Source organism: Pseudomonas sp. NPDC089752, from assembly GCF_044748725.1.
GTDB lineage: Bacteria > Pseudomonadota > Gammaproteobacteria > Pseudomonadales > Pseudomonadaceae > Aquipseudomonas.
In genome coordinates, this window is record NZ_JBIVGP010000002.1 from 341,484 (window position 1) to 524,041 (window position 182,558).

Annotated in this window: 180 protein-coding genes, 5 tRNA genes and 3 pseudogenes (1 of these 188 only partly in view); 78 read left to right on the forward strand and 110 right to left on the reverse strand. The window is 62.9% G+C overall.

Going from position 1 to position 182,558, the window contains the following annotated elements:
* The 16 genes from ACIPZF_RS04410 to ACIPZF_RS04485 form a co-directional block, all read left to right on the forward strand.
* Positions 1-678, forward strand: the 3' portion of a protein-coding gene (locus ACIPZF_RS04410) for an ABC transporter substrate-binding protein (RefSeq protein ID WP_400796102.1). 264 nt of this gene lie to the left of the window's left edge; the window shows 678 of its 942 coding nt (coding positions 265-942); its start codon lies beyond the left edge, outside the window; its stop codon occupies positions 676-678.
* A 15-nt stretch (positions 679-693) separates the two neighbouring features.
* Positions 694-1,470 (forward strand): ABC transporter permease, encoded by a 777-nt coding sequence (locus ACIPZF_RS04415; protein WP_400795639.1) that lies wholly within the window; start codon positions 694-696, stop codon positions 1,468-1,470.
* Positions 1,470-2,234 carry an SDR family oxidoreductase gene (locus ACIPZF_RS04420; RefSeq protein WP_400795642.1) on the forward strand — a complete coding sequence of 255 codons (765 nt, stop codon included), beginning with the start codon at positions 1,470-1,472 and terminating at the stop codon, positions 2,232-2,234. Before ACIPZF_RS04415 ends, ACIPZF_RS04420 begins: the two co-directional genes overlap by 1 nt.
* 15 nt (positions 2,235-2,249) lie before the next feature.
* Entirely contained in the window at positions 2,250-2,789 is a 540-nt protein-coding gene (locus tag ACIPZF_RS04425; protein WP_400795645.1) for a cupin domain-containing protein, read from the forward strand.
* A gap of 4 nt (positions 2,790-2,793) precedes the next feature.
* Positions 2,794-3,636: an alpha/beta fold hydrolase gene (locus ACIPZF_RS04430; RefSeq protein ID WP_400795648.1), complete on the forward strand. Its 843-nt coding sequence runs from the start codon at positions 2,794-2,796 to the stop codon at positions 3,634-3,636.
* A 5-nt stretch (positions 3,637-3,641) separates the two neighbouring features.
* Complete coding sequence (locus tag ACIPZF_RS04435; RefSeq protein ID WP_400796104.1) at positions 3,642-4,454, forward strand: IclR family transcriptional regulator; 813 nt, start codon at positions 3,642-3,644, stop codon at positions 4,452-4,454.
* A 1-nt stretch (position 4,455) separates the two neighbouring features.
* Positions 4,456-5,253 (forward strand): SDR family oxidoreductase, encoded by a 798-nt coding sequence (locus ACIPZF_RS04440; protein ID WP_400795650.1) that lies wholly within the window; start codon positions 4,456-4,458, stop codon positions 5,251-5,253.
* Positions 5,246-6,928, forward strand: a complete 1,683-nt coding sequence (locus ACIPZF_RS04445; protein ID WP_400795653.1) for a thiamine pyrophosphate-binding protein — start codon at positions 5,246-5,248, stop codon at positions 6,926-6,928. Before ACIPZF_RS04440 ends, ACIPZF_RS04445 begins: the two co-directional genes overlap by 8 nt.
* A gap of 10 nt (positions 6,929-6,938) precedes the next feature.
* Entirely contained in the window at positions 6,939-7,742 is an 804-nt protein-coding gene (locus tag ACIPZF_RS04450) for an aspartate dehydrogenase (protein WP_400795656.1), read from the forward strand.
* Positions 7,743-7,752: 10 nt separating this feature from the next.
* The gene (locus ACIPZF_RS04455; RefSeq protein WP_400795658.1) at positions 7,753-9,231 is read left to right on the forward strand and encodes an aldehyde dehydrogenase; all 1,479 of its coding nucleotides are present in this window, start codon (positions 7,753-7,755) and stop codon (positions 9,229-9,231) included.
* Positions 9,228-10,196 carry a VOC family protein gene (locus ACIPZF_RS04460; RefSeq protein ID WP_400795661.1) on the forward strand — a complete coding sequence of 323 codons (969 nt, stop codon included), beginning with the start codon at positions 9,228-9,230 and terminating at the stop codon, positions 10,194-10,196. Before ACIPZF_RS04455 ends, ACIPZF_RS04460 begins: the two co-directional genes overlap by 4 nt.
* A 10-nt stretch (positions 10,197-10,206) precedes the next feature.
* Positions 10,207-10,434 (forward strand): recombinase-like helix-turn-helix domain-containing protein, encoded by a 228-nt coding sequence (locus tag ACIPZF_RS04465; RefSeq protein WP_400795664.1) that lies wholly within the window; start codon positions 10,207-10,209, stop codon positions 10,432-10,434.
* Between the two features lie 20 nt (positions 10,435-10,454).
* Complete coding sequence (locus tag ACIPZF_RS04470; protein WP_400795666.1) at positions 10,455-11,489, forward strand: Rieske 2Fe-2S domain-containing protein; 1,035 nt, start codon at positions 10,455-10,457, stop codon at positions 11,487-11,489.
* A 14-nt stretch (positions 11,490-11,503) separates the two neighbouring features.
* Positions 11,504-12,463, forward strand: a complete 960-nt coding sequence (locus ACIPZF_RS04475) for a PDR/VanB family oxidoreductase (RefSeq protein WP_400795669.1) — start codon at positions 11,504-11,506, stop codon at positions 12,461-12,463.
* 233 nt (positions 12,464-12,696) lie between these two features.
* Positions 12,697-13,926 (forward strand): hypothetical protein, encoded by a 1,230-nt coding sequence (locus ACIPZF_RS04480; RefSeq protein WP_400795672.1) that lies wholly within the window; start codon positions 12,697-12,699, stop codon positions 13,924-13,926.
* 359 nt (positions 13,927-14,285) lie between these two features.
* Positions 14,286-14,756, forward strand: a complete 471-nt coding sequence (locus ACIPZF_RS04485; RefSeq protein ID WP_400795675.1) for a DUF4265 domain-containing protein — start codon at positions 14,286-14,288, stop codon at positions 14,754-14,756.
* 4 nt (positions 14,757-14,760) lie between these two features.
* On the opposite strand, the gene ACIPZF_RS04490 is transcribed toward ACIPZF_RS04485, so the two are convergent.
* The 3 genes from ACIPZF_RS04490 to cysK form a co-directional block, all read right to left on the reverse strand.
* On the reverse strand, positions 14,761-15,642 hold the full coding sequence (locus ACIPZF_RS04490) for a DMT family transporter (protein WP_400795677.1): 882 nt from the start codon (positions 15,640-15,642) through the stop codon (positions 14,761-14,763).
* A gap of 363 nt (positions 15,643-16,005) precedes the next feature.
* Positions 16,006-16,941, reverse strand: coding sequence for an aspartyl/asparaginyl beta-hydroxylase domain-containing protein (locus ACIPZF_RS04495; protein WP_400795680.1), 936 nt, complete (start codon positions 16,939-16,941; stop codon positions 16,006-16,008).
* Positions 16,942-17,113: 172 nt separating this feature from the next.
* The gene (gene cysK / locus ACIPZF_RS04500; RefSeq protein WP_400795683.1) at positions 17,114-18,088 is read right to left on the reverse strand and encodes a cysteine synthase A; all 975 of its coding nucleotides are present in this window, start codon (positions 18,086-18,088) and stop codon (positions 17,114-17,116) included.
* A 132-nt stretch (positions 18,089-18,220) separates the two neighbouring features.
* Here cysK and ACIPZF_RS04505 point away from each other — a divergent pair, with 132 nt between their 5' ends.
* The 3 genes from ACIPZF_RS04505 to ACIPZF_RS04515 all read left to right on the forward strand — a co-directional run bounded on the left by ACIPZF_RS04505 (position 18,221) and on the right by ACIPZF_RS04515 (position 21,537).
* A complete protein-coding gene (locus ACIPZF_RS04505; RefSeq protein WP_400795686.1) occupies positions 18,221-19,294 on the forward strand; it encodes a DUF748 domain-containing protein in 1,074 nt (357 codons plus the stop codon).
* A 206-nt stretch (positions 19,295-19,500) separates the two neighbouring features.
* The gene (locus ACIPZF_RS04510; protein WP_400795689.1) at positions 19,501-20,346 is read left to right on the forward strand and encodes an AAA family ATPase; all 846 of its coding nucleotides are present in this window, start codon (positions 19,501-19,503) and stop codon (positions 20,344-20,346) included.
* Between the two features lie 12 nt (positions 20,347-20,358).
* Positions 20,359-21,537, forward strand: a complete 1,179-nt coding sequence (locus ACIPZF_RS04515; protein ID WP_400795691.1) for a VWA domain-containing protein — start codon at positions 20,359-20,361, stop codon at positions 21,535-21,537.
* Positions 21,538-21,640: 103 nt separating this feature from the next.
* Here the strand turns inward: ACIPZF_RS04515 and ACIPZF_RS04520 are convergent, their stop codons facing one another.
* The 4 genes from ACIPZF_RS04520 to ACIPZF_RS04535 are packed head-to-tail and all read right to left on the reverse strand — an operon-like array spanning position 21,641 to position 25,313.
* Positions 21,641-22,558: a biotin-dependent carboxyltransferase family protein gene (locus tag ACIPZF_RS04520; protein ID WP_400795693.1), complete on the reverse strand. Its 918-nt coding sequence runs from the start codon at positions 22,556-22,558 to the stop codon at positions 21,641-21,643.
* Positions 22,555-23,241 (reverse strand): 5-oxoprolinase subunit PxpB, encoded by a 687-nt coding sequence (gene pxpB, locus ACIPZF_RS04525; RefSeq protein ID WP_400795695.1) that lies wholly within the window; start codon positions 23,239-23,241, stop codon positions 22,555-22,557. Before pxpB ends, ACIPZF_RS04520 begins: the two co-directional genes overlap by 4 nt.
* The gene (locus ACIPZF_RS04530) at positions 23,238-24,017 is read right to left on the reverse strand and encodes a 5-oxoprolinase subunit PxpA (RefSeq protein WP_400795698.1); all 780 of its coding nucleotides are present in this window, start codon (positions 24,015-24,017) and stop codon (positions 23,238-23,240) included. Before ACIPZF_RS04530 ends, pxpB begins: the two co-directional genes overlap by 4 nt.
* A 9-nt stretch (positions 24,018-24,026) precedes the next feature.
* Positions 24,027-25,313, reverse strand: coding sequence for an MFS transporter (locus ACIPZF_RS04535; protein ID WP_400795700.1), 1,287 nt, complete (start codon positions 25,311-25,313; stop codon positions 24,027-24,029).
* A 129-nt stretch (positions 25,314-25,442) separates the two neighbouring features.
* Here ACIPZF_RS04535 and ACIPZF_RS04540 point away from each other — a divergent pair, with 129 nt between their 5' ends.
* Positions 25,443-26,354, forward strand: a complete 912-nt coding sequence (locus tag ACIPZF_RS04540) for a LysR family transcriptional regulator (protein ID WP_400795702.1) — start codon at positions 25,443-25,445, stop codon at positions 26,352-26,354.
* 130 nt (positions 26,355-26,484) lie between these two features.
* On the opposite strand, the gene ACIPZF_RS04545 is transcribed toward ACIPZF_RS04540, so the two are convergent.
* Genes ACIPZF_RS04545 through ACIPZF_RS04555 form a run of 3 tightly spaced genes read right to left on the reverse strand, consistent with a single transcriptional unit; the run spans position 26,485 to position 28,301 of the window.
* Positions 26,485-27,006, reverse strand: coding sequence for a DUF2937 family protein (locus ACIPZF_RS04545; protein ID WP_400795705.1), 522 nt, complete (start codon positions 27,004-27,006; stop codon positions 26,485-26,487).
* A 9-nt stretch (positions 27,007-27,015) separates the two neighbouring features.
* Entirely contained in the window at positions 27,016-27,789 is a 774-nt protein-coding gene (locus ACIPZF_RS04550; protein WP_400795708.1) for a class II glutamine amidotransferase, read from the reverse strand.
* Positions 27,790-27,803: 14 nt separating this feature from the next.
* Positions 27,804-28,301 (reverse strand): MFS transporter, encoded by a 498-nt coding sequence (locus ACIPZF_RS04555; protein WP_400795711.1) that lies wholly within the window; start codon positions 28,299-28,301, stop codon positions 27,804-27,806.
* Between the two features lie 82 nt (positions 28,302-28,383).
* On the opposite strand from ACIPZF_RS04555, the gene ACIPZF_RS04560 reads away from it, so the two are divergent.
* On the forward strand, positions 28,384-30,426 hold the full coding sequence (locus ACIPZF_RS04560) for a S9 family peptidase (protein WP_400795714.1): 2,043 nt from the start codon (positions 28,384-28,386) through the stop codon (positions 30,424-30,426).
* 190 nt (positions 30,427-30,616) lie between these two features.
* Positions 30,617-31,084, forward strand: coding sequence for a Crp/Fnr family transcriptional regulator (locus ACIPZF_RS04565; protein ID WP_400795717.1), 468 nt, complete (start codon positions 30,617-30,619; stop codon positions 31,082-31,084).
* On the opposite strand, the gene ACIPZF_RS04570 is transcribed toward ACIPZF_RS04565, so the two are convergent.
* Positions 31,081-31,359 (reverse strand): hypothetical protein, encoded by a 279-nt coding sequence (locus ACIPZF_RS04570; protein ID WP_400795720.1) that lies wholly within the window; start codon positions 31,357-31,359, stop codon positions 31,081-31,083. The two genes, ACIPZF_RS04565 and ACIPZF_RS04570, sit on opposite strands and share 4 nt — an antisense overlap.
* Before the next feature lie 131 nt (positions 31,360-31,490).
* On the opposite strand from ACIPZF_RS04570, the gene ACIPZF_RS04575 reads away from it, so the two are divergent.
* Both ACIPZF_RS04575 and ACIPZF_RS04580 read left to right on the forward strand, forming a co-directional pair.
* Positions 31,491-31,862, forward strand: coding sequence for a YajD family HNH nuclease (locus tag ACIPZF_RS04575; protein ID WP_176517065.1), 372 nt, complete (start codon positions 31,491-31,493; stop codon positions 31,860-31,862).
* A gap of 71 nt (positions 31,863-31,933) precedes the next feature.
* Positions 31,934-32,404 carry an RNA methyltransferase gene (locus ACIPZF_RS04580; RefSeq protein WP_012273680.1) on the forward strand — a complete coding sequence of 157 codons (471 nt, stop codon included), beginning with the start codon at positions 31,934-31,936 and terminating at the stop codon, positions 32,402-32,404.
* A 191-nt stretch (positions 32,405-32,595) separates the two neighbouring features.
* Here the strand turns inward: ACIPZF_RS04580 and ACIPZF_RS04585 are convergent, their stop codons facing one another.
* From ACIPZF_RS04585 to gabP, 6 genes are all read right to left on the reverse strand, one after another.
* Entirely contained in the window at positions 32,596-34,086 is a 1,491-nt protein-coding gene (locus ACIPZF_RS04585; protein WP_400795722.1) for an aldehyde dehydrogenase, read from the reverse strand.
* Between the two features lie 11 nt (positions 34,087-34,097).
* Positions 34,098-34,991, reverse strand: coding sequence for a dihydrodipicolinate synthase family protein (locus ACIPZF_RS04590; RefSeq protein WP_400795725.1), 894 nt, complete (start codon positions 34,989-34,991; stop codon positions 34,098-34,100).
* A 74-nt stretch (positions 34,992-35,065) separates the two neighbouring features.
* On the reverse strand, positions 35,066-36,394 hold the full coding sequence (locus ACIPZF_RS04595) for an MFS transporter (protein WP_400795728.1): 1,329 nt from the start codon (positions 36,392-36,394) through the stop codon (positions 35,066-35,068).
* A 182-nt stretch (positions 36,395-36,576) separates the two neighbouring features.
* A complete protein-coding gene (locus tag ACIPZF_RS04600; RefSeq protein ID WP_400795730.1) occupies positions 36,577-37,896 on the reverse strand; it encodes an NAD(P)/FAD-dependent oxidoreductase in 1,320 nt (439 codons plus the stop codon).
* 61 nt (positions 37,897-37,957) lie between these two features.
* Positions 37,958-38,674, reverse strand: coding sequence for a GntR family transcriptional regulator (locus tag ACIPZF_RS04605; protein ID WP_400795732.1), 717 nt, complete (start codon positions 38,672-38,674; stop codon positions 37,958-37,960).
* A 284-nt stretch (positions 38,675-38,958) separates the two neighbouring features.
* Positions 38,959-40,356 carry a GABA permease gene (gene gabP / locus ACIPZF_RS04610; protein ID WP_400795734.1) on the reverse strand — a complete coding sequence of 466 codons (1,398 nt, stop codon included), beginning with the start codon at positions 40,354-40,356 and terminating at the stop codon, positions 38,959-38,961.
* Positions 40,357-40,627: 271 nt separating this feature from the next.
* On the opposite strand from gabP, the gene ACIPZF_RS04615 reads away from it, so the two are divergent.
* Positions 40,628-40,969: a DUF2892 domain-containing protein gene (locus ACIPZF_RS04615; protein WP_400795737.1), complete on the forward strand. Its 342-nt coding sequence runs from the start codon at positions 40,628-40,630 to the stop codon at positions 40,967-40,969.
* A 128-nt stretch (positions 40,970-41,097) separates the two neighbouring features.
* Here the strand turns inward: ACIPZF_RS04615 and ACIPZF_RS04620 are convergent, their stop codons facing one another.
* Together ACIPZF_RS04620 and ACIPZF_RS04625 are read right to left on the reverse strand one after the other, a co-directional pair.
* The gene (locus ACIPZF_RS04620) at positions 41,098-42,306 is read right to left on the reverse strand and encodes a hypothetical protein (protein ID WP_400795740.1); all 1,209 of its coding nucleotides are present in this window, start codon (positions 42,304-42,306) and stop codon (positions 41,098-41,100) included.
* Between the two features lie 41 nt (positions 42,307-42,347).
* The gene (locus ACIPZF_RS04625) at positions 42,348-42,797 is read right to left on the reverse strand and encodes a YcgN family cysteine cluster protein (RefSeq protein ID WP_400795742.1); all 450 of its coding nucleotides are present in this window, start codon (positions 42,795-42,797) and stop codon (positions 42,348-42,350) included.
* Positions 42,798-42,943: 146 nt separating this feature from the next.
* Here ACIPZF_RS04625 and ACIPZF_RS04630 point away from each other — a divergent pair, with 146 nt between their 5' ends.
* Entirely contained in the window at positions 42,944-43,537 is a 594-nt protein-coding gene (locus ACIPZF_RS04630; RefSeq protein ID WP_400795745.1) for a nitroreductase family protein, read from the forward strand.
* Positions 43,538-43,647: 110 nt separating this feature from the next.
* On the opposite strand, the gene ACIPZF_RS04635 is transcribed toward ACIPZF_RS04630, so the two are convergent.
* The 4 genes from ACIPZF_RS04635 to ACIPZF_RS04650 form a co-directional block, all read right to left on the reverse strand.
* Positions 43,648-44,580, reverse strand: a complete 933-nt coding sequence (locus ACIPZF_RS04635) for a D-2-hydroxyacid dehydrogenase (protein ID WP_400795748.1) — start codon at positions 44,578-44,580, stop codon at positions 43,648-43,650.
* Between the two features lie 2 nt (positions 44,581-44,582).
* The gene (locus ACIPZF_RS04640; protein ID WP_400795751.1) at positions 44,583-44,876 is read right to left on the reverse strand and encodes a YcgL domain-containing protein; all 294 of its coding nucleotides are present in this window, start codon (positions 44,874-44,876) and stop codon (positions 44,583-44,585) included.
* Positions 44,873-46,006 (reverse strand): ribonuclease D, encoded by a 1,134-nt coding sequence (rnd, locus tag ACIPZF_RS04645; RefSeq protein ID WP_400795754.1) that lies wholly within the window; start codon positions 46,004-46,006, stop codon positions 44,873-44,875. Before rnd ends, ACIPZF_RS04640 begins: the two co-directional genes overlap by 4 nt.
* A gap of 234 nt (positions 46,007-46,240) precedes the next feature.
* Entirely contained in the window at positions 46,241-46,615 is a 375-nt protein-coding gene (locus ACIPZF_RS04650; protein WP_400795756.1) for a 5-carboxymethyl-2-hydroxymuconate Delta-isomerase, read from the reverse strand.
* A gap of 115 nt (positions 46,616-46,730) precedes the next feature.
* Between ACIPZF_RS04650 and ACIPZF_RS04655 the strand changes: the two genes are divergently transcribed.
* The gene (locus ACIPZF_RS04655) at positions 46,731-46,967 is read left to right on the forward strand and encodes a YdcH family protein (protein ID WP_400795759.1); all 237 of its coding nucleotides are present in this window, start codon (positions 46,731-46,733) and stop codon (positions 46,965-46,967) included.
* A 106-nt stretch (positions 46,968-47,073) separates the two neighbouring features.
* Here ACIPZF_RS04655 and ACIPZF_RS04660 read toward each other — a convergent pair whose 3' ends face one another.
* Positions 47,074-48,258, reverse strand: coding sequence for a trans-sulfuration enzyme family protein (locus tag ACIPZF_RS04660; RefSeq protein ID WP_400795761.1), 1,185 nt, complete (start codon positions 48,256-48,258; stop codon positions 47,074-47,076).
* Between the two features lie 114 nt (positions 48,259-48,372).
* Between ACIPZF_RS04660 and ACIPZF_RS04665 the strand changes: the two genes are divergently transcribed.
* Positions 48,373-48,834: an Lrp/AsnC family transcriptional regulator gene (locus ACIPZF_RS04665; protein WP_400795764.1), complete on the forward strand. Its 462-nt coding sequence runs from the start codon at positions 48,373-48,375 to the stop codon at positions 48,832-48,834.
* 98 nt (positions 48,835-48,932) lie between these two features.
* On the opposite strand, the gene ACIPZF_RS04670 is transcribed toward ACIPZF_RS04665, so the two are convergent.
* Entirely contained in the window at positions 48,933-51,263 is a 2,331-nt protein-coding gene (locus ACIPZF_RS04670) for an FdhF/YdeP family oxidoreductase (protein ID WP_400795767.1), read from the reverse strand.
* Positions 51,264-51,531: 268 nt separating this feature from the next.
* On the opposite strand from ACIPZF_RS04670, the gene moaA reads away from it, so the two are divergent.
* The 3 genes from moaA (at position 51,532) to ACIPZF_RS04685 (ending at position 54,523) form a co-directional block, all read left to right on the forward strand.
* Positions 51,532-52,536, forward strand: a complete 1,005-nt coding sequence (moaA, locus tag ACIPZF_RS04675) for a GTP 3',8-cyclase MoaA (RefSeq protein ID WP_400795770.1) — start codon at positions 51,532-51,534, stop codon at positions 52,534-52,536.
* Positions 52,537-52,556: 20 nt separating this feature from the next.
* On the forward strand, positions 52,557-53,456 hold the full coding sequence (locus ACIPZF_RS04680) for a bestrophin family protein (protein ID WP_400795773.1): 900 nt from the start codon (positions 52,557-52,559) through the stop codon (positions 53,454-53,456).
* A 179-nt stretch (positions 53,457-53,635) separates the two neighbouring features.
* Positions 53,636-54,523: a LysR family transcriptional regulator gene (locus ACIPZF_RS04685; protein WP_400795775.1), complete on the forward strand. Its 888-nt coding sequence runs from the start codon at positions 53,636-53,638 to the stop codon at positions 54,521-54,523.
* Here ACIPZF_RS04685 and ACIPZF_RS04690 read toward each other — a convergent pair.
* Positions 54,511-55,293 carry a helix-turn-helix domain-containing protein gene (locus ACIPZF_RS04690; RefSeq protein ID WP_400795778.1) on the reverse strand — a complete coding sequence of 261 codons (783 nt, stop codon included), beginning with the start codon at positions 55,291-55,293 and terminating at the stop codon, positions 54,511-54,513. The genes ACIPZF_RS04685 and ACIPZF_RS04690 overlap by 13 nt on opposite strands.
* A gap of 371 nt (positions 55,294-55,664) precedes the next feature.
* On the opposite strand from ACIPZF_RS04690, the gene ACIPZF_RS04695 reads away from it, so the two are divergent.
* From ACIPZF_RS04695 to ACIPZF_RS04715, 5 genes are all read left to right on the forward strand, one after another.
* The gene (locus tag ACIPZF_RS04695) at positions 55,665-57,281 is read left to right on the forward strand and encodes an APC family permease (protein ID WP_400795780.1); all 1,617 of its coding nucleotides are present in this window, start codon (positions 55,665-55,667) and stop codon (positions 57,279-57,281) included.
* A gap of 21 nt (positions 57,282-57,302) precedes the next feature.
* Positions 57,303-58,229, forward strand: a complete 927-nt coding sequence (locus ACIPZF_RS04700) for a 4-hydroxyproline epimerase (protein WP_400795783.1) — start codon at positions 57,303-57,305, stop codon at positions 58,227-58,229.
* A 41-nt stretch (positions 58,230-58,270) separates the two neighbouring features.
* Complete coding sequence (locus tag ACIPZF_RS04705) at positions 58,271-59,218, forward strand: dihydrodipicolinate synthase family protein (RefSeq protein WP_400795786.1); 948 nt, start codon at positions 58,271-58,273, stop codon at positions 59,216-59,218.
* Between the two features lie 144 nt (positions 59,219-59,362).
* A complete protein-coding gene (locus tag ACIPZF_RS04710) occupies positions 59,363-60,940 on the forward strand; it encodes an aldehyde dehydrogenase (NADP(+)) (RefSeq protein ID WP_400795788.1) in 1,578 nt (525 codons plus the stop codon).
* Positions 60,941-60,943: 3 nt separating this feature from the next.
* Entirely contained in the window at positions 60,944-62,188 is a 1,245-nt protein-coding gene (locus ACIPZF_RS04715; protein WP_400795791.1) for an NAD(P)/FAD-dependent oxidoreductase, read from the forward strand.
* Between the two features lie 89 nt (positions 62,189-62,277).
* Here ACIPZF_RS04715 and ACIPZF_RS04720 read toward each other — a convergent pair whose 3' ends face one another.
* Entirely contained in the window at positions 62,278-63,078 is an 801-nt protein-coding gene (locus ACIPZF_RS04720; protein WP_400795794.1) for a LuxR C-terminal-related transcriptional regulator, read from the reverse strand.
* A 192-nt stretch (positions 63,079-63,270) separates the two neighbouring features.
* On the opposite strand from ACIPZF_RS04720, the gene ACIPZF_RS04725 reads away from it, so the two are divergent.
* Complete coding sequence (locus tag ACIPZF_RS04725; protein WP_400795796.1) at positions 63,271-64,620, forward strand: APC family permease; 1,350 nt, start codon at positions 63,271-63,273, stop codon at positions 64,618-64,620.
* A gap of 16 nt (positions 64,621-64,636) precedes the next feature.
* Positions 64,637-65,734, forward strand: coding sequence for a P1 family peptidase (locus tag ACIPZF_RS04730; protein WP_400795799.1), 1,098 nt, complete (start codon positions 64,637-64,639; stop codon positions 65,732-65,734).
* A 144-nt stretch (positions 65,735-65,878) separates the two neighbouring features.
* Here the strand turns inward: ACIPZF_RS04730 and xenA are convergent, their stop codons facing one another.
* Positions 65,879-66,970, reverse strand: coding sequence for a xenobiotic reductase XenA (xenA, locus tag ACIPZF_RS04735; protein ID WP_400795802.1), 1,092 nt, complete (start codon positions 66,968-66,970; stop codon positions 65,879-65,881).
* A gap of 50 nt (positions 66,971-67,020) precedes the next feature.
* On the opposite strand from xenA, the gene ACIPZF_RS04740 reads away from it, so the two are divergent.
* Positions 67,021-67,356: an ArsR/SmtB family transcription factor gene (locus tag ACIPZF_RS04740; RefSeq protein ID WP_400795804.1), complete on the forward strand. Its 336-nt coding sequence runs from the start codon at positions 67,021-67,023 to the stop codon at positions 67,354-67,356.
* Positions 67,357-67,471: 115 nt separating this feature from the next.
* Here ACIPZF_RS04740 and mqo read toward each other — a convergent pair whose 3' ends face one another.
* Positions 67,472-69,109 carry a malate dehydrogenase (quinone) gene (gene mqo / locus ACIPZF_RS04745; RefSeq protein ID WP_400795807.1) on the reverse strand — a complete coding sequence of 546 codons (1,638 nt, stop codon included), beginning with the start codon at positions 69,107-69,109 and terminating at the stop codon, positions 67,472-67,474.
* 332 nt (positions 69,110-69,441) lie between these two features.
* Between mqo and ACIPZF_RS04750 the strand changes: the two genes are divergently transcribed.
* From ACIPZF_RS04750 to ACIPZF_RS04775, 6 genes and pseudogenes are all read left to right on the forward strand, one after another.
* On the forward strand, positions 69,442-69,972 hold the full coding sequence (locus ACIPZF_RS04750; RefSeq protein WP_400795809.1) for a sigma-70 family RNA polymerase sigma factor: 531 nt from the start codon (positions 69,442-69,444) through the stop codon (positions 69,970-69,972).
* 4 nt (positions 69,973-69,976) lie between these two features.
* The gene (locus ACIPZF_RS04755; RefSeq protein ID WP_400795811.1) at positions 69,977-70,942 is read left to right on the forward strand and encodes a FecR domain-containing protein; all 966 of its coding nucleotides are present in this window, start codon (positions 69,977-69,979) and stop codon (positions 70,940-70,942) included.
* A 236-nt stretch (positions 70,943-71,178) separates the two neighbouring features.
* The gene (locus tag ACIPZF_RS04760) at positions 71,179-73,620 is read left to right on the forward strand and encodes a TonB-dependent siderophore receptor (protein ID WP_400795813.1); all 2,442 of its coding nucleotides are present in this window, start codon (positions 71,179-71,181) and stop codon (positions 73,618-73,620) included.
* Positions 73,621-73,845: 225 nt separating this feature from the next.
* Positions 73,846-74,271 carry a proline racemase family protein gene (locus ACIPZF_RS04765; RefSeq protein ID WP_400795816.1) on the forward strand — a complete coding sequence of 142 codons (426 nt, stop codon included), beginning with the start codon at positions 73,846-73,848 and terminating at the stop codon, positions 74,269-74,271.
* 125 nt (positions 74,272-74,396) lie between these two features.
* Positions 74,397-74,735: a hypothetical protein gene (locus ACIPZF_RS04770; RefSeq protein ID WP_400795819.1), complete on the forward strand. Its 339-nt coding sequence runs from the start codon at positions 74,397-74,399 to the stop codon at positions 74,733-74,735.
* A gap of 590 nt (positions 74,736-75,325) precedes the next feature.
* Positions 75,326-75,592 (forward strand): annotated as a pseudogene (locus ACIPZF_RS04775) (DUF3077 domain-containing protein); the annotation flags it as partial.
* Between the two features lie 60 nt (positions 75,593-75,652).
* On the opposite strand, the gene ACIPZF_RS04780 reads toward ACIPZF_RS04775, so the two are convergent.
* From ACIPZF_RS04780 to dapA, 5 genes are all read right to left on the reverse strand, one after another.
* Positions 75,653-75,742, reverse strand: a tRNA-Ser gene (locus ACIPZF_RS04780).
* A 92-nt stretch (positions 75,743-75,834) separates the two neighbouring features.
* On the reverse strand, positions 75,835-76,545 hold the full coding sequence (gene purC, locus ACIPZF_RS04785) for a phosphoribosylaminoimidazolesuccinocarboxamide synthase (RefSeq protein WP_012315794.1): 711 nt from the start codon (positions 76,543-76,545) through the stop codon (positions 75,835-75,837).
* Between the two features lie 30 nt (positions 76,546-76,575).
* Complete coding sequence (locus tag ACIPZF_RS04790) at positions 76,576-77,334, reverse strand: MBL fold metallo-hydrolase (protein ID WP_400795822.1); 759 nt, start codon at positions 77,332-77,334, stop codon at positions 76,576-76,578.
* Positions 77,335-78,453 (reverse strand): outer membrane protein assembly factor BamC, encoded by a 1,119-nt coding sequence (bamC, locus tag ACIPZF_RS04795; protein ID WP_400795825.1) that lies wholly within the window; start codon positions 78,451-78,453, stop codon positions 77,335-77,337.
* 17 nt (positions 78,454-78,470) lie between these two features.
* Positions 78,471-79,358, reverse strand: coding sequence for a 4-hydroxy-tetrahydrodipicolinate synthase (dapA, locus tag ACIPZF_RS04800; protein ID WP_400795828.1), 888 nt, complete (start codon positions 79,356-79,358; stop codon positions 78,471-78,473).
* A gap of 260 nt (positions 79,359-79,618) precedes the next feature.
* On the opposite strand from dapA, the gene ACIPZF_RS04805 reads away from it, so the two are divergent.
* Together ACIPZF_RS04805 and ACIPZF_RS04810 are read left to right on the forward strand one after the other, a co-directional pair.
* The gene (locus ACIPZF_RS04805; protein WP_400795831.1) at positions 79,619-80,179 is read left to right on the forward strand and encodes a glycine cleavage system protein R; all 561 of its coding nucleotides are present in this window, start codon (positions 79,619-79,621) and stop codon (positions 80,177-80,179) included.
* A gap of 11 nt (positions 80,180-80,190) precedes the next feature.
* Complete coding sequence (locus ACIPZF_RS04810) at positions 80,191-80,664, forward strand: peroxiredoxin (protein WP_400795834.1); 474 nt, start codon at positions 80,191-80,193, stop codon at positions 80,662-80,664.
* A 112-nt stretch (positions 80,665-80,776) separates the two neighbouring features.
* Here the strand turns inward: ACIPZF_RS04810 and ACIPZF_RS04815 are convergent, their stop codons facing one another.
* Positions 80,777-81,847: an AI-2E family transporter gene (locus ACIPZF_RS04815; protein WP_400795837.1), complete on the reverse strand. Its 1,071-nt coding sequence runs from the start codon at positions 81,845-81,847 to the stop codon at positions 80,777-80,779.
* 21 nt (positions 81,848-81,868) lie between these two features.
* A complete protein-coding gene (locus ACIPZF_RS04820) occupies positions 81,869-82,108 on the reverse strand; it encodes a sulfurtransferase TusA family protein (RefSeq protein ID WP_400795840.1) in 240 nt (79 codons plus the stop codon).
* A gap of 120 nt (positions 82,109-82,228) precedes the next feature.
* On the opposite strand from ACIPZF_RS04820, the gene ACIPZF_RS04825 reads away from it, so the two are divergent.
* Positions 82,229-83,665 (forward strand): M48 family metalloprotease, encoded by a 1,437-nt coding sequence (locus ACIPZF_RS04825; protein ID WP_400795843.1) that lies wholly within the window; start codon positions 82,229-82,231, stop codon positions 83,663-83,665.
* A 99-nt stretch (positions 83,666-83,764) separates the two neighbouring features.
* Here the strand turns inward: ACIPZF_RS04825 and nadA are convergent, their stop codons facing one another.
* Together nadA and ACIPZF_RS04835 are read right to left on the reverse strand one after the other, a co-directional pair.
* Positions 83,765-84,823 carry a quinolinate synthase NadA gene (gene nadA / locus ACIPZF_RS04830; protein ID WP_346611719.1) on the reverse strand — a complete coding sequence of 353 codons (1,059 nt, stop codon included), beginning with the start codon at positions 84,821-84,823 and terminating at the stop codon, positions 83,765-83,767.
* A 274-nt stretch (positions 84,824-85,097) separates the two neighbouring features.
* Positions 85,098-86,606 carry a YdgA family protein gene (locus ACIPZF_RS04835; protein WP_400795846.1) on the reverse strand — a complete coding sequence of 503 codons (1,509 nt, stop codon included), beginning with the start codon at positions 86,604-86,606 and terminating at the stop codon, positions 85,098-85,100.
* A 448-nt stretch (positions 86,607-87,054) separates the two neighbouring features.
* Between ACIPZF_RS04835 and ACIPZF_RS04840 the strand changes: the two genes are divergently transcribed.
* The 10 genes and pseudogenes from ACIPZF_RS04840 (at position 87,055) to ACIPZF_RS04885 (ending at position 97,206) form a co-directional block, all read left to right on the forward strand.
* Entirely contained in the window at positions 87,055-88,407 is a 1,353-nt protein-coding gene (locus tag ACIPZF_RS04840) for an APC family permease (RefSeq protein ID WP_400795848.1), read from the forward strand.
* A gap of 586 nt (positions 88,408-88,993) precedes the next feature.
* Positions 88,994-89,695: pseudogene (locus ACIPZF_RS04845) on the forward strand (HAMP domain-containing protein); the annotation flags it as partial.
* Positions 89,696-90,034: 339 nt separating this feature from the next.
* Positions 90,035-90,553, forward strand: a pseudogene (mcpU, locus tag ACIPZF_RS04850) (methyl-accepting chemotaxis protein McpU); the annotation flags it as partial.
* A 127-nt stretch (positions 90,554-90,680) separates the two neighbouring features.
* A complete protein-coding gene (locus ACIPZF_RS04855; RefSeq protein WP_400795851.1) occupies positions 90,681-91,640 on the forward strand; it encodes a cation diffusion facilitator family transporter in 960 nt (319 codons plus the stop codon).
* A gap of 151 nt (positions 91,641-91,791) precedes the next feature.
* A complete protein-coding gene (locus ACIPZF_RS04860; protein ID WP_400795854.1) occupies positions 91,792-92,643 on the forward strand; it encodes an STAS domain-containing protein in 852 nt (283 codons plus the stop codon).
* A 3-nt stretch (positions 92,644-92,646) separates the two neighbouring features.
* Positions 92,647-93,009, forward strand: coding sequence for an STAS domain-containing protein (locus ACIPZF_RS04865; RefSeq protein WP_400795856.1), 363 nt, complete (start codon positions 92,647-92,649; stop codon positions 93,007-93,009).
* Complete coding sequence (locus ACIPZF_RS04870; RefSeq protein ID WP_400795859.1) at positions 93,006-93,410, forward strand: anti-sigma regulatory factor; 405 nt, start codon at positions 93,006-93,008, stop codon at positions 93,408-93,410. The genes ACIPZF_RS04865 and ACIPZF_RS04870 overlap by 4 nt, the downstream gene beginning before the upstream one ends.
* Positions 93,407-94,417 carry an ATP-binding protein gene (locus ACIPZF_RS04875; protein ID WP_400795862.1) on the forward strand — a complete coding sequence of 337 codons (1,011 nt, stop codon included), beginning with the start codon at positions 93,407-93,409 and terminating at the stop codon, positions 94,415-94,417. The genes ACIPZF_RS04870 and ACIPZF_RS04875 overlap by 4 nt, the downstream gene beginning before the upstream one ends.
* Positions 94,410-95,273, forward strand: a complete 864-nt coding sequence (locus tag ACIPZF_RS04880) for a sensor histidine kinase (RefSeq protein ID WP_400795865.1) — start codon at positions 94,410-94,412, stop codon at positions 95,271-95,273. Before ACIPZF_RS04875 ends, ACIPZF_RS04880 begins: the two co-directional genes overlap by 8 nt.
* A complete protein-coding gene (locus tag ACIPZF_RS04885) occupies positions 95,263-97,206 on the forward strand; it encodes a response regulator (RefSeq protein ID WP_400795868.1) in 1,944 nt (647 codons plus the stop codon). Before ACIPZF_RS04880 ends, ACIPZF_RS04885 begins: the two co-directional genes overlap by 11 nt.
* A 176-nt stretch (positions 97,207-97,382) precedes the next feature.
* On the opposite strand, the gene ACIPZF_RS04890 is transcribed toward ACIPZF_RS04885, so the two are convergent.
* The 18 genes from ACIPZF_RS04890 to ACIPZF_RS04975 form a co-directional block, all read right to left on the reverse strand.
* Positions 97,383-97,458 (reverse strand) — tRNA-Lys (locus ACIPZF_RS04890).
* A gap of 59 nt (positions 97,459-97,517) precedes the next feature.
* Positions 97,518-98,192 carry a 7-cyano-7-deazaguanine synthase QueC gene (queC, locus tag ACIPZF_RS04895; RefSeq protein ID WP_400795870.1) on the reverse strand — a complete coding sequence of 225 codons (675 nt, stop codon included), beginning with the start codon at positions 98,190-98,192 and terminating at the stop codon, positions 97,518-97,520.
* A 16-nt stretch (positions 98,193-98,208) separates the two neighbouring features.
* Positions 98,209-98,856 (reverse strand): 7-carboxy-7-deazaguanine synthase QueE, encoded by a 648-nt coding sequence (queE, locus tag ACIPZF_RS04900; protein ID WP_400795873.1) that lies wholly within the window; start codon positions 98,854-98,856, stop codon positions 98,209-98,211.
* A gap of 158 nt (positions 98,857-99,014) precedes the next feature.
* Entirely contained in the window at positions 99,015-99,830 is an 816-nt protein-coding gene (ybgF, locus tag ACIPZF_RS04905) for a tol-pal system protein YbgF (protein ID WP_400795875.1), read from the reverse strand.
* A 6-nt stretch (positions 99,831-99,836) separates the two neighbouring features.
* The gene (gene pal, locus ACIPZF_RS04910; protein WP_008090230.1) at positions 99,837-100,334 is read right to left on the reverse strand and encodes a peptidoglycan-associated lipoprotein Pal; all 498 of its coding nucleotides are present in this window, start codon (positions 100,332-100,334) and stop codon (positions 99,837-99,839) included.
* A 54-nt stretch (positions 100,335-100,388) separates the two neighbouring features.
* Positions 100,389-101,690, reverse strand: coding sequence for a Tol-Pal system beta propeller repeat protein TolB (gene tolB, locus ACIPZF_RS04915; protein ID WP_400795877.1), 1,302 nt, complete (start codon positions 101,688-101,690; stop codon positions 100,389-100,391).
* Positions 101,687-102,763, reverse strand: a complete 1,077-nt coding sequence (tolA, locus tag ACIPZF_RS04920; RefSeq protein WP_400795880.1) for a cell envelope integrity protein TolA — start codon at positions 102,761-102,763, stop codon at positions 101,687-101,689. The genes tolB and tolA overlap by 4 nt, the downstream gene beginning before the upstream one ends.
* Complete coding sequence (tolR, locus tag ACIPZF_RS04925; RefSeq protein WP_012273765.1) at positions 102,763-103,215, reverse strand: protein TolR; 453 nt, start codon at positions 103,213-103,215, stop codon at positions 102,763-102,765. The genes tolA and tolR overlap by 1 nt, the downstream gene beginning before the upstream one ends.
* 14 nt (positions 103,216-103,229) lie before the next feature.
* Positions 103,230-103,925 carry a protein TolQ gene (gene tolQ, locus ACIPZF_RS04930; protein WP_010952367.1) on the reverse strand — a complete coding sequence of 232 codons (696 nt, stop codon included), beginning with the start codon at positions 103,923-103,925 and terminating at the stop codon, positions 103,230-103,232.
* A gap of 2 nt (positions 103,926-103,927) precedes the next feature.
* The gene (gene ybgC, locus ACIPZF_RS04935) at positions 103,928-104,380 is read right to left on the reverse strand and encodes a tol-pal system-associated acyl-CoA thioesterase (protein WP_400795883.1); all 453 of its coding nucleotides are present in this window, start codon (positions 104,378-104,380) and stop codon (positions 103,928-103,930) included.
* 125 nt (positions 104,381-104,505) lie between these two features.
* On the reverse strand, positions 104,506-105,552 hold the full coding sequence (gene ruvB / locus ACIPZF_RS04940) for a Holliday junction branch migration DNA helicase RuvB (protein ID WP_400795886.1): 1,047 nt from the start codon (positions 105,550-105,552) through the stop codon (positions 104,506-104,508).
* A complete protein-coding gene (gene ruvA / locus ACIPZF_RS04945) occupies positions 105,549-106,166 on the reverse strand; it encodes a Holliday junction branch migration protein RuvA (protein ID WP_400795888.1) in 618 nt (205 codons plus the stop codon). Before ruvA ends, ruvB begins: the two co-directional genes overlap by 4 nt.
* Positions 106,167-106,275: 109 nt before the next feature.
* The gene (gene ruvC, locus ACIPZF_RS04950; protein WP_400795891.1) at positions 106,276-106,800 is read right to left on the reverse strand and encodes a crossover junction endodeoxyribonuclease RuvC; all 525 of its coding nucleotides are present in this window, start codon (positions 106,798-106,800) and stop codon (positions 106,276-106,278) included.
* 157 nt (positions 106,801-106,957) lie between these two features.
* Positions 106,958-107,704 carry a YebC/PmpR family DNA-binding transcriptional regulator gene (locus ACIPZF_RS04955; protein WP_012315821.1) on the reverse strand — a complete coding sequence of 249 codons (747 nt, stop codon included), beginning with the start codon at positions 107,702-107,704 and terminating at the stop codon, positions 106,958-106,960.
* 112 nt (positions 107,705-107,816) lie between these two features.
* Positions 107,817-109,592 carry an aspartate--tRNA ligase gene (gene aspS, locus ACIPZF_RS04960; RefSeq protein WP_400795893.1) on the reverse strand — a complete coding sequence of 592 codons (1,776 nt, stop codon included), beginning with the start codon at positions 109,590-109,592 and terminating at the stop codon, positions 107,817-107,819.
* A 95-nt stretch (positions 109,593-109,687) separates the two neighbouring features.
* Positions 109,688-109,909, reverse strand: coding sequence for an FmdB family zinc ribbon protein (locus ACIPZF_RS04965; protein ID WP_046787975.1), 222 nt, complete (start codon positions 109,907-109,909; stop codon positions 109,688-109,690).
* A 92-nt stretch (positions 109,910-110,001) separates the two neighbouring features.
* Positions 110,002-110,331, reverse strand: coding sequence for a ribbon-helix-helix domain-containing protein (locus tag ACIPZF_RS04970; protein WP_400795896.1), 330 nt, complete (start codon positions 110,329-110,331; stop codon positions 110,002-110,004).
* Between the two features lie 180 nt (positions 110,332-110,511).
* Positions 110,512-110,985 (reverse strand): Dps family protein, encoded by a 474-nt coding sequence (locus ACIPZF_RS04975; RefSeq protein WP_400795899.1) that lies wholly within the window; start codon positions 110,983-110,985, stop codon positions 110,512-110,514.
* 278 nt (positions 110,986-111,263) lie between these two features.
* Here ACIPZF_RS04975 and ACIPZF_RS04980 point away from each other — a divergent pair, with 278 nt between their 5' ends.
* Positions 111,264-111,857, forward strand: a complete 594-nt coding sequence (locus tag ACIPZF_RS04980) for a cold shock domain-containing protein membrane protein (RefSeq protein WP_400795901.1) — start codon at positions 111,264-111,266, stop codon at positions 111,855-111,857.
* A gap of 40 nt (positions 111,858-111,897) precedes the next feature.
* On the opposite strand, the gene ACIPZF_RS04985 is transcribed toward ACIPZF_RS04980, so the two are convergent.
* On the reverse strand, positions 111,898-112,104 hold the full coding sequence (locus ACIPZF_RS04985; protein ID WP_400795904.1) for a SlyX family protein: 207 nt from the start codon (positions 112,102-112,104) through the stop codon (positions 111,898-111,900).
* Positions 112,105-112,521, reverse strand: a complete 417-nt coding sequence (locus tag ACIPZF_RS04990; RefSeq protein WP_400795906.1) for an HIT family protein — start codon at positions 112,519-112,521, stop codon at positions 112,105-112,107.
* A 757-nt stretch (positions 112,522-113,278) separates the two neighbouring features.
* Between ACIPZF_RS04990 and ACIPZF_RS04995 the strand changes: the two genes are divergently transcribed.
* The 3 genes from ACIPZF_RS04995 to ACIPZF_RS05005 all read left to right on the forward strand — a co-directional run bounded on the left by ACIPZF_RS04995 (position 113,279) and on the right by ACIPZF_RS05005 (position 117,412).
* Complete coding sequence (locus tag ACIPZF_RS04995; protein ID WP_400795909.1) at positions 113,279-114,562, forward strand: OprD family porin; 1,284 nt, start codon at positions 113,279-113,281, stop codon at positions 114,560-114,562.
* Between the two features lie 160 nt (positions 114,563-114,722).
* Entirely contained in the window at positions 114,723-116,438 is a 1,716-nt protein-coding gene (locus ACIPZF_RS05000) for a proline--tRNA ligase (protein WP_400795912.1), read from the forward strand.
* A gap of 20 nt (positions 116,439-116,458) precedes the next feature.
* Positions 116,459-117,412, forward strand: a complete 954-nt coding sequence (locus ACIPZF_RS05005) for a hypothetical protein (protein WP_400795914.1) — start codon at positions 116,459-116,461, stop codon at positions 117,410-117,412.
* 28 nt (positions 117,413-117,440) lie between these two features.
* Here ACIPZF_RS05005 and dinB read toward each other — a convergent pair whose 3' ends face one another.
* Positions 117,441-118,499, reverse strand: coding sequence for a DNA polymerase IV (gene dinB, locus ACIPZF_RS05010; RefSeq protein ID WP_400796107.1), 1,059 nt, complete (start codon positions 118,497-118,499; stop codon positions 117,441-117,443).
* Between the two features lie 219 nt (positions 118,500-118,718).
* On the opposite strand from dinB, the gene ACIPZF_RS05015 reads away from it, so the two are divergent.
* The 5 genes from ACIPZF_RS05015 to ACIPZF_RS05035 all read left to right on the forward strand — a co-directional run bounded on the left by ACIPZF_RS05015 (position 118,719) and on the right by ACIPZF_RS05035 (position 123,400).
* A tRNA-Met gene (locus tag ACIPZF_RS05015) sits at positions 118,719-118,795 on the forward strand.
* 135 nt (positions 118,796-118,930) lie between these two features.
* Positions 118,931-119,007 (forward strand) — tRNA-Met (locus ACIPZF_RS05020).
* 135 nt (positions 119,008-119,142) lie between these two features.
* Positions 119,143-119,219, forward strand: a tRNA-Met gene (locus ACIPZF_RS05025).
* A 246-nt stretch (positions 119,220-119,465) separates the two neighbouring features.
* Positions 119,466-122,108, forward strand: coding sequence for a bifunctional lysylphosphatidylglycerol flippase/synthetase MprF (mprF, locus tag ACIPZF_RS05030; protein WP_400795917.1), 2,643 nt, complete (start codon positions 119,466-119,468; stop codon positions 122,106-122,108).
* Positions 122,108-123,400, forward strand: a complete 1,293-nt coding sequence (locus ACIPZF_RS05035; protein ID WP_400795920.1) for a virulence factor family protein — start codon at positions 122,108-122,110, stop codon at positions 123,398-123,400. Before mprF ends, ACIPZF_RS05035 begins: the two co-directional genes overlap by 1 nt.
* A gap of 142 nt (positions 123,401-123,542) precedes the next feature.
* Here ACIPZF_RS05035 and ACIPZF_RS05040 read toward each other — a convergent pair whose 3' ends face one another.
* Positions 123,543-125,453, reverse strand: a complete 1,911-nt coding sequence (locus tag ACIPZF_RS05040; protein ID WP_400795923.1) for a potassium transporter Kup — start codon at positions 125,451-125,453, stop codon at positions 123,543-123,545.
* Between the two features lie 236 nt (positions 125,454-125,689).
* Here ACIPZF_RS05040 and rimO point away from each other — a divergent pair, with 236 nt between their 5' ends.
* The 5 genes from rimO (at position 125,690) to tsaA (ending at position 129,585) form a co-directional block, all read left to right on the forward strand.
* The gene (rimO, locus tag ACIPZF_RS05045; protein ID WP_400795926.1) at positions 125,690-127,021 is read left to right on the forward strand and encodes a 30S ribosomal protein S12 methylthiotransferase RimO; all 1,332 of its coding nucleotides are present in this window, start codon (positions 125,690-125,692) and stop codon (positions 127,019-127,021) included.
* Between the two features lie 89 nt (positions 127,022-127,110).
* A complete protein-coding gene (locus ACIPZF_RS05050) occupies positions 127,111-127,566 on the forward strand; it encodes a GNAT family N-acetyltransferase (protein WP_400795929.1) in 456 nt (151 codons plus the stop codon).
* Positions 127,567-127,663: 97 nt separating this feature from the next.
* Complete coding sequence (locus ACIPZF_RS05055; protein WP_400795931.1) at positions 127,664-128,377, forward strand: rRNA pseudouridine synthase; 714 nt, start codon at positions 127,664-127,666, stop codon at positions 128,375-128,377.
* Positions 128,378-128,424: 47 nt separating this feature from the next.
* Complete coding sequence (locus ACIPZF_RS05060) at positions 128,425-128,886, forward strand: DUF1456 family protein (protein WP_400795934.1); 462 nt, start codon at positions 128,425-128,427, stop codon at positions 128,884-128,886.
* Positions 128,887-128,892: 6 nt separating this feature from the next.
* Complete coding sequence (gene tsaA, locus ACIPZF_RS05065; protein ID WP_400795937.1) at positions 128,893-129,585, forward strand: tRNA (N6-threonylcarbamoyladenosine(37)-N6)-methyltransferase TrmO; 693 nt, start codon at positions 128,893-128,895, stop codon at positions 129,583-129,585.
* A gap of 65 nt (positions 129,586-129,650) precedes the next feature.
* Here tsaA and fpr read toward each other — a convergent pair whose 3' ends face one another.
* Complete coding sequence (gene fpr / locus ACIPZF_RS05070) at positions 129,651-130,430, reverse strand: ferredoxin-NADP reductase (RefSeq protein WP_274906921.1); 780 nt, start codon at positions 130,428-130,430, stop codon at positions 129,651-129,653.
* Between the two features lie 117 nt (positions 130,431-130,547).
* On the opposite strand from fpr, the gene finR reads away from it, so the two are divergent.
* Entirely contained in the window at positions 130,548-131,474 is a 927-nt protein-coding gene (finR, locus tag ACIPZF_RS05075) for a LysR family transcriptional regulator FinR (RefSeq protein WP_400795941.1), read from the forward strand.
* Here finR and ACIPZF_RS05080 read toward each other — a convergent pair.
* The 3 genes from ACIPZF_RS05080 to ACIPZF_RS05090 form a co-directional block, all read right to left on the reverse strand.
* Positions 131,471-131,833, reverse strand: a complete 363-nt coding sequence (locus tag ACIPZF_RS05080) for a diacylglycerol kinase (RefSeq protein ID WP_008094698.1) — start codon at positions 131,831-131,833, stop codon at positions 131,471-131,473. The two genes, finR and ACIPZF_RS05080, sit on opposite strands and share 4 nt — an antisense overlap.
* Before the next feature lie 73 nt (positions 131,834-131,906).
* A complete protein-coding gene (gene erdR / locus ACIPZF_RS05085; protein WP_400795944.1) occupies positions 131,907-132,557 on the reverse strand; it encodes a response regulator transcription factor ErdR in 651 nt (216 codons plus the stop codon).
* A gap of 68 nt (positions 132,558-132,625) precedes the next feature.
* The gene (locus tag ACIPZF_RS05090) at positions 132,626-133,336 is read right to left on the reverse strand and encodes a tRNA-uridine aminocarboxypropyltransferase (protein ID WP_400795947.1); all 711 of its coding nucleotides are present in this window, start codon (positions 133,334-133,336) and stop codon (positions 132,626-132,628) included.
* Positions 133,337-133,536: 200 nt separating this feature from the next.
* Here ACIPZF_RS05090 and ACIPZF_RS05095 point away from each other — a divergent pair, with 200 nt between their 5' ends.
* Positions 133,537-133,956: a quorum-sensing-regulated virulence factor family protein gene (locus tag ACIPZF_RS05095; RefSeq protein ID WP_400795950.1), complete on the forward strand. Its 420-nt coding sequence runs from the start codon at positions 133,537-133,539 to the stop codon at positions 133,954-133,956.
* On the opposite strand, the gene ACIPZF_RS05100 is transcribed toward ACIPZF_RS05095, so the two are convergent.
* Positions 133,957-134,160 (reverse strand): hypothetical protein, encoded by a 204-nt coding sequence (locus ACIPZF_RS05100; protein ID WP_400795952.1) that lies wholly within the window; start codon positions 134,158-134,160, stop codon positions 133,957-133,959.
* A gap of 289 nt (positions 134,161-134,449) precedes the next feature.
* On the opposite strand from ACIPZF_RS05100, the gene ACIPZF_RS05105 reads away from it, so the two are divergent.
* Entirely contained in the window at positions 134,450-135,568 is a 1,119-nt protein-coding gene (locus ACIPZF_RS05105; RefSeq protein WP_400795955.1) for an LOG family protein, read from the forward strand.
* A 6-nt stretch (positions 135,569-135,574) separates the two neighbouring features.
* Here the strand turns inward: ACIPZF_RS05105 and recX are convergent, their stop codons facing one another.
* The 23 genes from recX to ACIPZF_RS05220 all read right to left on the reverse strand — a co-directional run bounded on the left by recX (position 135,575) and on the right by ACIPZF_RS05220 (position 153,947).
* Positions 135,575-136,042, reverse strand: a complete 468-nt coding sequence (gene recX / locus ACIPZF_RS05110; protein ID WP_400795958.1) for a recombination regulator RecX — start codon at positions 136,040-136,042, stop codon at positions 135,575-135,577.
* Positions 136,043-136,059: 17 nt separating this feature from the next.
* Positions 136,060-137,127, reverse strand: a complete 1,068-nt coding sequence (recA, locus tag ACIPZF_RS05115) for a recombinase RecA (RefSeq protein WP_400795960.1) — start codon at positions 137,125-137,127, stop codon at positions 136,060-136,062.
* Between the two features lie 103 nt (positions 137,128-137,230).
* Entirely contained in the window at positions 137,231-137,713 is a 483-nt protein-coding gene (locus ACIPZF_RS05120) for a CinA family protein (RefSeq protein ID WP_400795963.1), read from the reverse strand.
* Positions 137,714-138,013: 300 nt separating this feature from the next.
* Positions 138,014-138,490, reverse strand: a complete 477-nt coding sequence (locus ACIPZF_RS05125) for a lysis system i-spanin subunit Rz (protein ID WP_400795966.1) — start codon at positions 138,488-138,490, stop codon at positions 138,014-138,016.
* Positions 138,487-139,035, reverse strand: coding sequence for a glycoside hydrolase family 19 protein (locus ACIPZF_RS05130; RefSeq protein WP_400796110.1), 549 nt, complete (start codon positions 139,033-139,035; stop codon positions 138,487-138,489). The genes ACIPZF_RS05125 and ACIPZF_RS05130 overlap by 4 nt, the downstream gene beginning before the upstream one ends.
* Positions 139,036-139,072: 37 nt before the next feature.
* Positions 139,073-140,107 carry a phage late control D family protein gene (locus ACIPZF_RS05135; protein ID WP_400795969.1) on the reverse strand — a complete coding sequence of 345 codons (1,035 nt, stop codon included), beginning with the start codon at positions 140,105-140,107 and terminating at the stop codon, positions 139,073-139,075.
* Positions 140,108-140,111: 4 nt separating this feature from the next.
* Complete coding sequence (locus ACIPZF_RS05140) at positions 140,112-140,318, reverse strand: tail protein X (protein WP_400795972.1); 207 nt, start codon at positions 140,316-140,318, stop codon at positions 140,112-140,114.
* Complete coding sequence (locus ACIPZF_RS05145) at positions 140,293-141,138, reverse strand: phage tail protein (protein ID WP_400795975.1); 846 nt, start codon at positions 141,136-141,138, stop codon at positions 140,293-140,295. The genes ACIPZF_RS05140 and ACIPZF_RS05145 overlap by 26 nt, the downstream gene beginning before the upstream one ends.
* Before the next feature lie 11 nt (positions 141,139-141,149).
* Entirely contained in the window at positions 141,150-143,219 is a 2,070-nt protein-coding gene (locus ACIPZF_RS05150) for a hypothetical protein (protein WP_400795977.1), read from the reverse strand.
* Between the two features lie 13 nt (positions 143,220-143,232).
* Positions 143,233-143,358, reverse strand: a complete 126-nt coding sequence (locus ACIPZF_RS05155) for a hypothetical protein (protein WP_400795980.1) — start codon at positions 143,356-143,358, stop codon at positions 143,233-143,235.
* Entirely contained in the window at positions 143,345-143,647 is a 303-nt protein-coding gene (locus ACIPZF_RS05160) for a phage tail assembly protein (protein WP_400795983.1), read from the reverse strand. The genes ACIPZF_RS05155 and ACIPZF_RS05160 overlap by 14 nt, the downstream gene beginning before the upstream one ends.
* Positions 143,648-143,657: 10 nt before the next feature.
* Entirely contained in the window at positions 143,658-144,167 is a 510-nt protein-coding gene (locus ACIPZF_RS05165) for a phage major tail tube protein (protein WP_400795986.1), read from the reverse strand.
* Positions 144,168-144,180: 13 nt separating this feature from the next.
* Positions 144,181-145,347, reverse strand: coding sequence for a phage tail sheath subtilisin-like domain-containing protein (locus ACIPZF_RS05170; RefSeq protein WP_400795988.1), 1,167 nt, complete (start codon positions 145,345-145,347; stop codon positions 144,181-144,183).
* Between the two features lie 83 nt (positions 145,348-145,430).
* Complete coding sequence (locus tag ACIPZF_RS05175; RefSeq protein WP_400795991.1) at positions 145,431-145,826, reverse strand: hypothetical protein; 396 nt, start codon at positions 145,824-145,826, stop codon at positions 145,431-145,433.
* 9 nt (positions 145,827-145,835) lie between these two features.
* A complete protein-coding gene (locus ACIPZF_RS05180) occupies positions 145,836-148,328 on the reverse strand; it encodes a phage tail protein (RefSeq protein WP_400795994.1) in 2,493 nt (830 codons plus the stop codon).
* Positions 148,321-148,929 carry a phage tail protein I gene (locus ACIPZF_RS05185; protein WP_400795996.1) on the reverse strand — a complete coding sequence of 203 codons (609 nt, stop codon included), beginning with the start codon at positions 148,927-148,929 and terminating at the stop codon, positions 148,321-148,323. Before ACIPZF_RS05185 ends, ACIPZF_RS05180 begins: the two co-directional genes overlap by 8 nt.
* 1 nt (position 148,930) lies before the next feature.
* A complete protein-coding gene (locus tag ACIPZF_RS05190; protein ID WP_400795999.1) occupies positions 148,931-149,812 on the reverse strand; it encodes a baseplate J/gp47 family protein in 882 nt (293 codons plus the stop codon).
* The gene (locus ACIPZF_RS05195; protein WP_400796001.1) at positions 149,809-150,135 is read right to left on the reverse strand and encodes a GPW/gp25 family protein; all 327 of its coding nucleotides are present in this window, start codon (positions 150,133-150,135) and stop codon (positions 149,809-149,811) included. The genes ACIPZF_RS05190 and ACIPZF_RS05195 overlap by 4 nt, the downstream gene beginning before the upstream one ends.
* Positions 150,136-150,219: 84 nt before the next feature.
* Complete coding sequence (locus ACIPZF_RS05200; protein WP_400796003.1) at positions 150,220-150,780, reverse strand: phage baseplate assembly protein V; 561 nt, start codon at positions 150,778-150,780, stop codon at positions 150,220-150,222.
* Positions 150,777-151,274, reverse strand: coding sequence for a hypothetical protein (locus tag ACIPZF_RS05205; protein ID WP_400796005.1), 498 nt, complete (start codon positions 151,272-151,274; stop codon positions 150,777-150,779). Before ACIPZF_RS05205 ends, ACIPZF_RS05200 begins: the two co-directional genes overlap by 4 nt.
* An 11-nt stretch (positions 151,275-151,285) precedes the next feature.
* Complete coding sequence (locus tag ACIPZF_RS05210) at positions 151,286-151,624, reverse strand: phage holin family protein (protein WP_400796008.1); 339 nt, start codon at positions 151,622-151,624, stop codon at positions 151,286-151,288.
* 460 nt (positions 151,625-152,084) lie between these two features.
* Positions 152,085-152,831 (reverse strand): helix-turn-helix transcriptional regulator, encoded by a 747-nt coding sequence (locus ACIPZF_RS05215; RefSeq protein WP_400796010.1) that lies wholly within the window; start codon positions 152,829-152,831, stop codon positions 152,085-152,087.
* 39 nt (positions 152,832-152,870) lie between these two features.
* Positions 152,871-153,947, reverse strand: a complete 1,077-nt coding sequence (locus ACIPZF_RS05220) for a hypothetical protein (RefSeq protein ID WP_400796013.1) — start codon at positions 153,945-153,947, stop codon at positions 152,871-152,873.
* A gap of 185 nt (positions 153,948-154,132) precedes the next feature.
* Here ACIPZF_RS05220 and mutS point away from each other — a divergent pair, with 185 nt between their 5' ends.
* Entirely contained in the window at positions 154,133-156,706 is a 2,574-nt protein-coding gene (gene mutS, locus ACIPZF_RS05225) for a DNA mismatch repair protein MutS (RefSeq protein WP_400796016.1), read from the forward strand.
* A 140-nt stretch (positions 156,707-156,846) separates the two neighbouring features.
* Positions 156,847-157,170 carry a ferredoxin FdxA gene (gene fdxA / locus ACIPZF_RS05230; RefSeq protein ID WP_051097441.1) on the forward strand — a complete coding sequence of 108 codons (324 nt, stop codon included), beginning with the start codon at positions 156,847-156,849 and terminating at the stop codon, positions 157,168-157,170.
* Positions 157,171-157,659: 489 nt separating this feature from the next.
* On the opposite strand, the gene rpoS is transcribed toward fdxA, so the two are convergent.
* The 8 genes from rpoS to ACIPZF_RS05270 all read right to left on the reverse strand — a co-directional run bounded on the left by rpoS (position 157,660) and on the right by ACIPZF_RS05270 (position 164,813).
* Positions 157,660-158,667, reverse strand: coding sequence for an RNA polymerase sigma factor RpoS (gene rpoS / locus ACIPZF_RS05235; RefSeq protein ID WP_012315872.1), 1,008 nt, complete (start codon positions 158,665-158,667; stop codon positions 157,660-157,662).
* Between the two features lie 108 nt (positions 158,668-158,775).
* The gene (locus tag ACIPZF_RS05240; RefSeq protein ID WP_400796019.1) at positions 158,776-159,633 is read right to left on the reverse strand and encodes a peptidoglycan DD-metalloendopeptidase family protein; all 858 of its coding nucleotides are present in this window, start codon (positions 159,631-159,633) and stop codon (positions 158,776-158,778) included.
* 185 nt (positions 159,634-159,818) lie between these two features.
* On the reverse strand, positions 159,819-160,457 hold the full coding sequence (locus tag ACIPZF_RS05245; RefSeq protein WP_400796112.1) for a protein-L-isoaspartate(D-aspartate) O-methyltransferase: 639 nt from the start codon (positions 160,455-160,457) through the stop codon (positions 159,819-159,821).
* A gap of 38 nt (positions 160,458-160,495) precedes the next feature.
* On the reverse strand, positions 160,496-161,245 hold the full coding sequence (gene surE / locus ACIPZF_RS05250; RefSeq protein WP_400796022.1) for a 5'/3'-nucleotidase SurE: 750 nt from the start codon (positions 161,243-161,245) through the stop codon (positions 160,496-160,498).
* The gene (gene truD, locus ACIPZF_RS05255; RefSeq protein ID WP_400796025.1) at positions 161,233-162,291 is read right to left on the reverse strand and encodes a tRNA pseudouridine(13) synthase TruD; all 1,059 of its coding nucleotides are present in this window, start codon (positions 162,289-162,291) and stop codon (positions 161,233-161,235) included. Before truD ends, surE begins: the two co-directional genes overlap by 13 nt.
* Entirely contained in the window at positions 162,288-162,761 is a 474-nt protein-coding gene (ispF, locus tag ACIPZF_RS05260; RefSeq protein ID WP_400796028.1) for a 2-C-methyl-D-erythritol 2,4-cyclodiphosphate synthase, read from the reverse strand. The genes truD and ispF overlap by 4 nt, the downstream gene beginning before the upstream one ends.
* A 76-nt stretch (positions 162,762-162,837) precedes the next feature.
* Positions 162,838-163,692 carry an S-formylglutathione hydrolase gene (fghA, locus tag ACIPZF_RS05265; RefSeq protein ID WP_400796031.1) on the reverse strand — a complete coding sequence of 285 codons (855 nt, stop codon included), beginning with the start codon at positions 163,690-163,692 and terminating at the stop codon, positions 162,838-162,840.
* 8 nt (positions 163,693-163,700) lie between these two features.
* A complete protein-coding gene (locus tag ACIPZF_RS05270; RefSeq protein ID WP_400796034.1) occupies positions 163,701-164,813 on the reverse strand; it encodes an S-(hydroxymethyl)glutathione dehydrogenase/class III alcohol dehydrogenase in 1,113 nt (370 codons plus the stop codon).
* Between the two features lie 107 nt (positions 164,814-164,920).
* Between ACIPZF_RS05270 and ACIPZF_RS05275 the strand changes: the two genes are divergently transcribed.
* A complete protein-coding gene (locus ACIPZF_RS05275) occupies positions 164,921-165,817 on the forward strand; it encodes a LysR substrate-binding domain-containing protein (protein WP_400796036.1) in 897 nt (298 codons plus the stop codon).
* Positions 165,818-165,892: 75 nt separating this feature from the next.
* On the opposite strand, the gene ispD is transcribed toward ACIPZF_RS05275, so the two are convergent.
* From ispD to bamA, 14 genes are all read right to left on the reverse strand, one after another.
* Positions 165,893-166,600, reverse strand: coding sequence for a 2-C-methyl-D-erythritol 4-phosphate cytidylyltransferase (gene ispD, locus ACIPZF_RS05280; RefSeq protein WP_400796039.1), 708 nt, complete (start codon positions 166,598-166,600; stop codon positions 165,893-165,895).
* Entirely contained in the window at positions 166,597-166,878 is a 282-nt protein-coding gene (gene ftsB, locus ACIPZF_RS05285) for a cell division protein FtsB (RefSeq protein WP_400796042.1), read from the reverse strand. The genes ispD and ftsB overlap by 4 nt, the downstream gene beginning before the upstream one ends.
* Before the next feature lie 162 nt (positions 166,879-167,040).
* Positions 167,041-168,330, reverse strand: a complete 1,290-nt coding sequence (eno, locus tag ACIPZF_RS05290) for a phosphopyruvate hydratase (RefSeq protein ID WP_400796045.1) — start codon at positions 168,328-168,330, stop codon at positions 167,041-167,043.
* A 196-nt stretch (positions 168,331-168,526) separates the two neighbouring features.
* On the reverse strand, positions 168,527-170,155 hold the full coding sequence (locus tag ACIPZF_RS05295; RefSeq protein WP_400796048.1) for a CTP synthase: 1,629 nt from the start codon (positions 170,153-170,155) through the stop codon (positions 168,527-168,529).
* A 269-nt stretch (positions 170,156-170,424) separates the two neighbouring features.
* Positions 170,425-171,705, reverse strand: a complete 1,281-nt coding sequence (gene tilS, locus ACIPZF_RS05300) for a tRNA lysidine(34) synthetase TilS (RefSeq protein ID WP_400796051.1) — start codon at positions 171,703-171,705, stop codon at positions 170,425-170,427.
* Between the two features lie 112 nt (positions 171,706-171,817).
* Positions 171,818-172,765 carry an acetyl-CoA carboxylase carboxyl transferase subunit alpha gene (gene accA, locus ACIPZF_RS05305; protein ID WP_186679193.1) on the reverse strand — a complete coding sequence of 316 codons (948 nt, stop codon included), beginning with the start codon at positions 172,763-172,765 and terminating at the stop codon, positions 171,818-171,820.
* A gap of 105 nt (positions 172,766-172,870) precedes the next feature.
* Positions 172,871-176,395, reverse strand: a complete 3,525-nt coding sequence (gene dnaE, locus ACIPZF_RS05310; RefSeq protein WP_400796054.1) for a DNA polymerase III subunit alpha — start codon at positions 176,393-176,395, stop codon at positions 172,871-172,873.
* Between the two features lie 90 nt (positions 176,396-176,485).
* Complete coding sequence (gene rnhB / locus ACIPZF_RS05315) at positions 176,486-177,109, reverse strand: ribonuclease HII (RefSeq protein ID WP_400796057.1); 624 nt, start codon at positions 177,107-177,109, stop codon at positions 176,486-176,488.
* Position 177,110: 1 nt separating this feature from the next.
* Positions 177,111-178,238: a lipid-A-disaccharide synthase gene (gene lpxB, locus ACIPZF_RS05320; protein ID WP_400796060.1), complete on the reverse strand. Its 1,128-nt coding sequence runs from the start codon at positions 178,236-178,238 to the stop codon at positions 177,111-177,113.
* A gap of 1 nt (position 178,239) precedes the next feature.
* Entirely contained in the window at positions 178,240-179,016 is a 777-nt protein-coding gene (gene lpxA, locus ACIPZF_RS05325) for an acyl-ACP--UDP-N-acetylglucosamine O-acyltransferase (RefSeq protein WP_400796062.1), read from the reverse strand.
* A complete protein-coding gene (gene fabZ, locus ACIPZF_RS05330) occupies positions 179,013-179,453 on the reverse strand; it encodes a 3-hydroxyacyl-ACP dehydratase FabZ (RefSeq protein WP_400796064.1) in 441 nt (146 codons plus the stop codon). Before fabZ ends, lpxA begins: the two co-directional genes overlap by 4 nt.
* 113 nt (positions 179,454-179,566) lie before the next feature.
* On the reverse strand, positions 179,567-180,622 hold the full coding sequence (gene lpxD / locus ACIPZF_RS05335) for a UDP-3-O-(3-hydroxymyristoyl)glucosamine N-acyltransferase (protein WP_400796067.1): 1,056 nt from the start codon (positions 180,620-180,622) through the stop codon (positions 179,567-179,569).
* Position 180,623: 1 nt separating this feature from the next.
* Positions 180,624-181,127 (reverse strand): OmpH family outer membrane protein, encoded by a 504-nt coding sequence (locus tag ACIPZF_RS05340; RefSeq protein WP_400796069.1) that lies wholly within the window; start codon positions 181,125-181,127, stop codon positions 180,624-180,626.
* A 44-nt stretch (positions 181,128-181,171) separates the two neighbouring features.
* Positions 181,172-182,558, reverse strand: a 1,387-nt coding sequence (gene bamA / locus ACIPZF_RS05345) for an outer membrane protein assembly factor BamA (RefSeq protein WP_400796072.1), incomplete at its 5' end; no start/stop codon positions are given.

The window sequence follows — 182,558 nt, forward strand, 5'->3', positions numbered from 1 at the left end:
GTGCTTGGTGGCGGCGGGGTGACCATGATCGCCACCAATGCCGGCGAGAACATCCAGTCGATCCAGCAGCTCAAGGGCAAGACGTTGACCGTGATGTCGTACTCCGACACCACCTACTACGCCCTGCTCGCCTCGCTGCGCAAGGCCGGCCTGAGCAAGGACGACGTGGACATCCAGGCCGCCGGCCCGTCGGGCGTCTGGCAACTGTTCTCGGCCAGCAAGGCCCAGGCCATGGCCGGTGTGCCGGATTGGGTCATCAATGCCGAGGACGCCGGGCTCAAGTACACGCTGATCCCGCGCGAGCAAGTGTTCGAGAGCATGGCCCAGGCGATCCTCGCCTCCGACGACGCCATCGAGCACCACCCCGAGATCGTCCGTGGCGTGGTCCAGGCCACCCTGCGCGGCCTGCAGGACATCATCGACGACCCCAAGGCCGCCGCCGCCAGCTTCGCCCGCGCCGTCCCGGCCTACGCCGGCAAGGAAGCGTCGCTGGAGAAAACCCTGCGCCTGTACGTGGAGTACGTCTACGCCGGCCAGCCGGTGCTCGGCCGCATCGACCCGGCGCGCCTGGAAAGCGTGCGCAAGTTCTACGTCAGCGAGGGCATCGTCACCCGCGAACCCAAGCTCGACGAGCTGTACAGCAACCAGTTCATCGAAACCCGCACCGCGGCCAAATGACAAGGTAACCGCCTGATGAGAAACCTCAACCCATCCGTGGCCGGCAGCGTCGCCCTGCTGGTCCTGTTCCTGGCGCTCTGGCAATGGGGCCCGGGGCTGGTCGGCATGCCCGAGTTCGTCATGCCGCAGCTAAGCCGCGTGGCCCAGGAAAGCCTGCTGATGTGGCACTCCGGCGGCCTGCTGGAGCACACCCTGATCACCGCCTTCGAGATCATCGTCGGCTTCGTGCTCGGCGCCCTGCTGGGCGTGGCCATCGGTGTATCGCTGGGCCTGTCGCCGTCGGCTGAGGCGATGTTGTCGCCGTACATCCTGGCCCTGCAGATCGCGCCCAAGGTGGCCTTCGCCCCGCTGTTCGTGATGTGGCTGGGCTACACCATCTACCCGAAGATCCTCATCGCCATCCTGATCGTGTTCTTCCCGGTGATGATCAACGTGCTCTCGGCCATCCGCACCGTCGACCCGGACATGATCAACCTGGTGCGCACCATGAACGCCAGCCGCTGGCAGATCTTCCGCCTGGTGGAATTCCCTTCGGCCATGGCCGCGCTGTTTTCCGGCCTGCGCATCGCTTCGACCCTGGCCGTCATCGGGGTCACCGTCGGCGAGCTGGTCGGTGGCAACCAGGGCCTGGGTTTCCTGCTGGTGGACGCCGAAGGCCAGGGCAACACCGCCGGGGTGTTCGTGGCCATCGTCATGCTCACGCTGATCGGTGTGCTGGCCTACGGCGCTGTGGTCTGGGCCGAGAAGCGCGTGCTGCATTACCTCCCCAAAGCCATGCTGAGTAGCCAATGATGAGCAGCTTCCACAACCTTCTCCAAGGCCGCCGCGTGCTGGTCACCGGTGGTGCTCGCGGTCTGGGCTATGCCTTCGCCCAGGCCATCGCCCAGGCCGGTGCCCGGGTGGTGATCGCCGATGTGCTGGCCGGCCGCGTGCAACAGGCCGCCTGCGAACTGAGCGGCATGGGCCTGGACGTCAGCGGCGTCAGCCTGGACCTGGCCAGCCCCGAGTCGATCGACGCCTGCATCGAACGCACAGTCAAGCGCCTGGGTGGCCTCGACGGCCTGGTCAACAACGCTTCGATCACCAACTCCGGCGGCAAGAGCTGCGAAGAGCTGGACATCGAAACCTGGGACCAGGTCATGCAGGTCAATGTGCGCGGCACCTGGCTGATGACCCGCGCCGCCCTGCCGGCACTGCGAGAAAGCGGCCGTGGCGCGGTGATCAACCTGGCCTCCGACACCCCGCTGTGGGGCGCGCCGAACCTGCTGGCCTATGTCGCCAGCAAGGGCGCGGTGATCGCCATGACCCGCAGCCTGGCGCGCGAGCTGGGCTCTGCCAACATCACCGTCAACGCCATCGCCCCCGGCCTGGTGCTGGTCGAGGCTACCGCCTACGTGCCCGAGGCCCGCCACCGGCTGTACACCGAACAACGGGCCATCCAGCGCCCGCAACTGCCTGACGACGTCAGTGGCGCGGTGCTGTTCGCCCTGTCCGACCTGTCGCGCTTCATCACTGGACAAACCCTGCCGGTCAACGGCGGGTTCGTCATGCCCTGAGCAAAGGAGACCGCCATGACCGACCTTTCACTGCAGCAAGCCACCCCGAAAACCTGGGATCAACCCGAAGGTTCCGACCTGGCCGGCTGGATGCAGACCCGCATCGCCCGCTACGAGACCCGCCGCTACGACTGGGACGCGTTGAAGTTCCAGGCCGACTACGACCCCAAGTTCCGCCGCGCGCAAATGCGTTACGTGGGCACTGGCGGCACGGGTGTCGGCAGTGACATGAACACCATCCCGTCCGAGCATTTCACCTTCTCCACCATGGTCATCCCGGCCGGCCACGAAGGCCCGCCGCACCTGCACACCGACGTCGAAGAAGTGTTCTTCGTGCTGCGCGGCAAGCTCAAGGTGATCATCGAAAAAGACGGCGAGCGTTTCGAGACCATTCTCACCGACCGTGACCTGATCTCGGTGCCGCCAGGGGTGTACCGCGAAGAGATCAACGTGGGCGATGAAGACGCGCTGATGTGCGTGATGCTCGGCGCCAAGAAGCCGGTGACCCCGACCTACCCGCCAGCGCACCCGCTGGCCTCGATCAAGCGCGGGTAAGCCGATGCTCATGCCCTCTCCCGCCCTGCTCGATCAGCGCTTCACCGAGTGCCTGCTGCACCTGGACGGCGGCCAAGTGGCCGTGCGCCAGGCCGGCAGTGGCGAGGCGGTGGTGCTGCTGCATGGCATCGGTTCGGGTGCGGCCAGCTGGCTGCAGGTGGCCATGGGCTTGAGCGAGCGCGCCCGGGTGATTGCCTGGGATGCGCCGGGGTACGGCCGGTCCACTCCCTTGGCGATGGCCACCCCCAATGCGCAGGACTATGCCGGGCGCCTGCTGCAGACGCTCGATACCCTGGGCATCGAACGCTGCGTGCTGGTCGGCCACTCCCTCGGGGCATTGACCGCCAGCGCCTTTGCCCAGGCACACCCGCCGCGCGTCAGCCGCCTGGTACTGATCAGCCCGGCACGCGGTTACGGGGCGCACGCCGAACAAGGCCAGGCCGTGCGTAGCAAGCGCCTGCACAGCCTGGAACACCTGGGCATCGAGCAGATGGCCCGCGAACGCAGCGCGCACCTGCTGTCGGCCAGCGCCAGCCGCGAGTCCCTGGACTGGGTGCAGTGGAACATGGCGCGGCTGCAGCCCCACGGCTACCGCCAGGCCATTGAACTGCTGTGCGGTGACTACCTGCTGCGTTACGCGAGCCAAACGGTGCCCTGCGAAGTGCATTGCGGCAGCGCCGACAGCATCACCCTCGCCGAGGATTGCGCGGCCCTCGCCGCGGCCCTGGGCGCGCCTTTCACGCTGATACACGGCGCCGGCCATGCCTGCGCCATCGAACAACCCGACACGGTGACGGGCCTGCTGGCCCGCGCCCTGGACGCCTCTCTCACAGGTAGCGTGCTATGAACGATATGGATCCGTTGAAGGAAAACCAGGACAAGTACATTGTCCCGGGCCTGGAACGCGGCCTGCTGCTGCTGTGTGAATTCAGCCGGCAGAACCGCACCCTGACCGCCCCTGAACTGGCCCGGCGCCTGTCGCTGCCGCGCTCGACCATCTTCCGCCTGCTGACCACCCTGGAAACCATGGGCTTCGTCACCCGCAGCGGCAACGAGTACCGCCTGGGAATGTCGGTGCTGCGCCTGGGCTTCGAATACCTGGCCTCGCTGGAGCTGACCGAGCTGGGCCAGCCGCTGCTGGCACGGCTGTGCGACCACCTCAACTACCCGAGCAACCTGGTGGTGCGCGACGGCCGCTCGATCGTCTACGTAGCCAAGGTTTCGCCACCGTCGGTGTTCTCCAGCGCAGTCACCGTCGGCACCCGCCTGCCGGCCCACGCCACCGTGCTCGGGCGCATCCTGCTGGCCGACCTGAGCCTGACCGAGCTGCGCGAGCTGTACCCCGAAGAGCATCTGGAACAGTACTCGCCGTGCACGCCAAAAACCGTGCTGGAACTGTTCGACCTGGTCCAGGCCGACCGCCTGCGTGGTTATGTCAGTGGCGAAGGCTTCTTCGAGTCGACCATCTCCACCGTGGCAGCGCCCGTGCGCGATGCCAGCGGCCAAGTGGTCGCCGCCCTCGGCCTGACCATCCCCACCGTGCAAATCGCCCACGTCAATTTCGACAACCTGCTCGGCCAGGTGCGCGGCAGCGCCGATGAACTGTCGCGCCTGCTCAACTACCGGCCCGGCAGCGGCCACGTCACTGCACTGATGAGGGACTGAAATGAACCCCTATCAACTACACGACAGCACCGTGATCGTCACCGGCGGCTCGTCTGGCATCGGCTACGCCTGCGTCGAACTGCTGCTCGAAGCCGGCGCCCGCGTGGCTTTTTGCGGGCGCAACGAAGACCGCCTGCGCAGCGCCGAAGCGCGACTGCGCGAACGCTTCCCCGAAGCGCAATTGCTGGCGCACGTGTGTGATGTGCTCGACGCCAGTTCCGTGCAGGCCTTCGCCGCCGCCAGCCTGGCAGTACTCGGCCCGGCCCAGGTGCTGGTCAACAATGCCGGCCAGGGCCGCGTGTCGACCTTCGCCAGCACCACCGACGAAGCCTGGCACGACGAACTGCAGCTCAAGTTCTTCTCGGTCATCCACCCGGTGCGGGCGTTCAAGGCGCAACTGCAGGGCCAGGCCAACGCCTCGATCGTCTGCGTCAACTCGCTGCTGGCCAGCCAGCCCGAGCCGCACATGGTCGCCACTTCGGCCGCCCGTGCCGGGATCAAGAACCTGGTGCGCTCGATGGCGTTCGAATTCGCCGAACACGGTATCCGGGTCAACGGCATCCTCATCGGCCTGGTCGAGTCCGGGCAATGGCGACGCCGCTTCGAGGCCCGCGAAGAGCGCGAGCTGGACTGGTCGCAATGGACCGCACAGCTGGCGCAACGCAAACAAATCCCCCTGGGCCGCCTTGGCCTGCCGAAGGAAGCGGCGCAGGCGATCCTGTTCCTCGCCTCGCCCCTGTCGGCCTACACCACTGGCAGTCATATCGATGTATCCGGAGGCCTGTCCCGCCATGCGTAACGAAAACACTGTCACCGTCGGTGCCGTCATCACCGCGTTCCTCGAACAATGCGACGTCAAGGCGGCGTTCGGCGTGATCTCGATCCACAACATGCCGATCCTCGATGCCTTCGCCGTGCGCGGCAACATCCGTTTCGTCATGGCCCGCGGTGAAGCCGGGGCGACCAACATGGCCGATGCCTATGCCCGCAGCAGCGGCGGCCTGGGCGTGTGCCTGACCTCCACCGGCACCGCCGCCGGCAACGCGGCCGGGGCGATGGTCGAAGCGCTGACCGCCGGCACCCCGCTGCTGCACATCACCGGGCAGATCGAAACGCCGTACCTGGACCAGGAGCTGGCCTACATCCACGAAGCGCGCGACCAGCTGACCATGCTCAAGGCCGTGTCCAAGGCGGCCTTCCGCGTGCGCAGCGTGGAAACCGCGCTGAGCACCCTGAAGCTGGCCGTGCAGACCGCCCTGACCGCGCCCACCGGCCCGGTCAGCGTGGAAATCCCGATCGATATCCAGTCGGCCTTCATCCCCATGCCGAGCGACCTGTCGCCGCTGCCGATCCCGGTCGCCGCACCTGCCGCCGAAGCCCTCGACCTGGTCGCCGAGCGCCTGGCCAGCGCCACCCGCCCGCTGCTATGGCTGGGCGGCGGCGCCCGGCATGCCGGCGCGCAGGTCAAGCGCCTGCTGGACATGGGCGTCGGCGTGATCACCTCGACCCAGGGCCGTGGCGTGGTCAACGAAGACGACCCTCGCTGCCTGGGCGCGTTCTCGCAGAACAAGCGGGTCGAAAGCTTCATGCAGACCTGCGACGCGCTGGTCGTAGCCGGCTCGCGGCTGCGCAGCAACGAGACCTTCAAGTACGCCCTGAAGCTGCCGCGCACCACCCTGCGCATCGACGTCAACCCGGCCATCGAAGGGCGCAGCTACCCCAGCGACCTGTTCGTCTGCGGCGATGCCGCGCTGGCCCTGGATGGCTTGGCCGACCGCCTGCAGGGCCGCCTGAACATCGACCCGAACTTCCTCGGCGAACTCAACGCCGTGCGCGAGCAATCACGCCAGCAACTGGTCGCCGACCTCGGCCCCTATGCGGCGTTGGTCGAGCAGCTGCAGGCGCAGACCGGGCGCAACTTCACCTGGGTGCGCGACGTGACCCTGTCCAACAGCATCTGGGGCAACCGCCTGCTCAACCTCTACCACCCGCTCGCCGGCGTTCACGCCCTCGGTGGCGGCATCGGCCAGGGCCTGGCGATGGGCATTGGCGCGGCGGTGGCGGCAGCGGAAACGGCACCCGGGCGCAAGGTGTTCGCCCTGGCCGGCGACGGCGGTTTCATTCTCAACCTGGGCGAGCTGGCGACCCTGGTGCAGGAGAAAGCCAACGTGGTCATCCTGCTGATGAACGACCAGCGCTACGGCGTGATCCGCAACATCCAGGACGCCATCTACGGCGCCCGCCACGCCTACGTCGAGCTGCACACGCCGAACTACAGCAAGCTCGCCGAATCGCTCGGCCTGCGCCACGGCCTGGTCAGTGACCTGAAGCATTTCGGCGACGTGCTCAAAGGCGCCCTGGGCGAGCAAGGCCCGTTCCTGCTGGAAGTGGACATGCTCAGCGTCGGCGGCTTCGCCACCCAGTTCGCCGGCCCGCCAAACAGCGAAACCAAGGCGCAGAAGGCCACGGCCTGAGGACCCCGCCATGTTGCATATCACCATGATCGGCTGCGGCGCCATTGGTGTCAGCGTGCTGGAACTGCTGGAGCAAGACCCGCAGCTGTGCGTCGATGCGGTGATCGCCTCTGCCGGCTCCGAAGACCTGGTGCGCCAGCGCCTGGCCAGCTTCCGCCAGCCGCCACAGGTACTCACCGCCCTGCCCGCCGCTGCACGCCCCGACCTGCTGGTCGAGTGCGCCGGCCACAAGGCCATCGAAGAGCACGTGCTGCCGGCGCTGGAGCGCGGCATCGCCTGCCTGATCGTCTCGGTCGGTGCGTTGTCCGAGCCCGGCCTGGTCGAGCGCCTGGAAGCGGCAGCGGCGCGCGGCAATACGCGCATCGAGCTGCTGCCGGGCGCCATCGGCGGCATCGATGCGCTGTCGGCGGCCAAGGTCGGCGGCCTGGATGCGGTCACCTACATCGGCCGCAAACCGGCGCAGGCCTGGAAACACACCCCGGCCGAGCAGGTCTGCACGCTGGACAGCCTCAGCGAAGCGACGGTGATCTTCGACGGCAGCGCCCGTGAAGCGGCGCGGTTGTACCCGAAGAACGCCAACGTCGCAGCCACGCTGTCGCTGGCCGGGCTGGGCCTGGACCGCACCCGTGTGACCCTGATCGCCGACCCGCACAGCGACGAAAACGTGCACCAGGTCGAAGCCCGCGGCGCCTTTGGCCGCTTCGAGATGAGCCTGCGCGGCAAACCGCTGGCAGCCAACCCGAAGACCTCGGCGCTGACCGTCTACAGCGTGGTGCGCGCCCTCGGCAACCACGCCCATGCCATTTCCATCTAGGGGACTGCCAATGACACTGGAACAGACCTTACCCATCTGCATCGCCGGCACTTGGCGCCTGGGTGGTGGCGAACGCTACGCCACCTGCTACCCCGCCACCGGCGAGCCGGTCGCCTGGCTCAATGCCGCCAGCCTGGACGATGTCGAAGCCGCCGTGCAGGGCGCGCACCGGGCCTTCCTGCACAGCGGCTGGGCCGAGCGCAAACCGCATGAGCGCGCCGCCGTGCTGTACCGCATCGCCGAGCTGATCCGCGAGCGCGGCGAAGAACTGGCGCAACTGCAGCGCCAGGACAACGGCAAGCCGATCAACGAGACCCGCGCCTTGGTCGCCAGCGCGGCGGGCACCTTCCAGTTCTTCGCTGCCGCTTGCGAAACGCTGGAAGAAACCATCACTCCGTCGCGCGGCGATTTCGTCAGCATGAGCGTGTACGAGCCGATGGGCGTGGTTGCGGCGATCACCCCCTGGAATTCGCCGATTGCCAGCGAGGCGCAGAAGGTCGCCCCGGCCCTGGCCGGCGGCAATGCGGTGGTGATAAAACCAGCGGAAATCACACCGCTGATGGCCTTGCAACTGGCCCAAATCTGCGAAGACGCCGGGCTACCCAAGGGGCTGATCAGCGTGTTGCCGGGCAAAGGTTCTCTGCTCGGTGATGCCTTGACCCGTCACCCATTGGTCAAGCGTGTGTCGTTTACCGGCGGCACTCGGACCGGCAAGCACATCGCCCATATCGCCGCCGACAAGATGATGCCGGTGTCACTGGAGCTGGGCGGCAAGTCGCCGACCATCGTTCTGGACGATGCCGACCTCGACCACGCTGTCGCCGGTGTGCTGTACGGGATCTTCAGCTCCTCGGGCGAGGCCTGCATCGCCGGCTCGCGGCTGTTTGTCGCGCGCGCTTTGTACGAGCCGTTCATGGCCCGTCTGACCGCCGCCGCCGCGCAACTGCGCCTGGGCGACCCTGCCGATGAACGCACGCAGATGGGCCCGCTGATCAGCGCCGCCCACCGCGAATCGGTGGAGCGCTACGTGGCCCTGGGCCTGGCCGAAGGCGGCCGCCTGCGCCTGGGCGGCGAACGCCCGAGCGGCGCGGGCTACTTCTACCCGCCGACCATCCTCGAAGGCCTGGGCAATCACCAGCAGGTGTGCCAGGAAGAAATCTTCGGCCCGGTGCTGGTGGCCATGCCCTTCGACAGCGAAGAAGAACTGTTGAACCAGGCCAACGACAGCCTCTATGCGCTGGCCGCCGGCATCTGGAGCCGCGACTACAAACGCGCCTGGGCACTGGGCCGCAAGCTGCAGGCCGGCACGGTGTGGATCAACACCTACAAGCAGTTCTCCATCTCGACGCCCTTCGGCGGCTGGCGTGACAGCGGCCTGGGCCGCGAAAAAGGTCGCCAGGGCATCCTGCAGTACATGGAACAGAAGAGCCTCTACTGGGGCATGAACACACAGCCGCTGGCCTGGGCCGGCGTGGAGGCAGGGCAATGAGCGTACTGGGCATCGACGAAGTCACCTATGGCGTGGAAGACCTCGCCACCTGCGCGCGCTTCTTTGCCGATTGGGGCTTGAACAAAGTCAGCGAGCAACCTGACGAGGTGATCTTCGAAACCCTCAACGGCTGCCGCGTGGTACTGGCCGCCCTCGACAAACCCGGGCTGCCGCCCGCCATCGAGCCCGGCTCGACCGTGCGCGAAGTGGTCTGGGGCGTCGAAAGCCAGGCCGACTTGGCGCTGTACAGCCAGCGCATCGCCAACGACCCGGGCTTTGTCGAAGGTAACGGCCGCATTGGCTGCACCGACCCCAATGGCCTGGCGATCCGCCTGCAGGTCACCCGCAAACGCGCGCTGGATATCGAGTGCAGCGGCCACAACACCTGGCAGACCAAGGGCCGGATCAACAAGCCGGCGCCGGTCTACGAGCGTGCCACGCCAATCGAAGTGGGCCACGTGGTGTTCTTCGTCAAGGATGTGAACGCCTGCGAAGCCTTCTACCACGAGCGCTTCGGTTTCCAGGCCTCGGACCGCTATCCCAACCGTGGCGCCTTCCTGCGTACCGCCGAGGAAGGCGGCCACCACGATCTGTTCATGCTGCAGCTACCGGCCCCGCGCGCCGGGCTCAATCACGTGGCCTTCACCGTGCGTGACCTGCACGAAGTGTTCGGCGGCGGCATGCATATTTCGCGCTGCGGCTGGGCCACCGAGATCGGCCCGGGTCGTCATCCGGTGTCGTCGGCATTCTTCTGGTATTTCAAGAATCCGGCTGGCGCGCTGGTCGAGTACTACGCCGACGAAGACCAGCTGACCGGCGACTGGCAACCACGCGAATTCGAACCAGGCCCGACGGTCTTCGCCGAATGGGCGATCGCCGGCGGCATCGATGGCAACACCCGGCGCCAGCAACACGCCGAAGCGCCGCAAGGCAAATTCCTCACCGACAAGCCCAAGGACAATTGAGGTCTATCCCATGAGTACAACCGAGGTTTACCTGCAACCGCATCAGGCCCGAAAACGCCCCAGCACGCCGTTCGAAGACCTGCTCGGCGATTCCATCGAGCGCGCCTACGGCAATGGCGTGAGCGCGCTTGGCGAATTGCTCGCGCACCTGAACCTGGCCGGCCCGCCCTGCCCGCTGACCAGCGGCGAGTGGACCGAAGACGCATTCAAAACCCTGATGGCACGGCTGGGCGAATGACCCGCTGGAGGTAAAACAAGATGAATATGCAGATCACCGTCGACCCTGTTGAGCAGCACCTGGCCAATGGCCTGAAAGACCTCTGGTTCCCGGTTTTGCCGTCGGAGCTTTTGAGCGAAAAACCCGTCTCGATTCGCCGCCTGGGCTACAAGATCGCCCTGTGGCGCGACAACGACGGCAGCGTTCACGCCCTTGAAGACCACTGCCCGCATCGCGGTGCGCCGCTATCCCAGGGGCCGGTGCTGGGCGACCGCCTGCAGTGCCCCTACCACGGCGTCGAAGTGCGCTGCGACGGCACCGTCACCAAAGTGCCCGGCAGCCCGGGTTGCAAGCTTGAAGGCAGCCGCCCGACGCGGATGTTCCATACCCGCGAGGCCGCAGGGGCGATCTTCCTGTTCAATGCCACCGACCCGCACCTGGACACCCCGCCAGAACTGGTGCTACCCGAGCAGCTGACCTCGCCCGAGTGGAGCAGCTTCCTCTGCTACACCGAGTGGAAAGGCGACTACCGCTACGTGCTCGACAACGTCATGGACCCGATGCACGGCAACTACCTGCACAAGATGTCGCACTCCATGAGCGAGGGTGAAGCCACCGCCAGGTTCGTCACCCGCGACACCGAGCAGGGCTTCGTCTTCGAGAAGGAAGGCCAACGCGGGGTCAACTTCGACTGGACCGAGTTCCTCGACAACGGCTGCCACTGGATGCGCCTGGAAATCCCCTACCCGAAAACCGGCGGCCCAGGCGGCAACTTCACCATCATCGGCAGCTACACCCCAAGCAGCCGTGCCCTGTCCGCCGTGTTCCACTGGCGCGCACGGCCGCTGACCGGCTGGCAGCGTGACACCTGGCGCTTCCTCTACAAGAACCGCCTGGAGGCGCGCCATTGGGCGGTGCTGGAGCAGGACCGGGTGCTGCTGGAGTTCATGGAGTTCGACGCCAACCAGCGCGAAAACCTCTACCAGCACGACCTTGGCGTGGTGCGCCTGCGCCGCTACTTCAAGGCCAAGGCCAAGGAACAACTGGCCCTGATCGAAACCCAGCAACTGGCCTGAGCCTGAGGTGACCGATGTCCAACTCTTCCACCGTCAGCGCGCTGGTGCACACCCTGCGCCATGAAGCCGAAGGCATCATCAGCGTCGAGCTGCGCCCGTGGGGCGATACCGTGTTCACGCCGTTCGAGGCCGGCTCGCACATCGACCTGCACCTGCCCAACGGTCTTGTGCGCAGCTACTCGCTGCTGAACGCGCCGAGCGACCAGGGCCGCTATGTGGTCGGCATCCTGCGTGACCGCGCCAGCCGCGGGGGCTCGCGCTTCGTGCACGAGCAACTGCGGGTGGGCACGCAGCTGCAGATCTCGCCGCCGCGCAACAACTTCGCCCTGGACACACGCGCCAGCCACAGCGTGCTGGTGGCCGGCGGTATCGGCATCACGCCGATCTACTGCATGTTCCGCCAACTGCTGGCGCTGGGGCGTTCGGCCGAGCTGATCTACTGCGCCCGCTCGCGCGCCGAGGCTGCGCTGCTGGAGGAGATCGGCGGGCTGGGGGCGAAGGTGGTCTACCACTTCAATGACGAGAAAGGCGGTTTGCCTGACCTGGCAAGCTACCTGGCCGGGCGCCCTGCAGATACGCACTTCTATTGCTGTGGGCCGACGCCGATGCTCGATGCCTTCGAACAGAGCTGTGAACGGCTGGGTTACCCGCATGCGCATATCGAGCGGTTTACCGCCGCTGAAGTGGCGCCGTCGGAGGATGCCCTGGGTAGCTATAGCGTCGAGTTGAGCAAATCGGGCAAGACAGTCAGCGTCGAGCCTGGGTTGAACTTGCTCGATGTGCTGCTCGAAGCTGGTTGCGACATCGAGTACAGCTGCCGCGAAGGGGTCTGCGGGTCGTGCGAGACCCGGGTGCTGGAGGGCGATGTCGACCACCGTGACGGCGTGCTGAGCAAGGCTGAGCGTGCGGCCAACAAATCGATGATGGTCTGTGTCTCGGGCTGCAAGAGCCGGCGCCTGGTGCTCGACCTTTGAATCGGCGCCGGCCTCTTCGCGGGCAAGCCCGCTCCCACAGGATTATTGCTGTACTCAAAACCTGCGCCATACCTGTGGGAGCGGGCTTGCCCGCGAAGAGGCCGGCACTGACACCGTAAAACAATAAAAATCACCCCAGTTTTCTGCATTCAGCCAGCCAATCCGAAACATTCCTTGATGGGATGACGGCCCGCTGCTGCCCGCGAAAACTCCCCAACCTTGCAGGGCACAACATGAACAGATACCTGATCACCCTCGGTCTGCTCGTCTCCAGTTGCACCAGCGTCGCCTCCGAACCCGGCCCCGCCGCCCCGGACCAGCCGCCCACCGCGAAAAAGCCCTTCCCGCACATCGCCTGGCGCAGCGACGACGGCCAGAGCAGCCTGGATATCGGCGGTGCCCTGCGCGTCAACTACCGCGACGAACACTGGGACACCACCGAAAACAACGGCCGCTTGCTCTTCGACACCTTCCGCCTGGACGTGCAGGCCAGCCACCGCCAGCTGTTCAGCGATGTCGGCTACTGGTTCCAGGACGACGGCAAACGCTCCATCGACCGCGGCTACATCGGCTACCGCTTCAGCCCGCAGGCCAACCTGCAACTCGGCGCGCCGTTCAAGCCGTTCGGGCTGGAACCCTATCCGCAGTTCGGCTGGAGCTATCACATTCCGTTCTTCATGGGTTACGGTGTCAGTGCAGGCTCGGGGCTGAAGTACAGCTACAAGGATGCGCAGTGGGACCTGCAACTGGGCTACTTCCCCCGCATGTTGCCGTCGGACCTGCGCTATTCGCCGGAGGTCGGGCGCTACGCCGACCTCGACGACAACGCCGCGCCCTTAACCCAGTCGCGCCAGGACAACGAAAAGCGCAACCAGGTCAACGCCCGCGTCGCTCGTACCTTCACTGGCGATGGCTGGAAGACCGAGCTGGGCGCTTCGCTGGCCGCCGCCGAGCTGTACAACGCCACCACCCGTGACGACGGCGACTACTGGGCAGGTGGCGTGCACGCGCTGTTCAACAAAGGCCCGTGGACAGTGACGGGCCAGGCCATCCGTTATGAATACGACCCGAAAAATCCGGCCGGCGTCAGCGACGACTCGGTGCTGATGGGCGGCAACGGCCTGACCCCGGCGTACTTGATCGCTGCCAAGGCGACCATCGCCGCAGTCAACGTTGGCTATGACGTGTTCACACCGAAACTTGGGCAGTTGAAGAAGATCAAGCTCTACACCGACTACAGCCGGATGATGAAGGATGAGCACGGCTGGGACGATTCGCAGATGTTCACCGTTGGCGCGCAGTTTCTGGCCATGCCGATCATGGCCTGGGTCGACCTGACCTGGGCGCGCAATGCCAACCCCTTTGGTGGGGCGGAGAATGGCACCGGCTGGACCAGTACGAGTTCGGTAGGCAGCAATGACTGGTATTACCGGACCAATATCAATATTGGATATTATTTCTGAGGGCTTGGCGGGAGAATTTTGTTGGTCTCGAGATCGAGCGCCGCCCGCGCGGCGCATCGCGGATAAATCCGCTCCTACATTTTTTGCAACGTGCCATGGCCTGGTAGGCCATAGTTGTCAGCCTTGTTGGCATGACGCGATTTTTCGGCTGGCGCTGCCGCCGTCCCACACATCTTCAGCACGTTGCAACAAATGTAGGAGCGGATTCATCCGCGATGCGCCGCGCGGGCGGCGCTCGATCTCAAATGCGCCACAAAACGCCCGACATGCACCTGTTAGCCCCTACCCCATCTCAACCGGTAAAGACACCAAACCCAAACCGCATTACGATATGCAGCCCTTCTGACTCGTACCACCCCATGCCCTCCGAGCAAACCTCAGCCTACAAGATCGTGCTCTGGCGCCTGGAGCAGGATGCCCAAGGCTATCCACCTGCGTCGGTCGAAGGTCTCTGGGCTAAGCCCACCGCAGCCGGCTACCAGGTCGACAGCGTTGCCTTCTATGCCTACGGCATCGCACCCGGCGACATCATCAGCGTCACTGAAGATGGCGAACAATCCTGGTTCGACAGCCTGCAACAAAGCGGCGGCGCTTCAGTGTTCCGGATTGTTGTGAAAGCCGCAGGCGACCTCGATCAGGTACGCGCGGCACTCGAAGACTTCGGCTGCCCCTGCCAAGTCGAGAAGGCCGTAAGAATGCTGGCCGTCGAAGTCCCGCCTTCGCGTTCCCTCGACACCCTGCTCTACTACCTCCTGACCCAGCGCGAAGCCGGCACCCTGGACTTCGAGGAAGGCGTGCTGCGCCACGCCATCCCCGAAGAATTCCGCTAAGGGCCTACGCTTCGGCCAGGCGTGATGTGGGCTTGCGGAACACGAACAACAAGCCGACCACGATCAACCCCATGCCGAGCAGACTGAGCGGTGCCAGGCGGTTACCGAAGATCAGCAAATCCATCACCGCCGTCACCGCCGGCACCAGGTAGAACAGGCTGGTGACGTTGACCAGGTTGCCTCTGGCGATCAGTCGATACAGCAGCAAGGTCGCCAGCAGGGACACCACCAGCCCCATCCACAGCAGCGCGCTGATGAAGCTGACGTTCCATTCGACGTGCAGCGTTTGCAATGGCGCGAACAGCGCGCACATGGCAAACCCCGCCAAATACTGCAGCGGCAGCGTGCCCATGGGATTGTCGGTGATGCGCTTCTGCAGAATCGAGCCGAAGGTCATGCTCGCCAGCGCCAGCAAGGCAAACAGCATCCCCGCCAGCGATACGCCGCCCAGATTGATGCTCTGGTACACCACCATCACCAGCCCGCCAAGCCCAAGGCCTAGACCGAACAGCCGACTCCAGGAGCGCTGGCGCTCCATCAGCACCACGGTAAGAATCGGTTGCACCCCCATCACCGTGGCCATCACTCCAGGCGTGACATGGGTATTGAGCGCCAGCAGGTAGAAGATCTGGTAGGCGCCGAGCAGCACGCAGCCGGTGCCCAGGGCGCGCAAAATCGCGCCCCGCGTACGCGGCCAGCGCAGGCCCAACAGCGGGCCGATCAGCAGCAACCCGGTCAGTGCCAGCGCGGAACGCAGCAGCAAAAAGGCGAAGGGGCTGGCATGGGCCAGGCCGAGTTTGGAAACGATGGCGCCGCTGCTCCAGAGCAGGACGAACAGGCTGGTAGTGGCCGCCGAGGCCACGGCGGTTTTGGAAAAGACAGACATGCATGCACCTGTATTCGGGCAGATAAGCCGAACGGTGGGCGTGAACTTCAGTAGAGGAAGTAGCCGACCGTGTTCAGTAGGTTGCGTGGGCGACCACGCAAGGAGGCGGAGCGACGCCGCCTACGACACCACTGACAGGTGGAGGGTAATGACTGATCATGGCCGGCTGCTGGCTGCCACGCATGACCGTGCCCGCGACTGGCGCGAAGGCAAAGCATGTGGTGGAAGGGATCGCTGGCATGAACAGGTCTTCGAGGGAAGTGAATGGCTTGGACTATAGCGGTGGATTCTTCGCGGGGCAAGCCCGCTCCCACAGTGCGGTGAGACACCTGTGGGAGCGGGCTTGCCCCGCGAAGAGGCCCGTCAGAACAACCAGTGATAAAGCAGATAAGCCACCACCACCGCCAGCACCGGCCGCAGGATGCGGTAGGCCTTGGGATTGGCGCGCTTGAACTGCTTCACGCGGGTGCTGATCTTGTTGCTGAAGCGCTTGCTCCAGGCATACGCCTGGTTGATCCCGCCCACACGCTCGTCGTCGGTGTTCTGCGGCGCGGTGGCGCGGCCGAGGAAGGCGCTGACCTTGCGGTTGATCCGGGCCATCAGCGGACTGCTCAGCGGGCGCTCGATGTCGCAGAAGAGGATCACCCGGGTGACGTCGGTTTCGTTCTTCACCCAGTGCACGTAGGTCTCGTCGAACATCACATCTTCGCCATCACGCCAGGCGTAGACCTGGCCGTCGACGTAGATGCGGCAGTCGTCGGAGTTCGGCGTCGACAGCCCCAGGTGGTAGCGCAGCGAGCCGGCGAACGGGTCGCGGTGCGGGTTCAGGTGGCTGCCACCGGGCAGCAGCGCGAACATCGCACCCTTGACGTTGGGGATGCTGCTGACCAGTTCGACGGTCTTCGGGCACAGCGTCTCGGCCGATGGCAGCGGTTTGTCGTACCACTTCAGGTAAAAGCGCTTCCAGCCCTTCTTGAAGAACGAACCGAAGCCCGCGTCGTTGTCTTTCTCGGCGGCGCGGATGTAGCCCTCGTCGAACAGGCGCATGGCCTCTTCGCGAATCACCTGCCAGTTGTCCTTGAGCACATCCAGCTCAGGGAAGCGCTGGCGGTCCAGGTAAGGTTTGGACGGCACGCCGGAGAACAAGTACATCAGGCTGTTATAGGGTGCGAACAGCGCCGAATGGTTGACGAACTGGCGCAGCACCGGCAGGCGTGCCTTGCCGCGCAGATGCACGTACAGCACGCTGCCGAAGAACACCAGCAGGACACCCGCCTTGGCGACGAAGGAAAAGGTCATGCAACACTCCTTGGAATGAAAGCAGGCCAGCGCTGCCTGCCCCCAGAAAAATCATCCGGCCATCATAAACCCATACCGCCCCGGTACAAACCACCGGGGCGGGATCTCACTCATGAAGATTTTGCAATAAATGACGCCGCCGAGTGTTGCGCCGGATCAGCGCCAGGGCTGATTACTGCTGGTTTTCCTGCTCGCTGAACAGGTCGCTGAAGAGCATGCTCGACAGGTAGCGCTCACCGGAGTCGGGCAGGATTACGACGATGGTCTTACCCTGCATTTCAGGTTTTTCCGCCAGGCGCACCGCTGCCGCCATCGCCGCGCCACAGGAAATACCGCAGAGAATGCCCTCCTCCTGCATCAGGCGAATGGCCATGGCCTTGGACTCGTCATCGGTCACGGTCTCCACCTGGTCGACGATCGACAGGTCAAGGTTCTTCGGCACGAAGCCGGCGCCGATACCCTGGATCTTGTGCGGGCTCGGCTTGAGCTCTTCGCCGGCCAGGGTCTGGCTGATCAGCGGCGAGGACACCGGCTCCACCGCCACCGAGAGGATCGACTTGCCCTGGGTGTGCTTGATGTAGCGCGATACACCGGTGATGGTGCCGCCAGTGCCGACGCCAGCGACCAGCACGTCGACCGCGCCGTCGGTGTCGTTCCAGATCTCCGGGCCGGTGGTCTTTTCATGGATGGCCGGGTTGGCCGGGTTTTCGAACTGGCCCGGCAGGAAGTACTGCGCAGGATCCGAGGCGACGATCTCGTTGGCCTTCTCGATCGCGCCTTTCATGCCCTTGGCAGGGTCAGTCAGCACCAGCTCGGCGCCGAGGGCCTTGAGCACCTTGCGTCGCTCCAGGCTCATCGATGCCGGCATGGTCAGCATCAGCTTGTAGCCACGGGCGGCGGCGACGAAGGCCAGGCCGATACCGGTGTTGCCCGAGGTGGGCTCGACGATGGTCATGCCGGGCTTGAGCTTGCCGCTGCTTTCGGCGTCCCAGACCATGTTCGCGCCGATCCGGCACTTGACCGAGTAACCCGGGTTGCGCCCTTCGATCTTGGCCAGGATGGTCACGCCACGCGGGGCGATGCGGTTGATCTGTACCAGCGGCGTATTGCCGATGGAATGGGCGTTGTCTGCGTAGATACGGCTCATGGCAGGGTCCTTGGCATGAAATAGCAGGGAAAGACTTAAAGGGTAAGCCTGCCCCGGTGACCCGTAAAGCCCGTTCGAACTCGCCTGCGCGCCCTGCGGTCAACCGCACAACCCACCTAGGAGAACACTGCGATGAAAGCCCGCTACCGCTGGCCGCTGGTCGGCCTGGCCAGCCTGGTCGTGCTGCTGGTGGCCTTGCACCTGGCGCTGCCATACCTGGTGCGCGACTACCTCAACGACAAGCTGGCAGACATGGGCGAATACCGTGGCCAGGTGACGGACGTGGACCTGGCCTGGTGGCGCGGCGCCTACCAGATCAACGGGCTGAAGATCGTCAAGACCACCGGCAAGGTACCGGTGCCGCTGCTCGATGCGCCGCTGATCGACCTGTCGGTGAGCTGGCATTCGCTATGGTACGACCAGGCCGTGGTGGCTGAAGTGACCTTCGTGCGCCCCGAGCTCAACTTCGTCGACGGCGGCAGCAAGCAGGCCTCGCAGACCGGTCGCGGCACCGACTGGCGCCAGCAACTGGAAAAGTTGCTGCCGATCACCCTCAACGAAGTCCGCATCGACGACGGCACGCTGACCTTTCGCAACTTCAATTCCAAGCCCCCCGTCGACCTTAAGGCCACGCGCCTGGATGCCAGCATCCGCAACCTGACCAACGTGCGCGACGAAGAAGGCCGGCGCGACGCCAGTTTCAACGCCAATGCCCTGCTGCTGGGCGATGCCAAGGTGGAGAGCCGCGCCACCTTCGACCCGTTCAGCGACTTCGACGACTTCCAGTTCCGTCTGCGCGCCACCGGCATCGAACTGCGCCGGCTCAACGACTTCGCCAGTGCTTATGGCAAGTTCGATTTCAATGCCGGCCACGGCGATGTGGTGATCGAGGCCCAGGCAGAAAAGGGCCGGCTCAATGGCTATATCAAGCCGCTGCTGCGCGATGTCGACGTGTTCAACTGGCAGCAGGATGTCGAGAACAAGAACAAGGGATTCTTCCGTTCGGTGTGGGAGGCGTTGGTCGGGGCCAGTGAAACGGTGCTGAAAAACCAGCCGAAAAACCAGTTCGCCACCCGCGTGGAACTGAGCGGCAGCGTGCACCAGCAGGACATCAGCGCCTTCGAGGCGTTTCTGCAGATTTTACGCAATGGGTTCGTTCAGGCGTTCAATGCACGGTATGAACAGCCCAAGCCTGATTCGGACTGAATGTGCGTGACGGGCCATTCAGGGACTGAATACCCGGTCTGCGTTTGCAGCTGCCTGGGGCCGGGGTATAGTCGCTGACAACCGACAAACATGTGCCGGCCTCTTCGCGGGGCAAGCCCGCTCCCACAGGAGTTGTGGTGATCCCTGTGGGAGCGGGCTTGCCCCGCGAAGGGGCCGGCACTGACACCCCACAGAGGACAATCCCGATGAAGTTCGAAGGCACCCGCGACTACGTCGCCACAGACGACCTGAAACTGGCGGTCAACGCGGCCATCACCCTCGAACGCCCGCTGCTGGTCAAGGGCGAGCCCGGCACTGGCAAGACCATGCTCGCCGAGCAGCTCGCCGCCTCGTTCGGCGCACGCCTGATCACCTGGCACATCAAGTCCACCACCAAGGCCCACCAGGGCCTTTATGAGTACGACGCGGTCAGCCGCCTGCGCGATTCGCAGCTGGGCACCGAAAAAGTCCACGACGTGCGCAATTACCTGAAAAAGGGCAAGCTCTGGGAAGCCTTCGAGGCCGAAGAGCGCGTCATCCTGCTGATCGACGAGATCGACAAGGCCGACATCGAATTCCCCAACGACCTGTTGCAGGAACTCGACAAGATGGAGTTCTACGTCTACGAAATCGACGAGACCATCAAGGCCAAGCAGCGCCCGATCATCATCATCACCTCGAACAACGAAAAAGAGCTGCCCGACGCCTTCCTGCGCCGCTGCTTCTTCCACTACATCGCCTTCCCCGACCGCGCCACCTTGCAGCAGATCGTCGACGTGCACTACCCGAACATCAAGCAGTCGCTGGTCAGCGAAGCGCTGGACGTGTTCTTCGATGTGCGCAAGGTGCCAGGCCTGAAGAAAAAGCCCTCCACCTCCGAACTGGTCGACTGGCTCAAGCTGCTGATGGCCGACAACATCGGCGAAGCGGTGCTGCGCGAGCGTGACGCGACCAAGGCCATCCCGCCCCTGGCCGGCGCCCTGGTGAAGAACGAACAGGACGTGCAGCTGCTCGAACGCCTGGCCTTCATGAGCCGGCGCGGCAACCGCTGACAGGAGCCGGCCATGCTGCTCAACCTGTTCAACGAAATGCGCGCGGCCAAGGTGCCGGTGTCGGTGCGCGAACTGCTCGACCTGCTCAACGCCCTGCAGCAGCGCGTGGTGTTCGCCGACATGGACGAATTCTACTACCTGGCCCGGGCCATCCTGGTGAAGGACGAGCGGCATTTCGACAAGTTCGACCGGGCGTTTTCCGCCTATTTCAAGGGTTTGGAAAACCTTGACCGACACTTGGAAGCCCTGATCCCCGAAGACTGGCTGCGCAAGGAGTTCGAGCGCTCGCTCACGGATGAAGAACGGGCGCAGATCCAGTCGCTGGGCGGCCTCGACAAGCTCATCGAGGAATTCAAGAAGCGCCTCGAAGAGCAGAAGGAACGCCACGCTGGCGGCAACAAGTGGATCGGCACCGGCGGCACCAGCCCGTTCGGCTCGGGCGGCTTCAACCCTGAGGGCATCCGCGTCGGCGAGGCCGGCAAGCGCCAGGGCAAGGCGGTCAAAGTCTGGGACCAGCGCGAGTACAAGAACCTCGACGACCAGGTCGAGCTGGGCACCCGCAATATCAAGCTGGCCCTGCGCCGGCTGCGCAAGTTCGCCCGCGAAGGTGCCGCCGAAGAGCTGGACATCGACGGCACCATCGACCACACCGCGCGTGACGCCGGGCTCTTGAACATCCAGATGCGTCCCGAGCGGCGTAACACGGTGAAACTGCTGTTGCTATTCGACATCGGTGGCTCGATGGATGCCCACGTCAAGGTCTGCGAAGAGCTGTTCTCGGCCTGCAAGACCGAGTTCAAGCACCTGGAGTATTACTACTTCCACAACTGCGTTTACGAGTCGGTGTGGAAAAACAACCTGCGCCGCACTTCGGAACGTTTTTCCACGTTCGACCTGTTGCACAAGTATGGTGATGACTACAAGGTGGTGTTCGTCGGTGACGCGGCCATGGCGCCCTACGAGATCACCCAGCCGGGTGGCAGCGTCGAGCATTGGAACGAAGAAGCCGGGTATGTGTGGATTCAGCGCTTCATGGAGAAATTCAAGAAGGTCATCTGGATCAACCCTTATCCGAAGCAGGCCTGGGAGTACACGGCGTCGACCCACCTGGTGCGGGATCTGATCGAAGACAAGATGTACCCGCTGACCTTGCAGGGGTTGGAGGATGGGATGCGGTATCTGTCCAAGTGATGTCGCCTGAGCCGGCCTCTTCGCGGGGCAAGCCCGCTCCCACAGGGTCGGTCGGCGGCGATCCCTGTGGGAGCGGGCTTGCCCCGCGAAGAGGCCGGTAGCCTCACCGCCAGCGGCTGAGGTAATCCCGCTGCTCCCGCCAAGCCTCATCCTGCACTACTGCCCTGAACCGCACCACCGCCCCCGGCATGCACTGGGCCAGTTGCGCCAACGCCAACGGCGTCAAAGCCCCCAACCGTGGATACCCACCAATGGTCTGTCGGTCATTGAGCAACACGATCGGCTGCCCATCCGGCGGCACCTGCACCGCCCCCAGCGGGATCCCTTCGGAAATCATCGGCACGCCCTGATAGACCAGCTGCGGCCCAAGCAAACGGATGCCCATGCGGTCGGCGCGGCTGTCCAACGTCCAGTCACTGTTGAACGCCTCGAACAGGCTGATGCCGCTGAAATCACCGATCTGCGCGCCCATCACCAGGTCGAGCGTTGGCTTTTGCGGGTAAACCGGTCGCAGTGCCTCAGGTACTTCGCGCAGGGCCTGCTGCTCGCCGCTAAACGCCAGCAACTGCCCCTTGCCCAAGGCCACGCCGCAGCCGTCGATACCACCCAATTCTTCACGCACGACAGTGGCGCAGCTACCCAGCACAGCCTCACCTTGAAACCCACCCGGCGCCGCAAGATAAGCCCGCACGCCCTGCTTCGGCTGCTTCAAGGTCAGCCGCTGACCCTTGGCCAAAGCAAAGCTGCGCCAAGGCGCCAACGGCTGGTCATCGACCCACGCATCCAGGTCGGCGCCAGCTAGTGCCAGCACGCAGTCCTGCTCGGCCACGACCGTGAAACCACCCAGCGCCACCTCGACCACCGGCGCACTCAGCGGGTTGCCCAGCAGCCAGTTGGCCCAGTGCATCGCCACCCAATCCAGCGCTCCGCCCTGAGTCACGCCCAAGTGGCGCACGCCAAAACGTCCGGCGTCCTGCAGCTGGCACAAGGCGGTACTCGCCTCGATCTGCAATTGCTTCATGCCTGCGCCTCCACATCGCCGCCCAAGGCCACGAATTCGGCCCGAGAAACCGCCACGAAGCGCACCCGGTCGCCTGGTTGCAGCAAGCTGTAGCCCTCACGCTCGCGGTCGAACAGGCGCACCGGGGTACGCCCGATCAGGTTCCAGCCGCCCGGCGATACTGCGGGATAAGCTGCAGTCTGGCGCTCTGCAATACCGACGCTGCCAGCCGCCACACGCTTGCGCGGTGTGCTCAGGCGCGGCGATGCCAGCCGTTCGTCCACCAACCCCATGAAGCCGAAGCCGGGAGCGAAGCCTAGGGCGAATACAGGGTAGTCGCGCGCGCTGTGCAGCCGGATCACCTCTTCCTCGCTCAGACCGCTGCGCGCAGCCAGCACGGGCAGTTCAGGGCCGACACTGGCGTCGTACCACACGGCGATTTCATGCAGACGACCACCGCTGCCGGTGTCGGGCTGCAATCCCTCCAATGCCTGGGCGATCAGCGCCCTCGCCTGCCCTGGCGGCATGTCGAACTGCACCATCAGCGTGGTGTAGGACGGCACCAGGTCCACCAACCGCTCGCCGAACGCGGCGCTCAGGCGCTGGCTGGCGGCAAGCATCCACGGCATGTTGGCCTCGTCGATGGTGTCGAACAGGCGCACCATCAGGCTGTCGATGGCGACCACCTCGATGCGGATTTTCATGCCGGCTCCAGTGCATCGAGGGCCTGCCGGATCTGCCGTACCGCCGCCACCGAGCTGTCGTTGTCGCCGTGCACGCACAGGGTGCTGGCTTGCAGGCGCAGCGCGCTACCGTCGTCCGCCACCAGTGTTTCACCCTTGGCCAGGCGCAATGCCTGTTCGATCACCAGGGCCGGGTCGTGGTGCACAGCACCGGGCAGGCGCCTCGACACCAGGTGGCCGCTGGCGGTGTAGGCGCGGTCGGCGAAGGCTTCGAACCACAGCGGCACGCCGATTTCATCACCCAAGGCCTGGGCAGCGCTGTTGTCCGCAGTGGCCATCAGCATCAGAGGTAAATCGCTGCCATAAGCCGCCACGGCTTCGAGCACGGTACGCAACTTCAGCGGGTCGGCCATCATGTCGTTGTACAGCGCGCCATGGGGTTTGATGTAGGCCACGCGGCCGCCAAGCACCTTGCAGATGCCGTCCAGCGCACCGATCTGGTAGTGCAGCAGATCGCGGATCTCTTCGTTGCTGCAGGCCATGGAACGGCGACCGAAGCCGACCAGGTCCGGGTAGGCCGGGTGGGCGCCGATGGTCACCCCGTGCTGCAGTGCCAGCGCCACGGTGCGGCGCATGATGCTGGGGTCGCCGGCATGGTAGCCGCAGGCGATGTTGGCGCAGTCGACGTAAGGCATCACCTCGGCATCCAGACCCATGCGCCAGCTGCCGAAACTTTCGCCCATGTCGCAATTGAGTAGCAGGCGGTTCACCTGGCGTGCTCCTGTGTCGATGTTCATGTGCCTACCTTAGCGCGCCTGGAGGTGTTTGCCGCGGGTTTCCGGCAGGCTCAGGGCCGCCAGAATCACCACGCCATACGAGACGGCGGCAAACCCGCCAATGCTCAGGCCCAGCGGAATCTTCTGGCCGAGCAGGCCGATCAGCAGCGGGAACATTGCCGCGAAGATCTTGCCGATGTTGTAGCAGAAGCCCTGCCCCGATCCACGAATGCGGGTAGGGAACAGCTCGGTGAGGAAAGCGCCCATGCCGCTGAAAATACCCGAGGCGAAGAAGCCCAGCGGGAAGCCCAGCCACAGCATCACGCCGTCGCTGACCGGCATCTGCGTGTACAGCAGCACGATGATGAACGAGCCCACGGCAAACAGGATGAAGTTCTTCTTACGGCCCAGCAGGTCGGACAGGTACGCACTGACCACATAGCCGACGTAGGAGCCGACGATCACCATCGCGAGATACCCGCCCGTGCCCAGCACGCTCAAGCCGCGCTCGTTCTTTAGGAAGGTCGGCAGCCACGAAGTGATGGCGTAGTAACCACCCAACGCACCGGTGGTCAGCAACGAAGCGCGCACCGTGGTCCATAGCGGGCCGGGGGCGAAGATCTCGTACCACTGCGCAGGCGCTTCGGCGGCTTCCACGGCCTTGGCTTGACGATACACCTCCGGGTCCTTGACCAGGCGGCGGACAAAGATCACGAAAATCGCCGGGACCAGCCCCAGCAGGAACAGCGCGCGCCAGGCCTGTTCCGGTGGCAGCCAGGAGAACAACAGCGCGTACAGGATCGCCGTCAGGCCCCAACCGATGGCCCAGCCCGACTGCACCATGCCCACCGCCTTGCCACGGTCCTGGGCGCGGATCACTTCGCCGATCAGCACCGCGCCTGCGGTCCATTCGCCGCCAAAGCCGAAGCCCATCAGGGTGCGGGCGATCAATAGTTGCTCGTAGTTTTGCGCGAAGCCGCACAGGAAGGTGAAGAACGCGAACCACAGCACCGTCAGTTGCAGCGTGCGCACGCGGCCGATGCGGTCGGAGAGGATGCCGGCGACCCAGCCACCGACGGCCGAGGCGATCAGCGTACTGGTGTGGATCAGCCCGGCCTCGGTGGTGCTGATGCCCCATAGCATGATCAGCGTGGGGATGACGAAGCTGAGCATCTGCGTGTCCATGCCATCCAGGCCATAGCCGATCTTGCAGCTCCAGAAGGTGCGTCGTTGCTGGGAGTCGATGTCGCGGTACCAGGCGAATGGCCCGGTCGAAGGTGGGGATTGCACCTGTTGCTGCACGCCGCTTGGGTTCATGCTTGCCTCGGCTTGTTGGTATTGTTTTATGGGCGACGTCTGGCGTCGCGGCCTGTGCTTCATGTTCAGAGCCCACGCCAGCTGCGTCCAACGAGAAAAACCGCCGGTCTGGAACAAGAAAAACTGATCATGAACCTTCGCTTCCTCGAAACCTTCGTGTGGGTCGCCCGGCTCAAGAGCTTCCGCCTCACCGCCGAAAAACTGTTCACCACCCAGGCGTCGGTCTCCAGCCGCATCGCCGCGCTGGAGGCCGACCTTGGGGTCAAGCTGCTGCTGCGCGATTCGCGCGGCGTCAGCCTGACCCCGGAGGGCAGCAAGGTGCTGGAGTATGCCGAGCGCATGCTCGATACCGCCAAGGCCATGAAGCAGTCGCTGGACAGCGACCGGGCCAAGGTCGGGCGCATCCGCCTGGGCGTGATGGACACGGTGATCCACACTTGGATGAGTGCTTTGGTAGCCGAGCTGACCGAGCGTTATCCGCAGGTGGAAATCGAGCTGGTGGCCGATACGGCGCTGAATTTGCGCGAACAGCTGCAAAAAGGCTTTCTCGACGTGATCCTGCAGACCGACCTGCTGCGCGAGCAGTCAATCCGTAGCCTGGACCTGGCGCGCTATCCCATGGGCTGGGTGGTGGCTGCAGGCGGCGCCCAACATCGCGACTACGCCTCGCTGGCCGAGCTTGCGCGTGAGCGCATCGTTACCTTCTCGAAGAATTCGCGGCCGCATCAGGAGGTGCTCAGCCTGTTGCAGGGCGCGGGTGTCGAAAATCCAAGGCTGAACTGCGTGAACTCGGTGGCGGCGATTACCCGCTTGCTACGGGATGGCTTTGGCATTGGCGCGCTGCCACCGGCATTGGTGGAGGCCGAATTGAGCCGTGGTGAACTGGTGCTGCTGGAGGGCCTGCAGCCACCGCCGAGCCTGGAGTTGGTGGTGGCCTGGCAGACTGGCGTGGCGCTGGTGGATGAGGTGGTTGGCGTTTGCCGGCAGGTGCTGGAGCGGTATGCGCGGGATGTCGGCGGGCAGCGGATTGTATTGGTCTGAATGAGTGTCAGTACCGGCCTCTTCGCGGGGCAAGCCCGCTCCCACAGGTTGTGCATTGATCTCAAGAACTGCGCTGTACCTGTGGGAGCGGGCTTGCCCGCGAAGAGGCCGGTACAGGACACCTTAGAGCTCAGCGCCAGCTCTCTTTCACCGCCTTGCGCCGCCCCCCCAAAATCACCCAACCAATCCCCAGCAACAGGCTCTCGACCACGAACGCCAGCACAAACCCCGCGCCAACACCCCAGCCAATCGCCTCCGGCACCAGCAGAATCTGGTAGCTATACCCCTTGAGCGTCTCTTCCCGCAGCTGCGGGTCCGGCTGCACCAGCACATGCCAGGTGGTGGTGACCCAGGACCCCTGCAGCGCCTGCCACTCGTCTTCCAGCAACTGATTGCGGATCATCAGGCTCTCGATGCTGTTGGCATCGCTGTTGAACACCGGGTCGTCACTGCTGCGGTAGTGCCGCAGCAGTGCCTGCAGATCACCCTTGAAGAAGCGCTCGGCGGTCTGCTTGAAGCCATCGAGCGCCTGGCGCGATTCGAACAGGTGCGCCTCGACCCGCTGGCTGTAATCCTTGACCAGCCCAGGCACCTGGATACCGGCCAGCAGACCGAAGGTGAACAGCAGCAACCGCAGGTAACTTCTGAACATGCAGCGTCCTTAGCTCTGGCCCTGCGCCACGCACTCGCCGTGCCGCCACAGGCCCCATTGGCCGGGCTCGTAGCGCCGCCAGGTCTCATTCTCGGTCAAGGCCTCGGTGGCGATCACCGTGACCACGTCATTGGGGGTGGTTTCGGTATGAAAATCGACGATCAGGTCGACATCTTTCAACCGCGCGGCACCAAACGGCGCGCGACGGGTAATGTGTACCAGCTTGGTCGAGCAGAAGCAGAACAGCCAGTCGCCATCGCTGAGCAGGCAATTGAAAACGCCTTTGCCGCGATATTCGGCACAGGCTTCGACCAGCACCGGCAGCAGCTGTTCCACTTCAACCGGTTCCGGGAAGGCGGCGCGGATGCGGTTGAGCAGGTCGCAGAAGGCGGCTTCACTGTCGGTGTCGCCGATAGGCCGGTAGAAGGTTGCCTCGCCTCTAAACTCACCAAGCTGGCCGTTGTGCGCGAAGCACCAGTTGCGGCCCCACATTTCGCGGACGAACGGGTGGGTGTTGGACAGGCACACCCGGCCGACGTTGGCCTGGCGGATGTGGCCGATGACCACTTCGCTCTTGATCGGATAACGCTGCACCAGGTTCGCCACTTCCGATTCGCTGCTCGCCGCCGGGTCCTGGAACAGGCGCAGGCCGCGCCCTTCATAGAAGCCGATACCCCAGCCGTCACGGTGCGGGCCGGTTCGTCCGCCGCGCTGCATCAGGCCGGTGAAGCTGAAGACGATGTCGGTGGGGACGTTGGCGCTCATGCCCAGCAGTTCGCACATGGTGGCCTCCCGGCTTACAGACGTGGCTCGACCCGGCCGCCACCAGCGGGCGCAGCAGGCGGCGGGTCGTTGCGGTAGCGATCGCGGCGTTCGCCGGCCAGCGGCGTGTCGACCATGACCGCCTCATCCTCGGCGGCTTGGCGCTTGGCGGCGGCCTCGGCCTGTTCACGGCGCTCGCGGGCGCGTTTTTCCAGCGGCCAGCGCAGCAGCACGAAGGCGAGATACAGGCCAAAGGCGATCAGGCCATACATGGCGAAGTCCGACACGGCGCGCCAGGCGTTGTTGCCGACCTTGAAGGCGACGTCCAGGGCGGTGATGGCCACGGCCGGGGCCATGGCGTCCTTGCCGGGGTCTACCACGGTCGGGGTCAGCAGCAGGACCGCGAGGATCACCCGCAGCGGCTCGCGCAGCCAGCGCCACATCCAGCCGGTAAGTTTGAAACCCACCCAGATGCAACCCAGGGCAGCAACGGCGTAGAGGCCCCAGGCGAGGGTATAGTCGTTCTCGGTCATGGTGTTCGTGCAAGCCAGGCAAAGAGTTGCCTATGATAAACACTTTTCCGGGCGCAGGCGCCCCCTAGCCAAGAGATCCCCGATGCCCAACGCGCTCCAGCCCCCTATCGCCCGCCAGGACCAGGCCGCCGACCCTTATGCCTGGCTGCAACAGCGCGACACCCCTGAAGTGCTCGACTACCTGCAGGCGGAAAACGCCTACCAGGAGGCCTGCCTGGCCGACCAGGCGCCGCTGCGCGAGCAACTGTTCGATGAGATCAAGGGCCGTATCCTCGAAACCGACCTGTCGCTGCCGTCGCCCTGGGGCCCGTACCTGTACTACACCCGCACCACTGCGGGCGACGAGTACCCGCGCCATTACCGCTGCCCTCGCCCGGCGGACGACTCCAACACGGTGGACGAAAGCCAGGAACAGCTGCTGCTCGACCCTAACGCCCTGGCCAACGGCGGTTTTCTGGCCCTGGGTGCGTTCAACATCAGCCCCGACCACCGCCTGCTGGCCTACAGCCTCGACACCAGCGGCGACGAAATCTACACCCTGTACGTGAAGGACCTGGCCAGCGGCAACGTCAACACCCTGCCCTTCGACGACTGCGACGGCAGCCTGACCTGGGCCAACGACAGCCAGACGCTGTTCTTCGCCGAACTGGACGACACTCACCGGCCCTGGCGCTTGCGCCGCCATACCCTGAGCGAGACCGACGCGCACACGGTGTTCGAGGAAGCCGATGGCCGTTTCTTCCTGCACTGCTACCGCTCCAGCTCGGAAAAACAGCTGGTGCTGCTGCTCAACAGCAAGACCACCAGCGAAGCCTGGGTGCTGGACGCCGAAACGCCGCAGGCTGACTTCACCTGCCTGGCGCCGCGTGTCGAAGGCCACGAATACTTCCCCGACCACGGCCAGCTCGACGGCCAGTGGCGCTGGTTCATCCGCAGCAACCAGGACGGCATCAACTTCGCGCTGTACCAAACCCCGGCAGATCACGTGCCAACACGCGAGCAGTGGCAAGTACTGGTGCCGCACCGCGACGACATCATGCTCGAAGGCCTCAGCCTGAATGCCGGCGCCCTCACCTTGAGCCTGCGCGAAGGCGGCCTGCCGATCATCGAAGTGTGCCCGCAAGGCCTGCCGGCCTACCGCGTCGAACTGCCGGACGCCGCCTACAGCCTGTACGTGCAGGACAGCCTGGAGTTCGCAAGCAGCCGCGTGCGGCTGCGCTACGAAGCGCTCAACCGGCCTGCTCAGGTGCGTCAGCTGGACCTGGCCAGCGGCGCGCAGGTGGTGCTCAAGCAGACCCCGGTGCTGGGCGAATTCGATGCCGACGATTATGTCAGCGAGCGCCTGTGGGCTACCGCGGCGGATGGAACCCAAGTGCCGATCAGCCTGGTACGCCGCAAGCAGGACCTGGGCCAGACCGTCCCCCTCTACCTTTACGGTTACGGCGCCTACGGCGAAAGCCTCGATCCGTGGTTCTCGCACGCCCGCCTGAGCCTGCTGCAACGCGGCGTGGGCTTTGCCATCGCCCATGTGCGCGGCGGCGGTGAGCTGGGTGAAGCCTGGTACCGCGCCGGTAAACAGGAACACAAGCACAACACCTTCAGCGACTTCATCGCCTGCGCCGAGCACCTGATCGCCCAAGGCGTGACGGCCTCCGACCGCCTGGCCATCAGCGGCGGCAGCGCGGGCGGGCTGCTGATGGGCGCGGTGCTCAACCTGCGCCCTGAACTGTTCCGCTGCGCGATCGCCGAAGTGCCGTTCGTCGATGTGCTCAACACCATGCTCGACCCGGAATTGCCGCTGACCGTCACCGAGTACGACGAGTGGGGCAACCCGCAAGAACCCGAGGTGTACGAGCGGATCAAGGCCTACGCGCCGTATGAAAACGTCAGCGCCCAGCCTTACCCGGCCATGCTGGTGGTAGCCGGTTACAACGACAGCCGCGTGCAGTATTGGGAAGCGGCCAAATGGGTGGCGCGCCTGCGCACGCGCAAGACCGACAGCAACCTGCTGCTGCTCAAGACCGAAATGGGGGCTGGGCATGGCGGGATGAGCGGGCGGTATCAGGGGTTGCGGGATGTGGCGTTGGAATATGCGTTCGTGTTTGCTGAGCTGGGCGTGGTGTAAAACGCGTTTTTTGTTGTCTTAGTGGTCTCGCTTCATTAGCAAAGACCACCTCTGCCCCCGTGGGAGCGGCTTCAGCCGCGAACACCTGCGAAGCCGGTGCCATCCACCGAGTCGCTGGCTTCGCGGCTAAAGCCGCTCCCACAACGGGATGGGGTGTTCAACAGATACCGGACAACACGAAGAACAACACATGCCCGACCCAACCCACCTCAGCGCCGAAATCCGCGACATGCTCATGGACTGCGGGCTGTTCGACACCTTCCAGCCCAGCGACTGCCTCACCGCCGCCGGTTACTTCAGCCTTACCACCATGGATCAAGGCGAAACCATCTTCAACGAAGGCGACGCCGGCACGTTCATGTGCATCCTCCACCGAGGCGTCGTTTCCGTCCGCAAGCTCGATGGCGATGGCAATCAAGTCGAAATCGCCACCCTGCGCAGTGGCCGCGCCTTCGGCGAAATGGCTGTGCTCGACGGCGAGCGTCGCTCGGCAACCTGCGTCGCCGCCAGCGACTGCCAGCTGCTGACCCTGGGCAAGGACTCGCTGGAAAAGATGCTCAACGAAGCGCCACGCATCGCCGCGCGGATCATTCGCGCACTGGCTGTGGCGCTGTCGAAACGCCTGCGGATGCAGGACGGCCAGCGCCTGTCGCTCTAATCACCATCCCCCGCCGGCTTGCCCGGCTCCGTCCGCAACCCCGGCAATGGCTGGTCCTTCGGCGGCCCCGGCACCGGCATCGGCGGCAGCAATGGCGCACCCGGCTGATTGTCATACGCCTTGGGCGGCGTACTCGGGGTGATCTGCGGATACGGTGTGGGCGTCGCGGTGCCGGGCGCGCCGGGCACCGGCGTGGTGATACGTGGCGGCGTGCCGGCGGCTTGGGCCACGGGCATGCTGGCCAGCAGCAGCGCGGTGAGGATCGCTTGCAACATCAGCCACCTCCTATCAGAACATTCCTACAGGCTACGCCCTTATGAAGCTTTTCGCCTGTCCGCCTGCCCTGCAAGCGCGCTAGACTCATTGGCATAACCGTCACCTGCCTGATCAGAACAAAGGAAACACCATGAGTTCGGCTTCCACTTCCGCCGCCACCGCCCGCCTCGACCGCATCCTCGCCGACGCCAAGCGCGACAAGGAAATGGGCTACCGCGACAAGGCCCTGAGAATGTACCCGCACGTCTGCGGACGCTGCGCCCGTGAGTTCGCCGGCAAGCGCCTGAGCGAGCTGACCGTGCACCACCGTGACCACAACCACGACAACAACCCGCAGGATGGCTCCAACTGGGAGTTGCTGTGCCTGTACTGCCACGACAACGAGCACTCGCGCTACACCGACCAGCAATACTTCAGCGAAGGCTCCACCAGCACCCCGAGCATCGCCAAGGCCACGCACAACCCATTTGCCGCCCTGGCTGGCATGCTGAAAAAAGACTGACCGTCGATACCGCCCCCGCTGCCGCCGGCGAGCCCGTATAATCGCGCTTTTTTTGCGAAGGGCCCCGGCACGTGGCTAACAAACGGTACAGCTGCATCGGCCTGTTCAATCCAAAGTCTGCGGAGAACGTCGGTTCGGTGATGCGCGCAGCGGGTTGCTACGGCGTCAACTCGGTGTTCTACACCGGCAAGCGCTATGAACGCGCGCGTGATTTCGTCACCGACACCAAGCGTGTGCACTACGACATCCCGTTGATCGGCATCGATGACCTGCAGCGCATCATCCCCCTGGGCTGCACGCCGGTTGCCGTGGAGCTGGTCGAAGGGGCGCGGCCGCTTCCTGAATACACCCACCCGGATCGCGCGATCTACATCTTCGGGCCAGAGGATGGTTCGTTGAGTGAGGAGGTGCGAGGCTGGTGCGAAGAGACCATCTACATTCCGACCGAAGGTTGCATGAACCTCGCGGCGACGGTGAATGTGGTGCTGTATGACCGCTTGGCCAAGGGCTTGAATACCCGCTCGGGGCCGAAGTTCAAGTAACAAAAAAGCCGCCTCTGCTGTGTCAGTACCGGCCTCTTCGCGGGGCGAGCCCGCTCCCACAGGATGCCCCACTGACCTCAGGCCAGTAGAGTACTTGTGGGAGCGGGCTTGCCCCGCGAAGAGGGCGGCCCTGTCACCACAGGGCGGCCGGGTGCTGAGCTCCGTCAGAACAGCACCGTCCTGCAATCAGCTCACGAAGCGTTGATCCAGATGGTCTTCAGCTCCGTGTACTGATCATGGGCCCAGATGGACTTGTCACGCCCACCAAACCCGGACTCTTTGTAGCCACCGAACGGCGTGGTCACATCACCTTCGCCGAAGCAGTTGACCGTCACCACGCCCGCGCGGATTTCACGTGACAGGCGCAGCGCATTGCGCAGGCTGCCGGTGTAGGCCGAAGCGGCCAGGCCGTAGACGGTGTCGTTGGCCAGTTCGATGGCCTCGTCGATGGTCTCGAAGCTGGTCACGCTCAGCACCGGGCCGAAGATCTCTTCGATGAACAGCTTGTTGTCGCGGCCCACGTTGTCGACGATGGTCGGCTGAATGAACACGCCCTGTTCGGCCTCGCCACCTTGAACGACGTCGAGTTTTTGCTCGGCGGCGTATTCCAGGTACGACTTGACCTTCTCGAAGTGCGACTTGCTGACCATCGCGCCCAGGCGGTTTTCCGGGTCGAGCGGGTCGCCCAGTTTCCAGTCCTTCAAGTGCTTGGCGATCAGGCCCAGCAGCTCGTCCTTGACGTCCTTGTGGACGATCAGGCGCGAGGACGCCGAGCAGTTCTCGCCCATGTTCCAGAACGCACCGGCCGTGACGAACTCGGCCACTTCGTTCAAGTCTTCGCAGTCGTTCATGACCACGGCCGGGTTCTTGCCACCCAGCTCCAGCACGATGCGCTTGAGGTTGGATTCGGCGGCGTATTTCAGGAACAGGCGGCCGGTGTCGGTGGAGCCGGTGAAACTGACCATCGGGATGTCCATGTGGCGGCCGATGGCTTCGCCCACTTCACGGCCACCGCCAGGTACCAGGTTGAACACGCCAGCAGGAATCCCCGCTTCGTGAGCCAGCTCGGCGACGCGCAAGGCGCTGAGGGTGGTTTCCTTGGCCGGCTTGACCACGATCGAACAACCGGCGGCCAGTGAGGGGGCGATCTTCCAGGCCAGCATCAGCAGCGGGAAGTTCCACGGCAGCACCAGGCCGACCACGCCGATGGCTTCACGCACGACCATGGTCACGGCGGCGTTGCCGGTCGGAGCGGTGGCGTCGTAGATCTTGTCGATCAGCTCGGCGTGCCAGCGGATGGTGTGGATGGTTTCCGGCACGTCGACGTTCTGGCACTCGCTGACCGGCTTGCCGCTGTCCAGCGCTTCCAGCACCGCCAGTTCATGGGCGTTGTCTTCCAGCAGCTGGGCGAACTTCTGCAGCACGTGCTTGCGGTCGTTCGGCTGCATCTTCGACCAGGTGCCCTCTTCGAACACGCGCTTGGCTGCGGCCACGGCGACGTTGACGTCGTCGACGTCACAGGCGGCGACTTCAGCCAGCTGCTTGCCGGTGGCCGGGTTGGTGGTGACGAAGGTGCGGCCCGAAATGGCATCGCGGAATTCACCGTCAATGAACGCCTTGGTGCGCAGTTGCAGGTCGGCGGCGATGGCCGCGTATTGTTCCTTGCTCAGCAAATCAGCCATTTGCGTGCTCCTTATTTGATCTGGGCGATGGTGGCCTTCAGGGTGCTGACCACGCGCTGCAGTTCTTCTTTCTCGGCGGCGTCAAGCTCGGACAGCGGCTTGCGCACGCCACCAGTGCTCAGGCCATTGAGGGCCACGCCGTACTTGATCGACTGAACGAACTTGCCACCTTCGAGGAAGTCCATCAGCGGCATCATCGCGCTCATGATCTTGCGGCCCTTGTCGAAGTTCTTCTCGATCACACAGGCCTCGAACAACGCAACATGCTCACGCGGGATGAAGTTGGAACCAGCGCAAACCCAGCTCTGGGCACCCCAGGCGAAGAACTCCAGGGCCTGGTCGTCCCAGCCGCACGACAGCTGGATGTTCGGGCGCTGGATGGCCAGGCGGTGCAGCTGGGCCATGTCGCCGGAGCTTTCCTTGATGGCGACGATGTTCTTCACATCAGCCACGGCATCGAAGAACTCCTCACCCATGCTCACGCTCATGCGGCCTGGGTAGTTATAGAGCATGATCGGCAAACCAGCGGCGGCATCGACGGCTTTGACGTGCTGAGCGATTTCCTGCTGGGTCGGCAGCGCGTACGGCGGGGTGCCCACCAGCAGCGCGTCGGCCTTGATTTCCTTGGCGTGCTGGGCGAACGCCACAGCGTCTTCGGTGCGGATGCCACCGGTGCCGACGATCAATGGCAGGCGGCCGTTGAGCACGTCCTTGGCCTGGGCGGCCAGCTCGATGCGCTCCTGGGTGGTGTGCGCGTAATACTCACCGGTGGAACCACCGATGATCACGCCGTGGATTTTCGATTCGACCAGGTATTCGAGGACCTCGGCAAATGCTGCCTTGTCGATCGAGCCGTCCGCAGCCAGCGGAGTGATTGCCGGGGTGTAGATGCCTTCGAATTTCACGGTAGTTTCTCCAGTGCGTTGATCAGTGTTGTAAAAGGCCGCTGCCGATCGAGGCAGCGGCACGTTGTAGGGGTTCAGCCCAGCGAAGCGGCCTGTTGCAGGTTCAGCGAACGGGTTTCCGGGGCCAGGGCGATCGAGAAGGCCAGGCCGACGAAGGTGACGGCGGCGGCGGCATACATGGTTGCGCCGATGCCATAGCTGTCGAGGGCAATGGGTACCAGCCAGGTACCGACCGCAGCACCGACCCGCGACATGGACGTGCCCACGCCCACGGCGCCAGCACGGATTTCAGTGGGGAACAGCTCGTTGGGGTAAACCAGCTGCAGCACCTGGGCACCGCCGATGAACAAAGCATAGGCACCGAACAGCACCAGGATGAGCATCTCGTTGCCACTGCTGAAGGCGCCCAGGCCCAGCAGCGCCAGCCCCGACCAGAAGAAGCTGTGCAGCAGCGTGGTGCGCCGACCGATGGTGTTCAGCAGGCGGGTGCCGATGATGCAGCCGACCACGAACAGGCAGGTGATCGCCACCGAGCCAATCGAGGCCCAGTCACCCTTGAGGTTGAGCGCGCCCAGCACCTTGGGGGCGAAGGCGTAGACGGCGAACACCGGGATTACCGAGCAGGTCCAGAACATGGTGACGAACAGCATGCGTTTGCCGTAGCCGGAGTGCAGTAGGCTGAGGAACGACAGCTTGCGGGACTTTGGCTCCTCGGGCAGGTTGCGCAGCGAGAAGTCGTTGCCGTACACGGCTTTGATCACCTGCTCCGCTTCAGCCGAGCGGCCCTTGCTGATCAACCAGCGTGGCGATTCAGGCGTGCCCAGACGAATGGCGAACAGCAACGCACCGATCACCGCGGCACTGGCCAGCACCAGGCGCCAGGCATCGTCGCCGCCGTGGCGCAGGATGGCTTCACCGATCATGTAAGCGGTGGCCGCACCGGCAAACCACAGCACGGTCAAAGTGGCCAGGCGTGGCCCACGGTTTTTCTTGGGCAGGAACTCCACCAGCAGCGATGTCGCCACCGGGTATTCGATGCCTACCGCGATACCGATGGAAAAACGCAGCAGGAACAGCGCCAGCGCCGACTCCACCCAGAACTGCGCGACCGAGGCGACGATGAACAAGGTCGGGCCGACGAAGAACACCCGTTTGCGGCCGAAGCGGTCGGTCAGCCAACCGCCGAAGAAGCCACCAAAGAAAATGCCGATCAGCGCCGAAGCGGCGATCATGCCCTGCCAGAAACTGGTCAGGCCCAGGCCTGCGGACATTTGCACCATGGCCACGCCGATGATACTCAGCACGTAGCCGTCGACGAACGAGCCACCACCGGAACGCAATGTCAGCAACTGGTGAAAGCGGTTGATCGGTACATCTTCAATCGAAATATTCGGACTTGTCATTGTTGTTCCTACCACTTCATTTACATGCACGTTTTCAAGGCGAGCGCGTCCGCGAAACTGAAAACGTCTTCAGCCCCGGGTGACCGGATAGCGCATCTCGATCATCAATTTCGGGCAAAGCGAGCCCGTACCGGCCAAACAGGGCCGGCGTTAAAAATTCAATGGCCTAACTTGGTGAAGCGTCAGCTTTCCTTACCCGCGCGCATTTGCCCCCACATCAGGTTGGCGTTCAAGCCCAGGGATACCAGGGGCTGCGGTGGATTCGCACAAGGCCCGGGGGCATTGAGCAGAAACTCGATAAGTTCGTTCTTGTCACCGGCCAACCAGTCGGCCAGCAACTTGCCGGTGACCGTGCCCCGGGTAACGCCCAAACCGTTGCAACACAATGCGCCGACTACATTGGGCGCCAACTTGCCGAAGAAGCCCATGTGGTTGCGCGAAAGTGCCAATGCACCGCCCCAGGTATATTCGAATTCAACACCCGGCAACATCGGGAAGCGCCGGGCAAAGGAGTCGCGGTGGCGCTGGACGAAGCGGTCGAGGTATTTGCGGTTGCTGCGCCCATCGGGGTTGTAGCTGAAGCTGTTGCGGATCAGCAGGCGGTTGTCGACCGTGCGGCGCATGGTGGTGCCGAACGGGTCTGCCGGGATCACGCCCCAGTAAGGCTTGCCGCCCAGACGGGCCTGTTCTTCCTCGGTCAGCGGGCGGGTGATGCTGCCGTAAGTGAACACCGGCAGCATGCGGCCCTTGAGGAAACCGAAGCTCATGCCGAAGGCGTTGGTGGTGAGCACCAGCTTGTCGGCGGTGATCGAACCGTTGGCGTGGCGCAGCACCACCTTGTCGCCATAGTCGACGTCGGTGATGGGGGTGTTTTCGTAGAGCGAAACGTTGCTCGGCAGGCTGTCGGCCAGGCCCTTCACCAGCGCCGAGGGCTGCAGCAGCGCCGTGCCGGGGGTGAACAGGCCCTTGCGGTAGAAGTGCGTGCCGATGTGGTCTGGCAGGTCGCGGCCTTCGATCACTTCATAGGGCTGGCCGAGCTTGTCCAGACCACGGCGGTAGGCATCCAGCACCGCCATGCCGCGGTCTTCGATGGCTGCCTGGTACTTGCCGCAGTGGCGGAACTGGCACTCGATGTCGTAGCGCTCGATCAGCTCCTTGAGGTACGACTGCCCGCCGAGGTTGAGCTTGAGTACAGTCTTGGCGATGCCGATGTCGCCGATGTAATCCTCGGCGCCGATGTCGTGGGGCAGGTCGATGGCAAAACCGGCGTTGCGCCCGGAGGTGCCATAACCGACCTCCTGTGCCTCGATCAGTACGATCTCGTCGTCCGGAAAGTTCGTCGCCAGCTGGCGCGCTGCGGCCAACCCGGTGAAGCCGGCGCCGACCACCACCCAGCGCGCCTGGCTGTGGCCGCTGTGTGCCGGCCGGGGCGTGCGGGGTTTGCTCAGGTGATACCAACCACAGGTGGCATCATCGGCAGGTAACGAACTTATTCTTGTCATGTCACTAACCTGGATCTTGTTGTTGACGAGCGGTCAGCGCCAGCGGCGTGACCGGTGGAACTCATATCTGAATCGGTACATCCAGCGCTTGCGGTGCGGCGTACTCGGCCATGCGCCTGCGCGACAGCTCCATATGCTCGCGCACTACCCTGCCGGCGGTTTGCGGGTCCCGCTGTTCGATGGCAACGATGATCTGCTCGTGCTGCTCGCAGGCAAGCTCAAGATCGCGTTGCATGTCATCGGTGGTGGGGTGGCGATAGAAGATCTTGCCCAGGCGGGTGTGGTCGATGAGGATCCGACGCAGCGTAGGCATGAGGTATTCGTTGTGCGCCATCTTGCCGATTTCCAGGTGGAAGGCGTCGTTGTAGAGCACGCGGTTTTCCACGTCGCGCTCTTCGATGGCCTGGCGGAACTGCGCCTGGATGGCCTTGAGCACTTCGATTTCGGCTTCGGTGGCGTAGGTGGCCGCCAGCTGAGTGGTGGCGACGTAGATGAGCGGTGCGGCGACATAGAAACTGTGCAGCGATTCGTGGTTCATCGCGGCCACGCGCGGTGCGCGGTTGGCTTCCAGCTCGATGTAGCCTTCGGCGGCGATTTGGCGCAACAGCTCACGGACTGGCGGGCGCGACAGGCCGAACTCGTCGCACAGGGCCAGTTCGTCCACCACCGCGCCTGGGGCCAGTTCCATGCTGAGGATCCGGCGGCGCAACGCTTCGGCGAGGACGGCCTTGCGGTCCTGTGGCACCTCTGCGGTGATGGGTTCAACGGTGGCTTTCATGGCGGCCTTCTTTGTTGTCATAGACTTTGTCTACTATTTGTATAACGACTATATGGCACTGTTAGACAATGTGTCTACAGCATTTTCGATGAACGGCGAAATCTCTAAAAGCCCCTGATTTAAAGGGCTTGAGCGGGTTGCAGAGGTGAGATTAAACACCCTTGAGACTGCATTGCCAAACCGGACAGGTAATTATCCAGAACAGACAAAAATGCAGAACCTGTTGAGCCACAACGAAAAAAGCCACCTGCGGTAGGTGGCTTTCATCCGGTTACCGCGCGAAGTCAGGCAGCCGCCAATGCCTCCCGCCGCTCATGGCGCCGGCCGCTGATCACGCCCAACACCAGGATCACCACTGCCAGGGCCAGGGTCAGCGATACCTCCATACGATGCTGCGGCATCACGAACATGGTCCCCAGGGCGAACACGATGAAGCTGATCACCGCATAGGTCAGCCACGGGTACAGCCACATCCGGAAGGCGATCTCGACGTTCTGCCGCTGCAGGATGGCGCGCATGCGCAGCTGCGAGCAGGCAATCGCCAGGTACACCAGCAAGGCAATCGAACCGGAGCTGGCCAGCAGGAAGGCGAATACCTCAGCCGGTGCGAAGTAATTGACGATGGTGGCCAGTGCGCCGATCAATGTGCTGCCGATCACCGCTGCGCGTGGCACGCCAACCTTGGAGGTGCGCTGGATGAAGCCTGGGGCATCGCCACGCTTGCTCAGCGAGTAGAGCATCCGCGACGAGATGTAGATCGACGAGTTCAGGCAGCTGGCCACTGCCACCAATACCACCATGTCCACCAGGAACTTGGCATAGGGGATGTGCATGATTTCCAGCGCGCGCTGGTACGAGCCCTGCACCGGCAGCAGCGGGTCGTTCCACGGTACTACCGAGATAATCACGAAGATCGACAGCAGGTAGAAGACGCTGATCCGCCAGATCACCGAGCGGGTGGCCTTGGCGATGTTGCGCGCCGGGTCTTTGGACTCTGAAGCCGCGATGGTCACCGCTTCGGTGCCCAGGTAGCTGAACATGGTGGTCAGCAATGCGCCGATGATCGCCGTCCAGCCATTGGGCATGAACCCGCCCTGCTGCTCCAACAGGCGCGGTAGGCCGCTGACTTCACGCCCCGGCAGCACCCCGGCCAATGCCGCAGCACCAAGGGCGATGAAGGCGACAATGGCGATCACCTTGAGCATGGCGAACCAGAACTCGAACTCGCCGTACTTGGCCACGCTGAACAGGTTGGTGGCGGTCAGCAGCACGGTCATGCTCAGGGCGAAGAACCAGGCATCGATGTGCGGGAACCAGTTGTTGAGGACCACGCCGGCGGCGATGGCTTCGATGGGGATCACCAGCACCCAGAACCACCAGTACAACCAGCCGACCGTGAAGCCGGCCCAACGCCCGATGGCGCGGTCGGCATAGGTGGAAAAGGAGCCAGTGTCGGGGCTGGCGACAGCCATTTCGCCAAGCATGCGCATCACCAGTACCACCAATGCACCGGCCAATGCATAGGCGACGATGGCCGAGGGGCCGGCGGCGGCGATGGCGTGGCCGGAGCCGATGAACAGCCCGGCACCGATCACCCCGGCAATGGAAAGCATGGTCACATGGCGTTGCTTGAAGCCTTGCGCCAGCTGATTGCCGGCGCCACTCGCGCTTGTCGTTGTCATCCTGATCCCTGCTTTTGTTTTTGTGGAGGGGGACGTGAAGCTCCTGGATCGAAACCCAGCGTGGATGAGCTTCGCGCCTGGTCAAGTTAATGCGCGGTGGGCCTGGCCAGTTGCCCCAATCCGCCATGCATTTGACCAGACCTGACATTGGCCAAGTTAAAAGGCGCATTGCAGAGCCATCGCGGCGCCTTGATCAACCGCTCGGCATGCCGACTGAACGGCGACGACGAATGATCGGTCACCTGCTTACATTTCACATGGAGGGTTCGTCATGCTCGATATTCATTCCGGTTCAGCGTCGGCGGAACACAATGTCCAGGGCCTGGAGCGGGTCGGTTCGTTGGCGGGTGGGGCACTGATGTTCACCAAGGGGTTGCGCCACGGTGGCTTCATCGGTCTTTTGCAAATGGTGGTGGGTGGCGTTGCGGTGGCACGCGGGGTCAGCGGGCATTGCGGGGCCAAGGCCTGGTATCAGCAGCATCGTCAGGAGTATCACCGGTTGCGGGCGGATATCGAGCGCAGTGCCGGGGAACTGGAGGCGCTCAAACGCAGTGCCGATTCGGCGATGCGAGGGGTTACGGTGACTGGGAAGGATCCGCTGACCGGTAATTGATGGGTTGACTGTACTGGCCTCTTCGCGGGCAAGCCCGCTCCCACAGGTACACCACTGATCTCAAGGGGAGTGGTGTACCTGTGGGAGCGGGCTTGCCCGCGAAGAGGCCGGCACTGGCAACCAAGAAATCAGCGCAGGGCCTTGCTCTGCAACACCTCGGACCGCCGCCCCAGCACGCTCTCGCTGATCTGCACGAACTCCTCGGTACTCACCTTCGGCAAGCGCATCAACGCCTGGGTTACATCGTCCAGCGAGCGCTTGGCCTGGGTATGAATGCGGATTTCCTTGTCCAGCGCCTGCAATAACAACACTCCGCGCGCCACCTGCGCAGCGCTGGCATGTTCACCACGCAGCTGGGTGACCTTGGCCCCCTGCTTCTGCAAACGCGCCTGCCACACTTGGTAGCGGTCATCGCTCACGCCTCCGGCGCGGCGCAGCAGCTCGTTGGCGTAATAATCGGTCAGGCTCTGGCCAAGCCAGTCGCTGTCGGCACTCACGCGAATCTGTGCAAACAGCTGAACCAGCTCGCGGAGCAACGGGCTGCTGCCACTTTCGCTGATCATCGGCCTGCCGCTGTGCAGGTAAAGCGAACCGCGCGCCGACATCGCCCCGCGCCACATGCCGTCACGGGCACCGACCAGCAGCAGCTTGGGCGGGTTGCGCGGGAACACGGCCTGCAGGTGCGGCCAGACGAAGGTCAGCAAGGTCAGGCTGTCCATCCGGCGCATGCCCTGCCCCACCGGGGCCGCTACGGTCACGTCGGTTTCGCCCAGGCGTGCACGGCGGCTGCCGAGGTCGCCGGCAAGCATCCAGCCGGTAGGCCGATCGAACAGGCGCGAAACGTTATCGATGCGGAACTTGTTAGTGCCCACCCGCGGCCAGGAGGTCTCGATGCTCTTCCAGCCCTCGGGCATGTCGACCGAGAGGCGCGCCACCAGCTCGGTGCCGTCCTGCTGATCGAGGCGTGCCGGCGGTATCAGCTGATCGCCGAGAAACAGCGCCCAGTGGGGCGTGATGCGCGAGGAATAGGCACCGCTACGCAGTTTCTGGTCAAGTTTCACCCGGTAGCTGAGACTGGTCTTCCCCGCCGCCGGACGCCATACACCGCGCTCGCCCTGCAGCTGCCACTGGCCATCGGCCTGAAATCCGCTGTAGGCCCCCGCTTTGCCAAGGTCGAAGTCGAGACTGCGCACGGCGCTGCCTTCGGCCAGGGTCATGCGCACTTCGGCCTGGCCATTGGCGGGCAACAGCCGCACCTGATAGTCGAGGTCGACCTTTTTCGCCCAGGCCGGGGAACAGGCGACGAAGCCCAGAAGCAGCAACAGCTGGCAACGCATACCGAAACTCCTTGATTCCCAGAGACGACGGATTATGCCGTTCAGCTGGCGCGAAAGATCAGGTGGTCTTCCCAGTCGTCTTCATCCACATCCTGCTCCCTGAGCATACGCCCCGACTGGGAAATGCGCTGTTCATGGACCTGCTGGCGATCGCCGCAGACCAGGTGATGCCAGGCCGGCAGGTCCTTGCCCTCACTCACCAGGCGGTAGCCGCAAGTGCTTGGCAGCCATTTGAACTGGTCGGCCTTGCCCGGGGTGAGCTGGATGCAATCGGGCACGTGTGCGAAGCGGTTGGGGTAGTCGCTGCACTGGCAGGTGTTCATATCCAGCAGTTTGCAGGCGATGCGCGTGTAATAGACGCTGTTGTCGTCCTCGTCCTCGAGCTTTTGCAGGCAGCACAGGCCGCAGCCGTCACACAGCGACTCCCACTCTTGCGGGTCGAGTTGTTCGAGGGTCTTGCGCCGCCAGAACGGCGCGCTTTCAGCGATCATCACACGGGTTTCCTGCAGTCGTCTCGTAGGCCGCGGCGCGCGGCGGCGCCAGTCTAGAGCCTGGCCTTGCGCAACGCCAGACCGCTTGTCAGTACCGAGCGGACGCAGTAGCGTGCGGTCTTTCCCCGCCCGTTGCAGGAGCAGCCATGAGCGCCACCCCCCGCATTGCCGATTACGCCATCAACGAACAGTTCATCAACCGCTGGTCGCCACGGGCCTTCACCGCCGAGCCGATCAGCGAAGAAACCCTGCTGAGCTTCCTCGAAGCGGCACGCTGGGCGCCGTCGGCCTACAACTCGCAGCCGTGGCGCTTCCTCTATGCCCGCCGCGACACGCCGAGCTGGGAGCGTTACCTGAACCTGCTGGTGCCGTTCAACCGCAGCTGGGCGCAGCAGGCTTCGGCGCTGGTGCTGGTGATTTCCAAGACCACCTTTGCCGCGCCGGGCGCCAGTGAAGAAAAACCGGCGTTGTGGCACACCTTCGACACCGGTTCTGCCTGGGGCCATCTGGCGTTGCAGGCGAGCATCAGCGGCTGGCATACCCACGGGATGGCCGGGTTTGACAAGGATCTGGCGCGTAGCGAGCTGAAGGTGCCGGAAGGCTACGAGCTGCATGCCATGGTGGCGATCGGCAAATTGGGTGACAAGGCCAGCCTTGACGAGGGCTTGCAAGCGCGTGAGGTACCAAGCCCGCGTCGGCCGCTGAGCGAGCTGGCGGCTGAGGGGGATTTCAGTCTGTAAAATCAGCCTTGGCTTATTCGCGGGCAAGCCCGCTCCCACATGTTCGGAGGTGTCCATAGGACCTGTGGGAGCGGGCTTGCCCGCGAAGAGGCCAGCACCAACGCTACAAATCAATAACCCTTGGCGAAATCCACTTCCCCACGCAACCCCTGCCCCGCCTGGTACGCCTGCACATTCTCGACAAACAACCGCACCATCGCCGTTGGCGAGGTAGGCGCCGAACTGTGCCCGGTCAGCAACAACCCCCAGGCCGTCCAGAATGGATGACGCTGCGGCAGCGGCTCCTGCCGACACACATCGATCACCGCACCCGCCAGATGCCCCTCCTTCAGTGCCTCGACCAGGTCGGCATCGACCACCGCCGCCCCGCGCCCGGCATTGATGAACAGTGCGCTGGGCTGAAAGCACTTGAACAGCGTGGCATCGTAAATGTCATGGGTCGCCGGCGTATCCGGCAGTAAATTGAGCACGTAATCGACTTGCCCGACCATGCGCGGTAAATCCGCCAACCCGGCCACTTCGACGAACGGCGCCTGTTCACGCGCCGTGCTGGCGATGCCGTACAGCGTCACACCAAACGGCACGAGGAACTCAGCAACACGCTGGCCGATATCGCCTGTACCCACGATCAGCACCTTGCGCCCTTCGAGCGTACGCCCCGGGCGGTCGTCCCAACGGCGCTCGACCTGGCTGACCAGGCGCGACAGCACCTCGCGCTCATGCCCCAGCAGGTAGGTGAGCATGTACTCGGCCATCACCTGGCCGAAGATGCCGACCGCACGGGTCAACCGGTAATCACGCGGCAACCCCTCTGCCAGCAATGGCGTGATGCCAGCCCAGGTCGACTGCATCCAGGCCGGCTTGTGGCCCTGGCGCAACAAACTCGCAAGCAGGTCCGGCTGGCCCAGCCAGACCGGGCACTGCGGGGCCTGCGAGGCCAGTTCGGCGGAGTCGCCGCTGGTGAAGACGTCCAGCTGTGGCGCGGCTTCGCGCAACAGTTCGGCGTAGCGAGCATGGTCGTGCTCAGCGATCAATACACGCATGCTCAGACCGGATCGTTACGGCGCAGCAGCTCTTCGGGCAGGTGCTCGATGTACTCATCTTCGGCCGGCGGCATCTGCAGGTGGTAGCCCTGGTTTGCCAAATTCTCCAGCACCTTGGTGATGTCCTCGCGGGCCAGCTGGCGCTCGGGGGTCAGCACCAGGTCGAAGGCGTGCACAGGCTTGCCGAAGAATGGCAGCAGCGCCTCGGGCACACGCTCCAGGCCCTCGGCCTTGAGCACGTAGAGGTACATTTCGTTCTTGCGTGGGCTCTTGTAGATCGAGCAGATATGTTTCATGGGGTCTCTCCGGCACCTGCCAGGTCATCCAGCAGGGCCTGGCCCATCCGCTCACGGCGCCAGCCGCGCAACGAATCGGGCAATTGATAGGGGCCGTTGGGGTAGCCGCTCTTGAGCAGCGCTTCCAGGGCTTTCTTGCGCAGCATCAGCTCCGGGGCGATGCCAAGGCGCTCACCTTCGGCCTGACCGATGGCGCGCAGGCGCTTGAGGATACCGGCGGCTTCGATCGGCAGCGGCTCGGGCAGGGTCGCCGGCCATTGCTCGGGCGGCTGACTGGCGGCCTGCTTGATCAGTTGGAGCAGCGTGTTGCCATCCTGACGGATGGTGCGCGGGTGCATTTCTTCGATTTTGGCCAGCGCCGACAGGTTGTCCGGCTGGCTTTTAGCCATGGGCCACAGCGAGTGTTCCTTGAGAATGCGGTTGCGCGGCACATCGCGGCTGCGCGCCTCACGCTCGCGCCAGGCGCACAACTCGCGCAGCACGGCCAGTTGCTGAGGGCGCAACTTCCAGGCCAGCTTGACGTCGCGGTACAGCGTCTGCGGGTCGACTTCACGGCGCAGCGCCGCCACCAGTTCGGCGCCGTCTTCCAGCACCCAGGCGTACTTGTCGTCGGACAGCCGTGGGCGCAGGGCCGCGAACAGCTCGGCCAAGTGCACGGCATCCTCGGCGGCGTAGCTGACCTGGGTCTCCGACAGCGGGCGCTGCAGCCAGTCGGAGCGGGTTTCGCCCTTGGGCAGCTCCAGGCCCAGCACTTCCTGAACCAGGCGCGAATAACCCATTGAGAAGCCCAGGTTCAGGTAACCGGCGGCCAGCTGCGTATCGAACAACGGTTGCGGCAGCTTGCCGGTCAGGCGCAGCAGCACCTCGAGGTCTTCGCTGCAGGCGTGCAGCACCTTGACCACGCCAGCGTCATCGAGCAGTTCACCCAGCGGCTGCCAGTCATTGATCAGCAACGGGTCGATGAGGAAAGCCCGCTCGCCGTCGCCAATCTGGATCAGCCCGGCTTTCGGATAAAAGGTGTCGACCCGCATGAATTCGGTGTCGAGCGCCACGAAGGGCAGCTTGCGCCACTTCTGGCAGAGTTCGGCCAGGGTCTGGTCGTCACGGATCCAGTGTATTTCGATGGCCACGAGGCTCTCCCACAAACATTGGCGCGCAGTATATACGGCGCGGGCGCTGCGGGTGAAACCTGGCGACCGCCGCGCCTCTCAGGATATTGGAAAGAGAGTCCTCGTGGTTGCAATAGGAGACTGTGGGCACTTCGACCTACGGCAACTACTACGGCGAACCGCGCAACTTCATGCTGACCCTGCGCGGCACGTATTGAAGACGCTTGCAGGGGGGGTTGCCGCCCCCTGTTGTCATCACACCTGGGCCGCGCTGATCCTTGCCTTGGCATAAGGCTCGCGGTCAATGTCGAGGACTTCCACGCACAGCTGCAGGTCCATGCCTGCTTGCGGTGGCATGGCTTCACGCAAAACCGCAAGCAGGCTTTCCGACAACTGCTGCTTCACCTCGTGGGAGCGCCCGCTGAGGATGGCCAGGCGCACATGGGCAAACGCCCGGTCACCGGGTGCGGTACCCACTCGGTAATGGCTGAACGCCTGGGCGCGGCTCTTGATGTCGGCTTCGTCGGCGAACTGGCCGCTGCCGAACAGGGCGTGGTTCAGGCGCAGCAGCAGCACGTCGACATTGAGTTCGCGCAGGTTGTCGCTGTATTCCAGGTTCAGGTGAGGCATGGCACAGGTTCCAGGCGTTGGGAAGACCGACAGCCTACCCCAGTCCCCCACCCGCGCAAAGGCGGCTATCCTCAAAGGTCAGGACCTTAACGACAACCCTGACAGAGGTGAAGAAATGCCAGTTCCGCATGATCTGCTCGCTGACTTGCACGTTACCGCTGACGCATTCCAGGCACTCATAGACAAGGACCAGACGCTGCATGCGTTGCACAAGGAATACAACGCCAAGGACAAGGAGGTGGTCGCCGCCGAAGGCAATGGCACCAACGACGAGGCCGTCAACCGCCTGCGCAAGGAGCGCCTGCTGATCAAGGACAAGATCGAGCGAATTATTCATCCGCCGAAATCCTGATGGATTTTTGCTGAATCTACCGGCCTCATCGCGGCTGAAGCCGCTCCTACAGGTGTGTGTGCAGAACCTGTAGGAGCGGCTTCAGCCGCGATGAGGCCAGCCGCCTTCACACAGCAGCCGCAGCCTTCAAAGCCCCGTCCAGGTCCTCGATCAAGTCCTGGCCATCCTCGATCCCGATCGACAGCCGCAGCAGGTTCTCGCTAATCCCCATCACGCCCTTCTGCTCCGGGCTCAAGGAGTTGTGCGACATGCTCCAGGAGTGGTTGATCATGCTCTCCACCCCGCCCAGCGAATCGGCCAAAACAAAAATGCGCAAAGCCTCGACCAAGCGGTTGAGTGCCGCGCGGTCCCCGCCCTTGACCTTCATCGCCACCACAGCCCCGCCCGCGCGCATCTGGCGCTTGCACAGTTCATGTTGCGGGTGGCTCTCCAACCCCGGGTAGAACACCTGCTCGATCTGCGGGTGGCTTTCGAGAAAACGCGCCACCTGCAGGGCGTTGGCGCATTGGCGCTCCATGCGCACGTCGAGGGTCTTCAGGCCGCGCAGGGCCAGATAACAATCGAACGGCCCCTGGATCGCACCCACCGCCATGCTGATCTTGCGCAGGCGCTTGTACAACGCCTCGCTGGCCGCCACTACCACACCGCCCGTCAGGTCCGAATGGCCGCCGATGTATTTGCTGGCCGAGTGCATCACCAGGTCCACACCCAGGGTGATTGGCCGCTGGTTCCAGGGCGAGCAGAAGGTGTTGTCGATGCAGGTAAGGATGCCGCGCGCCCGCGCCAGGTCGCAGACTGCCTTGATGTCGACCAGGTGCAGCAGCGGGTTGGTCGGCGACTCGATCCAGATCAGCTGGGTCTCGGGCTTGATCGCCGCCGCCACCGCCTCGATGTCGTTGAGATCGACGTAGGTGGTGGTCAGGCCCGAGGTGTGCCCGCGATAGTCTTCGAGGATGCGGAAGGTGCCACCGTAGACACCGTTCATCACCACCACATGGGCGTCCTTGGGCAGCAGCTCCAGCACCGTGGCCGTGGCGTTGACACCCGAGGCACAGGCCACCGCGCCAACACCCTCTTCCAGCGCCGCTACGCAGCTTTCGTAGGCATGCCGGGTCGGGTTGCCGACGCGGCTGTAGGCGTAATCGGGGTGGTCATCGAGGCTGCGCTTGATGTAAGAGCTGGCGGTGTAGATTGGCGGAAAAATCGCGTTGTCAGCGACGCTGAACTGCTCGCCGGCGTGGATGGTACGGGTGGCGAAGTTGCGCGGCTTGTCGGACATGGTCGGGCCCATTGGCAGATGTTAAGTAGGCAACTATCGCACAAACGACAAGGGCTGGCGCTGCGGGATTTTTTTCTACCGCTGGGGTAATCTGGCGAATATTTTTCTTAGCCAGCCGTGACCGATATGGACAGCTTCGACCAGCACATTCTCACCCTGCTCCAGCGCGACGCGTCGATCTCGCTGAAGGACCTGGCCGAAGCCGTCAACCTGTCCACCACGCCGTGTTGGAAGCGGGTCAAGCGCCTGGAAGAAGACGGCTACATCCTCGGCCGCGTCGCCCTGCTCGACCCCGAGCGCCTGGGCCTGGGCCTGACCGTGTTCGTTCAGCTCAAGACCCAGCGCCACGACAGCGCCTGGCTGGAGCAGTTTGCCGCGACGGTGAAGGGATTCGAGGAAGTGATGGAGTTCTACCGCATGTCCGGGGACTGGGACTACATGCTGCGGGTGGTGGTGGGTGATATTGCGGCCTATGACCGGTTCTACAAGAAGCTGATCAACAGCACCGATGGGCTGTCCAACATCACCTCCAGTTTTGCCATGGAGCAGATGAAGTACACCACGGCGTTTCCGGTGCACAGAACCTGAATCGGTGGTGCCCTCATCGCGGATGAATCCGCTCCTACAGGGTAATGCGATCCCCGTAGGAGCGGATTCATCCGCGAAGGGCCAGTCCAGTCAACCCATCAATCCACCGCCAGCACCGCCGCAATCCGGTTCCCCACCTTGGCCTTCTCCAACCGAATCGCCACGAACTTCGACGTTGGCGTATAAGTCCCCTCGCCATAACTCTCCAGCGGCACCAACGGATTGGTCTCCGGATAATAAGCCGCCGCCTGCCCATCCGGGATGTCATACGCCACCAGCCTGAACCCCGACACCCGCCGCTCCACACCGTCCTCCCAAAGCGACACCAGGTCCACCTGCTCACCCGGCTCGAAGCCCAGCCGGCGAATGTCCGCCTCGCTGACGAACACCACTTCACGCAACCCGAACACCCCGCGGTAGCGATCATCCAGCCCATACAACGTGGTGTTGTACTGGTCATGCGAACGCATCGTCTGCAGGATCAGGTCCGGCTTGTCACCCCGCGCCAGCACCTGGGCATTGACCAGTCGCTCGGGCAGCTGGCTGGCACTGAAACGCGCCTTGCCAGTTGCCGTGCGCCAGTTGCGCTCGGCTGCGCTGTTGCCCAGGTGGAAACCTCCCGGCTGCTCCAGGCGCTGGTTGAAGTCGGCAAAGCCCGGGATGACGTCGGCGATCATGCTGCGTATGCGGCCGTAATCGGCCACGGCGTATTCCCAGTCGATCGGCTGATTGCCCAGGGTGGCCTTGGCCATGCCGGCGATGATCCACGGCTCCGAACGCATGTGCGGCGAACGTGGGCGCAGCTGGCCGTGGGAGATGTGCACCATGCTGAAGGTGTCTTCCACGGTCACGCCCTGCGGCCCGCCGGCCTGCAGGTCGATTTCGGTACGGCCCAGGCAGGGCAGGATCAGCGCATCGCGGCCGGTGACCAGGTGCGAGCGGTTGAGCTTGGTGGAAATCTGCACGGTCAGCGCGCAATTGCGCAGCGCCGCGTGGGTGCGTGGGGTGTCCGGGGTGGCCTGGGCGAAGTTGCCGCCGAGCGCGATGAACACTTTGGCGCGTTGCTCTTCCATGGCCTGGATCGCCAGCACCGCGTTGTGCCCGTGGCCGCGTGGGACGCGAAAGTGGAAGCGTTTTTCCAGGGCATCGAGCAGCGCGGCCTTGGGCTTCTCGTCGATGCCCATGGTGCGGTCGCCCTGTACGTTGCTGTGGCCGCGCACCGGCGACAGGCCGGCGCCGGGTTTGCCGACGTTGCCGCGCAGCAGCTGCAGGTTGACGATTTCCTGCACGGTCGGCACCGAATGGCGGTGCTGGGTGACGCCCATCGCCCAGCACATGATCACCCGTTCGGCCTTGCGGTACATGCGCGCGGCCAATTCGATCTCGGCCAGGGTCAGGCCGGACTGCTCGACGATATGCTCCCAGGAGGTGGCGTCCACTGCCGCCAGGTAGTCATCGACGCCGCTGGTGTGCTCGGCGATGAAGGCATGGTCGAACACTGCCGGCTCACCGTTGGCCTGGGCCTCGCGCTCCCACTGCAGCAGGAACTTGGCCATGCCACGTATGGCCGCCATGTCGCCGCCCAAGGCCGGACGGAAGTAGGCGTTGGTGGTGGGCTCGGAGCCGTTGCTGAGCATCTCCAGTGGATGCTGCGGATGCTGAAAGCGCTCCAGGCCGCGCTCCTTGAGCGGGTTGAAACACACCACCTGAGCGCCACGCTTGACCGCTTCGCGCAGCGGTTCGAGCATTCGCGGGTGGTTGGTGCCGGGGTTCTGACCAATGACGAAGATCGCGTCGGCCAGCTCCAGGTCATGGAACACCACGGTGCCCTTGCCCACCCCGAGGGTTTGCGACATGCCCACGCCACTGGCTTCGTGGCACATGTTCGAGCAGTCGGGGAAGTTGTTGGTGCCATAGGCGCGGACGAACAGCTGGTAGAGGAACGCCGCTTCGTTGCTGGCCCGGCCCGAGGTGTAGAACTCGGCCTGATCGGGCGATTTTAGCGCCCGCAGGTGCTTGGCGATCAGCTCGAACGCCTCTTGCCAGGTGGTCTCGACATAGTGATCGGTGGCAGCGTCATAGCGCATCGGGTGGGTGAGGCGCCCCTGGTATTCGAGCCAGTAATCGGTCTGGTCCCTGAGCGCGCTGACGCTGTACTTGGCGAAGAATGCCGGGTCCACCGAGCGGCCGGTGGCTTCCCAGTTCACCGCCTTGGCGCCGTTTTCGCAGAACTTGACCATGTCGCTTTCCGGCGACTCGCCCCAGGCGCAGCCCGGGCAATCGAAACCGCCGTTCTGGTTGGTCTTGAGCATGGCCCGCAGGTTCTTGAAGGCGTTTTCGCTGCCCAGCCAACTCTTGGTCACGCTTTTCAGCGCGCCCCAGCCGGCGGCAGGTCCCTTGTAGTCCCTGATGTGTTGGTCCTGGCTCATGCGGTCAATCCTCACGCGGGCATCGAAAAATGCAGCGGATCGTGTCGTCCGGTGCTTATTTCCAGCCTATGGATGCCGGCATAGAGCCGTCCAATCGAAATGTCTTACAGGGTGATAAGCCGTTTCGATCACGCTGCCAGGGCCTTTGGATACATGGCCTTCAGCCTTGATAGAGGAGATTGATCAAACAGTCGGGGAAAGCAATTTGACGGGGGGCTGTGCAGGTTATAGCTTGAACCTTGTATTCCTCCCTCTGCCGAGCGCGAACGTGGAACAGAACAGCCGGGCCCTGATCGACGGCTTCAATCGCAAAATCGACTACCTGCGGATGTCGGTCACGGACCGCTGCGACTTCCGTTGCGTCTACTGCATGGCCGAAGACATGCAGTTCCTGCCGCGCCAGCAGATTCTCAGCCTTGAAGAACTGTTCCAGGTGGCCGAGCGCTTCGTCGCCCTGGGTACCCGCAAGATACGCCTCACCGGCGGCGAGCCGCTGGTGCGCCAGGGCATCGTCGAGCTGTGCGGGCGCATCGCCGCCCTGCCCGGCCTGCGCGAACTGTGCATGACCAGCAACGGCTCGCAACTCGGCCGCCTGGCCCAGCCGCTGTTCGATGCGGGGCTTTCGCGCCTGAACATCAGCCTCGACAGCCTCGACACCGAGCGCTTCAAGCAGCTGACCCGCACCGGTGACCTCGCCCAGGTGATCGCCGGCATCGACGCCGCCCGCCGCGCCGGTTTCCAACGCATCAAACTCAACTGCGTGGTGCTCAAGGGCCGCAACGACCACGAGCTGGTCGACCTGGTGCGCTTTGCCATCGACCGCGAGCTGGACATCACCTTCATCGAAGAAATGCCGCTGGGTGTGATCAGCGAGCATGAGCGCGGCGAGTCGTTCTGCTCCAGTGACGAAGTGCGCGCGCGCCTGGCCGAGCAATTCACCCTGATCGAATCGACCGAATCGTCGCAAGGCCCGGCCCGCTACTGGCGCCTGGCCGAAGCGCCCAACACCCGCGTTGGCTTCATCTCGCCCCACAGCCACAACTTCTGCGCCACCTGCAACCGCGTGCGCCTGACCGTCGAAGGCCGCCTTCTGCTGTGCCTGGGCAACGAGCACTCGATGGACCTCAAGCAGGTGCTGCGCGCCCACCCGGGCGATGCCGAGCGGCTGGAAAAAGCCATCCGCGCTTCGCTGCACCTCAAGCCCTACCGCCATCACTTCGAAGTGGGTGGCGACGTGCAGATCCTGCGTTTCATGAACATGACCGGCGGCTGATCGGCCGCCTCTGGACCTCCATGATCGTCCACTCCCGCCCCGATGTGCTGCGCGTGCTGTTCACCCTCAAGGGTTCGATCGTCAAGCGCATCGCCTTGCGCTGCCTGATGGTCACCTTGCTGGCCGCGCTGATCGTGCTGGTCGAGCGCCACTATCCGGCGTTTTTCTACCCGGTCAGCGCCACACCCTTCACCCTGCTCGGCCTGTCGCTGTCGATCTTCATGAGCTTTCGCAACAACGCCTGCTACGACCGTTGGTGGGAGGGGCGCAAGGCCTGGGGCAAGTTGATCATCGAGACCCGCTCGTTCGTGCGCGAAAGTGTGGTGATCGCCGATGAGCAGTTGCGCGCCGAACTGCTGCGCAACCTGTGCGGTTTTGCCCATGCACTGAACGCACGGCTGCGCTGCGAGGATGATCTGGCGGCGGCCCGCCCTTGGCTGGCCAATCCGGCTGCGATCAGCCCGCACAATGTCTGCGACGGGATCTTGCATGAGCTGGGCGCGCAGTGTTCGCGTCTGGCCGAACAGCAACAGATCAGTGACTGGCGCTACAGCCTGCTGGAGCAGCGCCTGGTGGGGCTCACGGAAGTCCAAGCGACCTGTGAACGGATCAAGGGCACGCCCTTACCGTTCCCCTACACCCTGCTGCTGCACCGCACCATCTACATCTTCTGCCTGCTGTTGCCGTTCGCCCTGGCCGAACCGCTGGGGTGGTTGGCGCCGCTGTTCACCACTATCGTCGGCTACACCTTCTTCGGCCTGGATGCGATCGGAAACGAATTGGAAGACCCGTTCGGCCGGGATGAAAACGACTTGCCGACCGACGCAATGGTGCGCACGGTCGAGCGGGATGTGCTGGCGGCGCTGGGGGTGCAGCCGCTGCCCCCGGCATTGCTGCCGGTGGAGCATGTGTTGAGCTGAGGGCAAATCCTGTGTGGGAGCGGCTTCAGCCGCGAACACCGGCGAAGCCGGTGCCACCCACCGCATCGCCTGTTTCGCGGCTGAAGCCGCTCCCACTGATCGATAGCATGTAACGCCTGATCAATGACATCTATCGCCGACTTGGTTAAGGTCACCTTACCCAGACGCCAGGCACTCCCATGGACATCAAGCAGCTCAAGTTCCTCATCGCCCTCGACCAGACCCGCCATTTCGGCCAGGCTGCTGTGCTGTGCCATATCACCCAGCCGACCCTGTCCATGCGCCTGCGCAACCTGGAGGACGAACTGGACCTGGTGCTGGTCAAGCGTGGCCAGCGTTTCGAGGGCTTTACCGAAGCCGGCGAGCGTATCCTGGCCTGGGCCCGCACCCTGCTCGCCGCCCACGATGGCCTGCAGGCCGAGGCCGCCAGCTGCCGGGGCCAGGTGGTCGGCAGCCTGCGCCTGGGCACCGTGCCGCTGGCCAGTTTCAACCCGATGCAACTGCTGCTGCCGCTGCGCGAAAAGTACCCCGAGCTGCAATTCCAGCTCAGCTCGCACAGCACCGAGCAGATCATGGATGGCCTGAGCCGCAACCAGCTCGACCTCGGGATCTGCTACCTCGACCAGGTCAATGCCAACTTCTTCGAAGTGATCGAGCTGGGCACCACCACCATGGGCCTGCTGCACGATACCCGGCACTTCCAGTTCGAGGCCGAAACCCTGCGCTGGGAAGACCTCGCCGACATCCCCCTGGGCCTGCTGAGCAAAGGCATGCACTACCGGCAGTCGCTGGACCTGAGCTTTCGCAGCCGCAGCCTGGAACCCAATGCCGTGCTGGAAAGCGATTCCAGCTTCCAGCTGGTCCAGGCGATCAATACCGGTGTGTGTTGCGCGATCATGCCACTCGGTTGCGGGCTGGAAGACTTGAGCGACCACATGCGCATCATCCCCATCGCCGACGCCACCATCCACAGCCCGGTTGGCCTGCTGCTGCGCCGCAGCGAGCCGCGTTCAGCGATTGCCGAGCAGTGTTTCGACGAGGCGAAGTTGCTGTTTCAGCCCATCTGAATCGCCGTCGCCTGACGGTACTGCCGGGGCGTGAAGCCGGTCAGTTGCTTGAACTGCCGGCTAAAGGCGCTGTGGTCGGTGTAGCCACACTGCATCGCCACTTCGGTGATCGGCAACTCACTGTGCAGCAGGCGGTGAGCGTGCTCCAGCCGCGCCTTGTGGATCATCTGCCGGGGCGTGAGGTGGAACACCCGCTTGCAGTAACGCTCAAGTTGCGCCACGGAAATGCCAGCGATGCGGGTCAGTTCGCCCAAGCTGATCGGCTGGTGAAAATGCCGGCGAATGTGCTCGTCCACAGCGGCCAGGCGCTGGTAGGCGGGATGTGTGTCGGCGGCTGACTGCAGGTCGACCGAAATGCCCACCAGGCCGATGATCTCCCCCGCCGGATTGCGCAATGGGCGTTTGTGCGTCAGGCACCAGCCCGGTTCGCGGCTGCCGTACAGATGCAACTCCAGCTGGTCTTCCAGTACCAGACCCTCCTTGAGCACGCGGCGGTCCTGCTCGGTGTAGCCGGGGCCCAGTTGCACCGGAAAGACCTCGGCGCTGGTTTTGCCCAGTAATGGCTGCAGGCGCTTGAGGCCACAGCGCTGCACCAGCGTGGTGTTGGCCAGCACGTAGCGGGCGTCGGGGTCCTTGATGAAGATGGCGGCGTTGGGGATGGCGTCGAGGATTGGCAGCAACAGGGATACCCCGGCCAGCAGCGCTTCCAGCGTGGCGGGGCGGTGCTGGTCGAGGGACTGGTACAGGGTTGTCAGGGGTTCTTGTGTCATCTCGATTCTCCATGGCGAGGCGACCGGCCTCTTCGCGGGCAAGCCCCACAGGTTCCTCGCTGTGCCTGAGGCTAGCGGGATACCTGTGGGAGCGGGCTTGCCCGCGAAGAGGCCAGCAAATCCAATACACCCCTAAAGCCCTTATATGCTCTGACCTACAGCCTATCCATCGAACCCAGCAAGTTGCCAGCGAATTCTGTAATTGTGCCGATTTCGTCATCCCCTCTGCAGAAAACCATCAAGAACCGCCGCCCCGATCGGTCCACTCTATGCCCCACGCAAGCCGCCCAATCCCTACAAGAGCGCGGCCCGAAAAGCCGCATCACGTGACATCAGACCTGCCTATCCAAAACCTACAAAAAGGCGCACCCATGTCAGGCAAATTCAAGAAACAGCTGTCATTGCTCGACCTCACCTTCATCGGCCTCGGCGCCATCTTCGGCTCCGGCTGGCTGTTCGCCGCCAGCCACGTCTCGGCCATCGCCGGGCCGGCCGGCATCCTCTCCTGGTTCCTCGGCGGTTTTGCCGTGCTGCTGCTGGGCATCGTCTACTGCGAGCTCGGCGCCGCGTTGCCCCGCGCCGGTGGCGTGGTGCGCTACCCGGTGTACTCGCACGGGCCGCTGCTCGGCTACCTGATGGGCTTCATCACCCTGATCGCCTTCTCCAGCCTGATCGCCATCGAAGTGGTCGCCTCGCGCCAGTATGCCGCCGCGTGGTTTCCCGGGCTGACCAAGGCCGGCTCCAGTGACCCGACGGTGCTCGGCTGGCTGGTGCAGTTCGCCCTGCTGGGGCTGTTCTTCCTGCTCAACTACCGCAGCGTGAAGACCTTCGCCAAGGCCAACAACCTGGTCAGCGTATTCAAATTCATCGTGCCGTTGCTGGTCATCGGCGTGCTGTTCACCTTCTTCAAGCCGGAGAACTTCGAGGTTCAAGGCTTCGCCCCGTTCGGCATGTCCGGCGTGGAAATGGCGGTGTCGGCCGGTGGCATCATCTTCGCCTACCTGGGCCTGACGCCGATCATCTCGGTGGCCAGCGAAGTGAAGAACCCGCAACGCACCATCCCCATCGCGCTGATCCTTTCGGTGCTGCTGTCCACCGCCATCTATGCCCTGCTGCAGCTGGCTTTCCTCGGCAGCGTGCCGACCGAAATGCTCAGCAACGGCTGGGCTGCGGTGACCAAGGAACTGGCTCTGCCGTACCGCGACATCGCCCTGGCCTTGGGCGTGGGCTGGCTGGCCTACCTGGTGGTGGCCGACGCGGTGATCTCGCCCAGCGGCTGCGGCAACATCTACATGAACGCCACCCCGCGCGTGGTCTATGGCTGGGCGCAGACCGGCACCTTCTTCAAGTACTTCACCCGCATCGATGAACAGTCCGGCATTCCGCGTCCGGCACTGTGGCTGACCTTTGGTCTGTCGGTGTTCTGGACCCTGCCGTTCCCGTCCTGGGAAGCGCTGATCAACGTGGTCTCGGCGGCGCTGGTGCTGAGCTACGCCGTGGCCCCGGTCACCGTCGCCGCCCTGCGCCGCAATGCCCCGGACATGCCGCGCCCATTCCGAGTCAAGGGCATGGCTGTGCTCGGCCCGCTGTCGTTCATCATCGCCGCGCTGATCGTCTACTGGTCGGGCTGGAAAACCGTGTCGTGGCTGCTGGCCCTGCAGATCGTGATGTTCGTGCTGTACCTGCTGTGCCGCCGCTTCGTCCCGACCGAACACCTGTCACTGGGCCAGCAGGTGCGCTCATCCGCCTGGCTGATCGGCTTCTACGCAGTGACCATCCTGCTCTCCTGGCTGGGCAGCTTCGGCGGCCTGGGCGTCATCGGCCACCCGCTCGACACCGTGGTCGTCGCCCTCTGTGCCCTGGGCATCTACTACTGGGGCGCCGCCACTGGCGTGCCGGCTCACCTGGTGCGCCTGGAAGGCGAGGACGAAAGCGAAGCCGCCGACGCCACCTTCAGCGACCAGCGCCCTGCCGCCGTCGCCTCCTGAAACTACTGAATGGACATGACCATGAAACACGTTCACGTCATCGACTCGCATACCGGCGGCGAACCGACCCGCCTGGTGCTCGAAGGCTTCCCGCAACTGCACGGCCGCAGCATGGCCGAGCAGCGCGACGAACTGCGCGAGCTGCACGACCCTTGGCGCCGCGCCTGCCTGCTGGAACCACGTGGCAACGACGTGCTGGTCGGCGCGTTGCACTGCCCGCCGGTATCGCCAGGCGCCACCTGCGGGGTGATCTTCTTCAACAACGCCGGTTACCTGAACATGTGCGGCCACGGCACCATCGGCCTGGTCGCCTCGCTGCGGCACCTGGGCCTTATCGAGCCGGGCGAGCACCTGATCGACACGCCGGTTGGCCAGGTCAGCGCCACCCTGCATGACGATGGCGCGGTCACGGTCGGCAACGTGCCGTCCTACCGCTACCGCCAGCACGTGCCGGTCGAGGTGCCAGGCCACGGCGTGGTGCACGGCGACATCGCCTGGGGCGGCAACTGGTTCTTCCTGGTTGCCGAGCATGGCCAGCGCATCGAGCTGGACAACCGCGAAGCGCTGACCGAGTACACCTGGACAATGCTCAAGACCCTGGAAGCCCAGGGCATCACCGGTGAAAACGGCGCCCCCATCGACCATGTCGAGCTGTTCGCCGACGACCCTCATGCCGACAGTCGCAACTTCGTCATGTGCCCCGGCAAGGCCTACGACCGCTCGCCCTGCGGCACCGGCACCAGCGCCAAGCTGGCGTGCCTGGCCGCCGACGGCAAGCTCGCCGAGGGCCAGACCTGGGTCCAGGCAAGCATCACCGGCAGCCAGTTCCAGGGCCGTTACCAGCGTGAAGGCGAGCGTATTCGCCCGTTCATCACCGGCCGCGCCTACATGACCGCCGACAGCACCTTGTTGATCGACGAACAAGATCCTTTTGCCTGGGGCATCTGACCCCGCGCGCTCTCAACTGAATACCGCCAGGAGTGACAACAATGACCCACAACATCTTCACCGGCACCATGCCCGCCCTGATGACCCCATGCACCGCCGAACGCAAGCCGGACTTCGACGCCCTGGTGCGCAAGGGCCGCGAACTGATCGATGCCGGCATGAGCGCGGTGGTCTACTGCGGCTCGATGGGCGACTGGCCGCTGCTGACCGAGGCCGAGCGCCAGGAAGGCGTGGCGCGACTGGTGGCCGCCGGCATCCCGACCATCGTCGGCACCGGTGCGGTGAATACCCGTGAGGCGGTATCCCACGCCGCCCACGCGGCCAAGGTCGGTGCCGCAGGCCTGATGGTCATCCCCCGCGTGCTGTCGCGCGGCGCCTCGCTGAGCGCCCAGAAGCACCACTTCGCAGCCATTCTGCAGGCCGCGCCGAAGCTGCCGGCGGTGATCTACAACAGCCCGTACTACGGCTTCGCCACCCGCGCCGACCTGTTCTTCGAACTGCGCCGCGAGTACCCGAACCTGATCGGCTTCAAAGAGTTCGGCGGCGGCGCCGACCTGCGCTACGCCGCCGAGCACATCACCTCCAAGGACGACGACGTGACCCTGATGGTCGGCGTCGATACCCAGGTGGTGCATGGCTTCGCCAACTGCAACGCCACCGGCGCCATCACCGGTATCGGCAACGCCCTGCCGCGTGAAGTGCTGCAGCTGGTGAGCCTGAGCAAGCAAGCCGCCAAGGGCGACGCCAAGGCCCGGCGCCTGGCGCGTGAACTGGAATCGGCACTGGCGGTGCTGTCGTCGTTCGATGAAGGTTGCGACCTGGTCCTGTACTACAAGCACCTGATGGTGCTCAACGGTGACACTGAGTACAGCCTGCACTTCAACGAAACCGACGCGCTGAGCGACGCCCAGCGCAACTATGCCGAACAGCAGTACGCGCTGTTCCGCACCTGGTATGCAAGCTGGTCGGCTGAGCAGAACCTGGCCTGATCTTTGTAGCACCTGTGGGAGCGGGCTTGCCCCGCGAAACAAGCGACGCGGTGTCTGGCACGGGCTTCGCCCGTGTTCGCGGGGCAAGCCCGCTCCCACAGGGCCCACCACCGAATCCCGGATTTGTTTTACAAAGGAGGCTCCATGACCCTGACAGGCAACCTGCTGATCGGCCAGCGCGCCGTGACCGGCAGCCGCGAAGCGATCCGCGCCATCAACCCGGCCACCAACCAGGTCCTCGAACCCGCCTACGCCGGCGGCACCGCCGAACACGTGGCCCAGGCCTGCGCACTGGCCTGGGCCGCGTTCGACGACTACCGCGAAACCGCGCTGGAGCAACGCGCCGCGTTTCTCGAAACCATCGCCGACCAGATCGAAGCGTTAGGCGATACCCTGATCGACCGCGCCGTGGCCGAAAGCGGCCTGCCCAGGGCGCGGATCCAGGGCGAGCGTGGCCGCACTTGCGGCCAATTACGCACCTTCGCCCGCGTAGTGCGCAGCGGCGAGTGGCTGGATGTGCGGGTCGACAATGCCTTGCCGGAACGCCAGCCACTGCCACGCGCCGACCTGCGCCAACGCCAGGTGGCCCTGGGCCCGGTTGCAGTGTTCGGCGCCAGCAACTTCCCCTTGGCCTTTTCGGTGGCCGGTGGCGACACCGCCTCGGCCCTGGCGGCCGGTTGCCCGGTGGTGGTCAAGGCGCATGGCGCCCACCCGGGCACCAGTGAGCTGGTCGGCCAGGCCGTGGCCCACGCGGTGCAACTGTGCGGCCTGCCGGAGGGCGTGTTCTCGCTGCTGTACGGCGCGGGCCGCGAGGTCGGCATTGCGCTGGTCAGCGATCCGCGCATCAAGGCGGTTGGTTTTACCGGCTCGCGCAGCGGCGGGATTGCCCTGTGCCAGGCGGCCCAGGCGCGACCAGAACCCATCCCGGTGTATGCCGAGATGAGCTCGATCAACCCGGTGTTCCTGTTCGACGCGGCGTTGCAGGCCCGTGGCGAAGCGTTGGCACAAGGCTTTGTCGCCTCGCTGACCCAGGGCGCCGGCCAGTTCTGCACCAACCCCGGCCTGGTGATTGCCCGCCAAGGCCCGGCGCTGCAACGCTTCATGGCTGCCGCCAGCGAGCATGTTCGCCAGGCCGCTGCCCAGACCATGCTCACCCCAGGCATTTTCAGTGCCTATCAAGCCGGCGTCGGCGCGCTGGCCGAAAACGCCAATGCCCAGGTCGTGGCCAGCGGCCAACTTCCGCAAGGCCCGAACCAGTGCCAGGCGCAGCTGTTCGTCACCCAGGCCAGCGCATTCCTGGCGGACCCAGCGTTGCAGGGCGAAGTGTTCGGTGCCGCTTCTCTGGTAGTTGCCTGTGACAGCGACGAGCAAGTACGCCAGGTCGCCGAACACCTTGAAGGGCAACTGACCGCCACCCTGCAGCTGGACGACGCCGATCTCGACAGTGCCCGCCGCCTGCTGCCGACGCTTGAGCGCAAAGCCGGTCGCATTCTGGCCAACGGCTGGCCGACCGGGGTGGAAGTGTGCGATGCGATGGTCCACGGCGGGCCGTTCCCGGCAACGTCCGACGCCCGCAGCACTTCGGTGGGCACTGCGGCGATCCTGCGTTTCCTGCGCCCGGTGTGCTACCAGGACTTCCCCGATGCCTTGCTGCCGCAGGCGTTGCAGCAGGGCAACCCGCTGCAACTGCGGCGCTTGCTCGACGGCCAACGGGAACGCTGAACCATGCGCGATGCCTCCCCTGAAACGGATATCGCCGTGGTCGGCGCCGGCATCGTCGGTGTCGCCTGCGCCCTGCAACTGGCCCGCCAGGGCCGCCGGGTGCTGCTGATCGACCGCCAGCCTCCGGGCCACGGTGCCTCTTACGGCAACGCCGGGCACCTGGCCACCGAGCAGGTGTTCCCGATCGCCGACCTGTCGATCCTCAAGCGCCTGCCGCGCATGCTGCTGGATCCAATGGGCCCGCTGCGCCTGGACTGGAAATACCTGCCCAAGGCCCTGCCCTGGTTCACCCGGCTGCTGCTCAACCTGCGCCCAGCCCCGTTCCAGCGCAGCGTGGCCGGCATCCGTGCGCTGAACGAAGGCAGCCTCGGCGCCTGGCAGCGCCTGCTCGGCTCCATCGGGCATAGCGATTTGTTCAAGGAAGATGGCTCGTTGCTGGTGTTCGAGCGCGCCGAGTCGCGTCCGGCGCTGGAGGCGTTGCGCGCCCGTATGCAACAGCAAACGGTGCCGGTGGAATTCTGGTCAGCCGACGCGGTGCGCATGGCGGCGCCACAGTTGAGCCCGTCACTACTGGGCGGCCTGTTCTTCCCCCGTACCGGGCATTTCATCGACCCGTACCAGGTGGTCTGCAAACTGTTCGAAGCGGCCAGGGCCAGTGGCGTGCGCTTCGTTCAGGCGCAGGTCGGTGGCGGCCGGTTGAATGCGGATGGCGTGCAGCTGAGCAGCGACCAGGGCATGTTCAACGCGCGGCAGGTGCTGATCAGTTGCGGCGCACACTCCGCGCAGTTGACCGCCGCCCTGACTGGTAAACGGGTACCGCTGGACACCGAACGTGGCTATCACCTGATGCTGCCCGGTGAACAGCAGCGGTTGCCGTTCGCCGTCACCTCGCTGGAGCGCAAGTTCATCATGACGCCAATGGCCGAGGGCCTGCGCCTGGCCGGCACGGTGGAGTTCGCCGGGCTGGAGGCGCCGCCGAGCATGCAGCGGGCGTGGCAGTTGCACCGGTTGAGCAAGGGGTTGTTTCAGCATGATTTGAGTGCTGAGGGGGCGACGCCGTGGATGGGGTTCAGGCCTTCGTTGCCGGATTCGTTGCCGGTGATCGACCGGGTGTGCGATGGGCGGGTGCTGCTTGCGTTCGGGCATCAGCATTTGGGGTTGACCCAGGCGGCGGTGACGGCGGAATGGGTGGGGGGGTTGGCTGAAGGTAGCTCAGGGATGGGGGCTTATCGGTTGGATCGGTTTTAGCCTGTGCCGGCCTCATCGCGGATGAATCCGCTCCTACGGGCTCGCCGTCTGTAGGAGCGGATTCATCCGCGATGAGGCCGGCACTGACATCAGGGATTCTGCGGATCATGCCCCAACGACTGCAGAAACAGCGAAAACAATTCCGGCTGCGACGAGATGTCGAGCTTGGTGTAAAGATGCCGCCGGTGCACCTTGACCGTCTCCGGCGAAATCGCCAGCCGCTCGGCCATGGCCTTTGACGAAAATCCCCGCAAGATCAACCTGGCGATCTCCAGCTCACGCTCGGACAACACCCCGGCACCGAACTGGCTGAGCGCATCGCGCACCTGCACCGCGACCGGCTCGTCCTGCCCCTGCACGGGTTTGCGGGCGGCCTGCCAATGCTGCTGCATCAGCGCCAGCACCCACGGGCAAAGCATCGCCAGCACGCCGTACTGCTCGGCATCGAACGCATGCGCCCTGCCCAGCGACAAGGTCAATGCGCCTTGGCCAGGGAGCTGCAGGATGAACTGCACTTCGTCATTCAGGACGTTGGCCTGGAACCAGCTGATGTAGTACTCGCTCTGGTGAAACTGGTCCGGCGCCACCTCATCCAGGCGATACAGGCCACTGCCCACCGCGTCCTGGCAGGCCAGGTAAAACGGGTCGAGCTGGTACAACCCGCTCAGGTATAACGCCATCGCCGCTGCGCCTGCCTGCGGCGTGGCGTCGTGCTCCTCCTGCACCAGGGGCGTGCCGCTCAAGGGGTAGAACGCCGCCAGCGCGTTATCGAACGGCAGCCAGCGATGCAGCAGCAGAATCAACTGTTTCCAGAAACGCGGCTGGCCAATCTGCTCGATGGTCCGGCCCAGGTTGGCATGCATGCCGACTTCATGAAAAACGCTGTGCATCGTGTCGGCTCCCGTGAACGCTGAGGTGATTTCCCGCCTTTACAGCGCCCGCGTCAAGGGGCGTAACCCCAAAGGGTAATTGGCCGGCGCCAGGGCCAAGCCTAGATTGCAGCCCATGCAGCGCCCCAATCGAGCGTGCGCGCCTTCTTTCGTCACTGCCTCAACCCCCAATAACAATTCGAGGATAACGACATGCACGACAGTGCGCTCAAGCCCAGCCTGGGTATGCTCGACGTGGTCGCCATCACGGTTTCGGCGGTCACCCCGGCAAGTTCCGTATTCGTCATTGCGCCATTCGCCATTGCCCAAGCCGGCAGCGGTGCTTTTCTGGCGTTCGTATTGGCTGCAGTGCTGGCACTGATGTTCGCCTGGTGCTATGCCGAGCTGGGCCGCGCGCACAGCTCGGCAGGTGGCGAGTACGTTTATGCCAAGCGCGTGTTCGGTGGCATGGCTGGCTACGCCACCTTTCTCACCGTGCTGGTATCGCTGCTGTTCATCCCGCCCGTGCTGGCCACCGGCGCCGCCACTTACCTGAACAATGCGCTCGGCACCGCGTTCGACACCCAGGCGGTAGCGCTGGCCATCGTCGCCGGCAGCTACGCCCTGGGCATTCTCAACATCCGCCTGAATGCCTGGGTCACCGGCGTGTTCCTGCTGTGCGAAGTCGCGGCCGTGCTGGTGATCGTGGCATTGGGGCTGGGCAACGTCAGCCAGCCTCTGAGCGTGTTGATCACGCCCCAACACGTCGACCACGGCCTGCTGGCCGCTGCGCCCTGGGCACTGATATTCGCCTCGATCGGCACCGCGCTGTTCGCTTACAACGGCTTTGGCGCAGCCGTGGTACTGGCCGAGGACATGAAAGATCGCGGGCGCAGCATCCATCGCGCGGTCGTGTGGTCGCTGGCGCTGGTGGTGGCGATTGAGCTGGTGCCGATATGCGCTCTGCTGCTGGGCGCACCGTCACTCAAGGACATGCTCGCCAGTGGCGACCCGATTGGCTACCTGCTCAACGCCCACGGCAACCCGACACTGTCGCGGCTGGTCAGCGCCGGCATCTTCCTGTCGGTGTTCAACGCCATCATCGCCATCGTCATCCAGTCGGGGCGGGTGATTTTCAGCAGTGGCCGCGACCAGCTGTGGACGCCGAAGCTGAACCACCTGTTCACCCGCATACACCCACGCTGGGACTCGCCCTGGCTCGCCACCCTGCTGCTGGCCGTACCTTCTGCCGCGCTGAGCTTCAGCTCCAACCTGGAGGAGATGACCTCCTTCACCGTGCTGTTGCTGCTGATGGTCTACCTGGCCGTTGCACTCTGCGGATTATTCAGCCGCGTGCTGCGCAGCGACCGCGAGCACCCTTACCGCATGCCTTTGTGGCCGTTGCCGGCACTGCTGGCGGTGGTCGGCGCGGGCTACCTGCTACTCAGCGGTCTGCTTGGCGCGCCGCTTCGCGACATCCTGATCATCCTCGTGCTGCTGACCGTCTCGGTGATCCTCTACAGCACGTACGGCAAATTCAGCCCAGCCTTCCAGAAACTCTGACTCAACAGGAGCCACCATGCGCGCTCGTCAACTTGGCATCACCCTGGGGCTTGGCCAACCCGGAACCTACAACGCCATCACCGATGTCCCCGGTGTCCGGGTCGGCCACAGCACCTTGCTTGCCGACCTTGATGGAAAACAGGTACGCACCGGGGTGACGGTGGTTCAGCCTCGCCCGGCAGCGGCCCGCCTGGCGCCCTGCTTCGCTGGCGTCCACGTGCTCAACGGCAATGGCGATGCCACGGGCCTTGAGTGGATCCGCGAAGCGGGCCTGCTGACCACGCCGATCGCCATCACCAATACCCATAGCGTCGGCGTGGTGCGCGATGCGCTGATCGCCGCCGAGCGCGACAGCCTCGCCGACCCGTCGGTGTACTGGTGCATGCCGGTGGTGCTGGAAACTTTCGATGGCCTGCTCAACGACATATGGGGGCAGCATGTGGGGGCTGAGCAGGTGAACCAAGCGCTGGCACGCGCCGAGCCCGGGCCGGTAGCCGAGGGCGCGGTGGGCGGCGGTACTGGCATGATCTGCCATGAGTTCAAGGGCGGTATCGGCACCGCTTCACGGCGCTTGTCGCGGGACCAGGGAGGGTGGACGGTGGGCGCGCTGGTCCAGGCAAACCATGGCCAGCGCCGTGAACTGCGGGTCGATGGTTACCCGGTGGGTCGCGTGCTGGACGACTTGCCCTCACCGTTTGCCGAACGCGGTGAGCCAGGCATGGGGTCGATCGTGGTGATCATCGCCACCGATGCCCCGCTGCTGCCCCACCAGTGCCAGCGCCTGGCCCAGCGGGCATCGATCGGCATCGCGCGGACCGGCGGCGGTACCGAGGATGCCAGCGGTGATCTGTTCGTCGCCTTCTCGACTGCCGATCAGCAACTGCCGTTGGCGGCGTATGGGCGTAAAGGCGTGCCGTTCAGCCAGGCAGTGCAGATGCTCAACAACGACCACATCACTCCGCTGTTCATGGCGGCGGCAGAGGCGGTGGAGGAATCGATCGTCAATGCGATGCTGGCTGGGGAGGATATGCACACTGCCGATGGCGTGCTGGTGCCGGGGTTGGGCGGCGAGCGGTTGCTGGCGGCGTTGCGTGAGATGGGGTGGCGCGCATAAGGCGCCCATGCTCTGAACCGCACTGGCCCTTTCGCGGGCAAGCCCGCTCCCACAGGTGCTGCACTGATCTGGAAGACAGTGCTCACTTGTGGGAGCGGGCTTGCCCGCGAAGAGGCCGGTGCAGGCTACCGCTGAATCAGCAACTCAGCGATAACGCTCCAGCCAGTGCGCATACGGGGCCGGCAAGGTCCAGGCGGCTTTTTCCACGCCCAGTTCCTTGGCCGCGAAGTACGGCCAGTGCGGATCGGCAAGGTGGGCACGGCCCACCGATACCAGGTCGAGCTGGTTGGCCTTCAGCGCCCCCTCGGCCAACTGCGGCGTACCAAAGCCCCACGCCGAGGTCACCGGCAAGCCTGCTTCGCGGCGCACGCGCTCGGCAATCGGCCCCATGAACGCCGGGCCCCACGGGATGTTGGTTTCAGGGATGGTGAAGCCGACGCTGACACTCAACAAGTCCAGGCCACCCGACTTGAACATGCGCGCCAACTCGATGGACTCATCCAGGGTCTGCTCGTCGCGACCGTCGTATTCCAGTACGCCGAAACGGGCCGTCAACGGCAGGTTTTCCGGCCAGACTTCACGAACGGCTGCCAGGGTTTCCAGGAGGAAGCGGGTGCGGTTCTCGAAGCTGCCGCCGTAAGCATCGGTGCGCTGGTTGGAGTGCTCGGAGAAGAAGCTCTGGCCCAGGTAGCCGTGGGCGAAGTGCAGTTCGATCCACTCAAAACCGGCATCCCGCGCACGACGGGCGGCATCGACGAAGTCCTGCTTGACCCGGGCGATGTCGTCCAGGGTCATCTCACTTGGGACTTTCGGCAGGTGGGCGCCGAAAGCGATGGCGGATGGGGCGAGGGTGTTCCAACCGCGGGCGTCGTCGGCTGCGATATGGTCGTCACCTTCCCACGGGCGGTTGGCGCTGGCCTTGCGCCCGGCGTGGGCGATCTGGATGCCCGGCACCGAGCCTGCGGCCTTGATCGCCTGCACCACAGGCACGAAGGCCTGGGCGTGGGCGTCGCTCCAGATACCGGCGCAGCCGGGGGTGATGCGCCCTTCCGGCGCTACTGCGGTGGCCTCTACCACCAACAGACCAGCACCACCACGGGCGAGGCTTGCGTAATGCACCTGGTGCCAATCGTTGATCATGCCGTCTTCGGCCATGTACTGGCACATCGGCGGGATGGCGATGCGGTTGCGCAGGCTGACGTCTTTGAGGGCGTAGGGTTCGAACAATGCGGACATGGGAAAACTCCAAGGTCATCTGAATACGATAGTTCGATTATAATCGAACTATGGCAATTAATGTAACCCCCGTTATCATGGCGACCATGCGAGCCTACAAACACCCCAACCCTGAAGACCTGATTCTCGAGCGCCTGCTGTACGCCTTGAGCGACCCCGTGCGCCTGGAGATCGTCCGCCACCTGGCGGGCGTGGCCGAAGCCAGCTGCGGCGAGCTGGACGGTGGCCGGCCGAAGTCGAGCATGTCCCATCACTTCCGCGTGCTGCGCGATGCGGGGCTGGTGCATACGCGCAATGTCGGCACCACCCATATGAATTCGCTGCGCAGCGAAATGCTCGACGCGCGGTTTCCTGGGTTGCTGGAGTGCATCCTGCGGCAGCGGTGAATCGTTGCCGGCCTCTTCGCGGCGGTAGGAGCGGCTTCAGCCGCGAAGAGGCCAGTACAGGCAAAAAAAAACCACGAGGTCACCCCCGTGGTTTTCTTGTCACAACAATGGCCAATTACAGCGCCATGTCGTTCTCAGGCTTGCTTTCAACCGGCTTGCTCACAGCAGTGGCGGTACCCACGCTCTGGTCGATCACCGGCGGCTTCTCCAGCTGCAGGATTTCAGCGGTGTAGTTCCACTCTTGCTGGGTGGCTGCCGCCGAATCATTGAGCTTGGTGCCGTAGCTCGGCACGATCTCTTTGATCTTGGCTTGCCATTCAGGCGTGGCGACTTTCTCTTTGAACACGGTTTCCAGCACGTTCAGCATGATCGGCGCGGCGGTCGAGGCACCTGGCGATGCGCCCAACAGGCCTGCGATGGTGCGGTCTTGCGAGGCCACGACTTCGGTGCCCAGCTTGAGCACGCCGCCCTTCTCTGCGTCACGCTTGATGATCTGCACGCGCTGGCCGGCCTGCCACAGTTTCCAGTCTTCTTTCTTGGCGTCCGGGAAGTAGGTACGCAGCGCTTCGAAGCGGTCGTCATCCGACAGCATCAGCTGGCCAGCGAGGTACTCGACCAGCGGGTACTGCTCGATACCGACCTTGGTCATTGGCCACACGTTGTGCAGGGTGGTGCTGCCCAGCAGGTCCAGGTACGAACCGTTCTTCAGGAACTTGGTCGAGAAGGTGGCGAATGGCCCGAACAGGATCACGCGCTTGCCGTCCAGCACGCGGGTGTCCAGGTGCGGTACCGACATGGGTGGCGCGCCGGTCGAGGCGATGCCGTAGGCCTTGGCCATGTGCTGCATGGCGATGGTCGGGTTCTCCGTCACCAGGAACGAGCCACCGACTGGGAAGCCTGCGTATTCCTTGGCTTCAGGAATGCCCGACTTCTGCAGCAACTTCAGCGCGCCGCCGCCGGCACCGATGAACAGGAACTTGGCGTCGGTGGCCGATTCGGTACCGTCCTTCAGGTTCTTGTACTCGACGTGCCAGGAGCCGTCCTTGTTGCGGGTGATGTCCTGGACTTCGCTGGAGAGCTTCAGGTCGAAGTTCTTCTGAGTCTTCAGGTGGCCAACGAACTGGCGGGTGATCTCGCCGAAGTTGACGTCGGTGCCGATCGGGGCCCAGGTCACCGCCAGCTTCTGGTTCGGGTCGCGGCCTTCCATCATCAGCGGGACCCACTTGGCGATCTGCGCGTGGTCCTCGGAGTACTGCATCGGGCGGAACAGCGGGCTGGCTTGCAGCGCGTCATAACGCTTCTTCAGGAACTTGATGTTGTCATCGCCCCAGACGAAGCTCATGTGCGGGGTGGTGTTGATGAACGAGTGCGGGTTCTTCAGCACGCCCTGACGAACCTGCCACGACCAGAACTGGCGGGAGATCTGGAAGGCTTCGTTGATCTCGATGGCCTTGGTGATGTTGACGTTGCCGTCTTTGTCTTCCGGGGTGTAGTTCAGCTCGGCCAGCGCGGAGTGACCGGTACCGGCGTTGTTCCAGCCGTTGGAGCTTTCTTCGGCGACGCCGTCCAGGCGCTCGACCATTTCCATCGACCAGCTTGGCTCCAGCTCGTGCAGCCACACGGCCAGGGTGGAGCTCATGATGCCGCCGCCGACCAGCAGCACATCGACTTTCTTGGTTTCTGCGGCGTGCGCTTGCATGAAGCTCGCAGCGACAGCCAGACCCAGCAAGGTCTTGCCAGCTTTCTTGAACATTGATCAATTCCAGTCAGTAGAACGGAGATAGGGCCTGTGGCTGGCCCAGGTGCTTCGTGTTCTTCCGCGCAGGCTTGTTGTGATCATTGTTCAGCGGCTTAAAGAACCAGAAAACGACCCAGGCTTTTGTCGAATTGACCGACAGGGCTGAATCGTTTCGGGGGATTGTATATGAAATGCCAGCACAAACAAATTGCACGGCCCGAGGCAAGGCGGCAGGTTGTCTCATGCTGGCCAACCGCTCATCGAAGCGATTGCAGTATCGTTCAAGCACCCCTAGTATTGCGAGCATTTCTCATTCGCACCACTACGCGCTTGCGCCGGATGCCGCCATGGTTTCGATTCCTGAGCCGAACGTTTCGGTCCGTACCCTGTACCAAAGCCACTCGCGCTGGCTGCTGGGGTTCTTGCACCGACGCCTGGGCAACCGACCGGATGCCGCCGACCTGGTGCAGGACACCTTCATGCGCCTGCTCATGCGCCCGCGCCAGTTCGACGGCCAGAAGGGCGAGCGCTCCTACCTGGCGACCATCGCCCGCGGCCTGTGCATCGACCATTGGCGTCGGCACAAACTGGAACAGGCCTGGCTGGAGCACCTGGCCTTGCAGCCAGTCGCCCTTCAGCCCTCCCCCGAGCAGCGTGCGCTGATCGTCGAAACCCTGCACGAGGTCGACGCCATGCTGCTGCGCCTGCCGAGCAAGGTGCGCCAGGCGTTTCTGCTGGCGCAGGTCGACGGCCTGGCCTATCGCGAGATCGCCGCGCACGTGGGGGTCAGCGAGCGCATGGTCAAGAAGTACCTGGCCCAGGCGTTCCTGCACTGCGCCATCCTCGAAGCCGAGCTCGACGGCCTGTTGGTGGAATGACGCCATGACCCTTGCCGCTCAGAAACTCAGCCATGCCAGCCTGGAGCAAGCCGCGCACTGGTACGTGCAGCTGCAGGATGAACACGTCACCTCACAGGTGCGCCAGCAGTGGCAACACTGGCTCGACCAGCATGGTGACCACCAGGCCGCCTGGCAGTACGTGCAACGGGTCGGCCAGCGTTTCGCACCCTTGCAGGCCGAGGCCACGGGCGCTGGCCGAGTATTGCGAGAGCAGGATGCGCGCCGCTTCAGCCGCCGCAGCGGGCTCAAGGCATTGCTGGTGCTTGGCGCCAGCTCGCTGATTGGCTGGAACGCCTGGCGCGGCACAACGGTGTCGGGCTGGAGCGCGGATTTGGCCACCGGTATCGGCGAAACCCGGGAAACCCGCCTTGCCGACGGCAGCCACCTGTGGCTCGGCGCACAAAGCGCGGTGGACTTCGATTTCTCGGCGCTTGCCCGTGAACTGCACCTGCGTTTCGGCGAGTTGCTGCTGGAAACCGCGCCTGACGCGCAACGCCCGTTCTTCGTCGACACCGCGCAAGGGCGCATGCAGGCACTGGGTACGCGCTTCGCCGTCTGCCAGCAAGGTCAGAGCACACGGCTGACGGTGTATGACGGCGCAGTCGCGGTGTGTACGGCGCTCAGCGGTGAGCGCAGGATCGTCCAGGCAGGCCAGCAGCTGGACTTCACCGCCCAGGCGCTCGGCACCATGCGGCCGGCACAGAGCGCCGGCGAGTCGTGGATCCACCGACGCCTGAATGCCGAGGACATGCCGCTGGCGGAACTGCTGCGGACCCTGGGCCGCTACCGTCATGGCCACCTGGGCTGGCACCCCGAGGTCGCCCAGCTATCGGTGATGGGTGCTTTCCCGCTCGACGACACCGACCGCGCCCTCGATTTGTTGCAGGCGGCACTGCCGGTGCGCGTGCAGCGGATGACGCCCTGGTGGGTCAGCGTCGAGCCCGCTTGATCTTGAAGGCACTCCATCGAAATCCAGAGTTTTGCAGTCTCCGTGGGAGCGGGCTTGCCCGCGAAGAAGGCAACGCAGTGTGTGGCACCGGCTTTGCCGGTGTTCGCGGGCAAGCCCGCTCCCACAGGTTCAGTGCACAGAAGCAAAAATCACCCATCTGGTTCCCTTTTTTCGATCTCGTTCGGTTTACCCCTCACAAGACACATCACATCACCGTAACGACTCCAGGGACCCGCATGCCAACGCCTCTCCACCCCGCGTTTCGCCTGGCGCTTGCCGCGCCGCTTTTGGTCTGCGCTGCCGCGCCGTTGATGTTGCCGGCAGCGCTGGCCCATGCCGAGCAGGCGGTCAGCGCCGAGCGGGCATTCGACATCGCCCCCGGCTCACTCGCTGGCGCCCTCAACCAATTCAGCAGCCAGGCCGGCATCTACCTGGCGGGTAGCAACGAACTGGCTGCCGGCAAGACCAGCCAGGGCCTGCAGGGGCGTTACAGCGTTGCTCAAGGACTGGCGCGCCTGCTGCAAGGCAGCGGCCTGCAAGCAGTGCCACAAGGCAATGCCGGCTACGTGCTGCAACCCGCCGCCGATGGCAACGCGCTACAACTGGACGCCACGGCCATCAACGCCGCTGCCGAGCTGGCCAGCAATGGCCAAGGCGACACCGGCTACCGCGCCGTGGCCAGCAGCACCGCCAGCAAGACCAGCAGCGCCCTGGCCGACACCCCACGCTCGGTCTCGGTGGTGACCCGCCAGCGCATGGACGACCAGCAGTCGCAGACCCTTACCGAAGTGCTCGGCTACGTGCCGGGGATTTTCTCCCCACCCTTTGCCGGTGGTGATGGCCAGGCCGGCGACCTGTTCTTCATCCGCGGCTTCAACGCCACCGATTACGGCTATGGCCTGCTGCGCGACGGCCTGCGCGTACAAGGTAACCGCTACGACACCAGCAGCGAGCCCTACGGCCTGGAGCGCGTTGAAGTGTTCCGCGGCCCGACCTCGATCCTCTACGGCGAGAACGCACCCGGTGGCGTGGTCAACCTGGTCAGCAAGCGGCCCACTGCCGAGGCGCGTGGCGAGGTGCAGCTGAGCTACGGTTCGCACAATCGCCGTCAGCTGGGCGTCGATGTGTCAGGCCCGTTGACCGATGAAGGCAACATCTTGGGCCGCCTGGTGATGATGGGGCGCAAGTCCGATACCCAGATCGACCATCAGCCCGATGACCGACTGTATCTGGCCCCATCGCTGACCTTGAACTTCGACGATTTCAACAGCATGACCGTGCTCGCTACCTACCAGCGCGATCGTACCCTCATGGAACTGGGCTACCCCGCCGCCGGCACCCTGCTGCACAACCCGAACGGCAAGATCGACAAGGACCAATTGTCCGGCAACCCGGACTGGGACAACTTCGAGCGCGAAACCTGGAGCCTGGGCTACGCCTTCAGCCACCGCTTCAACGACACCTGGCAGTTCCGCCAGAACTCGCGCTACCTGCAGTCGCGCATCGACCGCCAGGAGATGTGGCCGGGCAACCTCAACAACGGTGGTTTCGGCACTACCTTGAGCAACACGGCGTACGACCGCTACAACAAATCCATCGCCTACTCGCTGGACAACCAGTTCGAAGGCCACTTCAACGCAGGTGCGTTCGACCACACCGTACTGTTCGGCGCCAGCCTTGACCGCACCTCGTTCAACCAGGACTGGGACGCTGGCAACGGCGGCACCATCAACGTGTTCAACCCGGTATGGAGCGGCAAGCCAACCACCCCCCTGCACGTGCAGAATGCCTTGCTCGAACAGACCATGTACGGCCTCTACAGCCAGCTGCAAACCAAGGTCGACCGCTGGGTGCTGTTGCTCGGGGGGCGTCTGGACCGGGTCAACAGCCAGTTCCGCAACAAGGCCGGCACGCTCAACGCGCAAGCCGACATGGACAGTTGGGACAGCGATTTCACCTGGCAGACCGGCGTGATGTACCAGTTCGACAACGGCCTGTCGCCGTACTTCAGCTACTCCACCGCCTTCGCTCCAACCCAGCAGACCGAGAGCAAAAGCGGTGCGCTGGACCCAACCACCAGCGAACAGTATGAAGTGGGCATCAAGTACGAGCCCAAGGGCTGGAAGACCGCCTTTACCGCCTCGGTATACGACCTGCGCAAGAAAGACGATGTGCTGTACGACGCCGCGGTGGGTGACTATCGCCAGATCGGCGCCAGCCGCGCCAAGGGTGTGGAACTGGAGCTCAACAGCGACCTGAACGAAAACCTCAACGTCACGGCGGCCTACACCTACACCGACTCGCGCATCACCAAGGATGTGGCCGGATCGCTGTATGAAGACCACCAGATGACTGGCGTGCCGCGCAACCAGGCGTCGGTGTGGAGTACCTATCGCATGCGCGATGGGTTGCTCAAAGGGCTGAGCATCGGCGGCGGCGTGCGTCATTTCGACAGCACCTTCGCCTATACCCCGGCCAGCCTGTACGGAAAGCTCGATACCGGCGACGTGACCTTGGTGGATGCCAAGGTGGGGTATGAGATCGACGACAACTGGTCGGTCGAGGTCAATGCTCGCAACCTGTTCGATAAAGAGTATGTGGCCGGGTGCAATAACGCCGGGCGGTGTTATTGGGGTGAGGAACGCACGCTGCTCGGGACTGTTTCGTTGCGCTGGTAAGCCATGCCTGTGCCGGCCTCTTCTCGGGGCAAGCCCGCTCCCACAAGGTTCTCTACAACTCCTGTGGGAGCGGGCTTGCCCCGCGAAGAGGCCGGCACAGACGAACCCAAACCCCATTCAGAAAACCGATCACCCGATCGGAATTATTCGCCTTACAGCCCCACACAGCCCCTTTATCCTGCGGTCCAGACCCCATTCAAACACCACAATAAAGGGCCGCCCCGCATGTCATTCAAACGCACCATTCACGCCGTCGACACCCACGCCGGCACCTCCATGCGCGTCATCACCGGCGGCATCCCGCACATCCCCGGCGACAGCGTGCACGCCAAGATGAAGTGGCTCGAAGCCGACGATGACCCGTTGCGCAAACTGATGCTGCGCGAACCACGCGACTACCCGGCGCACTGCTGCAATATCATCGTCCCACCCAGCCACCCGGAGGCCGATGCTTCAGCGAGCAGCACAACGACGCCTTTCCCGGCACCCGCCGCCATCGGCTGTCCATCACCCAGGAAACCATTGCGCTTGAGTACATCCTCAAGCACGGTGGCTCAGAGGGTCGGGACAAAAGTCGCGTTTCGCCGCTGCATTGAAACGCATGGTTACATTGGCAATACAAAGCAAAAATCGGGCAAACGGCTGCACTGATTCACGCAAAAGTACCGACAGCCTTTAGGTACAATTCGAATTTATACCGAACCCTGTAGTCCGTTTCCGATACTCGCTCACCCAGTCGGAATCTGTCATTACCGGGCGGCGAGATTTACCTTCGAGTGGGCAAGCACTTCGGTTTCAGTAGCGGATTTGGCGTAAACCATATTTGGTCGGGGCATGGTCACGAATTGCCGAAATGGGGCTGCTTGAGCATTCACGAGGTACCCGCGTTTGTGGCCGCTATTATCTGCCCAGGTGCTCAGGTCCTGTGCGAATTCCATCAGACTCGCGAAGGCTATCGCTTGGCTATAGTGCGCGGGGCGAAAGGTTGTGCGGTGCTTTCGCCGCAAATGGATAACGCCGACATCAACTTCTATTCAGTCGTCACCGCATTCAAGGTGCACCGTGGCCGCAATGCCACCCGAGTCGGTACGCTGAAAGCAAAAAAGGCACCGTAGGTGCCTTTTGGGGAATTCAGGAGGGCTGGTAGTCGCAGCGCTTGCTTAGCACGTCCAGGACGGGAGTCCTGAAAGGGGTCGGAAGCTAACCATTGTTGCCGGTTACCGCTACCGTACGAGTGGCGACTCGCACAATCCACACTGACCTGACGATATCGCCATGATCCAGATCAGTCCTGCTCTTATTGAGCCCTCGCGAGCGATTTTGAGCAAAGTTGATTCGCCCGTCAACCGTTTTGACCCGCCGCAGCCGGCGCCTAAATCCGCAAAGCTGAGCGCTGCAGAATCTTTCTGTATGAGATTTTTCCCATACCCTGTAGTCCATTTCCGATTCATACTCTCGCCCCTGCCAAACCATTGCGACTGCTTGGATTGGAATCGGCGCTGATGCAGCTGCAGCGCCAAGTGCAGTTGCCGACGGAACCAAGATCGTTGCACTAAGGCTCAAGTGATGGGCTACTCATGCCGGCCTCTTCGCGGGACAAGCCCGCTCCCACAGGTTGGGGGGGGGGCGCCGCAGGACCTGTGGGAGCGGGCTTGCCCCGCGAAGAGGCCGGCACAGGCCACAAGAATTTCAGGGAGAAAAAACAATGGCCACAGACGACACCCAGCACCACACCACAGTTGGCAAAACCCGCGTCTACCAAGCAGAAGGCCAGACCCAACCTCTATTCCGCATAGAGCCAGGCATCCCCTGCCAAGCCGCCCGCGAACAGGCATCCGAGCTCATGGGCTATGTACGAGACATGACCTTGACCGGTGTAATGGAGCGGGATGAGAAGCTGATCTGGGCCGCACACTATCTGAGCGCAATGGCCAAGGCACTGCTGGATGATGCTGAATTGGGCATGAAAAAATTAATCGCCCAAAACGAAAAAGCCCCCGAAAACTTTCGTTTCCAGGGGCCTCATCTTGTATGGCGGAGAGATAGGGATTTGAACCCTAGGTACTGTTGCCAGTACAACGGATTTCGAATCCGTCCCGTTCGACCACTCCGGCATCTCTCCAATGCCGCGCATCATACCAGCGAATTTTGAAAACGCAAACCTTTATTTCAAAAAAAATCGCGTGGTATCAGGCGCTTGCGTGAACAGGCCGCTTACAGCGGCACGCCCAGGCGCTTGGCAACTTCTTCGTAGGCTTCGATCACGTCGCCCAAGCCCTGACGGAAGCGGTCCTTGTCCATCTTCTTGCGGGTTTCCTTGTCCCACAGGCGGCAGCCGTCCGGGCTGAACTCGTCGCCCAGGACGATCTGGCCGTGGAATACGCCGAACTCCAGCTTGAAGTCGACCAGCAGCAGGCCGGCGTCATCGAACAGCTTGTTCAGCACTTCGTTGACCTTCAGCGACAGCTTCTTCATTTCTGCCAGCTGCTCGGCGGTGCCCCAGCCGAAGGCGACAACGTGGGATTCGTTGATGAACGGGTCGCCCTTCTCGTCGTTCTTCAGGAACAGTTCGAAGGTGGATGGCTCGAGCTTGATGCCCTCTTCCACGCCCAGGCGCTTGACCAGGCTGCCGGCGGCATAGTTGCGCACCACGCACTCGACCGGGATCATGTCCAACTTCTTGACCAGGCACTCGTTGTCGCCCAGCAGCTTGTCGAATTGGGTCGGCACGCCGGCTTCTTCGAGCTTTTGCATGATGAAGGCGTTGAACTTGTTGTTCACCATGCCTTTGCGGTCGAGCTGTTCGATGCGCTTGCCGTCGAACGCCGAGGTGTCGTTGCGGAACAGCAGGATCAAGCGGTCGGCGTCGTCGGTCTTGTAAACCGATTTGGCCTTGCCGCGGTAGAGTTCTTCGCGTTTTTCCATGATTGGGCTCCGCTTGCTTGAGTGGTTGGGCTAGGCGATTTCGCGCCAGTCGAGCCCGTGTTCCTGATTCGCCACCTGGAGCCAGTCCGGGTCGCACCCAAGGGTGTCGACGAAGCACTGGCGGGCCAGATGTGGCAGGTTGTTCTTGCTGCTGAGGTGGGCCAGCACCAGGTGTTGCAGGTTGTTCCAGCCCAACTCTTGCACCAGGCGCGCGGCCTGGTGGTTGTTCAAATGTCCTTGCATGCCACCTACCCGCTGCTTGAGGAAGACCGGGTAGTGACCGCGTGCCAGCAAATCGCGGCAGTGGTTGGCTTCGATAAGCAATGCGTCCAGGCCCTGGTAACGCTCCAGCAGCAGTGCATCGTACGAGCCCAGGTCGGTGAGCATGCCGAAGCGCCGGCGGCCGTCGCTGATGACGTACTGCAGCGGCTCATAGGCATCGTGCTCGACCCGCGCCGCACTCACTTCCAGGGCGCCGATCTGCAGGCGCTCGCCACAAGCGAGAAAACCGGCCACCTCCACCGGCTTGCGCAGGCCGCGCAACGTCCCTTGGCTGAGGTAGACCGGTACATTGTAGCGCCGTGACAGCAAGCCCACCCCATGCACGTGGTCGGCATGTTCGTGGGTGACCAGCACGGCGCTCAGTTGCGCTGCCGACACCCCGAGCAGCGCCAGGCGCCGCTCGGTTTCACGCAGGGAAAACCCGCAATCGACCAGGATGAACGTGTCACCGCTGGCGATCAGCGTGCCATTTCCCTGGCTGCCGCTTCCGAGTACCGCGAAGCGCACTTAACCCAGGTGGTCCTGAATGGCGCTCAGCACGCGGCGGGCGACATCGGCCGGGGCCACGGTGTTGATGTTTTTCTCGACCGTCACCTGCACGCTCTCGCCAACCTTGCTCAGGCGCACCTGGTAACGCTCGGCACGGGCTTCGCGTTCTTCCTTGGTCGGCTCGCTGCCGAACAGGCGGCTGAAGAAGCCAGGCTGGTTCTGCTTGTCGTCAGGTTTTTCCGACAGGTTGATGTAGTACAGGCCCAGGCTGCGGTTGATGTCTTCGACGCGCCATTCGCCACCCTGCTCCAGCGCACGGCCCACGCCGGACCAGGCACGGTCCAGGTCGGAGCCGAGGAACAGCACGGGGTTGCCGCTGCCGTCTTCACTCAGGCTGACGCGGCTTGGCGCATCGAAATCGCGCGCGGCCAGCAGGGACACCGAACCGCCCTTCTCGGCGTTGCGGTTCATGCTGGCGAGCATTTCGTCGACCAGCAGCGCATCGGCGCCGGTGTTACTGGAGGTGGACGGGAATGCCGTGTCGGCGGTGCTGCCGGCCGGGCGCTCGACGCTGACGACGTACACCTCGGAGGTGTTGCGCTGCACGCCGGGTTCCATGCGAACACGCACGCGCACTTCGCTGTCGCCGCTGCTGGCGGTGCTCGCCAGGCGCTGGCCGAGCGAGGCCGACAGTTCGTCGAAACGCTGCCAGGTGGTGGTGAATTCGCCGGTTTGCGGGCGCTCTTCGGCGATACGGAAACCGTTGTCCTCGAAGAACTGGTGCGCCACCGGCCAGACTTCGGCAGGCGAACGCTGGGCCAGCACCCAACGGCTGTTGCCGCTGCGCTGCAGGCTGAAATCGCTGACCTCGGCACCGCCGGTCAGGGGTTGCGGACGCGGCACTTCGAATTCGCCCGTGGCGCTATCGTCGGCGACGTTGCGCGGGATCGGCAGCAGCGGGTCAAGGCGCTTGACGTTGCTGGCGTCCGGCGGCAGCTGCATTGGGGCGGTTGGGTGCGCCTGCAGGTAATCGCTGCCGCGGTCGCGGAAATAGCCATCCTCGCCCCACAGCCAGCCACACCCACTGGTGCTGGAAATGATCAGGGCGAGCGCGGAAAGACCAGCCAGTCGCTTCATGCGGTGTACTTCCTCGATTAAACCAGTACGCCGGACTGGCGCAAGGCAGTACGGACTTTTTCGTGACAGCCTTCGCTCAGCCAGGTCAGCGGCAGGCGAATACCTTTGTGCATCAGGCCCATTTCCACGAGCGCGAACTTCACCGGAATCGGGTTGGCTTCGCAGAACAGGTCTTTGTGCAGCGGCATGAGTTGTTCGTTGATTGCGCGGGCCTTCTCGGCATTCCCCTCAAGGGCGGCCTCGCACAGGTCGGCCATTTCGCGCGGGGCGACGTTGGCGGTGACGGAGATGTTGCCTTTGCCGCCCATCAGGATCAGCTCGACCGCAGTCGGGTCGTCGCCGGACAGGACGATGAAGTCATCGCTGACGCCATCGAGGATGGCCTTGGCGCGCACCAGGTCGCCGGTGGCTTCCTTGATGCCGATGATGTTCGGCACGGTAGACAGGCGGATCACGGTCTCGGCCTGCATGTCGCAGGAGGTGCGGCCGGGTACGTTGTAGAGGATCTGCGGGATGTCGACGGCTTCGGCGATGTGCTTGAAGTGCTGGTACAGGCCTTCCTGGGTCGGCTTGTTGTAGTACGGCACCACCAGCAGGCAGGCGTCGGCGCCGGCATTCTTGGCGTTCTGGGTCAGGTGCACGGCTTCGGCGGTGGAGTTGGCGCCGGTGCCGGCGATCACCGGGATCGGCTTCTTGCTGTGCTTGACGCGCTCGACCACGTGCTTGATGACCAGGATGTGTTCTTCGACATCCAGGGTGGCGGACTCACCGGTGGTGCCGACAGCGACGATCGCGTGGGTGCCATTTTCCAGGTGGAAGTCTACAAGTTTGTCGAGGCTGCCCCAATCAAGACGCCCTTGTGCATCCATGGGTGTGACCAATGCCACCATACTGCCCGCAATCATGTAACTGCTCCTGCCGGAAAAAGAGAGCGGTAATGGTACTGGGGGCATCGGCCTTGCACAAGCGAAGCAGGCGGGCGGAGCATTCCCCTCGGCGCCTTATTTCGCTACCCTTGACCCTTTGATCGGTGCAGCGCGGCCCGCCGGGCCGTCGACCTTGCTCCCCGGCCAGCGTCCACGTCCTCGCATGCGAGCCCCGGGCCCTGCCGACAGGAGGCTTTCGCCCGTCCTGTACCGACCGCTCATCGCTTTAGGAATGCTGCATGTCCACCCCCACCGTCCGCGAACAATTCCTTGTCATCAGTGCCTTGGGCCCCAACCCGATGGAGCTGGCCAACGTCCTCAGCCGCGCTGCCTTCGAAAACCGCTGTGCGGTCGTCACCTCGCGCCTGAGCCGCCATGGCGAGACCAGCGCCCTGGTCTTGCAGGTCGGCGGCAGCTGGGATGCCCTGGCACGCTTCGAAGCCACCCTGCCGGGCCTGGGCAAGAAGCACGGCCTGACCCTCGACGTAGTGCGCAGCGCCGACCAGGAGGTGCGCCCGCAGGCCCTGCCTTATGTGGCCTACGTCAGCGCCGCCTATCGCCCGGACATCATCAACGAGCTGTGCCAGTTCTTCCTCGACCATCGTGTCGAGCTGGAAGCGATGACTTGCGACACCTACCTGGCGCCACAGACCGGCAGCAGCATGCTCAACGCTCAGTTCACCGTGATCCTGCCGGCCGGCACGCAGATCAGCTGGCTGCGCGACCAGTTCCTCGATTTTGCCGACGCCCTCAACCTGGACGCGCTGATCGAACCTTGGCGCCCACAGAACCCCGTATAAGGAAAGCCACCATGGCCGTAGCACTCGAGCAACCCGTCGCCGACTTCCAGGCCCAGGCCACCAGCGGCCAGACGGTCAGCCTGGCCGAGCTCAAGGGCCGCCAGGTGGTGGTGTACTTCTACCCCAAAGACAGCACTCCAGGCTGCACCACTCAGGGCCAGGGTTTCCGCGACCAGCATGCAGCCTTCGAGGCGGCCAACACCGTGGTGTTCGGGGTATCGCGTGATGGCATCAAGTCGCACGAGAACTTCAAGACCAAGCAGGGCTTCCCGTTCGAGCTGATCAGCGACAAGGACGAAGCGCTGTGCCAGCTGTTCGATGTGATCAAGCTGAAGAAGCTGTATGGCAAGGAATACATGGGCGTGGACCGCAGCACGTTCCTGATCGACAAGGACGGGGTGCTGCGTCAGCAATGGCGCGGGGTGAAGGTGCCCGGGCATGTGGATGCCGTGTTGGCGGCGGCCCAGGCCCTGAACAAGGCTTGAAACTGATTCAGGCCCCTTCGCGGGCAAGCCCGCTCCCACAGGACAGTGCAGGACTTAGTCACAGCGCAGCACCTGTGGGAGCGGGCTTGCCCGCGAAGAAGCCACCTCGAAATTAAAGCATTGGCGCCACAGCAGGCTCCTGCCGCGGCCAGGCATCCAGCACCGCCTTGATCAGCGTCGCCAGCGGAATCGCGAAAAAGATCCCCCAGAAGCCCCACAACCCGCCAAACAACAACACCGCGCAGATGATCGCCACCGGGTGCAGGCTGACCGCCTCGGAGAACAGCAGCGGCACCAGCACGTTGCCGTCCAGCGCCTGAATGATCGCGTACACCGTCATCAGGTAGATAAACTGGTCGCCCCAGCCCCACTGGAACAACGCAATCAGCGTCACCGGCACAGTCACCACCACCGCCCCCACATACGGAACCACCACCGACAAGCCCACCAGCAGCGCCAGCAATGCTGCGTAGTTGAGCCCCAGCGTAATGAAGGCAATGTAGGTGGCGATCCCACAGATCAGAATCTCGATGCCCTTGCCGCGAATGTAGTTGGCGATCTGCCGGTTCATCTCGCTGCCCACCCGGTTCAGCAGGCTGCGCTGGCGCGGCAGATAGCCACTGACCCAACGGCCGATCAGCACGCGGTCCTTCAGGAAGAAGAACACCAGGATCGGCACCAGCACCAGGTAGATCATGGCGTTGACCAGCAGCGGCAGGCTCGACAGCGAGAAGGTCAGCGCCCATTGGCCGAACTTGCCGATCTCGCCGCGCACCGACTCGATCGCACGCAGCACCTGTTCGTCCGACACCAGGTGCGGGTAGCGCTCGGGCAGCAGCAACAGCAGCGACTGCCACTTGCCAAGCATGCCCGGCAGTTCGTTGAACAAGGTGATCAGCTGATGCCAGAGCAGTGGCACCAACACCAGCAGGAACACCGCCAGCGCCCCCATGAACAGCGCGAATACCAGCATCACCGCCAGCCGCGTCGGCACCCGCAGGCGCTCCAGGGCATTGACCAGCCCCTGCATCAAAAACGCCAGCACCATGCCCGCCAGCACGGGTGCAAGCATGCCGCCGAGGGTAAGGACCGCGGTAAAGGCCAGAAACAGCAGGACCGCCAGCACCACCGCCTCCTCATCGGAGAAGTAGCGATGCATCCAGTCGCGAAGCACTTTGAACATTGACGATCCTTAGGTTGAAGCTCAGGCCTTGCGCAGCCAGTAGGTATAGATACCGGCCTCGGCCGTTTCCTGCAGCAGCGTATGACCGGCCAGCTTGGCAAAAGTGCGGAAGTCGCGCTGGGAGCCGGCGTCGGTGGCAATCACCTTGAGCACTGCGCCACTGGCCAGGCGGTTGAGCTCCATCTTCGCCTTGAGCAGCGGCAATGGGCAGTTCAGCCCGCTGGCGTCGAGTTCGGCGTCGCAGGTCAGGGTGTCACTCATCGAAGATTCTCCAGCCGTGGGGCAGACGTGTCTGGTAACAGGTCCGCTAGGATACCGCCACTGGTCGCCAACGTGCGAGCGGGCTACAGTAGGGGCTTTGATCCGACGCGAGCTTCGTGCATGAATCTACTGCGCCCCACCCTGCTGACGCTGGCCTGCCTGATGGCCCTCCCCGGCCATGCGGACGACCTGCCATCACTGGGCGACGCCAGTTCCGCGATCGTCTCGCCGAAACAGGAACACGACCTGGGGCGCGCCTGGCTGAGCATGCTGCGCGGCCAGGTCAATCAGCTGAACGACCCGCAGCTCAAAGACTACGTCGAGACCACTGTGTACCGCCTGGCCGAAACCAGCCAGCTGCAGGACCGGCGCCTGGAATTCATCCTCATCGATAGCCGCGAACTCAACGCCTTCGCCGCACCCGGCGGCATCGTCGGGGTCAACGGCGGGCTGTTCCTCAATGCCCAGACCGAAGGCGAGTATGCCTCGGTACTGGCCCACGAACTGGCGCACTTGTCCCAACGCCACTTCGCCCGTGGCGTCGAAGCCCAGCAACGTATGCAACTGCCGATGATGGCCGCGCTGCTGGCTGGTATCGTGCTGGCGGCCGGCGGTGCCGGTGATGCCGGCATCGGCATGATTGCCGGTACCCAGGCGGCGGCAATCCAGGAGCAGCGGCGTTTCTCGCGGCAGAACGAGCAGGAAGCCGACCGCGTCGGCATCCAGAACCTGGAAAAGGCCGGTTACGACCCGCGCAACATGCCGACCATGTTCGAGCGCCTGGCGCGCCAGTACCGTTTCGACGCCAAGCCTCCGGAATTCCTGCTGACTCACCCGGTGACCGAATCGCGTATCGCCGACACCCGCAACCGCGCCGAACAGGCGCCGAAGGGTGGCGTCGAGGATAGCCAGCGCTACCAGCTTATTCGCGCCCGCGTGGCCCTCACCTACGAAGGTACTCCGGGTTTGGCAGCCAAGCGTTTCCGCGCGCAGCTCGACGAGGATCCCAAGCTGGACGCCGCGCGTTATGGCCTGGCCCTGGCACAGATCAAAGGCGGCCAACTCAATGAAGCACGCGAGAACCTCAAGCCGCTGCTGGCCAAGGCGCCCAACGACATCACCTACAACCTGGCGCAGATCGATCTGGACATCACCAACAACCGCCTGACCGATGCGCAGCAGCGGGCCGAGCGCATGCAGGGGCTGTATCCAGGCAATTACCCGCTGAAACAGGTGCGCGCCGATTTGCTGGTCAAGCAGAACAAGCCGGCCGAGGCCGAGAAGGTACTCAACGACTTGCTCAAAAGCCGGCCGGATGACCCGGACGTGTGGTACGACATGGCCGAGGTGCGTGGTTTGTCGGGCAATACCATCGGGCTGCACCGGGCGCGTGCCGAGTACTTCACCTTGGTGGGGGATTTTGACCAGGCGATCCAGCAGCTGGATTACGCCAAGCGCCGAGCGGGGAGCAACTTCCCGCTGGCGTCGCAGATCGACCAGCGCCAGCGCGAGATCATGGAACAGCGGCGCATGGTGCAGGAAATGATGGGGCGCTAGTGCCGGCCCTTTCGCGGGGCAAGCCCGCTCCCACAAGGGTTCACCCCCATGTTCTGTGGGAGCGGGCTTGCCCCGCGAAGCAGGCGACGCGGTTTCGCGTCAGGCGTTACCGGACAACTTGAGCCGAGCCGCCTGAGTAAAGTCCAACATGCGGTTCAACGGCTTGATCGCCTTGGGCACCAACGCCGGGTCAACGAAAATCTCGTTAGTCCCCTTGCGCAGGCAATCCAGCACCCGCTCCAGGGTATTCATCGCCATCCACGGGCAGTGCGCACAACTGCGGCAGGCCGCGCCGTTACCGGCAGTCGGTGCTTCGACGAATTCCTTGTCCGGGCACAGCTGCTGCATCTTGTAGAAGATGCCACGGTCAGTGGCGACGATGAACGTCTTGTTCGGCAGGGTCTGCGCGGCCTTGATCAGCTGACTGGTGGAACCCACCGCGTCGGCCAGGTCAATCACCGACTCAGGCGACTCGGGGTGTACCAGAATTGCCGCATCCGGGTACAGCGCCTTCATGTCGGCCAACTGGCGCGACTTGAACTCTTCGTGAACGATGCAGGCACCGTCCCACAGCAGCATGTCAGCGCCGGTCTGCTTCTGGATGTAACGGCCCAGATGCTGGTCTGGCCCCCAGATGATGGTCTCGCCGTTGTCCATCAGGCTTTCGACGATCTCCAGCGCGCAGCTGGATGTCACTACCCAATCGGCGCGGGCTTTGACCGCCGCCGAGGTGTTGGCATAGACCACCACAGTGCGCTCGGGATGCTGGTCGCAGAAGGCCGAGAACTCTTCGACCGGGCAACCCAGGTCGAGCGAGCAGGTGGCCTCCAGGGTCGGCATCAGCACGCGCTTTTCCGGAGTGAGGATCTTGGCGGTTTCGCCCATGAAGCGCACGCCAGCAACGATCACCGTTTCGGCGGGGTGGTTCTTGCCGAAACGGGCCATTTCCAGCGAGTCGGACACGCAGCCGCCGGTCTCTTCGGCCAGCGCCTGGATCACCGGGTCACAGTAGTAGTGGGCAACCAATACGGCGTTCTGTGCCTTGAGCTCGGCAGCGATGGCCGCACGGTATTCGGCCTCCTGCTCGGCTGTCAGCGGGTTGGGCTGCTTGGCGTCGAGGTGGGCCTGAACCAACAGGCGTTCGGAAATCTGGGTCATGATCGCTGGACCTGCAGGCGCGCGTGCGCGTCAAATCGAGTGTATCACCCGGCCCTGACAGATCGGCTAGGGGTGCCGGACGGCAGGCATGCCGCCACGGCCCTCTGCGGGCGCGGATTGTTATCGGACGCCGAAGGCTACAGACAATCGTGACAATTCAAAAGCGGTTTTTGTCGAGCCTGTGCTGGCCTCTTCGCGGCTAAAGCCGCTCCCACAGGGCGGGGTTCAGTGGGAGCGGCTTTAGCCGCGAAGAGGCGAGCACAGGCTTGGAGAATCAGCCTTGTGGCTGCATCGCCGCAAAGTGCGCCGCGAGGATCATGGCGAACTCTTCAACAGTCATCTTCTTGCCGTTGAAGTCGACCATGCCATCGGCATAGTGCAGGCTCGATACCACATCATTGCCCTGCACCGTGGCCATGCCACTCTGCAGCGCCATCATGCCGACCATTTCACCGGCCTGGCTGGACTGCATGGCGATCGCCTGGGCATCGGTCTGCCCTTCCAGCAACGCCTGCAAGGTGGCCAGGTCACCGATCATCGGCTTGGACAGCGACAGCTTGCTCTTTACCTGGGTGATCAGTTGCTTGCTCAACTGGTCGGACGGCAGGTCGAAGGAGGTGGGGCTGGCGAAATCCATGGTCAGGTTGAAGCGGCTTTCGCCATTGGCCGTCTTGAACGACAGGTTTTCGACCGCCAGCTGCGGCTTGGACGCCAGCAGCTGTTTCAGGTCGCCCTGGAACTTGGCTTTCTCTGCGTCGCCCATTTGGATTTCCGGGAATGGCTGCCCGGCAGCGGCGGCCGCCTGGAACTCTGGCAAATGCGCCTGGTACCACTGCGACAACGACTGCAGGGCCGGGGCGTTGATCGATTTGATGCTCACCGCCATCTGCCCACTGCCGACCGCGCGGCCGTCCCAGGTGATGTCCGCCACTTTGTAATCCACACGGCCACCTACGGTATCCGGGCCGTCCAGCGATTGCACGGCGTTCTGCTCCAGGCCCTTGAGCAGCAGCACTTGCTGCTTCGGCCCCAAGGTCGCCTTGGCTTCTGCCAACAGCACATCCAGGGCGCCGACATAGATCGCGTCATGCTGGGTGGCCGCCAGGTTGCCACCGATCTTCAGCCCCTTCAGTTCGAAGGTGGCGGGTGGGTGATCTTCGCCCACCAATTTCATTTCGAAACGATCGGCTGTGCCATGGAATTTCGACGCATTACCCGATTCGTCACCGCTGATTGCCAGGCGCATGCCCGAGAAGTCCAGGGTACTGCCGTTGTCCTCGGTCAATTTGACCGGCTCCAGCAGGATGCTGCCATCGACGTTGCCGCCAAAGCCGATGCTGGTCTGCGAGGTCACCGGGGCCTTGTCACCCGCAGCGGCGAACCACGGCGCAGTGAAGTCGTCCTTGTCCAGCGCACTGTTGCTGGCCGCGAGCACTGGCATCAGCTTGAACGCCTTGACCCGCGACCACGGGAACGGCCCATGCTCGATCTGATCGGTGACACCCACCTCGAAATCGACCGTCTGGCCATCGGACAAGTGGATGTCGCGAGCCTTGAGCCGATAGTGCGCGGTGCTGCTGAAGAAATGCTGCTCCAGCGAAGCCAATTCGAGGGTCATGTTGCCGCCCACCCCGACCAGGGCCTTTTTCAGCTGGGCGTTGCCACGGCTGATGGAGTGCTCCAGCTGCTCAGGCAGCTGTTTGCCGGTGTACCAGGCGCCAGCGGTGGTGACGACGGCAATGGCGATGGCCAGGCCGGAGAGGATGCCTACTGATTTCTTCATGAATTGAACCGATTGATGTCCATATGGCCGGATTGGCAGCTGGAAGGCTGCGCGGGTGCGAAATAGTATCACCCCGATCTCGCCCAAGTGATCGCCGACGAGACGAAATCACGCATTTAGGCAGTATCCGACACTGCACAAGGAAACCTCTTACTCGTTAAATTTTACGGACATCCACATCGATCAAAATCGCAAAAAAGCGCGCAAATACCGAACATAACGGGTTAAAAATCGATAAATATTTCGATTTAGTAACATCTTGTCATGTTTAACTTGACACCCACCTACCCATCGTTTTTTATTTTCACCACTTAGCGCGCCTACCTATGCGCGCCTCCCGCCGCTCCAACATAAAAGGTGAATAACATGGAGCCCTCCCGCTCGCCCCTGCCGCATGCGCAACCCCCCGTGCCCGCCGTTCACGCCCAACAGCAGGAGCCACGCCAGCATGCAGCCTGATCACAACGCCACCGGCAACGGCCAACTCCGTAAAACCCTGCGCCTCTGGCACGTGATCATCATCGGCCTGGCTTACCTGACGCCGATGACCGTGTTCGACACCTTCGGCATCGTCTCCGGGATAACCGCAGGCCACGTGCCCAGCGCCTACATCCTGGCGCTGGCCGGCATCCTGTTCACCGCAGTGAGCTATGGCACCCTGGTGCGGCGCTTCCCGCAATCGGGCTCGGCCTATACCTACACCCAGCGCGCGATCAACCCGCACGTGGGCTTCTTGGTTGGCTGGTCGTCACTGCTCGACTACCTGCTGCTGCCAATGGTCAACGCCCTGCTGGCCAAGCTCTACCTTTCGGCGATGTTCCCCGAAGTACCTGAGTGGATCTGGGTGGCCGGTTTCGTCACCCTGATCAGCCTGATCAACATGCGCAGCGTCAACCTGGTGGCGCACTTCAACCTGCTGTTCGTGGCCGTGCAGGTAGCGATCATCGCCGTGTTCATCTACCTCTGCGTGCGCGGCCTGGACCAGGGCGAAGGCCTGGGCACGGCCTGGAGCCTGCTGCCGTTCGCCGACAGCCAGACCCAGTTCAGCGCCCTGGCCGCCGGCGCGACCATCCTGTGCTTCTCGTTCCTGGGCTTCGACGCAGTGACCTGCCTGTCGGAAGAGACCCGCGACCCGGCCAAGACCATCCCCCGGGCGATCTTCCTTACCGCACTGATCGGCGGCCTGGTGTTCATCACCGTGTCGTACTTCATCCAGGCCTACTTCCCGACCATGAGCCGCTTCCACGACCAGGAAGCCGCCCTGCCGGAAATCGCCCTGTACGTCGGCGGCAAGCTGTTCCAGTCGATCTTCATCGCCTGCACCGTGATCAACACCATCGCGTCCGGCCTGGCCTCGCAAACCAGCGTCTCGCGCCTGCTGTATGTGATGGGCCGCGACAAGGTGATCCCGGCCGGTATCTTCGCCCGCCTGCACCCGCGTTACAAAACCCCAGTGATGAACATCGCGGTGGTCGGCCTGATTTCGCTGTCGGCGATCTTCTTCGACCTGGTCACCGCCACCTCGATCATCAACTTCGGCGCGCTGGTGGCGTTCAGCTTCGTCAACCTGTCGGTGATCAACCACTGCTACCTGCGCGAAGGCAATCGTCAGGGTCTGAAAAACAACTTGGTCTATCTGGTGCTGCCGACTATCGGCTTCTGCATCATCGTCTCGCTGTGGCTTGACCTGAACCCGCACTCGCTGATGTTCGGCGGCGTCTGGGCAGCGCTGGGCCTGGTGTACCTGGCTTGGCTGACCAAGGCGTTCACCGCCGCGCCGCCGAATTATGTGGCGGAATAACCACGACTGAATCATCACGCTGCCGACAACGCCCGCGCCTGAACGCGGGCGTTGTTGTTGCTCGAAAAGGAAAGATCCCATGCTGCTGCGTCGCCTCTCCATCCAGTGGAAGATCACCTTGCTCGCCGGCCTGTGCCTGCTGGCCATCGTCGCCCTGCTGGTGGCGACCTCGCTGACCCAGGCACAGCGCAGCGCAGCCCTGGTCAGCCAGGCCAACAGTGAAATGCTCGAACACAGCGCGCGCCTGCGCCTGCAGGCCCATGCCGAAACCCAGACGTTGCGCATCCAGCGCTATTTCATGGATGCCTATCAGTACGCCAATGGCTTTTCCCGCCTGGTGCAAGTGCTGAAGGCTCATGGCGGCAGCGACCTGCGCGCTGAACTGACCCGCGAAGCCCGTGCCAGCCTGGCCGTCAACCCGGATGTGATCGGCCTGTATCTGGTATTCCAAGCCAATGCGCTGGACCACCAGGACAGCCAGTTCGTCGCCCAGGAAGCCGTTGGCAGCAACGACAGCGGGCGCTTCTCGCTGTACTGGTCGCAACCAAGCCCAGGCACACTCGAACGCGAGGCCATGCCGGAATCGATGCTTGCCGACGGCACCGTCGGCACCAATGGTGTCGCGCAAAACCGCTGGCTGACCTGCCCCCAGGAAACCGCCAGAGCCTGCGTGGTGGAGCCGTATCTGGACGAAGTCAACGGCCGCCAGGTGCTGATGACCAGCATCGCCCTGCCCCTGCTGGAGAACGGCAAGGTGGTGGGCGTGGTGGGCCTGGATATCGGCCTGGACAACCTGCAACAGCTGAGCCTCGATGGACGCCAGGAACTGTTCGACGGCCAGGGCCAGGTGAGCATCGTCAGTAACAACGGGTTGCTCGCCGGCCACAGCCGTGACGCGGGCAAGCTGGGCAAGCCGCTGGACAACGATGTCGCCCAGGGTTTGCTGCGCGTGGCCCGCCCCTTCGCGCCGATCCCTGGCGCAGCGCCCTGGCAGGTGATGCTGGAGTTGCCCGAAGCAGCACTGCAAGCACCCGCCGTCGCCCTCAACCAGCGCCTGGGTGAACACAACCAGAGCGCCAACCTGACCAGCCTCTTCATCGGGTTGGGCGCCGCAGTGCTTGGCCTGTTGCTGGTATGGCTGACCGCACGCGGCGTAACCCGGCCAATCCTGGCCGTGGCTGCCCGCCTGGAAGACATCGCCAGCGGCGAAGGCGACCTGACCCGCCGCCTGGACTACGCCCGCCAGGACGAACTCGGCCAACTGAGCGGCTGGTTCAACCGCTTCCTCGACAAGCTGCAACCGGTGATCGCCCAGGTCAAAGGCTCGCTGCAGGAAGCCCGCGGCACCGCCGACCAGTCCGCCGTCATCGCCAGCCAGACCAGCAATGGCATGCAGCAGCAACAGCGCGAGATCGAACAGGTGGCCACCGCCGCCAACGAGATGAGCGCCACTGCCCAGGACGTCGCCCACAACGCAGCGCAAGCGGCCCAGGCCGCACGCGGCGCCGACCAGGCCAGCCGCGAAGGCTTGCAGCTTATTGCCAGCACCCGCCAGGCCATCGACCAGCTGGCAGCTGACATGAACACCGCCATGGACGAGGCTCGTGCTCTGGAGCACCGCAGCGAACAGATCGGCTCGGTGCTCGAGGTGATCCGCGCGATCGCCGAGCAGACCAACCTGCTGGCGCTCAACGCCGCCATCGAAGCCGCCCGCGCCGGAGAGGCCGGCCGTGGTTTTGCCGTGGTTGCCGACGAAGTGCGTAGCTTGGCGCAGCGTACCCAGGTGTCGGTGGAAGAGATCCGTCAGGTGATCGAAGGCCTCCAGCAAGGTACCCAGGATGTCGTCGGCGCCATGCACGAAGGCCAGCGCCAGGCTCAGGCCAGCGCTACCCGCATGGAACAGGCGCTCCCGGCTTTGCAACGGATTGGTGAGGCTGTGGCGGTGATCAGCGACATGAACCTGCAGATCGCTTCGGCGGCCGAGGAGCAGAGCGCGGTGGCAGAGGAAGTGAACCGTAACGTGGCCGGTATTCGTGATGTGACAGAATCGCTGTCGGGCCAGGCGGATGAGTCGGCGCGGATCAGTCAGGCTTTGAATCGCCTGGCCAACCAGCAGCAAGCCTTGATGGAACAGTTTCGCGTTTAGTCTGTACCGGCCTCTTCGCGGGCAAGCCCGCTCCCACAGGGACCGTGCTTGCAGTGGACTCTGTGGGAGCGGGCTTGCCCGCGAATAGGCCGGCTCAGGCAACCCACCTTTTGAATGAGTTTTACCCATGGAAGCACCACACAAACAACATTTCTTCGACATCACCAGCGAGCAGGGCCTGCTACGCACCTCGATCGCCGTCACCCTGTTCATCGCCACCATCGGCATCGCATTCGGCCTGGCCTCTGGCTCGTTTTCGATCATCTTCGACGGCGTCTACTCCCTGGTCGACGCCAGCATGAGCGGTCTGTCGCTGGTGGTGGTCAAGCTGATCACCTCCCACGCCACCAGCCTGCAGCTGTCACGCAAGCTGCGCGAGCGCTTCACCATGGGCTTCTGGCACCTGGAGCCGATGGTCCTGGCATTGAACGGCATCCTGCTCAGCGGCGTGGCCATCTACGCACTGATCAACGCCGTCAGCAGCGTCCTGCAGGGCGGCCGCCATCTGGAGTTCGGCATCGCCATGGTCTATGCCGTGCTGACGGTAATCGCCTGCGCGACCATCGCCGTGGTCGAGGCGCGCGCCAACCGCAAGTTGAACTCCGACTTCGTACGCATGGACGTCAAAGGCTGGGTGATGTCGGCCAGCATTACCGCCGCCCTGCTGATCGCCTTCTGCTTCGGCTTTGCCGTACAAGGCACGCGATGGGAATGGGTATCGCCCTACATTGACCCGGCCGTCCTTGCCCTGGTGTGCCTGGTGATCATTCCGCTGCCACTGTCGGTGGTGCGCCAGGCGCTAGCGGAAATCTTCCTGGTGACGCCTGGCGATCTCAAGCTACATGTCGACACAGTCGCCCAGCAGTTTGTCGCCAAGCATGGCCTGCAATCCTACAAGGCCTATGTGGCCAAGGTCGGGCGTTCACGCGAGATCGAACTGTACTTCATCGTGCCCACCGACATGCCAGCCCGCTCGATTGCCGAATGGGATGCGCTGCGTGATGAGATCGGCGGTGCCGTGGGAGGTGAAGGACCGGATCGCTGGATCACCGTAGTATTCACTGGCGACCCGGCTTGGGCAGAGTAAATGACAGGCCTTGGCCTGCTGCGACGCGCCAAGGTGGCGTGTTGCAACTATCTTTCCGTATTCCACAACTATTTAATAGCGCTGATGTCATTTTTTGCAGGCCGGCGAGCACATGGGGATGCCGGCCTTAACGCACAGGAGCGAAAGGCACATGGCAGCACTGCACGGCAGCACGTTGGAAGCGATCAAGACCCATCAGGCGCAATTGCTCGATGAGTGGATATCGGGCCTGGAAGCCAGCGGCGCCACGCGCAACATCAAAGAGCAGATGCTCAGCCAGGAAACCCGCGAGTTTCTGCAACTGCTGATCGAGGGCCTGCAATCAGACAGCGGCAACAACATCGCCGCGACCGGTTGGGACGAAGCCCGGCGGTTCCTTGAAAAACTCTCCGCCAGCCGAGCCCAGCTCGGCCATGATTCACACCAGACGGTGTTCTTCATCTTCGGCCTCAAAGGCCCGTTGTTCGGCCTCCTGCAGGCTCACTACAGCAACGAGCCCGGGCGCCTGGCCGAGCAACTGTGGGTGATGTCCGAGCTGCTCGACAACATGGGCATGCATACCATCCGCACGTACCAGAGAACCCGCGAGGCGGTGATCAAGCGCCAGCAGGAAGAGCTGCTGGAGTTGTCCACGCCAGTGGTGAAGCTGTGGGACGGCGTGCTGGCCTTGCCGCTTATCGGCACCCTGGACTCGCAGCGCAGCCAGACCGTGATGGAGTCGCTGCTGCAGCGCATCGTCGACACCGGCTCGGAAATCGCCATCATCGACATCACCGGCGTGCCGACCGTCGACACCTTGGTGGCCCAGCACCTGCTCAAGACGGTCACCGCGATCCGTCTGATGGGCGCAGATTGCATCATCAGCGGCGTACGTCCGCAGATCGCTCAGACCATCGTGCATCTGGGGCTCGACCTCGGCACCTTGACCACCAAGGCCAACCTTGCCGACGCGTTGAAACTGGCCCTGTCGCGCCTGGGTGTGAGCCTGGCCGAGCGGGTGTAAGCCATGGAACGGATTCCGATCCTGCAAATGGGTGAATTCCTGCTGGTGACCATCCAGGTCGACATGCATGACGAACTGGCCATGCGCCTGCAGGACGACCTCACCGATCGCATCAGCAGCACCTCTGCCCGAGGCCTGTTGATCGATATCTCCGCCCTCGACATGGTCGATTCGTTCATCGGCCGGATGATCGCCGACATCGCCAGCCTTTCAAGGCTGATGGACGCTCAGGTAATGGTGGTAGGCATGCAGCCGGCCGTTGCCATTACCCTGGTGGAGCTGGGCCTGAACCTGCCGGGCGTCAGCACCGCCCTGAACGTCGAGCGCGGCATGCAGCGGCTGCGCCAGACTGTGAGGCGCGCATGAACGCCCAGGAGAGCGGCAGCCTGCCGGTGCGAATCGAGCAGGATGTAGTACTGGCCCGCCAATTGGCGCGCAAGCTCGCTGGCGAATGCGGCATGCGCCTGGTCGACCTCACCAAGCTGGTGACTGCCGTCAGTGAGCTGGCGCGCAACACCGTGGTGTACGGCGGTGGCGGCGACATGGACTGGCAGGTGCTGGAAGAGGCCGGGCGTACAGGCTTGCGCCTGGTGTTCCGCGATGAGGGCCCCGGCATCCCCGACATCAAACTGGCGCTGACCGACGGCTGGACTTCGGGCAACGGCCTCGGTCTGGGCCTGACCGGTGCCCGGCGCCTGGTCGATGAGTTCGAGCTGGACACCGCGCCAGGCGAAGGTACCCGGGTGACGATTACGCGATGGACATGAACATACGCGCAAGCCGCACGCTGGTGCTGCCGCTGGAAGACAGCAGCCAGGTTGGCCACGCCCGGCGTATGGCGCAGAAACTGGCCGAGCAACAAGGTTTCGACCCCGAGGACTCAGGGCGTGTAGCGCTGCTGGCCACCGAGCTCGCCAGCAACGTGCTCAAACATGCACAGCGCGGCGAATTGCACCTGCGCGCAGTGCCAGGCGCCGACGGCCATGGCATCGAGCTGCTGGCCGTGGACCGGGCGCAGGGCTTCGATACCGCGACCTGCCTGACCGATGGCTACTCCACCGGCGGCACCCAGGGCATTGGCCTGGGCGCCATCGCACGCCTGGCCCAGGTGTTCGATGTACACAGCGACGCCCGCGGCTCGGTGATTCTGGCGCGCTTGTACCGGCGCCAGAACGCAGCGGTTGACTTGCGTATCGGCGTCAGTCATCACGCCCTGCATGACGACCCGGCCTGTGGCGACACCTGGCACGTGGCGCTCGACGGCCACCGCCTCAGCGCATTGCTGGTGGACGGCCTGGGCCACGGGCCAGACGCCGAGACGGCCGCGCAGGCAGGCGCCGAGGCATTTGCCGCCGACGCGTTCATCGACCCCTTGCTGCTGATCGAACGCTTGCATCAGGCGATGGCTGGCACCCGCGGTGGCGCCGTGGCAGTCGCCCAGCATGATGCGCGCATCAACCGTCTGACGTTCACCGGCATCGGCAACATCGGCGCCAGCCTGATCCACGGCACGCAAACCCGTGGCCTGGCCTCGCTGCCGGGCATCGTCGGCGGCCAATACCGCAAGGCGCAGGCTTTCGACTACGCTCAGGTGAACGGCACTCTGCTCATTCTGTACAGCGATGGCCTGCAATCACGCTGGAACCTTGCTGACTACCCTGGCCTGGTGCATCGCCACCCGGCCGTGATCGCGACCGTGCTGCACCGTGACTTCTGCCGTGGGCGGGATGACGTGACGGTACTGGTCGTCGACCTGGAGCCCTCCCATGGCTGAACCCGCAACCGACCAGGCGGCACTGGTGGCCCGCCTGCAAGCCGAAAACGAAGCGCTGCGCGCCGAACTTGAAGAGACCAATCAGGGCGTACTGGCGCTGTATGCCGAGCTGGATATACAGGCCGAGCAACTGCGCCAGGCATCGGACCTGAAAAGCCGCTTTCTGTCCTACATGAGCCACGAGTTCCGTACCCCGCTGGGCTCGATCCTGAGCATCACCAGCCTGCTCGCCGACGAGTTGGACGGCCCATTGTCCCAGGAGCAACACCGCCAGGTGGCGTTCGTCAGCACGGCGACACGCGAGCTGTCGGACATGGTCGACGACCTGCTCGACCTCGCCAAGATCGAAGCTGGGCGCATCACCATCTCGCCGGCCTGGTTCGACATGCTCGACCTGTTCGCAGCGTTGCGCGGCATGTTCCGGCCGATTGTCGACGCCAGTGCGGTGGACCTGATTTTCGAGGAACCGGTTGGCCTGCCCAGGCTGTACACCGACGACAAGAAGCTGGCGCAGATCCTGCGCAATTTCATCTCCAACGCTGTGAAGTTCACTTCACGTGGCGAAGTGCGGGTTTCTGCACAACTGCAGGGCGATAACCACATCCGCTTCGCCGTCAGCGACACCGGTATCGGCATCCCTGCCGGGCTGTTGAATACCCTGTTCGAAGACTTCGCCCAAGTCGACTCCCCGCTGCAGAAACGCCTGCGTGGCACCGGCCTGGGCCTGTCGTTGTGCAAGCGCTTCGCCAGCCTGTTGGGCGGTGAGGTGGGCGTGAGCAGCGAGCCCGGGATCGGTTCATGCTTCTATGTGATCATTCCGCTGGCCCTCGCCCAGGAGAACACCGATGAAACCTGACGTGCGCCTGCTGATCGTCGACGACAATGCGGCCACTCGCTACGCCTTGCGCCGGCGTCTGGACGTGCATGGTTACGAGGTGCTGGAAGCCGGCACCGGCGGCGAGGGGCTGGCGTTGATCCGTGAGCAGCAGGTGGATGCACTGATTCTCGATGTGAACCTGCCCGACATGAGCGGCTTCGATATCGTCCGGCTGCTGCGCGAAGACGCCAGCACCGCGTTGTTGCCGGTGATTCATGTGTCGGCCGCGTCGATCCAGAGCGGCGACATCATCACCGGCCTCAACGCCGGTGCTGACGCCTACCTGATCCACCCTGTGGACCCGGACGTGTTGCTGGCCACCCTGCGTACCCTGCTGCGGGTACGCGACAGCGAACGGGCATTGCGCGAAAGCGAGGCGCGCTTCCAGGAAATATTCCGCAGTGTGTCGGCGCCCATCGCCGTGCTCGATGCCGAGCTCAAGGTGCATGAATGCAACCACGCCTTCACCCACTTGGTACAAGACAACCGCGACCCGCAACAGCTGCGCGAATGTTTCGCCGACGGCCAGGCGCTGGCGCTTGAAGAACTGCGCCAGCACCTGCGCGCCGGCAAGCGCTGGCGCGGCAACCTCGGCATGCGCTTGCACGGCGAAGCGCGCGACACCGAATGGCAGCTCTCGCCTTACCGTACCCCCGGCCTGTGCCTGGTGTTCGTCGAAGACATCACCGAACACCGCCACCGCGAACGCTCGCACCTGGCCCGCCTGGACGACGCCACCACCCAGCTGGCCAAGGAAGTCGCCGAGCGCGCCCGCACCGAAGCCCAGCTGCTGCAACTGCAGAAGATGGATGCCTTGGGCAGCCTGACCGGCGGCATCGCTCACGACTTCAACAACTTGTTGACCGGGGTGATCACCAGTCTCGAGCTGATTCGCAAACGCGTGGTCGAAGGCCGCACGGAAAAGGTGCCCAAGTACGTCGACGCCGCCCTGAGCTCCGCCAGCAGCGCCGCCGTGCTCACCCAGCGCCTGCTCGCCTTCGCCCGTCAGCAGCCGCTGGACACCCGCCCGGTGGAGGTCAACCAGCACGTCGGCTCGCTGGAAGAATTGCTCGCCCGCACCATCGGCGAACGCATCACCCTTTCCCTGGATTTATCGGCCCACGCCACCACCGCTCTGGTCGATCCCGTGCAGCTGGAGAGCGCCGTGCTCAATCTGGTGATCAATGCCCGTGACGCCCTGCCCAAAGGCGGGCATATCTGGGTCAAGACCTGCGCGGCGCTGGTGCACGGCGACCCTAACCTGCGTGACGGGCCCTACGTGGCGGTGACGGTGCGCGACGACGGCAGCGGCATCGAGCCTGAGCTGCTGGACAAGGTCTTCGACCCGTTCTTCACCACCAAGCCGCTTGGACAGGGGACCGGCTTGGGCTTGTCGACCATTTACGGCTTTGCCCGCCAGTCGGGCGGGCATGTCGAGTTGCGCAGTGTGCTGGGCCAAGGCACGGAAGTGACCTTGATGTTGCCCGCCACCGAAGACTGCGCGGTGCCCCCGCACCGAGAGGCTGCGGAAGATGTGCGGGGCAATGGTGAGCATGTGCTGATCGTCGAGGACATGGCTTCGGTGCGCTTGTCGGTGGCTGAAGCGTTGACTGACGCGGGGTACCGCTGCACCTTGGCCTCGACGATCGATGAGGCGCTCGATCAGTTGCGGCTGGAGCCGGGGCCGGATTTGCTGTTGACCGATGTGGGATTGCCGACGTTGAGTGGGCGGGAGTTGGCAGATATGGCCAGGACGTATCGGCCAGGGCTGCCCGTGGTGTTCATGACGGGCTATGCGGATGAGGCGCGGGACCGGCAGGCGTTTCTAGGGGAAGGGATGGATATGCTGGTGAAGCCGTTTCGGCTGGGGGAGTTGTTGGAGAAAGTCAGACGGGGGGTGGGGCAAGTTTGAAATGCCAGCATGGCGATGCGCGGCGACACATCGCTGAGACGAAAAAGCCCGCCATCACTGGCGGGCTATTCATATTGACACACGAAAGCGAGCTTAGTGATCGCCTCGTAGGGCTGCAAGACTAGAAACTGGCTCTGGCAAGCCCCGCCTCCAATACTCACGAACCGCTTTGCATATGGTGGGTCGTGTAGGATTCGAACCTACGACCAATTGGTTAAAAGCCAACTGCTCTACCAACTGAGCTAACGACCCGTTGGATGGCGCGTATAATACTGATTTCTAACGAGAAATCAACACCCCATCAGATTTTTTCAAACATAGCGCGTTGGGTCTGCTACCCCGGCAGCCTTGAAGCCATCGGCACGCAGACGGCAGCTGTCGCACTTGCCGCAGGCACGGCCATCGTCATCAGCCTGGTAGCAGGAAACCGTCAGGCTGTAGTCGACACCACGGGCCATCCCTGCTTGCACGATCTGCGCCTTGCTCAGGTTCTGCAACGGCGCCTGGATGCGGAAGCCCTGCCCTTCGACACCAGCCTTGGTCGCGAGGTTGGCCATGCGCTCGAACGCCTCGACGAACTCAGGACGGCAATCCGGGTACCCGGAGTAATCCACCGCGTTGACGCCAATGAAGATGTCGCGCGCTTCCAGTACCTCTGCCCAGCCCAGGGCCAGCGACAGAAACACGGTGTTGCGTGCCGGCACGTATGTGACTGGAATGCCCTCGCCGGGTGTTTCCGGCACATCGATGCTGCTGTCGGTCAACGCCGAGCCGCCGATGCCGTCGAGGTTCAGGCCAATGACCTTGTGCTCGACGACGCCGAGGTCGCGTGCAACGCGAGCCGCAGCATTCAATTCGGCACGGTGGCGCTGGCCGTAGTCGAAGCTCATGGTGTAGCAGCTGTAGCCTTCGGCCTTGGCCATGGCTACCACGGTGGCCGAGTCGAGGCCGCCAGACAGGAGGATTACCGCGCGTTTCTCAGTCATGTGCTTTTACTCTCAATCAACGTCCGGGTTCGTCGTTCCACAGCAGCTTGTGCAACTGCATCTGGAAACGCACGGGCAGGTTGTCGGCAACGATCCAGTCGGCCAGGTCGCTGGCACTCACCTGGTGATGGCTGGGCGAGAACAACACCTCACCGGCGCGCTCGGCCAGGTTGTACTGGATCAGCTTGGAGACCGCCCAGTCGTAGTCTTCGCGCGAGCAGATGACGAACTTGACCTGGTCATTGCGGGTCAGCTGCTCGATGTTTTCGTAGCGGTTGCGGTGCGACTCTTCGGATCCTGGGGTCTTGAGGTCGACCACGCGGCTGACGCGCACATCGGTGCCCGAGATGTCGAGGGCGCCACTGGTTTCCAGCGATACCTCGTAACCGGCGTCGCAAAGGCGTTTGAGCAGCGGCAAGGCGTTCGGCTGAGCCAGCGGCTCGCCACCGGTGACGCAGACATAGCGCGGCTTGAAGCCGGCCACCTGCTCCATGATCGAATCGAGGCTGCGAATAGTACCGCCCGTGAAGGCGTAGGCACTGTCGCAGTACTGGCAGCGCAGGGGACAACCGGTGAGGCGCACGAAAACCGTGGGCAGCCCAGCAGTTCGTGTTTCACCCTGCAAAGAGTAAAAGACTTCGGTGATGCGTAATGTGTCTTGCATGCTCGCCACGGGCGTGACAGCTAAACAGGCTGTCCGCCTCCGTCAGGCACTGTCGCGGACTCGACATAGCGTTATCCGCAACAGCGTAGTAAGAAAAAGGGCAATGATTCTAACGAAAAAACCCGCGACTGGCGCGGGTTTCTTTCGAAGGGTGCAGCCTAGAGCTTCTGCAGGTCGCGTTGCGCCAGTTGTGCGGCGGAGGTGCCGGGGTACTGGGTAATCACCTGCTGCAGGATGCCCTTGACCTTGTCGGTGTGGCCCATGCGGCGCTCGACATCGGCCAGCTTGTACAGCGAATCCGGCACCTTGCTGTGTTTCGGGTACTTCTGGCTGACCTGAGCGAAGGCCTGGCTGGCAGCAGGCAGATCGCCCTTGGCCAGGTTCACTTCACCCAGCCAGTACTGCGCGTTACCGGCATACTGGCTGTTCGGGTACTTGCGCAGGAAGGCGTTGAACGCCTGGCTGGCCTTGTCGAAGTCCTTTTGCTTGATCTGGTCGAAGGCCGCATCGTAATAGAGCTTCTCTTTCGCCGGATCGCCCGGTTCGCTGTTGGCGGCCGGTTGTTGCGCAGCTGCGCCTGCGGCGCCAGCTGCGGCACCGGCGGCGGCATCGGATGCACCACCGGTGGAGGAATTATCGGGGGTCGCGGCAGGCGCGGCACCACTGTTGATGCGACGGTCCAGGTCCTGGTATCGCTCCAGGTTTTCCTGCTTCATGCGCGACACATCGTTTTGCAGCTCTTCGATGATGCCTTGCTGGCGGGAAAGCTGATCCTGCATCTGTTGCAGCTGCATGAACAGCTGGCCCTGTGCCGAGGCAGGGGTCGAAGCCCCTGCCCCGGCATAGGCGCCGCTCGTGCCATAACCCGAAGGTGGATAAGCACCTGCGTTGTCATCTACTACAGGAACCGCAGCCCACGCTGAAAGCGGAAGGCTGAGTGCGAGGACGGTTACAGCACGGCGGCACTTTCGCATAGGAACTTACTTACGCAGTTCTACGCGACGGTTCTGAGCCCAGGACTGCTCGTCGTTGCCGGTGGCAACTGGACGCTCTTCGCCGTAGGAAACCAGTTCCAGCTGAGCAGGGGAAACGCCCTGCAGAACCAGGTAACGCTGAACGGCCTTGGCACGACGCTCACCCAGAGCCATGTTGTACTCGCGGGTGCCGCGCTCGTCGGTGTTGCCTTCCAGAACAACGCGGTTGCCGTTGGACTTCAGGTCCTTGGCGTGAACGTCCAGAGCGCGCATGGCTTCTGGCTTCAGGTCCGAGCTGTCGTATTCGAAGTAGAAGGTGGTGATTGCGCGCAGGGCGGCTTCTTCGCTCAGGGAGCCGTCGACAGCGCCAGTGTTGGCACCGTAGCCAGCGTTCGGGTCGACAGCGCCTTCACCAGCATTGTCACCGCCCTTCGAGGAGCAACCTACAGCTACAGCCATGGCCAGAGCCAGCGCAGCAAATTTACCAAACTTCAGCATTTCCATCGTGAAACTCCTAATGAAACCCCAGTGTGTTAAGCAAAACGTATTACGCCGCAATCAGTTCAGGTAAGGGGACCAGGACGGTTCTCTGACTTCGCCTTGAGCGGTAGGAAGTGGGAGCCTCACGCGGCCATTAAGCGACACGAGCATCAAGACTCCCCGGCCCTGCTGGCGGGTGGCGTAGATTAGCATGGTGCCGTTTGGCGCAACAGTGGGCGACTCATCAAGACTCGTCTCCGAGAGAATCTTTACACTTCCTCGCTGCAAGTCCTGTGCCGCCACTTTGAAGTTGGTGAAGCCCTGCTGGCGATGGATCATCACCAGGGTCTTTTCGTCTGCCGACAATTTCGGGTTGGCGTTGTAGTTGCCCACGAACGTCACACGCTCGGCACCACCACCGCTGACCGACTGCTTGTAGATCTGCGGCTTGCCGCCACGGTCGGAAGTGAAGTACAGGGTGTTGCCATCCTTGCCCCAGAACGGTTCGGTATTGATGCCCGGGCCGGCGGTAACGCGGCTGATCTGACGCGATGCCACGTTCATCACATAGATGTCCGGGTTGCCGTCCTTGGACAGCACGAACGCCAGGCGCGAACCATCGGGCGACCAGGCTGGCGCGCCGTTCAGGCCTTCGAAGTTGGTCACCTGCTCGCGGCGACCGGTATCGATGTTCTGCACGAAGATGCGCGGGCGCTTCTGCTCGAACGAAACATAGGCGATACGCTTGCCATCCGGCGCGAAGCGCGGCGACAGGATAGGCTCACGCGACTGCAGCAGGGTCACTGCGCGGGCACCGTCATAGTCTGAACGCTGCAGGGTATAGCGGGTGTTGTTGGTCGAGAAGCGCTCGGCCGTCACGTACAGCATGCGCGTTGAGAACGCACCCTTGATGCCGGTGAGTTTCTCGAACGACTGGTCGGCGATGTAGTGCGCCATATCGCGCAACTGGTCGGTGCTGCCGGCGACGCTGCCGGTCAGCACCTGCTGCTCGGTGGCGACGTTGAACAGTGCGTACTGAACCTGCAGGCGGCCACCCGACGGGGTGATGCTGCCGACCATCACGTACTGGGCGCCCAGAGCCTTCCAGTCACGGAAGATGACTTCGCTGGCCTGGGTTGGCTGGCTGATCATGTTCTGCCGTGGGATGGGCGAGTAGTAGCCCGAGTTGCGCAGGTCGTTGCCGATGATATCGGCCATGTCTTCCGGCAACACGCTGCCACCCTGCAGACCGAAGGGCACTACCGCGATGGGCGTCGCCCGATCGCTGCCGCTGGTAACCAGGATGTTCTTTTCGTCTGCCATGGCCATGCCTGCCACGCAGCACAGCATGACCAGCATTCCTCGAAGGAGTGTAATCACAACGCTAGATCCTCAGGAGTAAATGTCATCTTGAACGAACGATAACGGTTGAAATCGCTCGGCTTCATACCCTGCATTTCGGTCAGTCGACCGATGTTCTTCATTGCTGCCACCGCCGAACTGTCGAACGGGCCGTCGCCACTGGAGCGCAACACGCTGACATTGGTGATGGTGCCATCGGGCAGCATGTTGACCTGCAGGACTACCGTCATGCCTTTTCGCGCCGAAGGTGGTCGCGCCCAGCCTTCGGCCGCACGCATACGAATCAGGTCGTCGAAGTCGCCGGCCACCTGGTCACCTTGCTCGTCGGCCAGCGCCTGCTGCCGCTCGGTGGTATCGGACAACAGCTCGGCCAGGGCCTGGGCTTTCTTGTCTTCAGCCGCCTTGCGGGCCGCGTCCTGGGCCTTTTTCTTCTGGGCATCCGCAGCGGCCTTTTTCTTGGCCTCTTCAGCTGCCTTCTTCTTCGCATCCTCGGCCGCCGCCTTTTTCTTGGCGTCCTCGGCTGCTTTTTTCTTCGCCTCTTCGGCTGCCTTTTTCTTGGCATCCTCAGCGGCTTGTTTCTTGGCTTCTTCCTCGGCCTGCTTCTTGGCCTCTTCTTCAGCCTTCTTCTTGGCGATGTCGGCCTGCTGCTTTTCAGCGGCCTTCTTCGCTTCATCGGCCTTTTTGGCTTCTGCGGCTTTCTTGGCTTCGGACGCTTTGGCAGCCTCCTCGGCCTTCTTCGCCTCGGCGGCTTCACGTGCCTGCTCGGCCTTTTGAGCGGCATCGGCTTTCTTTTGTTCCGCAGCCTTCACGGCTTCCTGCTCGACCTTCTTCTGTTCAAGCTGCTCGACTTCGGTCTGGCGCGAGGCGGTTTTCTTCGCTTCCCCGGCAATCTTCTGATTGGTCTGGGTGGTCGCCTGGCTCTTGGACTTGAGCTGATACAGGGTAGCCTGAACGATCGGCTTGGAAGGCGGCAATTCTGGCGTCATGGCAAAACTGACGAACAGCAGTGCGAACACCAGTACATGCAGGCCGATGGCCCAGACACTGGGCCAGAAGTAGCTTTCCGAGGCGGATGGCTCTCGCTGTTGCATCAGGGCGCCTCGGTAATCAGGCCAACGTTACCGACACCGGCCTTCTGCAACCCGCCCATGGCGCCCATGACGGCGCCGTAGTCGACAGCCTTGTCGCCACGAATGAAGACCTGGGTCTGCTTGCCCTGGTCACGGCCGGCGGCAATGATCTTGGTCACTGCGTTGGTCATGTCCGGCAAGGTCATGGCCTTGTCCATCTGCTTGTCGGTGTCGACTTCGCTGCCGAGGTTCCAGTAATAGGTTTTATCGGCCTTGATGGAAATGGTGAGGATCTGGACGTTGTTGTCCTGCGGCAAGGCTTCGCTGGAAACCTTGGGCAGGTCGACCTTCACGCCCTGGTTGAGCATGGGGGCCGTCACCATGAAGATAACCAGCAGCACCAGCATCACGTCGATGTAGGGCACCACGTTCATCTCGGCGACCGGCTTGCGTTTGTGGCGAACTCGGGCCATGGGCTTCTACCTGATTACTCTTCGCTGGTGTGCACTTTACGGTGCAGGATCGCCTGGAACTCGTCGGCGAAGGTGTAGTAACGACCGATCAGCACTTCGCTGCGCGCGGCGAAACGGTTGTAGGCGATGACCGCCGGGATTGCCGCGAACAGGCCGATGGCGGTGGCGATCAGTGCTTCGGCGATACCCGGGGCAACGGTGGCCAGGGTGGCTTGCTGGGCGCTGGCCAGTCCGCGGAAGGAGTTCATGATGCCCCACACGGTACCGAACAGGCCGATGTACGGGCTGGTCGAGCCAACGGTGGCGAGGAACGGCAGGCTCTGCTCGAGTTTTTCTTCCTCACGGGAAATGGCCACGCGCATGGCCCGGCCAACGCCTTCCATGACCGCGTCCGGGTCTACACCCGGCTGCTGGCGCAGACGCGAGAACTCTTTGAAACCGGCACGGAAGACCTGCTCCACGCCCGAGTCCGGGTCCGGGTTGCTGCCTGCCTGACGGTACAGCTTGGACAGGTCGATGCCCGACCAGAAGCGCTCCTCGAAGGCATCCAGCGCACGACGACCGGCGCGCAGCATGGTGCTGCGCTGGAAGATCATGATCCATGAAGTGACCGAGGCGGCCACCAGGGTCAGCATTACCAGCTGTACCACCACGCTGGCATTGCTGACCAGACTCCACATGGAGGTATGGTCGACGACGTTAGCTTCCACGCTTATTCTCCTGCATTCGATTGAGTACCCGAGCCGTCCGCCGCAAAAGCGTCGCGCAACTGGGGAGGTATGGCTTGGGGTTTGAAAGTGTCGGCGCGCACGGCGGCCACCAGGAACTGCCCTTCGCAGAGCAGCGTTTCATCCTTTTCCCGCCAGACCTGCTGTACGAAACGCAGGCTGACGCGATTGACTTCAGTTACGCGCGCGGTAACCCGCAGTTCATCGTCCAGCCGCGCCGGCGCGTGATAGCGCGCCTCGCTGGAATGGACCACGAACAGCAGGTTCTCACCGGCCAGTTGCTGCTGGGAAAAGCCCAGGTGACGCAACCGCTCGGTACGCGCGCGCTCCATGAATTTCAGGTAGTTGACGTAATACACCACGCCGCCGGCATCGGTGTCTTCGTAATAGACGCGACAACGGTGTGCGAAAGGTTCCAGGCCATTTTGCGCGCGCATACTCTAGTGCTTACTCCTCAGCTTGCCAATCCGCTGCGGCAACTGTTTTTTCTTCATTAATGTCTTATTGCCAGCAGCCATGGGGCATGCCAGCGGTAGGACCACGAAATGCTGGTTTCGATCTGTCATTCATCGCCTGCTTCGGAAAAATCTGCCCCATCGCCCAGGCGACCGGGAATATTCAGGCCGAAGTGCAGGTAGGCATGCCGGGTAACCACGCGCCCGCGCGGCGTGCGCATGATGTAGCCCTGCTGGATCAGGTAGGGCTCGAGCACGTCCTCGATGGTATGACGCTCTTCGCTGATGGCTGCCGCCAGGTTGTCCACGCCCACCGGGCCGCCGTCGAACTTCTCGATCATGGTCAGCAGCAGACGACGGTCGGAGTGGTCGAAGCCACGCTCGTCGACATCCAGCAAGTTGAGCGCCAGGTCGGCCACGGCCTTGGTGATCTGCCCCTTGCCGCGCACTTCGGCATAGTCACGCACGCGGCGCAGCAGGCGGTTGGCGATTCGCGGCGTGCCACGGGCACGGCGCGCGATCTCGTAGGCGCCTTGATCCTCGATGGCCAGGCCCAGAATGTTCGCGGAACGGCTGACGATGGTCGCCAGGTCCTTATCGCTGTAGAACTCCAGACGCTGGACGATGCCGAAACGGTCGCGCAGCGGATTGGTCAGCATGCCGGCACGAGTGGTGGCGCCCACCAGGGTGAAGGGCGGCAGGTCGAGCTTGATCGAGCGGGCCGCAGGGCCTTCGCCGATCATGATATCGAGCTGGAAGTCCTCCATGGCCGGGTACAGTACTTCTTCGACGACCGGTGAGAGGCGGTGGATTTCGTCGATGAACAGCACATCATGCGGCTCGAGGTTGGTCAGCATGGCCGCCAGGTCGCCCGGGCGTTCGAGAATCGGCCCCGAAGTACTCTTGACCGAGACCCCCATTTCCTGGGCGATGATATTGGCAAGGGTGGTCTTGCCCAGCCCGGGCGGGCCGAAGATCAGCGTGTGATCCAGCGATTCGTTGCGACCGCGGGCAGCCTGGATGAACAGCGCCATCTGCTCGCGCACCACCGGCTGGCCGATGTACTCGTCCAGGCGCAGCGGGCGGATCGCGCGGTCCTGGACTTCTTCACGGTCGCGGCCACTGGCGGCGATCAGTCGGTCAGCTTCGATCACTTGGTAATCATCCCTTTGAGGCTGCGACGGATCAGCTCCTCACTGCTCAGGCCGGCCTTGTCCTTGATCGCGGCAATCGCCTTGCTCGCTTCCTGTGGCTTGTAGCCCAGGGAGACCAGCGCGCTGACAGCATCGGCCTCGGCCGTGGACTCAGTGGCCACAGGCAGCGGGCCGTCGGAAACCAGAGTGAACATGGCGGGGGAAGTTTCCCAGGCCTTGAAGCGGTCCTTGAGCTCGACCAACAGGCGTTCGGCGGTTTTCTTGCCGACGCCAGGCACGCGCACCAGGACCGAGGTGTCCTGTGCCTGCACGCAGCGTATCAGTTCGTCCACTTCCAGCCCGGACATCAGCGCCAGCGCCAGCTTCGGACCCACGCCGTTGAGGCGAATCAGCTCGCGAAACAGCTCGCGTTCGCGCTTTTCGGCAAATCCGTAGAGCAAGTGGGCGTCTTCGCGCACCACCAGATGAGTGTGCACGGTTACCGGCTCGCCAACCTTGGGCAGGCGATACAGGGTGGTCATCGGCACTTCCAGCTCGTAGCCAACGCCATTGACGTCGATAATCAGGTGCGGCGGTTGCTTTTCCGCCAGGGTGCCGCGCAAACGTCCAATCACGTTCCGATCCTTCCTCTCGGGGAGCCGGTCGAAGACCGCTCAACCCTATCAGCAAATGCAGCGGGTGAACGATTCACCCGGACAAAATGTGTATCAGCGCATGAAGCGCCTACAGACGCAAGCGCCCGCCACGCCGCCGGGCCGTGGACAGGCCATGGGGCACCAGGCTCGAGCGGGTGTGGGCATGGCACAAGGCGATGGCCAGGGCGTCGGAGGCGTCGATCTGCGGCTTTTGCGTCAGTTTCAGCAAGTGCATGACCATCAGCATCACCTGCTCCTTGTTCGCCCCGCCAGTGCCGGCGACCGCCTGCTTGACCTGGGTCGCGCTGTATTCGGCGATTTCCAGGCCGGCCTCGGCGGCGGCGACGATGGCGGCGCCGCGAGCCTGGCCAAGCTTGAGTGCCGAGTCGGCGTTACGGGCCATGAACACGCGCTCGATGCCCATGGTCACGGGGCCATGCAGGGCGATGACTTCACTGACACTGCGAAAAACGATCTGCAGGCGCTCGTGCAGCTCACCGCTGCCGGTGCGGATACAACCCGACGCCACGTACTCGCAACCACGGGCGGTCTGGCGGACCACGCCGTAACCGGTGATGCGCGAGCCGGGGTCGATACCAAGAATCAGAGTCATAGAGCCTGTCGATTAAAAGGGGCATTGATGCAAACAATACCGGCCCTTTCGCGGGGCAAGCCCGCTCCCACAGGTAACCTGCTGGCCTTCAGGCTGGCAGAGTACCTGTGGGAGCGGGCTCGCCCCGCGAAAGGGCCGGCAAAGACGCTGAAAAACCTTAGCCGAGTTTTTCCATGATCTCGTCGGAGATCTGCGCATTGGAATAGACGTTCTGCACGTCATCCAGGTCTTCGAGCATGTCGATCAGCTTGAGCACCTTCTCGGCACCTTCTTGGTCAAGCTCGGCGCTGGTGGTCGGCTGCATGACGATTTCCGCGTCCGCGGCTTTGAACCCCGCCTCCTCCAACGCATTACGCACGGCATAGAAGCTGTTGAACGAGGTGAAGACTTCGAACGAGCCATCCTCGTTGGCAACCACATCGTCGGCATCGGCTTCCATGGCGGCTTCCATCAGGGCATCTTCGTCGACACCCGGCGCGAAGCTGATCTGCCCCTTGCGCTCGAACAGGTAGGCCACCGAACCATCGGTGCCGAGGTTGCCGCCACACTTGGTGAAGGCATGCCGCACGGCGGCGGCGGTGCGGTTGCGGTTGTCGGTCATGGCCTCGACCATGATCGCCACACCGCCTGGGCCATAACCCTCGTAGCTCAGCTCTTCGACGTTGTCGCTTTCGTTGGTGCCGGCACCACGGGCCACGGCGCGATCGATGATATCGCGGCTCATGTTGGCGCCCAGGGCCTTGTCCAGCGCCAGACGCAGGCGCGGGTTGGAAGCCGGATCGCCGCCACCCTGCTTGGCCGCGACGGTCAGCTCACGGATCCACTTGGTGAAGATCTTGCCTCTCTTGGCATCCTGGCGCTCTTTGCGGTGCTTGATGTTCGCCCACTTGGAATGACCAGCCATAACAACTCCAAATCCTTGAAACACAAACAGTTACGCCCCAAACGGGGCGCAACGACAAAATTTCTGCGCCGTAACGCAAAGGCGCATCCATGTGGATGCGCCCGGGGTCCGCTTACTCGACCTTGGTCTGTTCGCGCAGACGGATGTGCAGCTCGCGCAGAGCCTTGGCATCGACCAGGCCAGGCGCCTGGGTCATGACGCACGCGGCGCTCTGGGTTTTCGGGAAGGCGATCACTTCACGGATCGACTGGGCGCCGGTCATCAGCATGACCAGACGATCCAGGCCGAAGGCCAGGCCACCGTGAGGCGGTGCACCGAACTTCAGGGCGTCGAGCAGGAAGCCGAACTTCTCTTCCTGTTCAGCCGCTTCGATGCCCAGCAGACGGAACACCGCCTGCTGCATCTCCTTACGGTGAATACGGATCGAACCGCCGCCCAGCTCGGTGCCGTTCAGCACCATGTCGTAGGCACGCGACAGCGCGGTGGCCGGGTTGGCTTCGAGCTCTTCAGGGCTGCACTTCGGCGCGGTGAACGGGTGGTGCAGCGCGGTGAAGCTGCCGTCTTCGTTCTCTTCGAACATCGGGAAGTCGACGACCCACATCGGTGCCCACTCGCAGGTCAGCAGCTCGAAGTCGTGACCCAGGCGAATACGCAGCGCGCCCAGCGCTTCGCTGACCACCTTGAACTTGTCGGCACCGAAGAACACGATGTCGCCGTCGACGGCGCCAACGCGGTCGAGGATGTTGTTGAGGTTGGCCTCTGGGATGTTCTTGACGATCGGCGACTGCAGGCCTTCAACACCCTTGGCACGCTCGTTCACCTTGATGTACGCCAGGCCCTTGGCACCGTAGATGCCGACGAACTTGGTGTACTCGTCGATCTTGCTGCGCGGCATGCTGGCACCGCCTGGCAGGCGCAGTGCGGTGACGCGGCACTTCGGGTCGTTGGCGGGGCCTGCGAACACCTTGAAGTCGACATCTTTCAGTTGGTCGGCAACGTCGACCAGTTCCAGCGGGTTGCGCAGGTCTGGCTTGTCGGAACCGTAGCGGCGCATGGCTTCTTCGAAGGTCATGTGCGGGAATTCGCCGAACTCCAGGTCCAGGACTTCCTTGAACAGCTTGCGGATCATGCTTTCAGTAAGGCCCATGATCTCGGACTCATCGAGGAAGCTGGTCTCGATGTCGATCTGGGTGAACTCCGGCTGGCGGTCAGCACGCAGGTCTTCGTCACGGAAGCATTTGGCGATCTGGTAGTAGCGGTCGAAGCCAGCGACCATCAGCAGCTGCTTGAACAGCTGAGGCGACTGCGGCAGGGCGAAGAAGCTGCCAGCGTGGGTGCGGCTAGGTACCAGGTAGTCGCGCGCGCCTTCCGGGGTGGCACGAGTGAGGATCGGCGTTTCGACGTCGAGGAAGCCGTTTTCGTCGAGGAAGCGACGGATGCTGCTGGTGATGCGCGAACGCAGACGCAGCTTGTCGGCCATCTCCGGGCGACGCAGGTCGATGAAGCGATAGCGCAGGCGGGTTTCTTCGCCAACGTCGGAATACTCGTTCAACGGGAACGGCGGAGTTTCAGCTTCGTTGAGCACGGTCAACTGGTAGCCGAGGATCTCGATGGCACCGGATGCCATGTTGGCGTTCACCGCACCTTCTGGACGCTTGCGTACCTTACCGGTGACCTGCACCACGTACTCGCTGCGCACCCGGTCGGCGGCGGCGAAGGTTTCGGCGCGGTCCGGGTCGAACACGACCTGGGCCATGCCTTCGCGGTCACGGATGTCGAGGAAGATCACCCCGCCGTGGTCGCGGCGACGATGGACCCAGCCGCAAAGGGTGACTTCCTGGCCGTCCAGGCTCTCGTTCAGTTGGCCGCAATAATGGCTGCGCATCATGATGGTGGTTTCGCTTCTCGTGATTCGTGTATTCGATGGAGGCCTTGGCCGCCCCAGGGGGCTAATACTGCAAGACCCGGCTACTGCAATTCAACTCAGTCGGCCTTGTCGCCGCCTGCCAGATTCTTTTTTGCCCCGGTCTTGAAGTCGGTTTCGTACCAGCCGCTACCGCTCAGGCGAAAACCGGGAACCGACAATAGCTTCTTCAATGCCGGCGCCTGACAGGCCGGACAGTCGGTCAACGGTGCAGCGCTGATCTTCTGCAGCGCTTCCATCCGGTGATCGCAGGATGCACATTGATAGTCATAAAGGGGCATGGGTGTCTCTCGTCAACCATTACGCTGGCTGCCGGGGCAGCAAAAAGCGGGATTATATATGGTTAACAGACACTGCGCAGCCCGCCTGGCGATCAGCGTACGCTGGGCGGCCTCTGCAGCCAGGCGACACAGATCACCCGGATCAGGCCACTGAAGTTGCGCACCCCGCCCTGGCGCAGATGCACCTCGCGGTCCACGTAGGAAAGCACGGTACTGACCGAACATTCATTGACCTCGGCTATCCGCTCGAGGATACCCCAATAAACCGCTTCCAGGCGCAGACAGGTTGAAAAACCATTGAGCCGGACCGAACGCGACACAGGCCGAATCTGCATCATGTCGAAATCCGCCCTGAACGGATCGATGCCTTGCTTGACAGGGCACCCCCCCTGACTTCCTGCACGCTTGCTCCCCTGCATCATTCACTCCATTTCCTCGCCCCAGGTAATGGTTCCTGCGCCTTGCCACAGGCATGGACACAGAAACCAGGGGGTTAATGAAGCGCTTACAACCCGCCACAAAGCAGCGGTAAACCCTTCCCGCACAACGAAAAAGGCCCGATCGAGCAAGGCTCGACCGGGCTTTTTTTCGTTTGGATAAGGTCATTGACCGTCGAGCAGCACTCGCAGCATCCAGGCCGTTTTCTCGTGCACCTGCATGCGCTGGGTCAACAGGTCCGCGGTCGGTTCGTCGCTGACCTTGTCCACCACCGGGAAGATGCTGCGAGCGGTCCGCACCACAGCCTCCTGGCCCTGGACGAGCTGACGGATCATTTCATCTGCCGCAGGCACGCCCTCCTCCTCCTTGATCGAGGAATGCCGCGCATAAAAGGCATAGGACCCTGGCGCCGGGAAGCCCAAGGCGCGTATCCGCTCGGCGATCGAGTCGACCGCCAGGGCCAGCTCGTTGTACTGCTCCTCGAACATCAAGTGCAGCGTGCGGAAGGATGGACCGGTGACGTTCCAATGAAAGTTATGGGTTTTCAGATACAGCACATAGGTATCCGACAACAGGCGGGAAAGCCCTTCTACGATGGACTTGCGATCTTCTTCACTGATACCGATATCGATTGCCATGAAGTTCCCCTTTTGCAAATGGCTTGATGATCAAGCAGGCCCTACACACTCTATCAACACTTGGCCCACTGCGCCCATGACGCAGGGCAACACATTGCCGCAGGACCACCTATGGTTTGAGAAGGCTCGAACTTTGCTGTTAAATAGGCACCGTGCCACCCGTGCGGACTGTCATTGCCGGGTGCATAGGCTGGCCCAACGTTTTTGCGCGCTCTACCTCATGCGCACCGTGCCGCCAGCTCTTCCTGTGATCAGCCTTATCAACTGCGAGCCAACCCATGTTCAAGATCGTCCACCTGGTGACGGGCGCTGCGGCTTTGCTGCTATCGCTCATACCCAGCCTGAAAACCGATGCAATACCTTTCCTGCAGCAACCCGACGCGGTCTACCTGGCCCTGCTTGGCCTGCTCAACCTGCTGTTGGCGCCGGTAGTGCCACTCTATTACCGAGGCGCGCGCCAACAACTGCAACACCTGGCCTGCGCCTTGCTGGTGGTGGCAGTGGTACTGCAGACCCTGACCCTGCTGGCCCGCCCAGAAATGGGCAACCTGGCGGCCCTGGTCTGCGCCGCACTCGCCATCGTCTTGCACCTTGTCGCGGGCTTTGCCCGCAACCCGCGCCCGACCCGAACCGGCCAAGGCGCAACCCTGGAAGCCGGCAAGCGCGATACCGGCACCGTCAAGTGGTTCAATACGTCCAAGGGTTTTGGCTTCATTTCCCGCGACTCGGGTGACGATATCTTCGTCCACTTCCGCGCCATCCGCGGCGAAGGGCACCGCATTCTGGTCGAAGGCCAGCGCGTGGAGTTTTCGGTAATGCACCGTGATAAAGGCCTGCAGGCCGAAGATGTGGTCGCGGTAACCCGCCGCTGACCACCGTGCAGCCCTGGGGCAACCCCAGGGCTATAGCCGCTCAATAATGAGGCGGCGGTGCTTCCTCACCCTCGCTGCCGTACTGGCCGACCATTTCCTCGTAACGCTTGATCAGCTCGGCCATCTGCAACTGCAGGCGATCGATCACTCGCCCCTGCTCGACCACCACGTCATTCAGTTCCTGGATGATGTCGTCCTGAAAGGCCTGACGGGTTTCCAGCTCGATGATGCGCCATTCCACTGACATTCAGGCCTCCTGATAATCGCGGAGCAGCCCACGCAGGCGCAGGCGAATGGCGTCGACCTGCCCCGGGGCATACTCGACAGCGGGCACTTTGCCCCAGACCGGTGCTGGCCAAGCAGCATCGCCATGTCGACGCACGATGACATGCATATGCATCTGGCTGACGACATTACCCAGCGTGGCAACATTCATCTTGTCAGCCTTGAACTCTTCTTTCAGCGCCTGCGCCAACGCCGTGGTTTCTTTCCAGAACTGCGCCTGGTCTTGCTGGCTCAGGTCGAACAACTCGCTCACACCTTCGCGCTTGGGCACCAGGATGAACCAGGGATAATTGGCATCCTTGCTGAGCAGCAGACGACACAGCGGAAAGTCCCCAAGCACCAGAGAGTCCTGCTGCAAACGCGAATCCATCTCAAACACTACAAACCTCCAACCTATCGACTCGAACCGACCTTTGCCGGATATCGCGCAAGGATACCTCGCTTCGCTTGCGCCGGCATGCAAGAGCTACCTCCATGCACACTTCAAGAACATAAAAATCCGCCAGCTGCACAGTTGCGGTAACACCGCGCTACTTTTCGCACCAAAATGAGGCCGCGAATGAACGCACCACTACACTTTTACACACATAAATGACTCAGCATGAACAGTAGCCGGTAACACATTGACTTTTATGGCGGGTTGGGGGCTCGCGCGCGCCGTGCCACGCTGAACCTCGCAGGCGGATCCCATCCAGTGTTTTCGGGATGTTTCGACCCATGACCGTCGAATTTGTGAAAATTTCATGAACCGTTGTTAATTTTGAGCACGCTTGTTGCATTCCTCCCACACCAAGTCGGCACGACATCTGCATCAAGCGATGGACGCGACAAATAACAACAGCCGCTTTGGATACACCAGGGAGTTTCCCTAACCGGACCTGTAATTACAGAATCATTACGGTGACGGGAACAGCGCTGGGTTGGACGCCCCGGAAATCCGGGACGTGATTTGCGACATGGAAATACTTGAAAGCGACGTGGCCGTAAGGTTACCGGAAGGTTGTTTATGGCCATATCGCCAATAACAGTCAGCGTGCTATACATTTCCGCCGACATAACAAGAAAGAGCTGCCCCATATAACTAAAACACATGGGCGCAGCAGTACTCTTCCTAAAAACCAAAGGAGCAAATCACGATGCGCGTGATGAAGTGGAGCTTGATCGCCCTGGCCGTTTCGGCAGGCACCTCGCAATTGGCCTTCGCCTCTGCACAGGACGAATCCAAGGGTTTCATCGAAGACAGCCAGCTGAACGTCAAAACTCGCATGCTGTACTTCAGCCGTGACTTCCGTAACAACCCCTCTGGTACCCAGAGCCGCGTGGAAGAAACCGGCCTTGGCTTCCTCGGCACGTACGAATCGGGCTTCACCCAGGGTACTGTGGGCTTCGGCGTCGACGCTATCGGCATGCTCGGCCTCAAACTGGACAGCGGCAAAGGCCGTGCCGGTACCGGCCTGTTCCCGACTGGCTCCGACGGTCGTTCTCAAGATGACTATTCGGAAGGCGGCGGCGCGGTAAAACTGCGCATTTCCAATACCGTATTGAAGTACGGCAGCCAGTTCACGGCCATGCCGGTATTCGCCACTGACGACAGCCGACTGCTGCCGGAAGTTGCCGAAGGTGGTTTGATCACCAGTAACGAGATCAAAGGCCTGACCCTGAACGCCGGTCACTTCACCGCCATGAACGCCCAGGCTCAGACTTACCACGACAGCCTGAACCTGACCGAAGCCAATATCTTCGGCGGCACCTACGCCTTCACCGACAGCCTCAGCACCAGCGTCTACTACTCGCGCATCGAAGACCACTTCCGCAAGTGGTACGGCAACATCAACTGGGCACTGCCGATCAGCGACAAGCAAGGCCTGGTGTTCGACTTCAACATCTATGACACCAAATCCATCGGCGACAACCGCACCGGCGCGTTCGTTACCAAGTCCGATGGCAGCAACGAACTCGACAACATCGCCGCCAGCCTTTCGGCCGCTTACAACGTCGGCGCCCATACTTTCACCCTGGCCTACCAGAAGGTCAGCGGTGACGGTGACTATGCCTACGGCGTAGACGGTGGCGGTACCGTGTTCCTGGCCAACTCCATCGCCCGTTCCGACTTCAACGCCGAAGACGAGAAGTCCTGGCAGGCGCGCTACGACCTGAACTTCGCCGAGTTCGGCGTGCCAGGCCTGACCTTCATGACCCGTTACGCTCGCGGTACCGGTGCAACCACCCGCACCACCGACGACGGCAAGGAATGGGAACGCGACATCGACGTCAAGTACGTGATGCAGAGCGGCCCGGCCAAGGACCTGAGCTTCCGCGTTCGTCAGGCCACCTACCGCTCCGCCGATGGCGTCTACTACGGGTCGAGCTCGATCGACGAACTGCGCCTGATCGTCGAGTACCCGCTGAGCATCCTGTAAGCCTCGCTTCCAGTGCCCCGCACCTGAAACAGCCCGGCACATCTGCCGGGCTTTTTCTTGGCTGACAATTGCCCCGCCCTGGGGCATCCTGTACGCCTTCGTTTCGCCCCCGTACAATGCGGGGTCATTTCAATGTCTTAGGCAATCGACACGGCTAACCATGCGCACCAGTCAATATTTGCTCGCCACCCAGAAAGAAACCCCTGCCGACGCAGTGGTCATCAGCCATCAGCTCATGCTGCGTGCCGGCATGATCCGCAAGCTGGCCTCCGGCCTGTACACCTGGCTGCCGATGGGCCTGCGGGTGATGCGCAAGGTCGAAGCCGTGGTGCGCGAGGAAATGAACGCCGCCGGTGCCCTGGAAGTGCTGATGCCGAGCATCCAGCCCGCTGAACTGTGGCAGGAATCCGGCCGCTGGGAACAATATGGCCCCGAGCTGCTGCGCCTGAAGGACCGCCACCAGCGCGACTTCTGCGTTGGCCCGACCCACGAGGAAGTCATCACCGACCTGGCCCGCAACGAGCTGTCCAGCTATAAACAGCTGCCGCTCAACCTGTACCAGATCCAGACCAAGTTCCGTGACGAGATCCGCCCACGCTTCGGCCTGATGCGTGGCCGCGAGTTCATCATGAAGGACGCCTACTCCTTCCATGCCGACCAGGCTTCCCTGCAGGAAACCTACGACCGCATGCACCAGGCGTACTCCAACATCTTTACCCGCCTGGGCCTGGATTTCCGCCCAGTGCAGGCCGATACCGGCTCAATCGGCGGCAGCTACTCGCATGAGTTTCACGTGCTGGCATCGTCCGGCGAAGACGATGTGATCTTCAGCGACAGCTCCGATTACGCGGCCAACATCGAGAAGGCCGAAGCCATCCCGCGCGAGACCGTGCGTCCGGCTCCAACCGAGGAGCTGCGCCTGGTCGATACGCCGGAGGCCAAGACCATTGCCCAGCTGGTGGAAAACCACGGCCTGGCGATCGAGAAGACCGTCAAGACCCTGATCGTGCGCGGCGCCGAAGAAGGCAAGCTGATTGCCCTGATCGTGCGCGGCGACCATGAACTGAACGAAATCAAGGCCACCAAGCTCGAGCAGGTTGCCGAGCCACTGGTCATGGCCAGCGAAGCCGAACTGCGCGACGCGATTGGTGCTGGCGCAGGTTCCCTGGGCCCACTGAACCTGCCGCTGGAAATCATCATCGACCGTTCGGTTGCCCTGATGAGCGACTTCGGCATCGGTGCCAACATCGACGACAAGCACTACTTCGGCGTCAACTGGGAGCGCGACCTGCCGGTCCCTCAGGTTGCCGACCTGCGCAACGTCGTCGAAGGCGACCCAAGCCCGGATGGCCAGGGCACCCTGGTGATCAAGCGCGGCATCGAAGTCGGGCACATCTTCCAGCTCGGCACCAAGTACAGCGAGGCGCTCAAGTGCCAGGTGCTGGGCGAGAACGGCAAGCCGGTCGTGCTGTCCATGGGCTGCTATGGCATCGGTGTGTCCCGCGTGGTCGCCGCCGCCATCGAGCAGAGCTATGACGACAAGGGCATCATCTGGAACGACGCCCTGGCGCCCTTCCAGATCGCGCTGGTACCGCTGCGCTACGAAACCGACGTGGTGCGCGAAGCCACCGACAAGCTGTACGCCGAACTGACGGCCGCCGGCTTCGAAGTGCTGCTGGACGACCGCGACAAGAAGACCAGCCCCGGCATCAAATTCGCCGACATGGAGCTGATTGGCATTCCACACCGCATCGTGGTCAGCGACCGTGGCCTGGCCGACGGCAACCTGGAATACAAGCACCGCACCGAACAGGACGCTCAAGCGCTGCCACTCAATGAAGTGCTGACCTTCCTGCAGGCCCGCGTTCGCCGCTGATAAACAAAGCACGAGTGATCATGTCCAAGCGAAGTACCTTTACCCTGGGGGGCGCCGCACTGTGCGGCGCCCTGCTCGTCAGCGGCTGCGCCAACCAGATGTCCCAGCGCAGCGAGCATGAGGAGCGCGTCGAGCGCAAGCTGCTCGAACACACCCTGCAGATCGATGTCGGCGAGCCGAAGGTGATGGAGCTGCCGCAGCGGCGTGTGCGCGTGCATGAACAGAAGCGCTTCGAAGTCACCGAGTTCGAAGTGACCCGCCGTTACGACCGCTACACGCCGTACCAACCGTGGCGGGAGGTCTACGAGATCCCGCTGGGCGCGGTGGCGGTGGTGGCCGGCGTCGGCGCCAACGTGGTCAACGTCTTCGCGCTGGGCAACCTGCCGGACAGCGTGACCCACGACTGGCTCAGCTACGGCGTGGCCGGGCTCAACCCGTTCATGAACGTGCAGTCAAACGGTCGCGCTCAGCAGAACCTGGCCGGCATCAGCGAAGTGCAGAAGGACAAGCGTGAAGAGTTCACCAACTTGCCCTGGAGCGAACGACTGGTCGAAGTCAAGGCCGGCAAGATGACTCACGACCTGACCACTGACAGGAACGGCGTGCTGCGCCTGAACCTGCTCGACAGCCCATTCTCCGAGCAGCATCTGAACCATGTCGGCACCCTGCACCTGCAGGTGGTAGACGAAGACAATGCGGTACGCGGCGATGCCAGCCTGCTGGTCAGCGCGACCCTGCGCAACAAGCTGCGGGAAGCCCATGAGCTGATTTTCGATGACCTCGAAGATGACGATGTCGGCCAATGGGTACACCGGGTCAAGCGCCTGTCGGAGCTGGGCCTGGAAGAGGAAGCCAGCGAGATGGAGCAAAGCCTGATCGAGCTGACCCGCAACGACCCGGAGCTGCAGCAGGAGTTTCTGCAGGCATTGACCAAGGCCACTGGCCGATTAGTGGCTGATCCAGGCGTGCAGTAATAAAGAGGGGCCGCACTGCGGTCCCTTTTCATTTATCCGCAAAAAGCTCCAGCTGCTCGTGCGCTCCACGCAGATCGCGCAGCCTCACCCCCACCCCGAGCAAACGCACCGGTTTGCCACCCCGAGCAAACGCCTGCTTCAGCAAATGCCGGTAGCTTTCCAAATCCCTGCCCGCCCCCGCCTGCTCCAGAGTGGTCTGGCTGAAATCGTGAAACTTGACCTTGACGAAAGGTTTGTCCGGCCGATAGCTGCTGTCCATGCGATCGATACGTTCATTCAGGCTGGCGAGCAATTCGGGCAAACGTTCAAGACAACTCGCCAGGTCCGGAAGATCGGTATCGTAGGTGTTTTCCACGCTGACCGACTGCCTGCGGCTATCGTTTTGCACCGCCCGCTCGTCGATACCCCGCGCCAGCCCCCATAACCGCTCGCCAAAACTGCCAAATTCGCGCACCAGCGCCAGCCGCGACCAGTCGCGCAGATCCAGGCAGGTGTCGATACCCAGCCGGGTGAGCTTTTCGGCCGTCACTTTGCCCACGCCATGCAGCCTGGCGACAGGCAAAGCCGAGACAAAGGCTTCCACCTGATCAGGCGTAATCACGAAGATGCCATTGGGCTTGCGCCAGTCACTGGCGATCTTGGCCAGGAACTTGTTCGGTGCCACCCCCGCCGAGACCGTGATGTGCAGGGTACGCGCCACCCGCCGGCGAATATCCTCGGCAATGCGCGTGGCACTGCCGGCAAACCATTGGCTGTCGCTAACGTCCAGATAGGCTTCATCCAACGATAAAGGCTCGATCAGTTCGGTGTAATCCCGGAAGATGCCGTGGATTTCCCGCGAAGCCTCGCGGTAGGCCTCGAAACGCGGTTTGACGATCAGCAAGTCGGGGCAGAGCTTGAGCGCATGCCGGGACGACATGGCGGAACGTACGCCATAGGCACGCGCCTCATAATTGCAGGTAGCGATCACCCCACGATGCTCCGCAGAGCCTCCCACGGCAATGGGCCGGCCCACCAGACGCGGGTCGTCACGCATCTCGATGGCTGCGTAGAAGCAATCGCAGTCGATGTGGATGATCTTGCGCAAGGACATGGATGACCGTGAGTACTGTAAATTCATACAGATAGTAACGCATGCCCCTACGCTGAAACAGTCTCTGGCCAGTGCTTGCGACATTTGGCCTGAAAGCCCCGGAACAGCTGAGCTACATGCTTTTACTCAGCCGCTAAGGGTTTGAACGAAAAAGGTTTTTTGAACGAAATGCTTGACACGGGAAATGAAATCCGTAGAATTCGATCTCACAGGCGCGGGATGGAGCAGCCTGGTAGCTCGTCGGGCTCATAACCCGAAGGTCGTCGGTTCAAATCCGGCTCCCGCAACCAGATTCGAGAAAAGGCCACTGTTAATGCAGTGGCCTTTTTCTTTGCCCTGAAAAAGGCAATGAACAAAAACTTGAGCTAAATCAATAAGTAATAGTTGACAGCAAACGCTTACGCTGTAGAATTCGATCCCACAGGCGCGGGATGGAGCAGCCTGGTAGCTCGTCGGGCTCATAACCCGAAGGTCGTCGGTTCAAATCCGGCTCCCGCAACCAGATTCGAGAAAAAGGCCACTGTTAACGCAGTGGCCTTTTTCTTTGGGCTTGAAAAAGGCTCGAGCAAAAATAGTTGCACGATCAACAGTTAGTGCTTGACCACTCAGCGTGAAGCTGTAGAATGCGCCCCTCTGACGCGGGATGGAGCAGCCTGGTAGCTCGTCGGGCTCATAACCCGAAGGTCGTCGGTTCAAATCCGGCTCCCGCAACCATATTCGTCAGAACAAACCCCGCCTGTGTAACAGCAGCGCGGGGTTTGTTGCATTTCGTCGACTGAAAACCTTTGATGCATTCAGCCTACCCCGCGCTTGAGATCTCGCCCTCTGGATGAACTATCTTTAACCGTGCCGGACGACTGAAAGTCATGTTGCCCGGAGTAATATCTGGATACGTTTCCAAAGGGACTTTCACTTGGCCGCACCTTCCCCTCACCTCGCGCTCAAAGCCCGGGGTAACTCATGACTTCCCAGAACCCAGCCCCCCAGGAGCCACTCGCCTCGGCATTGCCTGTAGCTGCGCAGCGTCTGCCCTGGCTGGAGCGTCTGAGCCGCTATCGCCAACCCATCGGCCTCGGCGTGACCCTGGTGCTGTTCGCCATGGCCCTGATTGCCTGCCGTCATTTACTGAGCGAGCTGGACATCTATGCGCTGCACGATGCCATGCTCAGCGTGCCAGCCCAATCCCTCATCGGCGCCTTGCTGGCGACGGTCGTCGGGTTTGTGATCCTGCTCGGTTACGAATGGTCGGCCAGCCGCTATGCCGCGGTGAAGTTGCCTGCCCGAACGCTACTGCTCGGTGGCTTCAGCGCGTTCGCCATCGGTAACGCCATCGGCCTGTCCATGCTTTCTGGGGGCTCGGTGCGGTATCGCCTGTACGCTCGTCAAGGGCTGGGCGCCGCCGAAGTCGCGCGCATGACAGTGTTTGCCAGCCTGTCACTGGGTTGCGCCCTCCCCCCGCTGGCTGCCCTGGCCACATTGAGCAGCCTGCCGGCCGCAGCGGCGGCCTTGCGCATGCCCGCAAACGTGCTGGCGGGGATCGCCATTACCGTGCTGGTCCTGTCGGCCGTGCTGGTGATCGGGCTGTATCGCCGACGTTTGCCAGAGCAGCCATTGACCGACAGCCTGCTGGTGCAGATCGGTCGCCGTACCTTGCGCCTGCCCGGCGCGCCGCTGACAGCACTGCAACTGGTGATCACCGCGCTGGACGTTGCCGCCGCCGCAACCGTGCTCTATCTCCTACTGCCAGAAGCCCCGCCGTTCGGCGCGTTCATCCTGGTCTACCTGCTGGCGCTGGCCGCAGGAGTGCTCAGCCATGTGCCAGGCGGGGTCGGGGTTTTTGAAGCGATCTTGCTGGCCGCCTTCGCTGACCAACTGGGTGCTGCGCCCCTGGCCGCCGCCTTGCTGCTGTACCGCTTGATCTACGTGGTACTGCCATTGCTGCTGGCCTGCGTGCTGCTGCTGGGCAACGAGGCCAAGCGCCTGCTATTCGCACAGCAGGCGATCAAGGCCGCCTCCGGTCTGGCCGCTCCGATATTGGCGATCCTGGTATTTCTCTCCGGTGTGGTGCTGCTGTTCTCGGGCGCTACACCCGAAATCGATACACGTCTTGAACACATGGGTTTCCTTGTGCCGCACCGCCTGATCGATGCCTCGCACTTCGGTGCCAGCCTGATTGGCGTGTTGTGCCTGTTGCTCGCTCAAGGTCTGCGCCGCCGGCTTTCCGCAGCCTGGCTGCTGACCACCGTGCTGTTGCTGGTGGGCGCGTTGCTATCGTTGCTCAAAGGGTTCGACTGGGAAGAGGCCAGCCTGCTGATCTGCACTGCCGCCCTGCTCGCGTTGTTCCGCCGTTCGTTCTATCGGCCAAGCCGCCTGCTGGAGTTGCCGTTCTCACCGGTGTACCTGGTAGCCAGCGCCTGCGTGGTCGGCGCTTCGGTCTGGCTGCTGCTGTTTGCCTACCAGGACGTGCCCTACAGCCACCAGCTGTGGTGGCAATTCACCCTCGACGCCGATGCCCCCCGCGGCCTGCGCGCAGCCATGGGCAGCGCAGTGCTGTTGGTGATCGTCGCCCTCACCTGGCTGCTGCGTACCGCCCGCCCGGTCATCCATCTGCCCGACGACGAAGAACTGCAGCGCGCCAACCGCATCCTGCTGGCCTCCGAGCAACCCGACGGGGGTCTTGCCCTGACCGGTGACAAGGCGCTGCTGTTCCACCCCAGCGACAACGCTTTCCTCATGTATGCCCGCCGGGGCCGCAGCCTGGTGGCGCTGTACGACCCGATCGGCCCGGCTCAGGAACGCGCCGAGATGATCTGGCAGTTCCGTGACCTGTGCGACTTGCACCACGCCCGCCCGGTCTTCTACCAGGTGCGCGCGGAAAACCTGCCGTTCTACATGGACATCGGCCTGACCGCCCTCAAGCTCGGCGAAGAAGCCCGGGTCGACCTGCGCCGCTTCGACCTCGAAGCCAAGGGCAAGGAAATGAAAGACCTGCGCTACACCTGGAACCGTGGCGGGCGCGATGGCCTGAGCCTGGAGATCCACCAACCAGGCGAGGCACCCTTGGCCGAGCTCAAGGAAATATCCGACGCCTGGCTGGGCGGTAAAAACGTGCGAGAAAAAGGCTTTTCTCTCGGGCGCTTCAGCCCTGAGTACTTGCAGCACTTCCGCATTGCCCTGATCCGTTTCCAGGGCCGGCCGGTGGCGTTTGCCAACCTGCTGGAAACCCACGGCAACGAGTTGGCCAGCCTCGACCTGATGCGCGCCCACCCCGAGGCGCCGAAGCTGACCATGGAATTCATGATGATCGGCCTGATCCTTCATTACAAAAGCCGTGACTACGGGCGCTTCAGCCTGGGTATGGTCCCGCTTTCCGGCCTGCAGCCACGGCGTGGCGCACCGTTGACCCAACGCCTGGGCTCCATGGTGTTCCGCCGCGGCGAACAGCTTTACAACTTCCAGGGCCTGCGGCGCTTCAAGGACAAGTTCCAGCCGGACTGGGAACCTCGTTACATGGCCGTGCCAGCCGGGCTCGACCCGCTGGTGGCACTGGCCGACACCGCCGCCCTGATTGCAGGCGGCCTGACTGGATTGGTGAAACGTTGATGATCCGACGCTATTGGCAGTACATCTTGATCCCCTTGCTGGTGGCCGCCCTCGCCGGTGCCGCTGCCTTCTGGCTGTGGACACGCCCGGCCCCCGACGCTCGCCTGGAGCAACTGAGCCTCAATGACATCAGCGTCACCCGTGTCACCCCTGGCGTGCACGCCAAGGCCCGGGTCGCCATCGGCGTGCCCCAGGACCAGGCCCTTACCGACAAGCAGCTATTGGACCTGAGCCAGGCTGGCGAGGCGCAACTGGTGCAGGTCGTCCTGCCGACAGGCGACTGCAGCAAGCAGCAACAGGCAATGGACCAGGCGCTGAGCCAACTGGCCGAAAAACCGACCCTGGTCGCCGGTATTGGCCCAGGCGCTGCCCAAGCCTGGCGCTGGCTGGCCGCGCAGACGGACGACAAGGCCCGCGCCATCTCGGTCGACTTCAACGTCGAGCAACCTGGGTGCGTCGCCGCCCTGCCGAAAACTGCCGCCCATGGCCACTGGAACGTCGCCTGGAACGACAACCCGGATGACGCCAGCGCCGCCTTCGTGCGCGACCAGGCCAATGCCGAAACCAGCATCAGCGACTACGACATCCACCTGCCGCAAGTGCTCAAGGCGCAGCTGACCCAAGCCCTGGTGGGACGCGATGGCAACGCGCTGGCCATCCCCGTGGTGGAAGTGCCCGCCGGGCAAACCACTGACACCGTGACCCTGTTCCTCTCCGGTGACGGCGGCTGGCGCGACCTGGACCGCGACGTGGCGGGTGAAATGGCCAAGCTCGGTTATCCGGTCGTCGGCATCGATACCCTGCGGTACTACTGGCAGCACAAGACCCCCGAGCAAAGCGCCGCCGACCTGTCGGAGTTGATGCAACACTACCGTCAGAAATGGGGCACCAAACGCTTCGTGCTGACCGGTTATTCGTTCGGTGCCGACGTGCTGCCGGCGATTTACAACCGCCTGCCGGCCGAAGACCAGCAGCGTATCGACGCCGTGATGCTGCTGGCCTTCGCCCGCAGTGGCAGCTTCGAAATCGAAGTCGAGGGCTGGCTGGGCAAGGAAGGGCAGGAAGCGCCGACCGGGCCGGAAATGGCCAAACTCCCGGCGTCCAAGGTGGTGTGCGTGTATGGCCTGGAAGAGGCCGACGAAAGCGGCTGTACCGACAAGACTGCCGTGGGTGAGCGTATGAAGCTGCCCGGTGGGCACCACTTCGACGAGAACTACCCGGCGTTGGCCAAACGTTTGATTGGGGAGATCGAGACTCGCCAGGGCAAGTCCAGCGTGGCCGAGCAGAATTGAGTTGAACCAGGGGCCGCTTTGCGGCCCATTCGCGGGCGGTCCGACGTCTCGGCAAGCCCGCTCCCACAGGTTTAAGCGATGCTTCAAAACTTTGTGGGAGCGGGCTTGCCCCGCGAATGGCTGCAAAGCAGCCTAAGCTCAGTCAGATCTCGACCTGCGTACCCAACTCGATCACCCGATTCAGCGGCAAGTTGAAGAAGCGCAGGTTACCGTTGGCATTCTTCAGCAAGAAGGCAAACAGGTTGCCCCGCCAGCGCGACATGCCTTCAAGACGCGTCGCGATCACCGTTTCACGGCTGAGGAAGTAGGTCGTGCGCATCGGGCTGAAATCCAGCTCGTCCAGATGGCACAACTTCAGCGCCGCCGGCACGTCGGGTTCATCCATGAAGCCGAAATGCAGCAATACGCGGAAAAAGCCATCACCAAAGGCCTCCACCTCGAAGCGCTCCTGCTCCGGCACCCGCGGCTGGTCCTCACTGACTACGGTCAACAGCACCACCTGGCTGTGCAGTACCTGGTTATGCAACATGTTGTGAAGCAGCGCGTGGGGCACTGCATTCGGTCGCGCGGTAAGAAACACGGCGGTACCTTCGACCCGGTGCGGCGGCTGCAGGTGGATGCTGCTGATGAACAGGTCCAACGGCAGCCCGCCCTCATCGATACGCTCGACGAGGATCTGCTTGCCACGCTTCCAGGTACTCATCAGCAGGAACAGCACGCCGCCTGCCAGCACCGGGAACGCCCCGCCTTGGACGATTTTCGGCACGTTGGCGGCGAAGAACAGCCCATCGACAAAAAGAAAGCCCAGCAGGATCGGCACCGCCAGCACCGGCGGCCACTTCCACAACAGCAGCATCACCGAGGCCACCAGAATGGTGGTCATCAGCATGGTGCCGGTCACCGCCACGCCATAAGCCGCAGCCAGCGCACCGGAAGACTCGAAGCCGATCACCAGCAACACCACACCGACCATCAGGGTCCAGTTCACTGCTGCGATGTAGATCTGCCCCTGCTCGTCGCTGGAAGTGTGCTGGATCTGCATCCGTGGGATGTAACCGAGTTGGATGGCCTGGCGAGTCAAAGAGAAGGCCCCCGAGATTACCGCCTGCGAGGCAATCACCGTGGCCATGGTCGCCAGCCCCACCAGCGGCAGCAGCGCCCAAGCAGGCGCCAGCAGGTAGAACGGGTTGCGCGCAGCATCCGGGTTTTGCAGCAGGATCGCGCCCTGGCCGAAATAGTTGAGCACCAACGCCGGCAGCACCAGGGCGAACCAGGCGCGGGCGATCGGCTTGCGCCCGAAGTGCCCCATGTCTGCATACAGCGCCTCGGCCCCGGTCAAGGCCAGCACCACCGCCCCCAGGATCGCTACGCCCATGCCTGGGTGAACGATGAAGAAGTTCACCGCCCAGCCCGGGTTGAACGCCTTGAGCACTTCCGGGCTCTGCGAGATGCCATGCACGCCCAGCGCGCCAAGCACCACGAACCAGGTGACCATGATCGGGCCGAACAGCTTGCCGATCTTCTCGGTGCCGTGCTTCTGCACCAGGAACAGCGCCACCAGAACCACCAGCGAAATCGGCACCACCCAGTGGTCGATACCCTCGAACGCCAGGCCCATGCCTTCCACCGCCGACAACACCGATACCGCCGGGGTGATCATGCTGTCACCGTAGAACAGCGAAGCACCGATCAGCCCGCAGATCACCATCAACGTGCGCAGGCGCGGATAGGCCGCTGTTGCCCGTCGCGCCAGCGCGGTCAAGGCCATGGTGCCGCCTTCGCCCTGGTTGTCGGCGCGCAGGATGAACATCACGTACTTGAACGAAACCACCCACAGCAGCGACCAGAGGATCAGCGAAAGGATCCCCAGCACCCCATCATGGTTGACCGGTACCCCATAACCGCCAGTAAAGACTTCCTTGAGGGTATACAACGGGCTGGTCCCGATATCCCCATAGACCACCCCGACAGCTGCCACCAGCAGGCCCAGCGACCGTGCCGCGCCTTGCTTGCCCGCCTGTCCGCCTTCGGTGTGACTGCTTGCCTGAACCATCGACCACTCCCGCAAACGGCCATCGAGGCCGGTAAAATTCACACGCGCGCCAGGGCATCACTGACCCACTGACGCAACGGCGCGAAGCATAGCGTAGCGTTCGTCGCATTTGTGCTGGTCAAGCGACCGTGCGCTCGCTAGAATTGCGCACTTTTTGATCAGAGGCGCCAAAAAGCGCCCGTCAAGACCGCCGCCGTTTCCGGCCGTGCGGCCTGCATTCAATACCGAGGTTAGTCATGTCCACCACTCCCGCCACCCCCAAGGTAGGATTCGTCAGCCTGGGCTGCCCAAAAGCCCTGGTCGATTCCGAGCGCATTCTGACCCAGCTGCGCATGGAAGGTTATGAAGTCGTGCCCACCTACGAGGACGCCGACGTGGTGGTGGTCAACACCTGCGGCTTCATCGACAGCGCCAAGGCCGAGTCGCTGGAAGTGATCGGCGAAGCGATCAAGGAAAACGGCAAGGTCATCGTCACCGGCTGCATGGGTGTCGAGGAAGGCAGCATTCGTGACGTGCACCCAAGCGTGCTGTCGGTCACCGGCCCCCAGCAGTACGAGCAGGTGGTCAACGCCGTGCACGAAGTGGTGCCGCCGCGCCAGGACCACAACCCGCTGATCGACCTGGTGCCACCGCAGGGCGTCAAGCTGACCCCACGCCACTACGCCTATCTGAAGATTTCCGAAGGCTGCAACCATAGCTGCAGCTTCTGCATCATCCCGTCGATGCGCGGCAAGCTGGTCAGCCGCCCGGTCGGTGAAGTGCTGAGCGAGGCCGAGCGCCTGGTCAAGGCCGGCGTCAAGGAGATCCTGGTGATCTCCCAGGACACCAGCGCCTACGGGGTCGACGTCAAGTACAAGACCGATTTCTGGAACGGCCGCCCGGTCAAGACCCGCATGCTCGAACTGTGCGAGGCGCTGAGCAGCCTGGGCGCCTGGGTGCGCCTGCATTACGTCTACCCGTACCCGAACGTCGACGACGTGATCCCGCTGATGGCCGCCGGCAAGATCCTGCCGTACCTGGACATCCCGTTCCAGCACGCCAGCCCGAAAGTGCTCAAGTCGATGAAGCGCCCGGCCTTTGAAGACCGCACCCTGGCGCGCATCAAGAACTGGCGCGAGCAATGCCCGGAGCTGGTGATCCGCTCGACCTTCATCGTCGGCTTCCCAGGCGAAACCGAAGAAGACTTCCAGTACTTGCTGGACTGGCTGACCGAAGCTCAGCTCGACCGCGTCGGCTGCTTCCAGTACTCGCCGGTCGAAGGCGCTCCGGCCAACGACCTGGGCCTGGAAGAAGTGCCAGATGACGTCAAGCAGGAACGCTGGGACCGCTTCATGGTCCACCAGCAGGCGATCAGCACCGCGCGCCTGCAGCTGCGCATCGGCAAGGAAATCGAAGTGCTCATCGACGAAGTCGAAGAACAAGGCTCGGTAGGCCGCAGCTTCTTCGACGCGCCAGAAATCGACGGCAGCGTGTTCATCGATGGCGACCACGGCTTCAAGCCGGGTGACAAGGTCCGTTGCCGGGTTGTCGATGCCGACGAGTACGACATGTGGGCCGAGCCTGTCTGAGGCCTGGAATGACATGATCAAGCCCCGCTCACAGGCGGGGCTTTTTTTTGCATCTATGGTTTCCTCAACGACCATCGAGGAACACCGGCATGCATTCGGCATTGACGCTGCAAACGCCACACCTGAGCGATTACCCAGCGCTGGCCCAGGTCTGGGAAGACTCGGTGCGCGCCACGCACGACTTCCTGCCTGACGCTTACATCACGCTGCTGCGTGAGCATGTACTACACAAATACCTCGACGCGGTCATGCTGGTCTGCTGCAAGGACCGTCAGCACATCTGCGGCTTCGCCGGGGTCGCCAATGGCCGCGTGGACATGCTGTTCGTTGCACCCCAGTACCGTGGTCGTGGTGTCGGCAAGCGTCTGCTGCGCTATGCCATCGATGAGCTCAATGCCCAATACCTGGATGTAAACGAGCAAAACCCGCAAGCCCTGGGCTTCTACCTGCACGAAGGTTTCGAAGTGATCGGCCGCTCGGAAACCGATGGCTTGGGGCAGCCTTATCCATTGCTGCACATGAAGCTAATTCCTACAGCACTTTAGGAAGCCTCTGAAATGGCACATTTGACGTAGATTTACCTCATGAATTGCGTACGGGCAGGTACAATGTAAGACTTTTCCTGCCTTGCGAATTACCCCCATGTCCGAACCCATCCGCCTGTCCAAACGCCTCATCGAGCAGCTCGGCTGCTCCCGCCGTGAGGCCGAGCTGTATATCGAAGGGGGCTGGGTGACGGTCGATGGCGTGGTGGTCGAGCAGCCACAGTTCAAGGTCGAACAGCAGGCCGTCGAGCTGTTGCCCGGTGCCCGCGCCGAAGCGCTGGAGCCGGTTACTTTGTTACTCAACCAGCCAACCGGCGTCCATATAGACAGCGCCCGCGACAGCATGAACATGGGCAACCTCAGCGAAGCGCACCGTGAAGGTGTGCGGCCGCTGCACGGGCATTTCGCGCGACTGACCTGCGCTGCACCGCTGGAGCGCGGTGCCAGCGGCCTGCAGGTGTTCACCCAGGACTGGCGGGTGACCCGCAAGATCGACGCCGACCTGCGCCGCATGGAGCAGGAATACATCATCGAAGTGCGCGGCGAGACCACGCCGCAGGCGCTGGAGCGCTTGGCGCGTGGTACGGCGGCGCGCAATGACCGGGAACTGCCCAAGGCCAAGGCCAGCTGGCAGAACGAAACCCACCTGCGCCTGGCGCTGAAAAACCCCCAACCTGGGCAGATTTCCGAGATATGCGCCTATCTGCGCCTGGAAATCCGCAGCATGCGCCGCATCCGCCTTGGCGGCGTGTCCATGGGCAAGCTGCCCCTGGGCCAGTGGCGCTATCTGGCCGGCACCGAACGTTTTTAAGCAATGCGCCACGCCACGGCGTGGCATCTGAACAGGATTTTGCAGCAATGAACCACAATGATGTCCTGCGCAGCCTGCGCTACATGCTCAAGGTGAACGACGCCAAGATGGCCGAGATCATCGCGCTGTCGGGCCTGGAAGTTAACCCGGTGGTGCTCGCCACTTACCTCAAGAAAGAAGAAGAACCCGGCTTCGTGCGTTGCCCCGAGCGGGTCATGGCGCACTTTCTCGACGGCCTGGTCACCCACCGCCGTGGCAAGGATGAAAGCCGCCCGGCGCAGCCTGTCGAGCTGCCAGTGACCAACAACACGGTGCTTAAGAAATTGCGCGTGGCCTTCGAGCTCAAGGAAGACGACCTGCATGCGATCCTCAAATCGGTCAATTTCCCGGTGTCCAAGCCAGAGCTCAGCGCGCTGTTCCGCAAGGTTGGCCACGACAACTACCGGCCTTGCGGCGACCAGCTGCTGCGCAACTTCCTCAAGGGCCTGACCCTGCGCGTGCGCGGCTGATTGGCCATGCAGCATACGGTTTCCCCCGTCGGCATCGTGCGCTCCTGCTTCAAGGAAAAATTCGCGATTCCGCGCCAGCCCCAACTGGCACCGGCTGCGCGCGGGGTACTGGAGCTGCTGCCGCCGTTCGACCAAGGCGATGCCGTGGCGGGGCTGGAGCAGGTCAGCCACGTGTGGCTGCTGTTCCTGTTCCACCAGGCCCTGGAAGACAAACCCCGCTTGAAAGTGCGCCCGCCACGCCTGGGTGGTAACAAGAGCATGGGCGTGTTCGCCACGCGCGCGACGCATAGGCCTAATGGTATCGGTCAGTCAGTGGTACGGCTGGAGGGCGTGGAGCCGGGGCGGCTGCTGCTGTCCGGGATCGACCTGCTCGATGGCACGCCGGTATTGGATATCAAGCCCTACGTACCCTATGCCGACAGCATCCCTGGGGCGAGCAACATGATGGCCAGTGATGCGCCCGAAGCCATAGCTGTCCAGTGGGGCGAAAGCGCCCTGCCCCAGGCCCGCGAACACGCGTTACGACTGGGCGAGCCATTGGTGGAGCTGATCGAGCAGTGCCTGGCACAGGACCCGCGGCCCGCCTACCAGGTACCGCCCCCAGAACGGGTATACGGGGTGAAGTTCTGGGATGTGCAGGTCCGCTGGCATTACCCGCAACCTGACATGATTCGGGTACTTGAGGTCGTCGGCGACTGACGACACCGGAATCGTAGGTAAAAAAAAACGCAGACCAGAGTCTGCGTTTTTTTTGCGCGTTCGCCTTATTTCTCGACGAAGGCACGCTCGATCAAGTAGTCACCCGGCTCGCGCATGCGGGCGGAGACTTTCAGGCCGAAGCTGTCGAGCACTTCGCTGGTCTCGTCGAGCATGCTTGGGCTGCCGCAAATCATCGCGCGGTCATCCTGCGGGTTGATCGGTGGCAGGCCAATGTCGCTGAACAGCTTGCCGCTGCGCATCAGATCGGTCAGGCGGCCTTGGTTCTCGAACGGCTCACGGGTCACGGTCGGGTAGTAGATCAGCTTGTCACGCACCGCCTCACCGAAGAACTCGTTCTGCGGCAGATGCTCGGTGATGAACTCGCGGTAGGCCACTTCGTTCACATAACGCACGCCGTGCACCAGGATCACTTTCTCGAAACGCTCGTAGGTTTCCGGGTCCTGGATGACGCTCATGAACGGCGCCAGGCCAGTGCCGGTGCTCAGCAGGTACAAGTGCTTGCCCGGGTTCAGGTCATCGAGCACCAGCGTGCCTGTAGGCTTCTTGCTGATGATGATCTCGTCACCTTCCTTCAAGTGCTGCAACTGGGAAGTCAGCGGGCCGTCCGGCACCTTGATGCTGAAGAACTCCAGGTGCTCTTCCCAGTTCGGCGAGGCGATGGAATAGGCGCGCATGAGCGGGCGACCGGTCTCCTGCTGCAGGCCGATCATCACGAACTGACCGTTCTCGAAGCGCAGGCCCGGGTCGCGGGTGCACTTGAAGCTGAACAGAGTGTCATTCCAGTGATGCACACTGAGGACACGTTCGTGGTTCATGTTGCTCATCGATGGGGCTCCTGAAGAAAACGCAGCGCGCACAGCGCACAGTTGCGCGATAGTTTAGGGGCAGCGACAATATCTGTTAACTGAATTATCAAGATATGTGTTATCGGTTATATAGATATGCGATTCACACTTCGTCAACTACAGGTCTTCGTCGCCGTAGCCCAGCATCAGAGCGTCTCGCGGGCCGCCAGCCTGCTGGCCCTGTCGCAGTCGGCCGCCAGCACGTCCATCACTGAACTGGAGCGGCAATCGAGCTGCCAGCTGTTCGATCGTGCGGGCAAGCGCCTGGCCCTCAATGCCTTGGGCCATCAATTGTTGCCGCAAGCCGTTGCGCTGCTCGACCAGGCCAAGGAAATCGAAGACCTGCTCAATGGCAAATCCGGTTTTGGCTCGCTGGCCGTGGGCGCCACGCTGACCATTGGCAACTATCTGGCCACCCTGCTGATCGGCAGCTTCATGCAGGTGCACCCGGAAAGCCAGGTCAAGCTGCACGTGCAGAACACTGCACATATCGTGCATCAGGTCGCGCAGTACGAAATTGATCTGGGTCTAATCGAAGGCGACTGCAACCACCCGGATCTTGAGGTGCAGCCTTGGGTCGAGGACGAGTTGGTGGTGTTCTGCGCGCCTCAGCACCCACTGGCCAAGCTCGGCCGTGCGGATATCGAAAGCCTGTCGCAGGAAGCCTGGATTCTGCGTGAGCAAGGCTCAGGCACTCGCCTGACCTTCGACCAGGCCATGCGGCACCATCGCGCCAACCTGAACATTCGCCTGGAGCTGGAGCACACCGAAGCGATCAAACGTGCCGTGGAGTCCGGCCTGGGCATCGGCTGCATCTCCCGCCTGGCACTGCGTGATGCATTCCGCCGTGGCAGCCTGGTGCCGGTCGAGACGCCGGAGCTGGACCTGATGCGCCAGTTCTACTTCATATGGCATAAACAGAAATACCAGACCTCGGCCATGCGCGAGTTTCTGGAACTGTGCCGCAACTTCACTGCGGGCGTAACCCGCAGCGATGAGATCGTCCTGCCGCCGATTGCCTAAAGCAGAATCACACCCCAGACCAGCGCCACCATGGTCAATGCCACCAATTGTGCGGCGCTGCCCATGTCCTTGGCGTTTTTCGACAGTGGGTGGCGTTCCAGCGAAATGCGGTCGATGGCCGCCTCCACCGCCGAGTTGAACAGCTCGACAATCAGGCCGAGCAGGCATACAGCGATCATGATGGCCCGCTCCGCACGGCTGACCGGCAGCCAGAATGCGATCGGGATCAACAGTACGTTGAGCAATACCAGTTGACGGAAGGCAGCCTCGCCCTTGAAGGCGGCGCGCAGGCCGTCCAGCGAATAGCCAGCGGCATTGAAGATACGTTTGAGGCCGGTCTGGCCTTTGAATGGCGACATGCGTGTCACTTCACCGATGAAAGGCCAGCAGACTAGTTGAAAACGCATCAAAAAAGCGTGAAGACGCAGATAGTTAGCTGCTCGCAACCGATTCAAGTTGTTGCAGCAGCAAAGCCGCCTGGGTACGCGTGCGTACGCCCAGCTTGCGAAAGATCGCGGTGACATGGGCCTTGATGGTCGCTTCCGACACATTCAGCTCATAGGCGATCTGCTTGTTCAGCAAGCCTTCACAGACCATGGTCAGCACGCGGAACTGCTGGGGCGTGAGGCTGGCCAGGCCTTCGCTGGCGGCTTTGGCTTCGGCCGAGACATCGACTTTCTCGAACGCCTGCGGCGGCCACCAGACCTCGCCATCGAGGACCTTGCGCACCGCATCCTGAATCACTTCCAGGCCGCTGGACTTGGGGATGAAACCACTGGCGCCAAATTCGCGGGACTTGACCACCACGGCCGCCTCTTCCTGGGCCGACACCATCACCACCGGGATCTGCGGGTACTGGCCGCGCAGCAGCACCAGCCCGGAGAAGCCGTAGGCACCCGGCATGTTCAGGTCCAGCAGGACCAGGTCCCAATCGGCTTTTTCGCTCAGCCGGGTTTCCAGCTCGGCGATACTGGCGACCTCGACCAAGCGCACATCCGCGCCCAGGCCAAGGGTCACGGCCTGGCGCAAAGCGCTGCGGAACAGCGGGTGGTCATCGGCAATCAGGATTTCGTAAGTGGCCATCGATCTGTGGATCCTGTTCAGTGGCAAGCGCTTCATTATGAACCAAAGCAGGGCTTGTGCCCCTTGGACTATAGGAAGGTATGCAAACGCTGGTGGGTATCGTCCTGCTCGTCCAGCGGCAGGCGACGCTTGCCACTGAGGTAATGCAGGCTGAACACATCCAGGTAGGCATCCAGCGCCTGCGAGGCCTGGCTATCGCCCGCAAGATCCAGGCACATGGCGGCAACCTCTGCGGTACAGAAATGATCGTCGCGTTTGGAGCGGCGCAAGCGATAGCGCGACATCTGCTCAGCCTGCAGGCTCAGCACCGGGAAGCGCTCCAGGTATGGGCTCTTGCGAAACATCTTTCTGGCTTCGGTCCAGGTCGCATCCAGCAGGATGAATAACGGGCGCTTGCCCGGCTCGCGTACGACTTCGCTGACTACCCGCTCCTGGGCGACGAATTCGCCCGGGAAGACGATATACGGCTGCCATTGCGGGTCTTCCAGCAACGCCAGCAAGCGTTCGTCCACCGAGGTGCGCAACCAGCCGAAGGCCGACGTGTCTTCGATCAGGTCGGCGATCAGCCAGCCGGTATTGGTCGGCTTCAGTGGCTCGGTATCGTGCATCAACAGGCATACGCCAGAGTCTGCGTGTACACGAGGCTTCCATGCGCACAGGCAATGGGTGGCGATGACCCGGCAGTCGGCGCAGCGCTCGGCGCGCGAACCACGGGCGATGAACGGCTTGATGCTGCGAGCCAGGCGTTCGGCGCGCAGGCGCGCTACCGCATGGCTCATGCGGGCAAACCTCGGGATTGGGTGTGACTGGACACTGCGATAACTCGGAGCAAGCAAAACGCCAGTCTACCAGAGCTGACATCATTTGCCGTGCAGGCGCACAGGGTGGTCCCTTATAATCTGCGCTTTGGCGGCCGGTTTCATGGAACGCCAGCCGTCAGCGCATGTCAAAGCGCCAGTCATCGAACCAGGAGAGATTCATGCTGCGTCTTATCGTCCCGACCCTGAGCCTGTTGCTCACCCTGCCCCTGGCAGCTCAAGCGGCCTCCAAGCAGGAGTTCGAGCTGAACAAGATGCTGCAGAAGGTCGCCAAGGAAAGCAGCGTCGGCACGCCACGTGCGATCAATGACGACATCCTCGACCAAGGCTACACCGCCGAGGGCAAGGCCTTGGTCAACCACCTGAGCGTGCGCCCGGAACATGCGGCACGCATGCAGTCAAACCCTGAGCAGGTGCGCAGCCAGTTGGGTGATAGCGTATGCCGTAACAGCGGTTACCGTAACCTGATGTCCAAAGGCGCCGTGATGGTTTACCGCTTTACCGTCTACAAGACCAATGAGCCCGTCATGGACCAGGCCTTCGACGCTGCCAGCTGCACCGCCGGCAACAAGAAAAAATGATCAGCTGACCCGCTCATCCTCCGCGCGCCGCGGTTCTTCGTCGGCGCGCATCTCCGCCAGCAACGCGTTCAGGTAGGGTGACTGGCACTCAAGCGCCGTCAACCGACGACGGCACTCTTCCTCCAGGCTCACATGGTGAACCTGGGCCGCATTTTCCAGCTGCTGATACAGCTGCCGGTCTACTTCGATGACCAAGCGATGCATACCTCAACCTCCTGCATCGACACGTTTCGCTTGTCCAGTTAACCAAACCCGCACCATCAATGGCCATACGCCGACGAGTGGCCATGCAGATCCCGTCGGCATGAATGGGAGCGAGGGTCTAGATTGATAGCGAGTACCAACAAAACAAAAAACTGCATCACGGCCTTGAAGGCCTACTGCAATGCTCGAGGTGCACACTCGAGCCAGAGCAGCCAGCGACGCACGTAGTGTCGCGGCCGAGCCAGGCCATCGGCTCGGTCAGAGGTTTTGCTGCAGAAGGAGACGTTGAATGCCTTACCAACCGAATGAGTCTTTATTCAATCACTTCAGGGACAGCGGTATCGACCTGAGCAAGATCGACCAGCAACTACAACTGGTCGCACCAAACAGCCCTAACTTGCCGCTTTACCGCGACATGATGTTGACCATCTTGCGCATGGCTCACGATGACAGTGATCGGTGGAGTGCCAAAATCACCCTGCAAGCCCTACGCGAACTGGATCACTCGTTCCGTACCTTGCAGCGTTACAAAGGCCGCCGCAAAGTTACTGTGTTCGGCTCCGCGCGCACACCACTGGAACACCCGATGTATGCGTTGGCCCGTGAGCTGGGTGCGACGCTGGCACGTTCCGATCTCATGGTCATTACCGGTGCCGGCGGCGGCATCATGGCGGCGGCGCATGAAGGTGCTGGCAGCGATCACAGCCTGGGGTTCAACATCACCCTGCCTTTCGAACAGCATGCCAACCCCACGGTGGACGGCACCGACAAGTTGCTGCCCTTCCACTTCTTCTTCATTCGCAAGCTGTTTTTCGTCAAGGAAGCGGACGGCCTAGTGCTCTGCCCGGGTGGTTTCGGCACGCTGGATGAGGCGCTGGAAGTGCTGACACTGATCCAAACAGGTAAAAGCCCGCTGGTACCGGTAGTCTTGCTGGACTCACCCGGTGGCGCCTTCTGGAGTGATTGCCTGAAATTCATCAGCACGCAGCTGGAGGAGAATCGCTATATCTTGCCCACTGACCTCAAACTGGTGCGCCTGGTACACAGCGCCGACGAGGCCGTGGAAGAGATCAACCAGTTCTACAGCAATTATCACTCCAGCCGCTGGCTGAAGAACCAGTTCGTGATACGCATGCACCATCGGCTCAGCGATGCCGCAGTGCAAGAGATCGAAGACGTATTTGCCGATTTGCGCCTGAGTGGCAAGTATCACCAGCATGCCGACAGTGGCGTGGAACATGAAACAGGCAATTACAGCCACCTGACCCGTTTGACCTTTGCCTTCAATGGCCGTGATCAGGGGCGCCTGCGGGAGCTGGTGGACTTTATCAACCTGCCGGAAAACTGGGCCAAGCCACAGCCGATGCATACAACGCAAAGAGCTCGCGAAGCATTGAAGGTCAGTTAGCTGTGCTCAATCGTACAAGTCCCGGCCGCTTAGCAGGCGGCCGATCATGTCCATGGGGAAGCCACGATAAGCTAGAAAGCGGGTCTGCTGGGCACGGCTGCGGGGGTCATGTGGACGCTCCCCTGCATATTTGCGCTGCCAGGCTTCCTGCAATCGCTCCGCCCAATCAACACCACTTTCACGCAATGCCTGGTCGATATCGCCACGATTCAAACCACGCTGTCCCAACTCCTCACGAATGCGAGCAGGGCCGTAACCAGCGTTGGATCGGTATCGAATAAAGCTTTCCAGATAGCGGGCTTCGCTAAGCAACCCTTCTTCGGCGAGCCGATCGAGCGCAGGCTCGATCAGTTCATCCGGGGCGCCGCGCTGACGCAGTTTACGCGTCAGCTCCACGCGACCATGCTCGCGTCGCGCAAGCAGGTCCATGGCTGTCCGTCGAACGGCGACGGGGGTGTCGAGTACAACGGACATAAGCGATCAGGCAGCTATCAATAACCGGCGTCGGCGTCAGCCACGTCGTCGGCGTTGGCGTCGGCAGCAGCAGCCTTGCCAGCTTCGGCTACAGCGCCCGCCTTGAGCAGTTTCTCGCGGATCTGCTTCTCGATCTCGGCACCGATCGCAGGGTTCTCGTGCAGATACTTGGCAGCGTTTGCCTTGCCCTGACCGATCTTGTTGCCTTGGTAGGCGTACCAAGCACCCGACTTCTCGACCAAGCCTTGAGACACGCCCAAGTCGATGATTTCACCGTTGCGGTAGATACCCTTGCCATAGAGGATCTGGAACTCGGCCTGACGGAATGGCGGCGAAACCTTGTTCTTGACGATTTTGACGCGGGTTTCGCTGCCAACCACCTCGTCGCCTTCCTTGACCGCGCCGGTACGGCGGATGTCCAGGCGCACCGAGGCGTAAAACTTCAAGGCGTTACCACCGGTGGTGGTTTCCGGGCTGCCGAACATCACGCCGATCTTCATACGGATCTGGTTGATGAAGATGACCAGGCAGTTGGCGTTCTTGATGTTACCGGTGATCTTGCGCAGCGCCTGAGACATCAGACGGGCCTGCAGGCCAACGTGCATGTCACCCATTTCGCCTTCGATTTCAGCCTTGGGTACCAGGGCTGCCACGGAGTCGACGATGATCACGTCAACCGCGTTGGAACGCACCAGCATGTCGGTGATTTCCAGGGCCTGCTCGCCGGTATCCGGCTGCGAAACCAGCAGGTCGTCGACGTTGACGCCCAGCTTGCCGGCATACTCCGGGTCAAGCGCGTGCTCGGCGTCGACGAAGGCGCAGGTGGCGCCGGCCTTCTGGGCTTCGGCGATGACAGACAGGGTCAGCGTGGTTTTACCCGACGATTCCGGGCCGTAGATCTCGACGATACGGCCTTTTGGCAGGCCGCCGATGCCGAGCGCGATGTCCAGGCCCAGCGAGCCGGTGGAAATCGCCGGGATGCCGGTACGCTCATGATCGCCCATGCGCATGACCGCGCCCTTGCCGAATTGGCGTTCGATCTGACCCAGGGCCGCAGCCAAGGCGCGCTTCTTGTTGTCGTCCATTGAAATCCTCACGTGTTCGACTTGGCCCTGATGGCCGGAATACCTGTATAAGTAGCCAGTATTATTCCACAGGGAAGCGCTTGAGCAAACCCCTGTCGTCGAATTACTCGGCGCCAAGCTGTAACAAGCCGTCTAACGCGGCGATCACCGTCTGTCGGCGCACCGCTTCGCGGTCGCCATCGAAGTGGCGGCGCTCGCTGATCACATGTGCGCCATCAGCCCAGGCCAGCCAGACGGTGCCTACCGGTTTGGCCGGCGAACCTCCATCTGGCCCGGCTACACCGCTCACGGCAACGGCAAAGCGCGCGCCGCTGGCAACCTGGGCGCCACGGGCCATGGCTTCGACCACCTCCTGGCTGACGGCGCCGACTTGGCCGAACAGGGTTTCAGAAATCCCAAGCTGCCGGGTTTTCTGGGCGTTGGAATAGGTCACGTAACCGGCCTCGAACCAGGCCGAACTGCCGGGCACACGGGTGATGGCCTCGGCAATGCCCCCGCCGGTGCAGGATTCGGCGGTGGTGACGTGGGCATGGAGACGGCGCAGGTGCTCGCCCAGGCGGGTGGAAAGAACGGTGATCGGGTCCATGGTCGGTTCCTTGGCGTGAGGGGGACACCGTAGCATTCGAAGGGGTGTATACGAAGTGCATGGCTTGAGTTTTTGGTTGCTCTTGAGACCGAGCGCCGCCCGCGCGGCGCATCGCGGATGAATCCGCTCCCACATTTGTGAACTGCGCCCCACCAGTCTTCGGTCATGCGCCAAGGCGGGCAACCATGGCATCACTGGAACGGTACGTTGCAACAGATGTAGGAGCGGATTCATCCGCGACGCGCCGCGCGGGCGGCGCTCGATCTCAAGAACGCTGCAAAACCTTCGACAAGCGCCCCCTCAGCGCCGCAACCCCCGCACATAATCCTGACAAGCCCGCAGCGCCATCAACCCCCGGTCCCCTTCATCGGTGATGGCGATAATTCGTCCAGCATGCGCCGGCTCAAGTCGGGCGCGTACGGTTGCATGATCCACGCCGCCGGCGCTGGCGGCGGCAGGCACTGCGGTGCAGGCGCTGTCGCGTTCGACCAGGACCGACAGGCGCAGATCGGCAGTAGCGAGGCGATCACGCAGGCGAGCTTGAGCCTGTTGCGCATCGGTAAGCTCCTTGAAGTGTCGGCTTTCACTTTCCTCCAGGCGCTGCTGCACGGCCTGCCGCTGCTCGCGCTCAGCCAGCAGCCGCGCGGCCGTGGCATCGGCCTGGGCTTGCGCTTGTTGCGCCAGTTGCCGTTCATAGCGCCAGCCCTGGACCTGCCAGGCCAATGTCACGAACAACAGCAACAAGAACGAACCAAGCCCCAGCTGCCATCGGCTCAACACAGCACCTCACGCGCCCGCATCCAAAGCTTCAAGCGATCCTCCAGCCCGTTCAAGCCGCCATTGATATGACGGGTGATGCGGTTGAACTCGCCGCGATCGGCCAACGCATTCAACCCGCGCGAATGCCAGAACCACGCCGCCGATTCACACGCCCAGCGTGGCTGTTCGAGCAATTGCGGCTGAGCCAGCAGGCGCTCGTCACCAAACAGCGCGCGGCTGCAGGATTGGTAATTATTGCGGCCGGTGACCTGAATCAAGCCACGACCACAGTACAACTGACCATCACCGTCGGCCTGCGGGGTGTTACCCAGCCGCAGGGCAAGGCTGCCGGTATCATAACGTGCCAAATAACGTTCATTGCCCAACTCCTTCACGTAGCGAAACTGGCCTGACTCATGACCCACCTGGGCCAGAAAGGCCGCCACACGCCTGGGACTGTCGATTTCCCAACGTGGCAGCGTGACATTCAGCGCCGAAAGAAAAACGCCCGCGACAGGGCGGGCGTTGGGCAGGATCTGTAGCAGTTGTGGCTCTGTGAGCATGTCGGTTTCCTTCCTTGCGTCCTGGATATCAGCTGCCTCAAGCCTTGATCGCAGCTCCCCGTCGTGATGCAGCACCCTTGGCCTGCACCTTGCCCGCCTTGCCGCCATTGCCTTGCACCGTGGTACGCCAGCCAGAGCTGGTGAACACCTGCTCTACAGAGTCAATCTGGTACTGGCCATCGAGTCCGTCGACAAAACCGTGCAGTTCGATGGCGCGTTCGGCGAACAGGTCGGTACGCCCAGGCAAGTCGAGGCGCACATTGGCGGTCGCGCGGTTGAAGCTGGCCAGACGCGCCTTGGCCGCCTGCTCGGCGGCGGTGCGATCAGGATAGAGATGACGATCGGTATGCACCGGGCGGCCCTCCTCAGCCGCTTCGTCGCTTTCCAACTCGACCGTTTTCAGTTCACCGCCGGCACTGTCCTGATAGCGAGTGCGCACGGCCTTGCGCGCGGCCTTGTCATCCAGGCGAAAGTGCCATTGGCTAACGTCGCTGCGGGCAATCCTGACCACGTCCAGTGGCTGGCCGCTAGCGCTGTGCCCCGCCTGGCGCGGTAGCACCAGCAGCTGGCCGTTGGCGAGCTTGGCGGTGCAGTCGTACTGGCGAGCCAGGCGGGTGATGAAATTGAAGTCCGACTCGTTGTACTGATCGACCCGCGGCACCTGGCTGGTCACCGGGCAGATCGCCTGCCAGCCATTGCGCGCGCCGATTTCGGCGACGATGCTTTGCAATGTCACCCCCTCCCAGCTGCCACTGCGAATGGTCCTGCCGCTGCCACGCAAATCGCTGGCTTTGCCGCGTATCACCAAGGTATCGGGCGGGCCAGACAGCTCTACCTCATCCACCGTGTAACGCCCCAGCAGGGTCAGCGGTTGCCCGGCGTAGCCCAGATGCACCTCGATCACCGCGCCTCGGGAAGGCAGTGCAACGGTGCCGTTGCGGGCGTCGATGCGCAGTTCGAAATCATCGGACTCCATGCCAGGCTTGTCGGTGGTGCGCAGCAGCAGCAAGCGCTCGTTGATCAGTGCCGTGATGTCCTGACCATCGGCCTGGATACGAAATTGCGGTTGCATGGCGTCAGCTCCACAGCTGCACGGTGCTGTCCGCAGCCACTGATAGTTCAGGCAAGCGAATGATCACGCCGCTGCGAAACGGCTGGCGCTCATCGGCCAGCCCTTGATTGGCTTGCAGTACAGCCTCGACGCTGCCGTCGAGGTGCCCGTAATAGTGATGACAAAGGGTGTCGAGCAGATCGCCCTCAGATGTTCTGCAGATCTTGCCCATAGCTGACGAACTCCAGTGTGAAGCCTTGTTTGCGAGGAATGCCGCCGGCGAGGAACGCGCCCTGTTCTTCCTCGATGTTGGTCAGGCACCAGGTGCCGAGGACTTCGCCGTAACCTGTGGTCAGCGACAGCGGCAGCAGGTTACGGCCGATGTTGCGCAGCGCCTGCAACTGGCCGAGGCCGCCTTTGAAGTTAGGAAAGATCGCACCACGAATGCTGATGCTCTCCTCGCCCAGGCTGACCGCCTGCTGCGCGCTATCGCGGCTCAGCCGCTCCTGGCCGGCCCAGCGAAAGCGGGTTTGCCGGCGCAACTGGTCGAAGGCGGCGGTATCGAGGTTGAAGTAATACGGTGGCGCATTGGCCTTGAGTGGTTGCAACACCAGCAGATGCGGGAACGGTTTGATCGCCTCTGCCGCGGGTGTCGCCTCGGGTGCAAAACCAAAGGTCGACAGCACGCCGCTGGCTACCGCACGTGCATCGCCGATCACTCGGCGGATTGCCGCGCCAGCCTTGCCCAGGTGTTCATCGAAGGCGTCGACCTGATCGCGCACCTTGCGCACCACGTCGACGGTGCGGTCGTATTTGCCGATGACCTTGTCGACGCGCTGCCTGGCCGAGTCGATGGCGCGCATGGTGCGTTGCAGGCGCTTGCCAATGTCGGGGCCGATCCATGGCAAGGCTTCGAGTTCGGCGGCTGCCTCCTTGGCATGGCCGACTGCCTGGGTCATCGGGTCGAGCATGGCGTCGGCACGCCGACGCCCCTCCTCACCCGCCCTGACCAAGGCATGCAGCCCGCCTTGGAGCTGTTCCAGGTAGGTCATGGACACTCTCCTTATGGATAGGGTTGATCAGCCATCTGCACCGAGCGCGCTTGACGCATCAGATCGTCGAGCACGCGGCGTGCGATAGCCTCCAATTGTTGCAAGGTGGTTGGGTCGTCGAGGCTATTGTTGAACGTGACCGGCATGTTGGCGGTGAAGGTGAATTGCTGATTGACGGTGGGCTGGATGACAGGCTGCGACGGTTGCCCTGACGCAATGGCCTGCGAGGCGGGCTCCGCTGCGCTCTCCTGCGCCGGCATCAACAGGCCGGGCTGTTTCACTGCTTCCTTGCCGGCGCCAGGCAAGCGCTCGGGCGCCATCATCCGGCCCAGCCAGGCGCCCGCAGATTCTCCGCCCATGCCACCCAGCACACCGCCGATCAAACCACCAATCGCAGTGCCGATGACCGGCACCACCGAGCCAATCGCGGCCCCTGCCGCCGTCCCTGCCAGCGTGCCGCCCAGACCTCCGAGAGCACCGCCGTAACCTTCAATTTTCTGGGCGGGCGTACCATCGCTGTTGAAGGTTTCCACGATCTGCAATGACGCATCCAGCTGCGCGGCCCCGGGTATCCGCTTGAGCAGTTTGCCAACGATTGGCAGACGGGTACTGGCACCTTTTTCCAGCAGCGATGGCAAAGCCTGGATTTCAGGCTTCGGCTGGGTTGCCTGCGGCGTTGCCAGCGCATCTCTCTGTTCCATTCCCGTCTCAGGCGCTACTTGGCACGGTGACTTCGGATCGCGCGCCTGGGTTAGCCAATTGAACAGGCCACCACCGGCCATGCCCCCAAACGCCTCGCCCAGATAGGCACCGGCCTTGGCCCCATGCTTCCTGGCCAGTCGACTTCTGGTCAATCGGGGCAAGGCAGCCCCAAGCAACCTGCCGCCCATCTCGCCGACAGCAGCACCCACTCCACGGGCCCGCTCCTCGCCCGATTCACTGGTGACAATGGCTTGGCCAAGATTGCCAAGCGCATCAACTCGGTTATCCAACCACTCCCTGCGGGTCACCCTTCCGATGCGCCTGCGGGTGTTGGCTGGCAGCTCCTGCGTTTTGCGCAATGCGGCGTATCCGGCGACGGCCAGCAAACCACTGGCCATGACCGCACCCTGCCCCCTTACCGCGTTCATTTGCTTCGGCGATGGCGCTTGCGCCTGTTCATTCGGTAAGGCACTTTCTGATTCCAGGGCTGCACTGGCAGGCATGACCTCCCTATCCGGCTGAGCGTTGTCAGCCTCAGTGATCCAGCCATACAGCTTGCCACCGCCCCACTTACCCAAGGCTTCACCGAGGTAAGCACCGGCTTGGGCGCCGTGCTTTCTGGCCAACCTGCTTTTGGTAAACCGGGGAAGCACGGCTCCCAGCACACGACCACCGACCTCACCAATCGCAGCACCCACTCCCTGAGCACTGTCCCCTGCGTTCTCGTTCTCGAGCAGCGCCTTGCCGATCTTGCCAATGGCACCCACACGGTGCTCATGCCATTCCTTTCGGGCGACCCTGGCGATCCTTCGCTGGGTGTTGCGAGGTTGGCCCCGAATGACTTCGCGAGCACCATGTTGACCAGCGAGCGTTGTCACTCCGAGCCCTGCGGCTACCACCGCCCCTTTGGCAAGGGCCACCCTGAGATCAGGTGAATCCGCCTTGGCCGCGGGTGCCGCACCCGGCTGCTTGCCCACTGGGGCGCCCGCTCCTTCTTGCGCCTGAGCTGGCGATGCGCGGACGACATTGATGGTCACCCGCGTCTGCAGGGGCTTTAACCGCGCCAATCCTGCAATCACTCGGTCCAGCATCAGGTAATGCTGACGCAGACGCTCGACAGCCTCGGCCTCATCCTCAAGCCGGGGGATCTGATCCTCAACTTTCTGCTCCTGATCCAACGCCAGCTCACGCTCGACCTGGCGCACGCTGCCGAGCTCCAGGCCCAGCCGCATGACCTCGCCGATCAGCCTGCCAAGCCGCGTACCCTCGGCCTGCCTGCGCAGGCGTTCGACGTCGCGGCGTAACAGGTCGATGGCATTGCCTAGCGGGTTGCTGACGGTGACGCCGAGCCCTAGGGTGAACAGCTGGGTGTTCGCCATGCGTTCCTCCTTGTCACAGTGCGAGCCACCAGACCATGTCGGGGTACGACATGGCCATGATTTCGCTCGCGGAAAAGTTCAGCTCCTTGGCCAGCCGCCGAGCGGCGGCCTTCTGCCGGGCCGGGTCAAAGTTCGTCATCCTGGACCAGGCGAAAGTACCCCGCCTGCAGGCGGCTGTAGTCCTTCAGGGCGAGGCCTTCGAGGTCCTTGATAGCGACCTCGGCCAGCGACGCGAACAGGTTGAGTTCGCGCTGCTCGTCGTCACCGCTGCCGCCTGCCTGGGCATTGCGGATGTCGCGAACCGTGGGCGCGCGCAGCGACAGGCTATCGACCTGCACGCCATTGGCCTCGCTGGCGCGGGACAGGCGCACGGTGACGCGCTCGGCGCTCAGGGTCAGCCACTGCGGCTGCTTTTTCGCTTGAGCCATGGTTGCCTCCTTACAGGCCAAGCGCAGCGCGCTGAGCGGCCAGTTGGTCGACGCCGTCGATCACGCGCTTCATGCCCAGTGCGTCGATTTCGTACACCAGGCGCCCATCGACCTCCAGCTTGTAATAGCTCAGGCCGACACTGTGCTTGATCTCGGCCTTGTCGCCCGACTTCCAGTCGCCCATGTCAATTTCCTTGAGCGTGCCACGCAGGCTGACCACCACCGGGGTGATCTTGCCCTTCAGGCCTTTGAAGGCACCGCGGAAGGTGCCGTTGAAACCACTGCCATCGGCCAGGCCGAAGAACTTCAAAGCCTCACGGCGCACGCCGGAGGTGGTGAAGGCGGCTTCCTGCTTTTCCATGCCCAGGTCCATTTCGACCGGCATGTCCATGCCGCCGGGGCGGTGTTCTTCCATCTTCAGGGTGAGTTTGGGCAGGGTCAGGCTGGGTACATCGCCCTGGAAGCTGACGCCATCGACGAACAGGTTCAGGTTGGCCAGGGTTTCGGGAATCATTGCCATGTAAATGCGCTCCTTAAGCGGCGGAATCGAGGACTTCGGTCAGCCACTGGTTGGTGACTTCAACGCGGAAATTGGGGTTTTCGGCAGGCGGCACGTCGGTGAAACGGATGTTCCAGTACACCTTGCCCTGCTCGAGCTGGCTGGCGGTGTTCAGCTCCGGGTCGGCGAAGACCTCGAAGTTGATGATCGCGCCCTGGTTCTTCAGGTCGCGCATGAAGGCCTGCAGGCCTTCGGTGACGTCCTTCACGTAGGTCGCGGTGATCGAACGGTCGACCGCCCACTTGTGGCCGTAAAGGATCGCGTCCATGACGATGTCCATGGTCCGCACACGGGTGACGAAGGCCCATTTCGGGTCGCTCGACAAGGTGCGGTTGCCCCACAGGCGGAAGCCGTCGTCGCGGATGATGGTGGCGATGTTGGCGTTGTTCAGCAGGTTGGCGCGGCAGCTGTCGTCGCCATCGAGGAACTCGACCGGGCGGGTAGTGCCGGTGATGCCGACGAACTCTTTGTTCGACGGCGAGGCCCAGAAGCCGTATTCGCTGTCGGTCCAGGCGAACAGGCCGGCGACCCAGGCCGAGCCCGGCGCGTCGACGGTGGCTTCTTCGCTGTTGTCCCAGTACTGCACACCCGGGTCGACCAGGAAGGCGCGCTTGGCGCCGAAGTTCTTGGCGTAGGCGATGGCCGCTTCGTCGGTGGTATTAGGGCCATCGATGATGGCAATACCACGCAGTTTGTCGGCCAGCGCCACCAATGCGGTGCCGACTGCTTGAGTGGCGCTGTGGCGCGGTGCGGCCAGCAGACGCGGCTGGGCGTTGAAACGGCTCTTGCCGTCGAGCAGCGCTTGCAGGCCGGTGCGCTTGCCGTCGGCCTGCACGGTGCCGATGATCGCCGAGGTTTGCTCGGCGGCGTCTTCGAGCTTGGCCACACCACAGGCGACGATGACCGCCTTGGCGCGGGTGTAGATGGCCCGGCAGGCTTTGGTGATGGCTGCGTTTTCGCCGAAGGCGGCGACGGCTTCACGTTCGCTGGTGATCAGCACCAGGTCGTTGGCTTTAGCCGAGGCGCCAGGGCCCTCGGTGAAGGTGTCGACCAGGCCGATGATCGAAGAAGAAGGCAGCGCGATGCTGCGGGCGCCGGTGTCGACGTTGGTGACGGTAACGCCGTGGAAAAATCCGCTCATAGAAACTCCAGATGTGAAAAGGCCCTGCGCTGCAGGGCCTGTGGTATAGCCAATAAAAAACGCCCCAGGGGTATGGGGCGTCATCAGGTGTAAAGATCAATCCAGGCAGGTGGCTCTGGCCGAGAACCTGGATCTGGAAAGAGTTCATGACTTGGCCAATCACGCAACTGCTGGAGATAACCTAGTAACTCCAGATACTGCACTTCGCTTAACGTAGTTGGCCGTCCTAGATCCTGCTCATCGCGATGGCGATCTCGCAACCACTGGCGAAGCGTGATTTCAGCATCGCGCCAAGTACGCTGCACGGCACTCTGATCCTCAGTTGATGGGACCGGCTTAGTGAACATTGCATTCTCATAGCGCCAACCCGCTTGCACGTCTGCAGAACAGGCCCGCCATTTCAAATCCGGGTGATATCGGCCCTCAGGATCAACTTCGGTTGTTTCCAATACAACTTGGTCTTGTACTAATGCCCACATGTGTGCACCTTAATATGTGATAAATACGCACCCAGCCGCGCCTGCCTGTGAGCGCGTTACGGTTCTCCCACCGCCTCCCATGCCGGGCTGAGTCAAAATCGAGATATCGTAGGCAGCAAAAATACTTTCACCACCACCTCCCTGGCCTCCCCAATTCGAAGTACCTCCAGAACTTCTTGGAGGTGGAAAACCCGACCCCAGCGAAGCATTGAAGTCTCCACCCGAGCCTTGCCCGCCCGGGGATCCAACATTCATACCCCCACCACTCCCACCGGTGGCTGAACAAAACGCACCGAATGATGAAGACCCGCCGGCGACTCCACTTTCACTCTCGCCGGCAACGGCAGCCCCGCCCGCACCTACGGTAATGGAAATGACACTACCCGGTGTGACCGCACACAAACGCTTGCTGATACCACCGCCACCGCCGCCGCCAGGGCCGATTACAGGCGAGTCCCTACCTCCAAAAGAGCCGCTGCCTCCTCCGCCGCGCACTTCGACGCTTACTTTGTGCACGCCGTCAGGGACAGTCCATTGATAGACGCCAGCAGTTCTGAAACGAACCTGCCCTCGAAAAGGCAGGTTGATACTGGTATTGATAATTTGCCATTCAGTCCAACCGCTGGTGTTTTGCATGACCCGGATTGCATGTATGGGCGTGGCGCCAACCGAGAGCCCGCCTGTAATCCGTTGTACCAGGTAATTAGAAGCACCAAAGCCTTCGACGACCAAACTGTAACGAGCGGCGGACAACCACCCTTTTGGAACGTTGGTCAGGCCCACCATAGGAGTGAGGTAATTGCCCGGAACGACGTACTGGTTGAGATCCGTGTCAGTACTCAAGTACCCCTTACCCAGTCCAAATGACCCGACTACAGCCAAAGCACCCTCAGTAGTATCTGTCGGTGATAGTTGCTTTGGCGTATTCCCGCTCGACCACAATTGCGACCAAGCGGTCCACTGTGTTGTGTTTCCTATCCGGCTGCGGATAAATGTGAACGGTTCGCCACTGGTCAGCGTGTCCCAGAGTTGGGTCGCGGCTACAGTACTCGGACGATGAATATGCATGATCTGTCCTGACACAAGCACTTGGCCTGTAACTGGATGCTTGGGCTTGGCGCCTGCTGTTGCTTCTCCAACAACGTAAAATCCACTGGCTGCCAAGTCATCAATGTTCGTTACTGCCGCCGCAGGTGCTCCCAGCCCAAAAAGCGACATCGCCGAACGAACGAAAGCGGTAGTTGCAATAGTTGTATCGTTGTCGTTGGCTGCCGCTGTGGGTGCTTTAGGGTCTCCAGTGAACGTCGGACTGGCTAGCGCGGCCTTCTTGGCTAATTCATTTGTCATGGTAGTGGCAAAATTTGGGTCATTCCCCAATGCCGCAGCAAGTTCATTCAGGGTATCAAGGGCGCCCGGAGCAGCAGCAACCAGGTTAGCCACGGCAGTCATTACGAATGCAGTGTTAGCCAGTTGCGCCGAGCTGTTCCCAGCATTTGCCGTTGGCGCCGTAGGAACGCCAGTTAGCGTCGGGCTCGCCAACGGCGCCTTTAGTGCCAACGCACTATCTACCTGAGTCTTGGTATAGACATCCGTCAAACCATACCCCGCGACCGTGGTCGGGTTGCTAGCAGCCGTCACCCGCCCATGCTTGTCGACCGTCACGCTACGATATGTGCCGGCAGCCACGCCGCTGCGCCCAAAAGCCATCTCGTAGGCTTGGGCAGTGACACCCAAACTGATCGGCGCATCGGTAACGAGCTGCCAGGCACTGTCGCCATTGACGGTGCCCTTCTCCACCAACACCAGCATGCCCGGCGTGACCTTGGCATCGGTATCGGCATCGCGGCTGCGGCTCCAGACACCGATAGCGACTTGATAGATACCGTTGTCCTTGGCCGCCGTCTGGTTTTTCACCAGCACCCGCGCACCAGCGCTCAGCACCACCCCGTCAACCGTCTGCAATCCACTCAAGCTGATGTTAGCCGTGGTCGCCGCCAGCACCGAATGCTTGAAATCCTGCCGGGCCAATTCCTCGGTCACCCACTCCCGGGTCGCAAGCACCACCGCCGGGTCGATCTTCAACTGCACGTTGCTGGCGCTACTGACCACCAAGTTCATCCGCACAACCTGCGTGCGCCCCGAGCCCTGGCTGAGCAGCGGTTTGTAGGTGGGCGCGCAGTTGGCCACGGCGACCATGTCGCCATCGGCATCATAAAGCGCGATCTCGCGAATCCACTTGCCGCCGACGTCCGCCGGAATGACCTGCTCGGCGATGATGATCGCGCTGTTCTTGTCGTCCACCTTCAGCTGGTTCAACGGCGCACGCCGCCATTCGTTGATCAGGCTGGTCTGGGTGGCGTTGGGTGTCGGGTCGGTGCCGTTGGCATCGCCGACGCCCATCTGGGTGATTTTCCACGCAATGCCCAAGGCATCCGCGTTGGCTTGTTTCGCCGCGCCCACGTTGGTGAGGATGGCGTAGAACTGAGAAGACTGGTCAACCATGTGCAATGTCCAAGGTATCGATTGTATGTTCGCGGCCACCGCGACCGATGGCGCCAATGACTTCGATGTCACGTGGCGCCAGCGGGTAGATGTCCAGTTCGTCGCCGTCCTGGATCGCGCAGCCGATGTGCACGGCGCCACGGCTTTCGAGGCTGATCACCAGACCGGTCAGGTGGCGGCTGACCGGCCGGGCGTCGTCGATCAGCGACGACAGTTCCTGGTAGGTGCTTTCGCTGATGCCGGCATCGGAGACGCCGATCTTCAAGGCGAACGTGCCGGCGGGCGCAGGCGGCGTGGCTTGCCACCATTCCTGCACTTCGATCAGGTAACCGAACGGCTCCACCACCCGCCGCAGTGCTCCGAGGGTGCCTTTGTGGGCATGGACGAAGAATGCCGAGCGGATCACCGAGCGCTTGATCGCGTCGCTCCAGCTGTCCTCCCAGCGGTCCACCGACCAGGCCCAGGCCAGTTGATAGAGCAGGTGCGACGGGCAAGTGTCAGGGTTGTAGAGCTGGCGCAGGCTGGCCTTGAGGTCTTCGTCGGCGGCCACTTCGATGGCCCGCTCCAGCGGGGTGTGGTTGAGCGGCAACAGGCTCTGCATGTCAGCCCCCTCGCTTGAGCGAGAAGCCAGTGCACCAGGCGGCCTGAGCCTTGCTCGGGCGAATGTCGGCCCAGTCGCTCAGCTCTACCCGGCTGACGCCGTCGATATGCAGCTGGGCATCGATACCTGAACGGGATACTTCCACGCCCAGACGTCGTCGGGGATTGATCCAGGCTTCCAACCGGCGCTGGCACTCGGCAATGATCGCCTCGTATTCCGGGCCGCTGTCAGCCAGGTACAACACGGCATCGATGCGGTACGGCAGCACTACAGCACTGCGGACATTGAGCCGGTCGGCCACCGGGCGGATATCGTCGTCATTGAGGTAAGCGTCAACCTGTGCGAGCAACGCGGCGCTGGCCGTGCCGTTGCCCTCCAGGCTCAACACCGTGACATCCACTACGGCCGGCGACGGGCTTTCGGCGGTGGCGTCAGCCACCTGCCCCGAAGCGTTGCGGGCATGCAGGATGTAACTGTTGCGTGGGCCAGCGGTGGTCAGGCCTTCGTAGACCAGCTGGACGCGCTCACGCAGCGCGTCGTCGGATTCCAGCAATGCTGCGGTGGGCGGCAGGCTGGCCAGGTCCTCGCGCTGGATCACCAGCCTTTGCACACTGACATTCGCCGCCAACTGGTCCAGGTCGCTGCCTTGGGCATACGCCAGCAGCAGTGCCTTGGCGGCGTCGTTGATACGGGCGCGGTTGAGCAGCTTGCGGTAGGCGCCGACCTCCAGCAGCTTGGTCACCGGGTCGCTTTCGAGGTTGGCTGTCCAGCCTTCCTCGAGGTATGCCCGGAAAGTGTCGAGGTCAGCCTGGTAGAGGGTTTCGAAATCGAGATCCTCCAGAAGCTGCGGCGCGGGCAATTTAGACAGGTCGACCTGACTCATACGCTGACCTCCAGCAGGGCATCATCGCCCAGGTAGCGTCCACGCAGAGACAGGCTGACCTGGCCGTCGAGTACGGCCACCACCTTCACTCGTTCCAGCTGCAGGCGCGGTTCCCAGCGGCCTAAAGCCCGGGCGACTTCGGCCTGCACGGCGCTTTTCCACCCCTCGTTGACCGGCATGTCGACGAACCGGCGCAGCTGGCTGCCGTATTCCGGACGCATACGCCGGCTGCCCAGCGGTGTGGCCAGGATGTCTTCTATGGATTGGCGCAGATGGGCGATGTCAGCCAGAGGCTGCCCCGTGCGGCGGTCCATGCCGATCATGGCGCACCTCCGGCAGTCGCCGCGCCCTCTTCATGTAACTGCATGGCAAACTCCTATGAAAAAGCCCGCAGTTGCGGGCTTGGTTCAATGCTTGTGGTTGGCGGTGTTACCAGCGGTGTCGATGATCCGCCCGCCGCCGTTGATGTCGCCGCTGACCCGCAACGGTCCGTCGAGGGTGACGTTGCCGGTGAGGCTGATGGCTGTAGCCTGCAAGGTGATGGCGCTGTCGCTGACCTCCACGGTGCTGGCACCGACCTTGATGCTGGCGGTGCCACTGGGCAGGTGGATGTCGTAGCGTCGCGCCTGCCAGTCGTAGGTCAGCGAACCGCCATCGTCGAACTGCCAGATTTCGGCATGCTCGCGCAGGTCTGGCGGGTTGCCAGCGTTGCCATAGAGGCCGGGAATGAAGGTGCCCTGTGCAGGCTCGCCACTGGGGCTGAGCAACATGCCCTGCTCGCCCAGGCTGGGTGCCCGCCAATGCCGGGCCTTGCCTGCGGCCAGCGCATGCCAGCGCAGCCAGGCGCTGGTCCAGCCACTGCCATCGGAAACCCGCACCCGGGCAGCGGCAAGGTCGACCGCCACCACCCGGCAGGGGATTAGCAGGCACGCCAGCATGCGGTCATGCATAGCAGTGACGTAGCTCATGCAAAGTCCTCAGGTGCCTGGTAACGGCCTTCGTTGCCCACACCGATGTCCGGCGCGAAGCCCAGCACCAGGCTGCCTGGCGGCTGGTCTGGCCAAGGCCAGCGTGGCTCACCGAGCAGGACCGGCTGGTCCCAGCGCACCGTCCAGGCGTTACCCTCGAACTGCGCCTGCACATTGCGGCTGGCTTCGACGTAATCCAGCGCCCAATGCTGCTGGCGCAACAGGTCCATCAGTTGCGCGGCCAGCAGGCTGCCTTGCAGGCGGGCCTCTGGATTGGCGTTGTCGGCGGTGATGTCCGCCTCGAACGTGGCGACCAGTACCGAGCGTCCATCACGCGGCGCGGCATCGGCGGTCATGCGCACGATGCCATGGCGCAATGCCGGGCGCTCTGGAGCATTTCCCACAGTTGTATAAGCATCTACAGACGCCAGGTCCGGTATCGCCTCACGGATGGTTGCGGTTACTGCCGCATGCAACGTGGCTAATTCGCTCATGCATATCCTCCTTATCGCTCGTCGCTTGGGGCGGTATCACGCAAGCCCAGGCGCTTGATCGCCCAGCGTTCGTACAGGCGCATGGCCACATCGGCCCCGCCCACCGCAGTCAGGCAGCCAAATGCGCTGGCCGCCCAGATCGACAGGCCGCCGGCATACAGCAGCATCACCGTCGATACGCCGCAGACCATGCAGGCCCCGGAGCGCAACGCCAGCCGCCTGAGCAGTGACCAGCCGGTGGCGCCCGCCTTGTCGGCCCGCCACATTTCGCCGCTGAGGCCGCCCAGCAATGCCAGGACGATTACCAGCCAGAGCGGCATTTCCAGCAACGCTTGTTGCTCGTTCGTCACTGTCCTGTCTCCTGTGTGAAGCCTGTTGGCGGTCGCCTGCAGGCTGTTGTTGTTGAGCTCGGCATTCCAAAAAGCCCGGTTGCCAGGCTTTTCAGTAATGCGTTGTCAAACTGCAGGCCACGACTGGTGACGCCGTGCAGTTGCGCTTCAAATTGGTGATTCCGACCGCGGCCGCCTGCCCGCCGGATAACTGATCGTGGTGCTTTACGCTGCACACCCGGGCCAGTTGCCAACCCTCTGAACAGTTGAGGCCTGTTCATCGCTGCCTGTGTAACAACCGGTTTCCGTCCGGCTTGAGACACAGGCTATGCATTCATGCATATGCAGTCAATGCATTTTTAAATATTTCTATGCATGTGGATTTGCTGAAATGCATGCAGGCCTTTCGCGTCGGGGGTTGTAGGACTTTTCTCCAGACGAAAAAAACCCGCCGAAGCGGGTTTTCTCTGCACAGGCATTGTCAGCGGGCGTACATGCCCCACCAGAACACGTGGCCAAGCAAGCTGATCTGCTCTTCCTGCATCTGCTGGAAGCTGTAGTCTTCATCGGGGTGCTCATCGCGGTTGAAACTGCGCAGACGGATGCCGGTTGGTAGCCGATAGACCTGCTTGACCCGCAACTGGCCGTTATGGTTGATGGCATAGAGGTCGCCATCGATTATGTCGCCGATCGAACACTTGCCAGTGTTGACCCCGACCGTGGCCCCATCGCGCAGCACCGGCAGCATACTGTTGCCGCGCACCGTTACGCACTTGGCGTGGTCGAACTGCACGCCATTGTGGCGAAGGCTGCGCTTGCCGAAGCGCAAGCGCGCACGCTCGCTTTCTTCGATGACGAATCTTCCTGATCCTGCTGCCAACTCGACCTCGCGAAGAAAGGGGACTGACACCTCGTCGTCCTCGACGGGCGTTTCATCATCCCACAGGCTGATGTCGCTGAGGTCCGCATGGCCGTGTGCCGGCAATGCCGCCTCGCGCGACGCGCCAAGCTCGGCACGGCCGCGCAGTTGCTCGGTGCTGACGCCGAAGTAATCGGCGATCCTGGAAACGTGCTTGTCTGAAGGGTCGACGATCTTCTCGCCGAGAATCCGCGACAGGGTAGATTGAGGCACGCCCGTGCGCCGGTGCAGCTCTGTCGGTGACAGGCCGTGACGGTCGAGCAGCTCTCTGAGAACGGTGGCTACATTGCGTTTTTGCATAACGTGCATAATGCAAGCACTCAGCAGGAAAAGCAATGCATTACCGCGTTACTCTGCATCACCCGCTTTCAAGCTTTCTCGGGCGATTGCAGTGAATGCGCGTTCGTCTTGCCGGCCCAGTCGCGGCAATCCTTGCGGCCAATCGCTTGACCAGTCGAGCGTATCGATCCGCCGCATGTCCTCGATCGCCGAACGCCACCAGATCACCTTGCACGCACGTTGATACTCGTCGCCGCCGATGGCGCTGCCATATAACAGCTTGCGCCCAACGCCGCGCAACTCGGGCGGCACACGCTTGAGGTTCCACTTCACCGCGAGCCGGCCCACCCAGGATGGTAGCGGGCGTTGCATGGGCACCTTGAGGGCTTGCTGGCACATACGCGGCTCGAAGCGGTCACCGCAGCGGCCGAAGAAAATCTCCAGGATGGCGTGGATGTACTGCTTCATCGCGTAGTAATGACTGATCACCCCACGCGCTTCATTGATGTGCGCGCCGTGCAACTCGAACGAAAAGGCAATCTGCTCGATGGTATGCAGGGCCGATGCATAGGGCGTCCAGGCGTCGATGCGCTGGATTGCACGCTCGGCAATGCCAGCGTTTTCAAGGGCAAAGCCCATGACGCCACTGTTGCACAGCAGCAAGTCCTCTGCCGGTGCATCGCCGGACGATGCCAGGCCGCGGGTGAACGCCGAGCAATAGGCACGCTGCGACGCCTCGGCCCAGCTCATCTCGACTTCATCGACCAGGAAATGCTCGGTATCCACCAGCTTGAACAGCTTGTGCGGGGCTTGCAGGAACACCGTGTCGGTATCGATGAAGACGGTCTTTTCGGCCCAGCCGGAGGCATGCGCAATGGCACAGGCCTTGCGTCGATGGGTGTAACCGCCCTTGCCGGTCCAGTCCTCGAGCAATTGCTCATTCAGCGCCACCACTTCCACGGGCCAACCCTCGAACGCCTGGGGCTGATCGGTCAGCACGCGTATCACCGGCAGTTCGCCGGGTTTGCTGCGGGCAATTGCCGTGAGAATGCTGAACTTGGCTTCAAGTTGATAGATGCGGCGCTGACCATACAGGAGATAGATCAGTTGCTGCTTTACGAAGGGGACGCTGCTGGGCACTTTCATCACACATCTGCTGAAGCGGGCTCGCCGAGGGCTGCGCATTGTAGTGAAGTGCCTGGTACATCACCACAGTTGCCAGCCGAACTGCGCGGCAGTCGAGCCACAGCGCGGCCTGCATCTGGCAGAAAAAGCCTGTACCATTGCCGGTTTCACAATCGCCAACCAGATCACCCGCTGTAAGGCCCTGAATGTCTGATCTTTCCGCACACACCCCGATGATGCAGCAGTACTGGAAGCTGAAAAACCAGCACCCGGACCAGCTGATGTTCTACCGCATGGGCGACTTTTACGAAATCTTCTACGAAGATGCGAAAAAAGCCGCGAAACTGCTGGATATCACCCTGACCGCACGCGGTCAGTCGGCTGGCCAGTCGATCCCCATGTGCGGGATTCCGTTCCATTCGCTGGAAGGCTACCTGGCCAAACTGGTCAAGCTCGGCGAGTCGGTGGTGATCTGCGAACAGATTGGCGACCCGGCGACCAGCAAAGGCCCGGTTGAACGTCAGGTCGTGCGCATCATCACCCCCGGCACGGTCAGTGATGAAGCGCTGCTCGACGAGCGCCGCGACAACCTGATCGCCGCGCTGCTGGGCGACGAGCGCCTGTTCGGCCTGGCGGTGCTGGATATCACCAGCGGCAACTTCAGCGTGCAGGAGATCAAGGGCTGGGAGAATCTGCTGGCCGAGCTCGAACGCCTCAACCCGGTCGAGCTGTTGATCCCCGACGACTGGCCACGTGATCTTCCGGCCGAGAAACGTCGCGGTGCGCATCGGCGTGCCCCTTGGGACTTCGACCGCGACTCGGCGCGCAAGGCGCTCTGCCAGCAGTTCGCGACCAAAGACCTCAAGGGCTTTGGCTGCGACAAGCTGACTCTGGCCATCGGTGCCGCCGGCTGCCTGCTGACCTACGCCAAGGAAACCCAGCGCACCGCCCTGCCGCACCTGCGCAGCCTGCGCCATGAGCGCCTGGACGACACGGTGATTCTCGACGGCGCCAGCCGCCGCAACCTGGAGCTGGACATCAACCTCGCCGGCGGGCGCGACAATACCCTGCAGTCGGTGATCGACCGTTGCCAGACCGCCATGGCCAGCCGCTTGCTGAGCCGCTGGTTGAATCGCCCGCTGCGTGACCTCAAGGTCCTGCAAGCCCGCCAGGATTCGATCCGTTGCCTGCTCGACGGCTATCGTTTCGAAAAACTGCAGCCGCAGCTCAAGGAAATTGGCGATATCGAGCGGATTCTCGCCCGTATCGGCCTGCGTAACGCGCGTCCACGTGACCTGGCGCGCCTGCGCGATGCCCTCGGCGCTCTGCCCGAGCTGCAGAACGCCATGTCCGAGCTGGAAGCCCCGCACCTGGCGCGCCTGGCGGCCATCACCGGCACCTATCCGGAGCTTGCCAGCCTGCTGGAGCGGGCGATCATCGACAACCCGCCGGCGGTGATCCGCGACGGCGGCGTGCTCAAGGCCGGCTACGACAACGAGCTGGACGAGTTGCTTTCCATCAGTGAAAACGCCGGCCAGTTCCTCATAGACCTGGAAGCACGCGAGAAAGCCCGCACTGGCCTTGCCAACCTCAAGGTCGGCTACAACCGCGTGCACGGCTACTTCATCGAGCTGCCGACCAAGCAGGCCGAACAAGCCCCGGGCGACTACATTCGTCGGCAGACCCTGAAGGGTGCCGAGCGTTTCATCACTCCGGAGCTCAAGGCATTCGAGGACAAGGCGCTGTCGGCCAAGAGCCGCGCCCTGGCCCGCGAGAAGATGCTCTACGACGCGCTGCTGGAAACCCTCATCAGCCACCTCGCCCCGCTGCAGGACAGCGCCGCCGCGCTGGCCGAGCTGGACGTGCTGAGCAACCTCGGCGAACGTGCGCTGAACCTCGACCTGAATTGCCCGCGCTTCGTCGACGAGCCGTGCCTGCGTATCGAGCAGGGCCGTCACCCGGTGGTCGAGCAGGTGCTGACCACGCCGTTCGTGGCCAACGACCTGGGCCTGGACAACCGCACCCGCATGCTGATCATCACCGGCCCGAACATGGGTGGTAAGTCCACCTACATGCGCCAGACTGCGCTGATCGTGCTGATGGCCCACATCGGCAGTTTCGTCCCGGCGGCGAGCTGTGAGCTGTCGCTGGTCGACAGGATCTTCACCCGCATCGGCTCCAGCGATGACCTGGCCGGTGGGCGCTCGACATTCATGGTCGAGATGAGCGAGACCGCCAACATTTTGCACAACGCCACCGACCGCAGCCTGGTGCTGATGGACGAAGTGGGCCGCGGCACCAGTACCTTCGACGGCCTTTCCCTGGCCTGGGCGGCCGCCGAGCGTTTGGCACAGCTGCGCGCCTACACGTTGTTCGCCACCCACTACTTCGAGCTGACCGTGCTGCCGGAAAGCGAGCCGCTGGTGGCCAACGTGCACCTCAACGCCACCGAGCACAACGAGCGCATCGTGTTCCTGCACCACGTGCTGCCTGGCCCAGCCAGCCAGAGTTACGGCCTGGCCGTGGCACAGTTGGCCGGGGTGCCGTCGCCAGTCATCCAGCGTGCCCGTGAACACCTGGGCCGCCTGGAAACCAGCAGCCTGCCACATGAGTCACCTGTATCGAAAAAAGCCAAGGGCGAGCCACAAGCACCGCACCAGAGCGATCTGTTCGCCAGCCTGCCACATCCGGTCATCGAGAAGCTGGGCAAGCTGGACCTTGACGATATGACCCCCCGTCAAGCTATCGAAATGCTATATCAACTAAAGAACCTGTTATAACGGCGTCCACTACAAGCTGGTAGAATCCGCCGCGGTTTGCTGGTGCTGCAGGTTATTAGCCTGGCCTGCAGCCACATGCCCGTAAACCGCGCGGCCCTGAGAGGAAGGGCCGCCGCCGTTGCCTGAGGAGAGAACTAGAAATGACCTTCGTCGTCACCGACAACTGCATCAAATGCAAATACACCGACTGCGTGGAAGTCTGCCCGGTGGACTGCTTCTACGAAGGCCCGAACTTCCTGGTGATTCACCCGGACGAGTGCATCGACTGTGCACTGTGCGAGCCTGAGTGCCCGGCCCAGGCCATCTTCTCGGAAGACGAAATACCTGCGGGCATGGAGAACTTCATCGAGCTCAACGCCGAGCTGGCGGAAATCTGGCCAAACATCACCGAGCGTAAGGATGCCCTGCCAGACGCCGAAGAGTGGGATGGCAAGACCGGCAAGATCGCTGATCTGGAGCGCTAAGCGTCCGGATACGAAAAAGGCCCGCAACGGGCCTTTTTTCATTTTCTGCGGGCAAAAAAAAGGGGCGGTTTGACCCGCCCACATTTTTTTCCGTAGTCCCTGCTTGTCCCAAACATCGTCCTTAATGAAATCGCGTCTTGCGATGTCCTTGGCCTTCTCCCTGAAAGCCTGTGCATGTCCGTGTGCACAGTTCGAATACTAGCGATTTCTGAGAGGCAGACAACTGCGAGATCTCTCAAAAGATTACCGGGGACACACTTCCACACATCTAAAAAATTCTTGTATTTCATATGGTTATGAATGCGTACTGGTTGGAAACGACAATGATTTACTGCTGGTTACACGGAAAGCTTACAGAACGAGTAAGCAAAGGCTTACACGCGATGCATCCAGGGTAGCGCCGTACACATTGCCAGGCTCCGGGATTCAGGTTGCACAAATAGAAACGCCCCGAGGTCATCGGGGCGTTCTGCAAGCAAGCGTCAAGGTTTACTGGAACAGCGACTCGCTGGACAGGCCATTCTTCTCGAGGATCTCGCGCAGGCGCTTGAGCCCCTCTACCTGAATCTGCCGCACCCGCTCACGGGTCAGGCCGATCTCCAGGCCGACGTCTTCCAAGGTGCTGCTCTCATGACCACGCAGCCCGAAACGCCGGACCACCACTTCACGCTGCTTGTCGGTCAGCTCACCAAGCCACTGGTCGATGCTCTGCGACAGGTCGTCATCCTGCAGCAGCTCGCACGGGTCGGTTGGCCGATCATCGGTGAGCGTGTCGAGCAGGGTCTTGTCCGAATCCGGGCCGAGCGATACGTCCACCGACGACACCCGCTCGTTAAGGCCGAGCATGCGCTTGACCTCGGCGACGGGTTTTTCCAGCAGGGTGGCGATTTCTTCAGGGGAGGGTTCGTGATCGAGCTTCTGGGTCAGCTCGCGCGCGGCGCGCAGGTAGACGTTGAGTTCTTTGACCACATGGATCGGCAGGCGAATGGTGCGGGTCTGGTTCATGATCGCCCGTTCGATGGTCTGGCGGATCCACCAGGTCGCATAGGTCGAGAAACGGAAACCGCGCTCCGGGTCGAATTTCTCGACCGCACGAATCAACCCCAGGTTGCCTTCCTCGATCAGGTCGAGCAACGACAGGCCGCGATTGACGTAACGACGGGCAATCTTCACAACCAGGCGCAGGTTGCTTTCGATCATGCGCTTGCGGCCAGCGGGGTCGCCCTTCTGCGACAAGCGCGCGAAGTGCACTTCCTCTTCCGGCGAAAGCAGAGGCGAGAAACCGATCTCGTTGAGATACAGCTGGGTGGCATCGAGCGCCCGGCTGTAATCGATGTACTTGTGTTGCTTGAGCGTAGAGCCTGACTTGGCCCTGGTCCGAACCGACGGTACAGCAGGTTCGTCTGACACCACATCCGTTTCCAAAACGATGCCCGTCTCCATCAGGAGGACGTCATCGTCGATGTCAAACTCCGGCGCTTCTTTATTGAGAGCCATTGTTATAGTCCTTTGCTGAGTTCGAACTCAGACTCGAGCGGCGCCTGCATCCCTGGCATCGCTGGAGCCCGTCCCCTCTACATCAGAGGAACAGGCCGGGTACAACAATCAACGGCGTGGCAGGAACTGGAGTGGGTCGACCGGTTTGCCCTGGCGGCGAATCTCGAAATGCAGCTTCACCCGATCAGTGCCCGTGGACCCCATTTCAGCAATCGACTGCCCTGCCTTGACCTGCTGCCCCTCCCGAACCAACAGCCTGCGGTTGTGACCGTAGGCACTGACATAGGTGTCGCTATGCTTGATGATGATCAGCTCGCCGTAGCCCCTCAAGCCACTCCCGGCGTAAACCACCGCACCACCAGACGCAGCAAAAACAGGCTGTCCCAAATCACCGGCGATATCAATGCCTTTATTCAAACTACCGTTTGAAGCGAATTTACCAATCAGCACGCCGTTGGCTGGCCATGTCCAGCCGCCCACGGCCCGCTCTGCGGCGGGCACCGTGGTAACTACCGGCGTAGGCGTGGTGGGTGAAGTTGGCGTCGTTTTTCCGCCGTTTGCGGAAGGGCTGATAGGCGATCCGACAGGGCGACGAATGACCGTCGTTTTGCTCGAAGAAGATGGGCTGGACACCACCGTGGTGCTGCCGGTCGAGCCGCTGCTGAAACGGATCGCCTGGCCTGGGCGGATGGTGTACGGAGGGGCGATACCGTTACGTGCGGCGAGCTCCTTGTAATCCCAGCCGTAGCGGAAGGCGATGGAGAACAACGTGTCGCCGGGTTTGACCACGTACTGGCCAGAGGTCACGGTCGGGCGCTTGGGCGCCGCGTTGTTGCGATCGACCACGCGCGCGCCGCTCGAGCTGTTGCTGGAGCAACCTGTCAGCAGAGTGCCCATGGCCAGTGCAATCACCAGAAGCTTGAAAACCGACCGATCCTTGCGCTGCCGAATGACTGTGTGCCCCACCCGCGCTCCCCTCATGGTGCCGAAAACGATAAACCGTTATGAAATGCAATAATGTTGCAATTATAACCGAGCGACGCTGCATTGGCAGGCTCGGTGAAGAGGCTCCCAGAAGAGCCGGGGTACCCCGCCAGATAGACACGGCGAAGCGGCAAGAATTCGTTGCCGCTGCAAATATTACCCGCGGTTCAAGCCAGCGGGCCATTGAGCAGCGGCACGAACCGCACGGCCCCCAACACGCGTCGGGAGAAGCCGTGCTCCTCGCGGACTATCAGCATCAGCTGCTGTACCTCGCCGGCCGGCCCCACGGGGATCACCATGCGCCCCCCCGGCGCCAGTTGGTCGAGCAGCGCCTGCGGCACTTCCGGCGCCACGGCGGTGACGATGATGGCATTGTAAGGCGCCAGCGCCTGCCAGCCATCGCAACCGTCGCCCCAGCGAAAAACCACATTGCGCAGGTTCAGCTCGACCAGGCGCTCCTTGGCCCGATCCTGCAGGACCTTGATCCGCTCCACCGAGAATACCCGCTCCACCAGCTGCGCAAGAATCGCTGTCTGGTATCCGGAGCCCGTGCCGATCTCCAGCACTTTGTCCAGCGGCCCGGCCTCCAGCAGCAGCTCACTCATGTGGGCGACCATGAACGGCTGCGAGATGGTCTGGTTATGCCCGATGGGCAGTGCGGTGTCTTCGTAGGCGCGGTGGGCAAGCGCCTCATCGACGAACAGATGGCGTGGCGTTCGGCGGATGGCGTCGAGTACCTTGGGGTTCGACACGCCCTCCTCGCTCAGGCGCTGAATCAGCCGCTCCCGGGTACGCTGGGAGGTCATGCCGATGCCACGACGCTGCAAATCATCCTGTTCGCGCATCAGAGCAGGCCCTCCAGCCAGCCGTCGAGCTGCTCGAAGGCATCGTTGAACGTGCGGTCCAGTTGCAGCGGAGTGATCGAGACGTAGCCTTGCATCACCGCGTGGAAGTCGGTGCCCGGCCCGCCATCCTCGGCATCACCGGCCACGGCAATCCAGTAGCCTTCCTTGCCCCGCGGGTTGACCACCTTGGTTGGCGCCGCCGCCCGCGCCCGATGACCGAGGCGGGTGAGCTGGATGCCGCGGATATGCTCCAGCGGCAGGTTGGGGATGTTGACGTTGAGCACGGTGCGCGGCGGCAGCTCGAGGCGCGACTGCGCCTCGACCAGGCGCCGGGCGATGAAGGCTGCGGTCGGCAGATTGTCGGGCAGCCGCGAAAGCAACGAGAACGCCAGCGACGTACCGCCCAGGAAACGCCCCTCCAGCGCGGCGGCGACCGTACCGGAATAGATCACGTCATCACCCAGGTTGGCCCCGAGGTTGATCCCCGACACGACCAAATCCGGCGGTTCCGGCAACAAGCCGTTGAGCCCCAGGTGCACGCAATCGGTGGGCGTGCCATTGAGGCTGATGAAGCCGTTGGCCAGGGTCTGCGGGTGCAGCGGCCGGTCGAGCGTCAGCGAACTGCCGGCACCGCTCTTGTCTTGATCCGGGGCGATTACCACGCACTCGGCATAATCCGCCAGCGCACCGTGGAGCGCGGCGAGGCCGGGTGCGGTAACACCGTCGTCATTCGAAATCAGAATACGCATGGGCTGTCCGTCTGCCCTGCCGGCACCAGATCGACGAGTTCGCGCACCACCACGGTGGCGAAGCATCCGGCCGGAAGGACGAATTCCAGTTGCAGGATATCAGGCTCGGGATAATGCCACGTCAAGCCGCCAATAGGGAGCCGCAGGATGCGCCGTTCGTGACTCATGCCCGCATTGGCGAGCCATTGGCACAGTGCCCGATGCTGTTCGCCAATCGCCGACTCCAGCCCGTAGGCCGCGCCGGCTGTGGGCGAAGGGCCTTCGCCCCACATCGGGCCGGTGGGGTGCAAGTCGAGAACATCCAGGCGCGGATCGGCACATTCCTGCTCACCTGCAGGAAAGAAGCTGCGGCTATCGGTAAACGCCAACAGGTCGCCGACCTGCGCACGCTGCCAGCTGCCGTCGGCGACGCGGGCGGCCAATACCTGGTTGAAGACGTAGCTGCGCGCAGCAGAGAGCAACCGGGAACGTACGTTGCGTTGCTCTGGCAGCGCCTTGCGCTCGGCCCAGTGCTGAGCATCTTGAACGTTGCCGCCGCCATGCCCGAAACGCTGGCTGCCAAAGTAGTTGGGCACACCCTGGTGCTTGAGCGCTTGCAGGCGTATATCCAGTGCCTGGTGGTCCGCCGCCAGTGCCGTCAGGCGCAAGGTGAAGCCGTTGGCCGAGTGGGCGCCGCGCTGCAGCTTGCGCGAGTGACGCACCTGCTTGAGCACACGCAAGGTGTCATCTTCAGCACGCGACAGGTCCGGGTCGGCCTTGCCCGGCAGGTGCAGGCTGAACCACTGGCGGGTCAGCGCCTGACGGTCCTTGAGGCCGGCATAGCTGATCGAACGCACCGGCACGCCCGCTGCGCGCGCCAGTCGGCGGGCCGCCTCTTCGGTGTTCAGGTCGCGTTTCTCGACCCACAGCCACAAATGCTCGCCTTGGCCTGTCAACGGAATGTCGAGCACTTCATCGACCTGGAAGTCTTCCGCCACGGCCTTGAGCACCGCAGTGCCCAGTGGCTCGCCCGATGCGCGCGGGCCCAGCAGTTCCAGTTCGGTCATGCTGACAGCAGCAGGGCGACCGCGTGCACGGCGATGCCCTCCTCACGGCCGGTGAAGCCCAGCTTCTCGGTGGTGGTGGCCTTGACGTTGACCTGGTCGAGCTCGACCTGCAGGTCTTCGGCGATCAGTTGGCGCATGGTCTCGATGTGCGGGGCCATCTTCGGCGCCTGGGCAACGATGGTGGCGTCGACGTTGCCGACCTTCCAGCCTTTTGCCTGGACGATGCCGAGCACATGGCGCAGCAACACGCGGCTGTCGGCCCCTTTGAACTGCGGGTCGGTATCGGGGAAGTGCTTGCCGATGTCACCGAGCGCTGCGGCGCCGAGCAAGGCATCGCTCAAGGCATGCAGCAGCACGTCACCGTCGGAATGGGCCAGGAGGCCGTATTTGTGAGGGATACGCACCCCACCCAGGGTAATGAAATCACCGTCGCAGAAACGGTGCACATCGTAGCCGTGGCCAATACGCATAGAAAAACGCCCTGATTGAGTCAGGGCGTGATTCTACCTGCTTTGCAGCGGGTTGGGCGGCTTTTGGACCAGGTCGTTAAACCCTGCCGAGTGCCACTGCGTGATGGCGCAGGTGGTCATCGATGAAGCTGGCGATGAAGTAGTAGCTGTGGTCATAGCCAGGCTGCAGGCGCAGGGTCAGTGCATGCCCCCCCTTGCGTGCCGCCTGCTCCAGGGCCTCGGGTTTGAGCTGCTTTTCCAGGAAATCGTCACGGTCGCCCTGGTCCACCAGCAACGGCGGGCACCCACCGCTTGGCGTCTCGGCCAGCAGTACGCTGGCATCCCATTCGCGCCAGCGCGCGCGGTCTTCTCCCAGATAGCGGCTGAAGGCTTTCTCGCCCCAGGGGCAATCCATCGGATTGCTGATCGGCGAAAACGCCGAGATCGAGCGATAGCGCCCCGGGTTGCGCAAGGCGCAGACCAACGCACCGTGCCCGCCCATGGAGTGGCCGCTGATACTGCGCTGATCCGAGGCCGGGAAATGCGCCTCGATCAATGCCGGGAGCTCTTCGACCACGTAATCATGCATGCGGTAGTGCTGCGCCCAGGGCTGCTGGGTGGCGTTGAGGTAGAAACCCGCCCCCAGACCGAAGTCCCAGGCACCGTCCGGGTCGCCCGGCACCTGTTCGCCACGCGGGCTGGTGTCGGGCGCAACGATGATCAGGCCAAGTTCGGCGGCCAGGCGCTGGGCGCCGGCCTTCTGCATGAAGTTTTCGTCGGTGCAGGTCAGCCCGCTCAGCCAATACAGCACTGGCAGCTTCTCGCCTTGCTCGGCCTGCGGTGGCAGGTAGACGGCGAACACCATGTCGCAGCCCAGCACCTTGGAGTGATGCCGGTAACGCTTGTGCCAGCCGCCGAAGCTTTTCTGGCAGGAGATGTTATCCAGGCTCATGGCTGACCTCAGAAGTGAATCACGCTGCGGATGCTCTGGCCTTCGTGCATCAGGTCGAAGGCCTTGTTGATATCCTCCAGGCCCATGGTATGGGTGATGAAGGTATCCAGCGGAATCTCGCCCTTCTCGGACATTTCCACGTAGCTTGGCAGCTCGCTGCGGCCCCGTACGCCACCGAAGGCCGAACCGCGCCAGACGCGGCCGGTCACCAGCTGGAACGGCCGGGTGGCGATTTCCTGGCCGGCGCCTGCGACGCCGATGATCACCGACTCACCCCACCCCTTGTGGCAGCACTCCAGTGCCGCACGCATCAGTTGCACATTGCCGATGCATTCGAACGAGAAGTCCACGCCGCCATCGGTGAGGTCGACGATCACTTCCTGGATCGGGCGATCGTAGTCTTTCGGGTTGATGCAGTCGGTGGCGCCCAGTTGGCGGGCGATTTCGAACTTGGCCGGGTTGATGTCGATGGCGATGATGCGCGAGGCCTTGGCCTTGACCGCACCGATCACCGCCGACAGGCCGATGCCGCCCAGGCCGAAGATGGCCACGGTGTCGCCCGGCTTGACCTTGGCGGTGTTGAGCACCGCGCCGATACCGGTGGTCACGCCGCAACCGAGCAGGCAGACCTTCTCAAGCGGGGCTTCCTTCTGGATCTTGGCTACGGAAATTTCCGGCAGCACGGTGTACTCGGAGAAGGTCGAGGTACCCATGTAGTGGAACAGCTGCTGGCCCTTGTACGAGAAGCGGGTGGTGCCGTCCGGCATCAAGCCCTTGCCCTGGGTAGCGCGGATCGCCTGGCACAGGTTGGTCTTGCCCGAGCGGCAGAATTTGCACTGGCCGCACTCCGGCGTGTACAGCGGGATCACGTGGTCACCGACGGCCACCGAGGTCACGCCCTCGCCAATCGCTTCGACGATCGCCCCGCCTTCGTGGCCGAGAATCGACGGGAAGATGCCTTCCGGGTCGGCGCCCGACAAGGTGTAGGCGTCGGTGTGGCAGACACCGCTGGCGACCACGCGCAGCAAGACTTCACCGGCCTTGGGCATGGCCACGTCTACTTCGACGATTTCCAGGGGTTTCTTGGCCTCGAAAGCTACGGCGGCACGGGACTTGATCATCAAAGGTCTCCAGACAGTGGGTCGATTCAGTCTCACAGTGTAATTCAGCTGTTTTTGGTGAATAATCCAAGCCAAGACAAAACATTATTGCCATACAGGGATAATCGATGAGCAGCCGCTGGGAAGGCATCGACGAATTCGTCGCCGTGGCCGAATCGGGCCAGTTCACGGCGGCTGCCGAGCGCATGGGCGTGTCGTCATCGCATATCAGCCGGCAGATCGCCCGCCTGGAAGAGCGCCTGCAGACCCGTCTGCTGTATCGCAGCACCCGGCGGGTTACGCTCAGTGAAGCCGGGCAGACCTTCCTGCAGCACTGCCAGCGCTTGCAGGACGGTCGAGAGGAAGCCATGCGCGCCATGGGCGACCTGGCCAGCGAACCCAAGGGGCTGCTGCGCATGACCTGCGCCGTGGCTTATGGGGAGCGCTTCATCGTGCCGCTGGTGACGCGCTTCATGGCGCTGTACCCGCAGTTGCGGGTCGACGTGGAATTGAGCAACCGCACGTTGGATCTGCTGCACGAGGGTATGGACCTGGCGATTCGCCTGGGCCGGCTGGCCGATTCCCGGCTGGTGGCCACACGCCTGGCGCCACGGCGCATGTACCTGTGCGCCTCGCCTGCCTATCTGGAACGCTATGGCAGGCCGCACAGCCTTTCCGAACTGGCCCGGCACAATTGCCTGGTGGGCAGCTCCGACCTGTGGGCGTTGCAGCAGGATGGGCGCGAGATCAGCCAGCGGGTACAGGGCAACTGGCGCTGCAACAGTGGGCAGGCAGTGCTGGATGCGGCCTTGCTGGGGATGGGGTTGTGCCAGTTGCCGGACTACTACGTGCTCGAGCACTTCAACAGTGGGGCGCTGGTGTCGTTACTGGAGGCGCATCAGCCACCCAATACGGCAGTGTGGGCGCTGTATCCGCAGCAGCGGCATCTGTCGCCCAAGGTTCGGCGGTTGGTGGATTATCTGAAAGAAGGGCTGGCCGGGTTGCCGGAGTATCGGCAGAACTGATGCGCTGGCTTTGCGGGCCTCTTCGCGGGCGGTCCGACGTCTCGGCAAGCCCGCGAAGAGGCCCGCAAAGCCAACTCAATGCCGATTGGCCCAACGCTGACGCAACCACTCCAGGTCTTCCGGGCGAGTCACCTTGATGTTGTCGCTGCGCCCTTCGATCAGCCGCGGCGCCTGGCCGGACCATTCGATGGCCGACGCCTCATCGGTCACCAGCACATCGGACACCAGGCTCTCGGCCAAGGCCCGATGCAGCGCCCCCAGGCGGAACATCTGCGGCGTGTAAGCCTGCCAGATGGTGCTGCGATCCACGGTGGCGCTGACGCGCCCGCTGGCATCAGCCCGCTTGAGCGTATCGCGCGCCGGGACCGCCAGCAGCCCACCTACCGGGTCATCGGCCAGCTCCGACAACAACTTGTCCAGGTCGCTGCGCGCCAGGTTCGGCCGCGCCGCATCGTGTACCAGTACCCAGTCATTATCCGACGCTCCTTGGGCATGCAACAGCAACAAGGCATTGAGCACCGAGTCGGCACGCTCGTCACCGCCCGGCGCACGCTGGATGCACGGGTTGCTGGCGCAACGCAGGCCAGGCCAGTACGGGTCGTGTTCGGCAATGCTGACCACCACGCCCTTGAGCGAGGGGTGGCCAAGAAAACAGTCGAGGCTGTGCTCGAGGATGGTCTGCCCGGCCAGCTCCAGGTATTGCTTGGGGCGGTCGGCAGCCATGCGGGCACCGACGCCCGCAGCAGGAATCACGGCCCAGAAGGCCGGCAGTGTTTCACTCATTTTTGCGGCAGCTGGAAGAGAGTTTCACCCTCTTTGACCATTCCCAATTCATGACGAGCCCGCTCTTCAACGGTCTCCATACCTTTCTTCAACTCCAGCACCTCGGCGTCGAGCACGCGGTTACGCTCCAGCAGCCGCTCGTTCTCGGCATGCTGCTCGTCGATCTGCTGCTTGAGCTCAGCCACGTGCGCCAGGCTGCCGTTACCGACCCACAGGCGGTACTGCAGGCCACCGAGCAGCAGGAGCAGGACAAGAAACAACCAATAAGGACTGCGCATCAAGGTATCCAGGTTAAAAAGACCGCCCGCTACGGGCAGTTTTCAAATAGCACGAAGCCTGGCCGAGGCCAGGCTTCGTTGACAGAAACCCGCATGAGGCATCGGAAAATTCAGTACGAAAGTTCCGACAGTCTCGGCTGCTGTCTTTTTACCATCTCTTGCTTAGCCGCGAAACTCGGCACGACCACGGTAAACCGCTTTGGCGCCCAGTTGCTCTTCGATGCGCAGCAGCTGGTTGTACTTCGAGACGCGGTCGGAACGGCACAGCGAACCGGTCTTGATCTGACCAGCAGCGGTACCCACGGCCAGGTCGGCGATGGTCGAGTCTTCGGTTTCACCGGAGCGGTGCGAGATGACGGCGGTATAACCGGCAGCCTTGGCCATCTGGATGGCTTCCAGGGTCTCGGTCAGCGAGCCGATCTGGTTGAATTTGATCAGGATCGAGTTACCGATGCCCTTCTCGATGCCTTCCTTGAGGATCTTGGTGTTGGTCACGAACAGGTCGTCACCGACCAGTTGCACCTTCTCGCCGATCTTGTCGGTGAGGATTTTCCAGCCAGCCCAGTCGGACTCGTCCAGGCCGTCTTCGATCGAGATGATCGGGAAGCGCTCGGTCAGGCCTTTCAGGTAGTCGGCAAAGCCTTCGGCGTCGAACGACTTGCCTTCGCCAGACAGGTTGTACTTGCCGTCTTCATAGAATTCGGAAGCCGCGCAGTCCAGGGCCAGGGTCACGTCGGTGCCCAGCTTGTAGCCGGCTTTTTCAACGGCCTCGGCGATGGCGCCCAGGGCGTCTTCGTTGGAAGCCAGGTTCGGCGCGAAGCCACCTTCGTCACCCACGGCGGTGTTCAGGCTACGGGCCTTGAGCACAGCTTTGAGGTGGTGGAAGATTTCGGTGCCCATGCGCAGGCCGTCGGAGAAGGTCTTGGCGCCAACCGGCTGCACCATGAACTCCTGGATGTCGACGTTGTTGTCGGCGTGCTCGCCACCGTTGATGATATTCATCATCGGAACCGGCATCGAGTACTGGCCCGGGGTGCCGTTGAGGTTGGCGATGTGCGCGTACAGCGGCAGGTCCTGGTCCTGGGCAGCGGCCTTGGCGGCAGCCAGGGAAACAGCCAGGATGGCGTTGGCGCCCAGCTTGGCCTTGTTCTCGGTACCGTCCAGCTCGATCATGGCGCGGTCCAGGGCTTTCTGGTCGGACGGATCCTTGCCCAGCAGCAGGTCACGGATCGGGCCGTTGATGTTGCCGACGGCCTTCAACACGCCCTTGCCCAGGTAACGGCTCTTGTCGCCATCACGCAGCTCCAGCGCTTCGCGCGAGCCGGTGGAAGCACCGGACGGCGCGCAGGCGCTGCCGATGATGCCGTTGTCGAGCAGTACATCGGCTTCCACGGTGGGGTTGCCACGCGAATCGAGAACTTCACGACCTTTGATGTCGACGATTTTTGCCATTGTTGTAAGCACTCCAGAATTGACGAAAACAACGCAGCTTTAGGGAATTCTTGCCTTTCAGCCGGCGGGGATGCAGCAGGCAGGCCGGGTGAAAGCAGCCCCTGACCGTGCGGTCAGGGGCAGATCGGGGCGTACTTTACCCGAGAAATGAGCCTTGCGCGGTTTTAACCGTCGGAAAACTCATCAAAGCCCAGCTTCAGGCCTTGTTCTTCTGGGCCAGGGCCGCCTTGACGAAACCGCTGAACAGCGGGTGACCGTCACGCGGAGTGGAGGTGAACTCCGGGTGGAACTGGCAGGCGACGAACCATGGGTGGTCCTTGGACTCGACCACTTCCACCAGCGCGCCGTCTTCGGAACGACCGGAAACCAGCAGGCCCGCGTCGACCAGCTGCGGCAGCAGGTTGTTGTTCACTTCGTAGCGGTGACGGTGACGCTCGGTGATGATGTCCTTGCCGTAGCAGTCATGCACCTTGGAACCGGCAGCCAGCTGGCAGTCCTGAGCGCCCAGGCGCATGGTGCCGCCCAGGTCGGAGGCTTCGGTACGGGTCTCGACGGCACCGGTGGCATCGGCCCACTCGGTGATCAGGCCGACTACCGGGTGGCCGCTGTTGCGGTCGAACTCGGTGGAGTTGGCGTCTTTCCAGCCCACCACGTTTCGGGCGAACTCGATCACGGCCACCTGCATGCCCAGGCAGATACCCAGGTACGGCACCTTGTTCTCACGGGCGTATTGCACCGCGGTGATCTTGCCTTCCACGCCACGCAGGCCGAAACCGCCCGGCACCAGAATGGCATCGGCGCCTTCGAGCAGGCTGGTGCCCTGGTTCTCGATGTCTTCGGAATCGATGTAGCGCAGGTTGACCTTGGTACGGTTGGTGATGCCGGCATGGCTCATCGCTTCGATCAGCGACTTGTAGGCGTCCAGCAGCTCCATGTACTTGCCGACCATGGCGATGGTCACTTCCTGCTCAGGATTGAGCTTGGCATCGACCACCTTGTCCCACTCGGACAGGTCGGCACCATTGCACTGCAGGCCGAAGCGCTCGACAACGAAGTCGTCCAGGCCCTGGGCGTGCAGAACACCTGGGATCTTGTAGATGGTATCGACGTCTTCCAGGGAGATGACCGCACGCTCTTCGACGTTGGTGAACAACGCGATCTTGCGGCGCGACGAGGCATCGACCGGGTGGTCGGAACGGCAGATCAGCACGTCAGGCTGCAGGCCGATGGAGCGCAGTTCCTTGACCGAGTGCTGGGTCGGCTTGGTCTTGGTTTCGCCTGCGGTGGCGATGTACGGGACCAGGGTCAGGTGCATCAGCATGGCGCGCTTGGAGCCCACTTCGACACGCAGCTGACGAATCGCTTCGAGGAACGGCTGCGACTCGATGTCACCCACGGTACCGCCGATTTCCACCAGGGCCACGTCGGCATCGCCGGCACCCTTGATGATGCGACGCTTGATTTCGTCAGTGATGTGCGGGATGACCTGGATGGTCGCGCCCAGGTAATCACCACGACGTTCCTTGCGCAGCACGTGCTCGTAGATGCGGCCGGTGGTGAAGTTGTTGTTCTGGGTCATGGTCGTGCGGATGAACCGCTCGTAGTGGCCCAGGTCGAGGTCGGTTTCGGCACCATCGTGGGTGACGAAGACTTCACCGTGCTGGAACGGACTCATGGTGCCAGGATCGACGTTGATGTACGGATCCAGCTTCAGCATGGTGACCTTCAGGCCCCGCGCTTCCAGGATGGCCGCCAGGGAAGCCGAGGCAATGCCTTTCCCCAATGAAGAAACAACACCGCCCGTGACGAATATGTAGCGCGTCATGAAAAACCCTAGAAGTCTGCGTTAAGGCGGCCAGGGCCGCCGGAGAAAGCGAAGGAAGGCCGAAGCCCCCGATCACCTGCGTCAATCACAGTGCATCTCGAAAAACTGCCGCGTCTGTACAGACCAGGGGTATCCCCAGCATGGAGCTCGCTCGTCATTTCCAGAATCAGCCCAGCAAAAAACTGCTTGGTAATCGGCAACTGCCGTGTTTCCGAGGAACGCACAGAAGTTGTATCAAGAAGGGAGGGTAGTCTACCGGAATGTACCCTTCAGCTCAAACCTTGCGCGTTCGTCGGAGGTCGCCAGTGCAGCTGGCAATCCGCCTGCCCCAGTTCGGGCAGATTGGCCACGGCCAGCAAGCGCTCGCCGCTGTACAGCAACGGCAGGCGCGCACGCAGGAAGTTAGGGACGTGCAGTTCGTTGAGCAGGCGTTTCAAGTCGCGCTTGCCACGGCCCGGAACATCCAGCACTTCGCCGCCTTGACGGTAGGCAATGCGCAAGTCGCCCGGGGTACTGCCCTGCAGGCGAACACTGCCATTGCCAGGCAATGGCAGCGGATCGGCCGGCTGTTCCCAGCGCGGCGCGCCCGCTACCGGCTGCAACCAATCACCACTCAACCACCAGATGCGCCCGTGGCTGCGCGCAAGCTCGCCGTCGGTCAGTTGCCAGACGGGTTGGGCATCGACCGCCGCATCACGCAGGTCCGCCCAGCCCGCCCAGTGCCGACTGTCGGGCAGGCGGGTGCGTCGACTCAGCCAGTGCTGCAAGGCATTGCGCTGACGCGCTGGCGAAAGCGCCGCGAGCGTCGCCAGATCCAGAGAGTCGAGGCCAGACCAGATGGCAGGCGCACCCTCCCCGGCCACAGCCAGGTCTGCCTGGGCCAACTCATCGAGCAGACCCAGCGCTTCGCCCAGATGCTCGGCGCTACGGGCCAGGTTCTGGCTTGCCTGCGGCCAACGCTGCTGCAGCAACGGAAACACTTCGCCACGCAGGAAATTACGGGCAAATGCCGTGTCAGTGTTGGATGGATCTTCGATCCAGTTCAGTCCGTGCGCTTGCGCATAATTGTGCAAGTGCGTGCGCGAAACGTTCAGTAGCGGCCTGACCAGTGTGCCCTGCCCCAATGGCCGCTGTAGCGGCATTGCAGACAGCCCTCGCAGGCCGGCACCGCGCAGAAGGCGGAAAAGCAACGTTTCGGCCTGATCATCGCGGTGTTGGCCGGTGAACAACACATCACCTGAACCGAGGATTTGCTGAAAGGCCAAATAGCGGGCATCACGGGCAGCCTGTTCCAGGCTGGCGCCGGGGGCTATCTGGACGCGGATGGTCGTCAGCTTGATACCAAGGCGCTCGCAGACCGCTTTGCAATGCTCTGGCCAAGTGTCGGCTGCAGGCTGCAGACCGTGGTGGATGTGGATTGCGTGCAGTGGGGGCGTTGCGTGGGTGCGGGTGTGATCAGCCAGCAGATGCAGGAGGACGGTGGAGTCGAGTCCGCCAGAGAAGGCGATGTGCCAGGCGGGGGCATTGAGCCAGGGGGTGAGGTCGATCATGGGTAGCCTCACTTGGCTTGAGATTGCCGGGGGTGATTTGCACCCCATTCGCGGGGCAAGCCCGCTCCCACAAGGATCAGCGTCAACGCGGACAATGTGGGAGCAGGTTCTATCAGAGGCCGTAGCTCATCAGGCGCTCGTAACGACGGGCCAGCAGCGCGTCATGGTCGAGCTTGCCAAGCATGTCCAACTGCTGAACGAGGTCGGCGCGGATGCTTTCGGACATCTTCGCCGGGTCACGGTGAGCGCCGCCCAGTGGTTCCTGAATAACCTTGTCAACGATGTTCAGGCTCTTCAGGCGCTCGGCGGTGATGCCCATGGCCTCGGCAGCGTCGGCGGCCTTGTCGGCGGTCTTCCACAGGATCGAGGCGCAGCCTTCCGGCGAAATCACCGAGTAGGTCGAGTACTGCAGCATGTTCAGCTGGTCGCACACACCGATGGCCAGCGCACCGCCGGAACCACCTTCACCGATCACAGTGGCAATGATCGGCGTCTTCAGGCGCGCCATGACACGCAGGTTCCAAGCGATCGCTTCGCTCTGGTTGCGCTCTTCGGCGTCGATGCCCGGGTAGGCACCCGGGGTGTCGATGAAGGTCAGGATCGGCATCTTGAAGCGCTCGGCCATTTCCATCAGGCGGCACGCCTTGCGGTAGCCTTCAGGGCGCGGCATGCCGAAGTTGCGACGCACCTTTTCGCGTACTTCACGGCCCTTCTGGTGGCCGATGACCATGACCGGCTTGCCATCCAGGCGGGCGGTACCACCGACGATGGCGGCGTCGTCGGAGAAGTGGCGGTCGCCGTGCAGCTCTTCGAACTCGGTGAAGATGTGCTCCAGGTAGTCCAGGGTGTAAGGACGACGTGGGTGGCGGGCCAGGCGGGCGATCTGCCAGCTGGTCAGGTTGCCGAAGATGCTTTCGGTCAGGGTGTTGCTCTTGTCTTGCAGACGGGCAATTTCATCGCTGATGTTCAGCGAGTTGTCGTTACCCACCAGGCGCAGCCCTTCGATCTTGGCTTGCAGGTCGGCAATCGGCTGTTCGAAATCGAGAAAATTCGGGTTCATAGTCATCCGTCTTGGGTCTACGGCCAGGCGGCCGGCCGGTTGATCCGTTTGGCGCCCTACCTTAAGGGATCAGGCGCGTTCAGGTCGAGATTAAATTGCGTCGGTTCAACGATATTGCAGGAAGACGTTCTCACGCCCGAACTGGTCACGCAGCGCCTGAATCAAGCCATCGGCCGGGTCGATCGACCACTGCTCGCCGAACTGCAGCATGGCCTTGGCATCGCTGCCGGTGTACTCCAGGGTGATCGGGCAACCGCCGCGGTGGCGGGTGATCAGCTCGCCCAGCCAGTTCAGGCGGTCGCCCTTGAGCGCCTCGTGGGTGATCTTCAGGCGCAGGCTCTCGGCCAGCTTGGTGCGGGCATCTTCCAGGGTCATCACCTGCTTCACACGCAGGCGCAGGCCGCCGGAGAAGTCGTCATTGCTGACTTCGCCTTCGACGACGACCATCGCATCATTCTGCAACAAAGCTTGAGCGCCCATGTACGCATCGGCGAACAACGAGGCCTCGATGCGCCCGGAACGGTCGTCGAGGGTAACGAAGCCCATCTTGTCGCCCTTCTTGTTCTTCATCACCCGCAGGGCAATGATCATCCCGGCGATGGTCTGGGTCTCGCGCGACGGCTTCAGGTCGATGATGCGCTGGCGGGCGAAGCGGCGTATTTCGGCCTCGTATTCATCGATCGGGTGGCCAGTGAGATAAAGGCCGAGGGTGTCCTTCTCGCCCTTCAGGCGCTCTTTGAGCGTCAGCTCGCGCACCTTGCGGTGGTTGGCATAGACGTCGATATCCGGGGCATCGAACATGCCGCCGAACAGGTCGACGTGACCGCTGTCGGCGGTGTGGGCCGCCTGTTCGGCGGCCTTGATGGCCTCACCCAGCGCGGAGAGCAACGTTGCACGGTTGATGTCGATATTGGCGTGGTAGGCCTTGATTTCGTCATGGAAGTGCGGGCCGAGCCGGTCCAGTGCGCCGCTGCGAACCAGCGCATCGAGGGTACGTTTGTTGACGCGCTTGAGGTCGATGCGCTCGCAGAAGTCGAACAAGTCCTTGAACGGGCCGCCCTGGGCCCGCGCCTCGACGATGGCCTCCACCGGGCCTTCACCGACGCCCTTGATCGCACCAAGGCCGTAGACGATCCGCCCATCGTCATTGACCGTGAACTTGAAGTCGGAGAAGTTCACGTCCGGCGCATCGAGGCGCAGTTTCATGCTGCGCACTTCCTCGACCAGCACCACCACCTTGTCGGTGTTGTGCATATCCGCCGACAGTACCGCGGCCATGAAAGGCGCCGGGTAGTGGGTCTTCAACCAGGCGGTCTGGTACGACACCAGGCCATAGGCCGCCGAGTGTGATTTGTTGAAGCCGTAACCTGCGAACTTCTCCACCAGATCGAAGATGTTACCCGCAAGATCCGCGTCGATATTATTGCCCACGCAACCTTCGATGAAGCCACCGCGCTGCTTGGCCATTTCCTCGGGCTTTTTCTTACCCATGGCCCGGCGCAGCATGTCGGCGCCGCCAAGGGTATAGCCCGCCATGACCTGGGCAATCTGCATCACCTGTTCCTGGTACAGGATGATGCCGTAGGTCGGTGCCAGCACCGGCTTGAGGCCTTCGTACTGATAGTCCGCATGGGGGTAGGCCAGCTCGGCGCGGCCGTGCTTGCGGTTGATGAAGTCGTCCACCATGCCCGATTGCAGCGGGCCAGGGCGGAACAGTGCCACCAGTGCGATGAGGTCTTCCAGGCAGTCGGGTTTGAGCTTCTTGATCAGCTCCTTCATGCCGCGCGATTCGAGCTGGAAGACTGCCGTGGTCTCGGCCTTCTGCAGCAGCTCGTAGGTCTTGCGATCGTCCAGCGGGATGAAGTCGATATTGAGGTCGGGCAGGTTGTTCTTGGCCTGCTCGCGGTTGATGATCTCCATCGCCCACTTGATGATGGTCAGGGTGCGCAGGCCAAGGAAGTCGAACTTGACCAGGCCGGCAGCCTCGACGTCGTCCTTGTCGAACTGGGTCACCAGGCCGCCACCCTCTTCGTCACAGGCGATGGGTGCGAAATCGGTGAGTTTGGTCGGGGCGATTACCACGCCCCCGGCGTGCTTGCCGGTACCCCGGGTGACGCCTTCGAGCTTGAGCGCCATGTCCCAGATTTCGCGCGCATCTTCGTCACCCTTGAGGAAGTCGCGCAGGATCTCTTCCTGCTCGTACGCTTTCTCCAGGGTCATGCCCACTTCGAACGGAATCATCTTCGACAGACGGTCGGCCAGGCCGTAGGACTTGCCCTGCACCCGCGCCACGTCGCGCACCACCGCCTTGGCGGCCATGGTGCCGAAGGTGATGATCTGGCTGACCGCGTTGCGCCCGTAGGCATCGGCCACGTAATCGATCACCCGGTCACGGCCATCCATGCAGAAGTCGACGTCGAAGTCGGGCATGGAAACACGTTCAGGGTTGAGGAAACGTTCGAACAGCAGGTCGTAGGCCAGCGGGTCGAGGTCGGTGATCTTGAGGACGTAGGCCACCAGCGAGCCAGCACCCGAGCCCCGCCCAGGGCCAACCGGGACGTCGTTGTTCTTGGCCCACTTGATGAAGTCCATCACGATCAGGAAGTAGCCGGGGAAGCCCATCTGGATGATGATATCCAGCTCGAACTTCAGGCGGTCCAGGTAGACCTGACGCTTCTCTTCGTAGTTGGGCGTGGTCTCCTTGGGCCACAGCACCGCCAGGCGCTCCTCCAGGCCTTCGTGGGAAACGTGGCGCAGGTAGTCGTCGATGCCCATGCCGTTGGGCGTCGGGAAGTCGGGCAGGAAGTACTTGCCCAGTTGCACCTGTATGTTGCAGCGCTTGGCGATCTCGACGGTGTTGGCGATGGCGTCGGGCAGGTCGCTGAACAGCTCGGCCATTTCCTCCGCGCTTTTGAGGTACTGCTGGTCGCTGTACATTCGCGGGCGACGCGGGTCGTCCAGGGTCCAGCCCTCACCGATGCACACGCGGCTTTCGTGGGCGTCGAAGTCGGACTGTTTGATGAAGCGCACATCGTTGGTCGCCACCAGCGGTGCGCCGAGCTTGTCGGCCAGCGCCACGGCGGCGTGAACATATTCCTCGTCACCAGCACGGTTGGTGCGCTGCACCTCGACATAGAAGCGCTCCGGGAACATACCCAGCCAGTCGTTCAGCAGCGACTCGGCCTCATCCGCACGGCCCGCCATCAGGGCCATGCCGATATCGCCTTGCTTGCCGGCGGACAGAGCAATCAGCCCCTCGCTAGCGGGGGCAATCCACTCGCGCTGAAGGATCACCAGCCCGTTGCGCTGGCCATCGGTCCAGCCACGCGAGATCAATTCAGTGAGATTGCGATAACCCTTGGGATCCATGGCCAGGAAGCAGATCCGCGACAGCGGGGCTTCCGGGTCTGCCCCGGCCAACCACAGGTCGGCGCCGCAGATCGGCTTGATGCCCGCGCCCATGGCGGTCTTGTAGAACTTCACCAGCGAGCACATGTTGCTCTGGTCGGTGATCGCCACCGCCGGCATGTTCATCCCGGCCAGCGCCTTGGCCAGCGGTTTGATCCGCACCAGGCCGTCGACCAGCGAGAATTCGGAGTGGACGCGCAGGTGAACGAAGGGAACCGACATGGAAGATCCTGTAGCAGTGCTGAACGACAAAGGCGGGATTGTAGCGTAAATGCGCTAAACATTTGGGGCCGCAGAGCGGCCCCAAATGTTTCAGATTAGAGAATCGGCAAGCCCCTCTCGGGCTTCCCAGGCAGCGCGCACCGGCGCAAAGGAACGCCGATGAATGGGCGTCGGCCCCAACCGCGCCAGGGCTTCAAGATGCACCGGCGTCGGGTAGCCCTTGTGCCCGCCAATCCCGTATCCCGGGTAGATCAGCTCGAACGCGCTCATCTCACGGTCACGGGTCACCTTGGCCAGGATCGATGCCGCCGCGATAGCCGGAACCTGGCTATCACCCTTGATGACCGGCGCTGCCGGCACCGCCAGTTTAGGGCAGCGATTACCGTCGATCAGCGCAAGCTTGGGCGTTACGCTCAAGCCCTCGACCGCACGCTGCATGGCCAGCATGGTCGCCTGAAGGATATTCAGCCGGTCGATTTCCTCGACCTCGGCGCGGGCAATGCAAAAGCTCAGCGCTTTCTCGCAGATCTCGTCGAACAACGCTTCGCGCCTGGCTTCGGTGAGTTTCTTCGAATCGTTCAGGCCCAGAATAGGCCGTGCCGGGTCGAGAATCACAGCCGCCGTGACCACCGCACCGCACAGGGGGCCGCGGCCGACTTCGTCGACGCCGGCGACCAGGTCTTCGACCAGGTTGAAGTCCAGTCCTATCTGCATGTCAGCGGTCCTTCAGCAAAGCGAGTACCGCGTCTGCCGCCTGGTTGGAGGCGTCGCGGCGCAGGGTACGGTGGATCTCGTCGAAACGTTCAGTCTGCTGGCTGCCGTCGGCCACCAGCGGCGCCAGGGTCTGCGCCAGGGCTTCGCTGGTCGCGGCGTCCTGCAACAGCTCGGGCACCAGCTCGCGTTGAGCAAGCAAGTTCGGCAACGAAACGTAGGGGCTTTTTACCAGGCGTTTGAGAATCCAGTAAGTCAGTGGCGCCAAGCGATAGGCCACGACCATCGGGCGCTTGTACAGCATGGCCTCGAGGGTGGCGGTACCCGAGGCGATCAGTACGGCATCGCAGGCGGCCAGCGCCTGATGCGACTGGCCGTCGAGCAACGTCAGGGGCAACTCGCGGCCTTCCAGCATCTGTTCGATCTGCGCACGCCGCGCCGCGTTGGCGCAGGGAAGCACGAAGTGAACGCCAGGCACCATGTCCCGCAGGTGCTGGGCAGCGTCGAGGAACAGCGCCCCCAGGCGCCCCACCTCACCACCACGACTGCCGGGCATCAACGCCACCACCGGGCTCGCACCCAGGCCAAGCGCCGTGCGCGCTGCCTGCCGATCAGCCTCGAGCGGTATGGTATCGGCCAACGGATGGCCAACGAAGCGCACCGGCACGCCCTGCTCTTCATAGAAGCGCGCTTCGAAAGGCAGCAGCGTCAGCATCAGGTCGCAACCCTCGCGGATCTTCAGCACGCGTTTCTGCCGCCAGGCCCAGACCGACGGGCTGACGTAATGCACGGTCTTGATGCCGGCCTGACGCAGTTTCAATTCGATATTGAGGGTGAAATCAGGTGCGTCGATGCCAATGAACACATCAGGTTTCTGCGCAATCAGGGTCTGGATCAATTCCTTGCGCCGCTTGAGCAACTCACGCAGGCGCCCCAGTACTTCGACCAGGCCCATGACCGCGAGGCGTTCCATGGGGAAATACGACTGCAGGCCTTCGGCCTCCATGAGCGGGCCACCGACACCGATGAAGCGCACATCAGGATGGCGCGCCTTCAAGGCGCGCATCAGACCGGAACCGAGGATGTCGCCGCTGGCCTCACCCGCGACCAGGGCTACACAGAGTTGCGCCATGTCAGCGGGTGATGCCGCGGGCGGAATGCACGATCGACTGACGGAACAGCTCGACCTCGCAGTGCTTGCTGCACAGGTCGTCCAGCTCCTTGACCGCTTCGTCAACGGTCAGGCCCTGACGGTAGACGATCTTGTAGGAGCGACGCAGGGCGTGGATCACCTCGTCGCTGAAGCCACGACGGCGCATGCCTTCGAAGTTCATGCTACGGGCTTCGGCGGGGCTGCCGAACACCGTGACGAAGGCCGGAACGTCCTTGCCGATCGCTGTGCCCATGCCGGAAAACGCGTGAGCGCCGATATGGCAGTACTGGTGCACCAGGGTGAAGCCGGAGAGGATCGCCCAGTCACCGACATGCACATGCCCTGCAAGCGCCGTGTTGTTGACCAGAATGCAGTGGTTGCCGATCACGCTGTCATGGCCGATATGGGCATAGGCCATGATCAGGTTGTGGTCGCCCAGCGTGGTCTCGGCGCGATCCTGCACCGTGCCGCGGTGGATGGTCACGCCTTCGCGGATCACATTGTGATCACCAATCACCAGGCGTGTCGGTTCACCCTTGTACTTGAGGTCCGGGGTGTCTTCGCCGATCGAGGAGAACTGGTAGATGCGGTTGTGCTTGCCGATCCGGGTAGGGCCCTTCAGCACCACGTGGGGACCGATGACGGTGCCCTCCCCGATTTCAACGTCGGGGCCAACGATCGACCACGGGCCGACCTCGACGCCGTCGGCCAGCTTGGCCGAAGGGTCGATGATCGCCCGCGGATCAATCAAATTCATAGCTCACGTTCCGCGCAGGTGATCTCGGCCGAGCACACAGGCTTACCGTCGACCAGGGCGCGGCACTCGAATTTCCAGATGGTCTTCTTGCGACCGATGAACTTGGCTTCCAATACCAGCTGGTCGCCCGGCATTACCGGCTGACGGAAACGCAGCTTGTCGGAACCGACGAAATAGTAAAGGGTGCCGTCGGCCGGCTTGGTGTCGAGCATCTTGAAACCGAGAATGCCTGCAGCCTGGGCCATGGCTTCAATGATTAGCACGCCTGGCATCACCGGGTGTTCCGGGAAATGCCCGTTGAAGAAGGGCTCGTTGATGCTGACATTCTTGTAGGCACGAATGCTCTGGGCCTCGAAGTCCAGATCCGTCACACGGTCTACCAGCAGGAACGGGTAGCGGTGAGGCAGGTATTCGCGAATCTCGTTGATGTCCATCATTTCGGGGGGAAGCCTGTAATAAGAATAGGGAGCGCAGGGGCTGACCACACGCTCCTTTTGCAATCCAAAGAGGAGCCAGCTAGCGACTGTTCACTCTCGATCAGGAAAGGATATCAGCCTTCTGATGTCGGCTGGCCACCTGAGGTCACGCCAGCGACACGTTTTTCCAGCTGCTGGAGACGCTTGGACATATCATCCAACTGGCGAATACGCGCAGCGCTTTTGCGCCAGTCAGCCAATGGCTGCATGGCAGTACCGGAAGAATAGGCACCTGGTTCAGTGATCGAACGGGTGACCATGGTCATCCCGGAAACGAATACGTTATCGCAGACATCAATGTGACCGACCATGCCGACACCGCCAGCGATGGTGCAGTGCTTGCCGATGCGCGTGCTGCCGGAGATCCCGACGCAAGCGGCCATGGCCGTATGCTCGCCAATCTGCACGTTGTGCGCGATCTGAATCTGATTGTCGAGCTTGACCCCGTCAGCAATCCGCGTGTCGGACAGCGCGCCACGGTCTACCGCGGTGTTGACGCCGATTTCTACGTCGTCACCGATGGTGACCCCACCAATCTGAGCGATCTTGCGCCATACACCCTTCTCGTTGGCGAAGCCGAAGCCCTCACCGCCGATCACCGCGCCCGACTGGATGACCACGCGCTTGCCGATGGTCACGTCGTGGTACAGCGTGACCCGCGGTGCAAGCCAGCCGCTCTCCCCGACCACGCATCGCGCACCGATTACGCAATGCGCGCCAATGCTGACGTTGGCATCGATACGTGCACCGCTCTCGATGACCACGAACGGCCCGATGCTGGCACTGGCATCGACCTGTGCGTCCTCAGCCACCACGGCGCTGGGATGAATTCCCGCCACAGCCTTGGGTTTTGGGTCGAACAGGTGGGAGATGCGCGCGTAAGCCAGGTACGGGTCGGCCACGATCAGCGCATTGCCAGCAAAGCCTTCGGCGTCCGCAGCCTTGAGCAGCACCGCAGCTGCCTGGCTGTCATCCAGGTATTTGCGGTACTGCGGATTGGCGAGAAAGCTCAATTGACCGGGGCCGGCCTCCTGCAAGGTAGCCAGTCCGGTAATCTGCTGTGCCTCGGAGCCTTTCAAGGTGGCCCCGAGGGCCTCGGCCAACTGGCCGAGCGTCATGGTCACGGTCATATCAACGGGCTTGGTTCATGCGCTCGATGACTTGGCGGGTGATGTCGTACTGAGGTTTGACATCGATGACCGCACCACGCTCGAGAACCAGGTCGTAACCGCCCTTCTTGATCACCTCCTCGACTGCGCCATCGAGCTTGGGCTTGAGCTGCTTGAGCATGTCGCGGTCGGCGACTGCCTTGGCTTCGTTCAATTGCTTGGACTGCAGCTGGAAGTCACGGGCTTTCTGATTGAATTCGAGTTCGAGGCGCTCACGCTCGGTGTCAGCCATCTTGTCACCGCCCTTGATCAGGCGATCCTTGAGGCCCTTGGCGCTGCTCTCCAAGCCCTTGAGCTTGGTCAGCTGCGGGCCGAACTTCTTCTCGGCATCTACCGCGTATTTCTTGGCGGCATCGGATTCGAGCAGGGCCATCTGATAATTCAGCACGGCGATTTTCATTTCGGCGAACGCCGGGGTGGCGACCAGCGCCGCGGCCACTACGGCCAGTTGAGCCAATTTACGCACGATGCACTCCTGGATAAACCGTTGTCGTTAAGCTAGGGCCGACCTTAGAAGGTCTGGCCCAGAGAGAATTGGAACACCTGGGTATCGGCATCGTCCGGCTTCTTGACCGGCATTGCCAGGCTGAAGCTCAACGGGCCCAGGGCAGTAATCCAGGTGACACCCAGGCCGACGGAACTTGCCATGCCAGAGAAGCCGACCTTTTCGCAATCCGGCTTGCTGCCGCAATTGGTGTCGAACACGTTACCCACATCCCAGAACACGGAGGTGCGCAGCGAACGCTGGTCCTTGACGAACGGTAGCGGGAACAGCAGTTCTACGCCGCCCTGAACCAGTACGTTGCCGCCGAACGGTAGCGGATCCTGATCCGGGTCGCGAATGGTACCGGAATTGGTCCCATCGCTTGGCGTGCTGCGCGGACCCAGGCTGCTGTCCTTGAAACCACGAACGGAGTTGAAACCACCCGCGTAGTAGTTCTCGTAGAACGGCAGGCCGGAAGTACCGCCGAAACCATCACCATAGCCCAGTTCAGTGTGCAGGCGCAGGGTGTAGTCGTTGTTGATTGGCTTGAACAGCTGGCCGCGGTAGTCGAGCTTGTAGAACGACAGGTCGCTGCCCGGAATGGTGGTTTCCAGGGTCAGACTCTGGGAGTGACCACGGGTTGCCAGTACGCCTTTGTTCAGGGTCGACTCGGACCAGCCGACCGAGGCCTTGAAGTTCAGGAAGTTGTCGCCCTCTTGCTCGAGGAAGTCGAAGATCTCGTCGACGGTGTAACGGCCGGTCTTGATCTTGTCCTGCTGCACGCTCAGGCCGTAGGTCAGGCGCGACGTTTCGCTGATCGGGTAGCCGAGGCTGACGCCCGCACCCAGGCTATCGACCGCATAGCTGGCCACGTCGACGTCGAGGTCGTCGTAGTCGGTGCTGCGGTAGAACGCGTTGTAGCCCAGGCTGACACCGTCAGCTGTGAAGTAGGGGTCAACGAAGCCGAAGTTGTAGCGGGTCTGGTATTCGGACCGGGTCAGGCCGATCGACACCTTGTTACCGGTACCGAGGAAGTTGGTCTGGCTGATCGAACCGCCGAGGATCAGGCCGGCGCTCTGGGCGAAACCGACGCTGGCGGTGATCGAACCGGACGCTTGCTCTTCGACGCTGTAGTTGACGTCGACCTGGTCGTCGGTGCCCGGTACCGGCGGGGTTTCGACGTTGACTTCCTTGAAGAAGCCCAGGCGCTCCAGGCGGGTCTTGGACTGGTCGATCAGGTAGGTCGACGCCCAGCCGCCTTCCATCTGGCGCATTTCGCGGCGCAGCACTTCGTCTTCGGTCTTGGTGTTGCCGCGGTAGTTGATGCGGTTCACGTAGGCACGCTTGCCCGGGTCGACGACGAACATGATGTCGACCGTGTGATCTTCGTCATTTGGCTGTGGCACGCCGTTG

Bases quoted from the DNA above. Each gene is read 5' to 3' on its own strand.
- ACIPZF_RS04415 (WP_400795639.1), top strand. From the start codon at position 694: ATGAGAAACCTCAACCCATCCGTGGCCGGCAGCGTCGCCCTGCTGGTC.
- ACIPZF_RS04420 (WP_400795642.1), top strand. From the start codon at position 1,470: ATGAGCAGCTTCCACAACCTTCTCCAAGGCCGCCGCGTGCTGGTCACC.
- ACIPZF_RS04425 (WP_400795645.1), top strand. From the start codon at position 2,250: ATGACCGACCTTTCACTGCAGCAAGCCACCCCGAAAACCTGGGATCAA.
- ACIPZF_RS04430 (WP_400795648.1), top strand. From the start codon at position 2,794: ATGCTCATGCCCTCTCCCGCCCTGCTCGATCAGCGCTTCACCGAGTGC.
- ACIPZF_RS04435 (WP_400796104.1), top strand. From the start codon at position 3,642: ATGGATCCGTTGAAGGAAAACCAGGACAAGTACATTGTCCCGGGCCTG.
- ACIPZF_RS04440 (WP_400795650.1), top strand. From the start codon at position 4,456: ATGAACCCCTATCAACTACACGACAGCACCGTGATCGTCACCGGCGGC.
- ACIPZF_RS04445 (WP_400795653.1), top strand. From the start codon at position 5,246: ATGCGTAACGAAAACACTGTCACCGTCGGTGCCGTCATCACCGCGTTC.
- ACIPZF_RS04450 (WP_400795656.1), top strand. From the start codon at position 6,939: ATGTTGCATATCACCATGATCGGCTGCGGCGCCATTGGTGTCAGCGTG.
- ACIPZF_RS04455 (WP_400795658.1), top strand. From the start codon at position 7,753: ATGACACTGGAACAGACCTTACCCATCTGCATCGCCGGCACTTGGCGC.
- ACIPZF_RS04460 (WP_400795661.1), top strand. From the start codon at position 9,228: ATGAGCGTACTGGGCATCGACGAAGTCACCTATGGCGTGGAAGACCTC.
- ACIPZF_RS04465 (WP_400795664.1), top strand. From the start codon at position 10,207: ATGAGTACAACCGAGGTTTACCTGCAACCGCATCAGGCCCGAAAACGC.
- ACIPZF_RS04470 (WP_400795666.1), top strand. From the start codon at position 10,455: ATGAATATGCAGATCACCGTCGACCCTGTTGAGCAGCACCTGGCCAAT.
- ACIPZF_RS04475 (WP_400795669.1), top strand. From the start codon at position 11,504: ATGTCCAACTCTTCCACCGTCAGCGCGCTGGTGCACACCCTGCGCCAT.
- ACIPZF_RS04480 (WP_400795672.1), top strand. From the start codon at position 12,697: ATGAACAGATACCTGATCACCCTCGGTCTGCTCGTCTCCAGTTGCACC.
- ACIPZF_RS04485 (WP_400795675.1), top strand. From the start codon at position 14,286: ATGCCCTCCGAGCAAACCTCAGCCTACAAGATCGTGCTCTGGCGCCTG.
- ACIPZF_RS04490 (WP_400795677.1), bottom strand. From the start codon at position 15,642: ATGTCTGTCTTTTCCAAAACCGCCGTGGCCTCGGCGGCCACTACCAGC.
- ACIPZF_RS04495 (WP_400795680.1), bottom strand. From the start codon at position 16,941: ATGACCTTTTCCTTCGTCGCCAAGGCGGGTGTCCTGCTGGTGTTCTTC.
- cysK (WP_400795683.1), bottom strand. From the start codon at position 18,088: ATGAGCCGTATCTACGCAGACAACGCCCATTCCATCGGCAATACGCCG.
- ACIPZF_RS04505 (WP_400795686.1), top strand. From the start codon at position 18,221: ATGAAAGCCCGCTACCGCTGGCCGCTGGTCGGCCTGGCCAGCCTGGTC.
- ACIPZF_RS04510 (WP_400795689.1), top strand. From the start codon at position 19,501: ATGAAGTTCGAAGGCACCCGCGACTACGTCGCCACAGACGACCTGAAA.
- ACIPZF_RS04515 (WP_400795691.1), top strand. From the start codon at position 20,359: ATGCTGCTCAACCTGTTCAACGAAATGCGCGCGGCCAAGGTGCCGGTG.
- ACIPZF_RS04520 (WP_400795693.1), bottom strand. From the start codon at position 22,558: ATGAAGCAATTGCAGATCGAGGCGAGTACCGCCTTGTGCCAGCTGCAG.
- pxpB (WP_400795695.1), bottom strand. From the start codon at position 23,241: ATGAAAATCCGCATCGAGGTGGTCGCCATCGACAGCCTGATGGTGCGC.
- ACIPZF_RS04530 (WP_400795698.1), bottom strand. From the start codon at position 24,017: ATGAACATCGACACAGGAGCACGCCAGGTGAACCGCCTGCTACTCAAT.
- ACIPZF_RS04535 (WP_400795700.1), bottom strand. From the start codon at position 25,313: ATGAACCCAAGCGGCGTGCAGCAACAGGTGCAATCCCCACCTTCGACC.
- ACIPZF_RS04540 (WP_400795702.1), top strand. From the start codon at position 25,443: ATGAACCTTCGCTTCCTCGAAACCTTCGTGTGGGTCGCCCGGCTCAAG.
- ACIPZF_RS04545 (WP_400795705.1), bottom strand. From the start codon at position 27,006: ATGTTCAGAAGTTACCTGCGGTTGCTGCTGTTCACCTTCGGTCTGCTG.
- ACIPZF_RS04550 (WP_400795708.1), bottom strand. From the start codon at position 27,789: ATGTGCGAACTGCTGGGCATGAGCGCCAACGTCCCCACCGACATCGTC.
- ACIPZF_RS04555 (WP_400795711.1), bottom strand. From the start codon at position 28,301: ATGACCGAGAACGACTATACCCTCGCCTGGGGCCTCTACGCCGTTGCT.
- ACIPZF_RS04560 (WP_400795714.1), top strand. From the start codon at position 28,384: ATGCCCAACGCGCTCCAGCCCCCTATCGCCCGCCAGGACCAGGCCGCC.
- ACIPZF_RS04565 (WP_400795717.1), top strand. From the start codon at position 30,617: ATGCCCGACCCAACCCACCTCAGCGCCGAAATCCGCGACATGCTCATG.
- ACIPZF_RS04570 (WP_400795720.1), bottom strand. From the start codon at position 31,359: ATGTTGCAAGCGATCCTCACCGCGCTGCTGCTGGCCAGCATGCCCGTG.
- ACIPZF_RS04575 (WP_176517065.1), top strand. From the start codon at position 31,491: ATGAGTTCGGCTTCCACTTCCGCCGCCACCGCCCGCCTCGACCGCATC.
- ACIPZF_RS04585 (WP_400795722.1), bottom strand. From the start codon at position 34,086: ATGGCTGATTTGCTGAGCAAGGAACAATACGCGGCCATCGCCGCCGAC.
- ACIPZF_RS04595 (WP_400795728.1), bottom strand. From the start codon at position 36,394: ATGACAAGTCCGAATATTTCGATTGAAGATGTACCGATCAACCGCTTT.
- ACIPZF_RS04600 (WP_400795730.1), bottom strand. From the start codon at position 37,896: ATGACAAGAATAAGTTCGTTACCTGCCGATGATGCCACCTGTGGTTGG.
- ACIPZF_RS04605 (WP_400795732.1), bottom strand. From the start codon at position 38,674: ATGAAAGCCACCGTTGAACCCATCACCGCAGAGGTGCCACAGGACCGC.
- gabP (WP_400795734.1), bottom strand. From the start codon at position 40,356: ATGACAACGACAAGCGCGAGTGGCGCCGGCAATCAGCTGGCGCAAGGC.
- ACIPZF_RS04615 (WP_400795737.1), top strand. From the start codon at position 40,628: ATGCTCGATATTCATTCCGGTTCAGCGTCGGCGGAACACAATGTCCAG.
- ACIPZF_RS04620 (WP_400795740.1), bottom strand. From the start codon at position 42,306: ATGCGTTGCCAGCTGTTGCTGCTTCTGGGCTTCGTCGCCTGTTCCCCG.
- ACIPZF_RS04625 (WP_400795742.1), bottom strand. From the start codon at position 42,797: ATGATCGCTGAAAGCGCGCCGTTCTGGCGGCGCAAGACCCTCGAACAA.
- ACIPZF_RS04630 (WP_400795745.1), top strand. From the start codon at position 42,944: ATGAGCGCCACCCCCCGCATTGCCGATTACGCCATCAACGAACAGTTC.
- ACIPZF_RS04635 (WP_400795748.1), bottom strand. From the start codon at position 44,580: ATGCGTGTATTGATCGCTGAGCACGACCATGCTCGCTACGCCGAACTG.
- ACIPZF_RS04640 (WP_400795751.1), bottom strand. From the start codon at position 44,876: ATGAAACATATCTGCTCGATCTACAAGAGCCCACGCAAGAACGAAATG.
- ACIPZF_RS04650 (WP_400795756.1), bottom strand. From the start codon at position 46,615: ATGCCTCACCTGAACCTGGAATACAGCGACAACCTGCGCGAACTCAAT.
- ACIPZF_RS04655 (WP_400795759.1), top strand. From the start codon at position 46,731: ATGCCAGTTCCGCATGATCTGCTCGCTGACTTGCACGTTACCGCTGAC.
- ACIPZF_RS04660 (WP_400795761.1), bottom strand. From the start codon at position 48,258: ATGGGCCCGACCATGTCCGACAAGCCGCGCAACTTCGCCACCCGTACC.
- ACIPZF_RS04665 (WP_400795764.1), top strand. From the start codon at position 48,373: ATGGACAGCTTCGACCAGCACATTCTCACCCTGCTCCAGCGCGACGCG.
- ACIPZF_RS04670 (WP_400795767.1), bottom strand. From the start codon at position 51,263: ATGAGCCAGGACCAACACATCAGGGACTACAAGGGACCTGCCGCCGGC.
- ACIPZF_RS04680 (WP_400795773.1), top strand. From the start codon at position 52,557: ATGATCGTCCACTCCCGCCCCGATGTGCTGCGCGTGCTGTTCACCCTC.
- ACIPZF_RS04685 (WP_400795775.1), top strand. From the start codon at position 53,636: ATGGACATCAAGCAGCTCAAGTTCCTCATCGCCCTCGACCAGACCCGC.
- ACIPZF_RS04690 (WP_400795778.1), bottom strand. From the start codon at position 55,293: ATGACACAAGAACCCCTGACAACCCTGTACCAGTCCCTCGACCAGCAC.
- ACIPZF_RS04695 (WP_400795780.1), top strand. From the start codon at position 55,665: ATGTCAGGCAAATTCAAGAAACAGCTGTCATTGCTCGACCTCACCTTC.
- ACIPZF_RS04700 (WP_400795783.1), top strand. From the start codon at position 57,303: ATGAAACACGTTCACGTCATCGACTCGCATACCGGCGGCGAACCGACC.
- ACIPZF_RS04705 (WP_400795786.1), top strand. From the start codon at position 58,271: ATGACCCACAACATCTTCACCGGCACCATGCCCGCCCTGATGACCCCA.
- ACIPZF_RS04710 (WP_400795788.1), top strand. From the start codon at position 59,363: ATGACCCTGACAGGCAACCTGCTGATCGGCCAGCGCGCCGTGACCGGC.
- ACIPZF_RS04715 (WP_400795791.1), top strand. From the start codon at position 60,944: ATGCGCGATGCCTCCCCTGAAACGGATATCGCCGTGGTCGGCGCCGGC.
- ACIPZF_RS04720 (WP_400795794.1), bottom strand. From the start codon at position 63,078: ATGCACAGCGTTTTTCATGAAGTCGGCATGCATGCCAACCTGGGCCGG.
- ACIPZF_RS04725 (WP_400795796.1), top strand. From the start codon at position 63,271: ATGCACGACAGTGCGCTCAAGCCCAGCCTGGGTATGCTCGACGTGGTC.
- ACIPZF_RS04730 (WP_400795799.1), top strand. From the start codon at position 64,637: ATGCGCGCTCGTCAACTTGGCATCACCCTGGGGCTTGGCCAACCCGGA.
- xenA (WP_400795802.1), bottom strand. From the start codon at position 66,970: ATGTCCGCATTGTTCGAACCCTACGCCCTCAAAGACGTCAGCCTGCGC.
- ACIPZF_RS04740 (WP_400795804.1), top strand. From the start codon at position 67,021: ATGGCAATTAATGTAACCCCCGTTATCATGGCGACCATGCGAGCCTAC.
- mqo (WP_400795807.1), bottom strand. From the start codon at position 69,109: ATGTTCAAGAAAGCTGGCAAGACCTTGCTGGGTCTGGCTGTCGCTGCG.
- ACIPZF_RS04750 (WP_400795809.1), top strand. From the start codon at position 69,442: ATGGTTTCGATTCCTGAGCCGAACGTTTCGGTCCGTACCCTGTACCAA.
- ACIPZF_RS04755 (WP_400795811.1), top strand. From the start codon at position 69,977: ATGACCCTTGCCGCTCAGAAACTCAGCCATGCCAGCCTGGAGCAAGCC.
- ACIPZF_RS04760 (WP_400795813.1), top strand. From the start codon at position 71,179: ATGCCAACGCCTCTCCACCCCGCGTTTCGCCTGGCGCTTGCCGCGCCG.
- ACIPZF_RS04765 (WP_400795816.1), top strand. From the start codon at position 73,846: ATGTCATTCAAACGCACCATTCACGCCGTCGACACCCACGCCGGCACC.
- purC (WP_012315794.1), bottom strand. From the start codon at position 76,545: ATGGAAAAACGCGAAGAACTCTACCGCGGCAAGGCCAAATCGGTTTAC.
- bamC (WP_400795825.1), bottom strand. From the start codon at position 78,453: ATGAAGCGACTGGCTGGTCTTTCCGCGCTCGCCCTGATCATTTCCAGC.
- dapA (WP_400795828.1), bottom strand. From the start codon at position 79,358: ATGATTGCGGGCAGTATGGTGGCATTGGTCACACCCATGGATGCACAA.
- ACIPZF_RS04805 (WP_400795831.1), top strand. From the start codon at position 79,619: ATGTCCACCCCCACCGTCCGCGAACAATTCCTTGTCATCAGTGCCTTG.
- ACIPZF_RS04810 (WP_400795834.1), top strand. From the start codon at position 80,191: ATGGCCGTAGCACTCGAGCAACCCGTCGCCGACTTCCAGGCCCAGGCC.
- ACIPZF_RS04815 (WP_400795837.1), bottom strand. From the start codon at position 81,847: ATGTTCAAAGTGCTTCGCGACTGGATGCATCGCTACTTCTCCGATGAG.
- ACIPZF_RS04820 (WP_400795840.1), bottom strand. From the start codon at position 82,108: ATGAGTGACACCCTGACCTGCGACGCCGAACTCGACGCCAGCGGGCTG.
- ACIPZF_RS04825 (WP_400795843.1), top strand. From the start codon at position 82,229: ATGAATCTACTGCGCCCCACCCTGCTGACGCTGGCCTGCCTGATGGCC.
- nadA (WP_346611719.1), bottom strand. From the start codon at position 84,823: ATGACCCAGATTTCCGAACGCCTGTTGGTTCAGGCCCACCTCGACGCC.
- ACIPZF_RS04835 (WP_400795846.1), bottom strand. From the start codon at position 86,606: ATGAAGAAATCAGTAGGCATCCTCTCCGGCCTGGCCATCGCCATTGCC.
- ACIPZF_RS04840 (WP_400795848.1), top strand. From the start codon at position 87,055: ATGCAGCCTGATCACAACGCCACCGGCAACGGCCAACTCCGTAAAACC.
- ACIPZF_RS04855 (WP_400795851.1), top strand. From the start codon at position 90,681: ATGGAAGCACCACACAAACAACATTTCTTCGACATCACCAGCGAGCAG.
- ACIPZF_RS04860 (WP_400795854.1), top strand. From the start codon at position 91,792: ATGGCAGCACTGCACGGCAGCACGTTGGAAGCGATCAAGACCCATCAG.
- ACIPZF_RS04865 (WP_400795856.1), top strand. From the start codon at position 92,647: ATGGAACGGATTCCGATCCTGCAAATGGGTGAATTCCTGCTGGTGACC.
- ACIPZF_RS04870 (WP_400795859.1), top strand. From the start codon at position 93,006: ATGAACGCCCAGGAGAGCGGCAGCCTGCCGGTGCGAATCGAGCAGGAT.
- ACIPZF_RS04875 (WP_400795862.1), top strand. From the start codon at position 93,407: ATGAACATACGCGCAAGCCGCACGCTGGTGCTGCCGCTGGAAGACAGC.
- ACIPZF_RS04880 (WP_400795865.1), top strand. From the start codon at position 94,410: ATGGCTGAACCCGCAACCGACCAGGCGGCACTGGTGGCCCGCCTGCAA.
- ACIPZF_RS04885 (WP_400795868.1), top strand. From the start codon at position 95,263: ATGAAACCTGACGTGCGCCTGCTGATCGTCGACGACAATGCGGCCACT.
- queC (WP_400795870.1), bottom strand. From the start codon at position 98,192: ATGACTGAGAAACGCGCGGTAATCCTCCTGTCTGGCGGCCTCGACTCG.
- queE (WP_400795873.1), bottom strand. From the start codon at position 98,856: ATGCAAGACACATTACGCATCACCGAAGTCTTTTACTCTTTGCAGGGT.
- ybgF (WP_400795875.1), bottom strand. From the start codon at position 99,830: ATGCGAAAGTGCCGCCGTGCTGTAACCGTCCTCGCACTCAGCCTTCCG.
- pal (WP_008090230.1), bottom strand. From the start codon at position 100,334: ATGGAAATGCTGAAGTTTGGTAAATTTGCTGCGCTGGCTCTGGCCATG.
- tolA (WP_400795880.1), bottom strand. From the start codon at position 102,763: ATGCAACAGCGAGAGCCATCCGCCTCGGAAAGCTACTTCTGGCCCAGT.
- tolR (WP_012273765.1), bottom strand. From the start codon at position 103,215: ATGGCCCGAGTTCGCCACAAACGCAAGCCGGTCGCCGAGATGAACGTG.
- ybgC (WP_400795883.1), bottom strand. From the start codon at position 104,380: ATGCGCGCGCAAAATGGCCTGGAACCTTTCGCACACCGTTGTCGCGTC.
- ruvC (WP_400795891.1), bottom strand. From the start codon at position 106,800: ATGACTCTGATTCTTGGTATCGACCCCGGCTCGCGCATCACCGGTTAC.
- ACIPZF_RS04955 (WP_012315821.1), bottom strand. From the start codon at position 107,704: ATGGCTGGTCATTCCAAGTGGGCGAACATCAAGCACCGCAAAGAGCGC.
- aspS (WP_400795893.1), bottom strand. From the start codon at position 109,592: ATGATGCGCAGCCATTATTGCGGCCAACTGAACGAGAGCCTGGACGGC.
- ACIPZF_RS04965 (WP_046787975.1), bottom strand. From the start codon at position 109,909: ATGCCCCTTTATGACTATCAATGTGCATCCTGCGATCACCGGATGGAA.
- ACIPZF_RS04970 (WP_400795896.1), bottom strand. From the start codon at position 110,331: ATGATGCAGGGGAGCAAGCGTGCAGGAAGTCAGGGGGGGTGCCCTGTC.
- ACIPZF_RS04975 (WP_400795899.1), bottom strand. From the start codon at position 110,985: ATGGCAATCGATATCGGTATCAGTGAAGAAGATCGCAAGTCCATCGTA.
- ACIPZF_RS04980 (WP_400795901.1), top strand. From the start codon at position 111,264: ATGTTCAAGATCGTCCACCTGGTGACGGGCGCTGCGGCTTTGCTGCTA.
- ACIPZF_RS04985 (WP_400795904.1), bottom strand. From the start codon at position 112,104: ATGTCAGTGGAATGGCGCATCATCGAGCTGGAAACCCGTCAGGCCTTT.
- ACIPZF_RS04995 (WP_400795909.1), top strand. From the start codon at position 113,279: ATGCGCGTGATGAAGTGGAGCTTGATCGCCCTGGCCGTTTCGGCAGGC.
- ACIPZF_RS05000 (WP_400795912.1), top strand. From the start codon at position 114,723: ATGCGCACCAGTCAATATTTGCTCGCCACCCAGAAAGAAACCCCTGCC.
- ACIPZF_RS05005 (WP_400795914.1), top strand. From the start codon at position 116,459: ATGTCCAAGCGAAGTACCTTTACCCTGGGGGGCGCCGCACTGTGCGGC.
- mprF (WP_400795917.1), top strand. From the start codon at position 119,466: ATGACTTCCCAGAACCCAGCCCCCCAGGAGCCACTCGCCTCGGCATTG.
- ACIPZF_RS05035 (WP_400795920.1), top strand. From the start codon at position 122,108: ATGATCCGACGCTATTGGCAGTACATCTTGATCCCCTTGCTGGTGGCC.
- ACIPZF_RS05040 (WP_400795923.1), bottom strand. From the start codon at position 125,453: ATGGTTCAGGCAAGCAGTCACACCGAAGGCGGACAGGCGGGCAAGCAA.
- rimO (WP_400795926.1), top strand. From the start codon at position 125,690: ATGTCCACCACTCCCGCCACCCCCAAGGTAGGATTCGTCAGCCTGGGC.
- ACIPZF_RS05050 (WP_400795929.1), top strand. From the start codon at position 127,111: ATGCATTCGGCATTGACGCTGCAAACGCCACACCTGAGCGATTACCCA.
- ACIPZF_RS05055 (WP_400795931.1), top strand. From the start codon at position 127,664: ATGTCCGAACCCATCCGCCTGTCCAAACGCCTCATCGAGCAGCTCGGC.
- ACIPZF_RS05060 (WP_400795934.1), top strand. From the start codon at position 128,425: ATGAACCACAATGATGTCCTGCGCAGCCTGCGCTACATGCTCAAGGTG.
- tsaA (WP_400795937.1), top strand. From the start codon at position 128,893: ATGCAGCATACGGTTTCCCCCGTCGGCATCGTGCGCTCCTGCTTCAAG.
- fpr (WP_274906921.1), bottom strand. From the start codon at position 130,430: ATGAGCAACATGAACCACGAACGTGTCCTCAGTGTGCATCACTGGAAT.
- finR (WP_400795941.1), top strand. From the start codon at position 130,548: ATGCGATTCACACTTCGTCAACTACAGGTCTTCGTCGCCGTAGCCCAG.
- ACIPZF_RS05080 (WP_008094698.1), bottom strand. From the start codon at position 131,833: ATGTCGCCATTCAAAGGCCAGACCGGCCTCAAACGTATCTTCAATGCC.
- erdR (WP_400795944.1), bottom strand. From the start codon at position 132,557: ATGGCCACTTACGAAATCCTGATTGCCGATGACCACCCGCTGTTCCGC.
- ACIPZF_RS05090 (WP_400795947.1), bottom strand. From the start codon at position 133,336: ATGAGCCATGCGGTAGCGCGCCTGCGCGCCGAACGCCTGGCTCGCAGC.
- ACIPZF_RS05095 (WP_400795950.1), top strand. From the start codon at position 133,537: ATGCTGCGTCTTATCGTCCCGACCCTGAGCCTGTTGCTCACCCTGCCC.
- ACIPZF_RS05100 (WP_400795952.1), bottom strand. From the start codon at position 134,160: ATGCATCGCTTGGTCATCGAAGTAGACCGGCAGCTGTATCAGCAGCTG.
- ACIPZF_RS05105 (WP_400795955.1), top strand. From the start codon at position 134,450: ATGCCTTACCAACCGAATGAGTCTTTATTCAATCACTTCAGGGACAGC.
- recX (WP_400795958.1), bottom strand. From the start codon at position 136,042: ATGTCCGTTGTACTCGACACCCCCGTCGCCGTTCGACGGACAGCCATG.
- recA (WP_400795960.1), bottom strand. From the start codon at position 137,127: ATGGACGACAACAAGAAGCGCGCCTTGGCTGCGGCCCTGGGTCAGATC.
- ACIPZF_RS05120 (WP_400795963.1), bottom strand. From the start codon at position 137,713: ATGGACCCGATCACCGTTCTTTCCACCCGCCTGGGCGAGCACCTGCGC.
- ACIPZF_RS05130 (WP_400796110.1), bottom strand. From the start codon at position 139,035: ATGCTCACAGAGCCACAACTGCTACAGATCCTGCCCAACGCCCGCCCT.
- ACIPZF_RS05135 (WP_400795969.1), bottom strand. From the start codon at position 140,107: ATGCAACCGCAATTTCGTATCCAGGCCGATGGTCAGGACATCACGGCA.
- ACIPZF_RS05140 (WP_400795972.1), bottom strand. From the start codon at position 140,318: ATGGGCAAGATCTGCAGAACATCTGAGGGCGATCTGCTCGACACCCTT.
- ACIPZF_RS05145 (WP_400795975.1), bottom strand. From the start codon at position 141,138: ATGACCTACCTGGAACAGCTCCAAGGCGGGCTGCATGCCTTGGTCAGG.
- ACIPZF_RS05150 (WP_400795977.1), bottom strand. From the start codon at position 143,219: ATGGCGAACACCCAGCTGTTCACCCTAGGGCTCGGCGTCACCGTCAGC.
- ACIPZF_RS05155 (WP_400795980.1), bottom strand. From the start codon at position 143,358: ATGACGAACTTTGACCCGGCCCGGCAGAAGGCCGCCGCTCGGCGGCTG.
- ACIPZF_RS05160 (WP_400795983.1), bottom strand. From the start codon at position 143,647: ATGGCTCAAGCGAAAAAGCAGCCGCAGTGGCTGACCCTGAGCGCCGAG.
- ACIPZF_RS05165 (WP_400795986.1), bottom strand. From the start codon at position 144,167: ATGGCAATGATTCCCGAAACCCTGGCCAACCTGAACCTGTTCGTCGAT.
- ACIPZF_RS05170 (WP_400795988.1), bottom strand. From the start codon at position 145,347: ATGAGCGGATTTTTCCACGGCGTTACCGTCACCAACGTCGACACCGGC.
- ACIPZF_RS05175 (WP_400795991.1), bottom strand. From the start codon at position 145,826: ATGTGGGCATTAGTACAAGACCAAGTTGTATTGGAAACAACCGAAGTT.
- ACIPZF_RS05180 (WP_400795994.1), bottom strand. From the start codon at position 148,328: ATGGTTGACCAGTCTTCTCAGTTCTACGCCATCCTCACCAACGTGGGC.
- ACIPZF_RS05185 (WP_400795996.1), bottom strand. From the start codon at position 148,929: ATGCAGAGCCTGTTGCCGCTCAACCACACCCCGCTGGAGCGGGCCATC.
- ACIPZF_RS05190 (WP_400795999.1), bottom strand. From the start codon at position 149,812: ATGAGTCAGGTCGACCTGTCTAAATTGCCCGCGCCGCAGCTTCTGGAG.
- ACIPZF_RS05195 (WP_400796001.1), bottom strand. From the start codon at position 150,135: ATGATCGGCATGGACCGCCGCACGGGGCAGCCTCTGGCTGACATCGCC.
- ACIPZF_RS05200 (WP_400796003.1), bottom strand. From the start codon at position 150,780: ATGAGCTACGTCACTGCTATGCATGACCGCATGCTGGCGTGCCTGCTA.
- ACIPZF_RS05205 (WP_400796005.1), bottom strand. From the start codon at position 151,274: ATGAGCGAATTAGCCACGTTGCATGCGGCAGTAACCGCAACCATCCGT.
- ACIPZF_RS05215 (WP_400796010.1), bottom strand. From the start codon at position 152,831: ATGCACGTTATGCAAAAACGCAATGTAGCCACCGTTCTCAGAGAGCTG.
- ACIPZF_RS05220 (WP_400796013.1), bottom strand. From the start codon at position 153,947: ATGAAAGTGCCCAGCAGCGTCCCCTTCGTAAAGCAGCAACTGATCTAT.
- mutS (WP_400796016.1), top strand. From the start codon at position 154,133: ATGTCTGATCTTTCCGCACACACCCCGATGATGCAGCAGTACTGGAAG.
- fdxA (WP_051097441.1), top strand. From the start codon at position 156,847: ATGACCTTCGTCGTCACCGACAACTGCATCAAATGCAAATACACCGAC.
- rpoS (WP_012315872.1), bottom strand. From the start codon at position 158,667: ATGGCTCTCAATAAAGAAGCGCCGGAGTTTGACATCGACGATGACGTC.
- ACIPZF_RS05245 (WP_400796112.1), bottom strand. From the start codon at position 160,457: ATGACCTCCCAGCGTACCCGGGAGCGGCTGATTCAGCGCCTGAGCGAG.
- surE (WP_400796022.1), bottom strand. From the start codon at position 161,245: ATGCGTATTCTGATTTCGAATGACGACGGTGTTACCGCACCCGGCCTC.
- truD (WP_400796025.1), bottom strand. From the start codon at position 162,291: ATGACCGAACTGGAACTGCTGGGCCCGCGCGCATCGGGCGAGCCACTG.
- ispF (WP_400796028.1), bottom strand. From the start codon at position 162,761: ATGCGTATTGGCCACGGCTACGATGTGCACCGTTTCTGCGACGGTGAT.
- fghA (WP_400796031.1), bottom strand. From the start codon at position 163,692: ATGAGCCTGGATAACATCTCCTGCCAGAAAAGCTTCGGCGGCTGGCAC.
- ACIPZF_RS05270 (WP_400796034.1), bottom strand. From the start codon at position 164,813: ATGATCAAGTCCCGTGCCGCCGTAGCTTTCGAGGCCAAGAAACCCCTG.
- ACIPZF_RS05275 (WP_400796036.1), top strand. From the start codon at position 164,921: ATGAGCAGCCGCTGGGAAGGCATCGACGAATTCGTCGCCGTGGCCGAA.
- ispD (WP_400796039.1), bottom strand. From the start codon at position 166,600: ATGAGTGAAACACTGCCGGCCTTCTGGGCCGTGATTCCTGCTGCGGGC.
- ftsB (WP_400796042.1), bottom strand. From the start codon at position 166,878: ATGCGCAGTCCTTATTGGTTGTTTCTTGTCCTGCTCCTGCTGCTCGGT.
- eno (WP_400796045.1), bottom strand. From the start codon at position 168,330: ATGGCAAAAATCGTCGACATCAAAGGTCGTGAAGTTCTCGATTCGCGT.
- ACIPZF_RS05295 (WP_400796048.1), bottom strand. From the start codon at position 170,155: ATGACGCGCTACATATTCGTCACGGGCGGTGTTGTTTCTTCATTGGGG.
- tilS (WP_400796051.1), bottom strand. From the start codon at position 171,705: ATGATCGACCTCACCCCCTGGCTCAATGCCCCCGCCTGGCACATCGCC.
- accA (WP_186679193.1), bottom strand. From the start codon at position 172,765: ATGAACCCGAATTTTCTCGATTTCGAACAGCCGATTGCCGACCTGCAA.
- dnaE (WP_400796054.1), bottom strand. From the start codon at position 176,395: ATGTCGGTTCCCTTCGTTCACCTGCGCGTCCACTCCGAATTCTCGCTG.
- rnhB (WP_400796057.1), bottom strand. From the start codon at position 177,109: ATGCAGATAGGACTGGACTTCAACCTGGTCGAAGACCTGGTCGCCGGC.
- lpxB (WP_400796060.1), bottom strand. From the start codon at position 178,238: ATGGCGCAACTCTGTGTAGCCCTGGTCGCGGGTGAGGCCAGCGGCGAC.
- lpxA (WP_400796062.1), bottom strand. From the start codon at position 179,016: ATGAATTTGATTGATCCGCGGGCGATCATCGACCCTTCGGCCAAGCTG.
- fabZ (WP_400796064.1), bottom strand. From the start codon at position 179,453: ATGATGGACATCAACGAGATTCGCGAATACCTGCCTCACCGCTACCCG.
- lpxD (WP_400796067.1), bottom strand. From the start codon at position 180,622: ATGACCGTGACCATGACGCTCGGCCAGTTGGCCGAGGCCCTCGGGGCC.